The 227,858-nt window shown below is 61.1% G+C and carries 211 protein-coding genes, 3 tRNA genes and 6 pseudogenes (1 of these 220 only partly in view); 118 read left to right on the plus strand and 102 right to left on the minus strand.

What is annotated here, in order from left to right; genetic code table 11:
- The 4 genes from leuD to leuB form a co-directional block, all read left to right on the plus strand.
- Positions 1 to 400: the 3' portion of a 3-isopropylmalate dehydratase small subunit gene (gene leuD / locus ACLGGT_RS02325; RefSeq protein ID WP_008279022.1), read on the plus strand. 206 nt of this gene lie to the left of the window's left edge; the window shows 400 of its 606 coding nt (coding positions 207-606); its start codon lies beyond the left edge, outside the window; the stop codon is at positions 398 to 400.
- A gap of 381 nt (positions 401 to 781) precedes the next feature.
- A complete protein-coding gene (locus tag ACLGGT_RS02330) occupies positions 782 to 1,582 on the plus strand; it encodes a hypothetical protein (RefSeq protein ID WP_008279023.1) in 801 nt (266 codons plus the stop codon).
- Between the two features lie 74 nt (positions 1,583 to 1,656).
- Positions 1,657 to 2,631, plus strand: a complete 975-nt coding sequence (locus ACLGGT_RS02335) for an endonuclease/exonuclease/phosphatase family protein (protein WP_437194954.1) — start codon at positions 1,657 to 1,659, stop codon at positions 2,629 to 2,631.
- 78 nt (positions 2,632 to 2,709) lie between these two features.
- Entirely contained in the window at positions 2,710 to 3,816 is a 1,107-nt protein-coding gene (gene leuB / locus ACLGGT_RS02340; protein WP_081506785.1) for a 3-isopropylmalate dehydrogenase, read from the plus strand.
- Between the two features lie 360 nt (positions 3,817 to 4,176).
- Here the strand turns inward: leuB and exaC are convergent, their stop codons facing one another.
- Positions 4,177 to 5,697 (minus strand): acetaldehyde dehydrogenase ExaC, encoded by a 1,521-nt coding sequence (exaC, locus tag ACLGGT_RS02345; RefSeq protein ID WP_375553046.1) that lies wholly within the window; start codon positions 5,695 to 5,697, stop codon positions 4,177 to 4,179.
- A gap of 123 nt (positions 5,698 to 5,820) precedes the next feature.
- Positions 5,821 to 6,687: a GAF domain-containing protein gene (locus tag ACLGGT_RS02350; RefSeq protein WP_008279028.1), complete on the minus strand. Its 867-nt coding sequence runs from the start codon at positions 6,685 to 6,687 to the stop codon at positions 5,821 to 5,823.
- A gap of 261 nt (positions 6,688 to 6,948) precedes the next feature.
- On the opposite strand from ACLGGT_RS02350, the gene ACLGGT_RS02355 reads away from it, so the two are divergent.
- Positions 6,949 to 7,025: transfer RNA gene (locus tag ACLGGT_RS02355), tRNA-Pro, on the plus strand.
- A gap of 126 nt (positions 7,026 to 7,151) precedes the next feature.
- Here the strand turns inward: ACLGGT_RS02355 and ACLGGT_RS02360 are convergent.
- The 3 genes from ACLGGT_RS02360 to ACLGGT_RS02370 all read right to left on the minus strand — a co-directional run bounded on the left by ACLGGT_RS02360 (position 7,152) and on the right by ACLGGT_RS02370 (position 13,765).
- Positions 7,152 to 9,503, minus strand: coding sequence for a DUF6851 domain-containing protein (locus tag ACLGGT_RS02360; RefSeq protein ID WP_437194955.1), 2,352 nt, complete (start codon positions 9,501 to 9,503; stop codon positions 7,152 to 7,154).
- A 254-nt stretch (positions 9,504 to 9,757) separates the two neighbouring features.
- The gene (locus ACLGGT_RS02365) at positions 9,758 to 12,523 is read right to left on the minus strand and encodes a [protein-PII] uridylyltransferase (RefSeq protein WP_008279030.1); all 2,766 of its coding nucleotides are present in this window, start codon (positions 12,521 to 12,523) and stop codon (positions 9,758 to 9,760) included.
- A 21-nt stretch (positions 12,524 to 12,544) separates the two neighbouring features.
- Positions 12,545 to 13,765 carry a penicillin-binding protein activator gene (locus ACLGGT_RS02370; protein ID WP_437194956.1) on the minus strand — a complete coding sequence of 407 codons (1,221 nt, stop codon included), beginning with the start codon at positions 13,763 to 13,765 and terminating at the stop codon, positions 12,545 to 12,547.
- A gap of 84 nt (positions 13,766 to 13,849) precedes the next feature.
- Between ACLGGT_RS02370 and rsmI the strand changes: the two genes are divergently transcribed.
- The 4 genes from rsmI to ACLGGT_RS02390 are packed head-to-tail and all read left to right on the plus strand — an operon-like array spanning position 13,850 to position 17,035.
- Positions 13,850 to 14,716 carry a 16S rRNA (cytidine(1402)-2'-O)-methyltransferase gene (gene rsmI / locus ACLGGT_RS02375; RefSeq protein ID WP_437194957.1) on the plus strand — a complete coding sequence of 289 codons (867 nt, stop codon included), beginning with the start codon at positions 13,850 to 13,852 and terminating at the stop codon, positions 14,714 to 14,716.
- A 15-nt stretch (positions 14,717 to 14,731) separates the two neighbouring features.
- On the plus strand, positions 14,732 to 15,166 hold the full coding sequence (locus tag ACLGGT_RS02380; protein WP_008279033.1) for a YraN family protein: 435 nt from the start codon (positions 14,732 to 14,734) through the stop codon (positions 15,164 to 15,166).
- A gap of 58 nt (positions 15,167 to 15,224) precedes the next feature.
- The gene (gene gshB, locus ACLGGT_RS02385; protein ID WP_081506790.1) at positions 15,225 to 16,160 is read left to right on the plus strand and encodes a glutathione synthase; all 936 of its coding nucleotides are present in this window, start codon (positions 15,225 to 15,227) and stop codon (positions 16,158 to 16,160) included.
- Positions 16,157 to 17,035, plus strand: coding sequence for an alpha/beta hydrolase (locus tag ACLGGT_RS02390; protein WP_437194958.1), 879 nt, complete (start codon positions 16,157 to 16,159; stop codon positions 17,033 to 17,035). Before gshB ends, ACLGGT_RS02390 begins: the two co-directional genes overlap by 4 nt.
- On the opposite strand, the gene ACLGGT_RS02395 is transcribed toward ACLGGT_RS02390, so the two are convergent.
- Both ACLGGT_RS02395 and ACLGGT_RS02400 read right to left on the minus strand, forming a co-directional pair.
- Positions 17,022 to 17,408 carry a hypothetical protein gene (locus ACLGGT_RS02395; protein WP_437197387.1) on the minus strand — a complete coding sequence of 129 codons (387 nt, stop codon included), beginning with the start codon at positions 17,406 to 17,408 and terminating at the stop codon, positions 17,022 to 17,024. The genes ACLGGT_RS02390 and ACLGGT_RS02395 overlap by 14 nt on opposite strands.
- Positions 17,409 to 17,423: 15 nt before the next feature.
- Positions 17,424 to 18,535 (minus strand): annotated as a pseudogene (locus tag ACLGGT_RS02400) (YifB family Mg chelatase-like AAA ATPase); the annotation flags it as partial.
- A gap of 155 nt (positions 18,536 to 18,690) precedes the next feature.
- Here ACLGGT_RS02400 and rpiA point away from each other — a divergent pair.
- The 17 genes from rpiA (at position 18,691) to ACLGGT_RS02485 (ending at position 32,351) form a co-directional block, all read left to right on the plus strand.
- Positions 18,691 to 19,479, plus strand: coding sequence for a ribose-5-phosphate isomerase RpiA (gene rpiA, locus ACLGGT_RS02405; protein ID WP_008279037.1), 789 nt, complete (start codon positions 18,691 to 18,693; stop codon positions 19,477 to 19,479).
- Positions 19,480 to 19,486: 7 nt separating this feature from the next.
- Positions 19,487 to 20,848 (plus strand): glutathione-disulfide reductase, encoded by a 1,362-nt coding sequence (gene gor, locus ACLGGT_RS02410; protein ID WP_437194960.1) that lies wholly within the window; start codon positions 19,487 to 19,489, stop codon positions 20,846 to 20,848.
- Positions 20,849 to 20,917: 69 nt separating this feature from the next.
- Positions 20,918 to 22,069 (plus strand): FtsH protease activity modulator HflK, encoded by a 1,152-nt coding sequence (hflK, locus tag ACLGGT_RS02415; RefSeq protein WP_437194961.1) that lies wholly within the window; start codon positions 20,918 to 20,920, stop codon positions 22,067 to 22,069.
- Positions 22,070 to 22,073: 4 nt separating this feature from the next.
- Positions 22,074 to 22,943 carry a protease modulator HflC gene (gene hflC / locus ACLGGT_RS02420; protein ID WP_008279040.1) on the plus strand — a complete coding sequence of 290 codons (870 nt, stop codon included), beginning with the start codon at positions 22,074 to 22,076 and terminating at the stop codon, positions 22,941 to 22,943.
- The gene (locus tag ACLGGT_RS02425) at positions 22,943 to 23,140 is read left to right on the plus strand and encodes a DUF2065 domain-containing protein (RefSeq protein WP_008279041.1); all 198 of its coding nucleotides are present in this window, start codon (positions 22,943 to 22,945) and stop codon (positions 23,138 to 23,140) included. Before hflC ends, ACLGGT_RS02425 begins: the two co-directional genes overlap by 1 nt.
- A 195-nt stretch (positions 23,141 to 23,335) precedes the next feature.
- Positions 23,336 to 24,748, plus strand: a complete 1,413-nt coding sequence (locus tag ACLGGT_RS02430) for a Do family serine endopeptidase (protein WP_008279042.1) — start codon at positions 23,336 to 23,338, stop codon at positions 24,746 to 24,748.
- Positions 24,749 to 24,890: 142 nt separating this feature from the next.
- Positions 24,891 to 26,132: a flagellar hook-length control protein FliK gene (locus tag ACLGGT_RS02435; RefSeq protein WP_437194962.1), complete on the plus strand. Its 1,242-nt coding sequence runs from the start codon at positions 24,891 to 24,893 to the stop codon at positions 26,130 to 26,132.
- 8 nt (positions 26,133 to 26,140) lie between these two features.
- A complete protein-coding gene (locus tag ACLGGT_RS02440; protein ID WP_081506796.1) occupies positions 26,141 to 26,716 on the plus strand; it encodes a flagellar basal body-associated FliL family protein in 576 nt (191 codons plus the stop codon).
- An 8-nt stretch (positions 26,717 to 26,724) separates the two neighbouring features.
- On the plus strand, positions 26,725 to 27,702 hold the full coding sequence (gene fliM, locus ACLGGT_RS02445; RefSeq protein WP_008279045.1) for a flagellar motor switch protein FliM: 978 nt from the start codon (positions 26,725 to 26,727) through the stop codon (positions 27,700 to 27,702).
- A gap of 16 nt (positions 27,703 to 27,718) precedes the next feature.
- Positions 27,719 to 28,027, plus strand: coding sequence for a flagellar motor switch protein FliN (gene fliN, locus ACLGGT_RS02450; protein ID WP_008279046.1), 309 nt, complete (start codon positions 27,719 to 27,721; stop codon positions 28,025 to 28,027).
- 81 nt (positions 28,028 to 28,108) lie between these two features.
- Positions 28,109 to 28,381, plus strand: coding sequence for a flagellar assembly protein FliO (locus ACLGGT_RS02455; RefSeq protein ID WP_437194963.1), 273 nt, complete (start codon positions 28,109 to 28,111; stop codon positions 28,379 to 28,381).
- Complete coding sequence (fliP, locus tag ACLGGT_RS02460) at positions 28,378 to 29,118, plus strand: flagellar type III secretion system pore protein FliP (protein WP_008279048.1); 741 nt, start codon at positions 28,378 to 28,380, stop codon at positions 29,116 to 29,118. Before ACLGGT_RS02455 ends, fliP begins: the two co-directional genes overlap by 4 nt.
- A 3-nt stretch (positions 29,119 to 29,121) precedes the next feature.
- Complete coding sequence (fliQ, locus tag ACLGGT_RS02465) at positions 29,122 to 29,388, plus strand: flagellar biosynthesis protein FliQ (RefSeq protein ID WP_008279049.1); 267 nt, start codon at positions 29,122 to 29,124, stop codon at positions 29,386 to 29,388.
- 1 nt (position 29,389) lies between these two features.
- Positions 29,390 to 30,211 carry a flagellar biosynthetic protein FliR gene (gene fliR / locus ACLGGT_RS02470; protein WP_008279050.1) on the plus strand — a complete coding sequence of 274 codons (822 nt, stop codon included), beginning with the start codon at positions 29,390 to 29,392 and terminating at the stop codon, positions 30,209 to 30,211.
- Positions 30,204 to 31,358, plus strand: coding sequence for an EscU/YscU/HrcU family type III secretion system export apparatus switch protein (locus tag ACLGGT_RS02475; RefSeq protein ID WP_008279051.1), 1,155 nt, complete (start codon positions 30,204 to 30,206; stop codon positions 31,356 to 31,358). The genes fliR and ACLGGT_RS02475 overlap by 8 nt, the downstream gene beginning before the upstream one ends.
- A complete protein-coding gene (locus ACLGGT_RS02480) occupies positions 31,355 to 31,543 on the plus strand; it encodes a hypothetical protein (protein ID WP_437194964.1) in 189 nt (62 codons plus the stop codon). The genes ACLGGT_RS02475 and ACLGGT_RS02480 overlap by 4 nt, the downstream gene beginning before the upstream one ends.
- A gap of 199 nt (positions 31,544 to 31,742) precedes the next feature.
- A complete protein-coding gene (locus ACLGGT_RS02485; RefSeq protein WP_008279053.1) occupies positions 31,743 to 32,351 on the plus strand; it encodes a response regulator in 609 nt (202 codons plus the stop codon).
- Between the two features lie 28 nt (positions 32,352 to 32,379).
- Here the strand turns inward: ACLGGT_RS02485 and ACLGGT_RS02490 are convergent, their stop codons facing one another.
- Together ACLGGT_RS02490 and ACLGGT_RS02495 are read right to left on the minus strand one after the other, a co-directional pair.
- Positions 32,380 to 32,769 (minus strand): META domain-containing protein, encoded by a 390-nt coding sequence (locus ACLGGT_RS02490; protein WP_008279054.1) that lies wholly within the window; start codon positions 32,767 to 32,769, stop codon positions 32,380 to 32,382.
- A 5-nt stretch (positions 32,770 to 32,774) separates the two neighbouring features.
- Positions 32,775 to 33,332 (minus strand): TetR/AcrR family transcriptional regulator, encoded by a 558-nt coding sequence (locus ACLGGT_RS02495; RefSeq protein ID WP_037296907.1) that lies wholly within the window; start codon positions 33,330 to 33,332, stop codon positions 32,775 to 32,777.
- 162 nt (positions 33,333 to 33,494) lie between these two features.
- Here ACLGGT_RS02495 and phnC point away from each other — a divergent pair, with 162 nt between their 5' ends.
- The 4 genes from phnC to phnE (ACLGGT_RS02515) all read left to right on the plus strand — a co-directional run bounded on the left by phnC (position 33,495) and on the right by phnE (ACLGGT_RS02515) (position 37,576).
- On the plus strand, positions 33,495 to 34,319 hold the full coding sequence (phnC, locus tag ACLGGT_RS02500; RefSeq protein WP_151976641.1) for a phosphonate ABC transporter ATP-binding protein: 825 nt from the start codon (positions 33,495 to 33,497) through the stop codon (positions 34,317 to 34,319).
- 64 nt (positions 34,320 to 34,383) lie between these two features.
- Positions 34,384 to 35,286, plus strand: coding sequence for a phosphonate ABC transporter substrate-binding protein (gene phnD, locus ACLGGT_RS02505; RefSeq protein ID WP_037296633.1), 903 nt, complete (start codon positions 34,384 to 34,386; stop codon positions 35,284 to 35,286).
- A 69-nt stretch (positions 35,287 to 35,355) separates the two neighbouring features.
- Positions 35,356 to 36,225, plus strand: coding sequence for a phosphonate ABC transporter, permease protein PhnE (phnE, locus tag ACLGGT_RS02510; protein ID WP_437194965.1), 870 nt, complete (start codon positions 35,356 to 35,358; stop codon positions 36,223 to 36,225).
- Positions 36,226 to 36,229: 4 nt separating this feature from the next.
- Entirely contained in the window at positions 36,230 to 37,576 is a 1,347-nt protein-coding gene (phnE, locus tag ACLGGT_RS02515; protein ID WP_437194966.1) for a phosphonate ABC transporter, permease protein PhnE, read from the plus strand.
- Positions 37,577 to 37,805: 229 nt separating this feature from the next.
- On the opposite strand, the gene ACLGGT_RS02520 is transcribed toward phnE (ACLGGT_RS02515), so the two are convergent.
- The gene (locus ACLGGT_RS02520) at positions 37,806 to 38,519 is read right to left on the minus strand and encodes a response regulator (RefSeq protein WP_437194967.1); all 714 of its coding nucleotides are present in this window, start codon (positions 38,517 to 38,519) and stop codon (positions 37,806 to 37,808) included.
- Between ACLGGT_RS02520 and ACLGGT_RS02525 the strand changes: the two genes are divergently transcribed.
- The gene (locus tag ACLGGT_RS02525; RefSeq protein ID WP_437194968.1) at positions 38,466 to 38,819 is read left to right on the plus strand and encodes a sigma-70 family RNA polymerase sigma factor; all 354 of its coding nucleotides are present in this window, start codon (positions 38,466 to 38,468) and stop codon (positions 38,817 to 38,819) included. The two genes, ACLGGT_RS02520 and ACLGGT_RS02525, sit on opposite strands and share 54 nt — an antisense overlap.
- Positions 38,816 to 39,511 (plus strand): anti-sigma factor, encoded by a 696-nt coding sequence (locus ACLGGT_RS02530; RefSeq protein ID WP_437194969.1) that lies wholly within the window; start codon positions 38,816 to 38,818, stop codon positions 39,509 to 39,511. The genes ACLGGT_RS02525 and ACLGGT_RS02530 overlap by 4 nt, the downstream gene beginning before the upstream one ends.
- A gap of 246 nt (positions 39,512 to 39,757) precedes the next feature.
- Here the strand turns inward: ACLGGT_RS02530 and ACLGGT_RS02535 are convergent, their stop codons facing one another.
- The 5 genes from ACLGGT_RS02535 to ACLGGT_RS02555 form a co-directional block, all read right to left on the minus strand.
- A complete protein-coding gene (locus tag ACLGGT_RS02535) occupies positions 39,758 to 41,203 on the minus strand; it encodes a sensor histidine kinase (RefSeq protein WP_437194970.1) in 1,446 nt (481 codons plus the stop codon).
- A gap of 55 nt (positions 41,204 to 41,258) precedes the next feature.
- Positions 41,259 to 42,503, minus strand: a complete 1,245-nt coding sequence (locus tag ACLGGT_RS02540; protein ID WP_437194971.1) for an HlyD family type I secretion periplasmic adaptor subunit — start codon at positions 42,501 to 42,503, stop codon at positions 41,259 to 41,261.
- 78 nt (positions 42,504 to 42,581) lie between these two features.
- Positions 42,582 to 43,529 (minus strand): hypothetical protein, encoded by a 948-nt coding sequence (locus tag ACLGGT_RS02545; RefSeq protein ID WP_437194972.1) that lies wholly within the window; start codon positions 43,527 to 43,529, stop codon positions 42,582 to 42,584.
- Between the two features lie 10 nt (positions 43,530 to 43,539).
- A complete protein-coding gene (locus tag ACLGGT_RS02550) occupies positions 43,540 to 45,309 on the minus strand; it encodes a type I secretion system permease/ATPase (RefSeq protein WP_437194973.1) in 1,770 nt (589 codons plus the stop codon).
- Positions 45,310 to 45,382: 73 nt separating this feature from the next.
- The gene (locus tag ACLGGT_RS02555; RefSeq protein WP_437194974.1) at positions 45,383 to 55,372 is read right to left on the minus strand and encodes a peroxidase family protein; all 9,990 of its coding nucleotides are present in this window, start codon (positions 55,370 to 55,372) and stop codon (positions 45,383 to 45,385) included.
- A 586-nt stretch (positions 55,373 to 55,958) separates the two neighbouring features.
- Between ACLGGT_RS02555 and ACLGGT_RS02560 the strand changes: the two genes are divergently transcribed.
- The 3 genes from ACLGGT_RS02560 to ACLGGT_RS02570 all read left to right on the plus strand — a co-directional run bounded on the left by ACLGGT_RS02560 (position 55,959) and on the right by ACLGGT_RS02570 (position 59,105).
- A complete protein-coding gene (locus tag ACLGGT_RS02560; protein ID WP_437194975.1) occupies positions 55,959 to 56,594 on the plus strand; it encodes a LuxR C-terminal-related transcriptional regulator in 636 nt (211 codons plus the stop codon).
- A gap of 212 nt (positions 56,595 to 56,806) precedes the next feature.
- Positions 56,807 to 57,094: a hypothetical protein gene (locus ACLGGT_RS02565; RefSeq protein WP_437194976.1), complete on the plus strand. Its 288-nt coding sequence runs from the start codon at positions 56,807 to 56,809 to the stop codon at positions 57,092 to 57,094.
- Positions 57,095 to 58,487: 1,393 nt separating this feature from the next.
- Positions 58,488 to 59,105 carry a chloramphenicol acetyltransferase gene (locus tag ACLGGT_RS02570; RefSeq protein ID WP_257898151.1) on the plus strand — a complete coding sequence of 206 codons (618 nt, stop codon included), beginning with the start codon at positions 58,488 to 58,490 and terminating at the stop codon, positions 59,103 to 59,105.
- 127 nt (positions 59,106 to 59,232) lie between these two features.
- Here ACLGGT_RS02570 and phnF read toward each other — a convergent pair whose 3' ends face one another.
- Positions 59,233 to 59,952, minus strand: coding sequence for a phosphonate metabolism transcriptional regulator PhnF (gene phnF / locus ACLGGT_RS02575; RefSeq protein ID WP_008279061.1), 720 nt, complete (start codon positions 59,950 to 59,952; stop codon positions 59,233 to 59,235).
- A 102-nt stretch (positions 59,953 to 60,054) separates the two neighbouring features.
- Between phnF and phnG the strand changes: the two genes are divergently transcribed.
- From phnG to phnN, 9 genes are read left to right on the plus strand one after another with little or no spacing between them, the layout of a single operon-like run.
- Entirely contained in the window at positions 60,055 to 60,498 is a 444-nt protein-coding gene (gene phnG / locus ACLGGT_RS02580) for a phosphonate C-P lyase system protein PhnG (protein ID WP_437194977.1), read from the plus strand.
- On the plus strand, positions 60,498 to 61,067 hold the full coding sequence (gene phnH / locus ACLGGT_RS02585; RefSeq protein WP_437194978.1) for a phosphonate C-P lyase system protein PhnH: 570 nt from the start codon (positions 60,498 to 60,500) through the stop codon (positions 61,065 to 61,067). Before phnG ends, phnH begins: the two co-directional genes overlap by 1 nt.
- Positions 61,068 to 62,156 (plus strand): carbon-phosphorus lyase complex subunit PhnI, encoded by a 1,089-nt coding sequence (locus tag ACLGGT_RS02590; RefSeq protein WP_437194979.1) that lies wholly within the window; start codon positions 61,068 to 61,070, stop codon positions 62,154 to 62,156.
- 31 nt (positions 62,157 to 62,187) lie between these two features.
- Positions 62,188 to 62,790 carry an HAD family hydrolase gene (locus ACLGGT_RS02595; RefSeq protein ID WP_437194980.1) on the plus strand — a complete coding sequence of 201 codons (603 nt, stop codon included), beginning with the start codon at positions 62,188 to 62,190 and terminating at the stop codon, positions 62,788 to 62,790.
- Entirely contained in the window at positions 62,787 to 63,656 is an 870-nt protein-coding gene (locus ACLGGT_RS02600) for an alpha-D-ribose 1-methylphosphonate 5-phosphate C-P-lyase PhnJ (RefSeq protein ID WP_437194981.1), read from the plus strand. Before ACLGGT_RS02595 ends, ACLGGT_RS02600 begins: the two co-directional genes overlap by 4 nt.
- Positions 63,653 to 64,423: a phosphonate C-P lyase system protein PhnK gene (gene phnK / locus ACLGGT_RS02605; protein ID WP_008279067.1), complete on the plus strand. Its 771-nt coding sequence runs from the start codon at positions 63,653 to 63,655 to the stop codon at positions 64,421 to 64,423. Before ACLGGT_RS02600 ends, phnK begins: the two co-directional genes overlap by 4 nt.
- 21 nt (positions 64,424 to 64,444) lie before the next feature.
- The gene (locus ACLGGT_RS02610; protein ID WP_081506812.1) at positions 64,445 to 65,401 is read left to right on the plus strand and encodes a magnesium transporter CorA family protein; all 957 of its coding nucleotides are present in this window, start codon (positions 64,445 to 64,447) and stop codon (positions 65,399 to 65,401) included.
- An 18-nt stretch (positions 65,402 to 65,419) separates the two neighbouring features.
- Positions 65,420 to 66,103, plus strand: coding sequence for a phosphonate C-P lyase system protein PhnL (phnL, locus tag ACLGGT_RS02615; RefSeq protein WP_437194982.1), 684 nt, complete (start codon positions 65,420 to 65,422; stop codon positions 66,101 to 66,103).
- A complete protein-coding gene (gene phnN / locus ACLGGT_RS02620) occupies positions 66,100 to 66,648 on the plus strand; it encodes a phosphonate metabolism protein/1,5-bisphosphokinase (PRPP-forming) PhnN (RefSeq protein WP_437194983.1) in 549 nt (182 codons plus the stop codon). Before phnL ends, phnN begins: the two co-directional genes overlap by 4 nt.
- Here the strand turns inward: phnN and ACLGGT_RS02625 are convergent.
- On the minus strand, positions 66,630 to 67,316 hold the full coding sequence (locus ACLGGT_RS02625; protein WP_437194984.1) for a DUF1045 domain-containing protein: 687 nt from the start codon (positions 67,314 to 67,316) through the stop codon (positions 66,630 to 66,632). The two genes, phnN and ACLGGT_RS02625, sit on opposite strands and share 19 nt — an antisense overlap.
- 50 nt (positions 67,317 to 67,366) lie before the next feature.
- Between ACLGGT_RS02625 and ACLGGT_RS02630 the strand changes: the two genes are divergently transcribed.
- The 3 genes from ACLGGT_RS02630 to ACLGGT_RS02640 all read left to right on the plus strand — a co-directional run bounded on the left by ACLGGT_RS02630 (position 67,367) and on the right by ACLGGT_RS02640 (position 70,248).
- The gene (locus ACLGGT_RS02630) at positions 67,367 to 68,509 is read left to right on the plus strand and encodes an alpha-D-ribose 1-methylphosphonate 5-triphosphate diphosphatase (protein ID WP_437194985.1); all 1,143 of its coding nucleotides are present in this window, start codon (positions 67,367 to 67,369) and stop codon (positions 68,507 to 68,509) included.
- 72 nt (positions 68,510 to 68,581) lie between these two features.
- Complete coding sequence (locus ACLGGT_RS02635; protein ID WP_437194986.1) at positions 68,582 to 69,280, plus strand: fumarylacetoacetate hydrolase family protein; 699 nt, start codon at positions 68,582 to 68,584, stop codon at positions 69,278 to 69,280.
- 5 nt (positions 69,281 to 69,285) lie between these two features.
- Positions 69,286 to 70,248 (plus strand): SLAC1 anion channel family protein, encoded by a 963-nt coding sequence (locus tag ACLGGT_RS02640; protein WP_437194987.1) that lies wholly within the window; start codon positions 69,286 to 69,288, stop codon positions 70,246 to 70,248.
- 38 nt (positions 70,249 to 70,286) lie between these two features.
- Here ACLGGT_RS02640 and ACLGGT_RS02645 read toward each other — a convergent pair whose 3' ends face one another.
- The gene (locus ACLGGT_RS02645; protein WP_437194989.1) at positions 70,287 to 71,975 is read right to left on the minus strand and encodes an acyl-CoA dehydrogenase family protein; all 1,689 of its coding nucleotides are present in this window, start codon (positions 71,973 to 71,975) and stop codon (positions 70,287 to 70,289) included.
- A 165-nt stretch (positions 71,976 to 72,140) separates the two neighbouring features.
- On the opposite strand from ACLGGT_RS02645, the gene ACLGGT_RS02650 reads away from it, so the two are divergent.
- A complete protein-coding gene (locus ACLGGT_RS02650) occupies positions 72,141 to 72,926 on the plus strand; it encodes a sulfite exporter TauE/SafE family protein (RefSeq protein ID WP_037296912.1) in 786 nt (261 codons plus the stop codon).
- Positions 72,927 to 73,042: 116 nt separating this feature from the next.
- On the opposite strand, the gene recO is transcribed toward ACLGGT_RS02650, so the two are convergent.
- From recO to folK, 13 genes are all read right to left on the minus strand, one after another.
- Positions 73,043 to 73,777: a DNA repair protein RecO gene (gene recO / locus ACLGGT_RS02655; protein ID WP_437194990.1), complete on the minus strand. Its 735-nt coding sequence runs from the start codon at positions 73,775 to 73,777 to the stop codon at positions 73,043 to 73,045.
- A gap of 6 nt (positions 73,778 to 73,783) precedes the next feature.
- Positions 73,784 to 74,116 carry a DUF1491 family protein gene (locus ACLGGT_RS02660; protein WP_437194991.1) on the minus strand — a complete coding sequence of 111 codons (333 nt, stop codon included), beginning with the start codon at positions 74,114 to 74,116 and terminating at the stop codon, positions 73,784 to 73,786.
- A 4-nt stretch (positions 74,117 to 74,120) separates the two neighbouring features.
- Entirely contained in the window at positions 74,121 to 75,026 is a 906-nt protein-coding gene (era, locus tag ACLGGT_RS02665) for a GTPase Era (protein ID WP_008279080.1), read from the minus strand.
- A 69-nt stretch (positions 75,027 to 75,095) separates the two neighbouring features.
- Entirely contained in the window at positions 75,096 to 75,419 is a 324-nt protein-coding gene (locus tag ACLGGT_RS02670) for a hypothetical protein (RefSeq protein ID WP_375553020.1), read from the minus strand.
- A 4-nt stretch (positions 75,420 to 75,423) separates the two neighbouring features.
- Entirely contained in the window at positions 75,424 to 76,107 is a 684-nt protein-coding gene (rnc, locus tag ACLGGT_RS02675; protein WP_008279082.1) for a ribonuclease III, read from the minus strand.
- The gene (gene lepB, locus ACLGGT_RS02680; protein WP_008279083.1) at positions 76,104 to 76,934 is read right to left on the minus strand and encodes a signal peptidase I; all 831 of its coding nucleotides are present in this window, start codon (positions 76,932 to 76,934) and stop codon (positions 76,104 to 76,106) included. Before lepB ends, rnc begins: the two co-directional genes overlap by 4 nt.
- A gap of 53 nt (positions 76,935 to 76,987) precedes the next feature.
- Positions 76,988 to 77,398, minus strand: a complete 411-nt coding sequence (gene acpS / locus ACLGGT_RS02685) for a holo-ACP synthase (protein ID WP_008279084.1) — start codon at positions 77,396 to 77,398, stop codon at positions 76,988 to 76,990.
- Entirely contained in the window at positions 77,395 to 78,873 is a 1,479-nt protein-coding gene (locus ACLGGT_RS02690) for an alpha/beta hydrolase (RefSeq protein ID WP_437194992.1), read from the minus strand. The genes acpS and ACLGGT_RS02690 overlap by 4 nt, the downstream gene beginning before the upstream one ends.
- A gap of 22 nt (positions 78,874 to 78,895) precedes the next feature.
- Entirely contained in the window at positions 78,896 to 79,645 is a 750-nt protein-coding gene (locus ACLGGT_RS02695) for a pyridoxine 5'-phosphate synthase (RefSeq protein WP_437194993.1), read from the minus strand.
- 39 nt (positions 79,646 to 79,684) lie between these two features.
- The gene (locus ACLGGT_RS02700; protein WP_437194994.1) at positions 79,685 to 80,365 is read right to left on the minus strand and encodes a DUF2062 domain-containing protein; all 681 of its coding nucleotides are present in this window, start codon (positions 80,363 to 80,365) and stop codon (positions 79,685 to 79,687) included.
- A 23-nt stretch (positions 80,366 to 80,388) separates the two neighbouring features.
- Positions 80,389 to 82,515 (minus strand): RelA/SpoT family protein, encoded by a 2,127-nt coding sequence (locus tag ACLGGT_RS02705; RefSeq protein ID WP_008279088.1) that lies wholly within the window; start codon positions 82,513 to 82,515, stop codon positions 80,389 to 80,391.
- Between the two features lie 30 nt (positions 82,516 to 82,545).
- Positions 82,546 to 82,899, minus strand: a complete 354-nt coding sequence (gene rpoZ / locus ACLGGT_RS02710) for a DNA-directed RNA polymerase subunit omega (RefSeq protein WP_081506823.1) — start codon at positions 82,897 to 82,899, stop codon at positions 82,546 to 82,548.
- Positions 82,900 to 82,978: 79 nt separating this feature from the next.
- Complete coding sequence (folK, locus tag ACLGGT_RS02715; RefSeq protein ID WP_437194995.1) at positions 82,979 to 83,545, minus strand: 2-amino-4-hydroxy-6-hydroxymethyldihydropteridine diphosphokinase; 567 nt, start codon at positions 83,543 to 83,545, stop codon at positions 82,979 to 82,981.
- A gap of 146 nt (positions 83,546 to 83,691) precedes the next feature.
- On the opposite strand from folK, the gene ACLGGT_RS02720 reads away from it, so the two are divergent.
- The 4 genes from ACLGGT_RS02720 (at position 83,692) to ACLGGT_RS02735 (ending at position 86,549) form a co-directional block, all read left to right on the plus strand.
- On the plus strand, positions 83,692 to 84,264 hold the full coding sequence (locus tag ACLGGT_RS02720; RefSeq protein WP_008279091.1) for a LabA-like NYN domain-containing protein: 573 nt from the start codon (positions 83,692 to 83,694) through the stop codon (positions 84,262 to 84,264).
- A 42-nt stretch (positions 84,265 to 84,306) separates the two neighbouring features.
- Positions 84,307 to 84,759 carry a YqaA family protein gene (locus ACLGGT_RS02725; RefSeq protein ID WP_008279092.1) on the plus strand — a complete coding sequence of 151 codons (453 nt, stop codon included), beginning with the start codon at positions 84,307 to 84,309 and terminating at the stop codon, positions 84,757 to 84,759.
- A 327-nt stretch (positions 84,760 to 85,086) separates the two neighbouring features.
- The gene (gene ispH, locus ACLGGT_RS02730) at positions 85,087 to 86,037 is read left to right on the plus strand and encodes a 4-hydroxy-3-methylbut-2-enyl diphosphate reductase (protein WP_219435045.1); all 951 of its coding nucleotides are present in this window, start codon (positions 85,087 to 85,089) and stop codon (positions 86,035 to 86,037) included.
- Between the two features lie 272 nt (positions 86,038 to 86,309).
- Complete coding sequence (locus ACLGGT_RS02735; RefSeq protein ID WP_437194996.1) at positions 86,310 to 86,549, plus strand: hypothetical protein; 240 nt, start codon at positions 86,310 to 86,312, stop codon at positions 86,547 to 86,549.
- 63 nt (positions 86,550 to 86,612) lie between these two features.
- Here ACLGGT_RS02735 and ACLGGT_RS02740 read toward each other — a convergent pair whose 3' ends face one another.
- The 5 genes from ACLGGT_RS02740 to ACLGGT_RS02760 form a co-directional block, all read right to left on the minus strand.
- Positions 86,613 to 87,425: an MBL fold metallo-hydrolase gene (locus tag ACLGGT_RS02740; protein WP_437194997.1), complete on the minus strand. Its 813-nt coding sequence runs from the start codon at positions 87,423 to 87,425 to the stop codon at positions 86,613 to 86,615.
- Positions 87,426 to 87,504: 79 nt separating this feature from the next.
- Positions 87,505 to 88,674: a DNA recombination protein RmuC gene (locus tag ACLGGT_RS02745; protein WP_008279096.1), complete on the minus strand. Its 1,170-nt coding sequence runs from the start codon at positions 88,672 to 88,674 to the stop codon at positions 87,505 to 87,507.
- Positions 88,671 to 90,506 carry a DNA mismatch repair endonuclease MutL gene (gene mutL, locus ACLGGT_RS02750; protein WP_437194998.1) on the minus strand — a complete coding sequence of 612 codons (1,836 nt, stop codon included), beginning with the start codon at positions 90,504 to 90,506 and terminating at the stop codon, positions 88,671 to 88,673. The genes ACLGGT_RS02745 and mutL overlap by 4 nt, the downstream gene beginning before the upstream one ends.
- A 125-nt stretch (positions 90,507 to 90,631) precedes the next feature.
- Entirely contained in the window at positions 90,632 to 91,966 is a 1,335-nt protein-coding gene (locus tag ACLGGT_RS02755) for an ammonium transporter (protein ID WP_081506830.1), read from the minus strand.
- A 25-nt stretch (positions 91,967 to 91,991) separates the two neighbouring features.
- Complete coding sequence (locus ACLGGT_RS02760) at positions 91,992 to 92,330, minus strand: P-II family nitrogen regulator (RefSeq protein WP_008279099.1); 339 nt, start codon at positions 92,328 to 92,330, stop codon at positions 91,992 to 91,994.
- Positions 92,331 to 92,585: 255 nt separating this feature from the next.
- Here ACLGGT_RS02760 and ACLGGT_RS02765 point away from each other — a divergent pair, with 255 nt between their 5' ends.
- On the plus strand, positions 92,586 to 94,736 hold the full coding sequence (locus tag ACLGGT_RS02765) for a transglycosylase domain-containing protein (protein WP_437194999.1): 2,151 nt from the start codon (positions 92,586 to 92,588) through the stop codon (positions 94,734 to 94,736).
- Between the two features lie 52 nt (positions 94,737 to 94,788).
- Here ACLGGT_RS02765 and ACLGGT_RS02770 read toward each other — a convergent pair whose 3' ends face one another.
- Positions 94,789 to 95,394, minus strand: coding sequence for an MlaC/ttg2D family ABC transporter substrate-binding protein (locus ACLGGT_RS02770; RefSeq protein WP_008279101.1), 606 nt, complete (start codon positions 95,392 to 95,394; stop codon positions 94,789 to 94,791).
- Positions 95,384 to 96,199: an MlaA family lipoprotein gene (locus tag ACLGGT_RS02775; protein WP_081506833.1), complete on the minus strand. Its 816-nt coding sequence runs from the start codon at positions 96,197 to 96,199 to the stop codon at positions 95,384 to 95,386. Before ACLGGT_RS02775 ends, ACLGGT_RS02770 begins: the two co-directional genes overlap by 11 nt.
- A gap of 160 nt (positions 96,200 to 96,359) precedes the next feature.
- Here ACLGGT_RS02775 and ACLGGT_RS02780 point away from each other — a divergent pair.
- Positions 96,360 to 98,092, plus strand: a pseudogene (locus ACLGGT_RS02780) (type I secretion system permease/ATPase).
- Positions 98,089 to 99,396: an HlyD family type I secretion periplasmic adaptor subunit gene (locus ACLGGT_RS02785; RefSeq protein ID WP_081506834.1), complete on the plus strand. Its 1,308-nt coding sequence runs from the start codon at positions 98,089 to 98,091 to the stop codon at positions 99,394 to 99,396. The pseudogene ACLGGT_RS02780 and the gene ACLGGT_RS02785 overlap by 4 nt, the downstream one beginning before the upstream one ends.
- Before the next feature lie 9 nt (positions 99,397 to 99,405).
- On the opposite strand, the gene ACLGGT_RS02790 is transcribed toward ACLGGT_RS02785, so the two are convergent.
- The 9 genes from ACLGGT_RS02790 to coxB all read right to left on the minus strand — a co-directional run bounded on the left by ACLGGT_RS02790 (position 99,406) and on the right by coxB (position 106,918).
- Positions 99,406 to 99,990 (minus strand): GNAT family N-acetyltransferase, encoded by a 585-nt coding sequence (locus tag ACLGGT_RS02790; RefSeq protein WP_198133559.1) that lies wholly within the window; start codon positions 99,988 to 99,990, stop codon positions 99,406 to 99,408.
- A gap of 2 nt (positions 99,991 to 99,992) precedes the next feature.
- Entirely contained in the window at positions 99,993 to 101,255 is a 1,263-nt protein-coding gene (locus ACLGGT_RS02795) for a M16 family metallopeptidase (protein ID WP_037296648.1), read from the minus strand.
- Positions 101,252 to 102,640: a threonine synthase gene (gene thrC / locus ACLGGT_RS02800; protein WP_437195000.1), complete on the minus strand. Its 1,389-nt coding sequence runs from the start codon at positions 102,638 to 102,640 to the stop codon at positions 101,252 to 101,254. The genes ACLGGT_RS02795 and thrC overlap by 4 nt, the downstream gene beginning before the upstream one ends.
- Positions 102,637 to 103,320 carry an SURF1 family protein gene (locus tag ACLGGT_RS02805; RefSeq protein ID WP_008279108.1) on the minus strand — a complete coding sequence of 228 codons (684 nt, stop codon included), beginning with the start codon at positions 103,318 to 103,320 and terminating at the stop codon, positions 102,637 to 102,639. The genes thrC and ACLGGT_RS02805 overlap by 4 nt, the downstream gene beginning before the upstream one ends.
- A gap of 101 nt (positions 103,321 to 103,421) precedes the next feature.
- Complete coding sequence (locus tag ACLGGT_RS02810; RefSeq protein WP_008279109.1) at positions 103,422 to 104,222, minus strand: cytochrome c oxidase subunit 3; 801 nt, start codon at positions 104,220 to 104,222, stop codon at positions 103,422 to 103,424.
- A 25-nt stretch (positions 104,223 to 104,247) separates the two neighbouring features.
- The gene (locus tag ACLGGT_RS02815) at positions 104,248 to 104,829 is read right to left on the minus strand and encodes a cytochrome c oxidase assembly protein (protein ID WP_008279110.1); all 582 of its coding nucleotides are present in this window, start codon (positions 104,827 to 104,829) and stop codon (positions 104,248 to 104,250) included.
- On the minus strand, positions 104,829 to 104,993 hold the full coding sequence (locus ACLGGT_RS02820; RefSeq protein WP_008279111.1) for a hypothetical protein: 165 nt from the start codon (positions 104,991 to 104,993) through the stop codon (positions 104,829 to 104,831). The genes ACLGGT_RS02815 and ACLGGT_RS02820 overlap by 1 nt, the downstream gene beginning before the upstream one ends.
- The gene (gene cyoE, locus ACLGGT_RS02825; RefSeq protein ID WP_437195001.1) at positions 104,990 to 105,946 is read right to left on the minus strand and encodes a heme o synthase; all 957 of its coding nucleotides are present in this window, start codon (positions 105,944 to 105,946) and stop codon (positions 104,990 to 104,992) included. Before cyoE ends, ACLGGT_RS02820 begins: the two co-directional genes overlap by 4 nt.
- Positions 105,947 to 106,033: 87 nt before the next feature.
- Complete coding sequence (coxB, locus tag ACLGGT_RS02830) at positions 106,034 to 106,918, minus strand: cytochrome c oxidase subunit II (protein ID WP_037296651.1); 885 nt, start codon at positions 106,916 to 106,918, stop codon at positions 106,034 to 106,036.
- 200 nt (positions 106,919 to 107,118) lie between these two features.
- Between coxB and tldD the strand changes: the two genes are divergently transcribed.
- The 6 genes and pseudogenes from tldD to ACLGGT_RS02860 all read left to right on the plus strand — a co-directional run bounded on the left by tldD (position 107,119) and on the right by ACLGGT_RS02860 (position 114,841).
- On the plus strand, positions 107,119 to 108,540 hold the full coding sequence (gene tldD / locus ACLGGT_RS02835; RefSeq protein WP_437195003.1) for a metalloprotease TldD: 1,422 nt from the start codon (positions 107,119 to 107,121) through the stop codon (positions 108,538 to 108,540).
- A gap of 130 nt (positions 108,541 to 108,670) precedes the next feature.
- Positions 108,671 to 109,171 carry a VOC family protein gene (locus tag ACLGGT_RS02840; protein ID WP_437195004.1) on the plus strand — a complete coding sequence of 167 codons (501 nt, stop codon included), beginning with the start codon at positions 108,671 to 108,673 and terminating at the stop codon, positions 109,169 to 109,171.
- A 257-nt stretch (positions 109,172 to 109,428) separates the two neighbouring features.
- Positions 109,429 to 110,585, plus strand: a pseudogene (gene dprA / locus ACLGGT_RS02845) (DNA-processing protein DprA).
- Positions 110,586 to 110,685: 100 nt separating this feature from the next.
- Positions 110,686 to 113,391: a type I DNA topoisomerase gene (topA, locus tag ACLGGT_RS02850; protein WP_437195005.1), complete on the plus strand. Its 2,706-nt coding sequence runs from the start codon at positions 110,686 to 110,688 to the stop codon at positions 113,389 to 113,391.
- A gap of 125 nt (positions 113,392 to 113,516) precedes the next feature.
- On the plus strand, positions 113,517 to 114,212 hold the full coding sequence (locus ACLGGT_RS02855) for a CoA transferase subunit A (protein ID WP_437195006.1): 696 nt from the start codon (positions 113,517 to 113,519) through the stop codon (positions 114,210 to 114,212).
- Positions 114,212 to 114,841: a 3-oxoacid CoA-transferase subunit B gene (locus ACLGGT_RS02860; protein WP_008279119.1), complete on the plus strand. Its 630-nt coding sequence runs from the start codon at positions 114,212 to 114,214 to the stop codon at positions 114,839 to 114,841. Before ACLGGT_RS02855 ends, ACLGGT_RS02860 begins: the two co-directional genes overlap by 1 nt.
- 75 nt (positions 114,842 to 114,916) lie before the next feature.
- Here the strand turns inward: ACLGGT_RS02860 and ACLGGT_RS02865 are convergent, their stop codons facing one another.
- The gene (locus ACLGGT_RS02865) at positions 114,917 to 115,735 is read right to left on the minus strand and encodes a lytic transglycosylase domain-containing protein (protein WP_081506842.1); all 819 of its coding nucleotides are present in this window, start codon (positions 115,733 to 115,735) and stop codon (positions 114,917 to 114,919) included.
- A 356-nt stretch (positions 115,736 to 116,091) separates the two neighbouring features.
- On the opposite strand from ACLGGT_RS02865, the gene ACLGGT_RS02870 reads away from it, so the two are divergent.
- The 14 genes from ACLGGT_RS02870 (at position 116,092) to ACLGGT_RS02935 (ending at position 129,480) form a co-directional block, all read left to right on the plus strand.
- Positions 116,092 to 116,295 carry a Flp family type IVb pilin gene (locus ACLGGT_RS02870; RefSeq protein WP_008279121.1) on the plus strand — a complete coding sequence of 68 codons (204 nt, stop codon included), beginning with the start codon at positions 116,092 to 116,094 and terminating at the stop codon, positions 116,293 to 116,295.
- A gap of 222 nt (positions 116,296 to 116,517) precedes the next feature.
- Positions 116,518 to 117,387, plus strand: a complete 870-nt coding sequence (gene cpaB / locus ACLGGT_RS02875; RefSeq protein ID WP_008279123.1) for a Flp pilus assembly protein CpaB — start codon at positions 116,518 to 116,520, stop codon at positions 117,385 to 117,387.
- A 191-nt stretch (positions 117,388 to 117,578) separates the two neighbouring features.
- Complete coding sequence (locus tag ACLGGT_RS02880) at positions 117,579 to 118,997, plus strand: type II and III secretion system protein family protein (RefSeq protein ID WP_008279124.1); 1,419 nt, start codon at positions 117,579 to 117,581, stop codon at positions 118,995 to 118,997.
- A 16-nt stretch (positions 118,998 to 119,013) separates the two neighbouring features.
- Positions 119,014 to 119,676 carry an OmpA family protein gene (locus ACLGGT_RS02885; RefSeq protein WP_008279125.1) on the plus strand — a complete coding sequence of 221 codons (663 nt, stop codon included), beginning with the start codon at positions 119,014 to 119,016 and terminating at the stop codon, positions 119,674 to 119,676.
- A 255-nt stretch (positions 119,677 to 119,931) separates the two neighbouring features.
- Complete coding sequence (locus ACLGGT_RS02890) at positions 119,932 to 121,182, plus strand: AAA family ATPase (RefSeq protein ID WP_008279126.1); 1,251 nt, start codon at positions 119,932 to 119,934, stop codon at positions 121,180 to 121,182.
- 16 nt (positions 121,183 to 121,198) lie between these two features.
- Complete coding sequence (locus ACLGGT_RS02895; protein WP_151976709.1) at positions 121,199 to 122,644, plus strand: CpaF family protein; 1,446 nt, start codon at positions 121,199 to 121,201, stop codon at positions 122,642 to 122,644.
- 5 nt (positions 122,645 to 122,649) lie between these two features.
- The gene (locus ACLGGT_RS02900) at positions 122,650 to 123,618 is read left to right on the plus strand and encodes a type II secretion system F family protein (RefSeq protein ID WP_008279129.1); all 969 of its coding nucleotides are present in this window, start codon (positions 122,650 to 122,652) and stop codon (positions 123,616 to 123,618) included.
- 10 nt (positions 123,619 to 123,628) lie between these two features.
- A complete protein-coding gene (locus ACLGGT_RS02905) occupies positions 123,629 to 124,609 on the plus strand; it encodes a type II secretion system F family protein (protein ID WP_008279130.1) in 981 nt (326 codons plus the stop codon).
- Positions 124,610 to 124,623: 14 nt separating this feature from the next.
- Complete coding sequence (locus tag ACLGGT_RS02910; RefSeq protein ID WP_008279131.1) at positions 124,624 to 125,175, plus strand: tetratricopeptide repeat protein; 552 nt, start codon at positions 124,624 to 124,626, stop codon at positions 125,173 to 125,175.
- Between the two features lie 29 nt (positions 125,176 to 125,204).
- Complete coding sequence (locus ACLGGT_RS02915; RefSeq protein WP_081506843.1) at positions 125,205 to 126,062, plus strand: tetratricopeptide repeat protein; 858 nt, start codon at positions 125,205 to 125,207, stop codon at positions 126,060 to 126,062.
- 9 nt (positions 126,063 to 126,071) lie between these two features.
- Positions 126,072 to 126,572: a prepilin peptidase gene (locus ACLGGT_RS02920; protein WP_008279133.1), complete on the plus strand. Its 501-nt coding sequence runs from the start codon at positions 126,072 to 126,074 to the stop codon at positions 126,570 to 126,572.
- 157 nt (positions 126,573 to 126,729) lie between these two features.
- Positions 126,730 to 128,040 (plus strand): ATPase, encoded by a 1,311-nt coding sequence (locus ACLGGT_RS02925; RefSeq protein ID WP_008279134.1) that lies wholly within the window; start codon positions 126,730 to 126,732, stop codon positions 128,038 to 128,040.
- Positions 128,041 to 128,285: 245 nt separating this feature from the next.
- Positions 128,286 to 128,888, plus strand: a complete 603-nt coding sequence (locus ACLGGT_RS02930) for an ImuA family protein (protein WP_437195008.1) — start codon at positions 128,286 to 128,288, stop codon at positions 128,886 to 128,888.
- 34 nt (positions 128,889 to 128,922) lie between these two features.
- The gene (locus ACLGGT_RS02935; protein ID WP_008279136.1) at positions 128,923 to 129,480 is read left to right on the plus strand and encodes a YceI family protein; all 558 of its coding nucleotides are present in this window, start codon (positions 128,923 to 128,925) and stop codon (positions 129,478 to 129,480) included.
- A gap of 281 nt (positions 129,481 to 129,761) precedes the next feature.
- Here the strand turns inward: ACLGGT_RS02935 and ACLGGT_RS02940 are convergent, their stop codons facing one another.
- Positions 129,762 to 130,472: a hypothetical protein gene (locus tag ACLGGT_RS02940; RefSeq protein ID WP_437195009.1), complete on the minus strand. Its 711-nt coding sequence runs from the start codon at positions 130,470 to 130,472 to the stop codon at positions 129,762 to 129,764.
- Positions 130,473 to 130,899: 427 nt separating this feature from the next.
- Here ACLGGT_RS02940 and ACLGGT_RS02945 point away from each other — a divergent pair, with 427 nt between their 5' ends.
- Positions 130,900 to 132,135 (plus strand): MFS transporter, encoded by a 1,236-nt coding sequence (locus ACLGGT_RS02945; protein WP_008279138.1) that lies wholly within the window; start codon positions 130,900 to 130,902, stop codon positions 132,133 to 132,135.
- A 55-nt stretch (positions 132,136 to 132,190) separates the two neighbouring features.
- A complete protein-coding gene (metG, locus tag ACLGGT_RS02950) occupies positions 132,191 to 133,909 on the plus strand; it encodes a methionine--tRNA ligase (RefSeq protein ID WP_437195010.1) in 1,719 nt (572 codons plus the stop codon).
- Positions 133,910 to 133,976: 67 nt separating this feature from the next.
- Here metG and ACLGGT_RS02955 read toward each other — a convergent pair whose 3' ends face one another.
- Together ACLGGT_RS02955 and ACLGGT_RS02960 are read right to left on the minus strand one after the other, a co-directional pair.
- Positions 133,977 to 134,213 carry a YdcH family protein gene (locus ACLGGT_RS02955; protein ID WP_375552999.1) on the minus strand — a complete coding sequence of 79 codons (237 nt, stop codon included), beginning with the start codon at positions 134,211 to 134,213 and terminating at the stop codon, positions 133,977 to 133,979.
- 108 nt (positions 134,214 to 134,321) lie between these two features.
- Positions 134,322 to 135,128, minus strand: coding sequence for a pseudouridine synthase (locus ACLGGT_RS02960; protein ID WP_008279142.1), 807 nt, complete (start codon positions 135,126 to 135,128; stop codon positions 134,322 to 134,324).
- Between the two features lie 62 nt (positions 135,129 to 135,190).
- Here ACLGGT_RS02960 and ACLGGT_RS02965 point away from each other — a divergent pair, with 62 nt between their 5' ends.
- Positions 135,191 to 135,652: a nucleoside deaminase gene (locus tag ACLGGT_RS02965; RefSeq protein ID WP_008279143.1), complete on the plus strand. Its 462-nt coding sequence runs from the start codon at positions 135,191 to 135,193 to the stop codon at positions 135,650 to 135,652.
- Here ACLGGT_RS02965 and ACLGGT_RS02970 read toward each other — a convergent pair.
- The 4 genes from ACLGGT_RS02970 to ACLGGT_RS02985 form a co-directional block, all read right to left on the minus strand.
- Positions 135,644 to 136,609: a LysR family transcriptional regulator gene (locus ACLGGT_RS02970; RefSeq protein ID WP_008279144.1), complete on the minus strand. Its 966-nt coding sequence runs from the start codon at positions 136,607 to 136,609 to the stop codon at positions 135,644 to 135,646. The genes ACLGGT_RS02965 and ACLGGT_RS02970 overlap by 9 nt on opposite strands.
- 6 nt (positions 136,610 to 136,615) lie before the next feature.
- Positions 136,616 to 137,173: a polyhydroxyalkanoate synthesis repressor PhaR gene (phaR, locus tag ACLGGT_RS02975; RefSeq protein ID WP_008279145.1), complete on the minus strand. Its 558-nt coding sequence runs from the start codon at positions 137,171 to 137,173 to the stop codon at positions 136,616 to 136,618.
- Between the two features lie 138 nt (positions 137,174 to 137,311).
- The gene (locus ACLGGT_RS02980) at positions 137,312 to 137,761 is read right to left on the minus strand and encodes a hypothetical protein (RefSeq protein WP_008279146.1); all 450 of its coding nucleotides are present in this window, start codon (positions 137,759 to 137,761) and stop codon (positions 137,312 to 137,314) included.
- A 140-nt stretch (positions 137,762 to 137,901) separates the two neighbouring features.
- The gene (locus tag ACLGGT_RS02985; RefSeq protein ID WP_437195011.1) at positions 137,902 to 139,704 is read right to left on the minus strand and encodes a PHA/PHB synthase family protein; all 1,803 of its coding nucleotides are present in this window, start codon (positions 139,702 to 139,704) and stop codon (positions 137,902 to 137,904) included.
- A gap of 108 nt (positions 139,705 to 139,812) precedes the next feature.
- On the opposite strand from ACLGGT_RS02985, the gene phaZ reads away from it, so the two are divergent.
- Positions 139,813 to 141,087, plus strand: coding sequence for a polyhydroxyalkanoate depolymerase (gene phaZ, locus ACLGGT_RS02990; protein WP_037296657.1), 1,275 nt, complete (start codon positions 139,813 to 139,815; stop codon positions 141,085 to 141,087).
- Between the two features lie 36 nt (positions 141,088 to 141,123).
- On the opposite strand, the gene ACLGGT_RS02995 is transcribed toward phaZ, so the two are convergent.
- The 3 genes from ACLGGT_RS02995 to ACLGGT_RS03005 form a co-directional block, all read right to left on the minus strand.
- Entirely contained in the window at positions 141,124 to 141,852 is a 729-nt protein-coding gene (locus ACLGGT_RS02995) for an alpha/beta fold hydrolase (protein ID WP_008279150.1), read from the minus strand.
- An 83-nt stretch (positions 141,853 to 141,935) separates the two neighbouring features.
- Complete coding sequence (locus ACLGGT_RS03000; RefSeq protein WP_437195012.1) at positions 141,936 to 142,679, minus strand: alpha/beta fold hydrolase; 744 nt, start codon at positions 142,677 to 142,679, stop codon at positions 141,936 to 141,938.
- A gap of 87 nt (positions 142,680 to 142,766) precedes the next feature.
- On the minus strand, positions 142,767 to 142,991 hold the full coding sequence (locus ACLGGT_RS03005; protein WP_008279152.1) for a hypothetical protein: 225 nt from the start codon (positions 142,989 to 142,991) through the stop codon (positions 142,767 to 142,769).
- A gap of 249 nt (positions 142,992 to 143,240) precedes the next feature.
- Here ACLGGT_RS03005 and thrS point away from each other — a divergent pair, with 249 nt between their 5' ends.
- Positions 143,241 to 145,187, plus strand: a complete 1,947-nt coding sequence (gene thrS, locus ACLGGT_RS03010; RefSeq protein ID WP_437195014.1) for a threonine--tRNA ligase — start codon at positions 143,241 to 143,243, stop codon at positions 145,185 to 145,187.
- 12 nt (positions 145,188 to 145,199) lie between these two features.
- On the opposite strand, the gene ACLGGT_RS03015 is transcribed toward thrS, so the two are convergent.
- Both ACLGGT_RS03015 and aspS read right to left on the minus strand, forming a co-directional pair.
- Entirely contained in the window at positions 145,200 to 145,916 is a 717-nt protein-coding gene (locus ACLGGT_RS03015; protein WP_151977259.1) for a GNAT family N-acetyltransferase, read from the minus strand.
- 67 nt (positions 145,917 to 145,983) lie between these two features.
- Positions 145,984 to 147,765 carry an aspartate--tRNA ligase gene (gene aspS, locus ACLGGT_RS03020; protein WP_151977257.1) on the minus strand — a complete coding sequence of 594 codons (1,782 nt, stop codon included), beginning with the start codon at positions 147,763 to 147,765 and terminating at the stop codon, positions 145,984 to 145,986.
- Between the two features lie 237 nt (positions 147,766 to 148,002).
- Between aspS and ACLGGT_RS03025 the strand changes: the two genes are divergently transcribed.
- Positions 148,003 to 149,229 carry an SAM-dependent methyltransferase gene (locus tag ACLGGT_RS03025; RefSeq protein ID WP_219435025.1) on the plus strand — a complete coding sequence of 409 codons (1,227 nt, stop codon included), beginning with the start codon at positions 148,003 to 148,005 and terminating at the stop codon, positions 149,227 to 149,229.
- A gap of 6 nt (positions 149,230 to 149,235) precedes the next feature.
- Here ACLGGT_RS03025 and ACLGGT_RS03030 read toward each other — a convergent pair whose 3' ends face one another.
- Entirely contained in the window at positions 149,236 to 150,360 is a 1,125-nt protein-coding gene (locus tag ACLGGT_RS03030) for an aminodeoxychorismate synthase component I (RefSeq protein WP_437195016.1), read from the minus strand.
- A gap of 422 nt (positions 150,361 to 150,782) precedes the next feature.
- Here ACLGGT_RS03030 and carB point away from each other — a divergent pair, with 422 nt between their 5' ends.
- The 5 genes from carB to ACLGGT_RS03055 all read left to right on the plus strand — a co-directional run bounded on the left by carB (position 150,783) and on the right by ACLGGT_RS03055 (position 157,829).
- Complete coding sequence (gene carB, locus ACLGGT_RS03035; RefSeq protein WP_037296663.1) at positions 150,783 to 154,082, plus strand: carbamoyl-phosphate synthase large subunit; 3,300 nt, start codon at positions 150,783 to 150,785, stop codon at positions 154,080 to 154,082.
- 148 nt (positions 154,083 to 154,230) lie between these two features.
- Positions 154,231 to 154,497 carry a hypothetical protein gene (locus ACLGGT_RS03040; RefSeq protein ID WP_008279161.1) on the plus strand — a complete coding sequence of 89 codons (267 nt, stop codon included), beginning with the start codon at positions 154,231 to 154,233 and terminating at the stop codon, positions 154,495 to 154,497.
- A 91-nt stretch (positions 154,498 to 154,588) separates the two neighbouring features.
- A complete protein-coding gene (locus tag ACLGGT_RS03045) occupies positions 154,589 to 154,969 on the plus strand; it encodes a helix-hairpin-helix domain-containing protein (protein WP_437195017.1) in 381 nt (126 codons plus the stop codon).
- Between the two features lie 598 nt (positions 154,970 to 155,567).
- Positions 155,568 to 155,906 (plus strand): hypothetical protein, encoded by a 339-nt coding sequence (locus ACLGGT_RS03050; RefSeq protein WP_008279163.1) that lies wholly within the window; start codon positions 155,568 to 155,570, stop codon positions 155,904 to 155,906.
- 234 nt (positions 155,907 to 156,140) lie between these two features.
- Complete coding sequence (locus ACLGGT_RS03055) at positions 156,141 to 157,829, plus strand: type I secretion protein (RefSeq protein WP_437195018.1); 1,689 nt, start codon at positions 156,141 to 156,143, stop codon at positions 157,827 to 157,829.
- Between the two features lie 13 nt (positions 157,830 to 157,842).
- On the opposite strand, the gene ACLGGT_RS03060 is transcribed toward ACLGGT_RS03055, so the two are convergent.
- Entirely contained in the window at positions 157,843 to 158,628 is a 786-nt protein-coding gene (locus ACLGGT_RS03060) for an ABC transporter permease (RefSeq protein ID WP_437197388.1), read from the minus strand.
- 223 nt (positions 158,629 to 158,851) lie between these two features.
- Between ACLGGT_RS03060 and ACLGGT_RS03065 the strand changes: the two genes are divergently transcribed.
- A complete protein-coding gene (locus ACLGGT_RS03065; RefSeq protein ID WP_008279166.1) occupies positions 158,852 to 159,454 on the plus strand; it encodes a GcrA family cell cycle regulator in 603 nt (200 codons plus the stop codon).
- An 18-nt stretch (positions 159,455 to 159,472) separates the two neighbouring features.
- Here the strand turns inward: ACLGGT_RS03065 and ACLGGT_RS03070 are convergent, their stop codons facing one another.
- Entirely contained in the window at positions 159,473 to 160,054 is a 582-nt protein-coding gene (locus ACLGGT_RS03070) for a TIGR04282 family arsenosugar biosynthesis glycosyltransferase (protein WP_437195019.1), read from the minus strand.
- Positions 160,054 to 161,205, minus strand: coding sequence for a succinyl-diaminopimelate desuccinylase (gene dapE, locus ACLGGT_RS03075; RefSeq protein WP_437195020.1), 1,152 nt, complete (start codon positions 161,203 to 161,205; stop codon positions 160,054 to 160,056). The genes ACLGGT_RS03070 and dapE overlap by 1 nt, the downstream gene beginning before the upstream one ends.
- A 354-nt stretch (positions 161,206 to 161,559) precedes the next feature.
- Between dapE and ACLGGT_RS03080 the strand changes: the two genes are divergently transcribed.
- Positions 161,560 to 163,140 (plus strand): Hint domain-containing protein, encoded by a 1,581-nt coding sequence (locus ACLGGT_RS03080; RefSeq protein ID WP_422003496.1) that lies wholly within the window; start codon positions 161,560 to 161,562, stop codon positions 163,138 to 163,140.
- Between the two features lie 3 nt (positions 163,141 to 163,143).
- On the plus strand, positions 163,144 to 164,232 hold the full coding sequence (locus tag ACLGGT_RS03085; protein WP_081507654.1) for a Hint domain-containing protein: 1,089 nt from the start codon (positions 163,144 to 163,146) through the stop codon (positions 164,230 to 164,232).
- Here the strand turns inward: ACLGGT_RS03085 and ACLGGT_RS03090 are convergent.
- Both ACLGGT_RS03090 and ACLGGT_RS03095 read right to left on the minus strand, forming a co-directional pair.
- Positions 164,204 to 165,511, minus strand: coding sequence for a sensor histidine kinase (locus tag ACLGGT_RS03090; protein ID WP_254700025.1), 1,308 nt, complete (start codon positions 165,509 to 165,511; stop codon positions 164,204 to 164,206). The two genes, ACLGGT_RS03085 and ACLGGT_RS03090, sit on opposite strands and share 29 nt — an antisense overlap.
- A gap of 333 nt (positions 165,512 to 165,844) precedes the next feature.
- Positions 165,845 to 166,177: a hypothetical protein gene (locus ACLGGT_RS03095; RefSeq protein ID WP_008279172.1), complete on the minus strand. Its 333-nt coding sequence runs from the start codon at positions 166,175 to 166,177 to the stop codon at positions 165,845 to 165,847.
- 130 nt (positions 166,178 to 166,307) lie between these two features.
- Here ACLGGT_RS03095 and ACLGGT_RS03100 point away from each other — a divergent pair, with 130 nt between their 5' ends.
- Together ACLGGT_RS03100 and ACLGGT_RS03105 are read left to right on the plus strand one after the other, a co-directional pair.
- Positions 166,308 to 166,700 (plus strand): rhodanese-like domain-containing protein, encoded by a 393-nt coding sequence (locus tag ACLGGT_RS03100; RefSeq protein ID WP_008279173.1) that lies wholly within the window; start codon positions 166,308 to 166,310, stop codon positions 166,698 to 166,700.
- A gap of 66 nt (positions 166,701 to 166,766) precedes the next feature.
- A complete protein-coding gene (locus ACLGGT_RS03105; RefSeq protein ID WP_437195021.1) occupies positions 166,767 to 168,005 on the plus strand; it encodes an NAD(P)/FAD-dependent oxidoreductase in 1,239 nt (412 codons plus the stop codon).
- A 33-nt stretch (positions 168,006 to 168,038) separates the two neighbouring features.
- Here the strand turns inward: ACLGGT_RS03105 and ACLGGT_RS03110 are convergent, their stop codons facing one another.
- The 9 genes and pseudogenes from ACLGGT_RS03110 to ACLGGT_RS03150 form a co-directional block, all read right to left on the minus strand.
- Positions 168,039 to 169,259, minus strand: a complete 1,221-nt coding sequence (locus tag ACLGGT_RS03110; protein WP_375552988.1) for a phenylacetate--CoA ligase family protein — start codon at positions 169,257 to 169,259, stop codon at positions 168,039 to 168,041.
- Between the two features lie 41 nt (positions 169,260 to 169,300).
- Positions 169,301 to 170,124 (minus strand): annotated as a pseudogene (locus tag ACLGGT_RS03115) (ABC transporter ATP-binding protein).
- 106 nt (positions 170,125 to 170,230) lie between these two features.
- The gene (locus ACLGGT_RS03120; protein ID WP_037296671.1) at positions 170,231 to 171,517 is read right to left on the minus strand and encodes an ABC transporter substrate-binding protein; all 1,287 of its coding nucleotides are present in this window, start codon (positions 171,515 to 171,517) and stop codon (positions 170,231 to 170,233) included.
- 100 nt (positions 171,518 to 171,617) lie between these two features.
- Positions 171,618 to 172,693 (minus strand): annotated as a pseudogene (locus tag ACLGGT_RS03125) (branched-chain amino acid ABC transporter permease).
- Entirely contained in the window at positions 172,694 to 172,945 is a 252-nt protein-coding gene (locus ACLGGT_RS03130) for a hypothetical protein (RefSeq protein WP_008279179.1), read from the minus strand.
- A gap of 1 nt (position 172,946) precedes the next feature.
- A complete protein-coding gene (locus ACLGGT_RS03135) occupies positions 172,947 to 173,933 on the minus strand; it encodes a branched-chain amino acid ABC transporter permease (RefSeq protein ID WP_037296674.1) in 987 nt (328 codons plus the stop codon).
- Positions 173,933 to 174,490 (minus strand): hypothetical protein, encoded by a 558-nt coding sequence (locus ACLGGT_RS03140; RefSeq protein WP_157667301.1) that lies wholly within the window; start codon positions 174,488 to 174,490, stop codon positions 173,933 to 173,935. Before ACLGGT_RS03140 ends, ACLGGT_RS03135 begins: the two co-directional genes overlap by 1 nt.
- Positions 174,483 to 175,301 carry an ABC transporter ATP-binding protein gene (locus ACLGGT_RS03145; protein ID WP_008279181.1) on the minus strand — a complete coding sequence of 273 codons (819 nt, stop codon included), beginning with the start codon at positions 175,299 to 175,301 and terminating at the stop codon, positions 174,483 to 174,485. Before ACLGGT_RS03145 ends, ACLGGT_RS03140 begins: the two co-directional genes overlap by 8 nt.
- 27 nt (positions 175,302 to 175,328) lie before the next feature.
- Entirely contained in the window at positions 175,329 to 177,275 is a 1,947-nt protein-coding gene (locus tag ACLGGT_RS03150; protein WP_151979660.1) for an AMP-binding protein, read from the minus strand.
- A gap of 229 nt (positions 177,276 to 177,504) precedes the next feature.
- Between ACLGGT_RS03150 and ACLGGT_RS03155 the strand changes: the two genes are divergently transcribed.
- Positions 177,505 to 179,412, plus strand: coding sequence for a hybrid sensor histidine kinase/response regulator (locus ACLGGT_RS03155; protein ID WP_008279183.1), 1,908 nt, complete (start codon positions 177,505 to 177,507; stop codon positions 179,410 to 179,412).
- Positions 179,409 to 180,110 carry a response regulator transcription factor gene (locus tag ACLGGT_RS03160; protein ID WP_008279184.1) on the plus strand — a complete coding sequence of 234 codons (702 nt, stop codon included), beginning with the start codon at positions 179,409 to 179,411 and terminating at the stop codon, positions 180,108 to 180,110. The genes ACLGGT_RS03155 and ACLGGT_RS03160 overlap by 4 nt, the downstream gene beginning before the upstream one ends.
- Positions 180,111 to 180,117: 7 nt before the next feature.
- On the opposite strand, the gene ACLGGT_RS03165 is transcribed toward ACLGGT_RS03160, so the two are convergent.
- A complete protein-coding gene (locus ACLGGT_RS03165) occupies positions 180,118 to 180,771 on the minus strand; it encodes an alternative oxidase (protein ID WP_008279185.1) in 654 nt (217 codons plus the stop codon).
- 90 nt (positions 180,772 to 180,861) lie between these two features.
- The gene (locus ACLGGT_RS03170; RefSeq protein WP_008279186.1) at positions 180,862 to 181,179 is read right to left on the minus strand and encodes a 4Fe-4S dicluster domain-containing protein; all 318 of its coding nucleotides are present in this window, start codon (positions 181,177 to 181,179) and stop codon (positions 180,862 to 180,864) included.
- 402 nt (positions 181,180 to 181,581) lie between these two features.
- Here ACLGGT_RS03170 and ACLGGT_RS03175 point away from each other — a divergent pair, with 402 nt between their 5' ends.
- Positions 181,582 to 182,283: a calcium-binding protein gene (locus ACLGGT_RS03175; protein WP_437195022.1), complete on the plus strand. Its 702-nt coding sequence runs from the start codon at positions 181,582 to 181,584 to the stop codon at positions 182,281 to 182,283.
- 172 nt (positions 182,284 to 182,455) lie between these two features.
- Here the strand turns inward: ACLGGT_RS03175 and ACLGGT_RS03180 are convergent.
- Positions 182,456 to 182,530, minus strand: a tRNA-Thr gene (locus tag ACLGGT_RS03180).
- 85 nt (positions 182,531 to 182,615) lie between these two features.
- On the opposite strand from ACLGGT_RS03180, the gene ACLGGT_RS03185 reads away from it, so the two are divergent.
- From ACLGGT_RS03185 to ACLGGT_RS03235, 11 genes and pseudogenes are all read left to right on the plus strand, one after another.
- Positions 182,616 to 182,783 (plus strand): hypothetical protein, encoded by a 168-nt coding sequence (locus ACLGGT_RS03185; protein WP_008279228.1) that lies wholly within the window; start codon positions 182,616 to 182,618, stop codon positions 182,781 to 182,783.
- A 5-nt stretch (positions 182,784 to 182,788) separates the two neighbouring features.
- Positions 182,789 to 184,057, plus strand: a complete 1,269-nt coding sequence (gene murA / locus ACLGGT_RS03190) for a UDP-N-acetylglucosamine 1-carboxyvinyltransferase (protein ID WP_008279229.1) — start codon at positions 182,789 to 182,791, stop codon at positions 184,055 to 184,057.
- Positions 184,054 to 184,524: a DUF2948 family protein gene (locus ACLGGT_RS03195; RefSeq protein ID WP_008279230.1), complete on the plus strand. Its 471-nt coding sequence runs from the start codon at positions 184,054 to 184,056 to the stop codon at positions 184,522 to 184,524. The genes murA and ACLGGT_RS03195 overlap by 4 nt, the downstream gene beginning before the upstream one ends.
- A gap of 103 nt (positions 184,525 to 184,627) precedes the next feature.
- Positions 184,628 to 185,929, plus strand: coding sequence for a histidinol dehydrogenase (hisD, locus tag ACLGGT_RS03200; RefSeq protein WP_437195023.1), 1,302 nt, complete (start codon positions 184,628 to 184,630; stop codon positions 185,927 to 185,929).
- 137 nt (positions 185,930 to 186,066) lie between these two features.
- Positions 186,067 to 186,696, plus strand: a complete 630-nt coding sequence (locus ACLGGT_RS03205; RefSeq protein ID WP_437195024.1) for a hypothetical protein — start codon at positions 186,067 to 186,069, stop codon at positions 186,694 to 186,696.
- Positions 186,697 to 186,961: 265 nt separating this feature from the next.
- Entirely contained in the window at positions 186,962 to 188,008 is a 1,047-nt protein-coding gene (locus ACLGGT_RS03210; protein WP_037245879.1) for a rod shape-determining protein, read from the plus strand.
- A gap of 31 nt (positions 188,009 to 188,039) precedes the next feature.
- Positions 188,040 to 188,969, plus strand: a complete 930-nt coding sequence (gene mreC, locus ACLGGT_RS03215; RefSeq protein WP_008279233.1) for a rod shape-determining protein MreC — start codon at positions 188,040 to 188,042, stop codon at positions 188,967 to 188,969.
- The gene (locus tag ACLGGT_RS03220; RefSeq protein WP_437195025.1) at positions 188,962 to 189,501 is read left to right on the plus strand and encodes a rod shape-determining protein MreD; all 540 of its coding nucleotides are present in this window, start codon (positions 188,962 to 188,964) and stop codon (positions 189,499 to 189,501) included. Before mreC ends, ACLGGT_RS03220 begins: the two co-directional genes overlap by 8 nt.
- Positions 189,498 to 191,440: pseudogene (gene mrdA, locus ACLGGT_RS03225) on the plus strand (penicillin-binding protein 2). Before ACLGGT_RS03220 ends, mrdA begins: the two are co-directional and overlap by 4 nt.
- On the plus strand, positions 191,437 to 192,576 hold the full coding sequence (gene rodA / locus ACLGGT_RS03230) for a rod shape-determining protein RodA (protein WP_008279236.1): 1,140 nt from the start codon (positions 191,437 to 191,439) through the stop codon (positions 192,574 to 192,576). Before mrdA ends, rodA begins: the two are co-directional and overlap by 4 nt.
- A 5-nt stretch (positions 192,577 to 192,581) precedes the next feature.
- Complete coding sequence (locus tag ACLGGT_RS03235) at positions 192,582 to 193,514, plus strand: 2-hydroxyacid dehydrogenase (RefSeq protein WP_437195027.1); 933 nt, start codon at positions 192,582 to 192,584, stop codon at positions 193,512 to 193,514.
- 10 nt (positions 193,515 to 193,524) lie between these two features.
- On the opposite strand, the gene ACLGGT_RS03240 is transcribed toward ACLGGT_RS03235, so the two are convergent.
- The 3 genes from ACLGGT_RS03240 to pncA are packed head-to-tail and all read right to left on the minus strand — an operon-like array spanning position 193,525 to position 195,530.
- Positions 193,525 to 194,310 (minus strand): SseB family protein, encoded by a 786-nt coding sequence (locus ACLGGT_RS03240; protein ID WP_151977219.1) that lies wholly within the window; start codon positions 194,308 to 194,310, stop codon positions 193,525 to 193,527.
- The gene (locus ACLGGT_RS03245) at positions 194,303 to 194,890 is read right to left on the minus strand and encodes a uracil-DNA glycosylase family protein (RefSeq protein ID WP_437195028.1); all 588 of its coding nucleotides are present in this window, start codon (positions 194,888 to 194,890) and stop codon (positions 194,303 to 194,305) included. The genes ACLGGT_RS03240 and ACLGGT_RS03245 overlap by 8 nt, the downstream gene beginning before the upstream one ends.
- Positions 194,891 to 194,933: 43 nt before the next feature.
- Entirely contained in the window at positions 194,934 to 195,530 is a 597-nt protein-coding gene (gene pncA / locus ACLGGT_RS03250) for a bifunctional nicotinamidase/pyrazinamidase (RefSeq protein ID WP_437195029.1), read from the minus strand.
- Between the two features lie 175 nt (positions 195,531 to 195,705).
- On the opposite strand from pncA, the gene ACLGGT_RS03255 reads away from it, so the two are divergent.
- Positions 195,706 to 196,095 carry a hypothetical protein gene (locus ACLGGT_RS03255; protein ID WP_237183450.1) on the plus strand — a complete coding sequence of 130 codons (390 nt, stop codon included), beginning with the start codon at positions 195,706 to 195,708 and terminating at the stop codon, positions 196,093 to 196,095.
- A 75-nt stretch (positions 196,096 to 196,170) separates the two neighbouring features.
- Positions 196,171 to 197,085 carry an oxygen-dependent tRNA uridine(34) hydroxylase TrhO gene (gene trhO / locus ACLGGT_RS03260; protein ID WP_437195030.1) on the plus strand — a complete coding sequence of 305 codons (915 nt, stop codon included), beginning with the start codon at positions 196,171 to 196,173 and terminating at the stop codon, positions 197,083 to 197,085.
- 277 nt (positions 197,086 to 197,362) lie between these two features.
- On the opposite strand, the gene plsY is transcribed toward trhO, so the two are convergent.
- The 6 genes from plsY to ACLGGT_RS03290 form a co-directional block, all read right to left on the minus strand.
- Positions 197,363 to 197,971 carry a glycerol-3-phosphate 1-O-acyltransferase PlsY gene (plsY, locus tag ACLGGT_RS03265; RefSeq protein WP_008279243.1) on the minus strand — a complete coding sequence of 203 codons (609 nt, stop codon included), beginning with the start codon at positions 197,969 to 197,971 and terminating at the stop codon, positions 197,363 to 197,365.
- Complete coding sequence (gene pyrC, locus ACLGGT_RS03270; RefSeq protein ID WP_437195031.1) at positions 197,962 to 199,248, minus strand: dihydroorotase; 1,287 nt, start codon at positions 199,246 to 199,248, stop codon at positions 197,962 to 197,964. Before pyrC ends, plsY begins: the two co-directional genes overlap by 10 nt.
- Positions 199,241 to 199,651, minus strand: a complete 411-nt coding sequence (locus tag ACLGGT_RS03275; RefSeq protein WP_437195032.1) for a hypothetical protein — start codon at positions 199,649 to 199,651, stop codon at positions 199,241 to 199,243. The genes pyrC and ACLGGT_RS03275 overlap by 8 nt, the downstream gene beginning before the upstream one ends.
- A gap of 224 nt (positions 199,652 to 199,875) precedes the next feature.
- Entirely contained in the window at positions 199,876 to 200,295 is a 420-nt protein-coding gene (locus tag ACLGGT_RS03280; protein WP_050775721.1) for a hypothetical protein, read from the minus strand.
- Between the two features lie 20 nt (positions 200,296 to 200,315).
- Entirely contained in the window at positions 200,316 to 200,846 is a 531-nt protein-coding gene (locus tag ACLGGT_RS03285; protein ID WP_437195033.1) for a hypothetical protein, read from the minus strand.
- Positions 200,843 to 201,787 carry an aspartate carbamoyltransferase catalytic subunit gene (locus ACLGGT_RS03290; protein WP_037296930.1) on the minus strand — a complete coding sequence of 315 codons (945 nt, stop codon included), beginning with the start codon at positions 201,785 to 201,787 and terminating at the stop codon, positions 200,843 to 200,845. Before ACLGGT_RS03290 ends, ACLGGT_RS03285 begins: the two co-directional genes overlap by 4 nt.
- 179 nt (positions 201,788 to 201,966) lie before the next feature.
- Here ACLGGT_RS03290 and ACLGGT_RS03295 point away from each other — a divergent pair, with 179 nt between their 5' ends.
- The 8 genes from ACLGGT_RS03295 to ACLGGT_RS03330 all read left to right on the plus strand — a co-directional run bounded on the left by ACLGGT_RS03295 (position 201,967) and on the right by ACLGGT_RS03330 (position 211,341).
- A complete protein-coding gene (locus ACLGGT_RS03295) occupies positions 201,967 to 202,770 on the plus strand; it encodes a uracil-DNA glycosylase (RefSeq protein WP_437195034.1) in 804 nt (267 codons plus the stop codon).
- On the plus strand, positions 202,770 to 203,387 hold the full coding sequence (locus ACLGGT_RS03300) for a LysE family translocator (RefSeq protein ID WP_437197389.1): 618 nt from the start codon (positions 202,770 to 202,772) through the stop codon (positions 203,385 to 203,387). Before ACLGGT_RS03295 ends, ACLGGT_RS03300 begins: the two co-directional genes overlap by 1 nt.
- A gap of 4 nt (positions 203,388 to 203,391) precedes the next feature.
- The gene (gene moaB / locus ACLGGT_RS03305; protein ID WP_008279251.1) at positions 203,392 to 203,934 is read left to right on the plus strand and encodes a molybdenum cofactor biosynthesis protein B; all 543 of its coding nucleotides are present in this window, start codon (positions 203,392 to 203,394) and stop codon (positions 203,932 to 203,934) included.
- A 105-nt stretch (positions 203,935 to 204,039) separates the two neighbouring features.
- Positions 204,040 to 205,491, plus strand: a complete 1,452-nt coding sequence (locus ACLGGT_RS03310) for an efflux RND transporter periplasmic adaptor subunit (protein WP_437195035.1) — start codon at positions 204,040 to 204,042, stop codon at positions 205,489 to 205,491.
- Between the two features lie 5 nt (positions 205,492 to 205,496).
- On the plus strand, positions 205,497 to 208,847 hold the full coding sequence (locus ACLGGT_RS03315) for an efflux RND transporter permease subunit (protein ID WP_437195036.1): 3,351 nt from the start codon (positions 205,497 to 205,499) through the stop codon (positions 208,845 to 208,847).
- A 42-nt stretch (positions 208,848 to 208,889) separates the two neighbouring features.
- Positions 208,890 to 209,828 (plus strand): bifunctional riboflavin kinase/FAD synthetase, encoded by a 939-nt coding sequence (locus ACLGGT_RS03320; protein ID WP_081507630.1) that lies wholly within the window; start codon positions 208,890 to 208,892, stop codon positions 209,826 to 209,828.
- Positions 209,825 to 210,295, plus strand: a complete 471-nt coding sequence (locus tag ACLGGT_RS03325; protein WP_008279255.1) for a YcgN family cysteine cluster protein — start codon at positions 209,825 to 209,827, stop codon at positions 210,293 to 210,295. The genes ACLGGT_RS03320 and ACLGGT_RS03325 overlap by 4 nt, the downstream gene beginning before the upstream one ends.
- A complete protein-coding gene (locus ACLGGT_RS03330; RefSeq protein ID WP_437195037.1) occupies positions 210,295 to 211,341 on the plus strand; it encodes a threonine aldolase family protein in 1,047 nt (348 codons plus the stop codon). The genes ACLGGT_RS03325 and ACLGGT_RS03330 overlap by 1 nt, the downstream gene beginning before the upstream one ends.
- Positions 211,342 to 211,472: 131 nt before the next feature.
- Here the strand turns inward: ACLGGT_RS03330 and ACLGGT_RS03335 are convergent, their stop codons facing one another.
- The 8 genes from ACLGGT_RS03335 to ACLGGT_RS03370 all read right to left on the minus strand — a co-directional run bounded on the left by ACLGGT_RS03335 (position 211,473) and on the right by ACLGGT_RS03370 (position 218,743).
- Positions 211,473 to 212,021, minus strand: a complete 549-nt coding sequence (locus ACLGGT_RS03335; protein WP_081507628.1) for a fasciclin domain-containing protein — start codon at positions 212,019 to 212,021, stop codon at positions 211,473 to 211,475.
- A 372-nt stretch (positions 212,022 to 212,393) separates the two neighbouring features.
- Positions 212,394 to 212,469, minus strand: a tRNA-Val gene (locus ACLGGT_RS03340).
- A 97-nt stretch (positions 212,470 to 212,566) separates the two neighbouring features.
- Positions 212,567 to 214,009 carry an NCS1 family nucleobase:cation symporter-1 gene (locus ACLGGT_RS03345; RefSeq protein ID WP_437195038.1) on the minus strand — a complete coding sequence of 481 codons (1,443 nt, stop codon included), beginning with the start codon at positions 214,007 to 214,009 and terminating at the stop codon, positions 212,567 to 212,569.
- Positions 214,010 to 214,100: 91 nt separating this feature from the next.
- Positions 214,101 to 214,919 (minus strand): bifunctional allantoicase/(S)-ureidoglycine aminohydrolase, encoded by an 819-nt coding sequence (locus ACLGGT_RS03350; protein WP_437195039.1) that lies wholly within the window; start codon positions 214,917 to 214,919, stop codon positions 214,101 to 214,103.
- A complete protein-coding gene (locus ACLGGT_RS03355; RefSeq protein ID WP_437195040.1) occupies positions 214,916 to 215,413 on the minus strand; it encodes an ureidoglycolate lyase in 498 nt (165 codons plus the stop codon). Before ACLGGT_RS03355 ends, ACLGGT_RS03350 begins: the two co-directional genes overlap by 4 nt.
- The gene (gene puuE, locus ACLGGT_RS03360) at positions 215,410 to 216,564 is read right to left on the minus strand and encodes an allantoinase PuuE (protein WP_437195041.1); all 1,155 of its coding nucleotides are present in this window, start codon (positions 216,562 to 216,564) and stop codon (positions 215,410 to 215,412) included. The genes ACLGGT_RS03355 and puuE overlap by 4 nt, the downstream gene beginning before the upstream one ends.
- Positions 216,565 to 216,646: 82 nt before the next feature.
- Positions 216,647 to 218,023: an NCS1 family transporter gene (locus ACLGGT_RS03365; RefSeq protein WP_232279147.1), complete on the minus strand. Its 1,377-nt coding sequence runs from the start codon at positions 218,021 to 218,023 to the stop codon at positions 216,647 to 216,649.
- Positions 218,024 to 218,044: 21 nt separating this feature from the next.
- Positions 218,045 to 218,743 (minus strand): aspartate/glutamate racemase family protein, encoded by a 699-nt coding sequence (locus ACLGGT_RS03370; RefSeq protein ID WP_375552953.1) that lies wholly within the window; start codon positions 218,741 to 218,743, stop codon positions 218,045 to 218,047.
- A gap of 126 nt (positions 218,744 to 218,869) precedes the next feature.
- Here ACLGGT_RS03370 and ACLGGT_RS03375 point away from each other — a divergent pair, with 126 nt between their 5' ends.
- Positions 218,870 to 219,556, plus strand: a complete 687-nt coding sequence (locus tag ACLGGT_RS03375; RefSeq protein WP_375552952.1) for a GntR family transcriptional regulator — start codon at positions 218,870 to 218,872, stop codon at positions 219,554 to 219,556.
- Between the two features lie 12 nt (positions 219,557 to 219,568).
- Here ACLGGT_RS03375 and modC read toward each other — a convergent pair whose 3' ends face one another.
- From modC to ACLGGT_RS03400, 5 genes are all read right to left on the minus strand, one after another.
- Positions 219,569 to 220,651 carry a molybdenum ABC transporter ATP-binding protein gene (gene modC / locus ACLGGT_RS03380; RefSeq protein ID WP_219435685.1) on the minus strand — a complete coding sequence of 361 codons (1,083 nt, stop codon included), beginning with the start codon at positions 220,649 to 220,651 and terminating at the stop codon, positions 219,569 to 219,571.
- On the minus strand, positions 220,651 to 221,346 hold the full coding sequence (gene modB, locus ACLGGT_RS03385) for a molybdate ABC transporter permease subunit (RefSeq protein ID WP_081507621.1): 696 nt from the start codon (positions 221,344 to 221,346) through the stop codon (positions 220,651 to 220,653). Before modB ends, modC begins: the two co-directional genes overlap by 1 nt.
- Before the next feature lie 3 nt (positions 221,347 to 221,349).
- Positions 221,350 to 222,126, minus strand: a complete 777-nt coding sequence (gene modA, locus ACLGGT_RS03390) for a molybdate ABC transporter substrate-binding protein (protein ID WP_437195042.1) — start codon at positions 222,124 to 222,126, stop codon at positions 221,350 to 221,352.
- A gap of 65 nt (positions 222,127 to 222,191) precedes the next feature.
- Complete coding sequence (locus ACLGGT_RS03395; protein ID WP_037296936.1) at positions 222,192 to 222,560, minus strand: winged helix-turn-helix domain-containing protein; 369 nt, start codon at positions 222,558 to 222,560, stop codon at positions 222,192 to 222,194.
- A gap of 79 nt (positions 222,561 to 222,639) precedes the next feature.
- Complete coding sequence (locus ACLGGT_RS03400) at positions 222,640 to 223,548, minus strand: hypothetical protein (protein WP_437195043.1); 909 nt, start codon at positions 223,546 to 223,548, stop codon at positions 222,640 to 222,642.
- 255 nt (positions 223,549 to 223,803) lie between these two features.
- On the opposite strand from ACLGGT_RS03400, the gene ACLGGT_RS03405 reads away from it, so the two are divergent.
- Together ACLGGT_RS03405 and ACLGGT_RS03410 are read left to right on the plus strand one after the other, a co-directional pair.
- Positions 223,804 to 224,718 carry a DMT family transporter gene (locus tag ACLGGT_RS03405; RefSeq protein WP_437195044.1) on the plus strand — a complete coding sequence of 305 codons (915 nt, stop codon included), beginning with the start codon at positions 223,804 to 223,806 and terminating at the stop codon, positions 224,716 to 224,718.
- On the plus strand, positions 224,682 to 224,909 hold the full coding sequence (locus tag ACLGGT_RS03410; protein ID WP_437195045.1) for a hypothetical protein: 228 nt from the start codon (positions 224,682 to 224,684) through the stop codon (positions 224,907 to 224,909). The genes ACLGGT_RS03405 and ACLGGT_RS03410 overlap by 37 nt, the downstream gene beginning before the upstream one ends.
- Positions 224,910 to 224,980: 71 nt before the next feature.
- On the opposite strand, the gene ACLGGT_RS03415 is transcribed toward ACLGGT_RS03410, so the two are convergent.
- Together ACLGGT_RS03415 and glpK are read right to left on the minus strand one after the other, a co-directional pair.
- Complete coding sequence (locus ACLGGT_RS03415; protein WP_437195046.1) at positions 224,981 to 226,210, minus strand: glycosyltransferase; 1,230 nt, start codon at positions 226,208 to 226,210, stop codon at positions 224,981 to 224,983.
- A 137-nt stretch (positions 226,211 to 226,347) separates the two neighbouring features.
- The gene (glpK, locus tag ACLGGT_RS03420) at positions 226,348 to 227,835 is read right to left on the minus strand and encodes a glycerol kinase GlpK (RefSeq protein WP_421999973.1); all 1,488 of its coding nucleotides are present in this window, start codon (positions 227,833 to 227,835) and stop codon (positions 226,348 to 226,350) included.
- Between the last annotated feature and the right edge of the window lie 23 nt (positions 227,836 to 227,858).

A 227,858-nucleotide genomic window follows, 5' to 3' on the forward strand; every position in this document is an offset into this window, starting at 1 on the left:
AATTCTGGTTGCGGGCGATAATTTCGGCTGCGGGTCGAGCCGCGAACATGCGCCTTGGGCGATCAAGGATTTCGGCATCCGCTGCGTCATCGCGCCAAGCTATGCCGATATTTTCTACAACAACTGTTTCAAGAACGGCATCCTGCCGATTGCCCTGCCGCAAGAGCAGGTGGATGTGCTGATGAAAGAGGCCGAAAAGGGCGCCAATGCGCGGATCGAGATTGATCTGGAGGCGCAGACGGTGTCGACATCGGAGGGGGTCGTGTTCTCTTTCGAGGTGGATGCGTTCCAGAAGCATTGCCTGCTGGAAGGGCTGGATGATATCGGCCTGACGCTGGAAAAGGCCGCAGCCATCGAGAGTTTCGAGGCGCAGGCGGCGCAGGCGCGTCCCTGGGTCTGAACCGGATCAAAAACACATAAAAAGACGCCGCAGAGCACTCTGCGGCGTTTTGTTTTGGCTATGCGTCTTGTGCCCCGCACAGCCCATTCCACAAGATGCAGTATTTACAGTCCCTTACGCCACAAAGCTGAACCAAGTTTGATGCAATCCTGCACCACTTACACCCTCAATCGGCCCTAAATCTTTTGTCTGATTAACCAAGGACTTGTGGTGATAAGTGAAAGAAGGCAAAAATTGGGCGAGATTGAGGCAGCCCGCCGTAAAGTGTGGGATCAAGTTGGCACAAGGGCGCGGCACCGCATCGCGACCGACCAAGTTGAAGGGGAAAGGGCAGTGTTTTCACTGGTTCCAGGTGCGCTTGCGCGCGCCATATTGATTGCGATGCTGGTCGCCACGCCCTCGCTGGTCGTGCCGTCCACAGGTGCGGATACCGCACAGATCGTAATCGTCCTCTCGATCCTTGCAGGGTTCATGACATTTATCGAATATTACGGCAAATATCCCAGCATCATCGAGTTCCGTTTTGCCCCGCCCTTCAACCGCGCCAAGTTTTTCGCGCTGACGATCATTCTTGTCTCGCTGGCGATGATCGTGCGGGGCACCACCCACCCGACCGAAGCGACCGAATGGTTGACACACCTGGGCCGGGGTCTGGGTGAGGCGATTGATTTTCCCTATTCGCCCGTGCGTCTGGTGGTTCTGATGATGCCCGCCGATGCCGATGCCGCATTGATTGACATGGTGCGGATCGCCTCGGGGATTTCCTATACCGTGTCGCTGGTGATGATCCTCTATTTCGTGACGCTGGTGCGATTTCTGGGCTGGCCTGCGCGCTCGGGCGCGTTCAATGTCTGGATCAACCTGCCGCTCTTTGATCCCACGGGGGGCGGCGATGTGCTGCACCGTTTGCGCCGGGATGCCGGTCTTAATGTTGTATTAGGATCTTTGCTGCCATTCTTGATTCCAGCAGCGGTGCGCGCGGCCTCGGATTTGATTGATCCGATTTCGATCGCGCAACCGCAAACCTTGATCTGGACGATGGCCGCATGGGCATTTCTTCCTGCCAGTATGTTGATGCGTGGTATCGCGATGGGTCGGATTGCCGACATGATCGAGGACAAGCGCCGCCGCGCCTATGCCGAAGGCGACGCATTGACAGCCAAGGGGCTGCAAGGCGCCTGATCGCGGGGCTTTGCGCGCTTCTTCTTTGTGCTTGGCCCGCATATGCAGACAGGCTGCGTCTGGCGAGTTGGAATGTGGATCTGGAGCGCGCGGGGCCGGGGCTGCTGTTGCGGGATTTGCGGCGGGGCGAGGATGCGCAGATTGCCGCAATCCTGCATGTGCTGGCGCAAACACAGCCTGATATTCTGGTCTTGCAGGGGGTGGATTACGACCTTGACCTGCTTGCGCTGAGCGCGCTGCGTGACCGTATTTCCGAAGGGGGCGGGCCGCGTTACGATCACCTCTTTGCCCGTACCCCCAATGCCGGTCTCGCCACCGGGCTTGACATGGATGGCGACGGGCGGCGCGGCGGGCCGCGCGATGCCCAGGGCTATGGTGATTTCACCGGTCAGGGGGGCATAGCGATTTTGTCGCGCTATCCTGTGGATCAGTCGGGCGCGCAGGATTTCAGTGCAGTCCTCTGGCGCGACCTGCCCGGCGCGCTGTTGCCCCTGCGGGACGGCCAACCCTTCCCGTCAGAGGCGGCGCAGGCCGTGCAGCGCCTCGCGTCGCGCGGGCAGTGGGTGGTGCCGGTGCTGCTGCCCTCTGGGCCGCTTCAGGTGATGACCTTTCACGCCACACCGCCGGTGTTTGACGGGCCAGAGGATCGGAACGGGCGACGCAACCATGATGAACTCCGGTTCTGGCAGCTTTATCTGGATGGGGCGTTCGGGCCGCCGCCGCAGGGGGGCTTCGTGCTCATGGGCCATGCCAATCTTGACCCGGAGGCGGGTGGCGGGCGGCCAGAGGCCCTGCGTGCGCTGCTGGCCGATCCGCGCCTGCAAGACCCCCGCCCACTGCGCCCCGGAGCGGTGGAACCACCGCTTGCGACCGTTCACTGGCCGCCCCCCGGCCCCGGTACGCGGCGGGTGTCCTATATCCTGCCCGCCGCCGATCTGAGCGTCACGGGTGCCGGCGTGCATTGGCCGCCCGAGGGCACGCCAGAGGGGGATTTGGCCGCCACCGCCAGCCGTCATCGGCTGGTCTGGGTCGATCTGAGCCTGCCATGACATCGGGGTTTCTTGACCATTGCGGGGCTTGCGTATAGGCCAACGGGCAACATCAAACGCAAGCCAAGGAAACGCCCCATGAGCAACCCATCGCTTCTTATTCTGCCCGGTGACGGGATCGGCCCCGAGGTCATGGCCGAGGTGGTCAAGATCATCGACTGGTACGGGGCCAAGCGCGGGATGGCGTTTGACGTGTCCGAGGATCTTGTGGGCGGTGCCGCCTATGACAAGCACGGCACGCCGCTGCATGACGACACGATGGCAAAGGCACAAGAGGTCGATGCCGTGCTGTTGGGGGCCGTCGGTGGGCCGAAATACGACAACCTCGATTTCAGCGTCAAGCCTGAGCGCGGCCTGTTGCGCCTGCGCAAGGAAATGGACCTATTTGCCAACCTGCGCCCGGCGCAATGCTTTGACGCGCTGGCGGATTTTTCGAGCCTCAAGCGCGATGTGGTGGCCGGTCTCGACATCATGATCGTGCGGGAATTGACCTCTGGCATCTATTTCGGCGAGCCGCGCGGCATTTTCACCGAAGGCAATGAGCGGGTCGGCATCAACACGCAGCGCTACACCGAGAGCGAGATTGACCGCGTGGCGCGCGCGGCCTTTGAATTGGCGCGCAAGCGGGGCAACCGTGTCTGTTCGATGGAAAAGGCCAATGTGATGGAATCGGGCGTGCTGTGGCGCGAGGTTGTGCAAAAGGTACATGACGCCGATTACCCCGATGTCGAGCTGAGCCACATGTATGCGGACGCAGGCGCCATGCAGCTTTGCCGCTGGCCCAAGCAGTTCGACGTGATCGTGACCGACAACCTCTTTGGGGATCTCTTGTCGGATGCGGCGGCGATGCTGACGGGATCGCTGGGCATGCTGCCGTCGGCTTCGCTTGGCTTGCCGATGGCCAATGGCCGGCCCAAGGCGCTTTATGAGCCGGTGCATGGCTCGGCCCCCGATATTGCCGGTCAGGGCAAGGCCAACCCGATTGCCTGTATCCTCAGCTTTGCCATGGCGCTGCGCTATTCGTTTGACCAAGGGGCCGAGGCGACGCGGCTGGAGAAGGCTGTGGAGCAGGTGCTGGCGGACGGTCTGCGCACCGCTGATCTCTTGGGTGAGGATGGTGTGACGCCGGTGTCGACCACTGAGATGGGCGATGCGATTGTGGCGGCGCTTGACGCGAGCCTCTGAGGCAAACGCAGGTTCAACACAGAAAGGCCCGCCACTTGTGCGGGCCTTTTTTGTTGGGGGTGCACGGCGTAGGTTTGGCTGAGTGCAGGTGGCCATGGCCACAAGGGATGAGCCGCGCAGCGACCGTCCGCCGGGTGGGCGTTGCAACCTTATCGGCTGGCACTTGATGCTTGCCAAACACTTCCGCGGTATCAATCGTGTATGACGTTGCAAAAGCGCCCGCCCGGTGGGGCGGACGGGCGCTGCGCGGCGGCGCGTGCCGCGCCTTGATTCCGCGCATTGACGATTGAGGCCAGCGTCACCCAATACAAAAGCCGCCGGAGAAGACCCCGGCGGCTTGCACTCGTGATCTGCGAACCTTTAGAAAAACCCGAGCTTGTTGGGGTTGTAGCTGACCAGCATGTTCTTGGTCTGCTGGTAATGATCCAGCATCATCTTGTGATTTTCGCGCCCGATTCCCGACTGCTTGTAGCCGCCAAAGGCCGCATGGGCCGGGTAGGCGTGATAGTTGTTGACCCAGACGCGGCCCGCCTCGACAGCGCGGCCAAAGCGATAGGCGCGGGTGCCATCGCGGGTCCAGACACCGGCGCCAAGGCCATACATCGTGTCATTGGCAATGGCGAGCGCCTCGGCCTCGTCCTTGAAGGTGGTCACGGACACGACCGGACCAAAGATTTCCTCTTGGAACACGCGCATCTTGTTGTGCCCCTTGAGGATGGTCGGCTGGATGTAATAGCCGCCCGCAATCTCGCCGTTAAAGCGCGCGGCGTCGCCGCCCACCAGCACCTCGGCCCCCTCTTCCACGCCGATGGTGAAATAGGACATGATCTTGTCAAACTGCTGCTGGCTGGCCTGTGCGCCGACCATGGTCGCCATCTCGCGCGGGTCGCCCTGCTGGATCGCCTTCACGCGGGCGATGCAACGCGCGATGAACTCCTCGTAGATGTCTTCCTGGATCAGTGCGCGGGATGGGCAGGTGCAAACCTCGCCCTGGTTAAAGGCAAAAAGAACAAAGCCTTCGACCGCCTTGTCGAGAAAGGCGTCATCGGCGGCCATCACATCCGAAAAGAAGATATTGGGGGATTTGCCGCCCAGTTCCAGCGTCACGGGAATGAGGTTCTCGGTTGCGGCCTGCATGATCTTGCGGCCCGTCGCGGTCGAGCCGGTAAAGGCGATCTTGGCGATACGGGTGGATTTGGCGAGCGGCGCGCCCACCTCTGCCCCCATGCCGTTGACGATGTTGAGCACACCGGCAGGCAGCAGATCAGCGATGAGTTCGACAAGAACCATGATCGCGGCGGGGGTCTGTTCGGCGGGTTTCAGCACGATGCAATTGCCCGCAGCCAAGGCCGGGGCCAATTTCCATGCCGCCATCAGGATCGAGAAGTTCCACGGGATGATCTGGCCCACGACGCCCAAGGGTTCGTGGAAATGATAGGCGACCGTGTCATGGTCGATCTCGGACATGGTGCCCTCTTGCCCGCGCAAGACGCCTGCGAAATAGCGGAAATGGTCGATGGCGAGCGGGATATCGGCATGGGTCGTCTCGCGGATGGGCTTGCCATTGTCCCAGGTTTCGGCCTGCGCCAGAAGGTCAAGATTGGCCTCGAGCACATCGGCGATTTTGAGCAGGGTGTTGGAACGATCCGCAGCAGAGGTACGGCCCCACGCCTCGCGCGCGGCATGGGCGGCATCAAGTGCGCGTTCCACATCCATCGCGTCAGAGCGCGCAACTTCGCAGATCACTTCGCCGGTGATGGGCGTGATATTGTCGAAATAGCGGCCATTGACGGGGGGCACGAATGTGCCGCCGATGAAATTGTCATAGCGTGTCTTGAAGGGCGAAGCATAGCTGCCCGCGACTTGGGTCATCTCATTCATTGGGGGTCCTCCGGTTACGCCCGGTCCTCCGCCGGGAATGACCAGAGCATGCGCCCTACCCCGGTTTGCGTCACCGGGGGGACGGGGCACCGGGATGCCCATCTGTCTCAGGACTGAGACACCTCAGTGCAGGTTTTCACCGATCCCCAGTCGTTTCATCCGGCGATAGAGCGTGGCGCGCCCGATCCCAAGCGCGCGCGCCGCCTCGGACACATTGCCAGAGGTACGGGCAAGGGCGCGAATCACCGCCGCCCGCTCGGCCCGCTCAAAGCCGCTTGGGCCCTCGTCGCGGCCAAAGATATCAGAGGCGGGGATGGGTCGGATCGGGCCGATGGCCCCCAGATTGAATGCCTTGCGCGCGGCGCGGGTGGCCCCCACGACGATGTCATCGGCATCGACCGCGAGCAGCATCGCGGCCTCGGTCTCGTCATGGTCGGCATAAAGGATGCGGGCGCGCGGATGGGCGGCGCGGAAATTGTCGGCTTCGATCTGGCGAGCGGTTTGGGCCACCATCGCGGCGATGAGGCGGTTAAACGCCTCGGTCTGGTCGGAACGGGCAGAAGAGACATCGAGCGCACCGATGATACGCCCATCCGCGCCATAGATCGGCGCGTCCATACAGCTCATGGCGGTGTTTCGCGCCAGAAAATGCTCATCGCGGTGGATGATGACGCGGCGATCCTCGGCGAGACAGGTGCCGATGCCGTTGGTGCCCTCGGACGCCTCGGACCAGTCAGCCCCCTGCCAGAGGCCCCAATCCTGAAAGATCGCGGCATCCCCTTGCGCACAGCGCTGATCGAGCACGACGCCCTCGGCATCGGTCAAAAGCACAGCGCAGCCCGAATGGCCGACAAGGCCAAAAAGCTGGTCGAGTTTGGGGGCGGCGACCTGCAGGAATTGCGCCTGCGCGCCTTGGCGCGTCGCCAGATCGCTGGCCTCGACACGCCCCGGCGCGCGGCGTTCGGCCGGGTCCAGACCATGCTTGAGCATCGAGCGCCGCCACGACGCCGCGATCCGCGACCGTGCGGGCGCAGAGGCGGAGTGTGAGTCCTCAAGAACCTTGTCGATATGGGTGCGGCGGTGGGTGATCTGGCAGGCTCCGGTGGTATCCGTTGTGGTGGAATAGCCCTTTAGACGCCGCAGCTCCCTGCCCTGTCAATCCGACCTTCGGACCAGTCAGGCAGGGCGGGCGAAAGACCGTGAAACCCCTTGCAATGCCCCGCCACGCGGTATAATCGCCTGTCTCACGGTCGGGCTGTAGCGCAGCCTGGTAGCGCACCTGCTTCGGGAGCAGGGGGTCGGAGGTTCGAATCCTCTCAGCCCGACCAGTGATAGTCCCCAAACGACAGCCGCATGAAAAAGGCCCCTTTCGGGGCCTTTGGTTTGTTTGCTTTGGTCCGCGTTTCGCCGGATCAAAAGGGGGCAGCCTGCGCCGCCCCCCCCCGTGCCCATGATCAGAGGAACGTAAAGCTGTCGAGCGTCAGATCCGCTGCCAGCACGTCCACGAAGAGGACGCCGTTATCATTGACGGTGAACTGCGCACCTTGGTCCGTATCGACAATTCCAAGGGCGTCAAGGTAGCCCTGAAGGCCGTTGCCGCCGTTGTCGAGGCCATCAACGCGGATAAAGACGGTATCTACACCCGCCTCGAAATCGGTGATGTTTTCGAAACTGCCCGCGACAAATTCGTTGAACACGAAAACATCTGCGCCCTCGCCGCCCGACATGATGTCGTTGCCAGCACCGCCATTGATCGTGTCATCCCCTGCGCCGCCGAGGATGAAGTCATTCCGCCCGCCACCAGCGATAAAGTCATTCCCGTCACTGCCGAAGAGATCGTCATCGCCTTCGCCGCCGCCGATCACGTCATCGCCCGCGCCGCCCTCGATCGTATCCCGGCCTGCGCCGCCGCCAATCACGTCATCGCCAGCGCCCGCGTCAATGCTGTCGCTGCCAAAGCTGCCAGAGATCGAGTCATTGTCCGCACCACCGTTGAGCGTGTCATCGCCAGCACCGCCGCTGATCAGGTCATTGCCATCACCGCCTTCGACGATGTCATTGCCCTGGCCCGCGCCGATCACGTCATCGCCAGCACCGCCGTCGATCGTATCATCGCCCAAGCCGCCGCCGATGCGGTCATTGCCAGCCTCACCGAGCACGATATCATTGCCAGCGCTGGCCGCCAGAACGTCATCGCCAGAGCCGCCTTCGATCGTGTCATCCCCGGCCCCGCCGGCGACGCTGTCATTGCCAGCGCCCGCCAGTGCAAGTTCGCCAGCATCGGACAATGTGGTCAGAGACGACCCGCCGTTCGAGAAGAGAGCACTCCAACGCTCTTGGGCGCTGGCCGCAACCTGCTCGCCCACTTGGAGACCGAACAAGTTACCGTCCTGAATGTGGATGCCCCCAAAGATACGCGATTGTCCCGCCTCTTGGGCTGCCTCGCTCAGGGTGTTCCAACGCAGAACAATGGGATCACCACCGTCGGCGCGATCTTCGAAGGTCAGCTCGGAGGTGATGAATTCGCCAATCAGGTCCGCACCTGCGACACCGTCGAGATCATAGTTGCTGACGCTGGTGCCATCGTAATAGACATCGCTGCCCAGATACGCGGCCAAGGTCCGCGCGGCGGCTGTCGAGAAGGTCGAGTGGCCCGAGACGAATTCGGGGAACGGCGGTGTGGGCGCCGTTACGTTCTGATACGGCAGCCATTCCTGACCAAGGATGGTTTGTGTGCCCTGGTTCGGACCACCCCATGCCTGAACTTCCTGATCAAAGAACAGATCCCTGATCGCGGAATAGGGGCGGATATAGGTATAGGTATACTTCGCCTCCCATGTCGCGATCCCGGCATCGAAAATGGCCGTGCTGAGCGCAAAGAACATCTCTGCGTCCTGCGCATTGCCATGGCCATCGCGCAGTGCAAGATCCTGTGCAATCTGGAACCAGTGACCCGGAGGGGTTTCGCCGCGCGGGCCATTCGCCCAGTATTCGGCAATCAGCTTTTGCTCGTCGGTCAGGTTGGCAGAGATTTCAAGCACCTCGGTGACCTGATCGCGATAGGCCTGATCGCCTGTCGTCACATTGCCAAGCCCGTCGACATACTCGGAAAAGTCGCCCAATTGCGGCGGTGCAGGCGGACGGAACTGATCGTTCGAGTCGAGCGCAAAGCTGTCAACGCCGCCCCAATGCGGGGTCAGCGCGCGTTGATCCTTGAACGTGCTGGGATCGTCATTGTCGAAAATCGGAATGCCATTGTCATCGGTCAGCGTGCCATTGGGCTCGCGCAGCGGCTGCCACTGGTTGGGATCGAAATTCTCGCCACCGGGCGCGCGATCCGAGGTCGGATCGGCCTCGTTTACCGGCACGAAACCTGTGGTATCGGCAAATCCGTTCGCCGCGTTCGAGCCGTCATTGGCACGGGCGGCGAACACGTTTTGCGCGGCCAGATTGCCAAGACCGGCCGCGGTGTCCGGATCGGTCGAGACATTGGCGGGATCATAGCCCAATTCGACAAGGAAGGCCTCGAAATCAGCAGCGCGGGCCGGATGAAGCTGGCTCATCACCGTGAAAGCGGCATAGCTGATCGCTTCGGCGAGGTTGGCATCGTTATTCTCAAGCGAGGTTTCGATGTCAGAGTAGTGACCAGAGGCCGACGGTGCCAAGGCAGCGTAGGCGTCATAAATCGCAGCATTTGCAAGGTGCAGTTGGTAGGTGGTCGGTGTCGGGGCTGGTCCCCCTTCGCGGATTACTTGAAGCTGAAGCTCATTCCACTGAGCGACGACAGATTGTTGAATAGGTTCCATGAATTGTTCCTGTTGGTCAAAAGGGAGCCATCACTGTTCACATAAATTGACGGTGGGTAACGTTTGCGTGTAAATCCGATCCAGATCAAGACCTTTGTAATAAGGGTCCTGTAGCGAGGCAGAATGCCCTCGATTTCAGCCGTGACGTTGCACAGACGCTGAGCAGCCACCCCCTATAACGAGCAGTCACCGCGCGACATATGATGTAAAGTTGTGGGGGCACGTATCCCTGCCAGAGAGAGTCGCAATGCCCCTCAGGCTGAGGCGCGCTCGACCCCTTCTTCGATTGCGGCGCGCAGTTTGCGTTCAAGCGCGGCGCGCTTGCTGTCTGAGTGGAATTTCAGCCCGAACATATCCTTGACATAAAACGTATCGACCACCTGTTCGCCAAAGGTCGCGATCACGGCAGAGGCGATATAGACGTTGTTGGCGGCCAAGGTCCGCGTGAGATCGTAGAGCAGGCCGGGGCGGTCGCGGGTATCCACCTCGATGATCGTATAGATTTCAGAGCCATCGTTATCAAAGGTGATATGGGTGGGCACGCGAAAGGCGCGCTCGCGCTTCTTGAGCTTGTCGCGGGATTTGATCGCCTCGCGGGGAACCACTTCGCCTTTCAGCGTCTTTTGGATCATGTTGCGCAGGCGCGGCAGGCGGTCTGCCTCAAAGGGGTGGCCATCGGCGTCCTGTATCCAGAAGACCGCAGTGGCAAAGCCATCCTTGGACGTATAGGTGCGCGCGTCCACCACATTGGCCCCGACCAGCGCCAAGGCCCCCGCCAGACGCGAAAAGATACCCGGATGATCGGCCAGCGCGAAACAGGCGCGGGTGGCATCGCGATCCTCGTCAATCGCCAGATCAATGGCAATCTCATCCTCGGTCAGATTGTGCAGCAGGCGGGCAAAGACCACATGCGCGGTAACATGCAGCCCCTGCCAATAGGGCGGATAATGGCGCGAGGTCTCGTGCTTGAGGTCCTTGGCATCCCAATCCGGCAGCGCCTCGCGCAGGTTGCGCTTGGCATCCGAGCCGCGCTGTTCGCGGTTGAGATCCTCAAGCCCGCCTTCCATGGCGCGGCGGGTCTGGCGGTAAAGGGCGCGCAAGAGCGACGCCTTCCAATTGTTCCAGGTGCCGGGGCCGACGCCACGAATATCGCAGACCGTGAGCAAGAGCAGCAGGTCAAGCCGTTCGCGGGTTTGCACCGCCTTGGCAAAATCGCGCACGGTGCGGGGATCGGCGATATCGCGTTTCTGCGCCATGTCAGACATCAGAAGGTGATAGCGCACCAGCCATTCAACGGTATCCACCTCGCGCGGTTTCAACCCCAGACGCGGCCCGACACGACGGGCGATGCGCGCGCCAAGGATGGCGTGATCCTCTTCGCGCCCCTTGCCGATGTCATGCAAGAGGAGCGCCACATAGAGCACGCGGCGGTTGATCCCCTCTTTGAGAATTGACGAGGACACCGGCAATTCCTCAATCAGCTCGCGCCGCTCGATCTGGGCCAAGTGGCTGATACATTGGATGATATGCTCATCCACCGTGTAATGGTGATACATATTGAACTGCATCATCGCGACGATGGGTTCAAATTCCGGGATAAAGGCCGAGAGCACGCCCAATTCGTTCATACGCCTGAGCGCGCGTTCCGGGTTGCCATGTTTCAGCAGCAGGTCGAGAAAAAGCTTTTGCGCGGCCGGGTCATTGCGCATGCTCTCGTCGATCAGCCGGATATTGGCCGAAACCAGCAGCATCGCATCGGGATGGATCAAGAGGCCGGTGCGCAGCGCCTCTTCGAACAAGCGCAAAAGATTGAGCGGGTCGGTGAGAAAGCTTTTGGGATCGGCGATACCAAGGCGGCCGTGCACCTCGACATAGCCCTCTTTCAGGGTCTTGCGGCGGCGCAGAAGGCGCTGCAAAAGCGGCTCAGACTTGATCTGCGTCGCCTCCAGCTTGGTCAGGAAAATCCGCGTGAGATCGCCGACCGCAGTGGCGTGGCGAAAATAGTCCTGCATGAAGATTTCCACCCCACGCCGGGCGGCGGTATCCTTGTAGCCCATGCGCTGCGCCACCTCGACCTGCATGTCAAAGGTGAGCTGGTCATTGGGCCGCCCGATGATCAGATGCAGATGGCACCGCACCGCCCAAAGAAAATTCTCGGCCTTGGAAAAGGTGGCGAATTCCTCGGGCGTGAACATGCCCAAGGCCACCAGTTCACTTACGTCACGAACACGGTGCAGGTATTTGGCGATCCAGAACAGCGATTGCAGGTCGCGCAATCCGCCCTTGCCCTCTTTGACATTGGGCTCGACCATATAGCGCTCGCCCTGCTTTTCATGGCGCGCGTCGCGTTCCGCGAGCTTTGCCTCGGTAAAGGCGCGCTCAGAGCCTTTGAAGAGGTCATTCCAGAGGCGCTGGTTGAGCTTTTCGGCCAGATCCGCCTCGCCCGCGAGAAAGCGGTTTTCGAGGAGCGCTGTGCGGATCGTGTAATCCTCTCCGCCCAAACGCAAACAATCGCGGATGGTCCGGCTGGAATGCCCCACCTTGAGCCGCAGATCCCAGAGCATGTAGAGCATCGATTCAATCACGCTCTCGGCCCAGGGGGTGATCTTGTAGGGCGTGAGAAACAACAGATCGACATCGGAATGCGGTGCCATCTCGCCGCGACCATAGCCGCCCACGGCAAAGACGGCGATGCGCTCGGCCTCGGTCGGGTTGGGCAGCGGGTGCATGACACGGGTGGCCACATCAAGCGTGGTCAGGATCACACAATCCGTGAGCCAGCAATAGGAGCGGGTGGCGGGACGCGCGGCAAACGGCTGTGCCGCCAGCCCCTCAGCGATCGCATCGCGACCTTGGGTGATCCGTGTGCTGAGGCAGGCCACAACCCCACGCCGAAGCGCGCCCATGTCTGGCCCCGCCTCGGCCACGGCCCGCGCGATCTCTGCCGCAACGGCGGGAATGTCGAAAATCGTTTCGGCAGGACAGATCAGATCATCCCGCGCCGTGATGAGTTGAATCATGTCCGACGTTTCGCACCCTCGTCAGAGGTTGGTGCCATGATGCGCGTTGGGATCAAAATCCGGCCCCGCCAAAGCTTTGGGGGCGGGGGACAGGATCGTCACGCGCCGGTCGCGGATCGTGGCCACGGCCAGACCGCGCTCGTTGCTGCCATCGGGGCGGAACCGGAAAACACCGCTGACGCCCTGAAACCCGGCCGATTGGGTCAGCGCCGCGCGGCCCAAAGCCTCGCGGTTGCCGGATTTGACCAAGGCCCCGACCGCAGCAATGCCATCATAGGACAGGCTTGCAATGGGATGGGGGACATTGCCATAGGCGGCGCTGAATCGCTGGGTGAACTGGCTTGCACGGGCCGGGTCCGGTAGGGCGAACCATCCGCCCTGCACCCCCGGCAGATCAAGCGTCTGCGGCGGGGTATCCCAACGCGACAGGCCAATATACTGCACCCGGTCCGGGCCAAGCCCGTTTTCAGGCAACATTTGGGTAAAGAGCGGCAGGGCCCCCGCGGAATTCGCCGTGAGGAAAATCGCATCGGCAGCGTTGGTTTCGGCGGCAGTCTTGATCTTGGGGATGGCGTCAATCACGCCCTCTTGCGAGAATTCATAGCCCACGCTGCCCGCCAAGGTCGCGCCATTGTCGCGCACCGCCTGTTCAATGGCTGTGCGGCCAAGCTGACCCGCGAGATTGTCGGAATAGACCGCCATGATGCGGGATTTCTGTTGCCGGGTGGCAAAATCCGCAAGCCGGTTGGCCGTATTCTGAAAGGTCTGCCCAAGGATGAAAAGATTTCCGCCCGCAATGGTCGGATTGTTGGAAAAGGCCAGCACGTTGATGTTGCGCGGGGCCATGGCGACCGCCACGGCATTGGCCGATTCGGCATGGAGCGGCCCGATGATGATCCGCGCGCCGTCAGCGGCGGCATTGAGCGCGGCCTGCTGCGCCTGTCCAGCCTGACCAGCGGTGCCATAGACCCGCAGGTCGATCTGCACGCCTGCAAGGTCCGCAACCGCCAACCGCGCCGCGTTTTCAAGATCGCGCGCCAACTGCGCCTCTTGCGCATCCGCACTGCCATGCGGCACGAGCAAGGCCACCGGCACCGGCCCCGAAGGTGCCGTGCCACCACCACCGGGCGCGGCCACCGACACAGGCTGACAGGCGGCCAAGACGAGTGCTGCAAGCATCAGGAAAGGCCGAAGCGCCAGGGCGGCGACCGACTTGCGGATGATGTGTAAAACGGCGAACATGCGTATCTCTCACTCCCTTGTTGCGCTTTGCCCTTGGCCAGACGCGATTGCGGACAATCATAACGGTCATATGGAGCGGGTCCAGTGGTGAATCCCAAACAGCAGAAACTGGCCGGTGGTCTCTACCTCATCGCCACACCGATCGGCACCGCGCGCGACATCACGCTGCGCGCGCTCGACATCCTCGCCTCGGCGGATGTGCTGGTGGCCGAAGATACGCGCAGCCTGCGGCGGCTGATGGAGATTCACGGCGTTCGGCTCGATGACCGCCCGCTCTGGCCCTATCACGACCACAACGGCGGGCAGATGCGGCCCCGGATACTGGCGGCGCTCGAGGCTGGACAATCGGTGGTCTACGCCTCAGAGGCGGGGACGCCAATGGTGGCAGACCCCGGATTCGATCTGGGCCGCGCGGCGGTCGCGGCGGGGTTTGACCTTGTCTCGGCCCCCGGCCCTTCGGCAGTGATCACGGCGCTGACGCTGGCGGGCCTGCCCACGGATCGCTTTCTCTTTGCAGGGTTCCTGCCCAACACCGCCTCCAAGCGCAAGACGGTGCTCAAGGAGCTGGCAAGCGTGCCCGCAACGCTGGTGTTTTACGAATCGCCCAAGCGGGTGGCGGCGATGCTGCGCGATGCGGCCGAAGTGTTGGGCGGTGCGCGCGCCGCGGCGGTCTGCCGCGAGTTGACCAAGAAATTCGAGGAGGTCCGGCGCGGCACGCTCAGTGAATTGGCCCTGATCTGGGCCGATGCGCCGCCAAAAGGCGAAATTGTCGTGATTATTGATCGTGGCGGTTCGGAGAAAATTAAGGAAGTTGATTTAGACCGTATGGTGCTTGATGCGCTCAAGGGGCACTCTGTGCGCGATGCGGCGGATCTGGTGGCGGCGGACACAGGCATGCCCCGGCGCGAGATTTATCAACGGGCGCTCTCTTTGGCAAAGAGCGGAGATTAAGAGGCGGATTGAGAGATGCGGCAACTGGCATTTGATTTTGAGGCGATTGGCGGGGCGGCGATTGTGGTGGCCCCGCTTGTCTTGCGCCGTCAGGATCGGGGGCGGCGCGCCTATCTCTCGGGTCGGGCGGCGGAGGCCGGTGTTTTGCGCGCCTACGAACGGCGGGGCGTGACAGCATTGCACCAACGCTGGCGCGGGCAAAGTGGCGAGATCGACATGATCCTGCGCGCGCCCGATACGTATGTCTTCTGCGAGGTCAAGCAGGCGGCCAGCTTTGATCTGGCCATCGAGCGGCTGCACCAAGGCCAGATGCGGCGCATTCACGCCGCCGCGTCGGAATATCTGGGCCTTTTGCCCGAGGGGCAATTGGCCTCTGTTCGTTTTGATCTGGGGATCGTGGATGGCCGGGGCAATGTGCGCATTCTTGAGAATGCCTTTGGTCATTTCTGAATTGCGCGCCCCGCGCTCTTGCCGCATGTAGGCAGGAGACGGTGAAAAGGGGCAGGATATGAAAATCGCCTTTCAGATGGACCCGATCGGGCCGATCAATATCAACGGAGACAGCACCTTTCGCATCGCGGAAGAGGCGCAGGCGCGCGGCTATGAGCTGTTTTACTACACGCCCGACCGGCTGGCCTATGACGAGGGGCGGGTGACGGCGCGGGGCTGGCCCCTGACCGTGCAACGGGTGCAGGGCGATCATTTTCGGCTGGGCGCAGAGCAAACAGTCGATCTGAGCACCTTCGATGTGGTCTGGCTGCGCCAAGACCCGCCGTTCGATATGTTCTACATCACCACAACCCATATCCTGCAACGGCTGAGCCCCGGCACACTGGTGGCAAATGATCCGTTCTGGGTGCGCAACTATCCTGAAAAGCTGCTGATTCTCGATTTCCCGCAACTCATGCCGCCCACGGCGATTGCCCGCGATCTCGAGACGATCCGCGCCTTTCGCGCACGGCATGGCGATGTGATCCTCAAGCCGCTTTACGGCAACGGCGGCGCGGGCGTGTTCCACCTGCCCGAGAGCGACCGCAACCTTGCCAGCCTGCATGAGATGTTCACCGGATTCAGCCGCGAGCCGCTCATCGTGCAAAAATACCTGCCCGCCGTCAGCAAGGGCGACAAACGGGTGATTCTGGTGGATGGCGAACCCATCGGGGCCATCAACCGCGTGCCCGCGCAGGGCGAGACGCGCTCGAACATGCATGTGGGCGGGCGCGCGGAAAAGGTCGAGCTGACCGCCCGCGACCGCGAGATTTGCGCCACCATCGGGCCGCTTTTGCGCGAGAAGGGGCAGATATTCGTCGGCATAGACGTGATCGGCGACTATCTCACCGAGATCAACGTGACCTCGCCCACCGGCCTGCAAGAGCTGGAGCGGTTTGACGGCACCAATGGTGCCGGGCTGATCTGGGATGCAATCGCGACACGGCGGGGATGAGCTGGCAGCTGCGCCTCTTGAACCGCCAGTTGCGCTGGTTCGAGAAGCCGGCGCTGGCACGCCATGACAAGGACCGCCTCCGGCGGTCCTTTGCGTTCAAATCGCGGCTTTATTTTCATGCCCCCTTTGGCAGTTCCTTTCAGTGTGACACGCTAGACAGGGTGCCGGTGCAATGGGCGCGGGCCCGCGCTGCGCGACCTGCGCCCGTGATCCTCTATTTCCATGGCGGGGCCTATGTCTTTGGCACCTCGAGCACGCATCGGGCGATGCTGGCCAAGCTCTCGGCGCTGACCGGGCTGCCCGCCTGTTTGCCCGATTACCGGCTGGCCCCCGAGCATCCTTTTCCGGCGCAGATCACGGATGCGCTGGCCACATACCGCGCGCTGAGGGCCAAGCAGGAGGTGATCATCGGTGGCGATAGCGCGGGCGGCGGGCTGGCGCTCGCGCTCTTGCATGAAATCCTTGCACAGGGTCTTGCCCCGCCCTTGGGCGTCTTTGCCTTTTCGCCCCTTACCGATGTGACCTATTCCGGCGCGTCCGTCACCGAGAATGCCGCGCGCGATTGCGTGCTGTCGGCCACCCGGATCGGCGAGATGCTGGAGATGTTCTTGCGCGGGCAAGACCCGCGCGACCCGCGCGCCTCGCCGCTTTTTGGTGTGTTCACCGGCGCGCCGCCCGTGTGGATGACCGTGGGCGACACCGAGATCCTGCGCGATGATACGCTGCGGATGCAGGCCGCGCTGGTGGCGCAGGGCGTGCAGAGCACACTCACCGTCGGGCCCGATCATCCGCATGTCTGGCCAATTTTCCACAATATCTTGCCCGAGGCGCGCAGCACCCTGCGCGATCTGGCCGCCTGGATCAGCTCTCTTTGACCCCGGCGATGCGAAAACTGACCGCTTCGGCCACATGCGGCAGGCGCACCTGATCAGAGCCGTCAAGATCGGCGATGGTGCGCGCCACCCGCAACACCCGGTGATAGCCCCGCGCCGTAAGCCCGAAGCGGCTGGCAACGCGCGTGACAAGGGCGCGCCCCTCGGCGTCCGGCGTGGCGACATCATCGAGCACCGCCCCTTCGGCATCGGCGTTGAGGCGCATATGGGCATGGCCCGCATAGCGCGCAGCCTGCACTGCGCGCGCGGCGGCCACGCGCCCTGCGACCGTGGCCGAGACATCTCCGGATGCGGGCAGATCAAGGTCGCTAAAGGCCACGGGCGGCACCTCGATCCGCAGATCAAAGCGGTCCATCAGCGGGCCGGAAATGCGGCCAATATACTCTTCGCCGCAGTTGGGTGCGCGCGAACAGGCGCGGGCGGGATCAGAGAGATAGCCGCATTTGCACGGGTTGGCCGCCGCCACCAGCATGAACCGGCAGGGATATTTCACATGCGCATTGGCGCGGGCGACCATGACCTCGCCGGTCTCGATCGGTTGGCGCAGGGTTTCCAGCACGGTTCGGGGAAATTCGGGAAACTCATCCATGAAGAGCACGCCATTATGCGCAAGGCTGATCTCGCCCGGCTTGGCACTGCGCCCGCCGCCGACGATGGCGGCCATCGAGGCGGTGTGATGCGGCTCGCGGAAGGGGCGCGCGCGGTTGATCCCCCCTCTGACAAAAGACCCGCAAGCGAATGGATCATCGAGGTTTCCAGCGCCTCGGGGGCCGACAGCGGTGGCAGGATACCGGGCAGACGCGCGGCCAGCATGGATTTGCCAGATCCCGGCGTGCCGATCATCATCAGGTGATGCCGCCCAGCGGCGGCAATTTCCAGCGCGCGTTTGGCGCGTTCCTGCCCTTTGACGTCGCGCAAGTCGCGGCCCTGTGGCGGTGCGATCACCTCGCCGGGGTCCGAGGCGGGGATCGGGGCCTGTCCGGTATAGTGGCGCACCACATCCGAGAGCGAGGCAGCGGCGATCACCTGCACCGCACCGACCCAAGCCGCCTCGGGGCCGCAGGATTTGGGGCAAAGCAGGATACGGTGTTCTTCGGCGGCGGCCATGGCGGCGGGCAACGCGCCGATCACCGCGATAAGCGTGCCATCAAGGGATAACTCGCCCAGTGCCGTTGTCCCCTCGGCGGCGTCATGCGGGATGATTTCGAGCGCTGCCAGAAGGGCGAGCGCGATGGGCAGGTCAAAATGGCTGCCCTCTTTCGGCATGTCGGCGGGCGAGAGGTTGATGGTGATGCGCCGCGACGGCAGGGCGATGGCCATGGCCGAGAGCGCCGCGCGCACCCGGTCGCGCGCCTCGGACACCGCCTTGTCGGGCAGGCCCACGAGGGAAAAGGCGGGAACGCCCGGCGTGATGGCGCATTGCACCTCGACGGGCTTGGCCTCGACCCCCTCAAAGGCCACGGTATAGGCGCGCGCGACCATGTGGTTCCCTATGCTTCTAACAAGGTTAATGCGTAGCGCGGCAGAGGTTTAAGAATGGTTAACGCTGGCTGCCCTTTGAAACCGGGCGAATTCGGTCTCGCACCTGCGCGGCATCTCTCTTATAACCCCTGCGAAACAGTCTGGGAGTCGCTGCCATGACCGGAGAATTGTCGCCGATTGACAAGGCCAAATTCGTTGCCGCCAAGCGGTCGGTGGATTTCGTCGAGGACGGGATGCGCGTGGGCCTTGGCACCGGATCAACCGCCGCGTGGATGGTCCGCTGTCTGGGAGAGTTGGTGCGCGAGGGCGGCTTGCGCATTCGCGGCGTGCCGACATCGACGCGCACGGCGGAACTGGCGCGTGAGGTGGGGATCGAGGTTATCAGCCTGGATGAGGCGAAATGGCTCGACCTTACAATTGACGGGGCCGATGAATTTGACAGCAATCTCAATCTGATCAAGGGCGGCGGCGGCGCGCTCTTGCAAGAAAAGATCGTGGCGACAGCCTCTGACCAGATGATCGTGATCGCCGATGTCGGCAAGGAGGTCGAGACGCTGGGCGCCTTCCCCCTGCCGGTAGAGGTGATCCCCTTTGGTTGGCAGACCACGAAATCGCTGGTCGAGGAACTCTTGATCAATATGGATGTGCTGGGGCGCGATGCCACGCTGCGGATGAATGGCGCGCGGCCCTTCATCACCGATGAGGGCAATTATATTCTCGATCTGCATCTGGGGCGGATTGGGGCCGCGCATCAACTCTCGATGGCGCTCAATCAGATGCCGGGGGTGGTTGAAAACGGGCTTTTCCTCGATATCTGCGATGTGGTCATTCTGGGCTATGGCGATGGCCGTGTGGAAACCCGCGACATCAACGAAGGCACCGTGGAGGAAGACCGGCTCGACTTTGTCGAGACCGACAATCTCTTTCGTGATCTGACGGATTGAGGGGACGATGATGAGCGAATTCGACTACGATCTTTTCGTGATCGGCGGCGGGTCTGGCGGCGTGCGCGCAGCGCGGGTGGCGGCACAGGGTGGCGCGCGCGTCGCCTTGGCCGAAGAAGATCGCTATGGCGGCACCTGCGTTATTCGCGGCTGTGTGCCCAAGAAACTGATGGTCTTTGCCTCAGAATATCGCGGGGCTATGGCCGATGCGCAGGCCTATGGCTGGACAGTGCATGCGGGCGGGTTCGATTGGGTCACCTTCCGCGACAAGCTGCATACCGAGTTGGACCGGCTCGAAGGGGTCTATCGCGGCATTCTGAAAAACAACGGGGTCGAGACTTATGATAGCCGGGCGCGCCTTGTTGATCCGCATACGGTGGAACTGGCCGACGGCACGCGGCTGAGCGCCAAACATATCCTCATCGCAACTGGCGGGCGGCCCGTGAAACCCGATCTGCCGGGGGCGGAGCATGCGATCACCAGCAATGAGATCTTTCATCTAGAGCGGCTGCCCAAGTCGATCCTGATCGTCGGCGGCGGCTATATCGCGTGCGAATTCGCCTGCATCCTCAACGGTTTGGGGGTCAAGGTCACGCAGTTCTATCGCGGCGCGCAAATTCTGCGCGGCTTTGACGAAGAGGCGCGCGGGCTGGTCTCGGACGAGATGATCGCCTCGGGGATCACCCTGCGTCTGGGAACCAATATCGAGACGATGGAGCCCGTCGACGGCGGCTATCGCGTGACCGGCACCAATGGCAGCGAGGCGGTGTTTGAACAGGTGATGTTCGCCACCGGGCGCGCGCCCAACACGGAAAATCTGGGGCTTGAGGCCGCAGGCGTGTCCGTGGGCCGCAAGGGCGAGATTGTCGTGGATGCCTATAGCCAGACCGGCGTGCCCTCGGTCTATGCGATTGGCGATGTGACCGACCGTGTGAACCTCACGCCGGTGGCCATCCGCGAAGGCATGGCCTTTGTGGAAACGGTGTTCAACGGCAACCCGACGCCGGTGGACCATGATCTGATCCCCACCGCGATTTTCACCCAACCCGAGATGGGCACCGTGGGCCTGAGCGAAGAAGCCGCGCGCGAGCAAGAGCCGATCGAGGTCTATGCCACCTCGTTCCGGCCCATGCAGACGGCCTTTGCCGGGCGACCCGACCGGGTGTTGATGAAACTGATCGTAAGCCAGGCCACCCGCAAGGTGCTGGGGTGTCATATCGTCGCTCCGGGTGCGGGCGAGATGATCCAGATGGCGGGGATCGCCGTCAAGATGGGCGCGACAAAAGAAGACTTCGACCGCACCGTAGCGGTGCATCCGACCATGTCGGAAGAGCTTGTAACGATGAAAACGCCTGTGCGCACCGCTTGATTTTTCGCCTGTGCTGCACAGGTTGTGAAACGGGCCGGGAACGGCAGGACAACAAGGGAAGACAAACGTATGGCTGGAAACTCTGGCGGCCCATGGGGCGGCGGCGGAAATTCGGGCGGCGGCGGCGATGACCGCGACCGCAATGGTGGGGGTGGCAGGCGTCCCCCAGAGGGAGGACCGCAGCTGCCCGAAATCGACGAGTTGGTGCGCAGGGGTCAGGATCAGCTTCGGGTTCTCATGGGGGGGCGCGGCGGCGGCAACAAGGGTGGCGGCACCGGCGGCGACGGTGGGCCGCAGTTCGGCAAAGGCACCATTGGCCTTGCGGCCTTGGGTGCAGTCGCGCTCTGGGTCTTTGCCAGCGTCTATACGGTCAAACCCGAAGAGCAATCGGTCGAGCTCTTCTTGGGGGCCTATTACAAGACAGGCAATCCCGGTCTGAACTTTGCCCCATGGCCCATTGTGACGGCTGAAATCGTCAATGTGACCTCGGAACGGACCGAGGATATCGGTCGCAGCACCGGCGGGCGTGAAGGCGGGCTGATGCTGACCACGGATGCCAATATCGTCGATATCGGCTTTCAGGTGGTGTGGAACATCTCCGATCCCGCCAAGCTGCTCTTTAACATCCGCGATCCGCAACTGACGGTGCAGGCGGTGTCGGAATCGGTGATGCGCGAGATCATCGCAGCGTCCAATCTGGCCCCCATCCTCAACCGGGATCGTGGGATCATCGCCGACACAGCGATGCGCAACATCCAAGAAGCGCTAGACGAATATGACAGCGGGATTCAGGTGGTGCGGGTCAACCTCGACAAGGCCGATCCGCCGCGCGAGGTGATCGACAGCTTCCGCGAAGTGCAGGCCGCCGAACAGGAACGCGACCGTTTGCAACGGCAGGCGGATGCCTATGCCAACCGGGCGCTGGCAGAAGCGCGCGGTCAAGCCGCCCAAATCCTAGAGGATTCGGAAGGCTACCGCGCCCGCGTCGTCAACGAGGCACAGGGTGACGCGAGCCGCTTCACCTCGGTTCTCGAAGAATACGCCAAGGCACCGGATGTGACGCGCAAACGTCTTTATATCGAGACAATGGAGCGGGTTCTTGGCGGGATCGACAAGACCATTCTCGACAGTTCCATCGTCGGCAGCGAAGGCGGTAACGGGGTTGTGCCCTATCTGCCGCTGAACGAGCTGCGCCGCTCTACGACAGAACAGGGGAACTAAGATCATGACCAAATTTCTAATCCCTCTTGTGGTCGTTCTGGGCTTTTTGGGTCTCTCTTCGGTCTTTGTGGTCGATGAGCGCGAAAAGGTTCTGGTGCTGCAATTCGGCCAGATCAAATCCGTCAAGGAAGAACCGGGCCTGTCGTTCAAGATCCCCTTCATTCAGGAGGTGGTGCGCTATGATGACCGCATCCTGTCGCTCGATACCGACACCATCGAGGTCACGCCGTCGGATGACCGCCGTCTTGTGGTCGATGCCTTTGCGCGTTACCGCATCCGCGACGCGGTGCAGTTCCGTCAGGCCGTCGGCGTGGGCGGGGTGCGTCTGGCCGAGGATCGTCTGTCGTCCATTCTCAACGCGCAGATCCGCGAAGTTCTGGGTGCCGATCAGGTGACGTCCGATACGATCCTGTCCGAAGATCGCCGCGAATTGATGCGCCGCATCCAGCGACAGGCACAGACCAGTGCGGCGGGCCTTGGCCTTGACGTGGTGGATGTGCGGCTCAAGCAGACCAACCTGCCCGAGCAGAACCTCGAGGCGACGTTTGCCCGGATGCGCGCCGAGCGCGAGCGGGAAGCCGCCGACGAGATCGCCCGTGGTAACGAGGCCGCACAGCGCGTGCGCGCCCTTGCCGACCGGACCGTGACCGAGACGCTCTCGGATGCCGAGCGTGAAGCGCAGGTGATCCGAGGCGAGGCCGACGCCGAACGCAACGCGATCTTTGCCGAGGCTTTTGGTGCCGACCCCGAGTTCTTTGCCTTCTACCGCTCGCTCGAAGCCTATGAAAAGGCGCTGCAAGGCAACAATTCTTCGATGGTAATGACACCGGACAGCGAATTCTTTGACTATCTCAAGTCGGGAAGCGCGCCATAATGCTCGAAACCGCGCTTCTTGCGTTGGGGCTGGTGCTGATTGTGGAGGGGCTGGTCTATGCACTGGCCCCTTCGCTTATTGAACAGATGCTTGTGGCCCTGTCGGCGCTGCCCGTCGAGGCGCGGCGCCTCATGGGAGCGATTGCGCTGGTGCTGGGGCTGATCCTTGTGTGGGCGGCCAAGACGCTTGGCGCTTGATCTTGGTCCGCCAAAACGGTCACATGGATGTGAATTGATCCCGCAAACTTTGCGATCCGGCAAAGACCACCTACATTCCAGTGCAAGAGGGCGCGCGTGCCGCCCGATGCACGAACCAAAGGAGACATTGGTGTGAACACCCAAACGATTTCCACAACACGATCCCTGCCCAGCGGCCTGCGGGCTCTTTGGGTCATGGCCCTGATGGTCGGGCTGTTGATCGCTCAGGCAATGGCCGCGTCAGCACGGCCCGACAGCTTTGCCGATCTTGCGGACAAAATCAGCCCGGCGGTGGTGAACATCACAACGTCAACCGTGGTCGAACGGGGCACCGGCCCCTCGCCCATCGTGCCCGAAGGCTCGCCCTTCGAAGACTTCTTCGAGCAGTTCCGCGACCGTCTGGGCGAAGGTGACCGCCCACAGCGTTCCTCAGCGCTTGGGTCCGGCTTTGTGATTTCCGAAGATGGATTTGTGGTCACGAACAACCACGTGATCGAAAGCGCGGATGAAATCATCATCGAATTCTTTTCCGGTGAAACCCTTGCCGCCGAGGTGATCGGCACCGACCCCAAGACCGATATCGCCCTGCTCAAGGTCAAGGCGGATAAACCGCTGCCCTTCGTCAGCTTTGGCGACAGTGACACCGCCCGCGTGGGCGATTGGGTGCTGGCCATGGGCAACCCGCTGGGTCAGGGATTCTCGCTGTCTGCGGGCATCGTTTCGGCGCGCAACCGCGCGCTCAGCGGCACCTATGACGACTTTATTCAGACCGACGCGGCCATCAACCGGGGCAACTCGGGCGGGCCGCTCTTTAACCTCGACGGTCAGGTCGTGGGCGTGAACACCGCCATCCTCAGCCCCACCGGCGGCTCGATCGGTATCGGCTTTTCCATGGCCTCGAATGTGGTCAAGCGCGTGGTCGATCAATTGCAGGAATTCGGGGAAACGCGGCGCGGCTGGCTGGGCGTGCGGATTCAGGACGTCACAGCCGATGTGGCCGAGGCGATGGGGCTTGAGAAAGCCGCCGGTGCCCTTGTGACGGATGTACCCGAAGGCCCCGCAGCCGATGCCGGCATGCTGGCCGGTGACGTGATCACGTCCTTTGACGGGCAGGATGTGTCCGACACCCGCAGCCTTGTGCGCACCGTGGGCAATACCGAGGTGGGCAAGACCGTGCGCGTCGTGGTCTTCCGCGAGGGTAAGACAACCACGCTCAAGATCACATTGGGCCGCCGCGAAGAGGCCGAAGGTGCCATTCCCGTGGCCCAGCCCGGCGAGGAGGCCACCCCCGAGGCACCCGTAGAAAAGACCATTTTGGGCCTCACGCTGACCCCGCTCAGTGACGAGCTGCGCGCGCAGCTTGAGCTGGATAATTCGGCAACGGGCCTTGTCGTGGTGAATATCGACGAGCTGTCCGAGGCCTATGAAAAAGGTCTGCGCGCGGGCGATGTGATCACCGAGGCCGGACAGCAAAAAGTGGCCAGCATCTCTGATCTTGACGACCGCATCGCCGAGGCTAAAGAGGCCGGGCGCAAATCCCTGCTGATGCTGGTGCGCAGCGGTGGCGATCCGCGGTTCGTGGCGCTTTCGATCGAAGATAACAAGTAAACGCCCCTGACCAAGGGCCGCAAAGGCACCCCGATCCGGGGTGCCTTTTTCATTGCGCCGGGCGCATATCGTCTGGCCGCGCCCAGCCTGCGCTTGGCATGATGCTTGCACCTTCTGGAGTGACCCCCAGACGGAGCCCGGCATGATCGCCCCGGTATTGACCAGCCTTCCCAACCCCGCTGCCACGGCCCCGGCCCGTGGTGCGACGGCGCTTGGCCAAGGCGCTGGCGTGCCAAACCAAGGCTTTTCCGCCCTTTTGGACGCAGCACAGGCCCCGGCGCAGCCCCCCGCGCAGCTTTCCACTCTAGGCCTTGGGCCGATCACGCCGGGCCCCACGCCTGCTGTCGCAGCGCCCGTGCCCACAGCGCCCGTGCCCACGCCCGTGGCAAATCCGGCGGGCGTGCCCATCGGCGATTTCCAACCGCCTCGGATCACCACCGAGACCGTCCCACCCCAACCAGACAGCGCCCTCGAGGCGCAGATCACGCCCGAGGATATACCCCTGTCCGAAGCCGCCTCTGCGCAGGGGGCAACGGATCACCTGCCCATCGCCACGCCAGCCCCCGAACCGGGCGCAGTCCCGCTCGTTGCAGCGCAAGTCGCACAAGCGGCCTCGGAGCCCGACATCACCGACACATCTGAGCTCACCGAAAGCGTGGAACCCCCGGAAACCGCCGAAGCGCCGCCACTCGCCGCCTCTGCCCTGCCCATCGCGGCCCCCCTCATGCCCGCGCCGCCGCCCACAGCGCCCACAGGCAGCACCGCACCCGCCACAGCCGCGCTCAGCGCCGATCCCGCCCCGCTTGCCCCCGCTGAACCCAGCGGAGCCGCGCCCATGGCCACAGCAGAAGCCACGCCCATGGCCGCGCCACAAGCCGCGCTGCAAACCGCCGCCCCTGCCCCCCTGACCAGCGCCCCGCTGCCCCAAACCCTTGATCTTGCGGCCCCCAACTGGCCCGAACAGATGGTGCAGGACATTCAGCAGGGCATCAGCGCAGATATCGACACTCTGACCCTCACGCTCACCCCCGAGCGTCTTGGCCCGCTGCAAATCCGGCTAGAAACTCAGGACGGTGTGACCCATGTGCATATCGTCACCGAAAGCCCCGAAGCCGCCCGCGCCATGGCCGAGGCCCAGCCGCGTCTGGCCGAGGCCATGGCCCGCGCCGGGCTCGAGATGGGCAGCCAATCCACCACGACGACGGGCGGCTCAGGCGGCGCGGCGGGCTTTGGCACCACGGGCGGCGATGCCAACCCGCGTGGCAATGGCCAGCCCGGCACCGAACCGGCCCTGTCGCAGGATGCCACCGCTCACGATGACAGCTCCTCACACCCGCTTTCTCCGCGCGCGCCTGCGCGCTCTTCCATTGACCTGATCGCCTGAGGTTTCCCATGGCCGATGCCGCACTCCCCAATCTCGATGCCCGCCCCAAGGGTGGCTTTCTCAAGAAGATGCTTGTCTGGCTTTTGATGGCGCTCCTTCTAGGCGGCGGCGGCTTTGGGGCGGGTTTCTACCTGTCTGGCGGGGCGCTGTCGCCGTCGCAAGAGGTGTTGCGCCTGCTCGAATTGGAAACCGCCGCCGCCGAGGCCGCGGGCGAGGCCGAGGCTGGCCCCAAGCGCATCCCCAAGGAAATGCCCGAGGCCCCCGTCTTCGAGACCCGCTATCACGAGTTTCCCGATCCGCTGACCACCAATCTAAAAGGCTCGCGCCGGTTTCTCCAGATCGGTGTTGGCGTTTCGACCCAATATGACGAGAGCGTCATCGCGCATATCGAAACCCACGCCATGGCCCTGCGCTCGGATATGTTGGCGGTGATCTCGGGCTTTGCCGAAGAAGATGTCGAAGGCACCGCCGGACGCGAGGCGCTGGCCGAGGCGCTCAAGACTGCGATCAACGCCCGCCTCGAAGCCCTCGAAGGGTTCGGCGGCATCGAGGGCGTCTTCTTTCCCTCCTTTGTCCTGCAATAGGTCGCCCCATGGCCCGCAACACCACCAGTGCCACCCACAAGCTTAGCTCGAACGAGGTCGCAGCCCTTGTCGACGGCCTGCTCGACATGGAGAAAGAGCAGACCCACGGCACCGAAAGCGTCAAGCGCTACAAATTCGGCTCTGACAACCTGTCGATCATGGGCGATTACCACGGGTTGCGCATGGTCAACGAACGCTTTTGTCGTCTGGCGCGGCCCGTGTTCCTGCCGTTCCTGCGGATGCACCCGCGCATCTCTGCCTTTCCACCCGAGGTCAAAAGCTTTTCGCATTACTGCGACGAGTTGGAGAATTTTGTCAGCCTGACCACCGCCCGCGTCGATGCGCTGCGCAGCAATCAGTTGATCATGCTGCCGCCCAATTTCGTATCCTTGCTGACCAATGCCTATTACGGCGGCAATATCGCCTATCTGCCGGGTGGCCGCGCCGAGTTTACCGCCAGCGAGACGCGGGTGATCGAAATCGTGACCAAGGGCATCTACCGCGCGCTCGAGGCCGCGTGGCGCGATCTGATCCCGCTCGATTTCGCCAATCCGGTGCATGAGGACAATCTGCAATTCGCCACCTTTGTCGAAAGCGAAGAAAAGGTGGTCTGCTGCTCTTTCATCATCCAGCTGCCCGAGGCCGATCCGGCCACGTTGGATCTTATTTACCCGCTTCAGGCGCTCAAACCCATTGCCGCGCGCCTGCGCTCGCGGATGCAGTCGGATCAAGTGGCCGATGACCTGCGCTGGCGCAGCCGCCTGCGCGAGGCGGTGATGGCTGTGCCGCTCAATGTCACGGCGCGTCTGGCCGAACCCAATGTGCCCATCAGCGCCCTGACCGGGCTGCGCCCCGGTCGTGTCGTGCCGGTTGATCTGACGCTGCGCCCGCAATTGCTGGTCGAAGGCACACCGCTCTTTGACGCCGAACCGGGCGCGCAGAATGGCCGCGCCGCGCTCTCGCTTACCCGCCGTATCGAACCCTGACCCCAAGGACCCCGCCATGACCAATGATGCCACCCCCCCGACCGACCAGCCCGACACCAGCCTGACCAACGTGGACCTTGGCCTTTTGGCCAATGTCCGTGTCAGCATGACCGTTGAGGTGGGCAATACCCAAATCACACTGCAAGACCTCTTGCGCCTCAACGAAGGCTCGGTGGTGGAACTCGACCGCATGGCGGGCGACCCGCTCGACATTCTGGTCAACGGCACCCCCATCGCCAAGGGCGAGGTGGTCGTGGTGGGCGAGAAATTCGGCATCCGCTTTGGCGATATCGTCGATCCCCGGCAACGGATCGAAACCGTCTGACACCCTACCCCTTTGCGTGGCACGAAACCTGCACGGGTTGATCAACTGACCCTTGATCAACCTTTGCAGGAGAATACCCCCGTGGATGTCTTGACCCCTGACCGCATCCTGACCATTGCGGGCTTTCTGGGCGTGCTCGTGCTTGTCTGGGCCGTGATCCGCCATAAACGCGCACCGCTCGCCGCCCGTCTGGCAACCGGTCGCAAACTGGAACTGACCGAGACGCTCAATCTGGGCGGCGACAGCCGCGCGCTCTTGCTCAAGGCCGAAGGGCAAACCGTGCTGGTGGTGATGGGCCGCCGCTCGGGCACCGCCCTGACCCTCTTGACCCAGACCGAGGGAGCCACAGCATGAGCCGCCTTCTTCCGCTTCTGATCCTTGCCCTTCTGCTGCCTGCGCCGGTTCTGGCGCAACAGGGCCTGCCCGCAATCACCCTCTCGGACGAGAACGGCACGACCTATTCGCTCTCACTGCAAATTCTGGCGCTGATGACGGCGCTCACGGTGCTGCCGTCGCTGGTGCTGGGCATGACCGCCTTTACCCGCATCATCATCGTGCTGTCGATCCTGCGGCAAGCCATGGGCACGATGCAGACACCTCCCAATCAGGTGCTTATCGCCATCGCGCTTTTTTTGTCGTTCTTCGTGATGCAGCCAGTGCTGACAGAGGTGTATGACACCGCGCTCAGCCCCTATCTTGATGGGCAGATGGCCCCGGATGTGGCGGTGCGGCTGGCCTGGGACAAGCTGTCAGGCTTCATGCTGGCCAATACCCGGCAGAACGACCTTTTGATGTTCGCGGAACTGGCGGGCGATGCCCCCTATGCCAGCGACGCCGAAGTGCCGGTGGCCGTGCTCTTGCCCGCCTATATCACTTCGGAACTCAAGACCGCGTTCCAGATCGGCTTTCTGCTGTTCCTGCCCTTTCTGGTGATCGACATGGTGATCGCCTCGATCCTGATGGCACTCGGCATGATGATGCTCTCGCCGATGATCGTGTCGCTGCCCTTCAAACTGCTGTTGTTCGTGCTGGTCGATGGCTGGGCCCTGACCATGGGCTCGCTTGCCTCCAGCTTTCAAGGAGCGCTCTGAGCCATGGATTTCGACGCCAATATCGAACATTTGCGCATGGCCTACTGGAATATCCTGCTGACAGCAGGTCCGGTCCTGCTGGTGGCGCTCGCCGTGGGCCTTGTGATCGGCATCCTTCAGGCAGCCACCTCGATCAACGAGGCAACACTTAGCTTTGTGCCGAAAATGGCCATCGTGATCGTGACCATGGCGCTCATGTCGGGCTTCATGCTCAGCACGATGACCGATTATTTCACCCATGTCTTCGACGCCATCGCGACGATGCACTAGGATGCTGCCCGAATTCGCCCCCTCTGCCACCGGTTTGCCGGGTCTGGAACTCACGCAGTTGACGGGGCTCGCGCTGCAATTTCTGTTCGCCATGCTGCGCATCGGTGCCTTTGTCCTTTCGGCCCCGCTCTTTGCGGCGCGGTTCATCTCGTTGCCGGTGCGGATCATCATTTCGGTCTGCCTGACGGTGCCACTGATGGGTCAGGTGCCGATCCCCGAACCCGATGCGCTCTCCAGCCTCTCCAGCGTGGTTATCGCCCTGCGTGAACTGGCGATCGGGCTCTCGGCGGGGATGGTGCTGCAAATCCTCTTTGCCGCCGCCGTCATGGCCGGCGACCGCATCGCCAATACCGCCGGTCTGGGCCTTGCGGCGCAGGTCGATCCCACCAGCGGCTCGCAATCGCCGGTCATTGGCCAGTTTTTCATGCTGTTCCTCTTGGCCATTTTCGTGACCGAGGACGGCCATCTTGCCGCCATCCGCCTGATGCTCGACAGCTATCGCCTTATTCCCATCGGCACGCCCATCGCGGGCACGGTGCTGATCGACGCAAGCATGGAGGCGACCACAGCGATGTTTCGCAACGCGGCCCAGTTGATGATGCCCGTCGTCTCGGTGCTATTGCTGCTGAACCTCGTGATCGGGGTGATCACCCGCTCTGCCCCCTCGCTCAATCTTTTTGCCTTTGGCTTTCCGCTGACGATGACCGCCACGCTGGTCTTGCTTTTTCTCACCGTCACCAGCCTTGGCCCCGCCCTGTCGGAACGGGTGGCACAGGCCTTGCAGCATCTGATGGAGATGTTGAACGGATTACCCAATGGCTGACGCAGACGACGGACAGGAAAAAACCGAAGAGCCAACCCAGAAACGCCGCCAAGAGGCGCGCGAAGAAGGGCGGATCACAACCTCTACCGAGGTCTTCGTGCTGGTCACGCTGGGCATGGGCGCGCTTATCCTCAGCGCCGGACAATGGGCGCTGCCGGGGCTGGCCGGGCTTTGGGCAACAGGGCTGGTGATCGACGGGGCGCAATCGCTCGACGCGATGATGATTGGGCACACGCGCGATATGATGCTCTGGATGCTGGCTGCTGGCCCCGGACTGGGCCTGCCGCTGCTGGCGGCTGTGCTCATGGCGCAATCGGCCATGGGTGGCCTCAATTTCGCGCCCAAGGCACTAGGCTTCAAACCCGAGAAAATGAACCCCATGACCGGGCTGGGGCGGATGGTGTCGATGAAGGCGCTGGTCGATCTGCTCAAGGCGGTGCTCAAGGTCACGCTCTTGCTTGCGGCGGGTGTGCTGATGCTCTACCCGCTTTTGCCTGCGCTTGGCAGCTCTTCGGCGCTGGCACCCGGCGATGCAATGGTGCTCTTTGGCACGGCGATGCTGCGGGTGCTGGGCGGGCTGCTCCTTGGCCTTGTGGTGATCGCAGCACTTGATCTTGGCTGGCAAATCCACTCCAACACAAAATCCATGCGCATGTCGCGGCAGGACATCAAGGACGAATCCAAGGAATCCGAAGGCTCGCCCGAGCAAAAAGGTGCGATGCGCCGCCGCCAGATGCAGGCCTCGCGCCGCGCGTCAGAGCGCAAGGCATTGGCCGATGTACCGATGGCCACCGCCATCATCACCAACCCCACTCATTTCGCCATCGCCCTGCGTTACGAGCCGGGCACCGATACCGCACCGCGCATCCTTGCCATGGGCAAGGGACCAATGGCGCAGGCTGTGATCCGCCGGGGCCGCCGCGCGGGTGTCACTACATTGCAAGTGCCGCCACTGGCGCGCGCCCTTTACTTTACAGGGGCCATTGGCCGGGAAATTCCCGATGTGCTCTTTGCCGCCGTGGCTGTGATCCTTGCGCATGTGTGGCGTCTGGAACAGGGGCAACCCGCCCCCATGCCCGATGTCGACCTGCCCCCCGACCTGACCCTTGACGAATTTGGCCGCCCCCTCAGATGGAGAAATCAATGACCGAGCGCCCCCGCTCCACCGGAGAAATGATCTCGACCCTTTGCTTTATTGGCGTGGGTCTCTGGTCTCTGGGCACCGCCCTAGAGGCCCCTCAGCCCAAGGCCGCGCTGCTGCTGCTTTGTGCCGCCGCCTGCTTTTTAGGCGCAGCACGCCATCCCATCGCCCAACGGCTTGACCGCCGATAGAGGGCAGTCACCAAAGGATTTCGCCCCCTTCCCAAGACAAATCGCAACACTTGACGACAGATTTCCCCAACCTGCACCGAAACTATTGAACTTCGCCCCGGAATGTCTAACAGATGGGGATAGTTCACGATGCACAGAGCTGGGCTCGCGTCGCCACGCCGCGATTGAATTACAGCGCAGGACAACCCAGGCAATGTCTATGAAAATTTTACTTGCAGACGATCACAACCTTCTCGCCGAAGCCGTGGGCAACATGCTCAACGCGCAGCCCGGCAATGTGGCGATCACCACCGATTCCTATGATGGCATCCTCAGCCTGCTGTCCGAGCATACAGATGTCGATATCGTCCTGCTCGACCTCAAGATGCCCGGCATGGTCGGCCTCGCCAGCGTCAAAAGCGTGATCGAGAAATCCGCCCCCGCCAAGGTCGTGCTTTTTACCGGCATGGTGGATCGGCATTTCCTGCACAGCGCGCTGGAATTGGGCTGCAAGGGGCTGATCCCTAAAACGATGCCGCTGCAATCACTCAACAGCGTGCTGCAACTGATCAATTCGGGGCAGGTCTTTGTACCGATGGACGCCGGCACGCCGGGCCTCGACAAGGCCGGGCCAGAACATGACCTGACGGAAAAGGAACTTTTCGTGCTGCGCCTTGCCGCCGATGGTCTGACCAACAAGGAAATCGCGCGCGACATGGGCACCAACGAGGTCACGATCAAGATGCACATGCGCTCGATCTGCAAAAAGCTGAACGCCCGCAACCGCGCCCATGCCGCCATGATCAGCCGCGAACGCGCGCTGATCTGAGCGAGGCGCGGAGCGCCGCCGCGTGTCCCTACTCCCCCGCGCGAAACACCATCTCGCGGCCCGCGTCATTGGACAGAATCAAAACAGGTCCCAGTACCTCGACCAAACTCATCTCGCGCAGCGCCGCCAGATAGAGCGCCTCTGCTGCCAACTCCGGACAGGCGCGCTTGGTTGTCACAACGCTTTCGGCGGAAAACCACGGATAGGGCACGGTCTGCCTGCCGGAATAGGTGTTGCACGGCCCCGCGCCCGCCAATGCCCCCTTTGCCGGAAACTCCAGCGTTGCGCGCGCGCCAAACGCCGCGCCGTCAATGCTTTCAAGATGCCAGATCTGATCGGCCCCGCCATAGCCTGTCACCGTCTCATCCTTGCAAGCGCCCAACGCCGACAGCGCCATAACCGCCAAAGCCAGCCGCATCGGCCCTACCTCAGCGCAAGAATGAGATCGACCAGCGAGCCAATCGCCGGGGCCGCCTGATCCCGCGCCGGATCACGCATCGCCTGCATCCCGATCGCCGCCGCATAAACGATGCGCGCCATTTCCAGATTGCCGATGTCACAGGCCGAAAGCAGCCGATGCAACCGCGCCAGCCGTGCCGTATCCACCCGCGCCACCGCCTCTGCGGCGATAGGATCGGTTCCGGCCCAGGCCCGGATCGCTGATTCGGCGCGCCGTGTCAGGCTATCGGCCTCAGCCGTGGCAGCCATGGCCTGCGCACAGCCGCGCAACCGCGCCGCCTCGGTGGCGGCCTGCGATGCCGCCTCCAGCCCCTGTGCGGCGTCCTCTTCCCACAGCGCCAAAAGCGCTGCAGAATAGGCCGGAACATCCGCAAAATGCCAGTAAAACGACCCTTTCGTTGCCCCCAGCCGCCGCGCCAAAGGCTCTGCGCCCAGCGCCGCCGGACCCACCTCGCACAGCGCCTCGAACCCGGCCAAAAGCCAGTCATCGCGGGTCAGTCGGGGGCGGCGCAACGCAGTCATGCCCCTGCCATACGCAGCCCGCCCTTGCGCTGCAAGAGGCGGCGCTGTCGCGGGGCGCAGCATTGGCCCTGTCAGCCCCCTGTCGCAAAAGTTTTACGCGTCTGTCGCAAACTCTTTGAGAACCGCCGTTACGTGGTGGCCCAACCCAAGGAGGCATCGACCGTGCTCAGCATCGAGAACCTGACCAGAACTTTTGGCCAGAACACCGCCGTGGACAGGGTGTCCTTCACCGTCGACAGACCGGCGATGATCGGCATCATCGGTCGCTCGGGGGCTGGCAAATCCACGCTGCTGCGCATGATCAACCGGCTTACCGATGCCACATCGGGGCAAATCCTTTTCGAGGGCCGCGACGTGACAGCCCTCAAAGGTGCCGACAAACGCGCGTGGCATTCGGACTGCGCCATGATCTTTCAACAGTTCAACCTTGTGCCGCGTATGGATGTGGTCTCGAACGTGCTGCATGGCACGCTCAACCGCCGCTCGACGCTGGCCACCATGTTCAACCTCTACCCCGATGCCGATATTCACCGCGCCATCGAAATCCTTGACAGGCTTGGCATCGCTGACCATGCCCCCAAGCGCGCCGAGGCGCTCTCGGGCGGGCAACAGCAGCGCGTGGCGATTGCCCGCGCCCTGATGCAGGACCCTAAGATCGTCCTCGCGGATGAACCGATTGCCAGCCTTGATCCGATGAACGCGCAGCTCGTAATGGACGACCTGCGCCGCATTCACGAAGAGGACGGGCGCACGGTCATCGCCAACCTGCACACGCTCGATACCGCGCGGCGCTACTGCGACCGCGTGATCGGCATGTTGCATGGCCGCGTCGTGTTCGACGGCACGCCCGAACAACTGACCACTGGCGTTGCGCGCGACATCTACGGTGCCGATGCCTCGTTTTCCGAAGCCAGCACATCGACCTCGATTGAAACGCTCGACCGCAGCACCGCCCGCGCCCTGCGCGCGGCCGAGGCGGCGGTCTGACGACCCGCGAACCACCCAAGGCCCGCCGGGGGTGGCGGGCCGCAATCCAACCGGAGAAAAACCCATGAAGAACCTCTTTGCTGCCATCGTCGCCACCACCGCTCTGGTCAGCCCCGCGCTGGCCCAAGACCAGATCACCGAATTCCGCATCGGCATTCTGGGCGGTGAAAACGCCCAAGACCGCATGTCGTCAAACGAATGCTACCGCGCCAAGGCCGAAGACCTGCTCGGCGTGCCGGTCAAGCTCTTTACCCCCGCCGATTATGACGGTGTGATTCAGGGCCTGCTTGGCGGCACGCTCGACATGGCTTGGCTTGGGGCCTCCGCCTATGCCAAGGCCTATCTGACCGACCCAGAGGCGGTCGAGCCGGTCATGGTCAAGACCAACCTCGACAAATCCTATGGCTATTATGCCATCGGCTTTGCGCGCAAAGACCGTAACATCGCCTCGCTCGACGACATGAAGGGCAAAGTCTTTGCCTTTGGTGATCCCAACTCGACCAGCGGCTACCTGATCCCCTCGATCGAGATCCCCGTCGAAATCGGGGCCAGCATGGACTCGGGCGACTACTTTGGTGAGGTCAAGTTCGTGGGCGGCCACGAGCAGACCATCGTTGCCGTCGCCAATGGCGATGTCGACGCGGGTGTCACCTGGGCCGATGGCATGGGCGCATGGGAAGACGGCTACAACTCGGGCGCGCTGCGCAAGGCGGCGGATGCGGGCCTTGTCGACATGAACCAGATCGTCGAAATCTGGAAATCCAAGCCCATCCCCGAAGGCCCCATCGTCCTGCGCAAATCCCTGCCCGAGCGCGTCAAGCTGGACATCACCACCCTGACCGCCTCGCTCCCCTATATGGACGCCGATTGCGCCTATAACTTCATGGCCGGCGAGGCGCTCGGCTTCCAGCCGATCAACCACGACGCCTATCTCTCGATCATCGAGGCGCGCAAGGCCTCGAACTGACGGCCAAGCGCGGACACAGAACCGGGCCTGCATCGCCGCAGGCCCGGTTTCGCATGACGGGGGACCAGAATGACCGATATGACCGCAGGACAGGCCGCCGCACGGGTGAAATCCGTGCAAGACGCCTATATGGAGATGACCCGCCGCAAACGCCTCTACGGCATGGTGATGCTGGTCGTCTTCATCGCCCTCATGGTCTCGGGCTTTCGCGTGGCGGATGCGCGCAACGCGGGCGGCTTTTGGGACGGGATCGGCAATATCTTTCAGTTTCCCGGCGAAGTGCTATCCGAGGCCGCTGAGAAAATCGCCAACCTGCCGGGGCTGATGGCCAAATTCCTGCCCTCGCTGCTGGAGACCGTCAACATCGCCGCAGCCTCTACGCTTCTGGGCGCGCTTGGGGCGGTGATGATCTCGCTTCTGGCAACACGCGGGCTGGCAAAATGGCCCCGCCTCATCGGTCTCTTTCGCCGGATCATGGATATCCTGCGCGCTGTGCCCGAGATTGTCATCGCCCTCGTGCTGATATTCATCCTCGGCGGCGGCCCGGTGCCTGCGATGATCGCCATCGCCATTCACACCATGGGCGCGCTCGGCAAGCTCTTTTCCGAGGTCAATGAAAACGCCAGCCTCAAACCCGTCGAGGGGCTGCAATCGGTGGGGGCGACATGGGGTCAACGGATGTGGCTGGGCGTGATCCCGCAGGTGGCCCCCAATTACCTCAGCTACGCGCTCCTGCGCTTCGAGATCAACATCCGCGCCTCCGCCATCTTGGGCTTTGTTGGCTCTGGCGGCATCGGATACGACCTGAAAAACGCCTTTAGCTGGGGCCAAGGGCGTTACGATGAGGTGGCCGCGATCTTTCTGCTCTTGTTCGGCACAATCGTGCTTTTTGACCAACTCTCCAGCCATTACCGCAACAAGCTGATCGGCGAGGGCTAAGACCATGAGCATGATGACCGACATCACCCCGCCCCTCTTTGACGCCGCCACCCTCTTTCGCCGAAAACGGCGGTTGGCCTTTGCCGTCCCGGCGGTGATCCTTGCCTATTTCACCTATATCTTCTTTGCGTTCAATATCATGGGGCTGGCCGACCGTGCGCGGCTCGACAATGCCCGCATCCTTGTCGCCGATAGCTATAGCTACAAAACCCATGTCACCCGCGACAACCGGTCGGGCGCGCTCAGCATCGCAGTCGAGGGCGAGAACAAGGGCACATGGCCCGAGGGGCGCAGCCCCGATTGGGTCGATATCCAAAGCCCGGAACGCACGCTCGTATCCCTGAAACACGGTCAAGAGGTGCTGATTGACGGCAACACGCTGCGCTATGATGTGCCGGGCTATGGGCTGATCACAGCCGAGGTCACGCGCCGCGAGGGTGTCAAACTCACCCTGCCCACAGACACCATCCCCGACTGGATCAGCGCCAGCGACGCGCGGGTGGACATCACCACCGAGGCCGGTCGCGTGACCCTGACACGGGCGCGCACCGAGGTGATGCGCTATCACTTCGGCTGGGAACTCTTCTGGTTCACCCTCGACAGCCCGTTCTATGGCAAAAGCTTTGGTGAATTGGCTCGCCTTGCCGTCTCGGGCGAACGGGTGGTCGCGGACAAAAGCAACCTTGCGGCGATGGTATCCGACGTCTGGAACAACCGCATGTGGCAGCACAAGGATGTGCTCTGGGCCATTTTCGAAACCATTCTCATGGCCTTTCTCGGCACCATGGGGGCGGGCCTCGTGGCGCTGCCGCTGGCCTTTGCGGCGGCGCGCAACTTCTCGCCCTATCTCGCGGTGCGTGCGGCGGTGCGGCGCGTCTTTGATCTCTTGCGCGGGGTCGATGCGCTGATCTGGACGCTGGTGCTCGCCCGCGCCTTTGGCCCCGGCCCGATGACCGGCGCGCTGGCCATTCTGCTCACGGATACCGGCACCTTTGGCAAACTCTTTTCCGAGGCGCTGGAAAACGTCGACAAGAACCAAATCGAAGGCGTCCAATCCACAGGGGCCAAACCGCTGCAACGCTATCGCTTTGGCGTGATCCCTCAGATCACACCCGTCCTGCTCAGCCAACTGCTCTATTACCTCGAATCCAACACCCGCAGCGCCACCATCATCGGGGCTATCACCGGCGGTGGGATCGGCCTCTTGCTCACACAGGCCATGATCACGCAAAAGGACTGGGAAGAGGTCAGCTATTACATCATTCTCATTCTGATCATGGTGATGCTGATGGACACCCTGTCCGGCTGGTTGCGCCGCAAACTTATCACCTCGGACGACGCTGGGCATTGAGAGGGCGGACTGTGAGTATTTGAACCATAAAGAAACAGCCCTCGCTCTTCTTTTTGGCTAAAATACTCCCGCCGGAGAAAATATCTTCGAGGCGCCTTCCAGAATGGTGCTCCATACCAGCCCCTCATCGCACAAGAGACGTCATTAACAACGTTTCTATGCATGTATCTTAGGACATCACCCCTCAAGGCAGGCGGTCACACTTGGCCATTTACCGTGATGTTTGCAGTTAACACCTTGTTGACTGCTTCACTTCATAAAACAGCTTAAGTAAGATTCTCATTTCGTTTTGTGCAGATTCTCTTTCGCCAACCTTGAGCTCTTGCTCGATTGCGCGAAGGCTTTCCCCTATGTCATCGAGACCTGCGAGTTGAGTGCTCCCTGCAAGGTTATGTGCAAGTGCCTCTGCACGGGCGTATTTGCCATTAGTCAAGAGGCGTTCCAACTCTGGGAATCGTTCTATGAAATCATCAAGGGCACGACGCTTAAAATCGGCCATGATCGTTGCAACCTGACCCTCAGTGTTGGCTGGTTCTTGAGCGTCCCTGTTGGCTTCGCATGCCACGCAACCGATTAGGGCTTCAAGCTTTCTAACGTTTAACGGCTTGTCCAACGCGTCGTTCATGCCATGCTCAATCATACGTGAACGGATGCCATCATCCAAAAAGGCTGTTAAACCAATAATTATAGGTTGTTCGATGCTTTCCGTGCCACGGATCACCTTCGTAGCATCGAGCCCATTCATGACGGGCATATTTAAATCCATTAAGACAAGATCTGGCGGTTGCAATGCAGCGCAAGCCTCAACGGCTTCCAGTCCGTTTACTGCGAGTGCCACATCAAGCCCCATGCGCTCCAGCAAGCGGCCTGCGAGCTCACGATTAATAGGGTGATCGTCAACAACAAGAACACGCTGCACCGGCTTGTCGCGGCGCGCAAACATAACACTGCAATTGACCGGCTCAGGGCGCGGCGGCAGCACCGTGATATTGAAGAGTATCACGAGGGGATCGCCGCACCGGGGGGCAATCCCGAACAGGTGGCTCTCGCGCGCTCAGAGGCGGGACGTATTCAACGATGCCTTGAAGAGCTGGAACAAGAGCGGCGGCAGGCCATCACCGGCGCTTATCTGGACGGTCTCAGCTATGCCGAATTAGCCGCGCGTGCGGATATTCCCCTCAACACCATGCGCACCTGGCTCAGACGCGGGCTCGCGGCCCTGCGGGAGTGTATGACCCGATGACCGATCCCATGGATGATGATGACATGCTGGCGGCAGAATATGCGATTGGCCTGCTCGCGGAAGAGGCACAAGAGGCGGCGCGCATGCGCATCGCCACTGACCCCGTCTTTGCCGCACGGGTGCTGGACTGGGAGAGGCAGCTTGCACCATTGGCCGATCTCGATCCGGTTGCGCCGCCCGCAAGGGCGCGGGGCGCGCTTTTGCAGCGGCTCTTCCCCGAGCCTGCGCGCGTATCGCTCTGGCAGCGTCTTGGGTTTTGGCAGGTGCTGAGCGGCGGGGCTATCGCGGCTGCCGTTGCGCTCGCGGTGCTCGATTTGGGGCCGCAGACACAGCCCACCGGTGGCCCACTCTACGCGGCGGAAATCGCCACGGACGCGGGCGATTTCCGGGTCATCGCATTGGTAGACAAGGTACGGGATGAGGTCGTTCTGACACGCACCGCAGGGGCCGCACCTTCGGGACGCATCCTGCAGGTTTGGGCGCATGGTCCGGGAGAGCCGGCACAATCCGTGGGCCTTTGGCCGGATGGCGAGAGCATCGCACTGGCGCTTCCGCCCGAGATTGCGGCGGTACGCGGAACGCTGACTTTGGGCATTTCCGAAGAACCACCGGGCGGCTCGCCAACAGGCAGACCCTCCGGGCGCGTCTTTGGCACCGTCGATATTCCAGGCGTCACTGCTGTGAAGGACTGAAATACGGCACGGTAATGATGGGCTATTTGTTCGAGGTGCGCCGTGGCAGATTGAGGGCACATGCAACACACGTCCTAGATGTTTGTTCCCTCGTTGCGCGGCCATAAGATCCAGTCATCCTCACTGTATACAAGGGTAATGGCTCGAACTTTGAACTAGTGTTGGCCTGCTCGTCTCAATGAGCTGCTCTTTTTTGCTGTGTTGCCATGTCAGAGCTTAACCGCGTCCAAACTCCCGCAAAAGCTTTCATAACAGTTTCGTGGTGGATCCCGCTTCAAGCAGCGGCAGAGTCAGCTCGATACAGGTTCCGGTGCCATCGGCCTGTGCGGCGCTGATGGTCAAGGCCGACGACACGCTTTTCGCCCGTTGCGACATGTATTTGAGACCCAGCTCCATTCGCGACCGCTCTATTCCCACCGGGCCGCGGATACCCGGTCCACTGTCTAGGATACAAATCTCGGCATGGCGCTCCAAGATCGTCAATTTGACTTGAAGCCCATTGCCGCCCGCATGTTTGCGCGCATTGTTCAAGGCCTCATAGACGATGCGATAGGCCACGACGCGTTTTGGTCCGGTGACCTTGGCTGGCGATGGGTCGATATAGGTTTGCACTTGCAAGTCGGTTTCAATGATGAACGACTCCACTGACCTCTGTACCGCCTCTTGCAGTGTCAGACCATCCAGCTCTGGCAGAACCAGCCCAGAAGAGATGTTGCGCAATTCCCTCAGGGCCTGCGTCAACAGCTTTTCGGATTTATCGACGTTGATCTGCACATTCACATTTGCCGCCGCCTGACCACGATAGAGCGCCGCAAGGGACAAAAGCTGGATTGGCCCGTCATGCAACTCGGCACCAACATGGTTAAGGAGGCTCTCTGTCGACTCCGCCGCCTGTCGCCGCAAGGCTTCGGATTCTTCGAACAGGCGGGTATTCTTGCGAAGCATGTCTTCGCTGTAGGTCAGGCTGCTTGCGAGGGCTAGACCTTGGCTGTTGATCCGGCGATGCGCAAAATAAACTAGCATCCCGATTACCAGAATACCCAAGGACCCCACCAACACTCGTGCCCTGTCGATTTCTAGAAAGGTCATTTCTTGCCGCGCCACCATCAGATCCACGCTGCAGTAAATCTCGCCCACAGCGAGAATTCGGCCATCGGTACTGCGGATCGGCATATAGACCTCGTAGACGATCTTGCCAAAATGCTGTTCATCAACGTTTTCCCGCGCGTCTATGTCGGCCAGGGAGATCACGGTCTCACCGCGCAGCGCGCGCTCCACAGCTGGCTCATGCCAGCCTTGCTCGACACTTTCCTTCATAGAATCGACGACCAACTGCCCGTCGATGCCCCACACCTTCACCTTGTTGAAGTAATGCGTGTCAAAGCGGTCAACAATCATCATGCGCAGCAGCCGCAGAAAGCGTGGATCCGTGTCACCGGTCAGAGGCGTCTCCCCGATCAAGGACGCCAGCGTCACCTGTGCTAGCGCCTGTTCGATTTCCAGGGATCCTTCCACGATGGACCGGGCCGCGATTGACCGCTGAACCTGCCCTGAAACATAGGTCAGCGCCACCACCAAAAGCGTGGTCAGAACAAGAAACTGAGTGGTCAACCCCAAGTTAGACCAGATTGGAAACACCGGCCCACGACGCATGTCGCTCGCACTGGGCGGCTGAGGGACTGGTTGTGACATCAGGGGCATCCAAGACAACTTTCCAAAACGTGTTAGCACAGGCCTGTCGGACCAACTACTCTTCCGTCATACTGCGGGCGAAACTCTGGCGCACTGGCTGTATCATGTATTCAAGCGCCGTGCGCTCTTGGGTGGTGACAAACACATCAACCGGCATGCCAGGCAACAAGGTGATATGGGCGGGAAGGTCAGCCATATCGCGCGGTTTTGCCTGCGCTAGAAACACCGGGGCTCCAGTAACTGGATCCGTGGTCGCCGCCGCCGCCACATGCAGAATGGTGCCGATTATCTCTGGCGTGGTCTTCTGGTTAAAAGCTGAAAACATCAGCCGCGCATCTTGGCCGACGCTTACCTCATCCACATCCGTTGGGGCGATCTGGAACTCGATGACATGGTCTGCGCCTTCGGGCACAATCACCGCTAGTAATTCACCTGGCGCAACAACTTGGCCGATGGTATTGACCGGTAACTCGTTCACCACCCCCGACACCGGCGCCCGGATCTTGCCGCGCTCAATCCGCGCTTCCAGAATTAGGATCTGCTGGCGTAACTCCTCCAGCCGCGGCTCAGCCTCGCGCAGCGCCATCTGCGATTCTAGTTCCAGCGTTTCATCCAGACGCCGCGATTGCAGCTTCAGCTCGTTGATCTGGGCTGCATTGCTCAATATACGCGCTTCTGTTTCCCGCAATTCCCCCAGCAGGCGCGCGTTGTCAGCTTCGACCGTCTCTTGCTGAGCGGTAGCGACGCTGCCTTTTTTCACCAAAAGACTCACCCGCTGCACGGCGCCCTCGGAAAAGGTATACTGCTGCACGAATGCAGTTCTGCGTGCTTCCAGCCCATCAGAGTCGTGCTGCAACTGGGCTATCCGCGCGTTGATTGCCGCCTGTTGGCTTTTCTGATCACGCAAGGTGTTGGCAAGCAGCGCTGCCTCATCCATTGCGACGGCCTGCGCTTTAGGGTCCATTACCAGATCCGCAGGCATGTCAAAATCCCCCATTCTGTCACGCTGCGCACGAAGCCGGGCCGCGCGTGCCGCAAGGTCGATCCGCTGATTGCGCCGCACCAGAAGCTCACCTTCAAGCGACATGCTGTCCAATGTAATCAGAACATCGCCTTGCCGCACATGCTGGCCAGGCTGCACCAAAATCTGCGCTACTGTTCCACCATCTACATGCTGCACGGTCTTCAACTCGCGATCGACCTTTACAAGGCCCTTGCCAATCACTGCTGCGTTTAGCTGTGACGTCGCCGCCCAGCCAAAGACGCCGCCGCCCAGCAAAAGTGCCATGCCAGCGGCCATGGCCAAGGTCCGGCCAACGCCGAAGGATTCTGTATGGGTGATAGGGGTGGTCATGATGCTTAACCTTGAATCTAGGGATCAAAAGCTGTGAGTGTCGGACTGAAACAGATCAGCGACAGAGGGTGGAACGTATTCGGTAGGTTTTAACCCTGCCACAAGGCCAGCTAGATCGAGCTCGGTTACGGGTGCGTCACTGCTTCGCAATTGGCTATCAAGCTGCAGGGTGGGGGTAGAAAGCAATTCGGCAAAGGCTTGCGCTTCGGACTCGAAGCGCCCCAAAGCCAGATCCGCCACGCCGGTCTGCAATCGCCGCAACGCGGTTTCCGACAGCACGTCATTCACCGCGAATGTCACAAGACTGTCCACTGTATCGTCTGAGAAGCCTACGGTTCGCGCTCGAAGATCGGCCAGCAGATCGGTTAGGTCGTAAATATTTGGCGCCAAGTCAAAAGGAGGGGTCACCTCAGCAGGTTGCGTAACGGTGGGCTGAGATGGGGCGGTGACCTCATCCGGGGCGGCAATCGCCAGATCAGATTCGGTCTGCCTAGTCTGAAACCCCGGCCCGGTTGGTGCGTCTGCTTGCCGAACAGTGGCAAGGGTGTCACTGCGCGGTGTTATAGGGAAGCTCGTAAGGGCAGCCTCAGCATTTGCACCGGTCTCACCCAAAATCGGGCCGCTTTGCATACCGGCCAATGCTGCCAATTGTGGGCCAGATGCCGTGCCTTCGCCCAGTAAGTCCGCAGCCTCGCGGTCCAGCGTCGCTGGCGGCATGGGTTCCAGAATGCTATGAGCCGCGTCATAGCTTACCGCCGGGTCTTGGGCTGCGTCCGTATCGACACGATCCTTGGGGGGCTGCATTTCTTCTGACTTCGGGGCAAACAGGAGTGCCCAGTAGCTAACCAGCGCCAGAAAAGTGAGGGTTACACCTTTGCGCCGCTTGCGGCTTTCGCCTTCGCCTTGATCTTCGCGTTCCGCATAGGGGTTCGCGACCCCATCCGCTGCACGGCTTTTAACGTTGATCTGCATGCCCCTGCTCCTATTCCGCTGGAGCCACAGCACCCGACTTTGCGTGCATCGCAGTCGAGGCTGCATTCATCGATACGACCTTGTTGGTAGCCTGGGCATTGAGGACTTCCTCCTTGGGGCCAAAGGCTACCAACCTGCCGTTGTTCACGATTGCAACCATGTCTACCGCAGCCAGCACGTTCGGCCGATGTGCCACAACAATCACGATGCCACCCCGATCGCAGATGATACGAATGGTCTCGTTCAGCGCTTTTTCACCTGCCGCATCCAAAGAGGAATTCGGCTCATCCAGCAGTACGACAAAGGGATCGTCATACAGAGCACGAGCCAATCCTATGCGTTGCCGCTGCCCCGCCGACAGTGCCGTGCCACCGGGGCCGACATTTGTGTCATAGCCGTCAGGCATCGAGGCAATCAACCCATGCACCCCGGCCGACGAAGAGGCGATATAGATTGCCTTGCTGTCTCGTGTTTCACTCAGCCGGCTGATGTTTTCCAGAATGGTGCCGTTGAACAGGCTGACTTCTTGCGGCAAGTAGCCGATGATCTGGCCAAGTTGCTTCTGGTTGTAATGCGACAGATTGTTGCCATCCATCCGTACCGACCCTCGCACCAGCGGCCACACCCCGGACAAGGCCCGGATAAGTGTGGATTTTCCACCGCCACTTGGTCCAAGCACTGCCAGCGCCTGGCCGCGCTCCAACGAGAACGACACATCCGACAGCAGGATGCGACCCGTCGCAGGCGAGGCCACGGTGATGCCCTCCACACTAAGCGTTTGTGATGGCAACGGCAATTCCAGCTTTTCCTTGAACACCTGCATTGACACGAGCGACTCTTGCAATTGGCTGTAGGCATGGCGTGCCGCGATCATGCCGCGCCAGTTGCCGATCACCTGATCCACCGGCGCGAGCGCGCGTCCGGCCGAAACCGACACGGCCATGATTGCGCCACTGGACAGATCACCCTTGATTGCAAAATACGCACCAAGTCCCAGCAAACCCGATTGCAACATCATGCGAAGCACCCTAGACAGCGCCGCCATCGACGATGTGCTGTCCGCAGTGCCCGCCTGCAAGTTCAGGTGTTCGGCATTTTGCCGCTCAAACCGACCAACGGCGCGATCAACTGCGCCCATGGCAATCAGCACATCGGCATTACGCGCATTGGATTCGGCCATATTGTTGCGCTCAATAAAGGACTTGTGCACCGCCTGGGTTAGCTCGCGTGATCGAATTTCGGCGATGATGGTCAACACCACCAGAACCGCTGCCCCCGCTAACGTCACCAATCCAAGGGTTGGGTGAAGCACATAGACAAACAGGATGAAAATCGGCATCCACGGCAGGTCAAACAGCGCCGCAGGAGCCGGTCCTGACAGAAACCCACGCAGAGTATCAACAGTGCGCGACCGCTCTGTAGCTTCAGTCGCAGAAAACCCATAGCGTGGCATGTCGATCGAGATGCGGTGAGCCAAAGGTGCTAGGCGCTGGTCGAGGCGCGACCCAAGCCGCGACATGATCCGGGCACGCAATGCATCGAAAATACCGTGAAATGCCAGCAATCCCCCCGCCAACAGCGACAGAAAAACCAATGTGTCCACCGACCCGCTGACCAGCGCGCGGTCATAGACCTGCATCATGTAGATGGAACCAGTCAGAGCCAAGACGTTGATCAGACCGGAAATTGCGAAAATGGAAAGGCCGTGCCGCCGTATATCCTGCTGCAAGAGGCGCTGTGCTTCGAGCACCCGGCGCTTGTCGGTATGTGGGTGTGCCATGGTCTTATGTCCCATCGATAATCGGCAAAAAGGGTTGGCTGTCCCTGGACACGTCCAGAGACAGCCGAAGGCGTTACAGCTTGAAGCTTTCGTCAGTCAGGCTGTGGCTGTTGCGGACCGAAAGGCTGAAGTCCGCCACGCCATCATCATCGGTGTGACCATCGATCCGCGACAAACCGTCATCGCCTTCGGTCACCATCAGCAGGCCAGCCGCAGGTCCGGCACCGGCTGTCGCCAGAGTGAAGCCTTGATTGCCCGCCACGCCACTATGGGCGTCCAAAGCCGTCAAATCGATCACATCGCCTGGTGCAAAGTCGAGGATGACGTCCCCATCCGCAGCGGCAGCGCTGGTAAAGACAAAGCTGTCCTTGCCCCCGCCACCAGCAAGATCATTCTGCGCAAGACTGGCGATGATCGTGTCGTTGCCTTTGGTGCCGATAACATTCTCGACCGAGATGATCCGGTCAATAATGGCCCCGATCTCGATGGACCCAATCGCTGACAGGCTGCCTAGATCAACTGTGGCGTTCTCCATCACGCCACTCAGATCGATAAGATCCTCGCCAGCGCCGCCAAAGTACAGGTCGCTCCCATCATCGCTGCGGGCAACAAAGATGTCGTTTCCTGTGTCACCAAAGACCACGTCATCGCCGTCATCGCCAAAGATCAGATCGTTGCCCGCCCCGCCTGACACCGCGTCATTGCCAGCGTTAGCCTCGATAACATCGTCGCCGGCAAGCCCTGTAAGCTCGTCATCGCCGCTCAGACCGCGAATGTAATCTGCAGAGTCTGAACCCATAAGCTGATCCGCGGTGACCGATCCAAAGACAAAGCGGGTGTCAGTATCCAATGGCGCTTCCGGCTCCGGATCAACCACCACCGGGGTTTCCGGCGCGGGGTCAACCACCACCGGGGTCTCCGGCTCCGGATCAACCACCACCGGGGCCTCCGGCGCAGGGTCAACCACCACAGGGGTCTCCGGCGCAGGGTCAACCACCACCGGGGTCTCCGGCTCCGGATCAACCACTACCGGGGTTTCCGGCGCAGGGTCAACCACCACCGGGGTTTCCGGCGCAGGGTCAACCACCACCGGGGTTTCCGGCTCCGGATCAACCACTACCGGGGTTTCCGGCGCAGGGTCAACCACCACCGGGGTCTCCGGCTCCGGATCAACCACTACCGGGGTTTCCGGCTCCGGATCAACCACCACCGGGGTTTCCGGCGCAGGGTCAACCACAGGCGCGTCGATGACTGGCAGGGCTGGGCCTGCATCGTCGTCCTCGCTGACATCAAAAATCCGCTCATCCAAACCGGTCAGGCCCGTGTTGCGCATCACAATATCTGCAAAGCTCTGACCTTCAACAAAGTTCTCATAGAGGTCAAAGTTTTCCAGACGCGGCAGATAGTAGAACCGATCCCCCTCCTGCAAGCGGTCGAACTGTTCGTGCATGATGACCCAGAAGGTCGCACCCGCAAGACCGCCATTGATCTTGGCTTCCGCCAGACCCCCGACCCAAAGGTCAACCCGGTCGATCCCCGCCACAGTTTTCGTGCCATCGCCATTATCGCTCAAAACGATGTCTTCGTTCACCGCAGCAAAGGCAGCAACGGCCTCGCCAGACAGGACCAGATCCGGATAGGCGGCACGGAACTGCGCAATCACGCTGTCCGACAGGCCATTTCGGGTCTGGAAATCCTCCCAAGAGGTGTAGGGCGTCAGGTCCCCGCCCGCAAAGCCAACGGCTTCGGCGATATAGGGGTTGGTCGAGGCCATCAAATCAGCCCGAACCTGGTTCAGAGTGCCAAGCCCGACATCCCAGCCGCGCGCCACGTTGAAGGCAAATAGGTCAGCACTGATCCGAACCAGATCATTGCGCACCGCATCAACAATGTTGACGTCGATCTCTTCTGCGGCCTGCTGGACGATACCGCCCAGAACCGCCCCGGCACCAAGCTGGGTATACCCCGGCGTCGGCGTGTAGCCGAACTGTGCCAAAGCCTGCACCGCCGCCTCGCCCTCCAGCGCAGTCATTGGACCCGGTCCATCCATGTCTGGCACCTGGAAGGCAGCAGCCGTGTTGGTCGGGTTCAGGAACACGTCGAACAGTGGGATTTCGACCACATCGCCTTGGTCATTCAGCACGCTGATTGTCTGACCGATCATGGTGTGACCGATCCGATAAGCGGCGGCTGCGAACTCATGGCTGATGCCGGCATCGGTCTGCGGATCGTAATCCTTGAACCCATGGTCGCCTTCGCCCATGATCCCGTCTCCACCCAGCAGCTTTTCGGCAAACTCGGTAAAGACAACGCGCTGGTATTCCGCCTCGTTCACGACCTTGGCCGCTTGGAACAGCTCCTCTGCGTTCAGCGCAATGTCTTGCGCGCTGTAGACCTCGGCCAGATTTTCCACATGATAATTGTGGTTGCGGGCAAAGATCGTGTGCATCGACGTCAGGGTGACGTTCTCGTTGACCCGGCCATCCCCTGCCACGATGTGATCGAGCAGATTGATAAAGGGGTTGGAGTCGATGAACAGCGGCATGCCTTCGCCCATGAAGTCGACGGCAAGCTCTTGGATCACTGTACCGCTGAAGCTACCATCGGCTGTCATCAGCGTTGGGTAATAATCAAGAAGCGTCATCCCCGCATCGCCAAGGTTCGGCGCACGGAACACGGTGCCCGCCTCGATATGATGCTCCAGCACCAGACGCAGCGTTGGCAGCAGGTCAAAGTCCGGTGCCGACGGATCTCGCGCCCCCATCAGGACCCGTGCGCCAAAGCCACCCTCGCCATCGCTTTCGCGCAGCAACTGGCCGATCAGGCTGGTCGAGCCGTAAACTTGGTTCTGATCCACGAAGGGCGAGTTGATGTTGCCATGCTGCGGCACACCATTTGCATCCAGACCCACAACACTGGCGCGGGTCAGGTCGGCAGGATTGTCCACGCCGGGGGCACGGGCGCTGCCCGGATCACCGATCTGGATCTGCCCGACACCACCTTTGGGGATAAAGCTAAGGCCGTGGTCGAAGTACTGCCCAAAGGCCATGAAGAAGGTGTTGATCTGCGTAGATTGTGCGGCATCCGCCTCTTGCGCACCAAGGATGTTTGAAATCACCCTTGGATCCAGCCCTTGGAAGATCGGGTTTATGATACCTGCGCCCGTTTCTTCGTCCACACCGGCATAACGGCCTTCAGTGATCCGCAGGAACGGTTGCCCGGCGGCGCCCTGCCCCGGATTACCGATGTTATTCTCGACCCCCGGCAGATCGCGGACCCCAAGCGACGCCTCACCATCATCATTTCCATCCGGCGAGATACCACGCACCAGACCAAGCAAACCTTCAGCATCGCCTATCGTGAACGGGTTACCCTCCGGTGCGACAGTTTCGGAGGCACCAACGATCTTTGGCAAATTGTCGAGCGATCCCGCAAAGGAAATCCGCGACCCTTCCGACGCCAAGGTCACAAGCCCGTTCGTCTCGTCAAAACTTGCGACATAGCTTTGCGGATCAATCCCGACCGGCGCTTCGATCACATCCTGCGCGCGCAGGGTGCCTACCACCATGTCATTGCCGCCTTGGGTGCGGAAAAGGATTCGGTGGGCCGATTCCAACGCGCTTATATCCACCGTTTCATCCCCGGCAGAGCCGTTGATGGTGATCGTGTTGAACGACAGGTTGGTGGTGGTGAAATCACCGAAAATCCGCACCTGATCTAGATCAAGAATGAAACCGCCACCATTGGTGTTGACGACGATTTCCTCAATCTCGCGCAGTTCAGCGATCACGCTGGCGTTGGTCGTGCCGTTACGCGTGATGATGATTTCTGTCCCCGCCGCCACATTGCGCGCGCCGCCCAAGGCCTGCCATGCAGCAGTGGTATAGATACTGAAAATTTCAGCTCCGTTGGTGCCATTGACGATGAATGTGTCGCCGATCACCGTTTCCGTGCCACCATCGATGATATCGCGCCCATCGCCAGCGTTCCAGATGATCACGTCATCGCTGGCTCCGGCGTTGACGCTGTCATTGCCGCCGTTAGTATCGATCAGATCGCCACCAGCGCCGCCAACCAAGTTATTGTTACCATTGGTGCCAGTGATAATCTCACCAACCACATCGCTGGCGGCCGACACCACCGTGCTGACCACGCCATTGGCATCCGTCACCGTGGCCGCCACCCGCAGTTGGGGCTGCGCGCCCAGTGTTCCGGGTGGCGGGGTAAAGCTGGTGCCATTGGCACCAGCGATATCGGCCCAAGTCGCACCGCCATCAAGCGACGCCTGCCACTGCACCGTCAATGCCGTGATACCATCCGCATCGGCGATCGCTGCCAGATCGACCGTCAACGCTTGGGTTTCGGTCGGGCTGAGATCACTCAGAACCGGCACCCCGGTGACCGGCACATCGCTGCGCGCGGCTTCTTCCACGGTCACCACACCATCTGCAAATTGCAGCAGTTCGATGTTGAACAACCGGTCCGATCCTTCCAAATCGCGGTTGCGCCCGGTGGCCGGATCGATCTGGCCCGCTGTCGCCACCAGGTGGGTCACGGTCACGCTGCCATCTTCATTGGCGATAACATCATAATTGGCGCGCAGGTCCCAGAAGACCGCCGTATCCACATCGTTTGCTGCACTGACATCAATTATCTCGCGTATGATCGACAGCTGGTCGGCCACGATATCGCGGCTGAACAGCAGGTTCTCAAGAGTGCGGCCCCCAAAAAGGACCGCCCCGGTCGCCAATTCGGTCACCTGTTCCGTCAACTTGGTTGCCGTGGCCCAAGCCGCACCCATAGCATCGGCAATGCCGATCCGCACGTTCAGATGCTTGTCACCGTCCAGAATGTCATTGCCAGCTCGGCCCTCAATTAGGTCCGATCCAGCTCCGCCAAGAATAATATCTGATGCATCAAAGGTGTTCATCACACCGATCTGCACCTCATCCGTGGTGCCGCCCGGATGACGGATCTCGAACCGTTCCAGATGGGCCACCAATTCACGCAGGCCAGAAATCATATCCAGGTTCTTTTCCAGCAGGACGTTGGAAAAGCTTTCAATCGGTGCCGTAGGGTTGATCTGGGTTGCGTTGCCATTTACGTCGTACGCCCCCAGCACCGCATCGCGGCCGCGCAGCGTATCGTCAAAGTTCCAGCCCGATAGGCCTTCAACAAGATCGTAACGGTCGCGCAGGATGTTGTTCTGCTGGTTGACGAAGATCGACACGTTCATGTCGGCATCTACCGCATAGTTGTTGCCTTGGAACGTCGCCCAATCAAATCCGGCCATGCCGTTGCTGCGGTTGATACCAATCCCTTGGATCATGATGTCATCACCCGATTCCGCATCGAAATCGGTGTCGTTCTCGCCCGAATGCATCACGTCATGGCCGATGATCCGGCTGTTGAAGAACAGTTCCGAATTGTCGCCGGTCAGGGTGTTCATGTTGCCCTGACCTTCCATCCAGTCATCGCCTTCGCCGCCATAGACAACGCCGCCCCCGCCCGAGGCCGAGCGAATAAAGTCATTCCCCTCGCCGCCGAACAGGCTTTTTGCCTCTGAGCCGCCGGACAGCACGTCGCTCCCCGACCCGCCGAACACAAGGTCAAGCCCCATGCCGGCGTTGATAACGTCATTGCCCTCTTCACCCTTGATAACATCGGCGTCGCCGATATCGGTACCAGAGTCGGTTATGATGTCATTACCACGACCACCGTGGATGTGATCAACTCCAAGACCGCCTTCGATGTAATCGTCGCCATCTTCGCCCCAGATACCGTCATCCCCAGCCCCACCGATAATGGTGTCGGCTTCATTGGTGCCGCCAAGCACCACATGCTCGCCGCCGGTAAAGCGAATGTAGTCGATGTCGCCGTCACCGTCGGTGTCACTACGGATCACCATATCGTTATTGCCCTGCAGGGCCGCCAGCACATCGTCCTCTCGGGTCGGGTCAGCCGTGCCCAAGCCACGGTTGAACTGCCGCGATTGATCCATCTCGATCACAAAATCCGCCGTCTGAAACGCTGCACCATTGATGTGGATGCCTGTTTCTTCGGTGTCGGTGTTCCGACGGATCAGGTCGGCAAAGCTGTCGCTTTCCAATTGCGTCAGCAGGTTCATGCCCTGCGTACGGCTCAGATAATAGAACCGATCCCCAGCCTGCAAGTTTTCGATCTGCAACTCGAAGACAAAGTTGAAGGTCGATCCCAGCATGCCACCAAACGGCATCAGCGCCTCGGCTAGCCCTCCGATCCAGAAGTCCACCGTATTCAGGCCGGTTTCAACCCCGGCCCAAGCACCGGTGCCGTTCACATAATCTAACCGGTCCGCAGGCGCATCCAGCCCGCCAAACACCAGTGCCGAAGCGGCATCACGCTTCTCTTCAACCGTCACTGCGTTCACGATCGTCTCATGCGTACCATAGGCCGCGATGAAGTTCATAACCGACAGCGGGTTTTTCAAATTTCCCGCGAAATCGGTCCAGCTTTCATAAGGTTTAAGAAAGGTGTCGCCGGTCTGTTCAAAAATCTGACGACGCGCTTCGTTCAGCGAAGGCACACCGGTTTCCCGCGCGCGGGCGATGTTCAGCGCAGCAAGGTCCAGCGGCAGCCCCACAAGGTTGTTGCGCAAGGCCGAGGTGGTGAATTCGTCGATCTCGTTTCCGGCCTGACGGGTCATGCCGCGCAGGATCGCACCGGCTGCTTCTTCCGCAGTGGCCCCCTGCTCTGCAAACAGAACCGGGTTCAGGAAGGCCTCGATCAACCCCACTTCTTCGGGGGACGCGGCATCGCCCGAAAGTTTCAAGATTTCAACCTGTTCGTTCAGCATGGAATGGCCAAACCGATAAACTACTTGGGCGAATTCCTCAAAGATCGCACCATCGATCTGGACAGAGTTCGAAAACACAAATGGGTCGATTTGCGGCGAAATTGCCCGTACGAATTCTTCGAACACCAGATGCTGATACACCATCTCGGTGGCAAAACGCGATGCTTGGAAAAGGCGCGCACCATTCCACGCCAAGCTTTCAAGATCAGCTGGAACCGCACTGACTGGGGTCATAAGCCATTCATTTAGCATCGCGACATTGCCATCGGCAATCAATGCGGCCTTGATGTTGTCAATCTGACGATTGTGCTCACCATGGAATACGGTATGGATCGCGGTTAGCGCGATATTCTCGTTCCCGCGCCCGTCGCCAACAATATAATGCGCGTCCAACAGCTCGTTGTCATAGGTGGGGTTTTGACCAAACATGTTTGGCACGATCGCATTGCCAACCTCGGTATCCACGTCAGCTTCTTTTTGCGCGGTTTGTCCTGTGAAACGGTCCACGACATAGGTGCCGGGCACGGCATTGCGTGAAACATCGTCCAGAAAACCACGCCCGGCCGATACGGCAAGAAGCGCATCGACAGGCGCATCCAGATTGGCCTCAAGCGCGCCGGTTGGCGTCATCAGCTGCGGCAAGCCTGACGCGCCAGGGATGAAGTTTCCATAAAGATCGGTCACCAGGGCCGGCACGTCCAGCGCATTCAAATCCGACAGCTCAATCCCCAGAATATCACGCGCCTGCGCTTTGACGTCAGCCCATGTCGGCGGTCCACCATTCGGACCCTCCAGCATCCGGCCTGTGTTCACCGGCACCCCGTCCCGCAAGACAAATTCGCGCAGGAAGACCTGATGAGAGGCGTTCGATGTGTAGATCTGGTTCAGGTCCACCCAAGGCGTGGTCTGGTTTGTATGCTCGCGCTCATCATCGGCAGTACCCAGAATGCCATCGGCGCCAGGGGCGTTGGTGGCGCGGGTCAGCACCATGAAATTGGTTGGGCTACCCGGAACATAAAGTGGATCATCAGGCTGCAGTGGAATATACACCGTGCCCGATCCGCCTTTGGTGGTCAGGTCAAGCCCGTGGTCAAAGAACTGACCAAAGATAGTCATAAACCCATTGAACGAAGCAGTGTCGCCCAGATCCGCCGCGATGTTGCGGATATAGACGTTCTCGCCATCCATCACGATACCATTGCTGGCGACCAGATCGACAACCGCTGCAGCAGCGGTGGCCGCCGTTGCTTCGGCAGCGGCAGTGGCATCGGCAATGCCTGGCACGGCGGCCAGATCGGCCTGCGCTTGCGCAGTGGCAGCGCTCGCATCGGCCAAAGCAAGATCGGCGGCAGCGGCGTCGGTCGCAGCGCTGGCTTGGGTGCTCCGTGCCACGCTCAGCGCGGCGTTTGCAGCAGCAAGTGCCTGCTGAGCTTCTGCATTGGCACCCGATTCCGCCTCTGCCAGCGCAAGCGCAGTCTGCGCTGCAGTCAGCTCCTCGGTTTCGCTAACCAAGGTGCCTGAAGCAGCGGTGTTAGCCGCATCCGCAATGGCCACGGCAGCTTCGGCCTGAGCAACAATAACCTCTTGGGCCGTCACCGCATCGGTCGCAAGGCTCAGGGCAAAGGCTGTGTTGTCCACAACATCCTGTGCTGAAGCCACATTTTCTTCAGCGGCAACAACGGCCTCTAAGGCCGCTGTCAGAACCGCTGCCTCGGCAACGGCATCTGCCAAGGAAGCCTGCGCGCTGACCAGATCGGCCTGCGCAGCAGCAAGTTGCATCAACGCCGCGCTATTATCGATCGCGTTCAGGTCACGCAGCTCTTCCAGATCGGTCAGGGTGTCACGGGCCATCAACAGATCGGCTTGTGCCTGTTCCAGATTGGCCGCAGCTGTGCTAGCCGCAACATCTGCCTGCTGGTCTGCAACAAGCGCACTGTTGTATTCATTCTGCGCCTGAGCCAACGTTGCACGGACTTGCGCGCCGAACAGTGCGTTCAGGAAGCCATTGCCGGCAACAAAGTTCGCGGCGTCCTGAGCTTCAGCCAGTTCACCAGTTTCACGGTCCAGATCAATCTGGGTCTGCGTAGCAGTGGCGTCTGCGGCTTCCTTTTCCGCCTGACGCTGCTGCACCAGAGCTTCGGCGTCCACCACCGCACTACGCTGAGCTGAAACCGCTACTTCCGCACTGGCCAGAATGGCGGCGGCGGCCTCAACCGTTGCACGGGCTGTGCCTTCTGCTTCGGTCGCCACAGTGACAGCATCGGTCGCGGCCTGCACAGCGTCTGCGTCAACCCCATCTTGTGCGGCCAGCAGATCGGCTTGCGCGGCGGTTAGCGCCTGTTCAGCCAACGTCAGGGCTGCGGCGGCATCGGCTGCTGCGGTTTGCGCACGATCAAGGTTGGCCTGACCCGTGACAAGCTCTTCCTGCGCCGCGATCAGCGTAGTCTGTGCCGCGGCAAATGCAGTCTCGGCCTGAGTCGCCGCAAGGGTTGCTGCATCAAATTCGGCCTGCGCAGCAGCAACAGCCGCCTGCTGTGCCACTACCTCCGTCGAAGGCGGCGCGGCCATTTCCAGCGCTGCCGCGGCGGTTGCCACAGCCTGTTCGGCTGCGGCCAGATCGGCCTGTGCTGCGGCAAGGACAGCCGCTGCGGCCGCTGCATTCGCGGCGGCGGCAGTCTCTGTCGCGACAGCGGAATCGACCACTCCCTGCGCGGCTGCGAAGGCGATATCCCGCGCGGCGACAGCCCCATCAACCGCATCGGCAGCCACGCGCGCCTGTACCTGCGCCGCCATGATTTGCTGAACAACCGCCAGCTGCTGCGCGCCGGTGACGCCGTTCACCGCAAGCGCCGCAGCAATAGCCGCAGGGTTGTTCAGCGTCTGGTCAGCCACAAGGTTTGAAATGATGCGCGGCTGGCTGTCATACACATTGCCTGTGGTCTGGGTGTAGGAGGTCGGCGCGGCAGGCGCTTGCTGGCCCGGACGGGTGGGGGCAAATTCCGCAGCCGCCAGCTGAATGTCCAGCAACCGCTTCATCGGCTCATCTGCCGCCCCGAACCGTTCCATCCCCGGTTGAAAGTTGTTGAAAGCTCCATCCACGGTGCGAAGGCCATATGGCAAAAGCGGGCTAGATACCAATTGATCCAGCGGCGTTCCGGCCGAATGCGCTTCGGCGATTTTGATTTGCTCCAGAATGTGGGCAAGATCGTTCGTATTCAGAGTAACCATTCTAACCTCGTGGTTCAAAAAGACATGAGATGCTGTGCTGACGGATGCAGCCTCAACCTGAGTAATGCCAGTGTGGCGGCCCCATCAGGAGTCCAGGGGTCTGGACATTTGCTGTCCTGTGGTCCGGGGTCAGACCCAGACTTAGGTCTAAAAAATGCATGCTAAGTGATGTTAAAATGCTCTGGATTGATTTTGCCTAAATGTCTTGCACTTTAGGGATGAATTCTGATCCTTTGCCTTACGACGAATCGTTTACCGTCGCTTCCTCGTGCGCCTCGGGAATAGCCCCCGCGAACCAAGGCAAACCGCACCCTGAATCTATGCGTCAACGAACCGCGTGCATCAGCACGGGCCGTGATCTGATGTTGCGCATGTGCTAGACAGTTTCAGCACCCAGCACCCGTGAATGGCTGGGATTGCCAGAAATATCCAAGGCGTGCGGAGGTTGCATTCAAATAAAGCAGGCCAATGCCGATGTTGTTTTCATTTTGGAAACGCATTGTTCGCAGCAAGAGCGAAACTTTGCCGCCCCTTCTCTCGTGTCATCTGTTGGAAGAACAATTGTGCAACTGGGGAGTTGGATTAAATGACGAAGGCGCGCGTAATCTTGGTTGATGACCATCCGATTGTGCTTGCAGGTTTGCAGGAGCTTGTGGGTCAATTGGCTGGATATGAAGTTGTGGGGACTGGCCATACGGCGAACGACGCTCTGAAGCTATCGGTTTTGACAAAGCCAGATCTGGTGATCATGGATCTGAACATGAATGGGGATGTAATTGCTACCATCGATGAAATAACCTCGGAAGATGACGCACCAGCAGTCATCGTCTTCACCGCCAGCGATCAGGTCGCAGATTGCAACGCCGTCATGTCGCATGGTGCAAAGGCCTATGTAGTAAAAGGCAGCAGCGGCAATGAAATCTTTCAGGCACTTGATGTTGTTGCAAATGGCAAGGAATTCATTTCCAACGAGTTGGCCGCACGCATGGTTCGGGAAATGCGCCACACACCTGATAAAGCTGATCCTGAAGTGCGCCTGACGTTCCGTGAAGAACAGATTGTGCGTCAACTGATGGCTGGTGCCTCAAACAAAACGATTGCCACTCACCTCAAAATATCTGAGAAAACCGTGAAATACTACATGAGCCAAATCATGCAGAAATTTTCGGTACAAAGTCGGCTTCAAGTCGTTGTCGCGGCCCAAAGCCATTTGGTTTCCTGATCTGTTACCCTCAGCCTGAGGCCTCGCAGACAATGCTCGTTTGCGGAACTCAGGGTGGGCGTTTCAACCTGCTCGCCGACAGCGCTGGGATCAAGGTCCTTGGCGCTGTCGAATGGCACGACCGAAAGCATTGAATTCAAAGCAAACCTCTGATTTTGTTCTCGAACGGTTTACCAGAAAACCGTGAGAGAAGGCGAAAGGTCAATCTTGTCATGGACGCGGCTCTGATGATGTGGGCGCCCTCAGATGGCACCGGTGTGCAACAGTGGGTTCTCAAAAATTCACAAAAAAGGACAGGCACATCGACGTTTATCAAGATAGGGATCGACCTCGTGAAGGCTGTTTTTCAAGTCCATAGGGCTGATGCTCCGAGCAGTGCCGTATTGCTTCATAACTTTAATTGGGATCAGGTGCTGCCGGCCATCAGCCCACCGTCACGCTGCGTTGTTGCGATTGAAGTGAGCCGCTCCGAGTTTGTCGGAGACAATCAACTCAGGTAACGATGAGGGTTGCGACAAAAAGCGAACTGGCAAATCGCTACTCGCCCAATGTCCACACTTATGTCGTCTGCATGGTTATTGAACATCAGGGTTCTGACAGAAGCAGGCAGGCGCGTTCGCGGCCGTTGCACCCAAAATCCACCATATCCCCGAAACCTTGCACGATTGGGTCAAAGAGGCCGAGAAAGACAACGGCCTGCACGTCGGTACACGTCCGAAGACCGGGACCGGATCAAAGCCCTAGAGCGCGAGATGCGCTAGGTGAGCAAGGTTCTCTACACAGCAAGCGCGTGTTTTACGCAGGCGTAACTATAACACCCACTGAAGCCATGATCGGCTTCCTTGAAGAGTTCGGCTCGATGCTGCGTCTAGAAACCAAACAGATCTCAGATGAAAACTACAAGATCTATGGGGTCTGTAAGGCGTGTCAGCAGCTAAAGCGAGAATGCTGTACGCTTGCGTTCTGCACCCTGGAGCGCCTTATGGCTCAAATTGGCATCCGTGGGGCCGTGTGCGGTAAAGCTGTCAATACCACGATCCCTTATTCGGCAGCCCTCTGTCCGCACGAGAAGGTGAACCACGTGTTCTTAGCACCAGCTCCAACTTTCTCCGAGTCATCGATTTTACCTATGTGTCTAAGTGGCAGGGCTTTGTCGATGTAACCTAAATCATGGACACATTCGTCGATCGTATCGTCGGATAGCGGTGTCAAAGCCGGGTTGAAAACCCCCAGAATTGCCGAAGTGAACTTCCCCACTTGCACGGTAACGGTGATCAGCACCTCTGTCTTTGGTTTTGACTAGTCGCCCGCGCCACTTTGGCGGCGGTAGAGGGGTGATGGGTGCGTTTGCACGACCATTCACATTTCGCAGGCGACTTGGCTGTTCTTGTATGTCTCCGGCTCCTCGACGCGGTGCTAGGGCGCGGGTCGGTCGCGCAATCCGTCCGGGGGATAATCCGGCGGACGGATTGCGGTGTGATCGTTGCCTTCGTTCTCATCGCTCCTTTGCCCCCTGTCAACCATGCGTTTAATAAACGGTACAACCTTCTAGCCGGTGGGGTCATGAACATCAGGGCTCTAGCATCGTACAAAGCCGCAGAAGTAAATGAATAGGGCGTGTAAAATTTAACTATTCTAAGGTTCCTAACAGATACGTAGGCAGAATGCCCTTGATTTGCCAAGAGTTTGGAAGGGTTGCTCGCTATCTAAACAGCCCTGTTGTAGGTTACACTGAGTTGATGTGACGATAAAACCCCTGCGCAAAGGTGCAATAGGAAATGTGGGTAAAATTGAGGATAAACTACTTGTAGAATCCGCATCACTTTGAAAAATATGAACTATTTCTCTTGACAATACTCCCGCCGGAGGCCCGAAACCCTTATGGAGCGCGCGATGCCCCGATTGCAGGCCGACAAGGCCCTGATCCACCCGGACTGCGACATCACCGATTGCGAATTCGGCATCTATACCGAGGTCGGGCGCGGCAGCCGCCTCGCGCATGTGGCGATGGGGGATTACTCCTATTGCGACCGATCCTGCGATCTCGCCAATACAGAGATCGGCAAATTCGCCAATATCGCCAGCTTTGTGCGCGTGGGGGCCACGGATCATCCGCTCGACCGCGCCAGCCTGCACCACTTTCTCTATCGCTCTGCCAGCTATTGGGAGGATGCGCCCGACGATGTGCTTTGGTTCGACAAACGCCGCGCGCGGCTGGCGCGGATTGGCCATGACACCTGGATCGGCCACAATGCGCAGGTCAAGCCCGAGATCACCGTGGGCCACGGGGCGGTTATCGCCGCCGGGGCTGTGGTAACGCATGACGTAGCCCCCTATATGATCGTCGCAGGCGTGCCCGCCCAGCCGCTGCGCCCGCGCCTTGCCCCCGCTCTGGCCGACCGCATGATGGCTCTGGCGTGGTGGGAGTGGGATCACGCCCGCCTGCGGGAAAACCTAGATGATTTTCGCAGCCTGAGCGCCGAGGCCTTTCTTGAAAAGCACGGCGGCTGACCGCAAGAAAAAGGCGGCCACAACGGGCCGCCCTTGAGATGCTTAAATCATGGATGAAAAAGGCAGCTGATCTATACATCGCTGATAGGCCCGCGATGTGACAGCGCCGTGACATCGGGGCAGGTGTTCAAGCATCCGCCAGGGTCAGCGTGATCCGGTCCCCGGCAAACCATGTGCGGCCATATTCGATAGGCTGCCCCTCGGGATCGACATTGACCGCAATCGTGCGCAGGATCGGCGCACCCGGGCTGAGATGCAGATGCACCGCCTGCATCGGGCTGGCCAGTTTCGCAGTGAGCCGCGTTGAGGCGCGGGTGAAATCCGCAACCCCTTGCTCTGCCAGCGCCGCCGTCACCGATCTGAGCCGCCGCAGCGCCTCGGGCAGGCCGGGAAACCGCGCCGCCGGAAAGCTGCTGCGAAACACCGCCACCGGCACGCCATCGGCCAGCGACAGCCCGTCACAGACATGCACCATGGCCCCGGGCGCAAGCCTGAGCGCCTCGGCCTCGGCGGCATCGGCGCTGCGGGTCTCAAGCGCCAAGATCTCTTTGGTTGGCAACCGCCCGGCCGCTTGCAAATTCTGGTGAAACCGCACCCGCCGACCAATCGGATACTCGGTCGGGCGATGCGCCACGAACGCCCCGGCCCCGCGCCGGGCAAAGATCACCCCCGCCTCGGCCAAAACCGCGAGCGCCCGCCGCACCGTATGGCGATTGACGCCAAACCGCGTGGCCAGAACCGCCTCGGTCGGCAGCTTGTCACCGGGGCCATAGCGCCCTGCCGCGATGTCACGGCTCAGACTGTCGTGGATCGCCCGCCAGAGGGCATCGGGTTTTTCTCGGGGCATGTCACATAAGTTTCATTGTGGACTGGCTTGCTAGGGAGGCGCGTTTGGCGTATAGATTTGTCTAGTTGTATAGTAATACCGACAACTTCACAAGGTGTCCACATGAGCAAAGAAACCGAGCGCAAGGGCTGGATGGGTCTTTTGGCGCGCACCCCCGCCGAGGATGTGCAAACGCTCTTGTCTGACACGGGGCTATCCCCTGATTACGCCTATCTGCGTGCGCCCGAGGTGGGCGGCGTCATGGTGCGGGGCCGCGCCGGGGCCACGGGGGGCGCCTTCAACCTTGGTGAAATGACCGTCACCCGCTGCGCCTTGCAACTGGGCGATGGCCGCGTTGGCCACGGCTATGTGCAGGGCCGCGACAAGCGCCACGCCACGCAGGCCGCGCTGATTGACGCGCTGATGCAGGGGGCCGAGGCCGGGCTGATCCGCGACCGCGTTCTGGCCCCTTTGGCAGAGGCCGAGACCACCCGCCGCAGCGCCCGCGCCGCCCGCGCCGCAGCGACCAAGGTCGATTTCTTCACTCTTGTGCGCGGAGAGGATTAATGCAGACCGAAGCCCTGACCGGCGGCTTTGCCGCAGCCCCCACCGAGGCCGCCCTGGCCTTTCGCGCGGTGATGCGCGCCATGGCCCGTCCCGGCACCATTGAGCAGATCATGGGCGCAGAGCCGCCACCGCCCCTATCGCCCGCGGCAGGCGCGGTGCTCTTGACGCTCTGTGATCCTGAAACGCCACTCTATCTGGCGGGGGCGGTTGATACCCCAATGGTGCGCGACTGGATCACCTTTCACACCGGCGCATCGCTGGTGGACCGCCCCCGCGCCATGTTCGCGCTCGGGCCTTGGTCTGCCCTTCTACCGCTGGCCGATTATCCCATCGGCACGGCCGAATACCCCGACCGCGCAACCACCCTGATCGTCGAGATGGCGCAGCTCACGCACACCGGCGCACGCCTGACCGGGCCGGGGATTGCAACCACCGCCGCGCTCTCGCTGCCCGACATGGCCGCATTTCAGCGCAACGCCGCACAGTTTCCGCTGGGGCTCGATTTTCTCTTCACCTCTGGTCATCACCTCGCGGCGCTGCCGCGCTCAACCCGTGTGGAGGGCCAATAGATGTATGTCGCAGTCAAAGGCGGCGAACGCGCCATCGACAACGCCCATGCTTGGCTGGCCGAGGAACGGCGCGGCGATACCGCCATTGCCGAACTCAGCGTGGCGCAAATCCGCGAACAGCTCAGCCTCGCCGTCAACCGCGTCATGGCCGAAGGCTCGCTCTATGATCCCGACCTTGCCGCGCTCGCCATCAAACAGGCGCGCGGCGATCTGATCGAGGCGATCTTTCTCATCCGCGCCTATCGCACCACCCTGCCCCGCTTTGGCGCGTCGCATCCGGTGAATACCGCCGTAATGCGCTGTGATCGGCGCATCTCGGCCACGTTCAAGGACGCGCCGGGCGGGCAGGTGTTGGGGCCGACGTTTGACTACACCCACCGCTTGCTGGATTTCAAACTCGCGGCAGAGGGCGAGACGCCGCAAGCGCCCACAGCCACGCCCACCCCCGGCCCCACGCCGCATATCATGGGCTATCTCGACCGCGAGGGGTTGATCCAGCAGGAACACCCGAGCGATACCACGCCCCCCGACCTCACCCGCGAACCGATGCAACTGCCTGCAGACCGCGCGCTGCGGCTTCAGGCGCTGACGCGCGGCGATGAGGGGTTTATCCTGTCGCTCGCCTATTCCACCCAGCGCGGCTATGCCCGCAACCACGCCTTTGTCGGGGAACTCAGGATCGGCGCTGTCGCCGTGGAAATGGATATCCCCGAACTGGGCTTTGCGATTGAGCTGGGCGAGATCACCCTCACCGAATGCGAAACCGTCAACCAGTTCAAAGGCTCCAAAACCGAGCCCCCGCAATTCACGCGCGGCTATGGGCTGGTCTTTGGCCAGACCGAGCGCAAGGCCATCGCCATGGCACTGGTGGACCGCGCGCTGCGTTGGAAAGAATTGGGCGAAGAGGATCAAGGCGCACCCGCGCAGGACGAGGAATTCGTCCTCATGCATGCCGACAACATTCAGGCCACCGGCTTTCTCGAACATATCAAGCTGCCGCATTACGTCGATTTCCAGTCCGAACTGGAACTGGTGCGCAAACTCCGCCGCGAGGCCGAGGGCGCGGCGCATCGGGAGGCGGCGGAATGAGTATTTTTGCCATAAAGAAGCAGGCCCGCCCATGACCCTCATTGTCTTTGACATCGGCAATGTTCTCTTGCGCTGGGATCCGCAGGCCGCCTTTCGCCATGCCATCGGCAGCGACGCCGAGATTGATGCGCTGCTGGCCGAGGTCGGATTCTACGACTGGAACTATGAGCAGGACCGGGGCCGGAACCGGGCCGAGGCGGTGGCAGCAATTGCCGCCCACTGGCCGGAGCATGCCGATCTGATGGACGGCTATTTCGACCGCTTCGGCCTGACCATCCAGACCCGCATCCAAGGGTCATGGGACATCGCCACCACGCTCAAGGATAGCGGCCACCGCCTCTGGGCGCTTACGAATTTTTCGGCCGACACATGGCCGCAAGCGCAGCGCCTGCATCCCGACCTGAACACGCTGTTCGAGGGCATCGTCGTGTCGGGGCACGAGCGCATGGTCAAACCCGACCGCGAGATTTTCGACCTCCTCTGCACCCGCGCCGATGCCGCGCCCGAGGCGTGTTATTTCATCGACGACACCGCCAGCAATGTCACCGGCGCCCGCGCCGCAGGCTGGCAGGCGCATCACTTTACCGGGCCAGAGGCCCTCAATGCCGACCTGCGCGACCGGGGGCTATTATGAGCGATTACAACTTTGCCTATCTCGATGAGCAGACCAAGCGCATGATCCGCCGCGCCATTCTCAAGGCGCTGGCGATCCCCGGCTATCAGGTGCCCTTTGCCAGCCGCGAAATGCCGATGCCCTATGGCTGGGGCACGGGCGGGGTGCAGGTCTCTGCCGCCTGCCTCACGCCGAATGACACGTTCAAAGTGATTGATCAGGGCGCGGATGACACCACAAACGCCGTCTCGATCCGCAAATTCTTTGAGAAAACCGCGCAGGTCGCCACCACTGAGGAAACCGCCCGCGCCAGCCTCATCCAGACTCGCCACCGCATCCCCGAGGAACCGCTGACCGAGGATCAGATCCTTGTCTACCAAGTACCGATCCCCGAACCGCTGCGCTTTCTCGAACCCTCCGAGGTGGAAACCCGCAAGATGCACGCGCTCGAGGAATATGGCCTCATGCATGTTAAACTCTATGAGGATATCAGCCAACACGGGGCCATCGCCACCGCCTATGCCTATCCGGTCAAGGTCGAGGGGCGCTATGTCATGGACCCTTCGCCGATCCCCAAATTCGATAACCCGAAGCTGAACATGGCCGCGATCCAGCTTTTCGGCGCAGGGCGCGAACAGCGTATCTATGCCCTGCCGCCCTATACCCAAGTTATCAGTCTCGATTTCGAAGATCACCCGTTCGAGGCCACCAAGGCCGATCACGATTGCGACCTCTGCGGCGCATCCCACAGCTATCTCGACGAGGTCATCATGGATGACGCGGGCGGGCGCATGTTTGTCTGCTCCGACACCGATTATTGCCGCGCGCGCCGCGCAGGCGGCCATATCGGGGCGCAGGGCGCACCCTATGAGGAGGCCACGGTATGACCCCCCTTTTGCAAGTGCGCGATCTTGCCAAATTCTACGGGCCGCGGCGCGGCTGTGACGGTGTCAGCTTTGATCTTTACCCCGGCGAGGTGATGGGCATCGTGGGCGAGAGCGGATCAGGCAAATCGACGCTGCTCAGTTGCCTTGCCGGGCATCTGCCCCCCGACCGGGGCGAGGTGATCTTTGACACGCACGGCCACGGCCCCCGCGACACGCTGCATATGTCCGAACCCGAACGGCGGATGCTGATGCGCACCGATTGGGCTTTTGTCCATCAGCACGCCCGCGACGGGCTGCGCATGGGGGTCTCGGCGGGCGGCAATGTCGGCGAACGGCTGATGGCCGTGGGCGCGCGCCATTACGGGGATATCCGCGATCAGGCGATTGACTGGCTGGGCCGGGTCGAAATTGCCGCCGACCGGGTGGATGACAAGCCACAGGCGTTCTCGGGGGGCATGCAGCAACGCCTGCAAATCGCCCGCAACCTCGTGACCGGCCCGCGCTTGGTGTTCATGGATGAACCCACCGGCGGGCTTGATGTCAGCGTTCAGGCGCGGCTTCTTGATCTTTTGCGCGGGCTGGTGCGCGAAATGGGTCTATCGGCCATTATCGTCACCCATGATCTGGCGGTGGTGCGATTGCTCGCCGACCGGTTGATGGTGATGAAAGATGGCTTTGTGGTCGAAGACGGGCTGACCGATCAGGTGCTGGATGATCCGCAACACGGCTATACGCAACTGCTTGTTTCCAGCGTATTGCAGGTCTGACGTCATGGGCAGGAGCAGAGCATGATCACCTATTACGCCAAGCACGAGACCGGGTTGCATCAGGTGCCAGACCTTGGCGATGCCCCCGTCCTCTGGATCGACATGCTCAGCCCCGACCCGCAGGAATTGGCGCAAATGTCGGGGCGTCTTGGCATCGCCCTGCCCAGCCGCGAGGATCAGGACGAAATCGAACAATCCTCCCGCCTCTATCTCGAAGAGGGCGTGCCGGTGATGACCGCCCTCTTGCCCGCGCGCAACGACGCGGGCGAAACCATCGTCGGCCCGGTGTCTTTCGTGCTCATGGCCGACCGGCTGGTGACACTGCGCCACCACGCCCCGCGCCCCTTTACCACCTATCCCGACAAGGCGGGGAAATCCTCGCATGGCTGCGCCACGGTCGAGGCGGTGCTGATCGGCCTGATCGAGGAAATCATCGACCGGCTTGCCGATATCATCGAACAGGCTGGCCGCGACATCGACGCGCTCTCCAAACGCATCTTTGGCGACAAACCCCTTAATACCGCGGCCTATCGCACCGCGCTCCGCGACATCGGCCAAGCTGACGGGCGCGTCATGCAAATCCGCGAGAGCCTGATGACACTGGAGCGGCTTTTGGGCTTTGTCGTGCCGGTGATCGACACCCGGCGCGGGGCCAAACCCCTGCGCGGCGCGCTCAAATCGCAATATCGCGACGTGCGCACGATCACCGAACAGGCAGGCTATCTGCAACAGAAAACCGCCTTCATGCTGGATGCGGCCCTTGGCCTCATCACCATCGAACAGAACGCCATCATCAAGATTTTCTCGGTGGCGGCGGTGGCCTTTCTGCCGCCCACGCTGGTGGCCTCGATCTACGGCATGAATTTCGAGGTGATGCCAGAACTGTCCTGGCCCTTCGGCTATCCGATGGCGCTCGGGCTTATGGCGCTGTCCGCATTGGTGCCGCTCTGGATATTCCGCCGCCGCGGCTGGCTTTAACCCTATCGGAGACCCGCAATGATCGAGATCGACAGCCTGAGCAAAAGCTTTACCCTGCATAATCAGGGCGGCGCGGTGATCCCCGTGATGGCCGGCGCGCATCTGCATGTCGCCGCCGGTGAGTGCGTGGCGCTGACCGGCTCTTCGGGCGCGGGCAAATCTACGCTTATGCGGATGATCTATGGCAATTACCGCGCCAATGCGGGGCGGATCATGGTCGGCGACACCGATGTCGCCCGCGCCGAACCGCGCGAGATCATCCAGTTGCGCCGTCATACTCTGGGCTATGTCAGCCAGTTCCTGCGCGTCGTGCCGCGCGTGCCCACCCGCGATGTGGTGGCCGAACCGCTCTTGATCCTTGGCAGCGCGCCCGATGCGGCCCGCGCCCGCGCCGAGGCGCTGCTTGACCGCCTCAATATCCCCGAACGGCTCTGGTCACTCAGCCCCACGACATTCTCGGGCGGCGAGCAACAACGCGTCAATATCGCGCGCGGTTTTGCGCATCCCTTTCCCGCCCTGCTGCTGGATGAACCCACCGCCAGCCTTGACGCCACCAACCGCGAGGTGGTGCTGACCCTCATCGAAGAGGCCAAGGCGCGCGGCGCGGCCATTGTGGGCATCTTCCACGACGAGGCCGCGCGCGCCCGTGTCTGCGACCGCGAGGTGGATGTGACCGCCTTCACCCCGGCGCGCGCCGCATGACACCTGGCCGCCTCATCGCCGTGGTCGGCCCTTCGGGCGTGGGCAAGGACACGCTGATGCGCGCCATGATCGCAGAGCATCGGGGCCTGCGCCGTGCCCGCCGCGTCATCACCCGCCCCCCAGACCCCGAGGGCGAAGGCCATGAGGCGGTCAGCGACACCGAATTCGACGCCCGCCTCAAAGAGGGCGGCTTTGCCCTGCATTGGCGCGCGCACGGCCTGCGCTACGGGGTGCCGGTGGGCATCTGCCTTGATCTCGCGGCAGGGCGCGACCTCTTGGTCAATCTCTCGCGGGGCGTTCTGGCACAGGCGCAGGCGCGGTTTCAGCCCTTTGTCATCCTGCACCTGACCGCCACACCGCAGGTGCTGGCATCCCGCCTTGTGGCGCGCGGGCGTGAAACCTCGCAGGATATTCGCGAACGCCTGACCGGCGCGGATATGGCCCTGCCCGAGGGCGTAGGCCCGGTCATCACGCTTGACACCGACGCGCCCCTGCCCCGACTGACCAAGTCGGCGCTGAAATCCGTCTATGCGGTGAGGGTCTGACGGTGCAGCAGATGAAACCGCCCCGCCTCATCCTCGCCCATCAGCGACAGCGCGTCGATGACATAGGGCTGCGGCACCAGCGGCCCCAATCGCGCCTCCAGCGCGGCCTTGATCGGCGCCAACTCTGCCTTGGGCCGCTTGCCGGTCAGGGTGATATGAAACCGGAACTCCTCCATCACATAGGGATAGCCCCAGCGCAGCAGATGCGCGTCTTGCGCAGGCGTCAGGCCCCCTGCCCGCCGTCGCGCCAATTGCGCCTCGGTCAAGGGCGCGCGCCACGGTTCGAACGCCTCCACGGCGCGCGATGCCAACCCGTTCAAGGCGCTCTGATCCCCCCACAGTACCAGCGCCAGAAACCGGCCCAACCCCGCGATCTGCACCCCCTCCAGCGTGACCGCCGCCTCGCCTGCGCAAAACCGCTCGAACGCCGCAATGAGCCCCGCCTCTCCCTCCCCCTCGGCCAAGCCAAAGGGCGGCTTGATCGTGGCATGCAGCCCGTATTTGCGCGGGGTCTCGGTGATCTCCGCCACGGGCGCGGGCAACCCCGGCACCTCGGGATGCGCCACGGCACAACCCTGCGCGCTATCCCATCCCAACCACGCCGCACCAAAGGCGGCAAATTCCCCCTCGGGGGGCGTGACATAAATCGCGTAGCGGTGAAAATCCATGAGGTCTCTCGTCGGGTTGCCGTGACGTGCCAAGAAAGCGTGACATCCAAATGACAGAAGACATCATTCTCGCCAATGCCCTCCTCATTCTGCCAACCGAGGTGATCCCCGGCGCGCTGCAGATCAAGGGCGGTAAAATCACCGCTCTCGACAGCGGCACAGCCCTGCCACCCGGTGCGGTGGATTGCGAAGGTGATTACCTTGCCCCCGGCCTGATCGAGCTGCACACCGATAATCTGGAGCGGCACATCCAACCCCGCCCCAAGGTGGATTGGCCGCATCACGCCGCCATCCTCGCCCATGACGCGGAACTGGCCAGCGTCGGCATCACCACCGTCTTTGACGCGATGCGCGTGGGGTCGATCCCCACCGGCGTCGGGCGCTACAGCAAATACGCGCGCGGTCTCGCCAACGAACTCCTCAGCCTGCGCGCCGAGGAAGCGCTCAAGATCAGCCATTTCCTGCATCTGCGCGCCGAGGTCTGTTCCGAAACACTGGAAGAAGAGATGGAACAATTCGGCCCATCGGACCGCGTCGGCATCGTCAGCCTGATGGACCATACGCCGGGTCAGCGCCAATTCCGCGACCTGACCAAACTCGAAGAATACATGAAGGGCAAACACGCCCTCACGGATGCGGAATTCGCCGAACACGTGGCCCAGCTCAAGGCGCTGCGCGCCGCGCATGGCGACCGCCACGAGGCCGCCGCCGTGGCCCATGCCGCCCGCTATGGCGCGGTGCTGGCCAGCCATGACGACACCACCGCCGAACAGGTGGCGGTGTCCGGCGGCTACGGCATCCGGCTTGCCGAGTTTCCCACCACGGTCGAGGCCGCACGCACCTGCCACGCCCATGATATCGCGGTCATCATGGGCGCGCCCAACCTCATCCGGGGCGGATCACACTCTGGCAATGTCGCGGCGGGGGAATTGGCCGATCTGGGCTATCTCGATATCCTCTCGTCCGATTACGTGCCCTCCGCGCTGCTTTTAGGGGCTGTGCAACTGGGCGCGCGGTGGGGCGATATGGCGCGCGGCCTTGCCACCGTCACCGCCAATCCCGCCCGCGCCGTGGGCCTCTCGGATCGCGGCCAACTGGCGGTAAACGCCCGCGCCGACCTCATCCGCTTTCGCCTGCGCAGCGGCGCGCCGGCGCTGCGCGGTGTCTGGTCGCAAGGGGCCCGCGTCGCCTGAGGCCTGCTTTGACAACCGTCGAATCGGGGCGCATAACGGGCGCGAATTCAATCGCTTGCGCCGGAGGCCCCGATGACCCAACCGCTCTTCACCCTGCCCAGCCCCCCTCTAGTGCCGATCACCGGCACGGATCAGGGCTATCCGGTGCAGCGCATCTTCTGCGTCGGGCGCAACTACGCCGCCCATGCGCTCGAAATGGGCAATGAGGTGGACCGCGAAGCGCCGTTCTACTTCAACAAGGCCCCTCAAACCCTCTGCCTCAGCGGGTCCAGCATCCCCTATCCGCTCGAAACCTCGGATTGCCACCACGAGATGGAATTCGTCGTGGCGCTCAGCGCCCCCGCCTTTCGCGTCAGCGCAGCCGAGGCGATGAACACCGTCTACGGCTATGCCTGCGGCATCGACCTCACCCGCCGCGACCTGCAAGGCGTGGCCAAGGAAAAGCGCCGCCCCTGGGATATCGGCAAGGATTTCGAAAACGCCTCGATCATCGCCCCCCTCACCCCCAAGGCCGCGTTTGGCGACATTGGCGATCAAGCCATTCGTCTCTCTGTGGACGGGCGCATCACACAAGAGGCGACGCTGGCCGATATGATCTGGTCCGTGCCCGAAATCATCGCCCATCTGTCGCGCTTTTATCACCTCGCCCCCGGCGACCTGATCTATACCGGCACGCCGGCGGGCGTTGGCCCCGTGCTGCCCGGTAATGTGCTCTTGGGCGAGATTGACGGTCTTGCCCCGCTCACCCTTACCATCACCGCCGCAGAGTAAACCCGATGACAAACCCGGCCCAAGGCCGTCTGCAATATGTGCCCGTGACGCTGTTTACCATCGTCATGGGGCTTTGCGGCTTTACCCTCGCGCTTCGCGCGGGCGAAGAGGCCCTCGGCCTCACCCACGCACTGTCATGGGCGGCGCATGGGCTGACCATGGCGGTCTTTGCCGCCGTGACGCTTGGCTATCTCGCCAAGGCGATCCGCCACCCCGCAGCGGTCGTCGCCGAATGGAGTCACCCCGTGAAACTTGCCTTCTTTCCGGCAATTTCCATCGCACTGGTGCTAATGTCCATCGTCATGCTCGCCCCCGCGCCGGGTATTGCGCATGTGCTATGGCTCATCGCCGTGCCGATGCAGCTGATCCTGACCCTCGCCGTCGTCAGTGGCTGGATCAGCGCGCGCGCGTTCCAACACGGGCACCTCTCACCGGCATGGTTCATCCCGGCGGTGGGCAATGTGATCGTGGCAATCGCGGGCGTGCCCCTTGGCTACCCGGAAATAAGCTGGTTCTTCACCAGCGGCGGCCTCGTCTTCTGGATCGTCCTGCTGACGCTGGTGATGAACCGGCTGATTTTTCACGATCCCCTGCCCGAACGCCTGCAACCCTCGCTGGTGATCCTGATCGCCCCGCCTTCGGTCGGGTTTCTTGCTTGGGTCGAACTGGTGGGCGGCGTCGATCCTTTTGCCCATGTGCTGCTCAATTGCGCCTATCTTTTTACGCTCATCGTCGCGGTACAATTGCCCAAGCTCTTGAAATTGCAATTCTCCTTGGCCTTCTGGGCGCTCAGCTTTCCCATGGCAGGCGTGACCATCGCCAGTTTCACCTATGCACGTGAAAGCGGCTCTGCCGCCCACCGCCTGATCGGCCTTGCCCTCTTGGTGGCCCTCTGCGTGATCATCGCGGGCCTGCTCTGGCGCACGCTCAAGGCCCTGCGCGCGGGTGCGATCTTTCAGCCGGATTGACAGGGCCGGGGCTCACTCACACGAACCCCGGCTTATTCTCACCCCAACAACCGCCGTGCGATCACCTGCGCCTGAATCTCTGCCGCGCCCTCAAAGATATTGAGAATCCGCGCATCACAGAGAATCCGGCTGATCGTGTATTCCAGAGCAAAGCCATTGCCGCCATGGATCTGCAACCCGTTGTCGGCGGCGGCCCAGGCCACGCGCGCGCCGAGCAGCTTGGCCATCCCTGCCTCAAGATCGCACCGCCGCCCGTGATCCTTTTCCCACGCCGAGAAATAGGTCAGTTGCCGCGCCACCATGATCTCGACCGCCATCATCGCAAGCTTGCCCGACACACGCGGAAACTCGATCAGCGCGCGGCCAAACTGCTTGCGGTCCTGTGCGTATTTCATCGCCACATCCAGCGCCGATTGCGCCACACCCACAGCGCGGGCGGCAGTCTGAATGCGCGCAGATTCAAACGTCTCCATCAACTGCTTGAATCCCTTGCCCTCTTCGCCGCCCAGCAGGTTCTCGCCCTTCACACGGAAATTATCAAAGCCAAGCTCGTATTCCTTCATGCCGCGATAGCCCAATACCTCGATCTCACCGCCGGTCATGCCGGGGGTCGGGAACGGGGCCTCATCGGTGCCGGGGGTTTTCTCGGCCAGAAACATCGACAGCCCCCGGTGATCGGTGGTGTCGGGCACGGTACGCGCCAGCAGCGTCATCACATGGGTGCGCGCGGCATGGGTGATCCAGGTCTTGTTGCCCGTCACCTTCCAATCGCCATTCTCATCCTTGACAGCACGGGTGCGCAGACTGCCCAGATCCGATCCGGTGTTGGGTTCCGTGAACACGGCCGTCGGCAGGATTTCGGCACTGGCGAGCTTTGGCAGCCAATGGGCCTTTTGCTCCTCCGTGCCGCCACAAAGGATCAATTCGGCGGCAATCTCAGACCGGGTGCCAAGGGACCCAACCCCGATATAGCCCCGGCTCAACTCCTCCGACACCACCACCATCGACGCCTTGCTCAGGCCGAAACCACCGAAGTCCTCGGGAATGGTCAGGCCAAACACACCCATTTCCGCCAGTTCCTCGATGATCTCTATCGGGATAAGTTCATCCTTGAGGTGCCACTCATGCGCATGCGGCTCGACCTTCTCGACCGAGAACCGCCGGAATTGCGCGCGGATCATCTCCAGCTCTTCCTCAAGGCCACTGCGCCCCACCGTGATCTCTGCCGACCGCTCTTGCATCAGCTCGACCAACCGGCTGCGCGCCACTTGGGTATTGCCCGCCTGCATCAGCATCGTGGCGGCAGGGTCCATCAACAGATGCGCATCATCCGGGCCAAGGCCCAGATCCTGAAGGCGCACCATTTCGCCCTGATTCATCTGAATGCCGCCTGCGATCTGGCTCAGATATTCGCCAAAGGCGATTTGCAGGATCAGTTGCTCGACCTCGCCAAACTCGCCTTTTTCGTCCAGCCGCACCGCCCAAAGCTGCATCTGGCGCAGCGCCTCGACATAGGTCGCAAGCCACGCCAGCCCATGCGCTGCGGTCTGATTGGCCTCAATCGCAGCCCCCGAAACCCGGCCATCCACCGTCACCAGCGCGCGAACAGCGCCCGTGGCTCGCTCCAACAGCGCCTCGGCGGGCGCCAGCGCCACGCCGGTCAGGGCCAGCAAATCGCCCAGAATGATCGGTTGTGCCATCGCCAGATCCTGTCCGTCATGTGCCATGAATCGCATCCTTTTCCTAATCTCGTGCCTTTTATCCATTATGCAGGTGCAGCGCAACTATTATGCTTTTTGTCGCAGGGTTTTGATCTAAAATTGCGCGTTGATTTTTTGCAGCGCAGCGCTATCGCCATGGTCAGCCGCCCGAACGCCATGATAAGAGGCGAAATGGACGCATTTTTCGACATAAGCCCACTCTGGAATCCGCTTTGGGGTTGGGCCATGGCCTTTACCGTGGCGCTCTGCGCGGGCATGGTCAAGGGCGTAGTGGGCTTTGCCATGCCCACGGTAATGATCGCGGGGCTCAGCACGATGATGCCCCCCGAATTGGCACTGGCCGGGCTGATATTGCCAACATTGGCCACAAACCTCTGGCAGGCGCTCCGCCAAGGCACGCGCGCCGCCATCGCCTCGATTGCGCATTTCCGGGTGTTCCTCATTGCGGGCGGTCTGGTCATGGTTTGCGCGGCGCAACTGGTGCCGGTGCTGCCGCCCTCGGTGATGCTGCTCTTTATCGGCCCGCTGATCACGCTCTACGCCGCCTCGACCCTGCTGGGACGCGGTTTGCGCCTGCCCCCGGAACCGGGGATCAAGGGCGAGGCGGGCATGGGGGCGCTCGCCGGTCTTTTTGGCGGCCTCTCCGGCATCTGGGGCCCGCCCACCGTCGCCATGCTGATCGCGCGCGGCACCGAGAAAACCGAACAGATGCGCGTGCAGGGCGTGATCTACGGTCTGGGCGCGCTGGTGCTGCTTGGCGCACATATCGGCTCGGGCGTGTTGCGCGCCGAAACCCTGCCGCTCTCGGCGGCGATGGTCGTCCCGGCGCTCCTCGGCATCTGGATCGGCTTTCGCCTTCAGGACCGGTTCGATCAGGCCACCTTTCGCAAGATCACGCTCTGGGTGCTGCTGATTGCCGGGCTCAATCTCATCCGGCGCGGGGTGATGCTGCTTTAACACCCGTCCCGGGCTTGACCCGGGACCTCGCCACGGCGGGTTGGAGGCCGGGGCGATGTAACAGGCCCGGGACCTTACAAAATCGAGGCTCAAACCTTACAAAGCTTACACACGGCTCAACCCCGCGCCACCTCAGCCGCGAACCGCGCCACATAGCGCGCCCGTGCCTCGGGCAGCGCGCGGTTGCCCAATTGCGGCGCAAGGTGGTTTTTCAGGAAATGTCCCGTTACTTCAAACCCTTGCAGGATTTCCGTATCCGGTGCCGGGCCGTGCCCCATCAGGCAGGGCGGCAACGGCAACAACCGGTTTGCCCATTCGCCCGCCCCCGCGCGCGACACAGCCCGCCCGGTCTTTGGCGATACGTAACTGAGATCATTGGCCTTTTCGCCCAAAACCGCACAACGCCGCAGATCAAGACCAAAGCCCATCTCTTCCAACAGCGCCATTTCCCAATTGAGATAGGCCAACGTCCAAATCTCGGGTTGGTCCAAAATATCAAGCAGAATCAATGTCTTGCGGTATAGCTCCGCATGCGCCTCACGCTCGGGCAGCACAAACAGCAACAGCGCACAGACCGCATTCAACCCCGCCAGCGCCATCCGGTCGCCCATGGTCCAAGCCCTTGATTTCAAAGGCTCAACCCGGAATGTGCCGATATGATCCTCTAGCCGCGCGCGCCATTCCAGATCAAGTTGCGCGCCCGGTTGCAACACAGGGGCCATTTTGCGCGACGCACCGCCGCGCACCACCCCCGCATGTCGCCCCCGCTCCGGCGTAAAAACCTCAATGATTACAGAGCTTTCCCCATGTCGGCGGCTGTTCAGAAGAATACCCTGATCGCGCCAATCCATCGGCCCTCAGCCTCCCAATCCGTCCTGATCGAGCAAATGCCGCCCCTCCCGGTCCTCCACCTCGATCACCCAGAGGTCGGGATCATAGCCCCTTTGCCGCGCAATCGCCGCATCCACCTCGGCCTCTGCGCCCTCGGCCAAGGTCATCCACACGCGCACACCACTCATCAGATCAATAGAGCGTTGAAAAACAACACCTTTTCCATCCAACGTGTTGAGCTTGACCAGAACCGCGCCCCCGGTGTCATCGCCATGCGCCACCACGAAGGCGGGGATATCCGCCCCCCTGAGCCGCGCCAGATAGGCATCTACCCAAAACCGCGCGCTCAGCCGGGCCATGCCCCTAGTTCCCGTCCTTGAAATCCAAGCCCATCTCGGAATACCGCTCGGATTCCTCTTGCCAGTTCTCGCGCACTTTTACCTGCAAAAACAGATGGATACGGCGACCGAGGAACTCTTCTAACTCTTCGCGCGCGGCTTTCGAGACAGCCTTGATCGTCTCGCCCTTATTGCCCAGAACGATCCCTTTATGCCCGTCGCGCACCACATAGACCACCTGATCAATCCGCGCAGAGCCATCCTTGCGCTCTTCCCAGTTCTCGGTTTCGACGGTCAATTGATAGGGCAATTCCTGATGAAGCCGCAGCGTCAGCTTTTCGCGCGTCATCTCGGCGGCGATCATCCGCATCGGCAGATCAGCGATCTGATCCTCAGGGTAAAGCCATGGCCCCTCGGGCACCTCACCGGCCAGCCACTGCCGCAGATCATCTACCCCATGGCCGCGCTCAGCCGAAATTAAGAACGTCTTTTCAAAGGCAAAGCGTTCGTTCATGTCCTTGGTCAGCGCCAGCAGCACCTGTGCTTGCACCCGGTCGATCTTGTTGATGGCCAGCGCCACTTTGCGCCCTTTGGCGATGCCGGTCAGCCCTTCAAGGATACGCTCCACCCCTTCGGTCACACCGCGATGCGCCTCGATCAACAGGATCACCACATCGGCATCCGCAGCGCCCCCCCAAGCGGCAGCAACCATCGCCCGGTCCAGCCTGCGGCGCGGTTGGAACAGGCCGGGCGTGTCCACGAATACCAACTGGCTCTGCCCCTCCATCGCAACGCCGCGAATACGCGCGCGGGTGGTCTGAACCTTGTGTGTGACGATGCTGACCTTGGCCCCCACCATGCGGTTGAGCAGGGTGGATTTGCCCGCATTGGGCTCTCCGATCAGGGCAATAAATCCGGCGCGCGTGGTCATGGGATGCGTCTCGACTGTTGTGATTGACAGGCTCTAGCCGATTTGCCGCCCCGCGACCAGAGCAGAGCGTCAGTTGTCGCAGCCGAAGGGAACAAAGGTGCTGGCCATGCCCTCGTTCATGGTCATCATGGTCAGAAGATCGGCAAACGCATAGTCCTGCGCCGTTTGCGCACAAATCCGCACATGCCCAACACAGCCCGAGGCGATGAAAGCACGGTTTTCTTCTAGAAATTGCGGGCTTAGCCCCTCTGGGCCAAGCGCGGCCAAGGCATCCTCGGTCGCCTGCGCATAAAGCGCGCATTTGCGGAGCGTCCAGGCATCTATCGGCGCTTCCTGTGCCTTGGCAATCTGCGCCAAGGACAGCATGACAGCCAATAGGGCAAGCCCGCGCACCCGCTCACTCCGCCTGCAATTGATCCAGAAGCGCGCGTGCCGCCGCCTGTTCCGCCTGCCGCTTCGAGCCGGCCGTCGCCTCGGCACGCTGGCCGCTTTTCAACTGCGCGCAAATGGTAAAGATCGGCGCGTGATCTGGCCCCTTGCGGGCAAGTTCAACATAATCGGGCGGCGGCAATCCACGCGCCTGCGCCCATTCCTGAAGGCTTGTCTTGGCATCGCGCGCGTCTTCTTTGACCGCGCCCAACCGTGCGCCCCAGAGCCGAAGCACAACCCCGCGCGCCGTTTCAAACCCGGCATCAAGATAGACGGCGGCAATCACCGCCTCCATCGCATCGCCTAACAGCGCCTCTTTGCGCCGCCCGCCAGAGAGCATCTCGGAACGGCCCAGCTTGAGAACTCCGCCAAGGTCGATCTCGCGCGCCACATCGGCGCAGGCCTCTTTGCGCACCAGCGCGTTAAAGCGCGGCGCAAGCTGGCCCTCGGTGGCCCCCTGATCCTGCGACAAGAGCGCCTCAGCCATCACAAGGCCCAACACCCGGTCGCCCAGAAATTCCAGCCGCTGGTTGTCATCCCGATTGGGCGTCGCCATCGACGAATGGGTCAGCGCCCGCACCAACAGTGCGGCATTGGTAAACTCATGCCCTAGCCGCGCCTGAAACGCCTTGATATCCGCCGAAAGCTTCACTCAAGCCTCTTGAAGAAACGGTCGCTGCGCCATGTCCAGAACGCCAGCATCGACCGTCCGGCCGAGGAAAAAACCACCCGGTTCGCGCGCCCGATCAGATTCTCGAATGGCACAAAGCCAACCCCGCCCACCGCCTGCGGAAAGCGCGAGTCAGTGGAATTGTCGCGGTTGTCGCCCATAAAGAAATAATGCCCGGCAGGCACAGTAAAGACGCCCGTGTTATCAGACCGCTGGTCGCCGATGTTCAGGATGGAATGCGACCGCCCATTGGGCAGCGTCTCGATCTGGCGCGACTTGAGACAATCCGCCCCTTCGCCCACCACGCCATTCTCGCAACGCGGACGGATACCAAGCGGCCCTTGCCGCGTGAATTCCTCAACAAAATCACCGGCCGGTTCCAGCCCGACGGCGGCCTCGTTGATATGCAACACGCCCTCTTTCATCTGGATGCGGTCCCCCGGCAGGCCGACAACCCGCTTGATGAAATCGGTGCCATCGGTCGGCTGACGAAACACTATGATATCGCCGCGCTCAGGCTCTGACCCAAAGATGCGGGTATTGTCACCGTCGATGAAGGCGCAGATCTTTTGCGCGTCGATGTTCAGCCCGCCCACCCGGATCGACGGGCAAGAGGCATAGGAATAGCCATAGGCCATCTTGTTCACAAAGAGAAAATCACCAATCAGCAACGTATCTTTCATCGACCCTGAGGGAATCCAGAACGGCTGAAAAAAGAGCGTGCGAAACAGCCCCGCGATCACGAGGGCCCAGAACACCGTTTTCACAGTTTCCCAGATAGAGCTCGATGTCTTGCCTGTGGCGGCCATTTGGCGTCCTCCGCTATCTCTCCGGCGCTACATGCGGGGCCGGGACCAAGGTGTCAAGCAGGCCGTGCGACGGGCCGCGCCTCGATCACCACAAAGGCCTGCGCCCAAGGGTGATCGTCGGTCAGGGTCACATGGATGATGGCCTCATGCCCCGGTGGCGTCATCTCGGCCAGACGCGTCGCGGCCCAGCCCGTGACCTGCATCACCGGCTGGCCCGTGGGCAGGTTCGTGACGGCCATATCCTTCCACGCGATGCCCATGCGCAACCCCGTGCCAAGCGCCTTGGAACAGGCTTCTTTCGCCGCCCACCGTTTCGCATAGGTGCCCGCCACATCGGCGCGGCGCTCGGCCTTTGCCTGTTCCACCTCGGTGAACACCCGGTTGCGAAACCTGTCGCCAAACCGCTCCAGCGTGCGCGCGATCCGCTCGATATTCGCCAGATCCGTGCCAATCCCCAAGATCATCCCGTTACCCCCGGTGCAAACAGCGGAAAACTGACGCCAAGCGCCCAAGCAAGGATGAGGCCAAGCGCAACGCCCACGCTTGTCGCCCCGGCCCGCGCCGCCACCCAACGCCCCATCAGCCCGTATATCAGGAAAAAGAGCAGGATCACCGGCGCAATCATCGCCAGAAAAAACAGCCGCTCCGTATCCAGCAGAATGGCCAGAGCCAAGGACAAGATAAAGCCCGCCCGCGACGCCAGCCTCTGCCAGAGCGGTGCCCCGCGCGCCAGCACCGAATCCCCCAGCATAAAGGGCACGGCCCCAAGGCTTAGCGCCATGATGATCGCAAGCCGCTCGGGCGTGGGCCAAAAGTTTGCGCCATAGCGATCCAGCGCAAACCCAAACACGCCCAAGCCCCACACCAGCAGCGCCAGCACCGCCACAGGGCGCAGCCCCTCTGGGCGTCGCCCCATAACCCACAAGAACGCCAGTTGGCAGCCCCCGTATAGCGCCAGATGCAACGCCAGATAATCCGCGACCAAGACCGGTAAAAGCCGCGTTTCCACCTGCACCGCCACAAGCGGAGCCAAAAGCGCCGGCACCAGAACCACCAGCACGAATTGCCGTGACCGCATGGACTTGCGCGCGGGCGGCGCGCGCTGCGGCAAAAGGCGCGCCAGCGGCGCGGCAAGGGCCACAATCGCGAACATCAACGCCAGAAACCACGGCCCGGTCGCCCGCACCGCGACATCGCTCACGCGCCCATAGGCGGCATCGAGCCATGCAATCGCCTCGGCCCGGCCCAAACGGCTATGCAGCACCGCCACATGTTCGGCCAAAGGGGCCACCACCGCGCGGCGCGTCACAGCCCCTGCCTGCACGGTCTGGCCCTCCCCCGCGCCGGGCGTGACCATCGCCACCGCCTCGCGGGCGAAACCACGCAAACCCGCCTCCCACGCCCCTGTGATCAGCAAGAGAGTGTCCGGCTCGATCTCCGTTACCGCCTGCGAAAAGGCAGATATCGCCACCACGGGACCAACCCGGTCTTCCTCCAGCGCGGTGCGGATGATGATATCGGTCGCCATGGAATGCCCCAAAAGCGCAACCTCACCCGCCCATGCTTCTTGCGCCACCGCGGCCCGCACCACCCGGCCCGTCTGCGCCATCAAAAGCCGTGTCGTGCCGTCAAGACTGTTCACATCGCCCGACATCGGCACCCGGTTGCGCCCATGCCCCTCGAAATCAAACGCCCAAACCCGGTATCCCGCCCGTGCCAGATCAAGGCTATATGCCTGCATCATCTGCCGCGACCCGGCAAAGCCATGCGCGACCACCACCACCGGACCATCCGCACCGGCCATGGCATAGCGCGTCACCGGCGTGTCCGAGACGGTGAAGCTCGCGATGTCCACGCCACGCCGCTGCCCCTCAAGCTGCCAAAGCGCGAGACATGCCAAAACCGTGGCCAAAACGGCCAAAAGGGCGCGCAATGTCATGACAGAGCGCCCCCGCGCACCGTCACCCCCGCGCCTCGTCCATCAGCCGACGCATCTCTGCGATGGCCGGACCCAATCCGCGAAAGATCGACTCGCCAATCAGGAAATGCCCGATGTTGAGCTCCATCACCTCGGGAAAGGCCGCGACCGGCTTGACCGTTTCATAGTTCAATCCATGCCCCGCATGCACCTCTAGCCCCAGAGAATGGGCATAGGCCGTCATCTCGCGCAGGCTCTCCAACTCGCGGTCGCGGGCGTCGAAATGCCCCTCGGCATGGGCATCGCAATAGGCGCCGGTGTGCAATTCGATCACCTCGGCCCCGATGCGATGCGCCGCCTCGATCTGCCTTTTGTCAGCGGCGATAAAGATCGACACGCGGCACCCTGCCTCGCGCAGTGGCGCTATGAAATGCGCCAGTCGGCTTTCCTCGCGCGCCACTTCCAGCCCGCCCTCGGTGGTACGTTCCTCGCGCTTTTCCGGCACGATGCAGACGGCATGCGGTTTGTGGCGCAGGGCAATCCGCTGCATCTCGTCGGTCGCGGCCATCTCGAAATTGAGCGGCACTGTCAGCACCTCCATCAGCCCGTCGATATCCGCGTCCGAGATATGGCGTCGATCCTCGCGCAGATGGGCGGTGATGCCATCAGCCCCCGCCTCTTGCGCAATCCTCGCCGCGCGCAGGGGATCAGGATAGGCCCCGCCGCGCGCGTTCCGCACCGTTGCCACATGGTCGATATTGACGCCTAGGCGTAGCTTCTTTCCTGCCGACATCGGCTTCTCCCGTGATTGATCCGCGACTCGAGGCGTAACCTAGTCCGGTTTTCCCGCCTCGTCAGCCTTGTGCGCCTGTTTTTCCTTGGCCGCCTTCTTTTCCTTCATCGCCACCCACTTGGCCTTGAGCGCGCCTTTGCGGCGGTGCTGATAGGCGGTGATCACCGGCAGGCTGATGTAATAGGCCGCAAGTGCCGTAACGATCCCGGGCACAATCCCCCCGATCATATAGGGAAAGAACACATCGTCATAAAAGAGCTTCAGACCGCTCCAATCCGCCTTGTGATCCATGAAGATTGCCAGAAAGTTGTTCTTCAGGTCATCCCCGGCATCCAGAAACTTCCCCCCGAGCGAGCGGCTGATCTCATCCTCGGCCAAGGTGCTGCGCCCCAGCATCGCGTGCCCGGTCTGAAGTGACACCACCCCGATGGGCACATATGTGAGCGGATTGCCAAAGAATGTGCCCAACAGGGCCGCCGGAACATTGCCGCGCACAATCCACGCCAGCGTGGCCGCCACGATGAAATGAAAGCCATAAAACGGAGTAAAGGTCGTGAAGACACCCGCGAAAATACCGCGCGCGATGCGGTCGGGCGGATCGGGCAAACGGTTCAGGCGATGCCGAACATAGCTGAACGCCCGCCCCCACCCGCCCTTGGGCCAGAGAAACCCGGCAATAACCTTCCACCAGGGGCGTCTGTCACGACGTCTGAATACCACCTGCGCGGCTCCTCGGGTTGATGTCAGCCCGCCCCCACGCGGGACGGATCTCGATAGCGCTCGACAGCGGCGACATCGCTTTCCGCATCAAGCGCCGAGAGCACACCGTGCAAATGCTCGGCATCGCGCAACTCGACATCAATCAAAAGACGATAGAAATCCGGTTTCCGGTCCACGAATGTCAGGTCCGAGATATTGGCCTTCTGCTCGCCGATCAAGGTGCAAATCCGCCCCAGAACCCCGGCATCGTTGCCAATGGTCAGATCCAGCGTCACATCATAGGCCGCCGGATGCGTGCCAGTGTGCCAATGCAGGTCCATCCAACGGTCAGGCTGCTGATCGTATTGCGACAGGGTTTCACAGTCGATGGCATGGATCACCACGCCCCGCCCGCGATAGGTGATGCCCACGATACGCTCGCCCGGCAACGGCTGACAACAGCGGGCCCGCTCAAAACTCTGATCCGCGCCCAGACCGATCACCGCGCGGTCGCGCGTCACCTCATTGCCCGCCTCAGGCATGAGGTCCGGGTAAACGGCGTGCAACACCTGATGCGCGGTCAACTCGGCACTGCCCAAACGCGCGCGCACCTCATCGGCATCCCGCAGACGCAGCGTGCGCGCCGCAGCCTCCAAGGCTTTGTCGGTGGCCTTCTTGCCCACATGCTCGAACGCCGAACGCGCCAATTCCCGCCCCAGCTTGATATAGCGATCACGGTCCAACTCGCGCAGAGCCCGCCGGATGGCGGCGCGGGCCTTGCCGGTGGTGGCAATATCAAGCCATGTCGCCTGTGGCGTCTGCCCGTCGGCGGTGATCACCTCGACCGATTGGCCATTCTTGACCCGTGTCCAGAGCGGCACGCGCATCCCGTCCACCTTGGCCCCGACACAGGCATGACCAATCCGGGTATGAATGGCATAAGCAAAATCAATCGGCGTGGCCCCACGCGGAAGTTTGATCACATCGCCCTTGGGGGTAAAGCAGAATACTTGGTCCGCATACATCTCGAGCTTGACCGCTTCGAGAAAATCCTCGTGATCCTCCTCGGCGTCGAACTGCTCGCTGACGCTCGAAATCCACTTGGCCGGATCGACGGCAAAGGGATTCTCAGACCGCACCCCATCGCGATAGGACCAATGCGCAGCCACGCCGGTTTCGGCCACATCATGCATGGCCTGCGTGCGGATCTGCACCTCGACCCGCTTGCCGTCACGCCCCGAAACGGTGGTGTGAATCGACCGATAGCCGTTCGATTTGGGTTGGCTGATATAATCCTTGAACCGCCCCGGCACCGCGCGCCAGCGTTGGTGAATAGCCCCAAGCGCACGGTAGCAATCATTTTCAGACCGGGTGATCACGCGAAAGCCGTAAATATCCGACAGCCGCGAAAACCCCATTTCCTTTTCCTGCATCTTGCGCCAGATCGAATAGGGTTTTTTGGCGCGGCCAAACACATCCGCCTCAATGCCCGCCTTGTCCAATTCGTGCCGCATGTCGCCGGTGATCCGCTCGACCACATCGCCAGTCTCGCGTTGCAGGGTGATAAAGCGGCGGATGATACTGGCACGTGCCTCGGGGTTGAGCACGCGAAAGGCCAGATCCTCCAGCTCTTCGCGCATCCATTGCATACCCATGCGCCCCGCCAGCGGACCATAAATATCCATGGTCTCGCGCGCCTTTTGCGCCTGTTTCTCAGGGCGCATCGCCTTGATGGTGCGCATATTGTGCAGACGGTCGGCCAGCTTGACCAGAATGACCCGCAAATCCTTCGACATCGCCATGAACAGCTTGCGAAAGTTCTCGGCCTGCTTGGTTTCGGAATTCGACAGCTGCAGATTGGTCAGCTTGGTGACGCCATCCACCAGATCAGCCACCTCGCGGCCAAACTTGTCTGACACGATCTGATACGAGGCTTTGGTATCCTCGATCGTGTCATGCAAGAGGGCGGTGATGATTGTCGCATCGTCCAGCCGCTGCTCTGTCAGGATGGCGGCCACGGCAACGGGATGGGTAAAATAGGGTTCGCCCGAATGGCGAAACTGCCCTTCGTGCATGGCACGGCCAAAATCATAGGCCGCGCGTATCAATGCCTCGTCCGTGCGGGGATTATAGTGGCGCACCAGCGTGATCAGGTCGTCAACGGCGATCATCGGGGTCGCGCCTTGCCGTAGGGGCCGGAGTTACCCCTGACCCTGTGCTTCCATCAGGGCGCGCAGCAGCTTTTCTTCCGACATGTCGTCGGTGTCAGGCTTGTCCACATCGCCGCCCATCAACAGGGCCATGGAATCTTCTTCCGGCTCATCGACTTCGATCTGAGTCTGATTCGACTCGATCAGCCGCTCGCGCAGATCATCCGCCGCCTGCGTTTCCTCTGCGATTTCACGCAGTGCCACAACGGGGTTCTTGTCGTTGTCACGGTCCACCGTCAAAGGCGATCCCGCTGCAATTTCGCGGGCGCGGTGTGCGGCAAGCATCACCAGATCAAAACGGTTCGGAACCTTGTCAACGCAATCTTCTGTGGTAACGCGGGCCATCAGACCTCCGGGACGGGTTAGGGCAGATTTCAAGAAGCCTTGTATTTAGGGTGTCAAACCGGGATTTACAAGCAGAGAATCAAAGCGCCTCGACCTCGTCGCGCGCGGCTTGCGGCAGGTCGTCCAGCATCTGTTGCACCGACCGCCCCAGCACGGGATGCACCCAGTCGGGGGCGACATCCGCAAGCGGTACCAAGACGAAAGCGCGCTCGTGCAGGCGCGGATGCGGCAGGATGAGCTGGTCGGGCGCGCGGCTTTGCTGCTCATCGGGCGTCAGCCTTTGCCACGCCTCGAACCCCGCAAGATCAGGCAGCACACGCCCCCCCACCGCGATCAGGTCGAGGTCCAGCGTCCGTTGCCCCCACCGCGTCTCGCGCCTGCGACCAAAGGCCGCCTCAACCCGGTGCAAAAGCGCAAGCAACGCCTCTGGCTCTTGCGCAACACGCAGCACCGCCGCCGCATTTACAAAATCCGGACCCGCCCCGGCAGGAAAGGCCGGTGTGCGAAAAAACCGACTCACACCGAGAATTTCGACCCCCTCTACGCGCAATCGCACAAGGGCCTCGGTGAGGGTCGCCTCGGGGCGCGACGCACCGAACGGCAAGTTTCCACCCATCGCGATCAAGCATTGTTGATCCAAAGTCATCGCTCCCCTATCTTATCCTGACGTAACATGCCCTTGCATGCAGAATTCTAAACCCCTAATTATCGCTGTTACTCTGTCCTGCCTTCACCACTCACACCACTCACACACTCCCAGGCAAGACATGACCATTCGGAAGGACATTTAAGATGTTTTACAAGGACGAGCGTTTAGCCTTGTTCATAGACGGATCGAATCTCTATGCCGCCGGTAAGGCGCTTGGGTTCGACATCGACTACAAGTTGCTGAGATCCGAGTTCATGCGCCGTGGCAAGTTGCTGCGCGCTTTTTACTATACTGCACTGTTGGAAAATGACGAGTATTCACCGATCCGCCCTTTGGTCGATTGGTTGCATTACAATGGCTACTCCATGGTCACGAAACCGGCCAAGGAATACACTGACAGCCAAGGCCGTCGCAAGGTCAAGGGCAACATGGATATCGAGCTGACGGTGGATGCGATGGAACTCGCACCGCGTGTTGATCATGTTGTGCTGTTCTCCGGCGATGGCGATTTCCGACCCTTGGTCGAAAGTCTGCAACGTCAGGGCGTGCGTGTTTCCGTGGTCTCGACCATCCGGAGCCAGCCGCCGATGATCTCGGACGATTTGCGCCGCCAAGCGGACAATTTCATCGAATTGGCAGATCTCAAGGATGTTATCGGCCGACCGCCGCGCGACATCCAGAACGACCGCCAAGAGGCCTATGCCGAGACCGAGTGACCTACCCGTTAGGCACCACATCAGCGCCCGGATCACCCCTGCATGAGCATGGGTGATCCGGGCGTTTTTGCGCAAATGGCCGGGCTTTTCGCGGCTGCATTCGGCGCGGCGACCATCCTGCCCTTTCAATCCGAAGTGGTGTTTGTCGGCCTGCAACTGGCGGGCACGCTATCCTTGACCGCGCTCGTCGTGGTGGCCAGCATCGGCAACACGCTGGGGGCCGTGGTCAACTATGTCATGGGGCGCGGCATCGAGCGGTTTCGTCACCGCCGCTGGTTTCCCGCCAATGCAGCGCAAATGGCGCGGGCCGAACGCTGGTATGCCCGTTGGGGGGTCTGGACCTTGCTGCTCAGTTGGGCACCTCTGGGCGATGCCTTTACCGTGATCGCCGGGGTTCTGCGCACGCCGGTCTGGCTCTTTCTCGTGCTGGTCACGATTGCCAAAACCGGGCGCTATATCGTGTTGGCCTGGATCACAGCGCAGACAATGGGCTGAGGGGGCGGTGACTTTACTGTCGCGTGCAGCAAGAACAGGACCGCGCGGAATGCTTGGCCGGGGACTAGCGAAGCAACAGTCGTGGTTGCCACTTTATGCCAGCAAAATCCGTGTGACCCATCAGCGATCCGCGCCCTCTCAAAATCGCTAGGCCGCCAGACGACCCAGCGATCCGCGCGGCACCTTCGGTGCTATTCGCGCGGGTCATAGACAAGAGATCCGGCTTGTAATTCTCCACCACCACACCTCCGACGCCGCTATTTCCCACCCCGCCCTTTACGCGCGCGCCCACCTGCCTTACCTCTGTCCCCAAGCAGGAGACCCGCGATGACAAAGCCCCCCCTCACCCTCTACCTCGCCGCCCCGCGCGGCTTTTGCGCCGGTGTGGACCGCGCCATCAAGATCGTAGAGATGGCGCTCGCGAAATGGGGGGCGCCGGTCTATGTGCGCCACGAGATTGTGCACAATAAATTCGTGGTCGATGACCTGCGCGCCAAAGGGGCGGTTTTCGTCGAAGAACTGGATGAGTGCCCAACCGACCGGCCCGTGATCTTTTCCGCCCATGGCGTGCCCAAATCCGTCCCGGCAGAGGCCACCGCCCGCCAAATGCTCTATGTCGATGCCACCTGCCCGCTGGTCAGCAAAGTACATATCGAGGCGGAACGCCACCATGACAACGGGCTGCAAATCGTGATGATCGGCCACGCGGGCCATCCCGAAACCGTCGGCACCATGGGGCAATTGCCGACAGGCGAGGTGCTCTTGGTCGAAACCCCCGCCGATGTGGCAACGCTCGACGTCCGCGATCCTGACCGCCTCGCCTTTGTCACCCAAACCACCCTTTCGGTCGACGATACCGCCGAGGTGGTTGCCGCCCTTCAGGCCCGGTTTCCGGCCATTGTCGGCCCGCACAAAGAAGACATCTGCTACGCCACCACCAACCGCCAAGAGGCGGTCAAGGCCATGGCCGAAAAGGCCGAAGCCATGCTCGTCGTGGGTGCCCCCAATTCGTCAAACTCCAAACGTCTGGTCGAGGTCGGCGCGCGCGCGGGCTGCGCCTATTCCCAGCTTGTGCAACGCGCCACCGACATCGACTGGCGGGCGTTGGGCGGTATCCGCAGCATCGGCATCACCGCCGGGGCCTCTGCCCCCGAAGTGCTGGTGAACGAGGTCATCGACGCCTTCCGCGCGCGCTATGACGTGACCGTCGAACAGGTGGAAACCGCCCAGGAAAACGTCGAATTCAAGGTGCCACGGGTGCTGCGCGTGCCGGCCTGATGCGGGCTGGCATTAAAGCCGCCGAATACCCACAGCTCCCGCCGCATGCATAGAATTTGAACCGGCCCGGTGCCTGTTAAATTATTGATATCGTGTCTCGGTGACTTATCTCACCGGCAGGACACACTATAAATCCCCGGCCTTCCCGCGCGTTATGAAACCAGCAGCCTGTGCAGGCATCTTGCGCTCACGGGAGTCGGCGGCAACGGGTTTGTCGGCTTAGACCACGCCGCCAACGGCGGAAAACCGAAACCGAGACACAGGAAACGCGCATGACCGCGAACTCTTATATGACTTGGGCCATTCTGGGGGCCGCCGGCGGCGCTGGATTCGGCCTTTTTGCAGCACCGCTCCTCTACATCCTGATCAATCTGTCCTCAGACGGCGTCTCATTTGGCGAAACCGCACGCTTTGCAATCGCCAACGGGATCACTTGGGGCGTCCTTGGCGTTTTTGCAGGTATCTTCTTTTGGGTGGTCAACAGGGTGCAAAATCCGCCCACAGAGGAGTGATCTTGATCGCCTGACTGCGCAGCAAAAGATCCTGCCACCGTCTGCTACCGCCCGACCGGCCCGTCACTCGTTATCCCGCAGCCACGCAGGCCGCAGCACCACGATGGTAGGCCGGTCTGGCAGGCTGCGCAAAGAGACCTCAATCTCGCTCACACCGGGGCGGGAAATGGCAAATTCGCCTTCCATCCCCGCCAGAAACCGCTCCAGCGTGCTATCGCCAAACCAGTGCATCGGCAGCACGATCGACGCCTTCACCCGCCTGAGCACGTTCATCATATTCTCGATATTTATGGTAAACCCGCCATCAACGGGGGCCATCACCACATCCATCCGGCCAAGAGCGGCATATTGATCGTCCGACGGCTCGTGATGCAAATGCCCCAGATGGGCGATGCACAGCCCCTCAGCCTCAAAGACAAAAATCGAATTGCCATTCTGCTCCACCCCGCCGCCCGATCGGATATCGGTGGGCACATTGCGCACCACCAGCCCGCCCAGATCAAGGTGATGATCGGCCCCCACGCCATATTCCCCCCAACCGCGCAGCACATGCGGGATTGCCGGATCGGGAAAGGCGGTCCAATGCGTTTCATGCGCGTGATTCATCGTGACAACATCGGGGATCAGATTGGCGCTGCCGATAAAGCCGGTGAAATCTGTCACGGCATTGTATCCGCCCGCCTGAATGAGAAAGGACGCATGCGCGATATAGCGCAGCCGCACGGTATACTCGGGCAGCGGCGCGCGAAAACTGGCCCGGTGTATGTATTCCATCCCCGGCGTCGCATCGGCAAGCGCAATACAATGGCTTGGCCTACGATCCTGCGCGGTGGCAGGCGCGGCCAGCATCAAAACGAACAAGACAAGTCGGATCATCAGCAGCCCTCCTCTTGGTCTTGAGCAAGATAGCACGGTTTGCCGCGACGTCACCTTGCAGAACCAGAGCGAAAGCCCCTTAGCTGCCCTTGACCAGCGGCACGATGGCCGGATCGGTCTCGGGGGCCAGTTCCTCGAAATCGAAATTATCCAGCCGTCGCGCCCGTCGTCCCGCCTTGTCTGCCGAAATCCGGATTTCCGCCACATCCTTGGCCGCCAGAGTGAAATGCCGGTCCAGGTTTTCAACCCGTGCGCCCAACCGCTCCACATCCGCGAACAAAAGGCCTAGTTCCCGCCGGATTGCCCCCGCCTGCTCGCGCATTCGCGCATCCTTGAGGATTGCGCGCATGGTGTTGAGCGTGGCCATGCAGGTTGTGGGTGACACGATCCAAACCCGCGCGGCAAAGCCATCGCGCACCACTTCCGGGAAATTGGCGTGCAACTCGGCATAGACCGCCTCAGAGGGCAGGAACATCAGCGCGCCATCGGCGGTCTCGCCCTCGAGGATGTATTTCTCGGAAATATCCTTGATATGCTTGCGCACCGCCGTGCGCATACCTCGCGCCGCCTCGGCCAATTCCCCGTCAGTCTTGGCCCGGCGCAGCGCCTCATAGGCCTCCAACGGGAATTTACTGTCAATGCAAATTGGCCCAGGTGGATTGGGCAGATGAATAAGACAATCCGCCCGCCTCCCATTCGACAGCGTCGCTTGCAATGTGTAACTGTCCGACGGCAGCGCCTTGGTGACAATATCCGTCAGCTGAATTTCCCCAAACGCCCCCCGTGTCTGCTTGTTCGACAGGATATCCTGCAACGACAGCACATCACCCGAGAGCTTGGTGATATTGTCCTGCGCCTTGTCGATGGCTTGCAGGCGCTGCTGCAATTCCCCAAGCGATTGCGCCGTGCGCCGCGAGGTGCCTTGCAGGTTCTCGGTCATGGCATGGCTTACCTGCGCCAACCGCTTTTCCATCAGTTGCAACAGATGCGATTGCGCCGCCGCCTGCGCCTCGGACACATGGTTTAGGCCACCGGCAAGCTGATGCTGCCCATCCGACAGCCCCTGCACCCGCTGCCCCAATTGCCCCATCTGATAGGCGAGCGGCTCTGCCAGCCGCGCCGACCGATTGGCGGCGCGCAGCGCAAGGATGAGCAGCAGAAGGATCAGCAGCAACACCGCCGCGCCGATCACCACTGCCACAACGGCGGGATCGTCAAACGCATAGGTCTGACCGCCAATCTGGATCATGTGCGCCCGAACAGCCGTTCAATATCCGATAGCCGCAATTCCACATAGGTCGGCCGCCCGTGGTTGCATTGCCCCGACATCGGCGTGCGCTCCATCTCGCGCAAAAGGGCGTTCATCTCGTCCGCGCTCATCCGGCGACCTGACCGGACCGAGCCATGACAGGCCACGCGGCTCAGGATCGCGTCGATCCGCAATTTCAACGTGCCGCTTGCGCCCTGATCCTGCAACTCGTCCAAGATATCGCGCAAAAGCGCCTTGGCGTTGACCGGCCCCAGAATGGCTGGGGTTTCGCGCACCGCAAGGCTGCCCGACCCAAACGGTTCGATCCCCAGCCCCATCCCGGCCAACTCTTCGGCATGGTCCATCAACAACGCGCAATCGGCTTCGGAAAGATCGACAATCTCAGGGATCAGCAGCGCTTGCGCCGCGATCCCGCTCTCGGCCATCTGGCGTTTCAGCCGCTCATACACCAGACGCTCATGGGCGGCGTGCTGATCGACAATGACCATGCCGGTCTCGGTCTGGGCGATGATGTAATTCTCATGCACCTGCGCCCGCGCGGCCCCAAGCGGCAACGCCGTGGCGGGCTGTTCCTCTACCTCCGGCTCTGGCGCGCTCTCAACCCGCGCGCTCCAATCCGCGCCCATATCGGCAAAACCGGGCGCTTGTGCCTGATAGGCCAGGCTGCGTGCCTGCGGAGACGGGCGGTCCATCTGATAGATGCGCCCCGCCGGTTCCGCCCGAAACGCGCCCAAGGTGGCCCCCGCCACCGTGGTTGACGCGCGATGCCCCGCCTCCGCCAAGGCATGCCGCAACCCCGATACGATCAGCCCCCGCGCCAGCCCCGGATCGCGAAACCGCACCTCGGATTTCGCCGGATGCACGTTCACATCAACCAGCACAGGATCACAGTTCAGAAACAGCGCCGCAGCCGGGTGCCGATCCCGGCTGAGCACATCCTGATAGGCAGCACGCAGCGCGCCATAAAGCATCTTGTCCCGCACCGGGCGACCATTGACAAAGAGATACTGCGCCACCGCTGATCCCCGCGCATAAGTGGGCAGCGCGGCATAGCCGGTCAGGCGCAGCCCCTCGCGCGTGGCATCAATCTTCAGCGCATTTTCGGCGAACTCCGCCCCCAGAACCCGCGCCAATCGCCCGTGCAGCGCGTCAAACAAATCGCCGCTTTCAGGATCGGCACGAAACACGATCCGCCCTTCGCCCCCGCCAGACACATCGCGCAGGGTGAACCCCACAAACGGCTCCGCCATCGCCAACCGCTTGACCGTATCGGCAATCGCCTGCGCCTCTGCCCGGTCCGAGCGCATGAACTTAAGCCGCGCGGGCGTGGCGTAAAACAGATCGCGCAGCGTCACCACCGTACCACTGTTCAACGCGGCGGGTTTGACCGCCCCCATCTGCCCACCGGCAACGGTCATCTCAGCCGCCTCTGCACCCGCACGCGACACAATCGTCAGCCGCCCGACCGCCCCCAAGGACGGCAACGCCTCGCCACGAAACCCAAAGGAATGAATATTCAAAAGGTCCGTGCCGTCGATCTTGGACGTGGCATGCCGCGCAAGCGCCAGTGGCAACTCATCCGGCGTCATGCCACAGCCATCATCGCTGACGCGGATCAGCGTCTTGCCCCCATCGGCATAGCTCACTTCAATCCGGGTGGCCCCGGCATCAAGCGCGTTTTCCACCAATTCCTTGACCGCCGAGGCAGGCCGCTCCACCACCTCTCCCGCCGCAATGCGATTGATCGCCCCCTCGTCCAACTGACGAATTTGAGGGCGGTCTGCGCGTATCTTGGGGTTGTGGCTGTTCATACCGCTAGACTTAGCACAGATCGCCACGATTCTGCCAGAGAGGGCATCAAACCCCGCACAGAATAAAAAGCCCGGGCGCGAACGCCCGGGCAAGCTCTCTCAAGATCTGTCAGGAAGGAGAAGGATCAGCTCTTGGAGAATTCAGGATAGGCTTCCATGCCCATTTCCGCCATGTCGAGCCCGTTGATCTCGGTCTCTTGATCGACCCGCAGACCCATGGTGCCCTTGATGATCAGCCAGATCACGATGCTGACGGTAAAGGTAAAGGCACCGTAGGCAAAGATCCCCAGAAGCTGCGTGCCGAGGCTGGCCTCGCCATAGAAGACCACGGCAAGCGTGCCCCAGATACCGGCGAGCAAGTGAACCGGGATGGCACCAACCACATCGTCGATCTTGAACTTGTCAAGCATGGGCACGGCCAAGACCACGATCACACCGCCAACAGCCCCGATCCAAAGTGCGCCGAACAGGCTCGGTGCAAGCGGCTCTGCGGTGATCGACACCAGACCCGCCAATGCGCCGTTGAGAACCATGGTCAGGTCAGGCTTTTTGTAGAGCACTTGGGTCAGGATCAGCGCAGCAATCGAACCCGCAGCCGCCGCCATATTGGTATTGGCAAAGATCCGCGACACGTCCGAAACATCGCCCACGGTGCCCATCGCCAATTGCGAACCACCGTTAAAGCCGAACCAACCCAGCCACAGGATGAATGTGCCCAAAGTGGCAAGCGCAAGGTTCGAACCCGGCATCGGCGTGACCTTGCCATCTTTGCCATATTTGCCAAGACGCGGCCCCAGGATGATCGCCCCCGCCAGAGCAGCCCAGCCACCCACGGAATGCACAACGGTCGAGCCAGCAAAGTCAGAGAACCCAGCCTCAGACAACCAGCCGCCGCCCCACTGCCAGGACCCGGAAATCGGATACATGAACCCGGTCAGCACGATGACAAACACAAGGAACGGCCAAAGCTTGATCCGCTCCGCCAGTGCGCCCGACACGATCGACGCTGTGGCCGCGACAAACACCAGTTGGAAGAAGAAGTCAGAACCGATCGAGGCATAATCAAGCGCCGCATCCGCCGCCGCAACCCCTACCGGGTCCAGCTCGGTCATGGCAAAGAACGGCCCGACCCAACCGGCCACCAGCCAGCCATCGCCGGGATACATCAGGTTAAAGCCGACCAGCCAGTACATGATCGTTGCAAAGGAATAGAGGACGATGTTCTTGGTCATCTGCATCGTGACGTTCTTGGACCGCACCAGCCCGCCTTCGAGCATGGCAAAACCCGCCGCCATGAAGAACACCAAAAAGCCCGCCATGCAGAACAGCAGCGTCGTCATGATATAGGGGCCGATTTCATCAAAGCTGGGCACGGCCTCAGCCGCCGCCTCTTGGGTCAGCCCCATCTGCGGCAGCGCAATCAGCGTTGCGGCAAGGCCGAGTTTTAGCATGGAATTCATTGTGTTTATCCTTTCCCCTGCGCGCTCAAAGCGCGTCATCGTTGGTTTCGCCGGTGCGCACGCGCACGGCTTGCTGGATGTCGAGCACGAAGATCTTGCCGTCACCGATCTTGCCGGTACGGGCGGTCTTGGTGATGGTCTCGACCACCTGATCGGCCATCGCGGCAGAAACCGCGATTTCCAGCTTGATCTTGGGCACGAAATTCACGGCGTATTCCGCACCGCGATAGATTTCCGTGTGGCCGGATTGCGAGCCAAAGCCCTTGATCTCTGTCACCATCATGCCGCGTACGCCGATGTCGGTCAGCGCCTCGCGGACCTCTTCCAGCTTGAACGGCTTTATCGTTGCAATGATGAGTTTCACGTCTGCCCCTTTCGGTTTGCGGTGTCTCAGCGCGTTGTTTGCACATGCAGAAAAGGCGCAGATGGCAGAGTCTGGAAGGGTCAAGGCAGGAATCCGCCGCCTAAATTCACCACATATGCTTAAAATTTGTGCTGAAATATTAATTTGCGTATTTTTTACGCACATCGGAAATCACGATCCGCGCGCGCGGGGTCTCTACTTTTGCGATCCCGCATTATAAACTGTCCCAAACACACAAGGCCGAGCAGGGCAGCAATGAGCACGACAGGACCGAAAAAACCGCCTCTGGTGGCCCCCAAGCGCAGCGCCAAGGCGCCGTCCAAACCAAAACCCGCGCGCAAGGCCAAAAGCACGCCGCGTCGCGCCCGCGCGCGCTCCAATAACGTGGTCGTGCGGTTGGTCGGCGGGCTGCTACGCTGGATATTCGGCGTGCTCTGGTGGATTACCTGGCGGGTAACGGCCGTGGTCACTGTGGTCGTGGGCGTGATGGTGGCCATCACCTACACCAGCCTGCCCGAATTCCAGACCCTGATGGATGGCCGCGCCAAGGGCTCTGTCACCCTGCTGGATCACGACGGAGAGGTCTTTGCCTGGCGCGGCGATCAGTTTGGTGGCATCGTCACCGCCGAAACCGTCAGCCCGCATCTCAAGAATGCCGTGATCGCCACCGAGGACCGCCGATTTTATCTGCATCCCGGCGTTGACCCCATCGGTATTGCCAGCGCCATCCGCATCAACCTGAACGAGGGGCGCGGCCCGTTGCAGGGCAACGGCGGCTCGACCATCACGCAGCAGACCGCGAAACTGCTCTGCTTTGGCAATGCCTATAATGCCAGCGAATGGAAGAGCGAGGCCGAATACATCTCCGACTGTCGCCGCTCCTCGCTCTCGCGCAAAGCCCGCGAGGCAGTCTACGCCCTGGCGATGGAGGTAAAATACACCAAGAACCAGATCCTCTCGGTCTATCTCAACCGCGCCTATCTGGGTGGCGGGGCCTATGGGGCCGAGGCCGCAGCCCAACGCTATTTCGGCAAATCCGCCGCCACGCTCAACCCCGCCGAGGGCGCGATGATTGCAGGTCTCTTGACAGCACCCTCGACCCTCGCACCGACCGCAAATCTCGAACGCTCGCGCAACCGCGCCTCGGTCGTGGTGGGCCTAATGCGCCGTCAGGGCTATCTCAGCGATCAAGAGGCGGCCTTGGCCCTCGCCAACCCTGCCGAACTCTCCGAGGCCGCCGAACGGCAGGCAGGCGGCTATTTCGCCGATTGGGTCATGGCGTCGGGGCCCGAGTTTTTCACCCGCGACACCACCGAAGACGTGATCATCCGCACCACTTTGGATCAGCGCGTGCAAACCGCCGCCGAAGAGGCGCTGACCTATATCTTTGACGAAAAAGTGCGCGAAGGTTCCAAGGCGCAGGCCGCGATTGTCGTCATGTCCGCCGATGGTGCGGTGCGTGGCATGGTGGGCGGGCGCAAAACCAAGGTGGTGGGTGCCTTCAACCGCGCCACTCAGGCCAAACGCCAGACCGGATCAGCCTTCAAGCCCTTCGTCTACGCCACGGCCGTGGAACTTGGCTACAGCTACGATTCAGTTGTCGTGGACGAACCCTACTGCCTCAATATCCCCGGCTCTGGCCGCTGGTGCCCGGAAAACTACACCCGCGACTACAAAGGTCGCGTGTCGCTGACCGAGGCGCTCGCGCAATCCCTCAATATCCCGGCGGTCAAAATCTCCGAGAGTGTCGGGCGTGACCTCGTGCGCAAAGTGGCCAGCGATTTTGGCATCGACAGCGATTTGGCCGCAGGCCCGGCCTTGGCGCTTGGGGCCTCTGAAAGCACGCTTTTGGAAATGACAGGCGCTTATGCGGGCATTCTCAACGGCGGCTCCTCTGTCACGCCCTATGGCCTAGTCGAACTGAAGCTCTTGGGCGAGAACGAGCCCTTGATGGGCACCGGCGGTGGCATCGGCGAGCGCGTCATTCAGGAAAGTGCCGCGCAGGAACTCATCTACATGATGACCAAGGTGATCGAAGGTGGCACCGGCGGTCGCGCCCGCCTGCCGGGCCGCGAGGCTGCTGGCAAAACCGGCACCACACAGGCCGCCCGCGATGCTTGGTTTTTGGGTTTTACCGCCGATTATGTGGCCGGGGTCTGGATGGGCTATGATGACAACACCCCGCTTAGCGGCGTCACTGGCGGTGGTCTTCCGGCTGAAATCTGGCAGGAAACCATGACGCGCGTGCATGAGGGCATTGATCCCAAACCCCTGCCGATGCTGCGCCCGCAACCCCGCCCCGCCCCGGCACCCGCGCCAGCCCCGCAGGACCAGCAACGCCGCGCGCCGGTGGCCAGCGACAATCCGATCGAAAACATCCTGCGCAGCATCTTTGGCGGAAACTGAAAACGGCGCCCAAACAGGGCGCCGTTCACGACGAACCAAAATGTAAAACGCCTCAGCCCGCTTGCTTGAGATCCGCAATCAGCGCGTTCACATCGCCATTGCGGCGATCCAGCATCGCGCCAATCTCGGTGCGCTCGCTCAGCCGCAGGCTGATGCCCTCGATGATCATATCGAAAAACAGATCCTTGCCCGAGCGGTCTGACACGAGGAAACTTACCTCGAACGGCGATTGCCCGCGAAGATAGGCCGTGGATTTCACCTCGTGCCACGATTTCACCGGCTTGACCGAGTTCACCTCGATGCGCCCCCCCGCGAATTCATTGAACCGCTTGCCATATTTCCGCGCGATATAGCCCCGGAACGCTTCGGTAAAGGCACGCATCTGCGCCGATGATACCCGGTTGGCATCCGCCCCGAGGGTAGACCGCGCAATGATATTCACATCGGCATAGGTGCTGAAAATACGCTCGAAATCCGCGATCATGCCCGATATCGGCTTACCCGATGCGATGACGCGGTTGATGTTCACCACAACCTCATCCACCAGCGACCGCGCGCGCGCATCATCGAGCGCCCACCCGGTGCTGGGCAGGGCAGCCAACGCGGTCACGGCAAAACCCGAGGTCATGAAATGGCGGCGGGTGATGTCACTCAGCATAGGGATCCTCCAAAGGTGTGGACGGCTCAAGACTACCGTAAGGGTCGTCATAGACACTATCAGCCGTGCCGCCCAGTTTGAAGCGTCGGTTTTGCAGGAAGATCGAGCGCGACTGCGCATAGCTGTCGGCACTCTCGTAAAGAATGGCGTCAATCGTCTCGCTGAACTTCTCGCGCTTGGATAGGCCAGCGGCCACACCCGCCCCGGTTCCAACCAGATTAGCCGGCGATTCAAGTATGTAACTCAAGGGGTTGGTGAAAAGATCAACCGCAATGCCCCAGGTATCCCGCTCTGTCGAAGGACCCAAGACCGGCAGTTCTACATAGGCCCCTTCCCGCGCGCCCCAAACGTGCAAAGTTTCGCCGAAGTCGGTATTGGTGCCCGCGGCCATACCCATTTCGCTGGCCGGATCGAACAGACCGCCAAGGCCGAAGGTGGTGTTTACAACCAGACGCGCGGTGTCCTGAAACGCCCCACGCATATTTAGCTGCAAGACATTGTTCACGATATCACTCGGCAGCGATAGGTTGGTCGAGAACCGCCCGATGACCGTCTCGATATCGTCGGGAATGGCCGCACTATATCCCTTGGCCACCGGCCGCACGAGCGAACGGTCAAACCCTCGGTTGAACTCATGCACACCACGGTTTTGCGACTCATACGGGTCGAAAACATCGCGCGTGGCCTCTGACGGATCAGGGCGCGCGCAGGCGCTCAGCGCGACGACACCTGTAAGGGCGATCACCCGCAACGCGGAACCGGACGAGATATGGAAAGATGGCAACTGCAATGGTTTATCCGTCATTAAACGAGTCTCTGCCTTACATAAACTATAGCCCGAACAAACCCATCATCCTACGCCCCATGTTCACAATGCTGTGGCAGAATGGTGACATTCCCTGTAAGGAAAGACAGGATTGCTTTGGATCACTTAAAGACTTGAACACTAAAGACGGAATACAGATTTGGACAAGATGAAACTGGAAGCGGGCCGCCAAGAATTGCGCGCGGCCCGACGCGAAAGCCGTAGTCTCTACTGGTTTGTTGGCATCTTCAGCTTTTTCGCCAATCTTCTGATGTTGACCGGCCCAATCTACATGTTGCAGGTCTATGACCGCGTCCTCAGCAGCCGCTCGGTGGAAACCCTGATCGCTCTCTCGGTGCTGGTTTTATTTCTCTATACGATGATGGGTCTGCTCGATTATGCCCGTGGCCGCATCATGGGGCGGGTCGGCGCGCGCTTTCAGGCGCGTTTGGACCGGCGGGTATTCGACGCGGTGATTCGCAAATCGGCCATCCAACCCGATGCCAACACCGCCACCGGCCTGCGCGATCTGGAATCAATCCAGCGGCTGATGACATCGCCCGTGCTTCTGGCGATTTTCGACATGCCATGGGCCCCGTTCTTTCTGGCCGCGATCTGGGTGTTTCACCCTTGGCTTGGCATTCTCGCTCTTGCCGGGGGGCGCTTTTGGTTGTTGTCACCCTGATCAATCAGGTCGTGACCCGCAAACCCACCGGACAGGCCAATAACGCAAGCGTTCAGGCCGAATCAATTTCCGAACAATTGCGCAACGAATCCGAGATGATTCAGGCCATGGGCATGCGCGACGCGGCCTTTGATCGCTGGCAAGCCGCGCGTGGCCGCGCCCTCTCGACCGCGATCGAGGCCGCTGATCTGGGCGGCACCTTCACCACCTCTACCAAGGCGCTGCGCCTTCTTCTTCAATCGGCGATGCTGGGTCTGGGCGCGTGGCTCGTACTGCGCGGAGAGCTGACGCCCGGTGCCATGATCGCAGGCTCGATCCTGATGGGCCGCGCCCTTGCCCCCATCGAGCAGGCCATCGGCCAATGGGCGCTGGTGCAACGCGCCGCCAAAGGCTGGGAAAGCCTGGCGGAACTCCTCGGCTCTGTTCCCCCTGAACAACCGCGCACGCCCCTGCCCCGCCCCAAGGCGCGGCTGGAAGTGAGCCAACTCACCATGGTCCCGCCGGGTGAAAGCCAGGCCGTGCTCAAAACACTCAGCTTCAAGATCGAACCGGGTCAGGCCGTGGGCGTGATCGGCCCTTCGGGGGCGGGCAAATCCACCCTCGCCCGCGCCATCACCGGCGTCTGGCGGCCTGCAGGCGGCAAGATCCGCCTCGATGGCGCAACCCTCGACCAATACGCCCCCAATGTGCTGGGTGAGTTGATCGGCTATCTGCCACAGCGCGTGCAGCTCTTTGACGGCACCATCGCCGACAACATCGCCCGCTTGGCCGCCCAGCCGGACCCCGCCAAGATCGTCGCCGCCGCGCGCAAGGCCGACGCCCATGAGATGATCCTAAAACTGCCCAACGGCTATGACACCCGCGTCAGCGCCAGCGGCGGGCGGCTCTCGGGCGGGCAGATGCAGCGCATCGGCCTTGCCCGCGCCATGTATGGCGATCCCATGATCCTTGTGCTGGATGAACCCAATTCCAATCTCGACAACGAAGGCAGCGAAGCGGTCAATCTCGCCATCCGCAGCTTCAAGGCCGAAGGCAAGGCCGTGATCGTGGTTGCCCACCGTCCCGCCGCGATCAAGGAATGCGATATGCTGCTGATGCTTGAGGCCGGCGTTATGCGCGCCTTTGGCCCGCGTGAAAAAGTGCTCAAGGATGTGCTCCAGAACCATCAACAAGTCACCGAGTCCACCGGCCCCGGAGGTGTGCGATGAGCGCCCCGAACGATAGCGCATGGTCGGCGCGCAAGCCGCTGATCATCGGTCTCATCGGCCTTGTTCTGCTGGTGGGCGGTTTTGGGACATGGGCCGCGTTCACCCAGATTTCCGGGGCGATTATCGCACCGGGGCGCATCGAGGTGGATCAAAATCGGCAGGTCGTCCAACACCCCGACGGTGGCGTCGTTTCCGCCATCGAGATCAAAGAGGGCGACAAGGTCAGCGCCGGTCAGGTGCTTGTCCGGCTTGATCCCAACGAGTTGCAATCCGAACTCTCGATCATCGAAAACCAGCTTGCCGAACTCATGGCTCGCCGTGGCCGCCTAGAGGCCGAGCGCGACGGGCGCGACGCCCTGAAATTCGATCCGCTCCTCATTGAACTGTCAGCGCAGAACGCCGACGCCGCCGATCTGATGACCGGGCAAAAGACCCTGTTCGAGGCCCGCGCCCAGACCGTCGCCGCCGAGATTGACCAACTCGACAAGCGGCGCGGCCAGATTTCCAACCAGATCGAGGGCATTGAGGCCCAGCAAGTGGCCCTTGCCCGCCAGCTTGAACTGATCGAACTGGAACTGACCGATCAACAATCGCTGCTGGATCGTGGGCTGGCGCAAGCGACCCGCGTGCTCGGGCTGCAACGCGAACAGGCGCGGCTCAGCGGCACCATGGGCGATCTTGCCGCCCAAAAGGCCGAGGCCGAAGGCCGCATCACCGAAATCGAAATCTCGATTCTCAAACTGGGCACAGACCGGCGCGAAGAGGCCATCACCACCCTGCGGGATCTGCAGTTCCGCGAGCTTGAATTGCGCGAACAACGCCGCGCCCTGATCGAACAAATGGGGCGGCTCGACATCCCCGCGCCAGTCTCGGGCGTGGTTTATAACCTGCAGGTCTTTGCCCAACGCTCGGTCATCCGGCCCGCCGATCCGGTGCTCTTCATCGTGCCACAGGACCGCCCGCTGGTGATCAACGCCCGCGTCGACAGCATCCATGTCGATAAACTCTTTGTCGGACAGGAAGTCACGCTGCGCTTCTCCGCGCTCGATCAACGCACCACGCCAGAACTCTTTGGGCGCGTCACCCAGATTTCCGCCGATGCCTTCGAGGATGAGGCCACGCGCGCCAGCTATTACCGCGCCGAAATCGTGCTGAGCGAAGGCGAGCAGGCCCGCTTGCCCGAGGGCACCACCCTTATCCCCGGCATGCCGGTCGAGGCGTTCATCCGCACCGCCGACCGCACACCGCTGGCTTATCTGGTCAAACCCTTCACCGATTATCTGGCCAAGGCATTCCGCGAGTAACCCGTGGGATCACCCCACATCCGTGCGCCCGCGCCGGTCTGCCCGCAACTGCGCATAAAGAACATGCGTCCGCCAACGCCCGTTGATCTGCAAATAGCTCTGCGCGACACCTTCGTATTTGAAGCCGCATTTTTCCAGCAGCGCCCGCGACGCCTGATTTTCCGGCAGGCAGGCCGCCTCGATTCGGCTTAGGTCCAGCCGGTCAAAGGCATAGTGCACCACCCCGGCAATCGCCTCGCGCATATAGCCCTGCCGCGCATAGGCTTGGCCGATCCAATAGCCCAGCGTGCCCGCCTGCGCCGGACCCCGCCGAATATTGTCCAGCGTGATCGCCCCCAATAACGCCTGATCCTCGCGCCGCACCAAAAAAAGCGGCATTGCGCTGCCATTGGAAATCGAGCGTTGCGCCCACCAGACCCGGTTGGAAAACCCTTTGCGCGCCAGATGATCCACGGCCCAAAGCGGCTCCCACGGGGTCAGGAAATCCGCACTCTCCGCGCGCAACGCGCTCCAGTCCCGATAATCGCCGATCACCGGCTGCCGCAGGCTGAGACGCTCGGTCTCGATCCTGAGCTTGCGGCGCGGCAAAAGCATCATCAGGCAGCGCGCCTCGCATCAAGGGCGGCCAGCGTCGGGGCCTGTTCCACCGGACCATAAAGCGCCAGCGCCGCAGGGGCCTGCGCCACCGTGCTCTCGGCCAGCCGCCGCACATCCGCAAGCGTCACCGCGTCAATGCGTTCCACAACCTCTGGCAGGGTTGGCACCCGTCCCCAGATTTGCAGCATCCGCGCCAGCCGTTCGGCCCGGTTGCTCGGGCTCTCCAGCCCCATCAGCAATCCGGCCTTCATCTGCGCCCGCGCCCGCTCGACCTCGGCGGCGCTCATATCTTCGGCGGCACGCTTCATCTCGTCGATGGTGATCCCTGCCAGATCACCCAATTGCTCGCCCGATGTGCCTGCATAGATCGTCATCATGCCGGTATCTGAATAGGCCCCGGCCTGCGCATAGATCGAATAACACAGCCCCCGCCGCTCGCGGATCTCCTGAAACAGCCGCGACGACATCGACCCACCAAGGGCAGAGGCATAGATTTGCGCGGTGTAAATATCGGGATGCGCGTAATCCGGGCTCTCGAAGGCCAGCGCGAAATGCGCCTGCTCCAGGTCCTTGACATGCCGCGTCTCGCCCCCTGCAAACCGCGCCACCGGCGGCTCGATTGCATGGCTTGGGATCATGTCACCAAACACGCCTTCAGCCATGCGCACGAGGGCCTCGTGATCTACCGCCCCCGCCGCCGACAGCACCATCTGACCGGGCCGGTAATATTGATCCACGAACCGTTCCAGATCGGGCCGGTCAAAGCCGCGCACCCGCTCTTCCGCGCCCAGAATGGTGCGTCCCAGCGGATGATCGGGATAGGCCTTTTCCTGCAACCAGTCGAAAATGATGTCATCCGGTGTATCCGCCGCCTGACCGATCTCTTGCAGGATCACACCGCGCTCTACCTCGATCTCACGCGGATCGAAGACCGGGTTACGCAGGATATCCGACACCACATCCAAGGCCAGCGGCACATCTTCCTTGAGGACGCGCACGTAATAGGCCGTCACCTCGCGGCTGGTATAGGCGTTGATATAGCCGCCCACATCCTCAATCGCCTCGGCGATCTGCAAGGCCGAACGCCGCTTGGTCCCCTTAAAGGCCATATGCTCCAGAAAATGCGCGATGCCATTCTGGCTGGCCTCTTCATGGCGCGCGCCGGCCAGCACCCAGACGCCGATGGCCGCCGATTGCAGGCCGGGCATATGTTCCGAGACGATGCGAAACCCGTTGGGAAGGGTGGTCAGTTGGACACTCAATTGGCGATCCGTTCCTTGATCAATGTTTCAATGGCGCTCAGGTCGTTCTCGACCCGCGTCACACGTTCATCCCGCTCATACAGGTCCGCCATACGCTCGGGCAAGGGGGGGTGAATCCCGCTCGCCTCTTCCACCGCAGCCGGGAATTTCGCAGGATGCGCTGTGGCCAGCGTGATCATCGGCACGCCCGCATGCCGCTCTGCCTCGGCCACATGCACGCCCACCGCGCTATGGGGGCACAGCAACTCGCCACTCGCGGCCCATGTATCGCGAATAGCGGTGCGGGTGTCTTCTTCGCTACAACGCCCGCTGTCGAAGGTCTCGCGCAGCGCCTCCAGCGCGCCTTGGCTCACGCTAAATCCGCCCGCCTTCAATGCTTCCATCTCCTGCGCCACGGCGTTCCCATCCTGCCCATAGGCATAGAAGAGCGCGCGCTCGAAATTCGAAGACACCTGAATATCCATCGACGGGCTGATCGACGGGGCCACGCCATCGGGGCGATACTCTCCCGTGCTCAGACAGCGGTGCAGAATATCGTTCTGATTGGTCGCCACCACCAGCCGGTCAATCGGCAGGCCCATCCGCTTGGCGATATAGCCCGCGAAGACATCGCCGAAATTCCCCGTCGGCACCGTGAAACTGACCTTGCGGTCCGGCGCACCAAGACTGACAGCCGACGTAAAGTAATACACCACCTGCGCCAGAACCCGCGCCCAGTTGATGCTGTTCACACCCGCCAGACGCACACCGTCGCGGAACTCGAAATCGTTGAACATGTCCTTGACGCGCGCCTGGGCATCGTCGAAATGCCCGTCGATGGCCAGCGCGTGCACATTGCCCTCAACCGGCGTTGTCATCTGCCGCCGCTGCACCTCGGACACCCGGCCATGCGGATAGAGGATGAACACATCCACCGCATCCAGACCCCGAAACGCCTCAATCGCCGCAGAGCCGGTATCGCCGGAGGTCGCCCCCACAATGCTCACCCGTTGGCCAGAGCGCTTGAGCGAGAACTCGAACATCTGCCCAATAAGCTGCATGGCGAAATCCTTGAACGCCAGCGTCGGGCCGTGGAACAGCTCCAGCAGGAAATGACCGCTATTCAATTGCTTGAGCGGCGCCCGAGCCGCATGGCCAAAGCCCGCATAGGCCCGCGCGATGATCCCGCGAAACTCCTCGTCGGTAAAGGCATCGCCGATGAACGGCCGCATCACTCGAAACGCCGCCTCCTCATAGCTCACGCCCTCGAGTGCGCGTATATCCTCGGCGCGCATCACCGGAATGCTCTCGGGCAGATAGAGCCCACCATCGCGCGCCAACCCCGTCAGCATCGCCTCTTCGAAACTCAGCGTGGGCGCGCGGCCCCGTGTCGAGATGTATTTCACGTCTTGCCTCTCTCTGCCTGCCGCATGCGCCAGATGAAAACCCCGGTCATCGCGGCCCATATGGCGGCCAGCGAAAACCATGTGATCGCGTAACTCAGGTGATCGTTGGGAATACCGCTTGTGTCTACCGGCAAGGGCGACACGCCCACCTCCGGCACCGACAGCCTGCGCGCCACCACCAAAACCGGCTCTGTATCCAGCACGTCAGCCATCTGTGCGATGTCGCGAGCAAACCATATATTGCCCGCCACATCGTTTTCGGGCGTGGAACTCAGCCGCTCGTCGGGCCAGTGCAGATTGCCCTGAACCGTGACCATCCCCTCCGGCGGGGCCGGAATATCGGCGCTCACCTTGATGAACCCCCGGTCAAGCAGAACCCGGCGCGCCCCGGTGTCCAAAACGGAAATCACCCGATATCCCGCGCCGACCTGCTTTTGACTGACCAGCACCCGCAGCGCCGTATCGCCAATCTGCCCCGTAACCTCAACCGGCAGATAGCGATCTGCCTCTGGCTCTGCGGCGTCGGGCAACCCCACCGGCGGCGCGGCGATATGTGCTGCGATATCCGCCAACACGCCCTCTTTCCATGCCAGCCGGTCGACCTGCCATTTGCCCAACCCAATCAGCACCGCCACACCGGCAATGCCAAAGATCAGGGGGATCAGAACGCTTTTCCGCATGGCTCACTCTCAAAAGGAAAATGCGGGGAAAGGAAACCCCCCGCATCTTTTTCTTGCTTCAAATATTCGCGCCGCAGGCACCGATCTTATTTAAAAGATCGTCACGCGCCCCAGATGTAGATCGCGGCGAACAGGAACAGCCAGACCACATCGACAAAGTGCCAATACCAAGCGGCCGCTTCAAAGCCCACGTGCTGTTGCGGCGTGAAATGCCCCTTTTGCACCCGGATCAGGCAGACAAAGAGGAAAATCGTACCGATCACCACATGCGCCCCGTGAAAGCCCGTCGCCATAAAGAAGTTGGCACCGTAGATATTGCCGGAAAAGCCAAAGGCCGCGTGGCTATATTCATAGGCCTGGAACACGGTAAAGATCGCACCCAGCGCAATCGCGATCATCAGCCCGCGCTTTACGTCCTGACGATTGTTCTCATGCACCAGCGCATGGTGTGCCCATGTCGCAGCACAGCCCGAGCAGAGCAGGATCAGCGTATTGATCAGCGGCAGATGCCAAGGATCAAAGGTCTCGATCCCGACAGGCGGCCAGACGCCATCGACCATCGGAGAGTTTTCGCCCATCGGATACATGGCATGCTTGAAAAAGCTCCAGAACCACGCGGCAAAGAACATCACTTCGGACATGATGAACATGATAAAGCCATAGCGCAGGCCGATCCGCACGACCGGAGTGTGATCGCCGGTCTGCCCCTCGTTCACCACATCGGCCCACCAGCCGAACATGACGTAAAGCACGCCGACCAGACCCGCCAAGAGCATCCAAGGCCCATGATCGTGAAAGAACAGGACCGCCCCAAAGAGCATGACGAACCCCGCCAAAGAGCCGAGCAACGGCCAGATTGAGGGGGGCAGAATGTGGTAATCGTGGTTTTTCTCGTGTGCCATCTTTGTCTTATCCCTCGTCGAAGGCTCAGTTCAGGTTTTTATCGTTGTTGGTCCCCTGCTCAAGCGCGGCTTGCTCCTCGGGCAGGTCAATTTCGTGGAACGTGTAGGACAGCGTGATCGTATGTACGTATTTCGCGTCACGGTCGGTCACGATCTCTGGGTCGACGTAAAAGGTCACGGGCATCTGAACCCGCTCACCCGGCTGTAGCACCTGTTGTTCAAAACAGAAACAGTCGATCTTGGTGAAAAAGCCACCCGCCTCATAGGGCGTGACATTATAGCTGGCTGATCCGGCGACTGCGCGGTCAGTGGGGTTGTAGGCCTCGTAAAAGGCCAGCCCTGTCTCACCGATGCGAATTTCCATCTGGCGCTCCATGGGTTTGAATTCCCAAGGCATATCGCGCTCTTTGCTGGCGTCGAACCGCACTTTGACGGTTTGCTCCAGAACATCGTCGCTTGCCACTTCTGACACGCCTGTCGCCCCGCCAAAGCCAGTCACGCGGCAAAACCAGTCGTAGAACGGCACCGACGCCCAAGCGAGCCCGCCCATCAGGACGACCACGCCAACAGTCTGGGTCACGGTCTTGAATTTCGGATCAAGCGCCATCAATTCTCCCCCTGTTCGATCTTGGGCACGGCGAATCCATCGTCCGAGACTTTGGCAATCGTCATGCCGAACACCAGCGCAACAAACCCTGCCAGCACAAGGCCAAGGCCCAGATTGCGGCCAAACCGGCGCTTGTGCAGCTCATGTTCCTCGCGAAAGCTCATGACCAGCCACCCAAGCCAAACCCGCCCAGCGCCGCCTCGGCAAGAATGGCCGTGAAATGCGCGAAAAGATACCAGAGCGACAGCTTGAACGCCCGCTTTTCGACGCGGTAGTTATCGGCCTCCGCCTGATCCTCATCCCGCCGCCAGATCGCAACCGCGTCCCGCAGAAAGAGCGCGTTAAAGACCACCGCAACCGCCAGATACACCGGCCCGCCGATCCCGGTGAACGCAGCCCCAATCGCCAGCGCCGCCAAGAGCACCGTGTAAACAAGGATATGCACCCGCGTCGCGCGCCGCCCATGCGTCACCGTCAGCATCGGCACGCCCGCCGTGTCGTAATCGCCGCGCATGAACAGTGCCAGCGCCCAGAAATGCGGCGGCGTCCACATGAAAATCAGCGCAAACATCAGCACCGATTCAAGGCTCACCGTGCCCGTCACCGCAGCCCAGCCAATCATCGGAGGGAACGCACCCGCAGCACCACCAATGACGATATTCTGCGGCGTCCAACGCTTCAGCCCGATGGTATAGATGACCACGTAAAAGAAAATCGTAAAGGCCAAGATGCCAGCCGCCAACGCGTTGGTCGCCAGCCACAGCATGACCACCGACATCACCGCCAGCGTGATCCCAAAGGCAAAGGCCTCGTCCCGCGTGACCTTGCCCGCCGGAATGGGCCGCTTTTGCGTGCGCTTCATCAGCGCATCAATATCCGATTCCCACCACATATTGAGCGCGCCCGCAGCGCCGCCGCCTACAGCAATGAAGAGGATCGCCGCAAAACCGATGACCGGATGCACGCCCACCGGCGCCGCCAAAAGACCGACCAGCGCCGTAAACACCACCAGCGTCATCACCCGCGGCTTGAGCAGGGCAAAGAAATCGCCAAATCCGGCCTCACCCTCCTGGGCGCGGCTGACGGGGCTGGCTGTGTTCAGGCTCGCATCGCTCATTTCAGTCTCCGGCCAAGGGGCGCAAGGGCTGCGCCCCTTACGTGGCATGATTGGGGCGCGGACAGATTGCGCGCACCCCGGTCTGCTTTAGTCAGCCTGCGCCACATCCACGGACCGCGGCGTACCGGCATATTCCTCGATCGCGCCATCCAGCCACTCGGCATAGGCCTCTTCGCTCACCACCTTGACGGTGATCGGCATATAGGCATGGGCCTGACCGCAAAGCTCTGAACACTGGCCAAAGTACACGCCTTCCTTCTCGGCATTGAACCAAAGCTGCGCCAGACGCCCCGGCACCGCATCCTGCTTCACGCCAAAGGCGGGGATGGTCCAGCTGTGAATCACATCTGCGCCAGTCACGGTCATGACAACGGTCTTGCCCACGGGCACGACGACCGAGGTATCGGTAGCCAGCAGGAACTCATCCTTGCTGTAACCGGCCTCGATCAGCTGCGCCTCGACTTCGGGGGTCATGCGGTTGTCGCCACCCGTCGCCGGGGCACCGATCATATAGCTGTCAAAGGCAAAATCGTGGTCGGTATATTCATAGCCCCAGTACCACTGATAGCCCGTCACCTTGATGTTGATCTCGCCCTCGGGAATTTCCTGCTGCTTGAACAGCACCGGCAACGAGAAGGCCCCGATAAAGACAAGGATCACGATGGGAATGATCGTCCAGGCAATCTCGATCGGCGAGTTATGCGTGAAACTGGCCGGTGTTGCATTGGTCTTGCGGTTGTAGCGGATCATGACGATCACCAGCAACGCGGTCACAAAGATCACGATCGCGATGATGATCACGTTGATCATCCCGTCCAGCCATTGCAAATCCCGCGCAAGCTCGGTTGCCGCCGGCTGAAAGCCCATCTTGCCGTCAACGGGCTTTCCTACGATCTCAAGCCCCTCTTGAGCCATGGCAGGAAGGGCGAGAAAGGCGGTCATGGCCGCCATAAGGCTGGAAGTTAGTCGCATTTTACACCCTGATCGGTTAAAGCGGTTCATGTCTTTTTGCGAAGGTCACCCCGCCGCCCGGCGGAATCCCATTGTCTCGGTGTCGTCTAAAACCATATTCTGCCTGAAACGACAAGAAAGACCATTGCGGCAAACGGACGCTTTTTTGATTTAAATCAAATTAACGCGCCCCCGGACCGCGCCGCAGAGAGAGAATCCCAATGACCGACACCGCCTTTCGCCCTTTCGAGACCCTGCTCGACCGTGCCACCGCCCTGTCCCGCCTGCGTGAGGCGACCCATGGGGCCGACGATGGCGAGCTCTTCTTTGAACGCCGCCGCGCCGAAGGGCTGATGTTCGACGATGGCCGGGTCAAGACCGCGTCCTATGACGCCTCCGAGGGGTTGGGCCTGCGCGCCGTGCGTGGCGAGGTTACGGGCTACGCACATTCCTCCGAAGTGACCGAGGCCGCGCTCAAACGCGCGGTAGAAACCGCCCGCTTGGCCGTCGGCGCAGGCGGGGGCACCCTGGCAGCCGGGCCCACGCCTACGAATCGCCGCCTCTATACCGATGCCGATCCCATCGCCGGGGCCAGTTTCCCGGTGAAACTCGACACCCTGCGCGAGATTGACGCCTTCGCGCGCGGCCTTGATCCCCGCGTGGTGCAGGTCACAGCCTCGATTGCCGCGTCGTTGCAAGAGGTCGTGATCCTGCGCCCCGATGGCCAAGACCTGCAAGACATTCGCCCCATGACCCGCGTCAATGTCTCGATCATCGTCGAGCAAGAGGGCCGCCGCGAAAGCGGCAGCGCCGGGGGCGGCGGGCGCGTCGGTCTTGACGGCCTGCTTGATCCCGCCGACTGGCAGGCCAAGACCCAAGAGGCGCTGCGCGTGGCCCTCGTCAACCTCCGTGCCGAACCGGCACCCGCAGGCACCATGGATGTTGTACTTGGCCCCGGCTGGCCCGGTATCCTCTTGCACGAGGCCATCGGCCACGGGCTTGAGGGCGATTTCAATCGCAAAGGCTCCTCTGCTTTTGCCGGTCTCATGGGCCAACGTATCGCGTCCCCCGGCGTCACCGTTCTGGATGATGGCACCCTCCCCGACCGGCGCGGCAGCATCACCATCGACGACGAAGGCACGCCCTCCGCCCGCAATGTCCTGATCGAGGATGGCATTCTGGTGGGCTATATGCAGGATCGCCAGAATGCCCGCCTGATGGGCGTGGCCCCCACCGGCAACGGACGCCGCGAAAGCTATGCCCACGCGCCCATGCCGCGCATGACCAACACCTATATGCTGGGCGGAGACGCCACACCGGGCGATCTGGTGGCCGAGTTGAAGGACGGCATCTATGCCGTGGGCTTTGGCGGCGGGCAGGTCGATATCACCAACGGCAAATTCGTCTTTTCCTGCACCGAGGCCTACCGCGTCAAAGACGGCAAGATCGGCGCGCCCGTCAAAGGGGCCACCCTCATCGGCGACGGCGCCACCGCGCTCCAGCAAATCCGGGGCTTGGGCAATGACATGACGCTTGATCCCGGCATGGGAAATTGCGGCAAACAGGGCCAATGGGTGCCCGTGGGCGTGGGCCAACCCACAGTGCTGATCGGCGGGTTGACGGTAGGGGGGTCGGCGGCGTGAGGAACAAGGCGCGAAACGCCCTCACCTTATGAACAGCCATTGTCAGCCTGTATCGTCCCCCCTTTTTCCTTGACCTCTAGCGGTCAGGTACGACGCTACTGGACACAAGCGTGCGTCTGCGGAGAACGGGATGACATTTGCAATCAACCCTCTGGTGCCCGAGTTGTGGTGCTCAGGCTTCGAGGTCTCCTTCGAGTTTTACACCAATATCCTTGGCTTCGAGGTCGCCCAACAAAGAGGGCACGACCCCCACGCCTATCTGACATTACACGGCGCGCAAATCATGCTCGCGCATTGGCAATTGGATGGCACTTGGGTGCCGTGGCAACCAGATCACATGGATCACCCCTATGGCCGAGGCGTCAACTTTCAATTCATGGTTCCGGACGTCGATAAATTGTATGAGACGGTCCTGTCTCGCGGCGCGAAGCCATTGATCACCATCTACGAAGCCGACATCTGGAAAACGGACTGCATGGACACGCGGCGTCAGTTTTTGATCATGGACCCGGATGGTTACGTCCTACGTTTCGCAACAAGCGTGCGCAACCGGGCCGTGACCGACACAGACCGCGCAAAGCTGGATGCACAATATAGCGTTGGGCAGTCTGATCAGACGCCGGATCGCTGAAACGCGGCGGCCTCTACCTCTTAATTCTCAGAATGCATCGCCCCATCGCTTAACACATGCGCCCTTTGGCCCCTTGCCTGCCATCTGCCTCGGACGCCTTGCCGACCTGCCCCAAGCCTCAAACCAAAAATAATCAATATTAAATATCATATACTTAAGTAATTTTTTCCAAAAATCTATGACTCACCCAGGCACGGTTTACCATGCGTTAACCCTCTTCACGCTATCCATGGTCTTGCAAGCAGGCGAGGTCACGGATGCCCAAACTTACTCATCCTCCCACTCACCCCCCACTCCCACCCACCACGGAAGATGACCGGGTGTCGTGGCTTCGCCTCTTGCGCTCTCGCCGGGTCGGTCCGGCCACCTTTCACCGCCTGCTGGCGGAACATGGCAGCGCTCAGGCGGCGCTTGCCGCCCTGCCCGAGGTGGCCCGCGCCGCCGGTGTGCCCGATTACACCCCCTGCCCCCCGGCGTGGCCGAGGCCGAGTTGCGCGCAGGCCACGCAGTCGGCGCGCGGCTCCTCACCTTGGCAGACCCCGGCTTTCCAACCCAGTTGAAGGACATCTCCGATTGCCCCCCGCTTCTCTGGGTGATGGGTGATGCGGCCCTTCTTGCCCGCCCGATGATCGCCCTTGTGGGCGCGCGAAACGCCTCGTCCTTGGGAACGCGCATGGCCAGATCACTGGCCGCCGATCTCTCGGCGCGGGGCTATCTGATCGTTTCAGGCCTCGCACGTGGCGTTGATACCGCGGCACATCTGGGCAGTCTTGAGGCGGGCACCATCGCGGTCATGGCCGGCGGGGTGGATGTCATCTATCCGGCAGAGAATACCAAACTCGCGGGCGATATCCTCGCCTCCGGCCTGCGCCTCTCGGAACAGCCCATCGGCCTTATCCCGCAAGCCCGGCATTTTCCCAGCCGCAACCGGCTGGTCAGTGGCTTGGCACAGGCGGTGGTCGTGGTCGAGGCTGCCGCGAAATCCGGCTCGCTCATCACCGCCCGCACCGCGCTCGATCAAGGGCGCGAGGTGATGGCCGTGCCCGGCCACCCGATTGATGCCCGCGCCAGCGGCTGCAATATGCTGATCCGCGACGGGGCCACCCTGATCCGCAACGCCGAGGATGTGATCGACGCGCTACCACAGGTGCCAAGCATCGCAACAGCATCCCAGACCGAATTGCCCCTGCCCCCCACGCCCACACTCCGCGACATCGCGGGCCTTCACGCCCAGATCCTCAACCGTCTCGGGCCCTCTCCTCTGGCCGAGGATCAGCTCATCCGCGATCTGGCCACCCCGGCCCACCGGGTCGCCCCCGCGCTTCTTGACCTCGAACTTGACGGGCGCATCACACGGCATCCGGGCGGCCTTCTGGCCCTCGCGCAATCGCCAATACACTGCATAGGGTCATAAGGTCGCGCTCTTGCAACCCTTACGGCCAGATTGACAATTCCCCTTGCCAGCCCACATGGTGCGCCGCCATAAGCCTCGACCAGAGCCGGAAGGAGTGCCCATGCCCGTTGTCGTTGTCGAATCGCCCGCCAAAGCCAAGACGATCAACAAGTATCTGGGCGACGGTTACACGGTTCTGGCAAGCTATGGCCATGTGCGCGACCTGCCCGCCAAGGATGGATCGGTCGATACCGAGAACGGCTTTGACATGACATGGGAGGTGGGCCCCGACAGCCGCAAGCACGTCAAGGCCATCGCCGACGCCCTCAAGGATGATAACGCCCTTATCCTCGCCACCGACCCCGACCGCGAAGGCGAGGCCATTAGCTGGCACCTTGAAGAGACCCTTCGCAAACGCAAGGCGATCAACAAAGACACGCCCGTTAGCCGCGTGGTGTTCAACGCCATCACCAAATCCGCCGTGACCGAGGCGATGAAAAATCCCCGTCAGGTCGATGCGCCCTTGGTCGAGGCCTATCTCGCACGCCGCGCGCTGGACTACCTCGTGGGTTTCAACCTTAGCCCGGTGCTCTGGCGCAAACTGCCCGGCGCACGCTCGGCGGGGCGTGTGCAATCGGTCTGCCTGCGCCTCATCGTCGAGCGCGAGATGGAAATCGAGGCGTTCACAGCCCGCGAATACTGGTCCGTCAAGGCGCTGCTGACCACGCCGCGCGGCCAAGACTATGAGGCGCGGCTGGTCTCCCTTGCGGGCAAGAAGCTCGATAAATTCGATCTGGAGAACGCCACTCAGGCCGAAATGGCGGTGCAGGCCATCACCTCCCGCGCCCTCACCGTCACCTCGGTCGAGGCGAAACCGGCCAGCCGCAATCCCTCCGCCCCCTTTATGACTTCGACGCTGCAACAAGAGGCCAGCCGCAAATTCGGCATGGGCGCCAAGCAGTGCATGTCCGCCGCGCAACGGCTCTATGAGGCGGGATATATCACCTATATGCGTACCGACGGGATCGACATGGCGCCCGAGGCCGTGATGGCCGCGCGCGATGCGATCAAGGATCGGTTTGGCCCGGAATATCTGCCGAAATCGCCCCGCATGTACAAAAACAAGGCCAAGAACGCCCAAGAGGCGCATGAATGTATCCGCCCCACAGACATGACGCGCGACGCGGGCCATATCAAAACCTCTGACGCAGATCAGCGCAAGCTTTACGATCTCATCTGGAAACGCACCCTCGCCTGCCAGATGGAGGCCGCTCGCATGGAGCGCACCACCGTCGAGATCGGCAGCAATGATGGTCAGGTCGGCCTGCGCGCCACCGGACAGGTGATGCTCTTCGAGGGCTTTCTCAAAGTCTATGAAGAGGGCCGCGATGATGTCCCCACCGGCGACGACGACGATGGCCGCCTGCCCCAGATCATGCAGGGCGAGCCCGCCGCCTTTGCCAAATCGTCGCTGCGCAGCGAATTTGCCCGCGCCAGCGATGGGGCCGAAACAACCGCCGCCGTGCTCTCGCCCAACGAATCCATTCTTGGCCTGCAACACTTTACCCAAGCGCCGCCCCGCTACACCGAGGCGACCTTGGTCAAGAAAATGGAAGAACTGGGCATCGGCCGCCCCTCGACCTATGCCAGCGTCCTGACCACGATTCAGGACCGTGAATATGTCCGCAAGGAACAAAACCGCCTCTTCCCAGAGGATAAGGGCCGCATTGTCACGATCTTTCTGATCAACTTCTTCCGCAAATACGTGGGCTACGAATTCACCGCCAATCTCGAAGAGGATCTGGATCGCGTCAGCGCTGGCGAGGCGGATTACAAAGAAATCCTCGCCCGCTTCTGGCGCGATTTCTCCGCCGCAATCGCCGAAACCTCGGAATTGCGCATCACCGAAGTGCTCGATGTGCTCGACGCGGCCCTCTCTCCCACGCTTTACCCTCCGCGTGAGGATGGCAGCGACCCGCGCCAATGCCCGCTCTGCGGCACGGGTCAGCTGCATGTGAAAACCTCGCGCTCCGGCGGGTTTGTCGGCTGCGGCAATTATCCCGAATGCCGCTACACCCGCCCGATTGGCGGCGATGCTGGGGAAAATGGCGACCGTATCTTGGGGCAAGATGAGGCGGGCAACGAAATTTCCCTGCGCTCTGGCCGCTTTGGCCCTTACGTGCAACGCGGCGAGGCGACCGAAGAGAACAAAAAGCCCGACCGCGCCAGCCTGCCCAAAGGCTGGACAGCCGAGGCCATGACGCTGGAAAAGGCGCTTACCCTGCTCAGCCTGCCGCGTGACGTGGGCCAACACCCCGAGGGCGGGATGATTTCCGCCAATTTCGGGCGTTTCGGCCCCTATCTCATGCATCAACTGCCGGACGAGGCCAAGCCCGTCTACGCCAATCTCAAAGACCCCAACGACGTGTTTGAAATCGGCATGAATCGCGCCGTCGAACTCTTGGCCGCCAAACGTGCCAACCCCGGCGGGCGCGGGCGCGCGGCGGCCAAGGCGCTGCGCGATCTGGGCGAACACCCCGAGAATGGCGGCCCGATCCAGATCCTCGAAGGGCGCTACGGCCCCTATATCAAATGGGACAAGGTCAATGCCACCCTGCCCAAGGGCACAGAACCTGACGATGTGACCATGGAAATGGCCGTCGCCGCGATTGCCGCCAAGGCCACAAAGCCGGGCAAAGCGCGAAAGACCGCCGCCAAAGCCACGACCGCCAAGAAACCGGCCGCGAAAAAGGCTGCGCCCAAAAAGGCCACCACCACCAAGGCTGCGGCCAAGGCCCCCGCCAAACGCGCCGCCGCCGGGAAATAACCCGGCGCGGCCCCCACACCTACGTAGAAATCCCTATTCCGATGCGATGGCACGCGGGCCGCGTTGACTCGCGCCCGGCTTGCGCCGCATAGGAAGGTTAAACCACTGTCTGGAGGAGGTTCCACATGAACAAGGTTTACGGCTCGGCCGCCGAAGCGCTGGACGGGCTCTTGCGTGACGACATGCTGATCGCAGCGGGCGGCTTTGGCCTCTGCGGCATTCCCGAATTGCTCTTGGCCGCGATCCGCGACTCGGGCGTCAAGGATCTGACCTTTGCCAGCAACAATGCGGGCGTGGATGATTTCGGCATCGGTATCCTGCTGCAAACGCGGCAAGTGCGTAAAATGATGTCCTCTTATGTGGGCGAGAATGCCGAATTCATGCGCCAATATCTGAGCGGCGAGCTTGAGCTGGAATTCAACCCACAGGGCACGCTGGCCGAGCGGATGCGCGCGGGCGGCTGCGGCATTCCGGGTTTCTACACCAAGACCGGCGTCGGCACTCAGGTGGCCGAGGGCAAGGAACATAAAGAGTTCAACGGCGAGACCTATATTCTCGAACGCGGCATCTTTGCCGACCTCTCTATCGTCAAGGCGTGGAAGGCCGACACCACCGGCAACGCCATCTTCCGCAAGACGGCGCGCAACTTCAACCCGCCTGCCGCCATGTGCGGCAAGGTCTGCGTGCTGGAGGTCGAGGAAATCGTCCAACCGGGCGAATTGGACCCCGACAAAATCCACCCGCCGGGCATCTATGTTCACCGCTTGGTGCAGGGCACGCATGAGAAACGTATCGAACAACGTACCGTGAGGGCAGCATAATGGCTTGGGATCGCAATCAGATGGCCGCCCGCGCGGCGCTCGAACTCGAGGACGGGACCTATGTGAACCTTGGGATCGGCATTCCAACGCTGGTGCCCAATTTCATTCCCGAGGGCGTGCATGTCACGCTGCAATCGGAAAACGGCATGCTGGGCATGGGGCCCTTCCCCGTTGCAGGTACGGAGGACGCAGACCTCATCAATGCGGGCAAGCAGACCATCACCGAACTGCCCGACACCAGCTATTTCGACAGCGCCACCTCCTTTGGCATGATCCGGGGCGGCAAGATTGCCATGGCAATCCTTGGCGCGATGGAGGTGGCCGAGAATGGCGATCTCGCCAACTGGATGATCCCCGGCAAGCTGGTCAAGGGGATGGGCGGCGCCATGGATCTTGTGGCGGGCGTGGGCCGCGTGGTGGTGGTCATGGACCACACCAACAAGCACGGCGAATCGAAAGTGCTCAAATCCTGCACCCTGCCGCTGACAGGGACAGGTGTGGTCAACCGGATCATCTCGAACTTGGGTGTGCTCGATGTGGTCGAGGGCGGTCTGAAGATTGTTGAGTTGGCCGAAGGTGTCACCGAAGACGAATTGCGCGCCGCAACCGAGGCGACCATCGTCAATTGACCCCTATCACTTAACCATCGTCACCAGACGATCGTTTCCCAGAATCCAAGGCCGGGCACCGCAAGGGTCCGGCCCTTACTTCATGGCAAGATTGAGCGCGCAGGCATCGGTGATCAACTCCGGCTGCGTCTTGCACAGGCCCCGCGCCACCTCATAGGCGGCCAGAACCTTGGGGATGTAATCGCGGGTTTCCGTATAGGGCGGGACACCGCCATGCTTTTTGACCGCGTTCTCGCCTGCATTATAGCCCGCGAGTGCCAGCACCACGTCGCCTTTGAACTCGCGCATCAGCCAATCAAGATAGGCCACCCCGCCGCGAATATTCTCGGCGGGTGCCAAGCTGTCGGTCACACCAAAGCGGCGTGCTGTATCCGGCATAAGCTGCATCAACCCCTGCGCCCCGGCAGAACTGACCGCCGCCGTCCGCCCCGAGGATTCAACCGCGATCACCGCCAACACCAATGCAGGCGAAATCTGCGTGCCGATGGTCTGGCTCAAAATATGCCCGCCTTCGGCCCGCGCAATCTCTTGCACCGATTGCAGGCGCGGCGCGCTCACGCCCTTGCCTGCGGGCGGTTTGGCCAGATGCTCCATCGCCGCACGCAGGCGCAGCGCGCCATCCGTGCCGATATCGGCGGGCACATTCTCCCAGAACCAGCCATAGGCGGCCCCGCGCGGTGTGGCGGGTGCCTCTGGCTCTTTGTTCGCGACCGCCGCGCGCGGCGGTTCGGGCGGCGCAGGCTCAATCTGCACCAAGGGCCCGCGCCGCGTTCCCGGTGCGGGCGCCTTTTCCCTCTTAAAGGTGAAGTCGGCAAAGGGCTGCGGCGCCTGCGCCGCAAGCGGGCCTGCCCCTGCGAGAATCGCAACAGACACCAAAAGGTATAAAAATCTCATAGCGGGCGCTGCTCTGCCTCTGATTTATTGTCTCCAGTATCGCAAATATCCGGGCTTCACGCCAGCATTGTTCCTTACCATGACCTGAACCACCCACATTTGCGCCACAATTCCTGCTTCAAAGCCTTTTTCAAACAATTTTTCAGAGTTTCTTTTGTTATCTTTCAGTATCTTAAGATTTTTCTCTAACTATTTTTGGAGTGCACGAAAATTGGTCCAGTGACGCCAAATTCCCGCCCGATTTGACCGGCTATATGGCATCACACCACGACGGCAACGGACCATAAAACACTGGGGGTCCTGAACCGAAGCGGGTGTAACAACACAAGCAACTGATCCTTTGGAGGGACCAAACCATGATTAAATTCTTCAAAAACTTCTCGAAAGACGAAGACGGCGCAGTAACGGTTGACTGGGTCGTGCTGACCGCAGCAGTCGTTGGCCTCGGCATCGCCGGCGTGTCCACCGTCAGCACCGGCATCGGCAACCTCGCCACCTCAATCGGCACCGAAGTGGGCGGCTCGACAGTTGTCGACCTCGGCACCCTGGGTCAGCAGTAATCCAGGCGCCCGAGCCTGACACAGGATCAGGCACTCAATTAAAATGGCCACGGATAGGTTCTATCCGTGGCCATTTCCTTGCCTGCCCCACCCATGTCCCGCGCGTCTTAATGGCGCTATATCGCCCCCGCTTGTCCCTGATTTTGACACAATGGCGCGATATCACAGGCTTTGATCTCCGGTTACATGCCGGACCACGTCTTGCGATGAAAGGGAAACCCCATGCGAGCAGTTTTCGGATTGGTGCTGATCGTGGGCCTCGGGCTCGCGGGATTTGCTGTCTACATGGCCAAGAATTACATCGACGGATATCAGCGGCAACTGGAGGCAGAGCGTCAGCAACGCGCCCCCGTCATCGAAACCGTTGACATTTTTGTCGCCACCCGCGCCTTGCAGTATGGCGAGGCCCTCGACAAAGACGCGGTGCGCCTCACCGCCTTTCCCAAAACATCCCTGCCCGAAGGCGTGTTCAAAGCGACAGAAGAGCTTTTCCCGAAAGGCGAGACCGTCGCGCGCCGCGCCCTGCGGCGGATGGAAATGAACGAGCCTATCTTGGCCGTCAAGGTGACAGAGCCGGGTGCAGAGGTGGGCATCACCTCGCAACTCGAACGCGGCATGCGCGCCTTTGCCATAAAGGTCGATGTGACCAGCGGTGTTTCGGGCTTTCTTCGGCCCGGCGATACCATCGACATCTATTGGACCGGCAGCGTCGGCGCGGGGAACATGCGCACCGAAGGCAATTCCATGGGCGAAGTGACCAAACTTATTGAAAACGGGGTCAAGCTCATTGCCGTGGATCAGGTGGCCGACATGGATACCTCCGAGACGGTCATCGCCCGCACCGTAACCGTCGCCGTCAAACCGCAACAGGTTGCGGCGCTTGCTCAGGCCCAATCGACCGGGCGTCTGTCGCTGTCGCTTGTGGGCGCGCTTGACGATACGGTGGCCGAGGTGATCGAAGTGGATCAACACAGGTTGCTTGGCATCACCGCCGAAGCGGTGATCGAACAGGCCCCCCTGCCCGAGACCTGCACCATCCGCACCCGGCGGGGTGCCGAGGTGATCGAAACCCCGATCCCCTGCACCAACTGACACGCTGCATATTGTCGAGATAAGGCACCCGCACACGGGTGCCTTTTTCGTGTTCAGGAAATTAGACACACTCCTAAGAAAAATACGCAAAACTGTATTGATTCTTGAAAAAAATTCCGAACTGTCCCAAAGTAAATCAAATGCGGGCGCTAAGACCCGAAAAATGAGGCGTGATCGGAAAGGCAGGTCACATGAAATTGCGTAGACATATTTGCGCGGCCCTTCTTGGGCTGGCGCTTGTTGCAGGCCATGCGCCGCAACCTGCACAAGCGGAAAGCATCCGCGTGGTGCGCAATGGCACTTCAAGCGCCCTCAGCGTCGCGATGAACCGTGCCGTTGTGGTCGAGAGCGACTCTCCCTTCGCAGAGCTCAGCATTGCCAACCCGGCGATTGCTGATTTCTCCACCCTGTCTGAACGCACAATCTATGTGCTGGGCAAGACACCGGGCCGAACAACGCTCAGCCTCTTTGATGGCTTGGGCAAGCTCATTACCAATATCGACGTGCATGTCAGCACCGATATCGAAGAATTCAAGGAACGCCTGAAACAGATCCTTCCGGGCGAACCCATCGAGGTTCGCAGCGCGAATGACGGCATTGTCATCTCCGGCACGGTCTCGAGCACGTCGCGCATGCAGCGCGCCCTTGATCTTGCCGAACGCTATGCGCCTGAACGCGTGTCCAACCTGATGTCGGTCTCTGGCAAGCAACAGGTCATGCTCAAGGTTCGCTTTGCCGAAATGCAACGCAGCGTGTCCAAGGCGCTGTCATCCTCGCTGTCGATCGACGCACGCGGGGCCAATAGCGTTGGCGTGATCGGCGGCACCAACACAACCAACACACAAGGCGGTGTGCTGGGCACTCTTGCCGGGGCTATTCCGGGCACGAACGAGAACAACGCCGCCTTTGCCTTTGGCTTTGACGTAGGCTCGGTCGAGGTGGGCATCCTGCTCGAGGCGCTGGAAACCAAAGGCGTTGTGCGCACTTTGGCGGAACCAAACCTAACCGCCCTCTCCGGCCAAGAGGCCAAGTTTCTTGCTGGTGGCGAATTCCCTGTGCCCGTGGCTCAGGACAATGACACCACGTCGATCGAATTCAAACCCTTCGGCGTCGAGCTGAACTTTGTGCCGCGCGTTGTGGACGACGGCATTATCAACCTCGAAATGGCCGCTGCAGTTTCTTCCATCGACACGGCCAACTCCTTGGTTTCAAACGGCTTTGCCATCCCTGCCTTTCGCCGTCGCGACACGTCGACCACTGTGGCGCTGCGCGATGGTGAAAGCTTTGCCATCGCAGGCCTGCTTCAGGATGATTTCCGCGACAATGCCGGTCAGGTGCCTTGGCTGGGCGATGTGCCGGTTCTCGGTGCCCTTTTCCGCAGCGCCGATTACCAGCGCTCGCAGACAGAACTGGTGATCATCGTATCGGCCCATCTCGTCTCACCCTCCCGGGGCGAGGCACTGGCCCTGCCCACGGATCGCGTGAAACTGCCCTCAGAGAAAGATCTCTTCCTCAATGGCCGCGTCGCCAGAGGCGTGAGTGACAAGGGGCCCGTTGGCGAGGTTGCCAAGCAGGATTTCACCGGGTCCTACGGCTATGTGATGGATTGAGCGGGGGAAACGGGCAATGAAACATGTTTTCGCAATCGCCGGGCTGATCGCCGCAACTGCCTGCACCTCGCAGGATGCGGTCTACCGATCCTATTTTGGAGAGGCGGGCGCGCATGTGGATAATGGCCATTTCGGCGAGGCGGTGATGAACAACCACCTCGTGATGACCGGCGAGCGCAGCTATACCTTCGATCTTGCCAATCGCTTTGCCAGCGAGGTGATGAGCACCGTCAACTTCGCCTTCAACTCAGCAGAGCTGGACGCAGGCGCACGCGATACCCTGCGCGAACAGGCCCAGTGGATACGTCAATTCCCCGAAGTGCGCTTTCGCGTCTATGGCCACACCGACGCGGTTGGCTCCGACAGCTATAACAAGAGTCTCGGCATGCGCCGCGCTCAGGCCGTGGTCGCCTTCCTCACCAGCCAGGGCATAAGCCGTGCCCGTCTCGAGGCGGTGGCATCATTTGGCGAAACCCAGCCGCTGATCGTGACCCAAGGCCGCGAACGCCGCAACCGGCGCACCGTGACCGAAGTCTCGGGCTTTGTGCAATCGCATCCGATTATCATGGATGGCAAATACGCCGAGGTCGTCTATCGCGAATACGTGAACAGCGCTGTGCCACGCTCGACCTTGCTCAATGTCGAATCGTCCTCTGGCTCCGACGACTCTGGCGGATAACGCGCCAACACCAGTTTCTCCCTGTTCGGCTCTGTACGGACCACCTCAAACCCGCCCCTTTTGGGCGGGTTTTTTGTCGCTAAAGACCGCACAATTACGATCTTTTGGCCCAAATGTCGCCAATATTCCCGCGCATCTTGCATCCTAGCCAAAGGTTTCCGTCGCATGCGGTGCCGGGCTGGATGGCCGTATTTCCATGTCCAGCCCGCGTATTGGCGATCACCGCCGGGCGACGGCAAGAACAGGACCGAGAGAATGACGAGTAGTGTAGCGAAACAGTCTGATCCCAACCCGATCGTTGCCTGCACCATCAGCCGCGACGTGCAGAACTTTGACCTGCTGATCGAGGATATGGAGGCCGCCTTGGGTGAATCTTGGGGCGATTTGGGCTTTGCCGAGGCGCTGGCCTTTTTCAACCAGCCCGAGGCCAACACTTTGGAATTCGTGGCCGTCGCCATCGACGAGGCCGACGAAGACGATCTCGTCATGCTGGGTGAGATTATCTCGCTGGCCAGCAAAAAAGGCATCAAGGTCATTTTGATCGCCGAGGATGTCAGCCCCGCCGCCCTGCACCAATTGCTGCGTCAGGGTGCCGATGAATTTGTCCCCTACCCCCTGCCCGAGGGCGAGCTTCAGGCCGCTATCGACCGCCTGCGCCACGCGCCCCCGCCCATGCCTCAAAGCCAAAGTGCGGCCCAAACCCATCCTGCCCTCGCCAATCCAACCGCTGGCGATGGCGTGATCCTTGCGGTGCAAGGATTATCGGGCGGGACAGGTGCCACCACCCTTGCAGTCAATCTCGCATGGGAGCTGGCCAATGTCGAAAAAGCCAGCCCGCCGCGCGTGTGCCTTCTGGATTTCGGCCTGCAGTTCGGATCGGTCGCGACATATCTCGATCTTCCGCGCCGCGATGTCGTATTCGAAATGTGGTCCGATACCGAGGCCCTGGATGATGACATCTTCCGGCAGGCGCTGGTCGCCTTTGAGGATAAACTCTGGGTGCTGACCGCCCCCGCCGATGTGCTTCCGCTTGATATGATTTCTTCCGAGGATGTGAACAAACTTCTCAGCCTCGCGCGCAAACACTTCGATTACGTCGTGATCGACATGCCCGGATCGCTGGTCCAGTGGACAGAAGCGGTTTTGCACGCCTCACAAATCTATTTCGCCACGCTCGAGCTTGACATGCGCTCCGCCCAGAACGCTTTGCGGATCAAACGGGCCATGCAGTCCGAGGATCTGCCCGTGGACAAGCTGCGCTATTGCCTCAACCGCTCGCCAAAATTCACAGATTTGAACGGCAAGAGCCGCGTCAAACGCATGGCCGAAAGCCTCGAAATCCGGATCGAACTGCTTTTGCCGGATGGCGGGCGTGCCGTCTGCCAAAGCTCGGATCACGGTCTACCGCTGGCCTCCAGTGCCGCCAAGAACCCGCTGCGCCGCGAAATCGCCAAATTGGCCAGCTCCTTGCATGCTCTTGGCAAGAGCGACGCCGAAGCCGCCTAACCAAAGGTAGGACCAGATGTTCTCTCGATACAAGAAATCGCCCAGTGACCGGGCTGCCCCCAAGGCCTCCACCACACCCGCACCGGCCCCCCGGACCGCACCGGTCGATGCCGCAGCCCTACCGTCCTTCCGCAAACCCTTGCCCAAGGTCGCAGCGGTGGCCGTCGGCGTGGACAAAGAGCGCAAGCGCAAAGATCGGATCAGCGAGATCAAGATCGAATTGCACCGCGCGATGCTTGACCACCTCAATCTCGCCGCACTCGACTCGGCCACAGAATCCGATCTGCGCAGCGAAATCAGCTCTATCGCCGGCGAAATTCTCGAAGAAAAGGGCATCGTCCTCAACCGCGAAGACCGCATGCAGCTCACGCAAGAGCTTTATGACGAGGTCAAGGGCCTCGGGCCTCTTGAAACCCTGCTCAAGGATGACACGGTCAACGACATTCTCGTCAACGGCCCACATCAGATCTTTATCGAACGCGCGGGCAAGCTCGAACTCAGCGACGTCACCTTCAAGGATGAAAAGCATCTTCTGCGCATCATCGACAAGATCGTGTCGGCGGTGGGTCGGCGCGTGGACGAATCCAACCCCTATGTTGACGCCCGCCTTGCCGATGGCTCGCGCTTTAACGCGATGGTGCCCCCCGTTGCGGTGGATGGCAGCCTTGTGTCCATCCGGAAATTCAAAAAGGACAAGCTCGGGATCGACGATCTGGTGAAGTTCGGGGCCTTTTCCGAGGAAATGGCCGCCTATCTCCAGGCCGCCGTCGCCACACGCCTCAACGTCATCGTCTCCGGCGGTACCGGCTCTGGTAAAACCACCACGCTCAACGCGCTGTCCTCTTTCATCGCCAATGATGAACGCATCCTCACAATCGAGGACACCGCCGAATTGCAACTGCAACAGATCCACGTCGGCCGAATGGAAAGCCGCCCGCCCAACGTCGAAGGCAAGGGCGAGGTATCCCCCCGCGACTGTCTCAAGAACGCGCTGCGGATGCGCCCCGACCGGATCATCGTGGGCGAAACCCGCGGTGAAGAGGTGATCGACATGTTGCAGGCCATGAACACCGGCCATGACGGGTCGATGACCACAATCCACGCCAACAATCCCCGCGACGGCATCAGCCGTCTGGAAAACATGGTCGCCATGGCTGGGCTCGAAATGCCGCTCAAGGCGGTACGCAGCCAGATCGCCAGCGCCGTCAACCTCATCGTTCAGGCCAGCCGCCTTCAGGACGGCTCGCGCCGGATGACCTCGATCACCGAGATCACCGGCATGGAGGGTGATGTCATCTCGATGCAGGAAATCTTCCGCTTTCAGCGCGTGGGCCTGACCCCCGACAACAAGATCATCGGCCATTTTACCGCCACCGGCGTGCGCTCACACTATTCAGAACGCTTCCGGCTCTGGGGCTATGATCTGCCCTCCCATATCTACGAACCCATCGCAGCGGAGTAACGCAGATGACCCTCAGTGCCGAACCCATCATCTATGCGTTGATCTTCGTTGGCGTCCTCGTTCTGGTCGAGGGGATCTATCTCACCGTCTTTGGCCGCTCGATCAGCCTCAACAACCGGGTCAACCGGCGGCTCGAAATGCTCGACAAATCGGGCAACCGCGAAGAGGTGATGGAAAAGCTGCGCAAGGAAATGCAGCAGCATCTCAAGGCGCGCAGGCTCCCGCTCTATGCGATCCTCTCGGACAAGGCCCAAAAGGCCGCCATCGCCTTTACCCCCCGCCAACTGATCCTTCTCATGGTCGGTCTCAGCGTTCTGGCCTTCATCGGCCTGTCGGTCGCCACGGATACCGCGGCCCCGGTGCGCGCGATTGCCTCTGTGGGCATTGGCGTGGGCGGCATCTTTACCTGGATCAGCATGAAAGCATCCAAACGTATGGCGCTGCTCGAGGAACAATTGCCCGACGCCATCGAACTCATGGTGCGTTCCTTGCGGGTCGGCCATCCGTTTTCATCGGCCATCGGCATCGTTGCCACCGAGGTGGGCGATCCGCTCGCCACCGAATTCGGCATCATCGCGGACGAGGCCGCCTATGGTCGCGACATGGGCGAGGCGCTCAAGGAAATGGCCGAACGGCTCGATATGCAGGATTTGCGCTTTCTCGCCGTGGCCGTGACCATTCAGCAGCAATCAGGCGGCAACCTGGCCGAGATCCTCGCCGGTCTGGCCCAGGTGATCCGCGCCCGTTTTCGCCTTTTCCGCCGGGTCAAGGCCATCACCGCCGAGGCAAAATGGTCCGGCAAATTCCTCTCCGCCTTTCCTTTGCTCGCGCTGGTCGGCATTCAGCTGCTCAAGCCCGATTACTACGACGAGGCGATGGAGCATCCCTTCTTTATCCCCGCTGTTCTGGTCGTCGGCGTTTTTCTGGTCTTGAACCTGATCGTGATGCGCGCCCTCGTAAGCATCAAGGTCTGAGGAACGTATCATGCAAATTCTCTCAGTTCTCAACGATGTCCTGACCGGCGCGCTTGGTCCCTTTGGCCCTCTCATCGCCGTGGGTGGTCTGGGTGTGATGCTCATCCTGCTCACGATCCCCCTGATGTTGCGGCAAAAGCAGGACCCCCTCGAAAAACTCAAACAAGAGAACCAGCGCAGTTCCACTTCGGTCGGCACCAAGACCAGCCTGCGCGCCGGCGTACAGAACAAGAAACTCGACCGCTACGCGACCTTCCTGGAACCGCAGGATGCCAAGCAACTCAGCCAGATCCGCCTCAAGCTGATGCAGGCAGGCTATCGGCATCGCGATGCGGTGCGCTATTTCCACTTCGCGCAATTCGCGCTCGGGGTCGGCCTGCTGATCCTTGGGGTGATCTATTATGTCCTGGTCAAATCGGGCACCGAGACCAGCACGCAAGAGACGTTGATGTATATCCTCGGGCCTGCCGGTATCGGCTACATGATGCCCAAATATTGGGTCACCAAACGCCAGCAGAAACGCCAAGAGGAAATTCAGGACGGCTTCCCGGACAGTCTCGACATGATGCTCGTGTGCATCGAGGCCGGTCAATCCATGGATCAATCCATCATCCGCGTCGCCAGCGAAATGCGCGCCTCCTACCCCGCGCTTGCCGACGAATTCGAAATCGTCGCCCTTCAGATCAAGGCTGGCCGCGACAAGCCGTCAGTGCTGGGCGAAATGGCCGAACGCTGCGGCGTTCAGGATATTTCCAGCTTTGTGACCGTTCTGGTTCAGTCGCAAACCTTCGGCACCTCGATCGGCGAGGCGCTGCGCGTCTATGCTGGCGAAATGCGTGACAAACGCGTCATGCGCGCCGAGGAAAAAGCCAACAAGCTGCCAACCAAGATGACATTGGCCACGATGATGCTTACAGTGCCGCCATTGCTGATCATTCTGGTCGGGCCTTCAGTTCTGGGTATCATGGACCTGCTGGCAATGAGCAAATAACAGAGCGGAGCGACATGATAGGGCGGGCGGTGGTATTTCTGGTGGGCACACTCGCTCTGGCAGGTTGCCTGACACCCCCAAAACATGATGGGCCTTTCGCCCCCGGCGTGGCCCCCGGCGGACAGGCCGTAGATGGGCTTCTGGTTGGGCATCGCCTGATGGATGCGGGCGAATACGAACTTGCGCACAAGGCCTATACCCGCGCCGCCGTCACCCAAGGCCTGACCGCCGATGTACTGGCAGGCTTGGGCAGCGCCAATCTTGCCCTTGGGCGCCTTGGCACCGCCGAACGCCTTCTGCGCGAAGCCATCGAAAAGACCGACGCCACCCCCGAAACCTGGAACAACCTCGGCGTCGTGCTGGTCGAACAGGGCGAGTATCCCGAGGCAGAACAAATGCTGCGCCGCGCCTACGCCCTCGACAATGGCGAAAGTGACGCAATCCGCGACAATTTGCGCTTAGCACTCGCAAAATCGGAAAATTCCGATTATGGTGAACCGGAAGAGCAAGATTATAAACTGGTACGGCGGGGCAGTGGCGATTTTCTGGTCCGCAAGATACCATGACGAGGCCGAGGCAGTAAAAGGACGCACAAATGCGCCACCCTATTCTTGTTTCCCTGTGCGTGGCAGGGGCGTTTGCCCTGTCCGCCTGTGAGCAGTCCAGCGGGAATGACGTAGACCGCGCTTTCCAAGACATCAATGTCGTGGACGAAACCAACCTTAATGACGTGATGCTAACCGCCAGCGACCCGAACGAGGCGGTTGCCTATTTCCAGCGCTCCGTGGGCGAAAAGCCAGATCGTATCGACCTGTTGCGCGGCTTGGGCCAATCTCTCGTGCGCGCCAAACGCAACACCGAGGCCGTCTCGATCTGGACCCGCGTCACCGAACACAAGGACGCCACGGATGAGGACCGCGTCGATCTGGCCGATGCCCTGATCCGCAACAACGAATGGGACCGCGCCAAGACGGCGCTGGACAGCATTCCGCCCACTCATGAAACCTTCAAACGCTACCGGCTCGAGGCAATGGTCGCCGACAGCAAGCAAAACTGGACCAAGGCCGACAGTTTCTATGAAATCGCCGTTGGCCTCACGACCCAACCTGCCAGCGTGATGAACAACTGGGGCTATTCCAAGCTGACGCGCGGCGATTACCCCGGAGCAGAGCGGCTCTTTACTGATGCCGTGCGCCAAGACCCGGCACTCTTCACCGCCAAGAACAACCTCGTTCTGGCCCGCGGCGCACAGCGCAACTACTCCCTGCCCGTGCTTCCGGTCAGCCAGACCGAGCGCGCGCAATTGCTCTATACGCTTGGCCTGTCGGCCATCAAACAGGGCGATACCGCGATTGGCGAAGGGCTCTTGCGCGATGCCGTCGAAACCCATCCGCAGCATTTCGAGGATGCCGTGCGCTCGCTGCGCGCGCTCGAAACCAAGGTCGCAGGCTAGGACCACCCGATGTCGCTCGAAATCACCGCGCAATCGGCCCTCTGGTTCCTGCCTTTCGTCCTGCCGGTCTGCATTTGGGTCGCACTCAGCGATCTGCGCCGGATGAAAATCCCCAACACCGCCGTTCTGACGCTGGTGGGGATTTTCCTCGTGATCGGGCTGATGACCCTGCCGCTCGTGGATTATGCGTGGCGGCTCTCGCATCTGGCGGTCATGCTGGTGGCGGGCATCGCGATGAACGCTGTCCGTCTGATGGGCGCGGGGGATGCCAAATTCATCGCTGCGGCCGCCCCTTTTGTGGCACTTGGCGATGCCGCGACCCTCGCCTTTATCTTTGCCGCCACCCTGCTCGGGGCTTTTGTGACACATCGGGCGATCATGTATAGCCCCCTGCGCCGCCTTGCCCCTGACTGGCAGAGCTGGCACGCGGGCAAAAAGTTCCCCATGGGCTTTGCCTTGGGCGGCACGCTTGCGATCTATCTGGGTCTGGGCGCGCTCTATGGGGCCTAAAGCATTCGCAGAAAACGTTGCGTGACTTTTTCGGTTCTAGATTGCGCGCAATCAAAGGGTCAAAGCGCCCCAGAGCTGCCCGACACTCTCCACAATTTCTGCACCTTTTGATGCGACGGTGACGGCAACGCAGTCCGACCCAGCACAGGCAGACCAGATGAACATGCAGGCCAGCACCGGCGTTCAGCCGCCCCCGCCCCCGTCTCGGCTAGAAGAAATGCGGTTGCCGGTCGTGATGATGCGGGACATCCTGCTCAAGACCATGTTCCGCAAGAACCTCGATCTCGCCATCGACATCGCCGAGGCGATTTGCCTGCCGCGTGCGGTCACGCAAGAGCTGATCGACATGGCCCGCGTGCAAAAGCTGATCGAGGCAACCGGCACGCTCAACGCCAATTCCAGCGGCGAAATGGGCTATCAACTGACCGACGCGGGCAAATCCCGCGCCCTCGACGCGCTCAGCCAATCGGAATATTTCGGGGCCATGCCGGTGCCGCTCTCGGTCTACCGCGAACAGGTCAAACGCCAGTCGATCCGCAACATTCAGGTCACGCGCGAACAACTGACCAATGCCATGGGCCACCTGATCCTGCCCAAGGCCCTGCTTGATCACCTTGGCCCCGCCGTCAGCGCTGGCCGTTCGATCCTGATGTATGGCCCGCCCGGCAACGGCAAATCCTCGATCTCGAACGGCATCCGCGATGCCATGGGCGACAAGATTTACGTGCCCCGCGCCATCGAATATTCCGGGCAGGTCATCACCGTCTACGATCCCATCGTCCATTCCAAGGCCGAGGTCGAGATTGACGATCCCGGCAGCCTGCGCCGCAAACGCACCTTCGACACCCGCTATGTCCGCTGCGAACGCCCGACCGTGATCACCGGCGGCGAACTCAGCCTGTCGATGCTCGATCTCGTCTACAACCCCACGGCGCGCACCTATCAGGCGCCGCTGCAACTCAAGTCCACCGGCGGCATCTTCATCGTCGACGACCTTGGCCGTCAGGCCGAACCGCCACAGGCCCTCGTCAACCGCTGGATCGTGCCCTTGGAAGAGGCCAAGGATATTCTCGCCCTGCAATCCGGCGAGAAATTCGAGGTTCCGTTTGATACGCTGGTGATCTTCTCGACCAACTTCCACCCCAACTCGATCTTCGACAAGGCCGCGTTGCGCCGGATTTTCTACAAGATCAAGATCGACGGCCCCTGCCAATCCGACTTCCTCAAGATTTTCGCCATGGTCGCCCGCAAGAAAGGCATGCCGCTCGACGAAGCCGCACTGATCTACCTGATCAAGGAAAAATACCCCACGATCGACAATGTCTATGCCAATTATCAGCCGGTCTTTCTGATCGACCAGATGATCTCGATCTGCAACTTTGAGGGCATCCCCTATCAGATGACCCCCGAACTCATCGAACGCGCCTGGGCCAATATGTTCGTGCGCGAGGAAGAGATTTTGCACTAGGGCGTGTTGCGCTCCATCGAAACACACCCGTCCCGGGCCTGACCCGGGACCTCGCCAAGTCAGCGTGAAGGCCCCGGTTCGGGAGCCGGGGCGATGAGAACCTGATCATACGCGACGCGCTTTAGAGCACTCTTAGCCTTTTGCTGAGCTCTCGTCTGCCCCCCTCACGGGACACAGACGCTGATCTGTATAATGCTATTCGCACCCCGATTGAGAACATTTAGCGAACAAGCTATTCTCTGTCCATGACGATTCCACTTCTCGCCCGTGACAGCCATCGCCCCGCCCTCCGCCTTCTGGGCGCGCTTGACCTGCCGCTCACCCGCCTGCACGAATGCACCGGCCCCGCCCGCCACAGCTTTGCGATGCTCCTCATCGGTGCTCTGCGCGGCCCCGTGCTCTGGATTGCCCCCGCATGGGCACGCGACCACCTCAACCCCGATGGCATCAGCCCCCTCACCGGGGCCGAGAACGGGCCAGAGCGCCTGATCTTCGTCGCACCAGAGCGGCGCGAGGATCTCTTGTGGTGCATGGAAGAGGCGCTGCGCAGCGGCGCGGCCCCGCTCATCATCGCCGACCTGCCAGAGCCACCCGCCCTCACCCCGGTGCGCCGCCTGCATCTCGCCGCCGAAGAGGGGGCGGCACGTGGCCACAACCGCCCCTTGGGTCTGATCCTGACACCGGGCGATGGGGGCGCACCCGGCGTGGAAACCCGCTGGCACATGGCCCCTGCCCATACGCCCGGCACCGACCGCTGGCACCTCACCCGCCGCCGCGCCCGCACAGCGCCCCCCGCTGAATGGCACCTCACTGGCCGCCCCGGCGCATGGGCCCTCAAGCAAACGTGACATCCACTGCCCCGCGCCGCGCGTATCTTACCTTATGATCCGACGCCTCGCCCTCACCCTCTGCCTCATCGCCACGCAGGCCGCCGCCGCCCCCGAGCGCTACCGCCTCGACACGGCCACCTCCACCGTGGGCTTCACCTATGACGCCGCCATCGGCAACAATCGTGGCACAATGCCGATCACATCGGCGGATATGCGGATTGATCTGGGCAATCTCGGCGCGAGCCGGGTCGACGTCACCCTCGACGCCACCGGCACTCGCGCGGGCTTCTTCTTCGCCACAGAGGCGATGAAAGGACCAGACCTGCTCGACACCGCCCGCCATCCCAGCATTACCTTCCGCTCGACAGCAATCACCGGCACCCTGCAAAAGGCCCAGATCACCGGCCTCTTGACCGTGCGCGGCGTGACCCACCCCGTCACCCTCACCGGCGGCCTCTACCGCCAAGCCAAGACCGACCCCAAGGACCTCTCCCACCTCACAATCCTCCTCACCGGCACCCTGAACCGCCACAGCTTCGGCGCAAGCGGCTATGCCAACCTCGTCGGCCCAGAGATCGGGTTGAGGATCGTGGCGCAGGTGGAGAGGTAGGGAGGGAGCATAGGTTCTTTTCGAAAACTGACTGCTCTCAGCCCGGGGACGGTCACGACTTTCGATGCGAATTTGCGACAGCCGACCTTCGCTGCGCGCGTCGCGAACTGGTAAGATGCGGACAAAGTGTGAATTCGCAGCGCTTGCACCAACGACTGCTTTTGGAAAATCGCTAACCCATGTGCTGTACGAGCCCGCTATAATGATAACTGGCATCGGACAGCTTTCACCAATCGGTAGTCAGTGCCCAGCCCATATAATTTCACTGGTTAAGCAGACCGCTATGCAGGGAGTGGTCCAGGTCCTTCCGGTCCATCGGGACCCTTTACCAAATAAACACTTACAAATCGTCCAAGTCGATTAACGTAACCGATTTTCTCCGAACCGTCTTTGTTGATCCGATAGCGCAGCTTTTTAATGGAAAAAGTTCGGCCGCCGATAGAAATTTCCGCATCGCTACCTTTTAGTTGGAGGGTTGAGTCTTTCTTTGCCAGCTTTTGCAGAACCTTCCACATGGCATCCACTTCATAGGCGCGAACTTCTGCGACCAGCTGCCGAACATTGATTGTTTCCAATCCACCTTTCGCACGCTCTTCATTCAGCTTCTTCATAGTGCGGCGAGTGAATACCGCACAAAGCGCCAGTGCGATTGCGCCAACGCCCATCAACGACCATCCAACAGCGGTGAAACCAAGGAAAGTCGCAGCTGGGGCAATACCCATCCAGGATGCAACGCTTCCAAGTCCAACGGCTGTAAGAGCCGTCCCCAGTCCCGCAGCCGCCGATGCACCAAAGCCTGCCAGAACGCCAGACGCAGCAGCAATACCAGCGGTGGAGACCAGTCCTATGCTTGTAAACAGGGTAGTGTTCCCAAGTATTAATGCGCCCACCCATGTGGTCGAAAGAGTCCCGGCTAAGTACCCTGAACCCGCATAAGCAATCCAAGCGCCAGAGGAATGAAGAACGGGAATGGCAAGCAGCGGCAAGGGCATTGGGTAATCTCCAGCGAATAAAACTGTGGCTTAGGATAGACGCATCCGCCTGCGCTTTCAACTTTTTGCGATTGCGTTGTTAACCCATTTACGACTGCTCACTGAATAATGCAGTCGCAGCGTGAGCACCACCGAGACCGGGAGCTCTGGGCTCTTTCCAGACCTTCCCCGCAGGCTACCCGAAAGGCCGCTATCGGGAAACGGCACCACCTTTGCATATCCCGTTTCCCGCGCCTTGCTGTCATTCGCATGGACTTCAAACACAGATCAGACACGCGTCCCTCCAAGTGGCCCCACTCCAACCGTCCCCCCAAAATCTGGTGATTCCCCCACCTCACCCCCCATTCGCACCCCCCTGCCCGAAACCGACGCGGGATGTCGAAAACATCTGGTCCGCCACCCCACGTCCTGCCATGGTAGCCCCACCATGCGCCTGCTCATTTCCTTCGCCGCCCTCTTTCTCTCGGTCGTGCTCCTGCAACTCTCGACAGGCGGCGTGGGTCCACTTGATGCGCTCTCAGGTCTGGCACTGGATTTCACCACGGCACAGATCGGACTCCTCGGCTCGGCGCATTTCGTGGGTTTCTTCATCGGTTGCTGGTTCGCCCCCCGCCTGATGGGCACCATCGGGCATAGCCGCGCCTTCGCCGCCTTCACCTCGGCGGGGGCCATCGGCCTTCTGGCACATATGCTGGTGATCGACCCCTACGCCTGGGCGCTGATGCGCGTGGCCTCTGGCCTCTGCGTGGCGGGCTGTTACACGGTGATCGAGGCTTGGCTTCAGGCCAAGGTCACGAATGAAACACGCGGGCGCGCCATGGGCATTTACCGTGTGGTGGACATGGGCGCATCTCTCGCCGCCCAATTGCTGATTTCTGTTTTAGCACCGGCCTCTTACGTCTCTTACAACCTTCTGGCGCTCCTGTGCTGTGCTGCGCTTTTGCCGCTCACCCTGTCGCGCCTGCGCGAACCCGAAACGCCAGACGCCCCCCGCCTGCGCCCCATGCTGCTCATCGCCTGCTCGCCACTGGCGGCGGCGGGCGTGCTGGTCGCGGCCCTCTCCAGTGCCTCGTTCCGCATGGTCGGCCCCTTGTACGGCCAGCAGGTGGGCCTTGCCGTCGACCAGATCGCAGGCTTTCTTGCGGTCTTTGTTTTGGGCGGCGCGGTCGCGCAATACCCGGTCGGCTGGCTCGCGGATCGCTATGACCGCCGCTGGGTCCTGATCGGACTCTCAGTAGCGGCGATCCTATCCTCGGTCGCAACCGCCATGACCGAAAATCTCGACACCTTCGGTATCCTGATGACCGCCTTCTTCTTTGGCATGACCACCTTTCCCATCTATTCGGTCAGTGCCGCCCACGCCCATGACTTCGCCGAGGCGCATGAACGTGTGGAACTTTCCGCCGCCCTCATGTTCTTTTTCGCCGTGGGCGCCATCGCGGCCCCCCTCATGGCCTCCACCCTGATCGAGGCCTACGGCCCCCCCGCCATGTTCGTGATGATCGCCGCTGGTCACGCCCTCCTTGTCGTCTTTGGCCTTGTTCGCATGCGCGCCCGCCCAGTCGCCGAACGCCGCACCGCCTATGTCTGGTCGCCGCGCACCTCCTTCCTGATCGGTCGCCTCACCGGGCGCAGCCGCGACAAAGACGGGAACGAACGCTAGAACTGCCTGCAAAACCAAGCTAAACGGGGCCAAACCGTCAAGGAACAGGCGCGATATGGCACGGCATCTCATCACCTCGGCGATCCCCTACATCAACGGGATCAAGCACCTCGGCAATCTCGTGGGCTCGCAACTTCCCGCCGATCTCTTTGCCCGCTACTGCCGCGCCCGCGGCCACGAGGTGCTGTTTCTCTGCGCCACAGACGAGCATGGCACCCCCGCTGAATTGGCAGCCGCCAAGGCAGGCCAGCCAGTCGCGGACTATTGCGCCGAAATGCACGCCGTTCAGGCCGAAATCGCGCGCGGTTTTCGCCTCAGCTTTGACCATTTCGGGCGCTCCTCCTCATCCCAGAACCGCCGCCTGACCCAGAATTTCGCCAAGCGCCTGCATGATCAGGGGCTGATCCGCGAAGTCTCGGAAACGCAGATGTATTCGCCCACCGACGGGCGCTACCTGCCTGACCGCTATATCGAGGGCACCTGCCCAAATTGCGGCTACGAGAGCGCGCGGGGCGACCAATGCGACAACTGCACCAAGCAGCTTGACCCGGTCGATCTGATCAACCCGCGCTCAGCGGTGTCGGGCGCCACCGATCTCGAGATGCGCGAGACCAAGCATCTCTACCTGCGCCAGTCACAGATGAAAGACGAGCTTGAGGCTTGGATTGACAGCAAGACCGACTGGCCAATCCTCACCACCTCCATTGCCAAGAAATGGCTCAATGACGGCGATGGCTTGCAGGATCGGGGCATCACCCGCGATCTTGACTGGGGCATTCCGGTGCAGTTCGACGACGCCCCGTGGCAGGGGATGGACGGCAAGGTTTTCTACGTTTGGTTCGATGCCCCGATCGAATACATCGCCTGTGGGGCCGAATGGGCCGAGGCGCATGGGCTTGAGGCCTCCGCTTGGGAACGCTGGTGGCGCACCGACAAGGGGGCTGACGATGTCCGCTATACGCAATTCATGGGCAAGGACAATGTGCCCTTCCACACGCTCAGCTTTCCCGCCACGATCCTGGGTTCCGCAGAGCCGTGGAAGCTGGTCGACTACATCAAATCCTTCAACTACCTCAACTACGACGGTGGCCAGTTCAGCACGTCGCGCGGGCGCGGCGTCTTCATGGATCAGGCGCTCGAAATCCTGCCCGCCGATTACTGGCGCTGGTGGTTGCTCAGCCATGCGCCCGAAAGCTCGGACAGCGAGTTTACATGGGAGAATTTTCAGGCATCGGTGAACAAGGACCTTGCCGACGTTCTGGGCAATTTCGTGTCCCGCGTGACCAAATTCTGCCGCTCGAAATTCGGCGAGGTGGTGCCAACGGGCGGCGCTTATGGCGCGCAGGAAACAGCGCTGATCGAGCGGCTCACAACCCGCATCCGCGAATATGAAGCCCATATGCAGGCGATGGAGGTGCGCAAATCCGCAAGCGCCTTGCGCGCCATCTGGGTTGAGGGCAACGAGTACCTGCAAGAAGCAGCCCCTTGGTCTACCTTCAAAGCAGACCCCGAGCGCGCCGCCATGCAAACGCGCCTCGCGCTCAACCTCATCCGCCTTTACGCCGTCCTCAGCGCGCCCTTCATCCCCGATGCCGCCGCCGCCATGCTGACCGCGATGCAGACGGATGATGACAATTGGCCCGACGATGTGCCTGCCGCCCTCGAAATGCTCGGCCCCAACCACGCCTTCACAACCCCCGATGTGCTCTTTTCCAAGATTACCGACGAGGCCCGCGAAGATTGGCAAACCCGGTTTTCGGGGATACGCACCTAAGCCGCGAAAAGCAAAACGCGCAAGACGGGCCCACCGCCTTGCGCGCTATCTTCACCGAAGTGCCGTCTCAGGCCGTCAGCATCCGGTATAGCTCATCCTTGAGCGCCGCGCGCTTCTTGCGCATCTCGACTTCGGTCAGCTCCTCCACCGGTTCGACCAGCGTTTCGGCCCGGTGAACCGCTCGGTTCAGCGCGTGATATTCCTCGGCCAACTTGGCAAAATGCGCATCCGACTGCTTGAGTTCGCTGATCTTGTCAACCAGTTGCGGAAATTCTTCCAGCAGTTCGTGGGGGGTGTTGGACATCGCGCATCTCTCCTTCTTGATTGCTCGCCCCTGACCCTAGGCGTCAAGAGCCGACCGATCCTTGATCCGGATCAACACAGCGAATAACGCAATCCTCTTGGAGCGTTCTCAGCGCCGCCGTCGCTGTGGCTTGGGGCGGGCGGGCTTGGCGGGTTCGGCCTCGGGCTCTTGCGGCATGCCCAACTGATCACGCATCACGCGCGGCCGAATCTCTTCCACCGCACCGGGCTTCAACTGACCCAGTTGAAACGGGCCATAGGACAGCCGGATCAGCCGGTTCACAACCAGCCCCACCGCCTCCATCGCACGCCTGATTTCACGGTTCTTGCCCTCACGAATGGCCACCGTGATCCACGCATTGGCCCCCTGCTGGCGATCAAGACTGACGATCATCGGCTGAAACGCCTCGCCATCCACCACCAACCCTTTGCGCAATGGCTCAAAACTGGCATCCGTGGGCCGTCCATTCACCCGCACCCGGTAACGGCGCAGCCAGCCGGTCGAAGGCAGTTCAAGCTTGCGCTTCAACTCGCCGTCATTGGTCAAGAGCAGCAGCCCTTCGGAATTGAGGTCAAGCCGACCCACACTCATCACGCGCGGCATGTCCTCGGGAAGATCGTCATAGATCGTGCGGCGCCCCTTTTCATCGCGCGTCGTCGTCACAAGGCCCGTGGGCTTGTGATACAGCCAAAGCCGCGCCGGCTCTGCTGCCTCAAGCGCGCGCCCGTTCACCACCACCTTGTCAGCGGGGGTGACATTAAGCGCAGCGCGCAGCACCTTTTGCCCGTTGACCGTGACGCGCCCCTCTTCGATCAATCGCTCAGCCTCGCGGCGGCTGGCAATCCCGGCGCGGGCGATGACTTTGGCGATACGCTCGCCCTCGGGGGGCTTTTTCTCTGGGGTTTTGTTGTTCATGCGCCGCGCATAGCGCAATTGCAGCGCTTGCGAAAGCGTCTTGCACGCGGCACAAGCGGCACATGACATTTCGCAGCTATATGGATATCGCTCTCGACGAGGCCCGCGCCGCCGCCGCGCGGGGCGAGGTGCCAGTGGGCGCTGTCATTGTCACCCCGTCAGGTGCCATTGCGGCACGTGCAGGCAATCGCACCCGCGAATTGAGCGATCCAACCGCCCATGCCGAAATACTGGCTATTCGCGCCGCCTGCGCCGCCCTTGGCTCGGAACGTCTGCCGGGGCATGATCTCTACGTGACACTCGAGCCCTGCGCCATGTGCGCCAGTGCCATCGCAGCCACCCGCATTGCCCGGCTCTATTACGGTGCCGCCGATCCGAAATCTGGCGGCGTGGCCATGGGCGCGCGGGTGTTCAGCCATCCGCAATGCCACCATGTGCCCGAAATCTATGACGGCATCGCCGCGACAGAGGCTGAGACCCTGCTCAAGACCTTCTTTCGCGACCGCCGCAGCGGCTCAGAATAGCGACAGACCGTCACCCAGAAACGGATGCCGCGCCACAATTGGCGTGACAATCGTATCGCGCAGAATGGGTTTCAGCTTTTCCGCCAAGGTCGCGGGCATGTCCTGCAAAATCCCCTTGCGGGCCGTCACGCTGATCGTGCGTGTCAGAGGAGCCATCGGCAATTCGAACACATCAATCTGATCGGCAAAGCGCCGCGCCCGCATCAGCGCCAAAGGCGTCAGGATCGACCACCCCGCCCCCTGCCCCACAAGGGCCAGAATGGAATGATAGCTGTCCAACTCAAACCGGTGTGGAATACTTAGATTCTGCCGCGCCAGATGGGACGATATCAGCCGCCCCATATAATGCCGCTGCGTATACTGAATGAGCGGCAGGCGTTTAAGCTGCCGCAAAACATCGCGCTCGGGTCGGATCACGCCACGCGGGGCCACCACGGCAAAGCCTTCGCGCAGCACAGGGTGCACCTCTACCCAATCCGCCTCACCGCCCAGTTCCGCCGCAACGATCACGTCCAGCGCGCGCGCATCAAGCTGATCATAAAGATGATGGCTGGCCCCCGTCTCCAGCAGAAACTGACAGCCTTTCAACTCACCCGCCATATGGGTCAAAAGCTGCGGCGTCACATCCGCCTCCAGATCCTCGATCATTCCCAGCCGGAACCGCGTCAGCGTCGACAGATGCGACATCGCCAACTCTGCCCGCGCCTGCGCCGCCTCGTTGAGAATGGCCAAGGCACGCCGATGCATGATCTCACCCGCAGGCGTCAGGCGGATGGGCCGCGCGTTGCGCTGCAACAGCGTGGCCCCCACCGCCCCTTCGAGATTGGTCAACTGCTGGCTCACCGCCGAAGGGCTTGCCCCCAACCGCCGCGCCGCAGCGGAAATAGAGCGCTCATCAGCCGCCGCCATGAACACTTCGATCCCCCACAGGGTTATCCGCCCCGGGCTCTCAACCATGTCGGCTTATTTGCCCAGCTTCGACAGTTTGTCCTGCAATTCGGCGAGCTGTTTCTTGATGTCATCCAGCCCCTCCTTGCTCTCACCTGCGGGCGTTTCGGACTGGGGCGCACTTGTGCCCATGCCCTTGAACCCACCTGTCATCGCTTTCATAAAGGCCTCTTGCTGCGCGCGCATCGCCTCCATGCCCGGCATCGAAGCCAGAGGATTCGCCTTGGTCATATTCTCAAGGATCTTGGATTGCCCGTCGCGCAGCATCTCGAAACTGGCGGCAAGAAACTCGGGCACAACGCTGGTCGCCTGCGTTGTATAGCTGCGCACCAGATCATTCAGCACATTGATCGGCAGCACGCTTTCACCCCGGCTTTCGTGTTCGGCAATGATCTGAAGAAGGTATTGCCGTGTCAGATCATCCCCGGATTTGAGGTCGATGATCTGCACCTCACGCCCTTCCCGGATGAATTCCGAGATATCCTCAAGGGTCACGTAATCGGATGTCTCGGTATTGTAGAGCCGCCTGCTGGCGTAGCGTTTGATCAGCAGCGGTTTTTTGGAGTCGGCCAAGGGGTATCCTCCCGGAGAATGCAGCGCTGCAGCACAGCTTAGACACAAGCGCCACAAAAAGAAAGGGCGAGCCGCATGGCTCGCCCTTCGCAGTCCATACCCCTCAAGGGAGGGGATCAGGGTATGGGTCTGCTAACCTTACTTGGCCGCTGCGGTTGCCTTCTGGGTCGCTGCGGTCACGTCGTCTGCGGCTTTCTTGACAACCTTGGTGGCGTCTTCCTGCATGGTCTTGCCAGCAGCAAGCATCAGCTCAACGGTTTCCATCTGAACTTTCTTTGCCACTTCGGCAAAGGCTGCCATGTTCTCGGCGGCCACTTCGGCATTGGCCGATGCGAAATCGGTCATCGCCTTGGCGTAATCAGCGGGCTCAGCTTTGGCTTTGGACATTTCGCTCAGCTTGGCGAGCGTGTCTTTGGTCCACTTGTTCGAAATCTCGGCCGACTTCTCGGCAGCGGTCAGAGCCACACCCGAGAGCTTCTCGCTCAGGGTTGCTTGGTTCTTGAACGCGTCTTCCAGAGCTTTGGTGTCAACCGGGAATGTGCCCATGACATCTTTGAACATCGCGGTGAAATCTTGTGCTTTTGCCATTGGTTCGGTCCTTTCGGCTAGGGCGGATCAGTCCGCCGGTTCTGTAACTGCACTTAGATATACATGCTGCACTGCAGCATTTCAAGCTTTTTCTGCACTGCAGCATTTTCACCGGGAGCTTAATAAAAAAGCGTAAAAGATCAAAGCGTTGCCTTTTTACGCACATAGGTGCCAGGGGCCGGGGCCAATGCCGGATGCTCCGAATCGCCCGGTTCACGTGCCGAAATCATCTTGCCAGATCGCTTGGCCAACCACGATTCCCACCGCGGCCACCACGATCCGGCGGTATATTCCGCCCCTTCCATCCACGCCTCGGCATCGGCGCTCAGATCCGGATTGGTGTAATGGCCATACTTCTTCTTGGTGGGCGGATTTACAATTCCGGCGATATGGCCCGACTCCGAAACAATGAATGTCCGGTCCTTGGCCCCCGTCTGCTGGAACCCGCGATAGCAATCTTTCCACGCGGCGATGTGATCGGTCTCGCAGGTGATCGACATCAGCGGCACTTTGACATCGCGGATATGCAACCGCTCGCCGCAAATCTCGAATCCATCGGTGACAAAGTTGTTGCCCTGACACAGACCACGCAAATATTGCACCGTCATCTTGCCCGGCAGGTTCGCCCCATCGCCATTCCAATACAGCAGATCAAACGCGGGCGGGGCCTCGCCCATCATATAGCTGCGCACGGCGGGCTGATAAATCAGATCACGCGACCGCAGAAAAGACATGGTCCGCCCCATGATAAAGGATCGCAGCACGCCCTGCTGTGTCACCTCATCCTCGATCCCGTCGATGAAATCATCCTGCAGGAAGGGCGTAAATTCCCCCTGCTCCGAAAAATCCGTGAGCGCGGTAAAGAACGTCGCGGACTTGACCGACTTATCCCCGCGCTTGGCCATCAACGCCAGCGTCATATGCAGGGTGGTGCCCGCGATGCAGTAGCCGACGGCGTTCACCTCTTTTTGGCCCGTGATCGCCTTGGCCTCGCGAATCGCAGTCAGAAAGCCCTCTTCGATATAATCTTCCATGCCCACCTCGGCATGGCTCGTATCGGCATTCACCCAACTCACGACAAACAGCGTGTAACCCTGATCAACCACCCATTTGATCATGCTGTTGTCAGGCTTGAGATCGAGAATGTAGAATTTGTTGATCCACGGCGGAAAGATCACAACCGGAATCTCATGCACCTGTTCGGTCGTGGGGCTGTATTGGATCAGCTCCATCATGCGGTTGCGGTAAACAACCTCGCCCTGCGTGGTGCCGATATTCTCGCCCAGCTTGAACGCCTTGTCATCGGCCAGCCGCACCACCAATTCGCCGCTGTTGGCCTCTAGGTCCGCAATCAGGTTTTCCAGCCCCTTGACCAGGCTTTCGCCCTCGGTCGCCACGGCCCGTTCCAGAGCATCGGGATTGGTGCCCAGAAAATTGGTGGGCGACATCATGTCGATAATCTGATGCGCGAAATAATCCAGCCGCCGCTTATCCTTGGGCGGCAGGTCCTCGACATCGCCCACCGCATTTTCGATGGCCTGTGCGTTCAGCGCGTATTGCTGTTTGATGTAACGGAAATAGGGGTGCGTGTTCCACAGCGGGTTGGAAAACCGCTTGTCGCCCGCCAAGGGATCGGGCTCTGCTTCCTCTGCCACCGGTTCGCCCCGCAGCATGACCTGCTGCGCCTCTAGAAAATGGCGCACCGACTTGCCCCAATATTCCAGCTGCTGCTCATAGATCTTGCCGGGATTCTCAACCGCCTCGGCCCAATAGGATTTTGCCGCCTTGGCAAAAAGCTCTTGATTGGGGCCGTTCAAAGTGGGGTTGGCAGGATTACGCGCAGCAAGTGCTTGAATCAGCCGCTGAGAAAGTTGCTCGACCTTGGCAAGGTTCTCGTTGAGTTTTTCCAGATTCTGCCATGCGACATCGTCTTGCGTTGCCATTTTGACTATTTCCCCTTAACATTTTCTGCTATGCAGCATAGCGTCATATTGATCGGAGGGGATCATACGACGAGCAAACCGGGCCACCCGCCCGAACAGGAGACGAACATGCGCTACATGGCCACATACGACCTGATGGAATCCCTCCGAAATACCAATCAATGGCTGGGTGCCTCCGCCCTCTCACTCGCATCCTATCCGCTTTTCAGTATGGTGCCAAACCCTGCTTTGCAATGGATGGCAGCTTGGGGTGAAGTAACAGAACGCAGCTTCAAGCGTATGGTGTCCAAGCCTGACTGGGGCATTCGCACCTTTACCCATGAGGATGGCCGCGATCACCTCGTGAACATTGAAACCGTCGTTTCGCGCCCTTTTGGCGATCTCATCCACTTCAACGTCTCGGGCCGCCCGGAACAACCGCGCAAGATCTTGCTGGTCGCGCCGATGTCGGGCCATTACGCCACGCTTCTGCGCTCGACGGTGAAATCGCTCATCGTGAATTGCGAGGTCTATGTCACCGACTGGCATAACGCGCGCGATATTCCCGTGTCCGAAGGCAAATTCGATATCGAGGATTACACCCTTTATCTTGTCGATTTCATGAAGGCACTGGGCCCAGACGTCAATGTGATCGCCGTCTGCCAGCCCGCGCCGCTGACACTGGCCGCCACCGCCTATTTGGCGGAACTGGACCCAGACGCACAGCCCAGCACGCTGACCTTGATCGGCGGGCCGATCAACCCCGATGCCACCCCGACCGATGTGACAGACTTTGGCCGCCGCGTCACCATGGGCCAGCTAGAGGAAACCATGATCCAACGGGTCGGGTTCAAGTATAAAGGCGTCGGCCGTCAGGTGTATCCTGGCCTGCTGCAACTTGCCTCGTTCATGTCAATGAATGCCGAACGCCACTCCACGGCCTTTTCGGATCAGATCATGCGTGTCGCGGGCGGCGAAGCCTCTGACAACGACGCCCACAACCGCTTTTACGATGAATATCTGGCCGTGATGGACATGACCGCCGAATTCTACCTCTCCACGGTAGAGCGTATTTTCAAAGGCTTGGAAATCGCGCAAAACCGGTTTGTCGTGAACGGGCACAAGGTGGATTTGGGCAAGATCACCCGCGTCGCGGTCAAGACCGTCGAAGGCGGCAAGGATGACATCTCGGCCCCCGGTCAATGCGTCGCGGCGCTGGATCTGTGCACCGGCCTGCCCGACAGCCTCAAGGCCAGCTATTTGGAACCCGAGGCCGGGCATTACGGCATCTTCGCGGGCCGCTCCTGGCGCAACAACATCCGGCCCTTGGTGCTCGATTTCATCGACGCCAACGCGCGCAAAGATCCCAAGCCGGCGAATAAGAACGCCCGCGCAACCGGCTGAAACATCAGGCGGCGGGTTCACCCGCCGCCACTTCCCTCACGCATCAACCCGCCGTTGCAGCACCAGCGGCTGCCGCAGCCACCCTCGCAACGCCGCCGTCGTCGTCTCGGGCTGCTCCAGCACCGGCAAATGCCCCGCCCCCGGCACCACCACCAGATTGGCATAGGGGATGAGATCGGCCATGAACCGATGCCGCTTGACCGGCGTCAGCCCATCCTCTTCTCCGCACAGCACCAGCACCGGCACCTGACACCGCCGCAACACCGCCTGATAATCGCGCCGGCGCTGCAACGCCCGCGTCTGCCGGATAATCACCTCCGGCCCAATCGCCTCGGCCATCCGCACCACCTCGGCCATCACCTCCGCCCGCCGTGGCCCAGATGCCAGATACTCTGGCCGCAGCAACATTTGCGCCGCCGCGGCCACCGCCCCGGTTCTCAGCTTGATGATGAACGGCTCATAGGCCGTGGCCGATTGCGGCGTCTCGGCCAGCGCATTGGTATCCATCAGCGCAAGCCGCGTCACACGATCCGGCGCGCGGCGTAAAATCTCCATCGCCACGATCCCACCCATCGACAACCCCGCAAGCGCAAACCGGCGCGGCAGCACATCAAGCAGGTCTGAAGCGATTTCCTCGATCCGGTCCCCGCCCGTGATTGGCGCAACGGTCACGGCCATATCCGGGCTCAACGCGGTTATCTGCGGCGCGAAAAGCCGTGCGTCGCACATCATTCCGGGCAAGAACACGACTGGTTCACTGCTCATCCGTCATCCTTGTCTCTGACCCGTCATATATGGAAACACACTGACGCCAGCATGACACCAGATAGGCACCCCCGACAAGGGGCTCACCCGCTCACCTCTGCCACGGTCGCGCCAATCAGCGCCAAACACTCTGGATCGGAAAACCGGTGATCCGCTCCCTTGACCAGACACAGCCGCATATCCGGCCCCGTGGCATGGTCCAACAGCCGCATTGCCACCGACATATCCACATCCCTATCGCAGGTGCCTTGCAGAAATCGAACCGGAAAGGGCAAATTGAGCGGGCTGCGCAACACCAGATTGTTGCGCCCCTCCTCGATCAGCCGCCGTGTGATGATATAGGGCTCGCCATAGTCTGACGGCAACGCAACCTGCCCGTCTTCGATCAGCGCATGCCGTTGGTCGGCATCAAAACTGCCCCACATTCCGTCTTCTGTGAAATCGGGCGCGGCGGCGATTGTCACCAAGCCTGCAACGCGCTCCGGCATCGCCCGCGCCAGCAAAAGCGAAATCCAGCCCCCCATAGAGGACCCGACCAGAATTTGTGGCCCCACCGTCAGAGCTTCGATGACCGCCCGCGCATCCGCCGCCCAATCGCCAATCGCGCCGTCTTCGAAACGGCCTGAGGATTGCCCATGCCCGGAATAGTCAAACCGCAGGAAGGCCCGCCCCTTTGAGCGCGCCCAGTCTTCCAACCACAGCGCCTTGGTGCCCTGCATGTCCGACTTGAACCCACCGAGGAAGACCACACCCGGACCGCTCCCTGCGCTCCGGTGATAGGCCAGATTGCGGCCCTCTGGACCAGCCAAATAGTCAGGGTCCGCCATCGCGCCCTCCGTTTCTGCAACGGCACAATCATGCACGCTGCAACACAGAGGCGCAAACCGGAATTACCGCAGGCGTGGCACCCGGGATCAGCCGCCGATATAGGCGCCGCGACGTGGCCGGTAGAACACTTTTTGATTGTGGAGCCGCCCCAGCAGATCGTGGATCTTGCGCAGGGTCTCATCCGCGCAGGCCAATCCGTCGGCCATACGGTCAGGTTGTGTGGTTAGATCCGCCTTGGTCTTGAGCAAGGCACTTTCGATCAGCTCCATGTCTGCGACCGACAACTCAAAATTCGAATTATACTTCGGCATGTCAGGCCCCCTTCTGGTTGCGCACGCAAGAATCTTGCGTGTCCGATATACGGCATTTAGGGCCTCATATCCGACATGTCCATAGGTTTTTTCTGCACTGCGACAAAAGGAGAAACGTATGCTTTTGCATGCAAAATTCCGTGCGGAAAAGCCCTCCTATTGACCTTGGCCGCCTGAACGGGCATGTGACGCGTATCAAACCCGCAACCGGGCGTTCCGTGGGCGCCAAACCGACGAGGAGCCAAGAAAATGGCCCAGATTTCCCTCAGCTTTCCCGATGGCAATGCGCGCGAATACAGCGCAGGCGTAACCCCCGCAGAGGTGGCCGCCAGCATCTCGCCGTCACTGGCCAAGCGCGCCATTTCCGCCCATGTGGACGGCGCACATTGGGACCTGCAATGGCCCATTGATCGCGACGCAACCATCAGCATCAACACGATCAAGGATGACGCGCCCGCGCTCGAACTCATCCGCCACGACCTTGCCCATATCATGGCCCGCGCGGTGCAGGAAATCTGGCCAGATGTGAAGGTCACGATCGGCCCGGTCATCGCGAATGGCTGGTATTACGATTTTGACCGCACAGCCCCCTTCACCCCCGAAGATCTCGGTCTCATCGAGAAAAAGATGAAAGAGATCATCAACCTGCGTGATCCGGTGCGCACCGAAATCTGGGACCGCGACCGCGCGATCCAGCATTACCGCGACACAGGTGAGCCCTATAAGGTCGAGTTGATCGAGGCGATCCCCGGGTCTGAGCCGCTGCGCATGTATTGGCACGGCGACTGGCAGGATCTCTGCCGGGGTCCGCATTTGCAGAACACCGGGCAGGTGCCCGCCGACGCCTTCAAACTCATGAGCGTGGCTGGCGCCTATTGGCGTGGCGACAGCACGCGGCCCATGCTACAACGCATCTACGGTGTCGCGTTCCAGAACCGCGACGCGCTCAAGGATTACCTGAACTTCCTTGAAGAGGCCGATCGCCGCGACCACCGCAAATTGGGCCGCGAAATGGATCTTTTCCACATGCAGGAAGAGGCCCCCGGTCAGGTGTTTTGGCACCCCAACGGCTGGACCGTCTACACCACGCTTCAGGATTACATGCGCCGCCAGCAACGCCGCGGCGGCTATGTCGAGGTGAACACGCCCCAAGTGGTCGACCGCAAGCTGTGGGAAAGATCCGGCCATTGGGAAAAGTATCAGGAAAATATGTTCATCGTCGAAGTCGACGAGGATCACGCCCGCGAAAAAGCCTTGAACGCATTGAAGCCGATGAATTGCCCCTGCCATGTGCAGATTTTCAATCAGGGCCTCAAATCCTACCGCGACCTGCCCCTGCGCATGGCTGAATTCGGCTCGTGCAACCGCTACGAACCCTCGGGTGCGCTTCATGGCATCATGCGCGTGCGGGGCTTTACGCAGGATGACGCGCATATCTTCTGCACCGAGGATCAGATCGAATCGGAAACCGCACGCTTCATCACCTTTCTGTCGGGTATCTACACCGATCTGGGCTTTCCGAATTTCGAAGTTCTCTTTTCCACCCGCCCCGATGTGCGCGCCGGATCAGACGAGGTCTGGGACAAGGCCGAAGCCGCCCTTCTATCCGCCACCCGCGCCGCAGGCATCGAACCCAAGGTTAATCCGGGCGAAGGCGCGTTCTACGGGCCCAAGCTCGAATTCACCCTGACCGATGCCATCGGGCGCAAATGGCAATGCGGCACGCATCAGGTGGATTTCGTTCTGCCCGAACGGCTGGATGCAAATTACATCGGCACCGACGGGGCCAAACACCGTCCCGTGATGCTGCACCGTGCGGTTCTGGGCAGCTTCGAGCGCTTCATCGGTATCCTGATCGAAGAGCACGCAGGCCGCCTGCCCTTCTGGTTGGCCCCCCGTCAGGTGGTGGTCGCCTCCATCGTGTCTGAGGCCGACGACTACGTTACAAAAGTCGCCCAAAACCTTACAGACCTTAACATCCGCGCCGAGGCCGACACCCGCAACGAAAAGATCAATTACAAGGTCCGCGAGCATTCCTTGGGCAAGGTTCCTGTGATCCTCGCCTGCGGCCCGCGCGAGGTCGAGGATGGCACCGTATCCCTGCGCCGCTTGGGCGAAAAGGACAGCCGCATCGTGCCTTTGGATCAGGTTGCCGCAGAACTGGCACGAGAGGCCACACCGCCTGACCTTTTGTAATATAAGGGGAATTCAGCGCTGCGCCGGATCAGAGGCCACCCGAACCAACCGCGTGAGGCTGCCAAGGCTCTCGCGCTGTTGGCCCTGAGCGTCAAAATTTGACGGGTCCAGCCAAAGCGTAAAGGCCTCTTTCAACGCAGGCCATTCGGCGTCAATCGCGGCAAACCACGCCGTGTCGCGATTGCGCCCCTTGACCACCGTCGCCTGCCGGAAAATCCCCTCGTAACTCAGCCCAAACCTCTGCGCCGCCCGTCGCGAAGGCATGTTAAGCGCATCGCATTTCCATTCGAACCGGCGATAGCCCGCTTCAAAAGCCCATTGAATCAAAAGGAAAATCGCCTCGGTTGCGGCACGGGTGCGCTGAAGAGAGGCGGCAAAATTGATATGCCCCACCTCGATTGTGCCCGCCTGCGGCGTGATCCGCAAATAGCTGGCAACGCCCCCCAAATGCCCGCTGTCGAGGTCGGTAATGGCATAAAACAGCGGGTCACTCCCCGCCGCCATCTCCCGCGCCCACCGGTGCAACTGCGCCGAGGACGAAAACGGCCCATAGGGCAGATAGTCCCAAATCGCATCATCCACCGAAAACGCGCGGTGCAGATCTGCCGCGTGGCGATCCGAATCCAGCCTGTCCAACCGTGCATATCGCCCAACAAGCGGCGCACCATCCGGCGCGGGCGGCGGGGTCCAATTCACCAGCTTTGGCCCAACTGGCCTATTTTGCGTCATTTTTTCGGGCCTTGCACAGTTCCTTGGCGCGACATTGCCCGAATATCACGCCAAGGGAAAGCCCCGCCTAGTCTTGTGGAATGATCCGCAATCCCAGCTCCATCAACTGATCCGAGGTCGGATCAGAGGGTGCATTCATCATCAGGTCTTCGGCCCGCTGGTTCATCGGGAACATGATAACCTCGCGAATATTCGACGTACCCGCCAGCAACATCACGATCCGGTCAATGCCCGCAGCACAGCCGCCATGCGGCGGGGCGCCGTATTGAAACGCGTTGACCATGCCGCCAAACCGCTTGCGCACCTCTTCCTCGCCATACCCGGCCAGCTCAAATGCCTTGATCATGATGTCGAGCTTGTGGTTTCGGATCGCGCCCGACACCAGCTCATAGCCGTTGCAGGCCAGATCATATTGATATCCCAAGACTTTGAGAGGATCACCGCTCAGCGCGTCAATCCCACCCTGCGGCATCGAAAACGGGTTATGCGAGAAATCGACCTTGCCGGTGGTCTCATCGGCCTCATACATCGGGAAATCGACGATCCAGGCAAAGGCAAAGCGGTTCTGATCCGTCAGCCCCAATTCATCGCCAATCACCGTGCGCGCCTTGCCCGCCACCCGCTCAAACGCCGCAGGCTTGCCGCCAAGGAAGAACGCAGCATCGCCCACACCAAGCCCAAGCTGCTGGCGGATCGCTTCGGTGCGTTCCGGGCCGATATTCTTGGCAAGGGGGCCTGCGGCCTCCATCGCGCCATCGGCCTCGCGCCAGAAGATATACCCCATCCCCGGCAGGCCCTCTTTCTGGGCAAAGGCGTTCATGCGGTCGCAGAACTTGCGGCTGCCGCCCGTGGGCGCGGGAATGGCGCGAATTTCTGTGCCGTCTTGCTCCAACAGTTTGGCAAAGATCGCAAAGCCGGACCCCCGAAAATGCTCGGAAACATCCTGCATCTTGATCGGGTTGCGCAGGTCGGGCTTGTCGGTGCCATACCAGAGCGCTGAATCCGCATAGGAAATCTGCGGCCATGCCTCGGGCGCATCCACCGTCTTGTCGCCACCGAACTCTTGGAACACACCTGCGATCACCGGCGCGATGGTGTCAAAGACATCCTGCTGCTCGACAAAGCTCATCTCAAGGTCGAGTTGGTAGAAATCCGTGGGCGAACGGTCGGCGCGCGGGTCTTCATCCCGGAAACAGGGCGCGATCTGAAAATACTTGTCAAAGCCCGACACCATGATCAGCTGCTTGAACTGCTGCGGTGCCTGTGGCAACGCATAGAACTTGCCCGGATGCAAACGCGACGGCACCAGAAAGTCGCGCGCGCCTTCAGGGCTGCTGGCCGTGATGATCGGTGTCTGAAACTCGCGGAATCCCTTGTCCCACATGCGACGGCGCATCGCGGCCACCACATCCGAGCGCAGCACCATATTGCGCTGCATCGCCTCACGGCGCAGGTCAAGATAGCGATAGCGCAGACGTGTTTCCTCTGGGTATTCCTGATCGCCGAACACCTGCAGCGGCAATTCAGCGGCAGAGCCCAGAATCTCCATATCGCGGATGAACACCTCAATCTCGCCAGTCGGGATCTTTGCGTTGATCAACCCAGCATCGCGCGCTTTGACCGCCCCATCGATTCGGATGCAATATTCGCTGCGCAGCTTTTCCACTTGCGCAAAAACCGGGCTATCGGGGTCACAAATGAGCTGAGTTACGCCGTAATGATCGCGCAGGTCGATAAAAAGAACCCCGCCATGATCGCGGATACGGTGCACCCAACCGGCAAGGCGCACATCCGCGCCCACGTCCGTTTTTGTCAGGTCTGCGCAGGAATGGCTGCGATATGCGTGCATGTTGGCTCTCCGGTCCCAAGTCTGGGCTGTCGTTTCGGGTTCGGGCCGATACACCTTGGCGGGGCGGCAAAGTCAAGGGCGTGGGGCCGTGCACGCCGCAAAACCGTTTACACAAAAGGCAATCTGCGCGAAAATACCCGCCACATGAGCAGGCAGGCCCAGAGAACTCGGGCCGAGGGACAAGTTTGGTACGCCGTTGAACTGCGCCGGGTTAGGCGCGCGGACATGGGGTGTGACATGTGGACAAGGGCTCTGGACGGGTTGCTGACCCATCTTTTCAAGCAAGGACATCTAAGCGTGACTTACCCCGACGGGGTCACGCGGCACTATGGCGAGCAGGGCGACGGCATTGCGGTGACGCTGCATGACCCCACGTTGCCCCGGCGCATCGTGCTCTCGCCGGATATGGCGGCGGGCGAAGGCTATATGGATGGCACGCTGACGATCGCGGGCGATGATCTTTACGGCTTTCTCAGCCTCGCGATCACCAATATCGCGGCGCAAGGGCAGCCATGGTTCCGGCGTCCTATGGAAACGCTGCGCTGGCTCAAGCGGCGTCTGGATCAGTTCAACCCGGCGGCGCGGTCGCGCGCCAATGTAGCGCATCATTACGATCTGTCTGGCGCTCTGTACGATCTCTTTCTCGATGCCGACCGGCAATATTCCTGCGCCTATTTCGCCCGCCCCGACATGACACTGGAAGAGGCGCAGGCCGCCAAAAAGGCACATATCGCCGCCAAGCTGCTGATCCGTCCGGGCATGCGCGTGCTCGACATCGGCTGTGGCTGGGGCGGCATGGGGTTGACGCTTGCGCGCGATTTTGGCGCGCAGGTGACGGGCGTGACCCTATCGCAGGAACAGCATGCGGTGGCCAATCAGCGTGCGCAACAGGCGGGGCTGGCGGACAAGGTGCGGTTCCACCTCATGGATTACCGCGATGTGAAGGGGCAGTTTGACCGCATCGTATCCGTGGGCATGTTCGAGCATGTGGGCGTGCCCCATTACGATGCCTATTTCGCCACGGTTCAACGGCTGCTGGCCCCCGATGGCATAGCTCTTATCCATACCATCGGGCGGGCGGGGCCGCCGGGTGCGACAAGCCCGTGGATCACGAAATACATCTTTCCGGGGGGCTATTGCCCGGCCATGTCCGAGGCGGTGGCCGCCGTGGAACGGCACGGGCTGGTGACGACGGATGTCGAGGTGTGGCGCCTACACTATGCGGAAACGCTGCGCCATTGGCGCGACCGGTTCGAGGCAAATCTCGACAAAGTCCGCACGCTCTATGATGAGCGCTTTTGTCGGATGTGGCGCTATTACCTGATCGCCAGCGAGCTTACCTTTCGCCTTAACAATCAGGTGGTGTTCCAGTTCCAACTGACACCGAAACAGGAGGCCGTGCCACTGACCCGCGATTACCTATACAGCAACAGGGCTAACGGCCTGCGACACGCTGCCGAATAGGCCCTATCAGGCAGGAACGGGCGCAAGCGCACGTGCGAACCGCGCCTTCCATAGCGCCTCTTCGTATTCGCCCCAGGCCGTGCTGTCATAGACCACACCGCCCCCAACGTTGAGGGTTGCGCGCCCATCCTCGAGCATCAGCGTGCGAATGGCCACATTGAATTCGGCCCGTCCATCCGGTGCGGCCCAACCGATAGCGCCGCAATAGATATCGCGGGCATGGTGCTCCAACTCGGCCAAGATTTGCATCGCGCGCAGTTTCGGCGCGCCAGTGATCGAGCCACAGGGAAAAAGCGCGCGCAAAATATCCGACAGGCCCATATCGGGCATGAGATCAGCGGTGATGAGCGAGGTCATCTGATGCAGCGTCTCATAGGTCTCGACCGAGAATAGCTCGGGCACGCGCACGCTGCCGGGCAGGCTGACCCGGCTGATGTCATTGCGCAATAGGTCCACGATCATCAGGTTTTCGGCGCGGTTTTTGGCGTCCGATTGCAGGAAAAACCGCCGCCGCGCATCCTCGGCCGCGTCGGTGCTGCGGGGCTGCGTGCCCTTCATGGGCCGTGTTTCGATCCGCCCATCGGCATGGGTGCGAAAGAACAACTCGGGCGAACGCGACAGGATCGCGGGCAGGCCTGCCGCCTCGATCAATGCGCCATACCGCACCGGCTGAATGGCGCAGAGCGCGGCATAAAGCGCCTGCGGCGTGCCTTGGGCCGTCATGCGCAGCGGAAAGGTCAAATTGGCCTGATAGATATCACCCGCACAAATATACTCATGCACCGCCTGAAAGGCCCGCGCATAGCGGGCCTGATCCCAGTCAGGCACCAGATCGCCAAGCGAGGCCTGCCCCGCCTTGAGCGGCGCGGCTTTGATGGGGGCGGCATAGGTTCCAAATTGCAAAAGCGGCAAACGACGGGATGCGGGCATGGACGAGGCCAACCGTGGCTCCAGCGCATGACCAAGTTCATAACTTGCAAAGCCCGCCAGCCAAAAGCCCTCTGCCCGCGCCTCGTCAAGCGCTGCAAGTGCGGCGGGCACCTCTTCGGGCGTCTGCGCCACGATCAGGCGTTCGGGCTGAGCAAACTGGCAGGCGTCGGTGTTGGGCCCATGATCGAAACGAATCTGCACGTCGCATCCTCTTGGCAAGTGGGATGTATTTAGGCGCGTGATCCACAAAGCACACCCTTAAATACGTCGGTTTGAGCCAGTTTTGCGGTCACAGGCGCCCTTGGCTGCGCTTAAAGGCGGGGAAACGCTGGATAAAGGCGTTTTCAGGGGGCTCAGCGAGCCTGCAAAAGGGCGGCGGCGGCTTGATCAGTGTCTGGTGTTCTGTCGCACCGGTGCAAGTTGGGCAAGTGTTGATGGACGTCAAGGAGAGCGCGAAAGGCGCGCTCGACCGGGTCTTTCTAAAGGATGCGGCAGAGTTGCCCGAAACCTCCTGAGCATGGCACGGGTTTGCCCCTTGCACCCCGGCCCGTGATGGCTATAACCCCACCAATTTGCGCAGGTGGGCCAGCCCCTCCTGCCCTTCCAGCTGCCCGGGGACCGATATGCCGAAAAGAACCGATATTTCATCCATCATGATCATCGGAGCGGGGCCAATCATCATCGGACAGGCCTGTGAATTCGACTATTCCGGCGCTCAGGCCTGCAAGGCATTACGCGAAGAAGGGTATCGCGTCATCCTCGTCAACTCGAACCCGGCCACGATCATGACCGACCCAGAATTGGCCGATGCGACCTATATCGAGCCGATCACCCCCGAAGTGGTCGCCCGTATCATCGAAAAGGAACGCCCTGACGCGCTCTTGCCCACGATGGGTGGGCAAACCGGGTTGAACACCGCCCTTGCGGTGGCAGATATGGGCGTGCTTGAGAAATTCGGCGTGGAACTGATCGGCGCCAACCGTCAGGCCATTGAAATGGCCGAAGATCGCAAGCTTTTCCGCGAGGCGATGGACCGGCTCGGGATCGAGAATCCCAAGGCGACCATTGCCAACAACATGGATGAATGTATGGCGGCGATTGATTACGTCGGCCTGCCCGCGATCATCCGCCCCGCCTTTACCCTTGGTGGCACCGGCGGCGGCGTGGCGTATAATCGCGACGATTATATCCACTTCTGCAAGACCGGCCTTGATGCCTCTCCCGTAAGCCAGATCCTGATCGACGAAAGCCTTCTGGGATGGAAGGAGTTCGAGATGGAGGTGGTCCGCGACAAGGCGGACAACGCAATCATCGTCTGTGCTATCGAAAACATCGACCCGATGGGCGTGCATACGGGCGATTCGATCACCGTGGCCCCTGCGCTGACCCTCACCGACAAGGAATACCAGATCATGCGCAACGGCAGCATTGCCGTGCTGCGCGAGATCGGGGTGGAAACCGGCGGCTCCAACGTGCAATGGGCGGTGAACCCCGAAGATGGCCGCATGGTGGTGATCGAGATGAACCCGCGCGTGTCGCGGTCGTCGGCGCTGGCAAGCAAGGCCACAGGATTTCCGATTGCCAAAATCGCGGCCAAACTGGCGGTAGGCTATACGCTCGATGAGTTGGACAATGACATCACCAAGGTGACACCGGCCAGCTTCGAGCCGACCATCGACTATGTCGTCACCAAGATTCCGCGCTTTGCCTTTGAAAAATTCCCCGGTGCCAAGCCGCATCTGACCACCGCGATGAAATCGGTGGGCGAAGCGATGGCGATTGGGCGCACCATCCATGAGAGCCTGCAAAAGGCGTTGGCGTCGATGGAAACCGGCCTCACCGGCTTTGACGAGGTCGAGATCGAGGGGGCCCCTGACAAGGCCGCCGTGATCCGCGCGCTCTCGGTTGCCACCCCAGACCGTATGCGCACCATCGCACAGGCCATGCGCCACGGCCTGAGCGACGACGAAATCAACGCCGCAACCGCGTTCGATCCGTGGTTCCTTGCCCGTATTCGAGAGATTGTTGACGCCGAAGAGCGCATCCGGCGCGACGGCCTGCCGCTGACTGAAAATGGCCTGCGCCAGCTTAAGATGCTGGGCTTTACCGATGCCCGTCTGGCCAAGCTGACGGGTCGCGATGAAGGTCAGGTGCGCCGTGCCCGCGTCAATTTGGGGGTGCGTGCCGTGTTCAAGCGGATCGACACATGCGCCGCCGAGTTTGAGGCACAGACGCCCTACATGTATTCCACCTACGAGGCCCCGATGATGGGCGAGGTCGAATGCGAGGCGCGCCCATCCGGCGCCAAAAAGGTGGTCATTCTGGGGGGCGGCCCCAACCGGATCGGTCAGGGGATCGAGTTCGACTATTGCTGCTGCCATGCCTGCTTTGCCCTGTCCAAGACCGGGTATGAGACAATCATGATCAACTGCAACCCCGAGACAGTCTCGACCGACTATGACACGTCAGACCGCCTCTATTTCGAGCCTCTGACGTTTGAGCATGTGATGGAAATCCTGACCAAAGAGCAGGAAAACGGCACGCTTCATGGGGTCATCGTGCAGTTTGGCGGGCAAACGCCACTCAAACTTGCCCGTGCGCTTGAAGCTGAGGGAATTCCGATCCTAGGCACCACCCCCGACGCGATTGATCTGGCCGAAGACCGCGAACGGTTTCAGACGCTTGTCACCAAACTTGGCCTTAAGCAGCCGCATAATGGCATCGCCAGCACCGGGGCGCAGGCCCTTGCGATTGCCGAAGACATCGGTTTTCCATTGGTCATCCGCCCCTCCTATGTCTTGGGTGGCCGCGCAATGGAAATCGTGCGCGACATGGCGCATCTGGAGCGTTACATCAACGAGGCGGTCGTGGTGTCGGGCGATAGCCCCGTGCTGCTCGACAGCTATCTCTCTGGTGCCATCGAATGTGACGTAGACGCGCTCTGCGATGGCAGCCGCGTTCATGTGGCGGGCATCATGCAACATATCGAAGAAGCGGGCGTGCATTCAGGCGACTCCGCCTGCTCATTGCCCCCCTATTCGCTGAGCGATGCAACCATTGCCGAGATCAAGAAGCAGACCGAAGCCCTAGCGCTCGCGCTCAATGTCGTAGGGCTGATGAATGTGCAATTCGCGGTCAAGGGCGACGACATCTATCTGATCGAGGTCAACCCCCGCGCAAGCCGCACCGTGCCTTTCGTGGCCAAGGCGACCGACAGCGCCATTGCATCAATCGCCGCGCGCCTCATGGCGGGTGAAACGCTCGACGCATTTCCCTTCCGTGGCCCCTACCCCAAAGATACCAAGCCCGGCACATTGCCAATGGCCGATCAGATGACGCTGGCCGATCCCAATATGCCGTGGTTCTCTGTCAAAGAGGCGGTTCTTCCCTTTGCCCGCTTCCCCGGTGTGGACACGATCCTTGGTCCGGAAATGCGCTCGACCGGCGAGGTGATGGGCTGGGATGTGTCCTTCCCGCGCGCCTTCCTCAAGGCGCAGATGGGCGCGGGCGTGGACCTTCCTGAAAGCGGGCGCGTGTTCATATCTATCAAGGATATGGACAAGCAACCGCAGATGATCGAGGCGGCACAAGTACTGGTCGACCTTGGGTTCGAGATCATCGCCACGCGCGGCACAGCGGCCTTTTTGTCAGAAGCAGGCATTGCGTGCGAAATCGTGAACAAGGTCTATGAGGGACGCCCCAATATCGTTGATCTGCTCAAGGATGGTCAGATAGCGCTTGTGATGAACACAACCGAAGGCACGCAGGCAGTCGAGGACAGCCGCGAAATCCGCTCGGTCGCGCTCTATGACAAGATCCCCTATTACACGACCATGGCCGGCTCTCATGCCGCAGCCCTTGCCATCAAGGCGCGGCAAGAGGGGGAATTGACGGTGCTACCTTTGCAGGGCGGCACCGCCTGACCCGGCAGGCTTACCATCCTTCAAGACAAGCAAGCGGCGCGCCAATGGCGGGCCGTTTTTTATTGGCGAACGCTCGGGGTCACATTAAGAATGTATATACATTGCATAGGCATTGTGTTACTTTTCGGGCATTTAAGGACGCCGCCACATGGCAGATGGACCACTCAACAAGAAAGACCGCAAGGACAGCCAGCTCATTCTGCGTATCAACGGCAAGGAACGTGATGACTTCATTGCGCTTTGCGAAGCCTTGGATACGAGTGCGGCACGCGAGATCCGCGCTTTCATACGTGGCTTTGTCAAATCCCATGAAACACAGGCGTCGCCCCCAATTCCGACACCTACCATCCCGAATGACATAGCTGAGACCCAAGAGAAAAAGCGCAAAGCCAAACGAGATAAAAAGCGGAAATGACGACCCTCAAATACTGAAACAGCCCATATATAAAGACCTCACAGACCCGCATTCATTCAACTGCAACTCACGACTTCACAGGACAAAATCCATGTCAGATCTCAACGACATCCCCGGCGTCGGCCCCGCTATCGCCCTTGGCCTTGCCAATATCGGCATCACGACCACCGAACACCTGAGTAAAGCCGATGTGGCGACACTCATCCAAGTGCGCGGCATCTCAGAGGCGCGCGCCGAGCGGTTCATCGCCGTGGCCAATATGGTTCTTGCCGCCCCAGAGCTGCCCAAAGCGGCCCCGGTCAATGCAAAAAAGACCGCAGAGACCAAACCATCTAAGGACAAGCCAAAGTCCAAGAAAGGCGGGGGCAAAAAGGATAAGAAGCCCAAGAAAGACAAAAAGAAAGATAAGAAGAAGAAGGGCGACAAATCCGGCTCCGATAAGAAGTCCAAAAAAGGCAAGAAGAAGAAATAGCGCCGAGCTCGTGGAATGAACGGCAGGTTGGAGCGTCAATCTGCCGGTGTCCGATGAGCCAGGCGCATGCCCGCACTTCGAACCTTCGTCCCGATGGGCCACAGACCGACAATGCACAAGACTAGAGGCTGTCCACCGTGATGCGGCAGTATATCGCGCTTGGCACGTGGCTGACATCTGTGCCGCAGCCCCTGCTTTCTGGATCACCAGCGACTTCTCCCGCCGCCCGGTGCCTGTGCGGATTGGCGCAAACGCAGTTCTGTACGACCAAGAATAGCGCGCAAGACAGGCGTGGCGCGATACGGCTAAACCTTTGCTCCGCCATAGGAAAGGCGGAGAAGAACACGCGGAATAGACATCCCATTCATCGCAAAAATCTTAGGCGATACCAATACCGCCATTGGCCTCCTACGGATACTTTGGGGATCGGGAAAAGCAGGCTATAGAAATACACTCTGCTCAGTCGGCTTAGAGACCTTGTGTTAACTATCGTGGGCCAGAGCATTGTTGCGAATTGAAGAATCTCGGCAATTCAGGCAAACATTCCGAATAACAAAGCCCACAACCGGGCGGACGAAACGAGCAAGAGGCGCAGGCTATGAAGCATTGGGTGATGTTGGGTGTGGTTCTGGCACTTGCAGGGTGTGGCGGGGGTGATGGCGGTCGTGGGACCAGCGGTGCCACGCCGATGGCCAGCGGCCCGATCAGCTCAGCATGCATGCAATCCGACCGCAAGGCGCGCTCACGTGCCCTATGCGGCTGCATTCAGGCCGTTGCCAATGATACACTCAGCAGTGCTCAGCAACGCCGCGCTGTCCGGTTCTACCGCGACCCGCAAGTGGCGCAAGATATCCGTCAATCCAAACGCCCCGGCGACGAGCGATTTTGGGACGCCTACAGCGCCTATGCGCAACGCGCCGAGCGGGTCTGTCGCTAACCCCAGCCAATCCAGATCAGAACCTAAACAGCATCGCGCCTATGGCTGCGGCCAAAGGCGCTATCGCAACCCCTCAGACTTGGCCTATCAGCCCCGCCAAAAGGCGGCTTAGACCTTGCAATACAACAATAATCACGTTAAGGTTGTATTGTGATGATTGATTTATCCCTTAAATAGTATCTTCAGGCGAAACAATGCTGTGTCGGTTCGTTTCAGACACATTGGAGCCGTGGGATGCCGTTCATTCTGTCGATCGAGGACGTCGGGGGTCCGTCTTTTACTGCCGCGCATTTTGGGGGCAACCTGCTTGCGACACGCGATGTCGTCGGCACCAATGGAACCTTTGCGGACACCGCTGCAACACTCGGAATGGCGCATCTGCGTTATCCCGGTGGCGCATTGACAGAAAATTGCGCCTGCATTTATGAGGCGGATCGTCTGTCAGAGCCGCCGCGCACCACTGACGAACCGGTCCAGACCTCCGTGACCGAGATGTTCAGCTATGCCACCCAAGCGGGCATTGCGCTGACCCTTGTTCTGCCGACCCGTGACTTTCTGACTGATGTCAGCGATGAAAATGGCCATCGCTTTGCAGATGTTGACGAGGCGGCCGTTCGACAATTCATCGCGGATATCGCCGAGGGCAACTTCGGCACTGCACCCGTCATTCAGGCCTTTGAAATCGGCAATGAATATTGGGGCAGCGGTGAGATGAACACTGTCGAATATGGGCGTCTGGCCTCTGAAATGGCGCTGATCGTCGAGGATGAGATGTCACGGCATCCCGCAAGCCCGCAATTTGCGGATACTGATATTCTCGTGCAGATGGGAACGAACCACGGGGTATCGGACTTGTCCGGCCTATTTGATGGCACAGGCTCAGAACAGCTTGCCGCTGCGAACCAGATGTTTGGCCTGTCCCTGTCCGAGGAGGGATACATCTACTCGTCCGGCGAGGTCGCATGGTCCAAGGTGAACAACGCAATCCTCATGGACCAGTTCGATACCGACGCAGAGCGCGCGGCAGTGGATGGAATCGTCGCACATATCTACTCGCGCGGTGAGGATGTACCGGGTAGCCGCTACTTTGAATTATCCCAAATCAGGGACACCTGGCTCGAGGAAATGCCAGACCTCAAGGTCTATGCCACAGAGTGGAACCTCAAGCGCACGGTCGGGGACACCCGTGAAGAAGAATTCGGCCTGAAACAGGCCCATGAAATGCTCAACATCGTCGAGGCGTTTCATTGGGGCGGGGTTGATGCCGCGCATGCCTGGGCGCTTCAGTTGAACAGCCGCACCGCCCTAGCCGAGGTTGAGGGAGACGCCGAAATGCGCGTCGCCGGAGAGATGTTTCGGCTGATGAACGAGGTTCTTCCGGGCACACGACCCCTGGCGCTTGTTGGCAGCGCAGGACGAGAAACCGAATTGCAAGGCACCACCGCCGATGTGCACAGCTTTTATGCCCAAGACCGGCTCGTGACCTTCATCGCCTCAACCTCTGATGGGCAGAGCGAGCAGGTTGTCGACTTCAACAATCTGGTGACGCAGAGCGGCGAGGTCTCAATCACACGGCTCGGCGTGGCCGAGGGGGAAAATCCGACTTTCACATCAGCAGAACCACAGATCACCCACGAAGACGCGAGTGCGCTTTTGGCGGATGGTATTCTGATCGCGGATCTGGCCCCTCGGGAAATCCTGATGATCGAGATGTCCAACCCCACCTTTACCGACGCGGTGCGAGAGATCGCAGCACAGGATGTGCCGGCTGATGATCCGGTCCTGCCCATGCTGCCCCCCGAAGCCCCGCCACAAGACCAAAACAACCCACCAGATCAGCAAGCTGAAGATGAGGGCAAGGATGACGGCGGATTCGTGTCCACGTTGCTCGGCGTGCTCCCCCTCTTGTTCTTTGCAGGGTAGCCGATATTGCCCCTCAAGCCTTGAGCCGATATCCCGTGGCCAGCATTCGCCAAGCCGTCAGGCAGATCACGAGGGTCGCCGTAGCGCCCACCGCCAGCCCAAGCAGCGGATCGCTGTCCGACACACCGATCACCCCATAGCGCGCGCCGTCGATCAGGTAGAAAATCGGGTTAAAATGCGTGACCGTGTAGAGCACAGGGGGCAGTGCCTCGACCGAATAAAAGGTGCCCGACAGAAATGCCAGCGGCGTCACGATGAAATTGGTGATCGCCGCCATCTGATCGAATTTATTGGCAAAAATCCCTGCGACAATGCCAATCCCACTCAGAAATGCCGCACCAAGCAGCACAAAGCAGAGCGCCCACATCGGATGCGCAAGCCCGATCCCAAGGAAAACCCACAGCCCAAGCCAGATCGCAACAGCCACCAGCAGGCCGCGCCCCACGCCCCCCGCAAGATAGCCAAGCACCAACTCCCCCGCTGAGAGCGGCGGCATCAAAGTATCCACAATATTGCCCTGCACCTTCGAGATGACGATGGACGAAGAGGTATTGGCAAATGCGTTCTGAATGACCGTCATCATCAGAATGCCCGGCGCGATAAAGGTGGTAAAAGGCACGCCCATCACATCGCCCCGTGTCGGACCAATGGCGATGCTGAAAATCAGCAGAAAAAGACCCGCCGTCACCAAAGGTGCCATAATGGTCTGTGTCCAGACTGCCATGAAGCGGCGTGTTTCACGCTCTGCCAGCGTGGCCAGCCCCAACCAATTGACGCGCCCGAACCGCCGCGATCCCATTGCCGCCGTGACGGGCGATCCCTCGTGTCGTGCGTGATCTGTCATTTATCGCTCCTTGCCTGCGTGGTCTGGCTCTTTTGGGCGCGTTTCCACCACGATGTGCTGCCTGCCCGCGATTCGATGCCTTGTAACTCACACGCCAGTGACTAGAATAGGGGCTTGATCAGATTTGCAAGGCGGCGGGCCCGGGGCCCGGTCCGCCTTTTGACCGAAGGAAGCCCCGATGTCCTGGAACGACGAACGCGTTGAAATGCTCAAGAAGATGTGGGGAGAAGGTCAGTCCGCAAGCCAGATCGCCAAGGAGTTGGGCGGCGTGACCCGCAATGCGGTGATTGGCAAGGTGCATCGCCTTGGCCTGTCCAATCGCAATGGCACCGGGCCCACAGGGGCCCCTGCCCCCAGCACCCCAGATCCCAAGGCCAAACCCGCTGCGGCCAAGACCGCCGAAGCGCCTGCGCCCAAGCCTGCACCCAAGCCCGCAGCACGGGCCGAGGAGCAGCCGGAACCCGCGAATGAACCGGTCGCCGTGGCCCCCATCAGCCGGATCAAGGCGATCATTCCTGCGGGCCAACCGCTGCCACCGCAGCCTTCGGCCAACGAAATCGACCCCGCAGCCTTGGCCAAGGTCAGCGAGATCGAAAAGAAGGCCAAAAAGCTCACGCTGATGGAATTGACCGAACGCACCTGCAAATGGCCGGTGGGTGATCCCGCCACGCCAGATTTCTGGTTCTGCGGGTTGCCGGTGCAATCCGGCAAACCCTATTGCGAGGCGCATGTGGGCGTCGCGTTCCAACCGATGAGCAGCCGCCGCGACCGCAAGCGCTGAGCATGATGATCCGCGCGGCTACCGGCGCGGACCCAGATCACTCACCGTGTCTACATCGCGCAGGATATCGACCTGCGCGATGCGCGCGCCCGGCAGTGTTTTCATTGTGTCGCTCAAGGCATGTTCGGTTGACCAACGCACGCCATGAAAGAGCGCAGACGGGACAGCCTGAACCCGTTTCAGACCGACAAGCCAATAGCCCCCATCAACCGCAGGGCCAAATACGGCATCGCAGCGTCCAAGCGCTGCAAAGGCACGGGCGATACTTGCCGGGGTGATCCCCGGAACGTCCGCACCAATGATGCAGACGGGACCGGGTGGCATACCGCGCAACAGCCGCCCCATCCGGTCGCCCAGATCGCCCGGCCCCTGCGCCACACGGGGCAAATGATCTGGCCAGACGCCGCTTTTGAGGCCCGCATGGTCAGGAGCCACCGCAAGAACCACCTGCCAACGGGGATCGTCAAGCTGCCGCAAAAGGCGCGCAACCTGATGTCGGAACCACCATGCCGCCGCGACCATGCCGATGCCACGGCCCAGACGGGTTTTAACCCGTCCGGGGCGCGGTTCCTTGACCATGACGATCAAATAGCGCCGCATTATTCGAAATAGTCGCGCAAAACACGCCCGTAAATCGCCTTGAGCTTATGGATCTGCGCCACTTCGACCCGCTCATCGACCTGATGCATCGTCTGGCCAACAAGGCCGAACTCCACCACCGGGCAGTGATCCTTGACAAAGCGGGCATCCGAGGTGCCGCCGGTGGTCGAGAGTGTGGGCACCACGCCAGTTTCCGCCGCAACCGCGCGCGCAACCAGATCCGAGAGCGGCCCCGGCGGGGTCAGGAAACTCTCGCCAGACACCTTGACGCGCATCTCGCCGGTGATCTCGAAATCGCCGCAAACGCGATCCAACTCTGCCTGCATCCATTTGATCAGATCCGTGCTGTGATGGGCGTCATTGAAACGGATATTGACCGTCGCACGGCATTGCGCGGGGATCACATTGGTTGCGGGATTACCTGTGTCGATCGTCACGACTGCGAGGGTCGAGGGATCGAAATGTGCCGTTCCCGTATCAAGCTGGTGCGAGGCCAGCCGATCCATCAAACGCGCCATTGCAGGAAGCGGATTGCGGGCGCGATGCGGATAGGCGGAATGGCCCTGCACCCCCGTCAGCGTGAACCACGCCGAAAGCGAGCCGCGCCGCCCGATCTTGATCATCTCGCCCATCCGCTCGGGGCAGGTCGGCTCTCCGACAAGACAAGCGGTCATAGCCTCGCCATGGGCGGTCATCCAATCGAGCAGGGCGACCGTGCCATCCACGGCATCGCCCTCCTCATCTCCGGTGATCGCCAGGATCACGGCCCCGTCGGGGGGCGTGTCTCGCACGAAATCCACCGCCGCCGCAGCAAAGGCAGCCACGCCCGATTTCATATCTGTGGCTCCGCGCCCCCAGATCATTCCGTCTTTCTCGACCCCGCCAAAAGGCGGCACTGACCATGCCGCCAGATCCCCCACCGGCACCACATCCGTATGCCCGTTAAAGCCAAAGCTGCGCGCTGCTCCCTTCGGTCCCCACCGTGCAAAGAGATTGGGCACCTCTCCTCGATCCACACGGACACATGAAAATCCGGCATCTGTCAAAACCTGCTCCAGCAAGCGCAGTGCGCCCCCCTCTTCGGGCGTGACCGACGCACAGCGAATGAGGTCGGCCGTCAGTTGGGCGGGATCGAGCGGGGTGTGAGGCATGAAAAGCGTCCTGTGCGGCAGTTTTGTCCGAGGCCTAGCGCGGATCATGCACAAAGGCAAATCGCGCCGCAACCAAGGCTATCAGGCCACAGATTCCGCGCACCTCTAGCCAAAGGCGATTAAACCTTAACAACGCGGGAATTGTTTGCTATCCAAAAGGATATAATAAACCCGAGGCAGGGCAAACATACCACGTCAGGGCCAACAGATCCGCAAAGGACAGACTGGCCCGCGACATTCGAGCAGCACGGCGCAGCACAGGCAAAGTTATGCGCCGTCGCATCCCGGATCGGGCAGTCTGATAGACTGCGCGTGCGCGTGTCGGCGCTGCCTCTACAAGGGGCAGGCAGTGATATGGTGGCAGGCGTCGAACTTCCGATCAATCTGAACGCATCCGCGAATCAGATGGCGCAGACAATCTTTGGTGACGGCGTTCAGGTGGTCAACGCCTCTTACACCGGAGACCGCGATTCGTCGGGCATCTACAGCAACGGCAATGCTATATCCCCCGGCGTGGTGCCAAGCGATAGTGGCGTCCTGTTCTCGACCGGCGATTTGCGCGGCTTCACCAATAGCAACTTCTTTCAATCAAACCTAAGCGCAAGCACAACCACCACATCAAACGGGCCGAATGGCGTGGCGGATTTCAATGCCGCTGCCGGCGCGCAGACCTTTGACGCCTCATATCTCGATGTGGATTTCATCCCTACCGGCGATGTGATGACCATGCAATTCGTCTTCGCCTCCGAGGAATACCCAGAATTCGCCGTCGGCGCGTTTCAGGATTTCTTTGGCGTTTGGGTCAATGGCAGCCTTGTGCCGCTCAGCGTGGGGGATGGCGATATTGACCCCAACAACCTCAACTCGGGGTCTAACGGCAACCTTTTCATCGACAACACCCAAGATCAGTTCAACACCGAGATGGACGGGTTTACCGTTACTTTGACCCTGACCATCCCAGTCAACTCCGGCGAGGTGAATTCCATCCGCATCGGCATTGCGGATGTGACAGATGCCAACTACGACTCGACCGTTCTGATTGCGGCGGACAGCGTGCAAACCACGCTTGTTGCGATGAATGATACAACCACGCTCTTTCCTGATGGCACCCGCATTCTCGACCTGCTTAGCAATGATGTGAATAACACCGCGGGCACGTTGACGATCACCCATATCAACGGCAAGGCCGTTGTCGCTGGCGGCATCGTCACCCTGAACTCCGGTCAGCAAATCCTCCTGAATGCGGACGGCACTATCGAGATAATCGGTGATGGCGATACCGAAGTTTTCAATTTCACCTACGAGGTCCAAAGCAGCACCGGCCAAACCGATATCGGGTTTGTCACCGTCAATTCGGTGCCCTGCTTTGTCGCAGGCACGATGATCCGCACGCCCAAGGGTGAAGTGCCCGTAGACAGGCTGCAACCCGGCGATCTGGTGGTGACACAAGATGACGGCGCACAACCCTTGCGCTGGATCGGGCGTCGACGGGTGGCAGCTGTCGGCGATTTCGCCCCTATTCGGATCGCATCGGATACCTTTGGACGGCACCGGGCGCTGTTGCTCTCGCCCTTGCACCGGGTCCTGATCCGCGACTCTCTGGCAGAGTTGCTCTTTGGCGAGCGTGAGGTTCTGATTGCCGCGCGCGATCTGGTCAATGGCCGATCCGTGCAGAGGATCGAAGGAGGAGAGGTCGAATACGTTCACATCCTTTTTGACCGCCATCAGGTGGTATTTTCCGAGGGCCTGCCAACCGAGAGCTTTTTACCCGGCCCACAAACCACCCGCAGCTTTGAATCCGAGATCGTCGCAGAGATTTGCGCACTTTTCCCGGAAATCGACCCCGAGACCGGCGCAGGCTATAGCCCCGCCGCCCGTCGCATGCTCAAGAGTTATGAGGCGCGACTCTTGGTGGCTCAGGGCGTGGCGGCCTAAAGGATGGGGTGGATCGGGATATCCGATCAGGAGGGCGGGCGGTTCGCCGTGAACGGGCTTGACGCGCCGCAAGCCGTGTCTGCCCCGCCGGATGAAACCGCCTTGCTGACACGTGGCACGTTGATGATCGAAACCCGGCTGTCCACCGAAGGACGGCCGCAAACCCTGCTGGCCTTTCGTCGCAGCCATCCTTGGAGCGGCGGCTTTTCGATCCAGGCGCTCCCAGGCGGGGGGATTGTCCTGATCGAGACGCAGGCCGGGGATGTGCGCCATGCCACCCTGCCCTATCAGGCCGATGACCGCACGGATACATTGCGCCTGACCTATGCTTGGGATGCTCCCGCCCGGTGGGGGCGGCTGTCGCTTGAGCGCCCGGAAATGGACCGCGTGCACAGCATTGCGCTGCCGCCGCCGCATCCCATGCCGCTTGCGGATCTGCGCACGCTGCTGACCGATCCCAGGCAACGCCAGATGGACCCCGACGTTATATTTGTCGCCCTGTCAAACCGGATCGAACCCATCGGCCCAATGCCGGGATTGACTGCGAACGTGCCGGTCTGCACGCCGAGCGGATATGTGCCCGCGGGGCAACTCAAACGCGGGCATCTTATAGATACCGACGAAGGGCAGATTGTCCCTGTGCTTCAGACAGTCTCGCGGCGGGTGCCTGCCATGGGCAGTTTCCGCCCGGTCCGGCTGCGCGCACCCTATTTCGGTCTGCGCCGCGATGTCGTTGTCTCACCACAACAGAGGCTTGTGATCCGGGGGTCCGAAGTGGAATACCTCTTTGGATGCGAGGCCGTTTTGGTTCCAGCGCGGCATCTGATCAACGGGTTTTCGGCGCTCTATGCTCAGACAGGTGATATCGTCAGCTATCATCACGTGCTGTTGCCCGGCCACGAAGAGATCATCGTCGCAGGCACGCGCACAGAGAGCCTCTATATCGGGCGGCTCCGGCGCAATCCTGACCTGTTGGGTGCCAGCGTTCTGGCCGGATTCGACCGTGCCCGCCTGCCAGAACACCCTCGACCAATCTGGCCGGTGCTCAAGCCCTATGAGGCGATCACGCTTGCAATGAACCGCGCGGCTTAAGAGCGGTCCGGGTTGCTCCCTCGTCAAAAAACGCCGGCAATTCGATCCAGACGCGCGCCCCTTTTGGCACGTCAAAATCTATCCCAACACTGCCAGACATCGCTTCGGCCTTGATCCGCGCAAGAGCAAGCCCCATCCCCGCGCCAAAGGTCGTGCCGGTCGCATGGGCCAAGCGTTCAAAGGGCGCAAAGGCCAACGCAGGATCGACCGCACCGAACCCCGGCCCGTTATCCGTCACCGTGATCCGGTGATACCCTGACCGTTCGCCAGCGACCGCGACCTTGACGCAGCCCCCGGCACCGCAATACCGCACACCATTTTCCACCAACTGCGCCAACGCCTCTTGGAAGAGGGTTGCATCCGCAAGAACAAGCGTGCCGGTTTGCTCAGCCAAGATCGTGACATCCCGTTGTGCAGCCTCGTCGCGATAGGCCTCCAAGACCAACTCAACCACATCCGCAACGGCCACCGGCTCCAGCGTCACCGCAGAACGACGTGCCGCGATATCGGCGAAATGCATGGTCTTTTCCACAGTCGCCAAGAGCGTCTCGCCAGATTGCATGATGCGACTGGCAAAATCGGCCTGCTGCGCATCGCCTTTGGTCACGCCATCTTCCCGCAAGAGCTCGGCAAGACCGATGACCGCGTTCAGAGGTGTGCGCATTTCGTGGCTGATGCCCGAGAGCAACACGGTTTTGGCACGGCTCGATTGTTCGGCGTCTTGCCGGGCGCGCTTGATTTCGGTCGAATGCTGCGCTGAAACGATGGCAAAGTAGAAAACCGGATAGACGATGATACTAAACGCGGTCAGCGCAGACATTGGCGCATAAAATCGCACGGCCGTTGCCTGATCAATGATCGGGTTCCAGTCTTCGTGCCAGAAAAACCACGTGGCCCAGAGAATGATCGGCAAAGCCACCATAGCGGCAATGTGAAACCTGTCCCGATAGATCGAGAAGACAGCAAAGGGAAAACCCACCATCGGAACCAGCATGATGTCGATATGCCCATCAACGTGCACGACACAGGCGCCAAGAAAGATCGCGACATTGGTCGATGTCAGCCAGCAGGTATTCACCCAGACCAGCGGCAACTGGTTTTTGAGCACGCGCACAAGGGCAAAGCCGGAAAAGGCGAGCGCCCCGACAAGGAAAACCTCAAGCTCACCACTCAGCCCGGTAAGCACCATCCAGACAGACGTGAACAAAAGCCCAAGCCAGACAAAGGCAAAAGACAACTTGCGACGGCGAGCGCCCGCCTCAAGTCGGCTGTCCATCATGGCCTGTTCTCTCATTGGAACTGCTGCCTCTTCGTCACTTTTCACAACAAACCCTAGCACAGGTCGTGCCATCCCAATCGCGCTTTGCGATATGGTTTCACCCACGCGTTTTTTAGTTTACGCTTTAATACGTTCCCAACGATCATTGTGAAATGGAATTTTACTCCAGGTCCAACGCTCGTTCGCGTCCTTGACACACTGGCAGCCAGTCGCACCCCGATAGATTGCACGAGGCCCTGCTGGCCCCAACGTGCCGCAATCGTAGATAGAGTTTACCTAACGGAATTCCACCCCTGTTGCGCTGCTAGGTCGCAGGCAAAAATTCAGACATGATCAGTCAAAGAACGGGGTCATCTGCGCGACGATCACAGAATTCTCATCCAAGGCACGCTGCATCAACGCCCGCTCCTCGTCCGAGATGTCGTGGCCTTCGGCCTCGCGTTCCGCCAACGTACCGTAACCCGACACATCCAGAGGCGCGCAATCGGCCTGTTTCAGGATCGCCACCGTTTCGCGCACAGCCTCTGCCTCGTCGACGCCCGAGGCATAGATCATCAGCGCAGCGCCCGTCGCCTTGTCCGGCAAACCATCGCCGGTCTTGCGCCCGATTTCGACCAAGAGCGTGTAGACCTGCTGCCGATTGGGTTTCTTTTGCGTGTCGCTCATGTCCGGCTCTCCAACGGCCTTTCGTCGCGCGCAGCCCTGAGCCAAGGCGCACGCAAAGTCAAGCACAGCCGCTTTCCTTCCGTCTTTGCGAGCGTTAGCCTACTGCGGAAACACCAAGGGAGGGAACTGAATGAAACACATCAAAGACATGGTGGCAGAGGCAAACGCAGTGGTCAGCCACGCGCCCGCAGCCGAGATGTTGGATAGGCACGGAACCGATGACGTAATCTTTGTCGATCTGCGCGACCCGCGCGAGTTAGAGCGCGATGGCATGATCCCGGGCGCGTTTCATTGCCCGCGCGGGATGCTGGAATTCTGGATCGACCCCGAAAGCCCCTATGCCAAACCCCAATTCCAAAGCGGCAAGCGGTTTGTGTTCTACTGCGCCTCCGGCTGGCGTTCGGCCCTGTCAGCGCGCACCGCGCAGGACATGGGGCTAGAGGGCGTAAGCCATATCAGCGACGGGTTCAAAGGCTGGCAAGCAGCAGGTGGCCCGGTCGGGGAAAAGCCCACCAAGGGCTGATCACGCCTCTTGCATCCGCCGCGCGCATTGCGCAACGTGGCGCGCAATCCAAAGAGGGCGCAAGTCATGTCGAGCAGGATCATTGTCATCGGCGCGGGCATCTGCGGGCTGAGTGCCGCCATCTGGCTGCGCCGCGCGGGCCATGATGTGACCCTGCTCGACAAGGATAGGCCGGGGGCCGGGGCGTCTTTTGGCAATGCCGGGCTCTTGGCGCAATGGGCCATCGTACCAGTCAACACGCCCGGCGTTCTGACGACAGGGTTGAAATACGCCCTCAACCCCAACAAGCCGCTTTTCCTGCAATGGTCCTATTTTCCACGCCTGATCCCGTGGTTGATGAAATTTGCGGCCAACGCCAATGATCGCGATACGCGGCGGATGGTGGCGGGGATCACAGGCATTGTCGCAGACAGCCTCGACCAGCATCTCGCCCTGACGCGGGGCACGCGCGCAGAAAAATGGGTGGCCTCTAGCGATTTCTCCTATGCCTATGAAAGCCGCGCCGATTTTGAGGCAGATGCCTATAGCTGGGCGCTGAAACGTGCAGCAGGCTATATCCCCGAGGTCTTGGAAGGCGACGCAGTGCAAGAGGCAGAGCCAATTCTTGGTCCCACCATCCGCTGCCTTGCAACACTCAAGGGCCATGGCCACATCCTCAATCCCGGCGCCTATATGGCCGATCTCGCAGCCGTGTTGCTGGACGAGGGCGGGCACTATGTGCAGGCCGAAGTACAAGACATCACCCTGACCGATGGGCGGGTGAGCGCCGTCGAAACAGATCGCGGCACGATGCCCTGCGATGCGGCGGTGTTGGCGGCGGGCATCTGGTCTAAGCCGTTGATGCGAAAATTGGGCCTCAAGGTGCCACTAGAGGCCGAGCGCGGCTATCACCTTCATTTCACGGCCCCCTCTCAGATGCCACGCAATCCGATGATGATCACGACCGGAAAATTTGCGGTCAACCCGATGGCGCATGGGCTGCGCTGCGCGGGCACGGTGGAATTGGGCGGGATCACCAAAGGACCATCGCGCGCGCCCTTGGATCTCATCCGGCGCGGTGCGGCGCGTGCCTTTCCAGACCTCGCCTATGAGGGGGTTGAGGAATGGATGGGCTTTCGCCCTTCCACGCCCGACAGCCTGCCGCTTATTGGCGAAATCGGGGGAACGGGCGTACATGCGGCGTTTGGGCATCAACATGTTGGCCTGACAGCCGGGCCCAAGACGGGGCGGATCGTGGCCGACCTTCTCAGCGGCAAGCGCCCGAATATCGACCTTGCGCCTTATGACGCAAACAGATTTTCCTGACTGTGCCGCGATCTTTTCAAGACTTCGTCGGCGTCACTCGTAGCTGCGCAAATCTTCGATCACCTTGCCGTCATTGGGCAGGCTACCGGGCGGTACAATCTCGATCCGTCCCTTGAGCTTGAGGGTTTCAACCACTGATCCCGCAAAATGCTCGGCCTCACCGCCCGCAGTCTCGATGCGCACCGTCATCACATCCGCCTCACCTTCGCGGCTGGCAATCACGCGGGCGCGCGCAATACTGTCGTGTCGCGCCACAAGGGCGGCCACCTGTTCGGGACGCACGAACATGCCCTTGATCTTGGTTGTTTGATCGGCACGTCCCATCCAGCCCTTGATACGCAGGTTGGTGCGCCCACAGGGGCTTTCCCCCTCCATCACGGCGCTGAGATCGCCGGTGGCGAAACGGACGAGCGGGTAATCGGGATTAAGCGTCGTTACCACCACTTCGCCCACGTCGCCGGGGGCAACCGGATTGCCGGTGCCGGGCGTCACAATCTCGACGATCACCCCCTCATCCACGATCATCCCCTGCATCGCGGCGCTTTCATAGGCGATATTGCCCAAATCGGCGGTCGCATAGCATTGCAGACAGGCGATACCGCGCGCCGCATACTCCGCGCGCAGCGACGGGAAAAGCGCGCCACCACCAACCGCAGCCTTGGTGATCCTGAGGGGCAAACCCATCTCGTCGGCCTTGTCGAGAATGACTTTGAGATAGTCGGGCGTGCCGGCGTAGGCGGTAACGCCCACGTCATGCGCGGCGCGCGCCTGCAATTCGGTCTGGCCCGTCCCGGCAGGCAGCACCGCCGCCCCCACCGCCCGTGCACCATTTTCAAAGATCATGCCGGCAGGGGTCAGGTGATAGCCAAAACAATTCTGCACGATATCGCCGCGGCCCACGCCACAGGCATGCAGAAAGCGGCCCATCCGCCACCAGTCATGGCCAACGCCGCCCGGCTCATAAATCGGGCCGGGGGATTGAAAGATATGGGCAAACCCGGCAGCAGGCAGGCTGGTCAGCCCGCCAAACGGTGCCGCTGCCCCCTGCGCACGGCCCAGATCGGATTTGCGCAGGACCGGCAGGCGTGCCAAATCCGCGATCTCAGTAATCTGCGATGCGGCGACCCCATCAAGCGAACCACCATAACCGGGCAAAGCCTGCGCGCGGGCAATCTGTTCCGGCAGAGCGCGGGCTAAGGCCTCGGCGCGCGCCTCGGGACTGCGGGTTTCAAGAGGGTCGAAATACTGGGTCATGCCATTATCCTTGGGGGCAGTGTCTTGGTGCGAAGAATAGGTCACGCCAGCCAACGCTTGCGGCGCCGATAGCTGCGCACGTCGCGAAAGCTCTTGCGCCCCTCGTCGGACATCCCGAGGTAGAATTCCTTGACGTCCGGGTTCTCGCGCAGACTGCGGGCGTCACCATCCATCACCACACGCCCCGACTCGAGGATATAGCCGTAATGCGCAAACCTGAGCGCGACATTGGTGTTCTGCTCGGCAAGCAAAAACGTATAGCCCTGCTCTTCGTTGAGCGATTTCACGATGCCGAAAATCTGCTCGACGAGTTGCGGCGCCAGCCCCATCGACGGCTCATCCAAAAGGATTGTCTCGGGGCGGCTCATCAGGGCGCGGCCAATGGCGCACATCTGCTGCTCACCGCCCGATGTATAGCCTGCTTGGCTCTTGCGTCGCTCCTTGAGGCGCGGAAAATAATCATAGACCATGTTGAGATCGGCATCAATTTCACCCCGGCTGGAACTGCGGGTGTACGCGCCGGTCAAAAGGTTCTCTTCGACTGTCAGATGCTCAAAACAGTGCCGCCCCTCCATCACCTGCACCACGCCCTTTTTAACCAGATCCGAAGGCATCAGATCCTGCACGCGCTCGCCGCGATAGGTGATCGTGCCCTTGGTCACTTCGCCACGTTCGGATTTGAGCAGGTTTGAAATCGCCTTGAGCGTTGTTGTCTTGCCCGCGCCATTCCCCCCAACAGCGCGGTAATCCCGCCCTTGGGCACAGTCAGGCTGACGCCCTTGAGAACAAGTATGACGTGATTGTAGATCACCTCGATGTTGTTGACCTCAAGAAGGGTCTCGTCGCGTGGAGTGGCATCCAGCATCGCAATTCTCCGTCCCGGAAAGGCGGGCACGCCCGTCCTGATATTGCCAATAAATCCAAGGTGCCCCGGCCGCAGCACATACTGCGGCCGGGACAGGGTCACAGGCTTAGCAGCCCGGTGTGATCCCGCTTTCGGCAGCGAAGGCCGCGCTATCCTCAGCCACAAGCGCCGAGATGATCTCTTGATCCGACTGGAAGTAGTCGGTGATCAGCTTGAAATCACCCGCTGCGGCATCCCATTGCGACACGGCACCATAGCCGTTCCCGCCGTGGTTCTGACAGCTGACCTTGAACTCGGGGCCAAAGTTGGGCAGGCCCAACGCGGTCATCTTGGCCTCGGTCATCTCGAGGTTCTCCATGCCATCCCGCATCTGTGCCGCATTGATCGCGGTCACGCCATGCATCTCCTGCGCGGTCTTGATCGCCTCTGCAGCCAGCATCGCGGCATACATGCCCCGGTTATAGAGCACGCTGCCCACCTGATCGCCCGCACCTGCAGCTTTGCCAGCATCAACGACATGCTTGCGCAGATCGTCATAGAGCGGATAGTCATCGCCAAGGTTGTGGAAGGTCAGCGCCTTATAGCCATTGGCCGCATCGCCGGCAGGTTTCACGTCATTCTCAGAGCCAGACCACCAGATGCCGATAAAATTCTCCATCGGGAAACGGATATTCACCGCCTCTTGGATCGCGACCTGGTTCATCACGCCCCAGCCCCACATCAGCACATAGTCAGGACGGTCGCGGCGGATTTGCAGCCACTGCGACTTCTGTTCTTGGCCGGGATGATCGACCGGCAGAAGGATCAGTTCAAACCCGTGCTTCTTGCTCAGCTCTTCCAGGGTGCGGATGGGCTCTTTGCCGTAGGCAGAGTTGTGGTAGACAAGCGAGACTTTCTTGCCGCTGATGTCGCCACCGTTCTGGTCAAGAATATGGGTGATCGCGTGGCTGGCACCATCCCAGTAGTTTGCGGGATAGTTGAACACCCATTTGAACACTTCGCCGTTCTTGGCAGAGGTCCGGCCATAGCCCATGGTGTGCATCGGGATGCCATCAGATGTCACCTTGGGGATCAGCTGATAGGTGATGCCAGTGCTGAGCGGCTGATAAATCAGCGCGCCATTGCCTGCGGATTTGGTGGCCTCATAGCATTCCACACCCTTTTCGGTGTTATAGCCGGTCTCGCATTCCACCAGATTGATCTTTTCGCCGCCGATGCCACCATCACGCTCGTTCAGCAGGGTAAAGTAATCTTGATAGCCGTCCGAGAACGGGATGCCATTCGCGCCATATGGCCCGGTGCGATAGCTGGTGTCGATGATCGTCAGCTCGGCGAGAGCCGGGCTTGCGACCAGCATGGCGGCGGTCAGGGCCGTCATCAGTCTCTGTCTCATCGGTTTATTCCTCCCTTGGTTTTTCCGATGTTTCGTCTTGAACGCGATGTCTTGCGCCCAACCTCCTAGGGTGGGTCTTCAGCCCACCAATGGCCCGCCCCTAATGTGGAAAGGGCCAAAGTCTGAGTTTTTCCTTGGCAACGCGCCAGAGCTGCGCCAGCCCATGTGGCTCGGCGATCAGGAAAATGATGATCAGCGCCCCCACGATGATGAACTCCAGATGCGCCGCAAGATCCGTGGGCCAGCCCAAACCGCCCACCAGCGTATTCTTGAGCAACACAGGCAGCAGCACGAGAAACGCCGCCCCGGCAAAACTGCCAAAGATAGACCCAAGCCCGCCGATAATCACCATGAAGAGCACGAGAAACGACTTGTTGATGCCGAACGCCTCGCCCACCTCGACCGCGCCCAGATAGACAGCAAAGAAAAGCGCGCCAGAGATACCCACGAAGAACCCCGAAACCGCAAAGGCCGTGAGCTTCGCCTTGAGTGGGTTTACCCCGATGATCTCGGCGGCAATATCCATATCGCGAATTGCCATCCATTTGCGCCCCGCCATGCCGCGCGTCAGGTTGCGGGCGATGATCGCGGCCGCCACGGTAAAGACGAGGCAAAAGAGATAGGCCGACCAAGGCGGATTATTGGCACCGGTGACGGCAATCCCAAATACCGTCCGCTCAGGCGCAGTAATCTGGCCAGACGCCGAGTAGTTGTAGAACCAGCCGACACGGTTGAACAGCCACACCAAAAAGAACTGCGCCGCCAAGGTCGCCACCGCGAGGTAAAACCCCTTGATCCGGAGCGAGGGCAGGCCAAAGAGCACGCAGACAATCGAGGTGATGCCCCCGCAAGGATGATGTGAAAGAAGATGCTGACCTCTGGAAATGCGGTCATCAGCTTGTAGCTGGCATAGGCCCCCACCGCCATGAAACCGCCCGTCCCAAGCGACACCTGCCCGCAATATCCCACAAGGATATTGAGACCGATGGCCGCGATGGAATAAATGAGGAACGGCAGAAAGACCGCGTTGACCCAGTAGTCGTTGATGACAAACGGCACCACGGCAAAGGCCGCGACCAGCACTGCGTAATAACGATACCGATCGAACCGGATCGGAAAGGTCTGGTTGTCCTGCTCGTAGGAGGTCTTGAAATCCCCTGCTTCCCGGTAAAACATCTAGAGAACCTCCCCATGAATATCATCCTCGCGCTTGATCGCGCGATTGGCTGGCCGGGCATAGCCCGTCGCCTCGGTGTGGCGCACCAGCCAGAGATAGGCGAGCATGCCCACGCCCCCGCCCATGGCGGCCAAAAGCGCCGCTATGACCATCTGCCCGGTGTTCTCTACCTGCGCCGAGAGGGCCAGATAGCCAAACGACCAGAACCCGGCCCAAGCGATCACATTGACGATGGCAATCAGCTTTTGCATCTCACACCCTCTCGATGATCTTTTCGCCGAACAGGCCCTGTGGCCGGAACACGAGGAACAAAAGCGCCAGCACATAGGCGAACCAGTTTTCAGTGGCCCCGCCCACCAGCGGACCGACGGTGAACTCGAACAGCTTTTCGCCGACGCCGATGATCAAACCGCCCACAATCGCGCCGGGGATCGAGGTAAAGCCGCCCAGCATCAACACTGGCAGCGCCTTGAGGGCAATCAGCGAGAGCGAGAATTGCACGCCCGATTTGGTGCCCCACATGATCCCCGCCACAAGCGCCACAAAGCCCGCCAGCGACCAGACCATGACCCAGATGAAATTGAGAGAGATACCAACCGACAGCGCCGCCTGATGGTCATCCGCCACCGCACGCATGGCGCGGCCCTGTTTGGAATACTGGGCAAAGATCACAAGAGCGATCACCAGAAGCGCCGCAACACCTGTTGCCACAAGATCGAGATTGTCGATGAAGAACCCGTAACCGAAAATGTTGAACGTGGTTTCGTCGATCATCAGGTTGATACCTTGCGGAAGACCCACATCCAGCTTCTTGATGTCGCTGCCCCACATCATATCCCCGAACCCTTCGAGGAAATAGGCCAGCCCAATCGTCGCCATAAAGAGAATGATCGGTTCTTGGTTCACCAGATGCCGGAAAATCAATTGGTTCACGATCCAGGCGAGCGCCACCATCACGACCATGGTCAAGAGGATCGCCGCCAGCCCCGGCAGGTGCCAGCCGAAGTGATGGATCTCGGTTCCGAAAATGGCGTTGATAAGGTGGCTGAAGGGCACCCGCCCTTCCATCATCCCCACCAATGTCATCGCCGCAAAGAGCGCCATCACCCCTTGGGCATAGTTAAAAATCCCCGAGGCCTTGTAGATGAGCACAAAACCAAGCGCGACGAGCGCATAAAGCACCCCCGCCATGAGGCCGTTCAAAACGACCTCCATCCCGAAAATCAACTGATCAGGCATTAGCGGCACTCCTCTGGGAAAAGATTGCAGGCGAATTCGGTTTCGACGACGTGAAACGCGACAACGCTCGTGAAGCTCAACGATGGGTTGCCCGCAAAGTTCATCATGACGTGGACAAAGTTTTTTTCAGTCGTGTGAATGGCCCCGGACGCCGCGCCAAAATCCTCGATCTTCGTCCCGGCGAGCGGAGCGGTGGTCAATTCTGCCGTACCCCGCAGACCCTCATAGCGACTGATCCGGTCCCAAATCTGAATTGCATCCTCGGTCGAAGCTCTGAAGCTAAAGACCCTACAGGCATCACCGCCCTGTCGAATACCTAGAACATGCTGCGCCTGCGCATCGGTCCACAGCGTCCAGCTTTCAAAAGACTCGCCGATATTGCGGCCAAGCTGTTCGGACTGCTCCGAGGTGAACTGTGTTAGATCGGCAGTCACAGGCGTGGTCGCATCCTTGATCGGGGCGAGGCAGCGCTCTTCCAGAAATGTAGCGAACTGATCCGATGGCGCGGCATTGGCTGCGATTGGCAGCATGCCGGCCATCACCAATGCCCTAATCATGCGCCACCCCCAGATAGGCGTCGATCACGTCTTGATTGCTGCGCACTTCGTCGGGGGTGCCGTCGCCGATTTTCTTGCCATAATCCATCACGACCACCCGGTCGCTCAGGTCCATGACCACGCCCATGTCATGCTCAATGAGGGCAATCGTGGTGCCGAATTCGTCGTTCACATCGAGGATGAAGCGGCTCATATCCTCTTTCTCTTCGACGTTCATGCCCGCCATCGGCTCATCTAGCAGAAGGATCGACGGTTCTGCCGCAAGCGCGCGCGCCAGTTCCACCCGCTTTTTCAGACCATAGGGCAAACGGCCCACCGGGGTCTTGCGGATATGTTGGATTTCAAGAAAATCTATAACCTTTTCCACGACTTCACGGTTGGCAACCTCTTCTCGCTCGGCCCGGCCCTTCCAGATCGCTTGCGCAAAAAGCCCCGCCTTCATCTCTCGAATGCGGCCCGTCATCACGTTGTCGAGCACGGTCATGCCTTCAAAGAGCGCGATATTCTGGAATGTGCGCGCAATGCCTTGCTGTGCCACCTGATAGGGCTTCATCGGCGGTCGCCGCGCGCCCTGATACCAGACCTCGCCTTCTTGCGGGTGGTAAAAGCCGCTGATCACGTTCAGCATCGAGGATTTGCCCGCCCCGTTCGGCCCGATGATGGCGCGGATTTCGCCCTGACGGATGTCAAAGCTGATGTCCTTGATCGCAACCACACCGCCGAACCGCAGGGTGATGTTCTTCATCTCCATCACCACGCCGCCGATCTTGCGACCGTCCTCGGTGGTGTAGCCTTCGCTTGCGTCAAGCATGACAGCCCCCTTGTTGCACCGGCCCGCTCATTCTGCCGCCACCCTTTGCATCGTCGCCACCGAGGCCACCTTGGCATCGACGATCTTGAGGGTGGCGCTGATCGCCCCCTTGCGGCCATCCTCATAGGTCACTTCGGTGGTGGTGTAGATTTCAGGCGACCCGTCATAGAGCGCGGTCAGCAGGTCATCGAATTTCTCAGAGATCACACCACGCCGCACCTTTCGAGTGCGCGTCATCTCGCCATCGTCGGCATCCAGTTCCTTGTGCAGCACGAGGAAGCGATGCACCTGGCAATGCGACAGCATGGGATCATCCGCGAGGCTGCGATTGACCTCTTCCACATGGGATTTGATCGTCTCCAACACCTTGGGATGCCCGGCCAATTCCTGATAGGACGCATAGCCGATATTGTTCCGCTCCGCCCAGTTACCCACCGCTGTCAGGTCGATGTTGATAAAGGCGGTGCAGGCGTTACGCCCGTTGCCAAAGACGACCGCCTCGAGAATATTGGGATAGAACTTGAGCTTGTTTTCCACATATTTGGGAGCGAACATCCGGCCATCAGCCATCTTGCCCACATCCTTGGCGCGGTCGATGATGCGAAGATGCCCACTGCCTTCCTCGAAAAAGCCCGCATCACCGGTGGCGACCCAACCTTCGGGGTCTTTGGTTGAGGCCGTGCTTTCAGGATTCTTGTAGTAATATTCAAACGTGCCCGCTGAACGATAGAACACCTCGCCGGTGTCGCTGATACGGATTTCCACGCCGGGCGCGGGGACGCCAACCGTGTCAGAGCGCACTTCGCCATCGGGTTGCAGGGTGATAAACACCGAAGCCTCGGTTTGCCCGTAGAGTTGTTTGAGGTTGATGCCAAGCGAGCGATAGAAATCGAAAATCTCCGGCCCAATCGCCTCACCTGCAGTATAGCCCACGCGCACGCGGCCAAGGCCAAGCGTGTCCTTGAGTGGGCCATAGATAAAGAGGTTCCCAAGCCGGTATTTGAGGCGGTCCAGACCGCTGACCGGCTTACCATCGAGGATCGCAGGGCCGACGCGGCGGGCATGGGACATGAAATGGTCAAAGAGCCATTTCTTGACGCGGCCCGCATCCTCCATCCGGATCATCACATTGGTCAACTGCGTCTCGAACACGCGGGGCGGCGCAAAGAAATAGGTGGGCCCAATTTCACGCAGGTCGGTCTGCATGGTCTCTGGGCTCTCAGGACAGTTGACACAAAACCCGCACCAATAGGCCTGCCCGATGGAGAAAATGAAATCGCCCACCCAAGCCATCGGCAGATAGGCCAGCACCTCTTCGTCCTTGGTCAGATGGTCAAACTCGGAAGACGATTTGGACGCCTCGATGATGTTGCGATTGCTCAGCACCACGCCCTTGGGCTTGCCCGTGGTGCCCGAGGTGTAAAGCATGACGCAAACACTGTCATAGGTCAGTTTCGCGCGGCGCGCCTTGAGATCTTCGATCCATTCGTAATAGGCGGCGCGGCCCTGCTCCTGAATGTCGATGAAGCGGTGCAGCTTGTGGTGATCATATTTGCGCAAGCCGCGCGGATCGACATAGATCATATGCTCCAGTTGGTGCAGCCCCTCCTGCACCTCGATCAGCTTGTCGACCTGTTCTTGATCCTGAACGATGGCAAAGCGTGCCCCACAATGCTCCATCACATAGGCCATCTCGGGGGCGGCAGCATCTTGGTAGAGCGGAACGGGGATTGCACCGACAGATTGCGCCGCGACCATGGACCAGTAGAAATGCGGACGGTTGCGGCCGATGACGGCGACGAAATCGCCCTCATTCACACCAAGATTGATGAGCCCGAGCGCAAGCGCCTCGATCTCCTTCTCGGCCTCAGCCCATGTCCAGCACTGCCAGATCCCATATTCCTTTTCGCGATAGGCCGGTCTATCGGCAAATCGCGTGGCGTTACGTTGCAAGAGCGCCGGAACGGAATCCATCCCGTCCGTCGCTTGTGACGGCTGTGCCAAGTTATATCCTCCCTTTGCTCGCCTGCGCGAACATCCGACCGCCTAGGGGCGATTCTTCTTCCCCCAGAGGGTGCGAGAATCACACTCGCCGTCAACTTTTTCCTGAACATTTCGCAATCCTTACGAATTGTAACAGGCCCAAGATTGGCCTTTGCGGACCGGTTTTCCGGTGTTAGCCAAGATGCGGGAGGAGACTGTAATGGGTACAAGCCGCGCCGATCATGACGCCATGACGATGGCCGGCCTGAACCTCATTCAGCAGGCGCTGACGATCTATGACCGGGATTTGCGCCTTGCGGTCTGCAACCGACGGTTTCAAGAAATGTTTGCCCTGCCTGATGTGCTGGTGACGCCGGGCGCCGATTTCGCGGATACGATCCGCTATCTGGCAACGCGCGGCGATTATGGCGACGTGGGCGATGTGGAAGGGTTCGTAACGACCCGCGTCGATATCGCCCGCGCGTTCGAGCCGCATTACATGGAGCGCACGCGCGCCAATGGCCGCACCATCAGCGTCGAGGGCACGCCGCTGCCGCAGGGGGGATGGGTCACGGTCTATACCGACATCACCCGTGCCAAACGACAAGAGGCGTTGTTGCGCGCCCGTTCAGAAGAGTTGTCCGATCAATTGGTCGGTTATTCAGAAGAGCTGTCTGCCACCAACCGACAGTTAGAGGCCACAATCACGGCCCTAGAAGAGGCCAAGCGCCAGATTTCCGAGGCCGAGGCCCGCACCAGAATGACCGCCGAAATGATGCCCGCCCATATCGCGCATGTCGGCCCAGACCGTTGCTATACCTATTCCAACCGGCGCCTGACCTCGGTCATGCCCGGATCACGCGCCGACCTGATCGGGGTGCACGCGGCGCAGGTGCTCGGACCACAGCCGTGGTCGATTATAGGTCCCGAATTGGACAAGGCCTATGCCGGACAGGCTTCGGTGTTCGAATTCACCCATGAGCCCAGTTCACGGCGCATCCGGGTCGCGCTGACCCCGGATCACACCAGTGGCGGGGTTTACATCCTGTCGATGGACATCACCGAAGAAAGCCAGACGCGCGCCGCCCTGCAACAGACGCGGCGGCGGGAAATGGCGGCACAACTCACTTCGGGCCTTGCGCATGATTTCTCAAACCTCTTGACGATCATCCTTGGGATGCAGTCGCGCCTTGGCCGCATGGGCCTAAAGCCCGAGGCGCAGGAATTGATCAACGCCACCCTCGCGGCGGCGCGGCGAGGTGGCGGGCTGCTCAATCGCATCGCCGACATGACCGGCCCGCGCGAGCATGAACCGGTGCCGACCGATCTTGCCGCCTTTCTCGACGATTTAGAGACATTGGCGCGCTCGGCCCTGCCCACAGGTATCGCTTTTGAGATCATCTGCGTCGGCCTTGCGGATCGCTATCTGCTGGATCCCGGCATGTTGCAGGACTCGCTGCTCAACCTGGTGCTGAACGCCCGCGATGCCTGCGCAGGAAGTGGCGCAATCACCCTTACAGCCCAGCCGGTGCAGGATACATGGCTCGAGCTTGCCGTGGACGACACCGGGCCGGGGTTCAGCCCCGAGGCGCTCAAACACGCGCTTGATCCGTTTTTCACCACGAAGGGCGGCGAAGGATCGGGGCTTGGCCTGCCCATGGTCTATGACATGACCAAGCTGGCGGGCGGGCGCATCCTAATGGGCAATACCGACACAGGCGGGCGCGTGGCGCTGCGCTTGCCCCTGCGCCGCGCGGCGGCGGCGCGTCCTCCGGGCCTTGTTCTTTTGGTCGAGGACAGCCCCGATCTGCGCTCTACCCTGCGCGATATGTTGCGGGGCGCGGGCCATAGCGTGATCGAGGCCGCCAGCGTGGACGAGGCCGCAGCGCTGATCGCCAATCTGCCGGAAATCTCGGCCGTGCTGTCGGATATCGTGCTTGAGGGCAATCGTACCGGGATTGATCTGGCGCGACTGCCCCGACGCGGTGATTGCGCGCTCGTGCTGATGACCTCGTTGCCCCCAGACGATCCGCTACACCGGCAAGCGGCAGACCTTGCCCCGGTGCTGCGCAAACCCTTTTCCGCCGCACAGCTTGACGCGGCCCTCAACACCGGAGCGCAGCCATGACAGCGCCGCTTGTGGCCATTCTTGATGATGAACCGGCGATCCGTTCAATGCTGGCGCAGGCGCTTTCCGAGGCGGGATTTCGCACCATGGCCTTTGGCCGCGCCACAGAGTTCGAGGCCGCCTTGCGCAGCACCACGCCCGATGTTTGCCTTGTCGATCTGTCGCTGCCAGATCGTGACGGGCTGAGCCTTGTGCATCGGTTGGCATTAGAGCAGGGGGCAACGGTAATCATCATCTCGGGCCGCGCACAGGTGCAGGACAGGGTGACAGGGCTGGAACTGGGCGCGGATGACTATATCATCAAACCGTTCGATCCCGCCGAAGTAGTGGCACGCGTCCGCGCCCGACTGCGCCGGGGCATTCCCAGTACACAAACCGGCGAGGTGGCGCGGTTCAACGGCTGGGTCGCACATTTTGACCGCTACATGCTTGAAGATGATACGGGAACGGAAACGCCCTTTTCCCATGCCGAAGGAGAGGTGCTGCGCCTCTTTCTGGAACGTCCCAAGCGCTTGATCTCCCGCCAAACGATGCAAGAGACGCTTGGCGGCGCGGCAGGCGAAAGCTTTGACCGCGCCATGGATGTGCGCATCTCGCGTCTGCGCACCAAACTGCGCGAAGACCCCAAGAACCCGCGCCTGATCAAAACGATCTATGGCGCAGGCTATATTTTTCTGGGGGATGTAAGTTGGGGCTAAGGCTCCGTTACGGGTGCCGCCCTTCCATGATCTGATTGGCAAAGCCGTGGTTGGTGTCACGGTGATGCGCCTCATCAGCGCGCACAGCGATGACGACGTCGCGCAAGCGCGCATCTTGGGACAGCTTCCAGTAGTCGATCGCGATTTGCGGTGCCGGCACATTATCCTGCCGTCCGGCATCAATCTCTGCCAGATATTGCGTATAGCTGACCACCGCCTCTTCCTCGAGATAGCCCACAATCCGATGCGCCGTGCGCGGAGCAAGGAGGTAGGTGAAGAAGAACACATTATAGAAAATCGCCTGCGCTATCATGATCAACCACCGCTCGCCGCGTGACGGCTGCGCGATTTGGACAAAGGTCATCAAATGCATGCGCTCATTCTCGGCCTCATCTAGCAATTCGCGGATCCAACCCTGATCTTCGCGGATGTGCCGTAATGATTTGAGATGCTGCAAGAGCCCCCCCACCATCCCCGGCACGGCAGCCACAGTTTCAAGCACCACAGCACGATGCCCGTAGCGCTTTGAGAAAAAGGCGTCGGCAAAAACCCGCATGATTTTCACAATCCGCAGCGCGATCCGATCATGGATATCGCGCGGACTATGGTGAACCTCCAGTGTTGCGGTCTCGTCGGTCTCAAATTGCCTTTCGGGTCTCATCTTTCACTCCATTCATGGCTAAGTGTCAGATGGGGATGAAAGATGACTCTTGAATGCGACATATCGTGCCGCCCACAAACGCGTCAAACGTCAGCCAGCGCGCTGCCCTAGGCCGTCGCCCTTCAGAATGCGTTCCAGTCCAAGCCGCGTTTCCTTTGTCAATTCGATGGCTCCACGGGTGCAGACATCGGCGCAGAGGCCACATCGGCCGCAAGCGTCAATCGCGGTCACAACTGGCAAAACCTCTTTATCAAGGGCGACAATCGCCTTTGGGCACACCGCAACGCAATCGCCGCACCCCGTGCACATATCGGCCAGCCGCCATTCCCGCACCGTTCCGGGCGGGCGCGGCAAGACAGCATGACCTTCGGAACTTGGCAGGGAACGATCCCGCAATTCGTACCACATGGCCTCCAGCCTCCTCCGTCCAGACCGTCAAACCTCTCAACCTCGTAAAAATGAAAAAACAGGACGACCGACTCGCCCATGATGTAGATCAATCCATACTGCGGAAAAAATTTGATCTGTCACGCGGCGGCGCGGCGTTTGCGATACCACAGGGCGTATAGCGCTTGGATGTTCCTAACCTTTGCCGCCTGCGTTAGGTAAACTAAAGTCTTTTCAGGGTCAGAGAGGCGTTGTGATGGATGATTTTGCAAGCGATGTCAGCACCACCGGACGTATTGAACCGGGGGAAGCGTAACCGGCACCATTGACAACCAAGACGACCGCGATTGGTTCGCCATTAGCCTGCAAGAAGGCACCGCCTACAGGTTTGGTCTCAAAGGCGCGCCCTCGGGGCAAGGAACATTGCTCGATCCTTTTCTGGGGCTGTACGATGCGGATGGACACCCGCTTGTCCAACCGCTCGCAGCCGTCAATTTGATCGGCAGCGATGATGCCGAGACGCTGACAGGCGGTCTGGGGGATGATGCGTTGTGGTTACTTGACGGCGATGGGGATGACAGTATCCGCACCGGGCAGGGCAATGATTTCGTATCAGGCGGCGAGGGCGCAGATCGTATGTCTGGCGGCGCAGGCCGGGATATTGTCTTGGGCGGCAACGGCAACGACGTGATCGCTACCGGTTTTGACGCTGATCTTGTCTATGCCGGACGTGGTAACGACAGCGTTGGCGGCGGTTCCGGGGATGACATCCTGTTTTCTGGCGCGGGCAATGACACCCTCACCGGTGGCCAGTCTTCTGATGTGTTTGTCTTCAATACCTTCACTGCGGGCGAAATCGACACGATTAAGGATTTCAATCCAATCGCGTTGAACACCAGCGCTTTCTTTACTCCGCCATCAAGCCGGTTGCCGTTTCATATCGGCGGCGATCCTGACGAACTTGATCCGTTGACCGCATTCGCCAGTCTTGACACCAGCGACGCGGACACAGGCGCGACGATTACGATCGCGGAACATACAGTTATTCTTGAGGGCGTTTTTGCCGCCGACATTTCGGTCGGAGATTTCATCTTTTTATCGGGTCCGATGGACGCGCATCTTTGAAAAACCCATGCTCCGGGTGCCAGCGCCGAACGGGGCGGATGTTGGCACTCACATGGTTTTCAGAGCCGGGGGAAACATCCGCTTTCGGGGCGCCGATTTTGGCGTTCATTGCCGTAACCATTCCCTGCCGCTGCGGGCAAGTGGCATGATCGCGGAATTTACTAGATTTAACTGGTGCTGCTGGGGAGGATTGAACTCCCGACCTCGTCATTACCAATGACGCGCTCTACCACTGAGCTACAGCAGCACGTGTGGCGCGCTGATTAGACGCTAATCGCTGATGGCGCAAGGGGTAACTGGACGGTTTTTCACACCTCCTGTAAGAGAGAGCCATGAGCAAAAAACAAACACCGGATAAAGGCGCGAAACAGAGCCCAAGCCGCGAGGACAGGCTGAAATCGGCGTTGAAGGCCAATCTCGCACGGCGTAAGGCGCAGGTACGCGCCAAGGCGGACGGCCTGTCCACGCCAAAGCCAACCGGTACAAAGGATGAGGGGTAGAGCAGATGGATTCGATCGTCGTCACAGGCAATGGGCCGCTTGAAGGACAAATTCCCATCGCGGGGGCCAAGAATGCCTGTCTGACGCTGATGCCCGCCACATTGCTCAGCGATGAGCCGTTGACCCTGACCAATGCGCCGCGCCTGTCGGATATCAAGACAATGACAACGCTGCTGCAATCCTTGGGCGCAGAGGTGGTGCAGATGCAGGGTGGTCAAGTTTTGGCGCTGTCGTCGCATAATCTGAACAACCACGTCGCCGACTATGACATCGTGCGCAAGATGCGGGCCTCGATCCTCGTGCTGGGGCCAATGCTGGCGCGGGATGGTCATGCTGTGGTCTCGCTGCCGGGCGGATGCGCCATCGGAGCGCGGCCCGTTGATCTGCATTTGCGCGCATTGGAGGCGATGGGTGCCGAACTTGACCTGCGCGAGGGCTATGTACATGCCAAGGCCCCCGGCGGCCTGAAGGGGGGAATGTTCGAATTCCCCATCGTCTCGGTCGGGGCCACGGAAAACGCCCTGATGGCGGCGACCTTGGCCAAAGGTACGACCGTGCTCAAGAATGCTGCGCGCGAGCCTGAGATCGTTGATCTGGCCCACTGCCTGCGCCGCATGGGCGCGCAAATCGAAGGCGAAGGCACAGGCACGATTACCATTCAGGGGGTAGACCGGCTTGGAGGTGCGACGCATCCCGTGGTGGTCGACCGGATCGAGCTTGGGACCTATATGCTGGCCCCGGCGATCTGCGGAGGTGAGGTAGAATGCCTCGGCGGACGGCGGGATCTTGTGGGCGCTTTTTGTGACAAACTTGAAGAGGCGGGCATCAGCGTCACCGAAACTGACGCGGGTCTCAAGGTCAGCCGCAAGAATGGCAAAGTGCGCGCTGTCGATGTAGTGACAGAGCCGTTTCCGGGCTTCCCCACAGACCTGCAAGCGCAGATGATGGCGCTGATGTGCACCGCCGAAGGCACCTCGGTACTGGAAGAGCGTATCTTTGAAAATCGCTTCATGCATGCACCGGAACTGATGCGAATGGGTGCGAAAATCGACGTGCATGGCGGCACCGCCACCGTAACCGGCATTGATCGCCTCAAGGGCGCGCCGGTGATGGCCACCGATCTGCGCGCCTCGGTGTCGCTCATTCTTGCGGGGCTGGCGGCAGAAGGCGAAACCATCGTCAACAGAGTGTATCACCTTGATCGCGGCTACGAGCGGGTCGAGGAAAAGCTGGGCAACGTCGGCGCCAAGATCGAAAGGATCAGTGGCAAATGACCGAAGACGCCAAATTCGAAGACGGGCGCGAAGCCCCTCTTAATCTGGGCGCGATAGAAGAGGACGACCTAAAGGTCATCTCATCGCTCGCACAAGACGCGGTCTTTCCCATCACCGAGATGACGTGGCGACCGGGCCAGCGGCGCTTTGGCCTTTTGCTCAACCGCTTTCGTTGGGAAGATCAGGGGCTTAAGCGACATGGGCCGGAGCGGGTGCAGGCGCTCTTGGTGGTGGACAATGTGCTGCGCGTGGCCAGCCAAGGCATCAACCGGCATGACAAAGACACGATCCTGTCGTTGCTCGCGATCACCTTTGAGCCGGGATCGGAGGGGGCGGGTCATGTGCTTTTGACGCTGGCGGGTGACGGCGCGTTGCGCCTGGAGGTCGAGGCGCTCGAAGTCACGCTCAAAGATGTGACGCGGCCCTACCGCGCGCCATCAGGCAAGGTGCCGCACCACGAGAGCTGAGACGCTTGGCATAGTGCAGAATTTGAGTATTTGGACCAAGAAGAAGACCGGGGCTTGAGACAGTGGCCACGCACCGCTATGTCCCCCGGCGAAAGGAACCGCCATGCCAATCACGCTTGACGCCACCGCGCCCGATTTCGAAGCCCGCTTTGCGGAGTTACTGAGCGCCAAACGCGAAGACAGTCCCGATGTAGACGATATCGTCGCGGGCATCATCGCGGATGTGCGGCAACGGGGGGATGCAGCAGTGATTGCATTGACCGAGCGCTTCGACCGTGTCGCGCTGACACCTGAGACGCTGCGCTTCTCGCCCGAGGAAATCGTGCAGCTTATTGGCAAAGTGCCCCCCTCCGAGCGGGACGCGCTGGAACTTGCGGCAGAGCGCATCCGCGCCTATCACGCGCGGCAGATGCCCGAGGATGCCAGCTGGACCGAAGAGAGCGGCGCGATGCTGGGCTGGCGTTGGACGCCGGTCTCGGCGGCGGGGCTTTATGTTCCCGGTGGCTTGGCCTCTTACCCGTCCTCCGTGCTGATGAACGCCATTCCCGCCAAGGTGGCTGGGGTGGAACGGCTGGCGATCGTCGTTCCCACGCCAGATGGCAAGGCGAACCCGCTGGTGCTTTTGGCCGCGCAGATCGCGGGCGTAGATGAAATATACCGCATCGGCGGCGCACAGGCGATTGCAGCGCTTGCCTATGGCACCGAGAGCATTGCCCCGGTGGACAAGATCACCGGACCCGGTAATGCCTTTGTCGCCGCCGCCAAGCGCCGGGTGTTTGGCAAAGTGGGCATCGACATGATCGCTGGTCCCTCGGAAATCCTTGTGATTGCGGACAGGGGGCAGAACCCAGACTGGATCGCGCTCGACATGCTGAGCCAAGCTGAACATGACGAAAGCGCGCAAGCCATCCTGATCACGGACGATGCCGAGTTGGCCGAGGCGGTCAGCGCCGCCATCGACCGCCACCTCGAAACGCTGGAACGGCGCGCCATCGCAGGGGCAAGCTGGCGCGACTACGGCGCGATTGTTCTGGTGCCCGACATGGCCACCGCCGCCACCCTCTCGAACCGCATTGCGCCAGAGCATTTGGAGCTGTGCGTGAGCGATCCTGACGCCTTGTCGGCGCAAATCACTCATGCCGGAGCGATCTTTCTCGGGGCGTGGACGCCTGAGGCAATCGGCGATTACGTCGGTGGCCCAAATCACGTTTTGCCGACTGCGCGCTCGGCCCGGTTCTCGTCTGGCCTGTCGGTCATGGATTTCCTAAAGCGCACCACTTTGGCCCGGATGACACCGGAAGCCCTGCGCGCCATTGGCCCCGCCGCCGAAACCCTGGCCATCTCCGAGAGCCTTGAGGCGCATGGCCTATCGGTGCGGGCAAGATTGGACCATCTCAACGGCTGAAACGGCGACAAAACCCATATTACGAGCGTGACATCGCCAAACTTGCGGAATGGGGTTGCAATCTTGCCGTGCACTTGCCGTGTGGTTAGCTTAGCGAGGCTGAGCGGTGCAAATTGATCTTCTTGGGAAGAGTGTTCATGTGTGGTGTGTCCATAGAAATCCGCACAGACGCCGAACTCTCTGAAATTCTCGCCCCAGATGAACAGGTCTTGTGGAGCGGGCGGCCAGATTTTGGACGTGGATTTTTTCAGCCAATCGGCGCAGAGCGGACCTATGACATCACCATGTGCATTGGTGCCTTGGTGATGTGGGGCACCGTTCCTTATATCGCCTCTACCACGGACCATGCACTGCTGAACGTCTATGTCGTCTATGGTGTGACGTCACTGGTCTTTGTGTTGGTCGCGTTCGTGATGGCTTCCAACCGGCAGTATGTCCTTTGCAACGTGATTTACTTTGTCACGACCAAGCGGGCAATCCTTTGTCGCCGTGGGCGAAATTGGCGATTTAGCGTCCGGCTCTATGTCCTTTCCAATCCACATTCTCCCACATATCCGTATGAAATCAGCCCGACGCGTCCATATCCGTCACTAAAGATCGGCGCATTGCATGACGAACAGGAAATCCAACCGCTCGGTCTTGGTTTATCGCATCCAGGTCAGCCGCCCCATTGGGGGAAACATACCCTGCCTGTCGCTTTCGAGCAGGTTGCCGAAGCCAATGATGTGTTGGACAGAATTACGTCCTGCACGCGAGCGAAAACCTAAGACCAACAATAAGAGCTTGTACCGATGGCCACGATAAAATCCTCCGCGTGATGCGCTGACCCGTTGGTATTTGCCCAATCTTGCGGAATTGGCCGCGACACTTTCGCCAGTCCAGTGCGTGAACTCCGTGTTAGCGGCGGTTTGGTGCTTACAGGTCCGAAACTGCCCCTTTCGCCCCTGCGGCACGCCCACTATAAGGACAGATGCCCCGGACCCCCGAGTCGCGGGGCTCATCATTATTTCGGGCGACAGGGCACAGGCGCATATGTCTATATTTGATAGGATTCCCAGTCTGTTTTCATCAGACATGGCGATTGACCTGGGCACGGCCAACACGCTGGTTTACGTCAAGGGGCGCGGGATCATCCTGAGCGAGCCTTCGGTTGTTGCCTATCACGTCAAGGACGGAGTTCGCAAAGTGCTGGCCGTGGGCGAGGATGCCAAGCTGATGCTGGGGCGGACCCCCGGCAGCATCGAGGCCATCAGGCCGATGCGCGAAGGTGTGATCGCCGACTTTGACACCGCCGAAGCGATGATCAAGCATTTCATCCGCAAGGTGCACAAGCGTTCAACCTTTTCCAAGCCTAAGATCATCGTCTGCGTGCCCCATGGTGCGACACCTGTGGAAAAGCGCGCGATCCGGCAATCAGTGCTCTCTGCGGGCGCGCGCCGGGCGGGTTTGATCGCAGAACCCATTGCCGCCGCTATTGGTGCCGGCATGCCGATCACAGATCCCACCGGGAACATGGTGGTTGATATCGGCGGCGGCACGACCGAGGTCGCGGTGCTCAGCCTTGGCGATATCGTCTATGCGCGCTCGGTGCGTGTTGGGGGCGACCGGATGGACGAGGCGATCATCAACTATCTGCGTCGCCAGCAAAACCTGCTGGTGGGTGAATCCACGGCTGAGCGGATCAAGACCAGCATCGGCACGGCCCGTATGCCCGACGACGGGCGCGGCACGTCGATGCATGTGCGCGGGCGTGACCTGCTCAATGGCGTTCCCAAGGAAATCGAGATCAGCCAAGCGCAGATCGCCGAGGCGCTTGCCGAACCCGTACAACAGATTTGCGAGGCGGTGATGACCGCGCTTGAGGCGACACCACCCGATCTGGCGGCGGATATCGTAGACCGTGGCGTGATGCTGACCGGCGGGGGCGCGCTTTTGGGCGATCTTGATCTGGCGCTGCGCGAACAAACCGGGCTGGCCGTATCCATTGCGGATGACAGTCTCAATTGCGTGGCACTTGGCACTGGCAAAGCGCTTGAGTTTGAAAAGCAGTTGCGCCACGCGATTGACTACGACAGCTGAACCACCCACCTTTGCCTAAAAGGGGGATTTCGTGGCGAGAGACCGCGGACAAGGCGAGGATTACAGTGGCCCGCTGAAGCGCCTGCTTCTGGGGGTACTTCTGTTGTGTCTGCTCGGCATCTTCCTGGTCTGGCGGATCGACAGCCCGCGGGTCGAAAGATTTCGCGCGCAGGTGGTGGATCGGGTCGTGCCCTCATTCGACTGGGCGATGGCACCGGTCACCGGGGCGGTGAATATCTTGCGCGATTTCCAGAGCTATCAGCGCATGTATCAGCAAAATCAGGATCTGCGCCGCGAGTTGCAACAGATGAAAGCGTGGAAAGAGGCCGCGCTGCAGCTGGAGCAGGAAAACGCGCGCCTCTTGGACCTCAACAATGTGCAACTTGACCCGCGCCTGACATTTGTGACGGGCGTGGTCATGGCCGACAGCGGGTCGCCCTTTCGGCAATCCGTATTGATCAACGTGGGCGCGCGCGATGGCATCAAGGATGGCTGGGCGGCGATGGACGGTCTGGGGCTGGTGGGGCGGATTTCCGGCGTCGGGCGGAACACTGCGCGGGTAATCCTGCTGACCGACACCTCGAGCCGTATTCCCGTCACGATCCAGCCCTCGGGACAGCGTGCGTTGATCATTGGCGACAATTCCATCGCACCGGTGGTCGATTTCGTTGAAGCCCCGGATCAGGTACGCCCCGGCGATCGGGTGCTGACCTCGGGCGATGGCGGGGTGTTTCCGGCGGGCTTGCTGGTCGGTCAATTGGCCGAAGATCCCGGCGGGCGGATGCGCGTGCGGATCTCCGCAGATTACGAGCGGCTGGAATTTCTGCGCGTGCTGCGCAGTTACGAGAACGAGCGCCTGACCGACCCCGGACGGCTGATTTCCCCATCAAGCCTGCCCGGCAGCGAGAATCCCGAGACCGCCCCAGATGCGACCGAAGCGGCGGAGGCTGAGAATGGTTGATGCGCTCTTGCCTCGTGCCTGGGTCATGCGTGCGCTTTATCTGGCGCTTTGTATTACCCTGCTGTTTCTGCATCTTTTGCCGTTGGCGCATACGCCGCCGAAATGGGCCGGGCCCGATCTGGTGATGGCGCTGACCTTTGCTTGGGCGGTGCGCCGGCCTGACTATGTGCCGGTGCTGTTGGTTGGGCTGGTGGCACTTGGACTTGATCTTATGTTGCAGCGCCCACCGGGCCTGTGGGCGGCACTGATGGTGATCGGCACGCAGACCCTACGCAATCGTGCATCCGCATTGCGCGATCTGACATTTGCGGCAGAATGGGCCTCGGTCGCCAGTTCCATGATCGTGATGACCGTGGCCAACCGCGTTATCTTGGCCATTCTGATGGTGGATCAGGCACCGCTTGGCCTGAGCCTCATGCAACTGATGTCTACCTTGATCGCCTACCCTGCCATCGCCTTTCTGTCACATGCCCTGTTTGGTGTGCGGAAACGTGCGCCAGGTGATCTTGATCCTGCGGGGATGCGGCCATGAGGCGCCCGCCCCGCGATACCGCCGAGAGCCAGCGTCGGATCACCCGGCGCGGGCTGGTCGTGGGCGGGCTACAACTGGGCGTGATGGGCGCGCTTGCGCTGCGCATGCGGTATATGCAGTTGGAACAGGCCGATCAGTTCCGCCTCTTGGCTGACGAGAACCGCATCAACATTCAACTGATCCCCCCACGCGCGGGCGGATTTTTGACCGCGAAGGTCGGATCATCGCCGAGAATGTGCCCAGCTACAGGATCACCATGATCCGCGAACAGGCGCGGGACGTGGACGAGGTGATCGCCCGGCTGGCGCGCTTGGTCGAGTTGGACCCCGGAGAGTTGGAAAAGGCCCGTCGCGAGTTAAAAGAGCTGCGTGGCGATACCCCTGTGACAGTGGCAGATCGTGTCACCTGGGAGGATATCAGCCGCGTTGCGGTCAACGCCCCTGCCTTACCCGGTGTTCATCCAGAGGTGGGGCTGTCTCGCCGCTATCCGCTGCGGGATGATCATGCCCATGTGGTGGGCTATGTCGGGCCAGTCAGCGACCGCGATCTGGATCGGATCGACGCGCCAGAACAGCTTTTGCGCTTGCCTCGTTTCCAGATCGGCAAGATCGGGCTTGAAGCGCAGCGTGAGAACCTCTTGCGTGGCTCTGCGGGCACGCGACGGGTTGAGGTGAACGCCGCCGGGCGCGTGATGCGCGAATTGGACCGCCAAGAGGGGCAACCCGGCTCGGATATCCAGTTGACGCTCGACAACGAATTGCAAACCTATGCCAATGCCCGCCTAGATGGCGAGAGCGCCGCCGTGGTGATGATCGACTGTGAGACGGGCGATATTCTGGCCTGTGCCTCTTCGCCCAGCTACGATCCCAACCTCTTTGTGCGTGGTATCTCGGTTGCGGATTATCGCGCCTTGCTGGACGATCCCTATCGCCCCCTGCCCAACAAGGCAGTGCAGGGCATCTATCCTCCGGGCTCTACCTTTAAGATGGTGACAGCGCTTGCGGCGCTTGAAGCGGGGGATGTTTCGCTTCAGGATACGGTCTATTGCCCCGGCCATCTGGAAATCAGTGGTCGCCGCTTTCACTGCTGGAAGCGGGGCGGGCACGGCAACATGGACCTCCACCTTTCGTTGCGCGAAAGTTGCGACGTCTATTACTACGAACTCGCCCTGCGGACCGGTATCGAGAATATCAGCGCGATGGCCGAGAGGCTTGGTCTTGGGGTGCAGTTCGACCTGCCCATGACCAGTGTTGCCAAAGGGTTAGCACCGACCCGCGAATGGAAAGTGGCCAATCGTGGCGAGCCGTGGGTTGTGGGGGACAGCGCCAATGCCTCGATCGGACAGGGATTCGTGCTGGCCTCGCCGCTGCAACTGGCAGTAATGACCGCACGTTTGGCCACCAGCCGAAGCGTGACGCCCCGACTGGTCAAATCCATCGACGGGGTAGAGCAGCCCTCAGGCCATGGCGAGCCTATGGGCCTGAACGAGAACCTTCTGCGCGAGGTGCGCCGCGCGATGTATGCTGTCACCAACAGCAACCGTGGCACCGCCTATCGCAGCCGCATCATCGAGGATGCCTTTCGCCTTGCGGGCAAGACCGGCACAAGCCAGGTGCGCAACATCTCGACCGGTGAGCGGGCGACAGGCGTGCTCAGCAACGATGCCCTGCCCCGCGAACAGCGCGATCACGCGCTTTTTGTCAGCTTTGCACCCTATGATGCCCCAAAATATGCCGTGGCAGTTGTGGTGGAACATGGCGGCGGCGGTTCAACGGCGGCAGCACCGATTGCCCGCGACATCACCCTTCAAGCGCTCTATGGCGAGGACCCACCGCTGGCCGCCTATCCCGAGGCAGACCGCCCCCGGATCAAGGCACAACAGGAAAAACTGCGCGCGGCCCGCTCTCGGCCGACACCAGAGGACAGCGACCGCGCATGAGCTATCTCGAGCACTCCATCAAGACCGCCCCGTCTGGCGCACGCAAGATCCTGTACCTCAACTGGCCACTGGTGCTCTTGCTCTGCACTGTTGCGGGCGTGGGATTTCTGATGCTCTACTCGGTTGCGGGCGGGAACCTGTCAATCTGGGCAGAGCCGCAAATGAAACGCTTTGCCCTCGGGTTGGCGGTGATGCTGATCGTGGCCATGGTCCCAATCTGGTTCTGGCGGAACATGTCGCTGCTTGCCTATCTCATTTCCCTGGCCCTGTTGATTGCCGTGGCGCTGGTCGGGGTGGAGGGCAAGGGCGCACAGCGCTGGATCGACCTTGGGTTTATGCGACTTCAGCCCTCGGAATTGGTCAAGATCACGCTCGTGATGCTATTGGCCGCCTATTACGATTGGTTGCCGATGTCGCGGGTATCACGGCCCATTTGGGTGTTGATCCCGGTGGGGCTGATCCTGACCCCGGTGGCTCTGGTGCTGCGTCAGCCTGACCTTGGCACCTCGATCCTGCTGTTGGCGGCAGGAGGGGTGGTTATGTTTGTGGCGGGGGTGCATTGGGCCTATTTCGCCACGGTCATCCTCGCGGTGGTCGCGCTTGTGTTTGCAGTGTTCGAAAGCCGCGGCACAGACTGGCAACTGCTTGAAAATTATCAATATCGCCGGATCGACACCTTTCTCAATCCCGACAACGATCCACTTGGCGCGGGCTATCACATCACCCAATCCAAGATCGCTCTTGGCTCTGGCGGCTGGACCGGGCGGGGCTTTATGCAGGGTACGCAATCGCGGCTCAACTTTCTGCCAGAGAAGCATACGGACTTTATCTTCGTGACCCTAGCCGAGGAATTCGGTTTTATCGGCGGGATTTCCATTCTGGGACTTTATACGCTGATCCTTGTGTTCTGCGTCTCTGCGGCGTTCAGTAACAAGGACCGCTATTCATCCCTGCTCATTCTCGGGGTCGCGATGACGTTTTTTCTGTTCTTCGCCGTTAATATGGCGATGGTCATGGGCCTTATGCCCGTGGTCGGGGTGCCGCTGCCACTGGTCAGCTATGGCGGATCGGCGATGCTTGTGCTCATGGTCGGTTTTGGCCTTGTCCAGAGCGCGCATATTCACAAACCAAGGTAGGACAAATGACACCCAATATTCTTTTTGCTGCTCGGCCCGAGCAGTGGGACATCTATGAAAACCCTTTGAAATCAGCCCTCTCTGAGGCAGGTGTCACGGCGAACCTCGCGCTTGATCTGCCACCCGAAGAGGTGGATTACATGATCTACGCGCCCAATAGCGCAGTGCAGGATTTTACCCCCTATACGCGCCTCAAGGCGGTTCTGAACCTCTGGGCTGGGGTAGAGAATATCGTTGGAAATCAAACGCTAAAGGTTCCGTTGGCGCGGATGGTCGATCATGGGCTGACGCAAGGGATGGTGGAATGGGTCACGGGCCATGTGCTGCGGCATCATCTGGGGATGGATGCGCATATTCTTGGGCAGGACGGGGTCTGGCGCAAGACCATCCCCCCTCTGGCCGAGGATCGCGCCGTCACCGTGTTGGGGCTGGGCGTTCTGGGGCAGGCCTGCGCCAAGGCGCTGCGCGGTCTTGGGTTTCCGGTTACGGGCTGGAGCAGAAGCCCGCGCGAGGTGTCGGACATCGCCTGTCTTTCGGGGGATGATGGGCTGCTCAAGGCGTTGCAAAGCGCTGAAATTCTTGTGCTTTTGCTGCCTTTGACAGCTGAGACCGAAAGCCTTTTAAATGCCGAACGTCTGGCCCTTCTGCCAGAGGGCGCGATGATCGTGAACCCTGGACGCGGGCCACTGATAGACGATGATGCGCTTTTGGCTGCGTTGGACGCAGGGCATATCGGACATGCCACGCTGGATGTGTTCCGGGTGGAGCCGTTGCCGCCCACGCATCCCTATTGGGCGCATCCACGTGTGACGGTAACGCCGCATATCGCCTCTGAAACGCGGGCCATCACGGCGGCGCGGGTGATCATCGAAAATGTCCGGCGCGGTGAGGCAGGTGAGCCGTTTTTGCATCTGGTGGATCGCAGCAAAGGGTATTGAACCCAGCTAACTATCTGAGAAGTGGCGGTTTATCCGGGTCAGAGCCGGGTGCCGCGCGGACCGTTGGCCGGGGCGGTTCGGGCAGATCAAAGCGCAATCCGCAGTGTGCCAGACGTGCCGCGACCGGATCGGAGGCGGCAAAGAAGGCCACATCAAGTGCGGCCGCCTCGAGCCCCGAAAAGATCAGCACCTCGGACACGGCGCGGGCCAAGGCGCTTTGCGCCTGCGGGTCCGCCCCGACAAAGCCCAGCAAATGCCCCTGCGCACCGGTGTCATAGGTCACGCGGGCGAGATAGGCGAGGTCCGCGAGCCCTGCCATCGTGGCCAGTCGCGCATCGAGTGCAATCAAGAGGTTTTCGGGCAAGCCTTTGGGCGCGCTTAGCTTTTCCGGCTTCGCCTCGATCTCTGAGGGGGCATCGGAGAGGGTTTCGGCCAGCCAATCCACCGCCTCTGGCGGAAGCAGGATAGAGGAAGATGCCACGTCGAGATTGACACCAAGGCCCACCCCCTGCCCCGCCAGCATGGTCGCGATACTGCGCCCACTGAGCGCCGCGTAGGGCACGATCCGGCCTGCGAATTGCGCCAAGCGGTCCTCGCGATCAAACACGAGAACGAAAGAATGATCTGATAAATCAAATACTTCCGGGTCGAGTTGGTCGCCATCCACCTCGGATTTGAGCAAGAGATACAGCTCGCTTGCCACCAAGGTCTCGTAAAACCGCAAGCGGGCGGTGGCGTCCTCGGGGGCGGCCTCCATCGCGGCATGGGCGATGTCGAGCGGGGTCAGGTCAGTCATGGATAACCCTTTGAATTTGTGCGCGTAATTCCGGCAGAACGTCGGCCTCGAACCACGGATGTTTCTTGAGCCAAGCGGTATTGCGCCACGAGGGATGCGGCAAGGTGAAAATCCGCGGTGCATGGTCGCGCCATGCCTGAACGGTTTGGGTTACACCGGTCTTGACGCCCAAGTGATACTTGTGGGCATAGCCGCCGACAAGCACGGTTAACCTCACGTTTTCAAGGGCTTGCATGACGCGGTCGTGCCATGTGCGGCCACAGATGCGCGGCGGCGGCAGATCTGATCCCTTGGCATCGTAGCCCGGAAAGCAAAAGGCCATTGGCACGATCGCGACGCGGGATTTATCGTAGAATTCACAGGCACTTAGCCCCAGCCAATCGCGCAGCCGGTCCCCCGAAGGATCATCAAATGGCTTGCCCGACTGATGCACCCGCAGCCCCGGTGCCTGTCCGGCGATGAGCAGTCGGGCGGAGGGGCTGAACCATGCCACCGGGCGGGGCGCATGCGCGGTATGCGTGGCTGCGAACCGCTCCGCGCAGAGGCGACAGGCGCGGATCTCGGCGGTGAGGTCGGACATGACGAACCTTACGTTTTGTAAGGTGATTTTGTAAGGTCGGCCCTCATAAGAGGGTAACCCCCGCCGCCGTCATCCCCGCCTCTGCCGCAGCCAGTGATCCGCCAAGGTCGATGCCGCGCGCCAGATCGCGCCGGACGGTGACGCGGTAGCCCAGCCGGGCGGCGTCGAGCGCTGAGTAGTTGACGCAGAAATCGGTGGCGAGGCCGACCATGGTGAGGTCGGTGATACCGCGCGTTTGCAGATAGCCATGCAGCCCGGTCGGGGTGGCGCGGTCATTCTCGAAAAACGCCGAATAGCTGTCGATGGCGGGATTATACCCTTTACGCAGGATGAGGTCGGCGCGCGCTGTGTTCAGATCTTGGTGAAAGGCGGCCCCATGGCTGCCCTGAACGCAATGGTCGGGCCAGAGCACTTGGGGGCCATAGGGCATCTCGGTCATTTCATAGGCAGATTTTCCGGGATGCGAGGACGCGAAGGAGGAATGGCCCGAGGGATGCCAATCCTGTGTGAGGATCACTGCCGGGAATTCCGGCATGAGGGCGTTGATGCCGGGCACGATCTGATCCCCCTCTGGAACGGCGAGCGCGCCACCGGGGCAGAAATCGTTTTGCAGGTCGATCACGATGAGGGCAGATGTCATGGCATGGCTCCTTCAAGCGCAGAGGTAAGGGCCATGGAAACGGGCGTCAATCACCTCGCACTGTCTATTCTGCCGCGTGCCGACCGGTGTGATACCCTCAAAGTTGCCCCTCAATGCAGAACATGCCAGTCTGAACGCATCTATTCGGGATCGTCATTTTCAGCAGGGGAAAAACATGAAACGCATTCTAGCCATGATTTTTGGGGCATGTCTGACCGCATCGCCTAGTGTCGCGCAAGAGTTGATCGCGGAATATTACACCTCTCTCGGGGTCGAGGATATGCGGAATTCGCAAGGGCAACGATTGGGGGATTTCTGCGCGGTTGTTCAGCAAGACCGGGCAAATTTTCACCGCTTTGGCATCCGCCATGACGGCGATCAATCGGACCCGGTCTTTGCCTCGCGCGAGATGCGCGCCCGAATTGCCGGGCGCTGTCGCATCATGCCCGGTTCTGAATATCTGCCCGAGTGGGTGCTGACAGGGCGGAGCCGCTATATCTGGGTGCGGGTTTATGGAATTGGCGGCCAGCCGACAGAGCTTTTGATCTCGGAAGGGGCGGGGTGACGCGCGGCCCTTGCAGGCCAAAAGCGTCGGAATGCCCTCTTGCGAGGGCCTGCGCGGGGGCGTAAATCGCGCGGCATGTACAAGATTGCAGCCCTCTATCATTTCACCCGCTTTGACGATCCCGCCGCTGTGCAGGGGCCGTTGCAGGCGCTGTGCGACGCGGAAAAGATCAGCGGGTCGCTCTTGCTCGCGCGCGAGGGCATCAATGGCACGATTGCCGGGCCTGCGGCGGGGATTTCTGCTGTGCTGGCGCATATCCGCGCCCTGCCCGGCTGCGACGGTCTGGAATGGAAGGAAAGCGCGACGGCAACGCAGCCCTTTCGCCGGATGAAGGTGCGGCTGAAGAAAGAGATTGTGACCATGGGGCAGCCGGATGTCGATCCGCGCGCGCGGGTCGGGCATTATGTTGAGCCTGCCGGATGGAATGATCTGATCCGCAGTCCGGATGTGGCGGTGATCGACACGCGGAATGATTACGAGGTGGCGATTGGCACCTTTGAGGGGGCGCTTGATCCGCAGACGGCGACATTCCGCGATTTCCCGGCGTGGTGGGAGGAAAACAAGCACCGCTTTCACAACAAGCGGATCGCGATGTTCTGCACGGGGGGCATTCGCTGTGAGAAATCCACCAATTACCTTTTGGGACAAGGGGTGGAGGAGGTCTATCACCTCAAGGGCGGTATTCTGAAATATCTCGAAGAGGTGCCTGAAGCGGAGAGCACGTGGCGCGGGGAGTGTTTCGTGTTTGATGGGCGCGTGTCGGTGGGGCACGGGCTGAAAGAAGGGCCGCATCGGTTGTGTCATGCCTGTCGGCGGCCGATCCTGCCTGCCGATATGGACCGGCCCGAGTATGAAGAGGGCGTCGCCTGTCATCACTGCGTGAACGAGACCAGCGAAGAGGACAAGGCGCGGTTTCGTGAGCGGCAAAAGCAGATGGGTCTGGCCGAGGCGCGGGGCGCGCGGCATATCAAGATTGTTCACGAAGGGTGAGAGGCGGTGCCTCTTGTCGCAAGCTGCGCGGTGCCTGACCGCCGGGTGGGCGCAGCAACAGAAGTGATGGGCACTTTATGCCTGCCAACTCTTCCGCGTTCGCGCTGAGGAGATACGTTGCAAAAGCGCCCGCCCGAGGGGGCGGTCGGGCGCTGCGCGGCGGTGCCTGCGGCACCTTGATTCCGCGCGACGGTGATTGGGGCGCATGTCCGTTAACCCCCCCCCCCGCGCGGAACAAGGCGCGAAGCGCCGCCGCGCGGATCGCTGGGCCGTCCCCCTACCCCTTTTGCCCGATCTTCGGCTCTGTGCCCGCCTTGATCCGGGCGATATTGTCGCGGTGCCGCCAGAAGACCAGCAGCGACAGCACGAAGGCCAGAAGCATGCCCGTGCCGTATCCCAGCACCACCATCCAGCCGGTCGAGAGCGCCGCCGCCATGATCGCGGCCTTGGACGAGACCCGCGTGACCAGCGCCGTCACCAGCCATGTGGCGCAGCAGGCCAGACCCACGGGCCATGCGAGGGCAAGGAAAATTCCCAGAAAGGTTGCCACCCCCTTGCCGCCGCGAAACCCGATCCAGACCGGGTAGCAATGGCCAAGAAAGGCGCTGAGCGCCGCCAGTTGCGCCGCATCCTCGCCCGCCATGGCCCGCGCCAAGAGCACCGCCACAGCCCCCTTGCCACCATCGAGAAGAAGGGTGAGCGCGGCGGCGGTTTTGTTGCCGGTGCGCAAGACATTCGTGGCCCCGATATTGCCCGATCCGATCTCGCGCAGGTTGCCAAGCCCCATGACCCGCGCCAGCACCATGCCAAAGGGGATGGAGCCCAAGAGATAGCCGATCACGGCCCAGAGGATCAGCAAAGTGGTGGTGGTTTCGATCAGGGGCATGTGTCGGCCTCATATACGCGGGTGCCTGCGACATAGGTTGCGCAGACCTTACCTTGCAGGCGCGCGCCATCAAAGGGGGTGTTCTTGGATTTTGAGCGGAGCGCGAAGCGGTCGAGCACGAAGGGTTTCATCGGATCAAAAAGCACCAGATCGGCAGGCGCGCCGATGCTGAGCCGCCCCGAAGCCAGCCCCAGCCGTTTGGCAGGGTTGAGCGACATGGCGCGAAAGAGGGCGGGCAGATCGAGCGCCTCGGCATGGTACAGCCGGAGTGCGACGGGCAGCAGGGTTTCCAGCGCCACGGCACCGCTCGCCGCTTCTTCGAAGGGCAGGCGTTTGGATTCCTCGTCCTGCGGCGTGTGCATGGAGGAGATGATGTCGATCAGCCCCTCGCGCAGCGCCTCGATCACCGCTTGGCGATCATCCTCGGAGCGGAGCGGCGGTTTGAGTTTGAAGAAGGTGCGATAGTCCGAGACATCCAGTTCATTGAGCGTGAGGTGGTGGATGGACGTGCCTGCGGTGATGTCGAGCCCGTTCTTCTTGGCGCGGGCCAAGGCGGGCAGCGCGCGGGCGGTGGTGATCTGGTCGGCGTGATAGCGCGCGCCGGTCATTTCCAGAAGGGCGATGTCACGGTCCAGCCCCATCCGCTCGGCCATGGGCGAGACGGCAGGCAGGCCCCGGAGCGAGGCGAATTTGCCCGACGTGGCCGCCGCACCGGCGCTTAGGCCGGGATCTTGGGGATGGCCGATGACGAGCGCGCCCAGACTGCGGGCATAGGTCAGCGCGCGGCTCAGGACCTTGGTATCGCTGACCACATGGTCGCAATCGGTAAAGGCCACGGCCCCTGCGTCCATGAGAAAGCCGATTTCGGTCATCTCGCGGCCCTGCCGCCCCTTGGTCAGGGCGGCCATGACCAGCACATTGACCGGCGCGGCCTCATTGGCGCGGCGGGCGACGAATTCCAGCACCTCGGGGCTGTCGATGGCGGGGGATGTATCGGGGCGCGTGACCATGGTGGTCACACCGCCCGCCGCCGCCGCAAGGCCCGCAGAGCGATAGCTTTCCTTGTGCCGCTCGCCCGGTTCGCACACCTTGACGCCGATATCGACGATACCGGGGGCAAGACAATGGCCGCTGCAATCCATCACGACCTCGGCCTGCGGTGCGGCATCCGTGCCGCGCGCGGCAATCACGCCCTTGTCGATCAGGAGCCAGCCGGGGGCATCCGTTCCTGCCTCGGGATCAATCAGGCGGGCGTTTGTGAAAAGGGTATTACTCATAATGCTCCGTCTTACAGTTATCACACCAAAAGCCAGAGGCGCCAAAATCGCTTCGGGGATGGTATTTGAGGCGATAGAGTTTTCCCTCTCTGACATAACATAAATTGCAATATGGCTGCCCTTTGCGCGCACCATTTTCATCTAACTCGTAGAGACAGCCCTTTTCATCTTCCAGTGCACGACTAAACTCAATCGTCTTCTTCAGTTCTACAATCTCATTTAGAAGCTGGCGCTCTCGTTCGCGTGCATCTTGCAAAGCTTCCTTTGCGGAAAGGAGTTGATCCGTAAGATCAACAAGGCGCAGCTTGAGTTCAGCCTTGTCTATTTCACGATCAATCTCACGAAGTTCTTTTGTGAGCTTGATTGCTTCTGTCGCCGCAGAAATCCCAGAGATAATATCCATTAAGCAAATCCTCCATCGCTCTTTGACCTAGTTTTTTCAAACGGGAGATGCCTAGCCGCTTTGGTGAAAACGGTTTGGGTCATACGGTTACTTTCTTTCGGCTTTGGCACGGCTCATCCCGCCACCCAGACCATGACCACGGTCAGGGCGGCGATCACCAGAAGGGCCGCCATGGCGATCTTGCCGGACATGCGTGGGTCTTTGGGTTCCTGCATCCTGTCCTCTTATAGTCCTGCGGCGGCGCGTATCCGCGCCTCGGTGCCGGCGCGGTCGGCCTGATATTTGATGAGGTGCTTGTCGCCCGTGGCGGTGATCACCTGCACGGCGCTGCCAAGCCCCCGGACCGTCTTGATCTCTGAGAGCCGCACAACGCGGGTTTGGGGGCCAAGGAGCCGCCGGTCGGTCAGATCCCAGCGTGCCTTCAACTCGTCGGAGGCGACATAAAACCCCCGCACGGCAATCGCGGCAAGCCCGCCCACAGCCCCGGTCCAGACATGCGGATTGCCAATCGCCCAAAGGATCGCCATGCCCAGCGCCATGGCCCCCGCCGCAAGCCAAGCATGGTCACGGCGATAGGCGGCACGGTCGGGGTGAAAGCTTGTGATCACGTGCTCACCCTCTGCCAGCGGGGTGGTGGGGGTCATGGAATGAATGAGCCCCTCGCTCATAGTTTCACCGCAAGGCCAATGGCGACGGCCGCGCCGATGGCCATGAGCGCCAGCACGGCAAAGGCCATGAGCCGCAACCGCCCCGCACCCTGCGGGCGGGCATTGGCGCGGGGGGTGAGCAGGCCCTCGGCGCTGCCGGTGGGCAGGGGGGTGAAACGCACCGGCGCCACCTCTTCGGAAAAGCGCGCAACAAGCCGCAGGGGCGCGCGCGGTCGCATTTCCTGAGCGCGCCCTTCAAAAGCGCGTGAGGGCAGGATCAGCACGCGGCCCTTCAGGCCATTGACCTGAGGCTGCATCGGGGAAAGTTCGGCGGCGGCGATGCCATGCCCCTCGGCCAGATAATCGGTGAGCGTCATGCCTTGCAGATCCGCCAGATCGAAAAGTTCGATTTCCGACGTCTTGAGCGGGCCTGCGCCCAGCGCGGCAAGGATGGCATCATCGGCATGGGGTTTGGCGCGATCCTCGTCCACGGCAAAGAGGCGCACGACATGCGCCTCACCGGCGGGGATGCGCAGAACCGTGCTCATGCCGCCGCCCGGCGGGCGCGCAGGTTGCGCGCCAGAAGGTCCATCGCGGCCATGCGCACGGCGACGCCCATCTCGACCTGATCCTGAATGACCGAGCGGTTGATGTCATCGGCAATCTCGCCGTCGATTTCAACGCCGCGATTCATCGGGCCGGGATGCATGACGATGGCGTCGGGCTTGGCATGGGCCAGTTTCTCGGCATCGAGCCCGTAGCGGTGGTAATATTCGCGCTCTGACGGGATAAAGCCGCCATCCATGCGTTCCTTTTGCAGCCTCAGCATCATCACCACATCAGCGCCCTCTAGCCCGCGGCGCATGTCGTCATAGACTTCGACGCCAAAGGCGTCGATGCCAGCGGGCATGAGCGTGGGCGGGCCGATGAGGCGGACGCGGTTTTCCATCCGGCCCAGCAACAGGATATTCGAGCGCGCCACGCGGGAATGTGCGATGTCGCCGCAGATGGCGATGGTCAGCCGGTGCAACCGCCCTTTGGCGCGGCGGATCGTCAAAGCATCCAAGAGCGCCTGAGTGGGGTGTTCATGCCGCCCGTCACCGGCATTGAGCACGGCGCAGCGCACCTTTTGCGCCAAGAGGTCGACCGCGCCGGAATGGGGATGGCGCACCACCAGAAGATCGGGGTGCATGGCGTTGAGCGTGAGGGCGGTATCAATCAGGGTTTCGCCCTTTTTGAGGCTGGAGGCCTGCATCGCCATATTCATCACATCCGCGCCCAGACGCTTGCCTGCCAGCTCAAAACTGGCCTGTGTGCGGGTGGAATTCTCGAAGAACATATTGATCTGCGTGAGCCCCGCCAAGGCATCGCCATGTTTGGTGGCGCTGCGGTTGAGGGTCACGTATTCCTCGGCCAGATCAAGGATCGCGGTGATATCCGCCGGGGACAGCGGCTCGATCCCCAGAAGATGCGCGTGTGGAAATGTCATGCCGCCCTCCAGAGCCGTTCCGCCCTGCTTTGTAAGACCGCAGGTGTCGCAGGGCAAGGCGCGGATTGCGCGCAGGTGATTGCCTTTCGTCGTTCTGCAGATACTCAAATTCCCGACGGGCCGAAGCTGCGCGATCATGGCTCTTTCACCGGGGCGCGCCACGGGGTAGCGTCTGGCGCATGGAATCGATCCTCAGCCCCCATGATGCCTTGGCCAGTCTGATCTGGCAGATCGAGCTTGGCGCGACCGAGGCGATTGGCGATGCGCCCATCAATCGGTATGAGCTGCCCGAGAAAGTCGCAAAGCCGGCGGCGGTGCCCAAGACAGAGGTCAAACCCGCCGCGCTGACAGCGCCAAGCCTGGGCGCGGGCGTTGATCCGGTAGAGGTTGCGCGCGCAGCAGCGGCGGCGGCCATGGATTTGGAGGGGCTGCGCGCGGCCCTTGGAGCCTATCCGCATTGCGACCTCAAGCGCGGGGCGCGCAATCTGGTGTTCAGCGATGGCAATCCTGCGGCGCGGGTGATGATCATCGGTGAAGCGCCGGGGCGAGATGAGGATCAGCAGGGCAAGCCCTTTGTCGGTCGGGCGGGCCAATTGCTGGACCGGATGGTGCAGGCGATTGGGCTGAGCCGTGGGGCGCAAGCGCCACAAGACGCGGTCTATATCACCAATGTTCTGCCGTGGCGGCCACCGCAGAACCGCGATCCGAACGCAGAGGAAATCGCGATGATGCGGCCCTTTGTGGCGCGGCATGTGGGATTGGTGAATCCGGCGGTTATCGTGCTGATGGGCAATATCAGTTGCGAGGCGGGATTGGGCCAACGCGGGATCACGCGGCTGCGCGGGCAGTGGGCCGAGGCCTATGGCAAACCGGCCTTGCCGATGTTTCACCCGGCCTATCTGTTGCGCAACCCTGCGGCCAAGCGCGAGGCCTGGGCGGATTTATTGGCACTCAAGGCGCGGTTACGGGAGGCGGGCGCGTGATCGTCGATCCTTTGACCCTTTTGGCATTCATCCCGGCGGGTCTTGCGCTGAACCTTACGCCGGGGGCGGATATGATGTTCTGCCTCGGTCTGGGGTTGCGGTCGGGGCCACGTTCGGCGCTGGCGGCAAGTGCCGGGATTTCGGCGGGGGGCATAGTACATGTGACCCTTGCGGGGCTGGGGTTGGCCGCCGCGATTGCCGCCTTGCCGGTTCTGCTCGACATTATTCGCTGGCTGGGGGTGGGCTATCTCTTGTGGCTGGCTTGGGGCGCGCTGCGGATAGGGCCGATGCGCCCGGATGCGCCTGCTTTGGGCGTGGCCCGCGCCTTTCGAGAGGGGATGCTGGTGAACCTGCTCAATCCCAAGGTTATCCTTTTTGTGCTGGCCTTTGTGCCGCAATTCATCGACCCGGCGCGCGCGATCCTGCCGCAGTTTCTGATCTTTGGTCTGATCCTTGCGGTGGGCGGGTTTGTGATCAATGGCGCGGCCGGGGTTTTTGCCGGAGGGTTGGGGCGTCGATTGGCCACCTCGCCGGGGTTCACGCGCGGGCTGGGCCTTGCCTCGGCCACCATCTTTACGGCGTTGGCCGCGCGCCTCGCGTTCATGCAAAGGAGTTGATCCCATGTCCCGTATTGACGAGAGCAAGGAGTTCATCCCTGTCCGTATCGCGGTTCTGACCGTATCGGACAGCCGCGATATGTCTGATGATCGCTCGGGCGATACGTTGGTGGCGCGGATCGAGGAGGCGGGGCATATCCTCGCGGATCGCATGATCGTGCGGGACGAGCGGGATCAGGTGGCCGAGCAATTGCGCGAATGGATTGCCGATCCTGAGGTTGATGTGGTGATTTCCACGGGCGGCACGGGTCTGACGGGGCGCGATGTGACGGTTGAGGCGCATCGCGATGTCTATGAGAAGGAAATAGACGCCTTTGGCACGGTCTTTACCATTGTGTCGATGCAGAAGATCGGCACCTCTGCGGTGCAGAGCCGCGCCACGGGAGGCGTGGCGGGGGGCACGTATTTGTTTGCGCTGCCCGGAAGCCCGGGGGCGTGCCGGGATGCCTGGGACGAAATCCTGAAATATCAGCTCGATTATCGGCATCGGCCCTGCAATTTTGTGGAGATCATGCCGCGACTTGACGAGCATAAGCGCCGGAAGTGACGGGCGGCGGCGTATGACCTGTGCGCCCGGCTTGGCATTCTGTAGGTCGGGGTTACATTACAGGGGTCAGCCCGTCTGCAGGGCCGGTTCAAGAGGTTGCGCACTATGCGGTTTTTGCGTCAGGGGCTGATCGGGCTCTTTCTGGTCTCGCTCACCTTGGGCCTGTTGGCCTATGCCGGACAGACCGTTGTCAGCGCCGTGCAAGAGCGTATGGCACGCGAGGTGCGGGTGCCTGAGCGCAATGAGCGCAGTTTTACCGTGCGCACGGTGCGCGCGGTTGAGGCCGAGATCGCGCCCACCCTGACAGCCTTTGGCCAGATCGAAAGCCGCCGCACGCTAGAAATTCGCGCGCAGGCGACGGGGGTGATCACAGAGTTGGCGCCCGAGTTTGTCGAAGGCGGCATGGTGCGCGCCGGGCAGTTTCTAGCGCGGATTGATCCCGCCGATGCCCAGAGCGCGTTGGAGCGGGCGCGCACCGACCTGATGGATACCCGCGCCGAGGCGCGCGAGGCGGCGCGCGCGCTGGAACTGGCGCGCGACGAGTTGGCCGCGCGGCGCGAGCAGGCCGATATTCAAGACCGTGCCTTGGCGCGGCAACGTGATCTGGAGGCGCGCGGCGTGGGCACGCTGACCGCTGTGGAGAGCGCCGAATTCAACGTGGTGCAGGCGCGTCAGGCGGTGCTGGCCAGCCGTCAGGCGCTGGCCTTGGCCGAGGCGCGGATAGATCAGGCGGCGACCGCCACGGCGCGGGCCGAACTGGCGCTGTCCGAGGCGGAGCGGCGGTTGGCAGAGACGCGGATCACCGCCGGATTTACCGGCACGCTGAGCGAGGTGAGCGTGGTTGCGGGCCGTTTGGTGGCGGCCAATGAGCAACTGGCGCAATTGGTGGATGGCACGGCGCTGGAAGTGGCGTTTCGCGTCTCGACCGCGCAATATGCGCGGCTTTTGGATGAGAGCGGCGGGTTGATTGACGCGGTGGTGACGGTGACGCTGGATACTGGCGGGGTGAATCTGAACGCGGTGGGGCGGATCACGCGGCAGGGCGCGGCGCTGGCCGAGGGCGAAAGCGGGCGTCTGATCTTTGCCACGCTGGAGACGGCACCTGCGATGAAGCCCGGCGATTTTGTAACTGTCAGCGTCGAGGAGCCGGTGTTGGCGGCCGCCATTCGCCTGCCTGCCACGGCGCTGGGGCCGGATGGGCAGGTGTTGGTGATTGATGCCGAAGAGCGGCTGGAGGCGGTGGCGGTCACGCTTTTACGGCGGCAGGGCAATGACATTCTGGTGTCGGCGCCGGGATTGGCGGGGCGCGATGTGGTGGCCGAGCGCACGCCGGTTCTGGGCGCAGGGATCAAGGTGCGCAAGCTGGAGAGTGCCGAGGCCGTGCCAGAGGCGGGCACTGTCACCCTCAGCCCAGACAGGCGGGCGCGGCTGAGGGCCTATGTTGAGGCCAGCACCGACATGCCCGAAGAGGCCAAGCGCCGCCTTTTGACGCAGTTGGAACAGCCCGAGGTGTCGCTGAGCACGGTGGAACGGCTGGAACGCCGCATCGGGGGCTGAGCGGGATGGCGGGGCTGATTTCATGGTTCACGCGGCACCGCACGGCGGCCAATCTGTTGTTGGTGCTGATGGTGGCCTTGGGCCTGATGGCCTTGCCGAAAATGCGGGCGCAGTTCTTTCCCGATGTGGTGATCGACAATGTGAGCGTGTCGGTCGCATGGGAGGGGGCAAGCGCCGAAGATGTGGACGGCGGCATCGTGCAGGTGCTGGAACCGGCGCTGTTGGCGGTTGAGGGGGTCGAAGCGGCCACTTCGCTGAGCCGTGAGAATAGCGCGCTGGTCACGCTGGAATTCGAGCCGGGCTGGGATATGGGCCGCGCGGCGGATGAGGTGCAGGCCTCGCTTGATATCATCACCACGCTGCCCGAAGAGGCCGATGAGCCGGTGGTCCGACGCGGGGCATGGCGCGATCAGGTGACGGATGTGGTGATCACCGGGCCGGTCGGCACCGAGCAACTGGCGCGGCTGGCGGATGAGCTGGTCACGCGCCTGTTCGATGCGGGCGTGACCCGCACCACGATCGAAGGCGTCGCGGCCCCAGAAACGGTGATCGAGGTGCCGGGGCAAGCGTTGATTGCCCATGACATCACCATGGCCGAGATTGCCGCCGCTATCGCCGCCGAGATCACCACCGATCCAGCAGGGGATATGACCGGGGCTAATACGCGCCTGCGCACCGGCACGCAGAAACGCAGCGCCCGCGATATTGCCGCGATCACCCTGCGGATTGCCCCCGATGGCAGCGCGCTGACAGTGGGCGATGTGGGCCGGGTGCGGGTTGAGGGCGCGACGCGGGCGCTGGCCTATTATGTGGGCGAGGCCCCGGCGATGAGCGTGCGGGTGGACCGCTCTGCGCGGGGCGATGCGCTCGATATTCAGGCCGAGGTGCAGCGGGTGGCGGACCGCATGGCCGACACCCTGCCCGAGGGCGTGAGCATCGACCTCATTCGCACGCGGGCCGAGGCGATTTCCGGCCGGATTGCGATGCTGGTGGAAAATGCGCTGACGGGTTTGGCGCTGGTGGTGGGGCTGCTGTTTTTGTTCCTCAATGCCCGCACCGCATTCTGGGTGGCGGCGGGGATTCCGGTGGCGATGCTGGCGGCGATGGCGTTCATGTATGCGGCCGGTCTGACGCTCAACATGATTTCGCTGTTCGCCTTGATCATCACGCTGGGGATCGTGGTGGATGATGCCATCGTGGTGGGCGAACATGCCGATGCGCGGCATCGTCGCCTGCGCGAGCCGCCGATGGTTGCGGCGGAGCGTGCCGCCGCGCGCATGGCACTGCCGGTTTTTGCCGCCACGCTGACCACGCTGATTGCGTTTTTCGGGTTGGCGGTGATTGGCGGGCGGTTCGGGGATCTGATCTATGACATTCCCTTTACTGTGATTGCCGTGCTGGTGGCGAGCCTGATCGAGTGTTTCCTGATCCTGCCCAACCATATGGCGCATGCGCTGGCCCATTCGGCCCGCGAGCATTGGTATGACATTCCAAGCCGGGTGGTGAACCGGGGGTTCCGCGTGTTTCGCGACCGTGCCTTTCGCCCGCTCATCGCTTGGGTGATCCGGGGCCGCTATGCCGTGTTGGCGGCGGCGGTGCTGCTGTTGGCGACGCAAGTGGCGAGTTTCGTGCGCGGCGATGTGACATGGCGGTTTTTCAACGCGCCCGAGCAGGGCAGTGTTACGGGCAATTTTGCCATGCTGCCGGGGGCCACGCGCGAGGATACGCTGGCACAGATGCGCGCGTTGCAGCGCGCCGCCGAAGAGTTGGGCGCGGAGTATGAGGCCGAGCATGGGGCAAACCCGCTTGCCTATGTGGTGGCGCAATTGGGCGGCGCTGCGGGGCGCGGGCTTTCGGGGTCGGACACGCGCGAGGCGGATTTGCAGGGGGGGATTTCCATCGAGTTGATTGATGCCGATCTGCGGCCCTATTCCAGTTTCGCCTTTGTCGCCGATCTGCAAGAGCGGGTGGTGCAGCATCCCCTGACCGAAACGCTGAGCTTTCGCGGATCGCGGGCGGGGCCGGGGGGCGATGCGCTGGATATCCAGCTTTATGGCGCGGAGGCGGAGCAGCTCAAATCCGCCGCCGAAGCGCTGAAGGCGGCATTGGCGCGGTATCCGGAGGTGTCGGGGCTGGAGGACTCGCTCGCCTATGACAAGGCCGAGTTGATTTTGGACCTGACACCGCAGGGGTCCGCGCTTGGCTTTACCATCGACGATTTGGGGCAAACCCTGCGCAACCGGGTGAGCGGGATCGAGGCCGCCACATACCCGGACGGGCCACGGTCGGCAGAGGTGCGGGTTGAACTGCCCGAGGGCGAATTGACCGCCGATTTTCTGGAGCGGATGCAGTTGCGCACGCCGGGCGGGCAATATGTGCCGCTGGTCGATGTGGTCAGCGTTGAGGCGCGCACCGGCTTTGCATCGGTCCGGCGGGAAAACGGCCTGCGGCTGGTGACGGTGACGGGCGATATATCCGAGGATGACCCCGCGCGCGCCGCCGAGATTTCCCGCGCGCTGGAGGCGGAAATCCTGCCCGATGTCGCGGCGCGCTATCAGGTGGAATACCGGCTGGCGGGGCTGAATGAGCAAGAAAATGAATTCATGGCCGATGCGCGGCTGGGGCTGATGGCAACCCTTTTGGGGGTGTATCTGGTGCTCTCGCTGGTCTTTGCCAGTTGGACCCGGCCCATGGTGGTGATGGCGATCATTCCCTTTGGTCTGGTGGGCACGATCTGGGGTCATGCGCAATGGGACGTGCCGCTGTCGATGTTCACAGTGGTGGGATTGCTGGGCATGACGGGCATCATCATCAACGATTCCATCGTGCTGGTCACGTCGATTGACGAGCATGCCAAGACGCGCGGGCTGATCCCGGCGATTATCGAGGGCACCGCCGACCGGCTGCGCGCGGTGGTGCTGACCACGCTGACGACGGTTCTGGGGCTGGCCCCGCTGCTTTTTGAACGATCCACACAGGCGCAATTCCTGAAACCTACGGTCATCACGCTGGTTTACGGTTTGGCCTTTGGCATGATTTTGGTGCTGTTGGTGGTGCCTGCCCTTTTGGCCATCGGGCAAGACCTGTCGCGGCCTGTGACCGCGCTTCGGCGGGGATTGCGCGGGCGGCGCGCCGGGTTGCAGGGGGTGCTGGGGGCAGCGGTGGCGATGGTGCTGGGCTGGTTCGGGGCGACGATGGGATGGGTCGTGGTGACGGGGGATTTGCCGGGGCTGCTGGCGGGGATGATACCGCTGCCGCCGATGGGCGCGGCGCTGGTGCTCTTTCTGTTGGGCAGCGCGCTTGGTCTCGTGCTGGTCTATCTTGCCACTGCGTTGCGCCGCCCGCGCAACGCTTGAACGCTCTTGCACCGGCGGCGCTGCGGCGCTACCCCTCTGGCCATGCGTATCATCCGTGATTACACCTATGTCACCGACGCCGACCGGGGCGCGAGCGTCGCCATCGGCAATTTCGATGGTGTCCATATTGGCCATCGGTCGGTCATCGAACTGGCGCGCGCGGCGGGAGAGCGCATCGGCGCGCCTTTGGGTATCCTGACATTCGAGCCGCATCCGCGCGAGTATTTTGCGCCTGACGCGCCCCCCTTTCGCCTCATGGGCCGCGAAGCGCGGGCGCATCGGCTGCAAAAGCTGGGGGTTGAGCGGCTTTATGAGATCAAGTTCAACGCGGGTCTGGCGGCGCTGAGCCCGCGCGCCTTTGCGGAAAATGTCATTCGTGATGGGCTGGGCCTGAAGCATGTGGTGGTGGGGTCGGATTTCTGTTTTGGCAAGGGACGGGCGGGCAATGCCGCAATACTGCAAGAGTTTGGCGACGAGATGGGGTTTGGCGTGACCATCGCCACGCTGTTGGAGGGCGAAAGCGGGCAAGTGTCCTCGACCGCGATCCGTGCCGCGCTGAGCGAAGGTGCGCCACGCGCCGCCGCGGCCATGCTGGGCCATTGGCACCGGATCGACGGGCCGGTGATTGGCGGCGAGCAGCGGGGGCGCACGCTGGGCTATCCCACGGCCAATATGTCGATCAAGGGGCTGCATCCGCCCAAGTTCGGGATTTATGCGGTGCTGGTCGATGTGCTGGATGGGCCGCATAAGGGGCAGTATCACGGCGCGGCCTCACTGGGCGTGCGGCCGATGTTTCAGGGCGAAGAGGCCAATATCGAGACCTTCATCTTTGACTTTACCGGCGATCTTTATGGGGCCAACCTGTCGGTCGGGCTGATAGAATACCTGCGCCCCGAGGCGACATTCGACAGCCTAGAGGCGTTTATCGCGCAGATGGATGCAGATTGCCTGCGCGCGCGCAGCGTGTTGGCCGCATTATGAGTGAGCCTATCAATCGCAGCGGATTGCGCCCGCGCTATTGGGAGACAACCCGCCTTGACCGCATGACGCGCGCGGAATGGGAGGCGCTGTGCGATGGGTGCGGCAAATGCTGCATGAACAAGCTGGAGGATGAGGAGAGCGGCGAGGTGGCCTTTACCCGCGTGGCCTGTCGCCTGTTTGACGACACCAGTTGTCTCTGTGCGCAATATCCGATCCGGCATCAATTCGTGCCCGAATGCATCACGCTCAAGCCGCATACGATTGAAAGCCATGCCTATTGGCTGCCGGAAACCTGCGCTTACAAGCTGCTGTATCTGGGCAAGCCGCTGTTTGACTGGCATCCGCTGATTTCCGGGGATGCGAACAGCGTGCATGAGGCGGGCGTGTCGATGCGGCACCGCACCCTGCCCGAATTCGAGGTGCCCGAAGAGGATTGGGAAGATCACATCATCGAGGAGCCGCTCTGATGCAATTCGCCTCTGACAATTCCGGCCCGGCATTGCCCGGCGTGATGCAGGCGATGGCGGAGGTCAATATCGGGCATATGCCCTCTTATGGCACAGACGCACCGATGAACGAGGTGCGAGACCGGCTGCGCGATGTGTTCGAGGCCCCGCAAGCCAGCGTTTATCTGGTGGCCACCGGCACAGCGGCCAATGCGCTGGCATTGGCCACGCTGTCCGAGCCATGGCAGACGGTGTTTTGTACGCCGCTGGCGCATATCCACACCGATGAATGCAACGCGCCCGAGTTTTTCACCGGCGGGGCCAAGCTGAGCCTTGTGGGGGAAGCGGACAAGATGACGCCCGAGGATCTGGCCCGCGCGATTGCGCTCTGGCCGGCGGGGGATGTGCATAATCCTCAGCACGGGCCGCTTGCCCTGACGCAGGCGACGGAACGGGGGCGGATCTACAGCTGCGCCGAGATTGCGGCGCTCTGCGGGGTCGCGCGCGATCACGGGCTGCCCTGCTACATGGACGGGGCGCGCTTTGCCAATGCGGTGGCGGCCTTGGGCTGCACGCCCGCCGAGATGACTTGGAAGGCGGGCATTGACGCGGTGTCCATGGGCGGCACCAAGAATGGCTGTCTGGGCGTCGAAGCGGTGATCTTTTTCAACCCCGAGAATGCCTGGGAATTCGAGTTGCGGCGCAAGCGGTCGGCGCATCTGGTGTCAAAACATCGGTATTTGTCGGCGCAGATGCTGGGCTATCTGCGCGAGCACCTGTGGCTGCGCACCGCGCAAGAGGCCAATACCCGCGCCGCCCTGTTAGAGGCCGGATTGCGTGATGTGCCGGGGGCTGAGATGGTGTTTGAGCGCCACGTCAACATGATCTTTGCCCGCCTGCCCCGCGCCACGCATCAGCGGCTCAAGGCGGCGGGGGCGGTCTATGGGCTCTACGAGGGGCCATTGGAGAGCGGCGCAAGCGATGAGCCATTGATGGCGCGGTTCGTGTGCGACTGGTCTGTGACAGAGGAACAGATCGCACGGTTTCTGGAGATCGCGCGAGGCTGAGACGGCCGACCCGCACCCGAAACCGATTTGCGCGAGCATGGGTTTTCAGAAAGCATATCCGCATCAAGCTGCGAAAAACCCCCCCGCCATCCGTGCGGCGGAGGGGCAGATCCCGTGCCAATGTGGGGGGATTACTTTGGCACGAGCACAGCGTTGATCACGTGGATCACGCCGTTGGATTGGTCTACATCAGCCACCGTCACACGGGCCGCGTTTCCGCTTTCATCAAGGATGTAGACGTTGTTGCCTTTGACCTGTGCCGACAGGGCGTCGCCCGACACGGCGTTGAAGTGGTAAAAGCCATCTTTGCTGGCGCGAGCGGCGGCGATGATGTCGGCAGCAGACCAGTCACCGGCGACCACATGAGCCGTCAGGACCTTTTGCAGCATGGCCTTGTTCTCGGGCATCAGCAGCGTGTCAACCGTGCCGGCGGGCAGGGCCGCAAACGCATCGTTCACCGGCGCGAACACGGTAAACGGCCCCGGCCCCTGCAATGTGTCGACCAGATCGGCGGCTTTCACCGCCGCAACCAGCGTCGTGTGGACCGGCGAATTGACAGCATTCTCGATGATGTTGCGCTCTACGAGCATCGGCGCGCCGCCGACTGTTGGATTGGCGGCATAAACGGCAGTGCCAAGGGCAATGGCGGTGGCCGTGCTCAGAAAAGTCTTGAAGGTCATTTGTCGTTCTCCCTTGTTGTCAAAGGCTCGTCTGAGCCGCTGATGGGAAAGCCACGTCAGCCAAGACGCAAAAGTTTCAGACCGCCCAAAGTTTATTTCACCGGAGCATCCGAACCGCGCCTTACAAGGCGAGATTTGTAGGAGTTGAAGCGCTGATCATTGGGCAGACGAAACGATCTGGAAGACATTGCGGTGCCCTTGACCCGGAAGGATCGCACAACGACCCTGACGCCTGACCCTAGTTTGCGCGGCACACCCAAAGCGGCCATGCAGGCACAGACGGAGACACACCATTGGCAAAGAACAGTAAATCCCTGCGCGACTAGCGAAGAGGGAAGTGCCAAGCATATGAAAGCATTGAGAAAGTGGGGATGGTGGGTGATGAGAGACTCGAACTCCCGACATCTTCGGTGTAAACGAAGCGCTCTACCAACTGAGCTAATCACCCGTGGGCTGCGTGATAGCCAAGCGGCGGGGCCAACGCAAGGGGTTTGAATGCGGCGGGCACAGGGTTTTGTGCCGGCCCGCCGCGTAGGGCGTGGGGCCTAGACCCGTGCGGGGCTCTTGGCAAGCAGGGTGTAGATCCCGCCGCCCAAGACTGCGCCGATCACCCAGTTATAGCCCGAGAGAAAGCCGAACCACGGCACCCAGACGGTTGCCACCGAAAAAACCGCCGCGAGGCCAAAGGCCATCACCGCCGTGCGGTTCCAGCCGTCCTGATAGTGATAGCGCCCGCCTTGCATGTCATAGAGATCGTCAAGGTCGAGATGGCCTTTGCGGTGAACATAGTAATCCACGATCATGATGCCAAAGATCGGGGCCAGCGTCGCGCCCAATGTGTTGACAAAGCCACCGATGCCGAATTCGCTGATGAAACTTGTCCAGAGCCCGCCGATGATAAGCGCGAAGGCCGACGTAATCAGCCCCGCCTGACGAAAGCTGATCTTGCCGGGGGCGAGATTGGCGATGCCGTTTACAGCCGGGATGAAATTGGCAACAAGGTTGATGCCAACGGTTGCGGCAAAAAAGGTGATCGCGGCGATGATGCCCAAAAGCACAGAATCGGTGCGCTCGACAATCTCGCTCGGGTTGGTGATTTCCTCGCCAAAGACCACTGCCGCCCCTGCCGTAGTCAAGAGCGCCAGCGCCGAGAAGAGGATCATGTTAAATGGCAATCCGGTGAGATTGCCCAAGAGCATGGTGGGTCGGTCCTTGGCGTAGCGGGAAAAGTCGCTGAAGTTGATCATCACGGCTGCGAAATAGGCCACCATGGTGCCGACGATGGCGACAAAGCCGTTGAATTCACTGGCAAAGCTCGCGTCGGGGTTGGCAAAGATCGTGCCTGCGGCAGACAAAAGCTGCCCGTCAGAGCGTTGCCAGAGCACGATAACTAGGCCGATCATCACAAGATACACGAAGGGGCCCGCGATGTTGAGAAAGGTCTCGACCCAGTTCATGCCGCGCCAGAAGATCACGATGTGAAAGGCCCAGACGATGAAGAACGACAGCCAGTCGATACCGGTGAGACCGAAGATTTCCGCGCCGCCGCTCGCGCCGGTGATCGAGCGGATCAGGAGCGCCACCGCCGTTGAGGCAAAATAGACCTGCACGCCGTACCAGAACACCGCCACGGTCGAGCGCAGGATCGCGGGCAATTTTGCGCCGCTGGTGCCAAGGCTGGCACGGGCCAGCACCGGATAGGGGATGCCGTATTTCTCGCCCGCAGCGCCTGAGAGGTTGACCATCCACATGGTAAAGAGCCCCGCCGCGATAAGGGCGGCAAAGGCGGTCCAGCCGCTGACCCCGTACGAGATGAAAAGCGACGCCACGAGCGAATAGCCAAAGAGCGACTGCACGTCATTGGCCCAAACGTTGAAGATGGCGAACCAGCCCCATGTTTTCTCATTCGCGCCAACCGGATTGAGGGTGTTTCCCTCTGGGTCCATCGTGTTGCCTGTGGGCACATGCCCGTGGTCTATGCTTGTCATTCCGTCCTCCCTGACCGATCGTATTCTGGATTTTCTCTGACGTTTCATCTGGCCCGAAATACCTCGGGGGTCCGGGGGCAGCGCCCCCGTATCACAACGCCATATGCCGATTCACATCCTTGTAGAGCAGGTAGCGAAACGGCCCTGGACCGCCCGCGTAACAGGCCTGCGGGCAGAAGGCGCGCAGCCACATGAAATCGCCCGCCTCGACCTCGACCCAATCCTGATTGAGGCGATAGACCGCCTTGCCCTCCAGCACATAAAGCCCGTGTTCCATCACATGCGTTTCGGCAAAGGGGATCACTGCGCCGGGCTGAAAGGTGACAACGGTGATATGCATGTCGTGACGCAGGTCGGCGGGGTCCATGAAACGGGTCGTGGCCCAGCCGCCATCGGTGTCGGGCATCGGCACTGGGGCGATGTCGTTTTCATTGACGACCATCACCGGCGGATGGTCGAGACCGGACACCGCTTGATAGGCCTTGCGCAGCCAGTGGAACTTGACCGGCCTGTCGGCCGTGTTGCGCAGCGTCCACGGGGTGCCCGGCGGGATATAGGCAAAGCCACCCTCGGTCATCTCATGCGCCTGCCCGTCCAATGTCAGGCGCAGCGCGCCTTCGACCACGAAAAGCGCCGCCTCGACGCCCTCTTCGGTCTCGGGGCGGTCAGAGCCACCGCCCGGCTGCACCTCGGCGATATATTGCGAGAAGGTTTCGGCAAAGCCCGAGAGGGGCCGCGCCAGAACCCAAAAGCGCGCCTTGTCCCAGAAGGGCAGATAGCTGGTGACGATATCGCTCATGGTGCCGCGCGGGATCACGGCATAGGCCTCGGTAAAGACGGCGCGCCCGGTCAAAAGCTGGGTTTGCGGCGGCAGGCCGCCTTGGGGGGTGTAATAGCTGCGCTTGGTCATGGCTGTGGTCCTTCCACGGTCAGAGGCTGGTCAAAGTGATATTCTTCGAGATTGTCACCGGGGCCGATCCGGTCGATCACCGCATAGCGCCCGGCCCGCCCGATGGGGGCCAGCACGCCGTGCCAGACATTGCGCAGGAGATTGACCCCCTGCCCCGGCTGGCTGAGAAAGGCGCGCGGGGTGGTGGGGTGGCCATGGGTATCCGCGGCCACGCAGATCAGCATTGGCACGTTGTCGAGCGGGATGAACGCCTGAGAGCCCAGAGGGTGCCGTTCCATCAGGTCGAGCGCATAGGGCAGGTGCCGGGCCTCGGCATCAAAAAGGCTGATACCGGCGCGCCCATCCAGAAATTCGAGCCGCGCGCGGTCGTGGAACCGCCCGCAGAGGCCCGCATTGATCATCCGGTCGGGGGCGCCCGCCACCTCAAGAACATCGCCGTAGGGGGCAAAGGCGGCGGCGATCAGCGGTTGGGCCATGAGGGGGGCCACGGTCATGGCAAAAGCGCCTGTAGGCGGGGCAAAGTCTGCGCCTCAAGCGCGGCACAGGTCAGGTCGCCGCGCTCGGACGGGGTGGCCTGTCGGAGTATCCGGCTAAAGGCGTTGAGCAGACCCACCGCAGTGTCATGGGCGGGGCCAAGCTCTATCTGCCATGCGCGATCCGCGATCCACGGGGCGGGCAGCAGCGGGCCGAACACCTCTACAAAGCGCGCGTGGTCCATCTGGCTGGGGCGCTCAAAGCGGCGGTGCGGATGTGTGGCCGCCCAGTGATCGGCAATGTCGATCCGGCGGGGGCACCAAACGTCTGTGTGACGCTGCACATGGTCGATAAAGCGGCGCAGGCCCGCTATTTTGCCCGGCCGGCCAATCAGGCGGCAATGCAGGCCCACGGTCATCATCCGGGGGGCACCCGCCTGCCCTTCGGCATAGAGCGTGTCAAAGGTATCGGTCAGGTAGGATTCAAAGTCGCGGCCCGTGACCCATCCGGGCGACGCGGCAAAGCGCATGTCGTTGCATTCAAGCGTATAGGGGATCATCAGCTGATCGCGGCTGCCGAATTCCATCCAATGCGGCAGGTCATCGTCATAGCAATCCGAGATGTAATCAAAGCCGCCCTCTTCGGCGACAAGGCGCACGGTATTGACGCTGCATCGGCCTGTATACCAGCCGCGTGGGCGGGTGCCGGTCACCTCTGTATGCAGGCGCATCGCCTCGGCGATGGCGGCACGTTCCTCGGCCTCGGGCATGTCCTTGTGATCGACCCACTTAAGACCATGGCTGGCGATTTCCCAGTCGGCCTCTTGCATGGCGGCGACCTGTTCGGGGCTGCGCGCAAGGGCTGAGGCGACGCCGTATATGGTCAGCGGAACGCCCATCCCGGTGAAGAGGCGATGCAGCCGCCAGAACCCGGCGCGCGCGCCGTAGTCATAGATCGATTCCATATTCCAATGGCGCTGACCGGGCCAGGGCGTGGCCCCCGGAATATCCGACAGAAATGCCTCTGACGCGGCATCGCCATGCAGCAGGCAGTTTTCACCGCCCTCTTCGTAGTTGAGCACGAATTGCACCGCGATCCGCGCCCCACCGGGCCACTGCGGATCGGGGGCGTTTGGGCCGTAGCCACGCAAATTTCTGGGATAGCGGATCATGTCATCACCTCCGGGGGTCGTGTCTTGGGGGAAACGAAAGGACAGGGGGCGATTGGCCCCCTGCCTTTTGTCAGACTGCGCCTCAGCGGTCGAGGAACCGCTGTGCGGCGGGCAGGTGCCGCATCAGCAGGTAATAGGTGACACCCGCCGGGATCAAGCTGGCATACCATGACACCGCCGAAAAGGTCAGCGCCGCGATCACACCCACCGCCATGGCGATCAGGGCTGCCGGGTTATAGCCCGCATAATCGCCGCTCTCGTCATAGAGTTTCTCGAGATCGAGCGTCTGACGCCGCAGCACGTAGTAATCCACCACCAAGATCGCAAAGATTGGCCCCAAGAACGCGCTGTAGGTCTGGATGAAGAGATTGAGACCCGCGGCGGATTCGTTCTTGACCAATTCCCACGGGAAGGTGGCGAAGGCCAAGAGACCGACGACCACGGCAGCGGTCTTGTAGTTGAGTTTGAACACATCCATCAGCGCATAGGCGGGCGGCACGACATTGTTGAGAATATTGGTCGTGACCTGTGCAAAGGCGATGAAAAGCAGGGTAACGACGAGCAAGAGCTTGTTGTCGACCGCGTTCGAGAAGACGCGGATGGGATCAACCTCGCCTGTCGCGCTGGAGACCATGAGACCGATGAGGCCCATGAAGAGCGTCGCGGGCAGAATGGAATTGGCATAGATCACCACTTGGCGCACGCGCCCGACATCCTGCCGCAATTCGCGGCTATAGTCCGAGACATTGAGCATCATCGTGGCATAGATGCCCAGAAAGAGCATGGTCGCCCCCCAGAATGGCGCGCCCCATGTGCCCTCGACATTGATGAGGTTGGTGCTGATTTCTTCGCCATATTTGCCGATGACAGAGGTGAACATGTAAATCAGCGCGCCGATGATGAAGACCGAGCCGATATTCTCCAGCCATTTGATGCCGTGAAAGCCCAGAACCGACAGCATGATTTGCAGCGCCTGAAAGCCTATGAAAAAGACGACAATGTTGGAGTAGCCAAAGAGCGTCTCGCTTACCAGATTGAGCGCGCCCGCACCGATCCAGCTTTGAAAGCCGAACCAGACGAGGGCGGGGACAGAGCGCACCAGCGCCGGGATGCGCGCGCCGGAAAAGCCGAAGGCCGAGCGCAATTGCACCATCATCGGGATGCCGTATTTGTGCCCCGCCGCCCCGTTGATCATCAGCGCAAGGCCGATGACGGTACAGCCGATGGCGATGGCCAGAAACACCTGTAGCAGATTGAGCGTGCCCACGAGGCCCGAGCCGATGGTAAAGGTGCCAATCGACACACAGCCACCGAGCCAGGCAAAAAGATAGGACCACGGGTCCATGATCCGCGTTTTCTGGGGGGCCAGCGATTCCTCGCCCAGACCCTTGTGTTCGATCACCTCGGGCATTTGCCCGTCATGCGGCAAAACACCCCCGTTTGTATCTGAAATTGTCATGACTCTCCTCCCTGAGATGCATTATTTCGGGTTTGGTGGCGCGTAGGCGCCGATCTTGCTGGTCTTGATGCCGGCCCCAACCAAGGCTTCGGCGAATTTCGTGGCGACGGTCACACCGTCGATCACGGGAATTCCGGTTTCTTCAGTCAGCCATGCGGCAAGATCCGCCATGCCGGCACAGCCCAGAACCACTGCCTCGCAACGATCCTCCTCGATCGCCCTGAGGATTTCGGCGCGCACCAGAAGGCGGGCGTTTGATCCGGGTTCTTCCAGCGCCAGCACCGGGATCGCCGCCGAGCGCACGCGGCGGCATTGGTGATCAAGCCCGTAGCGGCGCACCATTTCCTCGATGATAGGGACCGAGCGCGGCAGGGTCGTGACCACGCTGAAGGAGGTGGCCACCATGCTGGCCGCCTTGACCGCCGCCTCGCAGATGCCGATCACCGGGCCGGTGGCAATCTCGCGGCACGCGCCGATGCCGGGGTCGTCGAAACAGGCAACCACGATTGCATCGGCCTTTTGTGCCTCGGCCTCGCGGACCTGATCAAGCAGGCGCGGCACTGCCATTGCCTCGTCATAATGGCCCTCGATGCTGGCGGGGGCACCTATGCCCGAGCGCGCCTCGATCAGAACGCCCGGTGCCGTGACCGCCCGCGCGGAGGCCGCGATCTTGTCGGTCATGCTCGTGGTCGAGTTGGGGTTGATGACAAAAATTTTCATGGGCTCCTCCACTTGAGTCCTCACTTTAGTAACATAAATTGTTAACAATTTAAACAGACAATTTTTATGGTCGATTCTGATCCTCAAAAATGCCATTTTCCGAGAAACACAGCCGGGAGCATCAGAATGTCCGAAACGCCGGAAAACGTGCTGGTTGAGCATGTGCTGGATGCCATCTCGGACCAGCGGCTTCGGGCTGGGACCAAGCTGGGCGAACAGGCGCTGAGCGACCTTTTTTCCTGTAATCGCGCGCATGTACGCCGCGCGCTTGCGACGCTTGCGGCCTATCAGGTGGTTGACCTGATCCCCAACCGGGGGGCGTTTGTCTCTACCCCCTCTGAGGACGAGGCGCGGGACGTGTTTCAGGCCCGGCGCGCCATTGAGGCCACGATCATCCGCAATGTCGTCCGCCGTGCTGACGAGGCGGATATCGAGCGACTGCGCGCGCATTTGGCGACCGAGGATGAGATTCGACAGCACAATGACCGTCCCAAGGCGATTCGCGCCTCACGGGCGTTTCACATGCTGTTGGCGCGGATCGGGCGCAATTCGGTCTTGGAGCATTACCTTGCGGAACTGACCATGCGCACCTCGCTGATCATCGGGCTGTATGGCTCCAAAACCGCGAGCCTTTGTTCGGATGACGAGCATGCGCGCATTGTCCAGAGCATCATAGACCGGGATGAGGCGCGCGCTCAGGACATGGTGGATCATCACCTGCGCCATATCGAAGGGGAGATCGCATTTGGCGACGAGGCCCCGCGTGTCGGGCCGCTGTCGATGATCTTTCCCCCGGATCGCACGACCGAGTAGAATGTGGGCCTTTTAGCCTGCGCCAATATCTGTTGCGGCGACCGCAACGGCCTTGACCACGGCGTGCACGTCTTGGCCCACTGCAAGACCCATTGCCGTTGCCGAACGGCGCGTGACGCGCGATAGAATCCGGCCAGCGGCGGTATCAATCGCCACGATGGCACCGGGCCCACCACCGGGGCGGATTTCGTGGATGAGGCCGGGCAGGATATTCAGCGCCGAAAGCCCCTCGGGCCGGATATGCGACAGGATCACGTCATGGGCGGCGATGCGGATGCGCAGGCTGGCACCGGGGTTGGCTGCGACGCGCGGCAGAAAAAGGGGGATACCCCCCGCCGAAAGCTCGGACAGCCCGTCGTCGTGATGGGCGATGACCCGCGCGCTAAGCACGGCCCCGGCATCGCGGGCACCGGTGGGCAGCACGGCGGGATTGCTCAGCACTTCGGCGGCGGGGCCCTGTGCAATCACACGCCCGGCCTCAAGCGCAACAACGGTTGTTGCCAGACGCGCCACCTCAGAGGCGGAATGGCTGACATAGAGGATGGGCACGCCCGCCGCGTCGCGCAAACGCTCGAAATAGGGCAGGATCTCGGCTTTGCGGGCCTCATCAAGGGCGGCCAACGGCTCATCGGCAAGGATGAGCTGCGGCGCGGACAAAAGCGCGCGGCCAATGGCAACGCGCTGCTTCTCTCCACCTGAAAGGGCACCGGGCCGCCGATCCAGTAGCGCGCCAAGGCCCAAAAGATCGACGACCTGCGCCAGATCGGCGCGCGCAGCCCCCTTTGGGGCGAACCATGCGCCATAGCCGAGGTTCTGGCGCACGGTGAGATGAGGGAACAGCCGCCCTTCCTGAAAGATATAGCCCAAACGGCGGCGGTGCGGTTTCAGGCGGACCCCGGCGGCCGTATCGAGCAGCACCCGGTCGCCAGATACGATCCGGCCCTGATCGGGCATGAGCAGCCCCGCCACAGCGTTGACGATGGTGGTCTTGCCAGAGCCGGAGCGGCCAAAAAGCACCGTGACACCCGGTGGTGCCCGAAACTGCGCATCCAGCGTGAAGGCCCCAAGGCTATGGCGCAGCGCAACATCCAGCATCAGCGCCCCCCGACCCGTGCCGCGACACGGCGCCCGATCCCCTCGGAGAGCAAGAGCGCGCCCATGGCCACCACCACCGAGACGATGACCAGTTTCATGGCCGACCCTTCACCGCCCGGCACCTGAAGAAAGGCGTAGATCGCCGAGGGGATGGTGCGTGTTTCCCCCGGAATATTCGAAACAAAGGTGATCGTGGCCCCAAATTCACCCATCGCCTTGGCAAAGGCCAAAATCGTACCCGCAACGATGCCCGGAAGGGCCATGGGCAGGGTTACGGTAAAAAAGACCCATAGGGGTGCAGCCCCCAGCGTGGCACTGGCCTCTTCCAGTTTGGGATCCACCGCCTCGATCGAGAGACGGATCGCCCGCACCATCAGGGGGAATGCCATGATCGCTGCCGCCACCGCCGCCCCTGTCCAGCGAAAGGCAAAGACAAGGCCCCAATCCGCCAGCACAGAGCCCACCGGCCCGCGCGTGCCCAGCACCAGCAGGAGCAGGTAGCCCGTGACAACCGGCGGCAGGATCAGCGGCAGATGCACCAGCCCGTTGACGATCTGCTTGCCCGGAAAGGACCAGCGCGCCAGCGCATAGGCCGTGAGAATTCCCAAAGGCAGGCTGGCCAGGGTGGCCCAGAAGGACACGCGAAGGGACAGGGACACCGCCTTCCATTCTTCGGGGCCAAGCCAGTCTGTCATGGGTCAGCGCGCAAGGACGGTAAACCCCTGCCGCTCAAAGACGGCGCGCGCCTCGGGGCCTTGCAGATAGGCGAGAAAGGCGTTTTCGGCGGGCGTGTCGCGGTTGGCAAGATCGGCGACCGGATAGACGATGGGGGGGTGGCTGTTCTCGGGGAAGGTGCCGACGATGGTGACACGCTCCTCGGCGGTGGCGTCTGTTGCGTAGACGATGCCATAAGGAGCCTCGCCGGTGGCGACAAAGGCAAGGGCGGCGCGCACATTGTCGGCTTGGGCCACCTGCGGTGCGATGCCCTGCCAGAGGCCCAAGTTTTGCAGCGCGGCTTTGCCATAGATGCCCGCAGGCACGGAATCGACCAGCGCCATGGCCAGCCGCCCCTCGCCCAAGAGGGCGGCCAGATCAAGATCTGGGCCGATGTCGCGCGATGCGGCATCCCCATGGGACACCAGCACAAGGCGGTTGCCCAAGAGGTCAAAGCGCGCGCCCGGCTCGATCAGCCCGTCCGCTTCGATCTGGTCCATCCAGTCGGCACTGGCGGATATGAAAATATCCGCAGGCGCGCCCTGCTGGATCTGACGGGCGAGGGATGAGGAGCCCGCGAGCGCTGTCACAAGGTCATGGCCGCTGGCCGCCTCGAACCCTGCCTCGATCTCGGCCAAGGCAGTGGTCAGGCTGGCGGCGGCAAAGACAGTGACGGTGTCGGCGCGGGCGGTGGTTGCGAGGATGGGCGCAAGGGCAAGCAGGCAGGCAGCTAACGTGATTGGAGGTTTTGGCCGGATCATCCCTGTTTCCCTGCACTGATATGGTTCCAAAAACATATCGCAAGGCGGGGGATCAGAGGCAAGCGTTATTTTCCACCGGGAATATCCCTAAGCAAGGATTGGATCGCGGCAATCCGTGCGGCCCCGGCCTCGGCCATGATATCCTCAAGTTTGCGATACTGTGCCAACACTTCGATGCCTGTGTCGGTCAGATGGGCACCGCCGCCCTTAGCGCCCCCTCGGCTCGAGTCCACAAGCGGTTCGCGAAAGGCTGCATTCATGGACTCCACCAACATCCAAGCGCGTTTATAGCTCATGGACATGCTGCGCCCGGCGGCGGCGATGGAGCCTGTATCGCGAATACGCTCCAACAGATCGGCCTTGCCGGGGCCCAGCATTGCCTCGTCACCAAAGACGATACGAATCCGAAGGCTGGGTGGCTCTGGCTGTGTCATGATGCGGGTATGCCAAATTTTCGTTAAGTCTTACAAGACATATCGAAAACCCTCAACTCTGTCGATAGAGGCCTGCACCTCAAAGATCGGCAGGGGCCGCGCCATCCGCCATGGGCGGCACGTCTAGGGGCATCGACCAGTCGGCGGGGTCGGTACATTCTGCCTCGGGACGCGCCAGAAGGATCTGCGCGTGGAAGTGACCGGTGGTTTCCACGCCTTCGGTGTCATGCCCTGCGGCCTGCGCATTGGCGATGGCACGGGCCTGTTCCTCGGGGCTTTCAAATCGGCGGTGGATAAAGGCCGGGATCGGCAGACGTTCAACCACAAGACCGTGGGCGCGCAGCACCTCTGTTGCCTCGGGCCGCTCGTTGCCCCGGATGGGCGACGTCATGACCCAAGGCTTGACCGGGCCGCAAGCCGCCAGCATCCGGTCGAGCGCGCGGGGCATAAGCTGGGCAACAGAGCCGCATTCAACGATCATGTCACAGCGCGCCAGTTCCCGGCCAAGCCCCTCGGATGGTTCTGCACGTTCCAGATCCTCGACAAAGCCGGATTGAAAGAGGCCAACCGCGCGCCCATAGGCAACCGCGTTGGGCATCACATCAATGCCGGTGACATGCAACGCGGGCGCAGGGCGGCGCAGCCCCGCCAGCCAGCCGCGATCCAGATCAATCACCTCTGCGGAAGACGCGCTGTCGAACACCGGCTGACGGTAGCGGGCAAACACCTGTTCCAGGCTCAGCTCATGCGCCATGAGTGCGGAAACGATGCCATAGCTGCTGGCGAAATCAACGATCCTTGCCTGCTCAAGACCACGCAGGCGCATCATTTCCCCCAATCCGGCCCGAAACCCCGCGACCGCGTGATGTTGGTTGCGATAGCCCAGCCGGTCCATCATGCGGAAATAGGCCCGACAATCGGGTTGATCATAGGTGTCGTCAAAGATGGTGACAAAGCCGGAGGTAGGCGTATCAGAGGGGGCGGTCATGGAAATGTCCCTTGGGGATCAGGGGGGCACATGGCCCGATGGTGCGCAAACTTGCCTCCCGCGCCGTGATTTACAACAGAAATCACGAGAATTTTCACCGTTTCCCACGCAAGCGTGACCCGCGCGCCGTCGTTGAAACAATATTTCGCGGCCATCAGAGGAACGTGACCATCTGTGCGCGGGCGTGGATTGCACCAACCACGGTTAGGGCGCAAGGTAAAGTCAGGTTTCGGTATCACGGTTCAGGAGCGCGCCATGACTAACGCCAGCACACAGATTGTTCCCGATGCCTCCAAGGTCATGATGGGTGCCACGCTCGCTTGGGTCGCGGTGTTGATCTATGCTTCGTCAAATTCCCTCGTCTCGCTGTTGGCCGATATCGGATCACAGAACCTCGTGATGGGGCGCAATGTCATCACCTATTGCAACCTGCTGTTTGTCGGCTCGCTTATGTCGATGGTGCCGATGATTTTCATGTTCTGGCGCGACTGGACTTTTGAGAACCTGCGCGCGCTGACACGGAAAAACTGGGCGATCCTGACGCTTTCGGCGTTCTTTTCTTCCGCTTTGACACCGGGGCTGTTCTTTTACGCGCTGGAGCATACCACGGTCACGAATGTTGTGTTGATGGGCCGGATCGAACCGCCACTTTTTTTGCTGGCGGCCTGGCTGGTCTTGCGCGAGGAGTTCGAGCCTTGGGCCTTTGTTGCCGGTCTGGTGGCGCTTTGCGGGGCGGCGGTGATGATCCTGATGAACAGTGAGGGCGCATCGCTCAACCTTGGCAAGGGCGAGATTGGCGCGCTTTTGGCGACGCTGTCCTATATTGCCTCGACTTTGATTGCCCGCACAGGTCTGCGCGACATTCCTATGGGGATTTTCGCGATCTACCGCACGGCGGTGGGCACGACGGTCTATTTCTTTGTGGCCCTATACCTGTTTGGTCCGAACCATTTTCAGGATGTGTTTGATCCGGTGGTCTGGCAATGGGTTTGGATCTATGCGGTGGTGGTGATCATGGGCGGGCAATTCGCCTGGGCGTTCGGGCTTAAATATGCGCGCTCGGGTGATGTATCATTGGCGGGCAATTCGCCTGGGCGTTCGGGCTTAAATATGCGCGCTCGGGTGATGTATCATTGGCCACGTCATTTTCACCGCTGGCGGCAATTCTGATCGCGATGGTGATGCTGGGCGAAGACCCCGGACCGGGGCTGATCCCCGGCGGCGCAATCATCCTTTTGGCGGTGGGCATCGGCCAGTATGGCCGCCTGCGCCGCCGCCGTCGCGAGGATGACACGATGCGCAAGCAGGCGCAGGAGCGCGCGCTGGAACATGAGGGCGCCGTAAACTTCAAAGGGGTCTGAGTGCGGGCTCAAAGGCAAACGCCCCGATTGTCACAGGGCGTTTTGCACTTTTCGGCAGGCAAGATCGGCTGTCAGAAATTCCCGACCGAAGGGTGACGGTGCCCGGCAAGCGACCCATAGGCGGGACGCAGGGCATCAGGCAGGGAGGCATAGCTCTGAAAAAGTTCGCGGGCGAGACCGGCAAGCGGCGGAATAGAAACCCCCATCGCACCAAGCGCGGCTTGCTTGAGCGCCAGCCCATCCGCCACCTCTGGCAGCATATCGGGTGCAAAGCCCGTGATCTCGCGTCCGGCGTCATGGACCGGCATCAACCAGACAGCGCCGGGCAGGTGATCATGGTTCGCCTCAAACAGAGCAACCGCCTCAGACAGGGCCGATCCCCCGCCTGCGCGCGGATAGGGGGCCAGCACACACAGCCCGGTGGCATTGGCATGGGCAGAGAATGCAGACCTGTCGTCAAGCGGCAGCACCCGGACGGTGGGATAGGCCCCAAGCAGTTCGTGCAGCACGCGCGACCCAAGAGCGTTCATATCCTCAAGATAGACCGTGACGCGCACCCCTGCTGCAAGCCGGTGGCCAATGGTCCCCAGCGCGTGATGGATCACCTGCGCGCCGTCCTGCGCCAGAACAACCATCTCGCGGGTCAACATCCGGGGCTGACGGCTGAGGAAAAAGGCAAAGATCTGCTCAGCCATGCCATTGTAATGCGTGACATCACGGGTGTCGTGGACGATGCGGCCAATATCCACCTCGGCCACGTCATACCCCGCCGCATGCACCCGCAGCATGATATCAAGATCGACCGCATAATCAGTCGCAAGACCGTTGTAGGCGATCAGAGACCGATCAAAGACATAGAGCCCGGAATTGGGTGCGCGCAGATGCGACAAGCCCGGAAACATCTGATGCAGGGCCGGCCGCACCAAAAGGCGGGTCATCGGCATGTTATCGGCGGGGTCGTGCCACGCCCCCTTGATCAAGCCCACACCGGGGCCGCGGGCAGCGGGCATCTGTGCAAACAGATCAGTGTCAAACCTGTCGAGATCGGCATCGACCTTCATCACCCAGTCATGGCGGGCGGCGGAGACACCTGCGCGCACCGCGTGGCCCATGCCGGTTTGTGTCTCTGAGATAACTGTCGCACCCGCCCCGCGCGCCAATTCTGCCGTCGCATCGGTCGAGCCGTTGTCGACCACCACGACCTCGCCCACATCCGGCATATCCGCAAGCACCGACACGACGCGGGCAATGGTTTGCGCCTCGTTTCTGGCCGGGACAATGACGCTGACCGGGGCGGTCATGGCAACTCCTTGGGAAACAGGAAATACATTCCTTTGTCGAGAACCTAGTCTTTGGCGGCCTTGATCACAATATGAGACGTGTCACGAGAGTAAAATCTCTCGTGAAAGACTGTAACCTGAGCAGAAGGTTAGAACAACTAAAAGGCGAGTGTGGCCGAAACCGCGCGTGTCCAACCCTCAACCTTGGCGGTGCGCAGCTCGGTCGACATCTTTGGCAGAAACTGCTGTTCCAATGCCCAAGTATCGGCAAATCCGGCCTGATCGGGGTATAGACCGATCTGCATCCCCGCCAGCCAAGCCGCCCCAAGCGCGGTGGTTTCCAGCACTTGCGGACGATCCACAGGCGCGTCGATAATGTCTGACAGGAACTGCATGGCCCAGTCAGACGCGCTCATTCCGCCATCCACCCGCAATACCGCATCGGCCCCGTGCCCGGCCCAATCATCGCGCATCGCCCGCAAGAGATCGCGGGTCTGGAACCCCACGCTTTCCAGCGCCGCACGGGCCAGTTCCGCAGGCCCGGTGCTGCGGGTAAGCCCAAAGATCGCCCCCCGACAGTCAGGCCGCCAATAGGGCGCGCCAAGCCCGGTAAAGGCAGGCACCAGAACGACTGTTTGATTGGGGTCGGCCTGTTCGGCGAGGGGCTGTGTTTCACTGGCGTGGCGGATCATCTTGAGCCCGTCGCGCAGCCATTGCACCACGGCCCCCGCGACAAAGATCGAGCCTTCGAGCGCATAGGTCGGCTTGCCATCCAATTGATAGGCAATGGTGGTGAGCAGCCGGTTTTGCGAGACAACCGGCGTATCGCCCGTGTTGAGCAGTGCAAAACAGCCGGTGCCATAGGTGGATTTGAGCATCCCCGGCTTGAAACACGCCTGCCCCACTGTGGCCGCCTGCTGATCGCCCGCCACACCGCGAATGGGGATTTCGCGGCCAAAGAGATCGGCGCGGGTGTGGCCATAGTCATCGGCGCTGTCGCGCACCTGAGGCAGCATTTGCATCGGGATGCCCAAGAGATCGCAGATCGTGGCGCTCCAGCGCCCTTTGCGGATATCGTAAAGCAGGGTGCGCGCGGCATTTGTTGCATCGGTGGCATGCACGCGCCCGCCCGTGAGTTTCCAGATAAGATAGCTATCGACGGTGCCAAAAAGCAGATCGCCCGCTTGGGCGCGGGCGCGCGCGCCCTCGACATGATCGAGAATCCAGCGCAGTTTTGTTCCGGAAAAATAAGGATCAAGCAAAAGCCCGGTGCGCCCGGCCACCATCGGTTCGTGGCCTGCGGCGCGCAATTCGGCGCAATACTCTGCCGTGCGCCGGTCTTGCCAAACAATCGCGCGGTGAATGGCCTGCCCGGTGTGGCGATCCCAGACCACCGTTGTCTCGCGTTGATTGGTGATGCCGATGGCGGCGATGTCGGCCCCGGTCAGCCCGGCCTTTTCGATCACCGCGCGGCAGGTGCCCGCTGTGGTCGACCACAGATCATTCGCGTCATGCTCGACCCAGCCCGATTGCGGAAAATGCTGGGCGAATTCCTCTTGTGCCGTGGCCGTGATGCGCATCTGCGCATCGAACAGGATCGCGCGACTCGACGTGGTGCCTTGGTCGATAGCGAGGATATGGGTCATGAGAGTGGGTCCGTAGGTTTGAG

The sequence above is a fragment of the Roseovarius sp. MS2 genome (assembly GCF_051447875.1).
GTDB lineage: Bacteria > Pseudomonadota > Alphaproteobacteria > Rhodobacterales > Rhodobacteraceae > Roseovarius > Roseovarius mucosus_A.

Coding starts and splice junctions, on each gene's coding strand:
- ACLGGT_RS03100 (WP_008279173.1), top strand. CDS start 166,308: ATGAAACACATCAAAGACATGGTGGCAGAGGCAAACGCAGTGGTCAGC.
- ACLGGT_RS03185 (WP_008279228.1), top strand. CDS start 182,616: ATGAGCAAAAAACAAACACCGGATAAAGGCGCGAAACAGAGCCCAAGC.
- ACLGGT_RS02380 (WP_008279033.1), top strand. CDS start 14,732: ATGCGGCAACTGGCATTTGATTTTGAGGCGATTGGCGGGGCGGCGATT.
- ACLGGT_RS02560 (WP_437194975.1), top strand. CDS start 55,959: ATGACGAAGGCGCGCGTAATCTTGGTTGATGACCATCCGATTGTGCTT.
- hflC (WP_008279040.1), top strand. CDS start 22,074: ATGACCAAATTTCTAATCCCTCTTGTGGTCGTTCTGGGCTTTTTGGGT.
- ACLGGT_RS02625 (WP_437194984.1), bottom strand. CDS start 67,316: ATGGATTTTCACCGCTACGCGATTTATGTCACGCCCCCCGAGGGGGAA.
- ACLGGT_RS03135 (WP_037296674.1), bottom strand. CDS start 173,933: ATGCCTGATCAGTTGATTTTCGGGATGGAGGTCGTTTTGAACGGCCTC.
- ACLGGT_RS03325 (WP_008279255.1), top strand. CDS start 209,825: ATGAGTGAGCCTATCAATCGCAGCGGATTGCGCCCGCGCTATTGGGAG.
- ACLGGT_RS02930 (WP_437195008.1), top strand. CDS start 128,286: ATGACGATTCCACTTCTCGCCCGTGACAGCCATCGCCCCGCCCTCCGC.
- ACLGGT_RS03025 (WP_219435025.1), top strand. CDS start 148,003: ATGTGGACAAGGGCTCTGGACGGGTTGCTGACCCATCTTTTCAAGCAA.
- ACLGGT_RS03210 (WP_037245879.1), top strand. CDS start 186,962: ATGTCTATATTTGATAGGATTCCCAGTCTGTTTTCATCAGACATGGCG.
- ACLGGT_RS02895 (WP_151976709.1), top strand. CDS start 121,199: ATGTTCTCTCGATACAAGAAATCGCCCAGTGACCGGGCTGCCCCCAAG.
- ACLGGT_RS03310 (WP_437195035.1), top strand. CDS start 204,040: ATGCGGTTTTTGCGTCAGGGGCTGATCGGGCTCTTTCTGGTCTCGCTC.
- ACLGGT_RS03140 (WP_157667301.1), bottom strand. CDS start 174,490: ATGATTAGGGCATTGGTGATGGCCGGCATGCTGCCAATCGCAGCCAAT.
- ACLGGT_RS02535 (WP_437194970.1), bottom strand. CDS start 41,203: ATGTCACAACCAGTCCCTCAGCCGCCCAGTGCGAGCGACATGCGTCGT.
- hisD (WP_437195023.1), top strand. CDS start 184,628: ATGCCAATCACGCTTGACGCCACCGCGCCCGATTTCGAAGCCCGCTTT.
- ACLGGT_RS03130 (WP_008279179.1), bottom strand. CDS start 172,945: ATGCAAAAGCTGATTGCCATCGTCAATGTGATCGCTTGGGCCGGGTTC.
- fliP (WP_008279048.1), top strand. CDS start 28,378: ATGAGCCGCCTTCTTCCGCTTCTGATCCTTGCCCTTCTGCTGCCTGCG.
- ACLGGT_RS03285 (WP_437195033.1), bottom strand. CDS start 200,846: ATGAGCACGGTTCTGCGCATCCCCGCCGGTGAGGCGCATGTCGTGCGC.
- ACLGGT_RS03370 (WP_375552953.1), bottom strand. CDS start 218,743: ATGAAAATTTTTGTCATCAACCCCAACTCGACCACGAGCATGACCGAC.
- era (WP_008279080.1), bottom strand. CDS start 75,026: ATGACCACGCGCGCCGGATTTATTGCCCTGATCGGAGAGCCCAATGCG.
- ACLGGT_RS02770 (WP_008279101.1), bottom strand. CDS start 95,394: ATGCTGAGTGACATCACCCGCCGCCATTTCATGACCTCGGGTTTTGCC.
- gor (WP_437194960.1), top strand. CDS start 19,487: ATGATGAGCGAATTCGACTACGATCTTTTCGTGATCGGCGGCGGGTCT.
- ispH (WP_219435045.1), top strand. CDS start 85,087: ATGACAAAGCCCCCCCTCACCCTCTACCTCGCCGCCCCGCGCGGCTTT.
- fliQ (WP_008279049.1), top strand. CDS start 29,122: ATGGATTTCGACGCCAATATCGAACATTTGCGCATGGCCTACTGGAAT.
- ACLGGT_RS02785 (WP_081506834.1), top strand. CDS start 98,089: ATGAGCGCCCCGAACGATAGCGCATGGTCGGCGCGCAAGCCGCTGATC.
- modA (WP_437195042.1), bottom strand. CDS start 222,126: ATGATCCGGCCAAAACCTCCAATCACGTTAGCTGCCTGCCTGCTTGCC.
- ACLGGT_RS02360 (WP_437194955.1), bottom strand. CDS start 9,503: ATGGAACCTATTCAACAATCTGTCGTCGCTCAGTGGAATGAGCTTCAG.
- tldD (WP_437195003.1), top strand. CDS start 107,119: ATGACCGACACCGCCTTTCGCCCTTTCGAGACCCTGCTCGACCGTGCC.
- ACLGGT_RS02740 (WP_437194997.1), bottom strand. CDS start 87,425: ATGATCCGACTTGTCTTGTTCGTTTTGATGCTGGCCGCGCCTGCCACC.
- ACLGGT_RS02705 (WP_008279088.1), bottom strand. CDS start 82,515: ATGATCGCCGTTGACGACCTGATCACGCTGGTGCGCCACTATAATCCC.
- phaZ (WP_037296657.1), top strand. CDS start 139,813: ATGCGCTACATGGCCACATACGACCTGATGGAATCCCTCCGAAATACC.
- ACLGGT_RS03095 (WP_008279172.1), bottom strand. CDS start 166,177: ATGAGCGACACGCAAAAGAAACCCAATCGGCAGCAGGTCTACACGCTC.
- ACLGGT_RS02490 (WP_008279054.1), bottom strand. CDS start 32,769: ATGCGGCTGGCTTTGGCGGTTATGGCGCTGTCGGCGTTGGGCGCTTGC.
- ACLGGT_RS02745 (WP_008279096.1), bottom strand. CDS start 88,674: ATGATCCAGATTGGCGGTCAGACCTATGCGTTTGACGATCCCGCCGTT.
- ACLGGT_RS02755 (WP_081506830.1), bottom strand. CDS start 91,966: ATGAATTCCATGCTAAAACTCGGCCTTGCCGCAACGCTGATTGCGCTG.
- ACLGGT_RS02725 (WP_008279092.1), top strand. CDS start 84,307: ATGAGCATGGGTGATCCGGGCGTTTTTGCGCAAATGGCCGGGCTTTTC.
- ACLGGT_RS02855 (WP_437195006.1), top strand. CDS start 113,517: ATGAACAAGGTTTACGGCTCGGCCGCCGAAGCGCTGGACGGGCTCTTG.
- pncA (WP_437195029.1), bottom strand. CDS start 195,530: ATGACATCTGCCCTCATCGTGATCGACCTGCAAAACGATTTCTGCCCC.
- ACLGGT_RS02905 (WP_008279130.1), top strand. CDS start 123,629: ATGCAAATTCTCTCAGTTCTCAACGATGTCCTGACCGGCGCGCTTGGT.
- ACLGGT_RS02910 (WP_008279131.1), top strand. CDS start 124,624: ATGATAGGGCGGGCGGTGGTATTTCTGGTGGGCACACTCGCTCTGGCA.
- ACLGGT_RS02980 (WP_008279146.1), bottom strand. CDS start 137,761: ATGGCAAAAGCACAAGATTTCACCGCGATGTTCAAAGATGTCATGGGC.
- ACLGGT_RS03045 (WP_437195017.1), top strand. CDS start 154,589: ATGTCAGATCTCAACGACATCCCCGGCGTCGGCCCCGCTATCGCCCTT.
- ACLGGT_RS02435 (WP_437194962.1), top strand. CDS start 24,891: ATGATCGCCCCGGTATTGACCAGCCTTCCCAACCCCGCTGCCACGGCC.
- ACLGGT_RS03240 (WP_151977219.1), bottom strand. CDS start 194,310: ATGACTGACCTGACCCCGCTCGACATCGCCCATGCCGCGATGGAGGCC.
- ACLGGT_RS03105 (WP_437195021.1), top strand. CDS start 166,767: ATGTCGAGCAGGATCATTGTCATCGGCGCGGGCATCTGCGGGCTGAGT.
- ACLGGT_RS03405 (WP_437195044.1), top strand. CDS start 223,804: ATGACTAACGCCAGCACACAGATTGTTCCCGATGCCTCCAAGGTCATG.
- ACLGGT_RS03005 (WP_008279152.1), bottom strand. CDS start 142,991: ATGCCGAAGTATAATTCGAATTTTGAGTTGTCGGTCGCAGACATGGAG.
- ACLGGT_RS02520 (WP_437194967.1), bottom strand. CDS start 38,519: ATGTTTGCGCGCCGCGACAAGCCGGTGCAGCGTGTTCTTGTTGTTGAC.
- modC (WP_219435685.1), bottom strand. CDS start 220,651: ATGCTGGATGTTGCGCTGCGCCATAGCCTTGGGGCCTTCACGCTGGAT.
- ACLGGT_RS02915 (WP_081506843.1), top strand. CDS start 125,205: ATGCGCCACCCTATTCTTGTTTCCCTGTGCGTGGCAGGGGCGTTTGCC.
- coxB (WP_037296651.1), bottom strand. CDS start 106,918: ATGCGACTAACTTCCAGCCTTATGGCGGCCATGACCGCCTTTCTCGCC.
- aspS (WP_151977257.1), bottom strand. CDS start 147,765: ATGCACGCATATCGCAGCCATTCCTGCGCAGACCTGACAAAAACGGAC.
- ACLGGT_RS03060 (WP_437197388.1), bottom strand. CDS start 158,628: ATGGGATCGCGGCGGTTCGGGCGCGTCAATTGGTTGGGGCTGGCCACG.
- ACLGGT_RS03040 (WP_008279161.1), top strand. CDS start 154,231: ATGGCAGATGGACCACTCAACAAGAAAGACCGCAAGGACAGCCAGCTC.
- ACLGGT_RS03350 (WP_437195039.1), bottom strand. CDS start 214,919: ATGACCAAGCGCAGCTATTACACCCCCCAAGGCGGCCTGCCGCCGCAA.
- hflK (WP_437194961.1), top strand. CDS start 20,918: ATGGCTGGAAACTCTGGCGGCCCATGGGGCGGCGGCGGAAATTCGGGC.
- ACLGGT_RS02635 (WP_437194986.1), top strand. CDS start 68,582: ATGACCCAACCGCTCTTCACCCTGCCCAGCCCCCCTCTAGTGCCGATC.
- ACLGGT_RS02945 (WP_008279138.1), top strand. CDS start 130,900: ATGCGCCTGCTCATTTCCTTCGCCGCCCTCTTTCTCTCGGTCGTGCTC.
- ACLGGT_RS03355 (WP_437195040.1), bottom strand. CDS start 215,413: ATGACCGTGGCCCCCCTCATGGCCCAACCGCTGATCGCCGCCGCCTTT.
- phnE (WP_437194966.1), top strand. CDS start 36,230: ATGAGCATGATGACCGACATCACCCCGCCCCTCTTTGACGCCGCCACC.
- ACLGGT_RS02395 (WP_437197387.1), bottom strand. CDS start 17,408: ATGGACCGCTTTGATCTGCGGATCGAGGTGCCGCCCGTGGCCTTTAGC.
- ACLGGT_RS02805 (WP_008279108.1), bottom strand. CDS start 103,320: ATGCGGAAAAGCGTTCTGATCCCCCTGATCTTTGGCATTGCCGGTGTG.
- fliR (WP_008279050.1), top strand. CDS start 29,390: ATGCTGCCCGAATTCGCCCCCTCTGCCACCGGTTTGCCGGGTCTGGAA.
- ACLGGT_RS02365 (WP_008279030.1), bottom strand. CDS start 12,523: ATGATTCAACTCATCACGGCGCGGGATGATCTGATCTGTCCTGCCGAA.
- ACLGGT_RS02430 (WP_008279042.1), top strand. CDS start 23,336: ATGGCCCTGATGGTCGGGCTGTTGATCGCTCAGGCAATGGCCGCGTCA.
- ACLGGT_RS03070 (WP_437195019.1), bottom strand. CDS start 160,054: ATGCGGCGCTATTTGATCGTCATGGTCAAGGAACCGCGCCCCGGACGG.
- fliN (WP_008279046.1), top strand. CDS start 27,719: ATGACCAATGATGCCACCCCCCCGACCGACCAGCCCGACACCAGCCTG.
- ACLGGT_RS02590 (WP_437194979.1), top strand. CDS start 61,068: ATGTATGTCGCAGTCAAAGGCGGCGAACGCGCCATCGACAACGCCCAT.
- plsY (WP_008279243.1), bottom strand. CDS start 197,971: ATGCCCCTGATCGAAACCACCACCACTTTGCTGATCCTCTGGGCCGTG.
- ACLGGT_RS03110 (WP_375552988.1), bottom strand. CDS start 169,259: ATGACCCAGTATTTCGACCCTCTTGAAACCCGCAGTCCCGAGGCGCGC.
- ACLGGT_RS02480 (WP_437194964.1), top strand. CDS start 31,355: ATGACCGAGCGCCCCCGCTCCACCGGAGAAATGATCTCGACCCTTTGC.
- ACLGGT_RS03000 (WP_437195012.1), bottom strand. CDS start 142,679: ATGGCGGACCCTGACTATTTGGCTGGTCCAGAGGGCCGCAATCTGGCC.
- ACLGGT_RS02865 (WP_081506842.1), bottom strand. CDS start 115,735: ATGAGATTTTTATACCTTTTGGTGTCTGTTGCGATTCTCGCAGGGGCA.
- phnG (WP_437194977.1), top strand. CDS start 60,055: ATGAGCAAAGAAACCGAGCGCAAGGGCTGGATGGGTCTTTTGGCGCGC.
- ACLGGT_RS02885 (WP_008279125.1), top strand. CDS start 119,014: ATGAAACATGTTTTCGCAATCGCCGGGCTGATCGCCGCAACTGCCTGC.
- ACLGGT_RS03050 (WP_008279163.1), top strand. CDS start 155,568: ATGAAGCATTGGGTGATGTTGGGTGTGGTTCTGGCACTTGCAGGGTGT.
- ACLGGT_RS03195 (WP_008279230.1), top strand. CDS start 184,054: ATGACCGAAGACGCCAAATTCGAAGACGGGCGCGAAGCCCCTCTTAAT.
- phnN (WP_437194983.1), top strand. CDS start 66,100: ATGACACCTGGCCGCCTCATCGCCGTGGTCGGCCCTTCGGGCGTGGGC.
- ACLGGT_RS02540 (WP_437194971.1), bottom strand. CDS start 42,503: ATGGCCGCTGGCATGGCACTTTTGCTGGGCGGCGGCGTCTTTGGCTGG.
- ACLGGT_RS03295 (WP_437195034.1), top strand. CDS start 201,967: ATGGAATCGATCCTCAGCCCCCATGATGCCTTGGCCAGTCTGATCTGG.
- ACLGGT_RS03155 (WP_008279183.1), top strand. CDS start 177,505: ATGGGTACAAGCCGCGCCGATCATGACGCCATGACGATGGCCGGCCTG.
- ACLGGT_RS03365 (WP_232279147.1), bottom strand. CDS start 218,023: ATGACAATTTCAGATACAAACGGGGGTGTTTTGCCGCATGACGGGCAA.
- ACLGGT_RS02820 (WP_008279111.1), bottom strand. CDS start 104,993: ATGAGCTTTCGCGAGGAACATGAGCTGCACAAGCGCCGGTTTGGCCGC.
- ACLGGT_RS02555 (WP_437194974.1), bottom strand. CDS start 55,372: ATGGTTACTCTGAATACGAACGATCTTGCCCACATTCTGGAGCAAATC.
- ACLGGT_RS02810 (WP_008279109.1), bottom strand. CDS start 104,222: ATGGCACACGAGAAAAACCACGATTACCACATTCTGCCCCCCTCAATC.
- ACLGGT_RS03280 (WP_050775721.1), bottom strand. CDS start 200,295: ATGACCCCCACCACCCCGCTGGCAGAGGGTGAGCACGTGATCACAAGC.
- phnD (WP_037296633.1), top strand. CDS start 34,384: ATGAAGAACCTCTTTGCTGCCATCGTCGCCACCACCGCTCTGGTCAGC.
- ACLGGT_RS03080 (WP_422003496.1), top strand. CDS start 161,560: ATGGTGGCAGGCGTCGAACTTCCGATCAATCTGAACGCATCCGCGAAT.
- ACLGGT_RS02330 (WP_008279023.1), top strand. CDS start 782: ATGCTGGTCGCCACGCCCTCGCTGGTCGTGCCGTCCACAGGTGCGGAT.
- puuE (WP_437195041.1), bottom strand. CDS start 216,564: ATGATCCGCTATCCCAGAAATTTGCGTGGCTACGGCCCAAACGCCCCC.
- ACLGGT_RS03415 (WP_437195046.1), bottom strand. CDS start 226,210: ATGACCGCCCCGGTCAGCGTCATTGTCCCGGCCAGAAACGAGGCGCAA.
- trhO (WP_437195030.1), top strand. CDS start 196,171: ATGTACAAGATTGCAGCCCTCTATCATTTCACCCGCTTTGACGATCCC.
- ACLGGT_RS02970 (WP_008279144.1), bottom strand. CDS start 136,609: ATGGTTGAGAGCCCGGGGCGGATAACCCTGTGGGGGATCGAAGTGTTC.
- pyrC (WP_437195031.1), bottom strand. CDS start 199,248: ATGAGTAATACCCTTTTCACAAACGCCCGCCTGATTGATCCCGAGGCA.
- ACLGGT_RS03235 (WP_437195027.1), top strand. CDS start 192,582: ATGACACCCAATATTCTTTTTGCTGCTCGGCCCGAGCAGTGGGACATC.
- ACLGGT_RS02840 (WP_437195004.1), top strand. CDS start 108,671: ATGACATTTGCAATCAACCCTCTGGTGCCCGAGTTGTGGTGCTCAGGC.
- ACLGGT_RS02640 (WP_437194987.1), top strand. CDS start 69,286: ATGACAAACCCGGCCCAAGGCCGTCTGCAATATGTGCCCGTGACGCTG.
- ACLGGT_RS03220 (WP_437195025.1), top strand. CDS start 188,962: ATGGTTGATGCGCTCTTGCCTCGTGCCTGGGTCATGCGTGCGCTTTAT.
- ACLGGT_RS02880 (WP_008279124.1), top strand. CDS start 117,579: ATGAAATTGCGTAGACATATTTGCGCGGCCCTTCTTGGGCTGGCGCTT.
- metG (WP_437195010.1), top strand. CDS start 132,191: ATGGCACGGCATCTCATCACCTCGGCGATCCCCTACATCAACGGGATC.
- ACLGGT_RS02720 (WP_008279091.1), top strand. CDS start 83,692: ATGTTTTACAAGGACGAGCGTTTAGCCTTGTTCATAGACGGATCGAAT.
- ACLGGT_RS02960 (WP_008279142.1), bottom strand. CDS start 135,128: ATGAACAACAAAACCCCAGAGAAAAAGCCCCCCGAGGGCGAGCGTATC.
- ACLGGT_RS03165 (WP_008279185.1), bottom strand. CDS start 180,771: ATGAGACCCGAAAGGCAATTTGAGACCGACGAGACCGCAACACTGGAG.
- acpS (WP_008279084.1), bottom strand. CDS start 77,398: ATGATCTTGGGGATTGGCACGGATCTGGCGAATATCGAGCGGATCGCG.
- ACLGGT_RS02985 (WP_437195011.1), bottom strand. CDS start 139,704: ATGGCAACGCAAGACGATGTCGCATGGCAGAATCTGGAAAAACTCAAC.
- ACLGGT_RS02545 (WP_437194972.1), bottom strand. CDS start 43,529: ATGCAGATCAACGTTAAAAGCCGTGCAGCGGATGGGGTCGCGAACCCC.
- ACLGGT_RS02495 (WP_037296907.1), bottom strand. CDS start 33,332: ATGACTGCGTTGCGCCGCCCCCGACTGACCCGCGATGACTGGCTTTTG.
- phnE (WP_437194965.1), top strand. CDS start 35,356: ATGACCGATATGACCGCAGGACAGGCCGCCGCACGGGTGAAATCCGTG.
- ACLGGT_RS03330 (WP_437195037.1), top strand. CDS start 210,295: ATGCAATTCGCCTCTGACAATTCCGGCCCGGCATTGCCCGGCGTGATG.
- rpoZ (WP_081506823.1), bottom strand. CDS start 82,899: ATGGCCCGCGTTACCACAGAAGATTGCGTTGACAAGGTTCCGAACCGT.
- lepB (WP_008279083.1), bottom strand. CDS start 76,934: ATGGCCGCCACAGGCAAGACATCGAGCTCTATCTGGGAAACTGTGAAA.
- mutL (WP_437194998.1), bottom strand. CDS start 90,506: ATGAACAGCCACAACCCCAAGATACGCGCAGACCGCCCTCAAATTCGT.
- ACLGGT_RS03335 (WP_081507628.1), bottom strand. CDS start 212,021: ATGACCTTCAAGACTTTTCTGAGCACGGCCACCGCCATTGCCCTTGGC.
- ACLGGT_RS03345 (WP_437195038.1), bottom strand. CDS start 214,009: ATGACAAGCATAGACCACGGGCATGTGCCCACAGGCAACACGATGGAC.
- murA (WP_008279229.1), top strand. CDS start 182,789: ATGGATTCGATCGTCGTCACAGGCAATGGGCCGCTTGAAGGACAAATT.
- ACLGGT_RS03150 (WP_151979660.1), bottom strand. CDS start 177,275: ATGGATTCCGTTCCGGCGCTCTTGCAACGTAACGCCACGCGATTTGCC.
- fliM (WP_008279045.1), top strand. CDS start 26,725: ATGGCCCGCAACACCACCAGTGCCACCCACAAGCTTAGCTCGAACGAG.
- ACLGGT_RS03065 (WP_008279166.1), top strand. CDS start 158,852: ATGTCCTGGAACGACGAACGCGTTGAAATGCTCAAGAAGATGTGGGGA.
- ACLGGT_RS02900 (WP_008279129.1), top strand. CDS start 122,650: ATGACCCTCAGTGCCGAACCCATCATCTATGCGTTGATCTTCGTTGGC.
- ACLGGT_RS02390 (WP_437194958.1), top strand. CDS start 16,157: ATGAGCTGGCAGCTGCGCCTCTTGAACCGCCAGTTGCGCTGGTTCGAG.
- phnF (WP_008279061.1), bottom strand. CDS start 59,952: ATGCCCCGAGAAAAACCCGATGCCCTCTGGCGGGCGATCCACGACAGT.
- ACLGGT_RS02645 (WP_437194989.1), bottom strand. CDS start 71,975: ATGGCACATGACGGACAGGATCTGGCGATGGCACAACCGATCATTCTG.
- ACLGGT_RS03085 (WP_081507654.1), top strand. CDS start 163,144: ATGGGGTGGATCGGGATATCCGATCAGGAGGGCGGGCGGTTCGCCGTG.
- ACLGGT_RS02790 (WP_198133559.1), bottom strand. CDS start 99,990: ATGCTTTTGCCGCGCCGCAAGCTCAGGATCGAGACCGAGCGTCTCAGC.
- ACLGGT_RS02610 (WP_081506812.1), top strand. CDS start 64,445: ATGATCACCTATTACGCCAAGCACGAGACCGGGTTGCATCAGGTGCCA.
- ACLGGT_RS02925 (WP_008279134.1), top strand. CDS start 126,730: ATGAACATGCAGGCCAGCACCGGCGTTCAGCCGCCCCCGCCCCCGTCT.
- cpaB (WP_008279123.1), top strand. CDS start 116,518: ATGCGAGCAGTTTTCGGATTGGTGCTGATCGTGGGCCTCGGGCTCGCG.
- ACLGGT_RS02995 (WP_008279150.1), bottom strand. CDS start 141,852: ATGAGCAGTGAACCAGTCGTGTTCTTGCCCGGAATGATGTGCGACGCA.
- ACLGGT_RS02695 (WP_437194993.1), bottom strand. CDS start 79,645: ATGTCGGCAGGAAAGAAGCTACGCCTAGGCGTCAATATCGACCATGTG.
- ACLGGT_RS03315 (WP_437195036.1), top strand. CDS start 205,497: ATGGCGGGGCTGATTTCATGGTTCACGCGGCACCGCACGGCGGCCAAT.
- ACLGGT_RS02425 (WP_008279041.1), top strand. CDS start 22,943: ATGCTCGAAACCGCGCTTCTTGCGTTGGGGCTGGTGCTGATTGTGGAG.
- ACLGGT_RS02350 (WP_008279028.1), bottom strand. CDS start 6,687: ATGCTCAAGCATGGTCTGGACCCGGCCGAACGCCGCGCGCCGGGGCGT.
- ACLGGT_RS02690 (WP_437194992.1), bottom strand. CDS start 78,873: ATGACATTGCGCGCCCTTTTGGCCGTTTTGGCCACGGTTTTGGCATGT.
- recO (WP_437194990.1), bottom strand. CDS start 73,777: ATGGATTGGCGCGATCAGGGTATTCTTCTGAACAGCCGCCGACATGGG.
- ACLGGT_RS03145 (WP_008279181.1), bottom strand. CDS start 175,301: ATGCTTGACGCAAGCGAAGGCTACACCACCGAGGACGGTCGCAAGATC.
- ACLGGT_RS03290 (WP_037296930.1), bottom strand. CDS start 201,787: ATGACATTTCCACACGCGCATCTTCTGGGGATCGAGCCGCTGTCCCCG.
- ACLGGT_RS02370 (WP_437194956.1), bottom strand. CDS start 13,765: ATGTTCGCCGTTTTACACATCATCCGCAAGTCGGTCGCCGCCCTGGCG.
- ACLGGT_RS02955 (WP_375552999.1), bottom strand. CDS start 134,213: ATGTCCAACACCCCCCACGAACTGCTGGAAGAATTTCCGCAACTGGTT.
- ACLGGT_RS02650 (WP_037296912.1), top strand. CDS start 72,141: ATGGACGCATTTTTCGACATAAGCCCACTCTGGAATCCGCTTTGGGGT.
- ACLGGT_RS03375 (WP_375552952.1), top strand. CDS start 218,870: ATGTCCGAAACGCCGGAAAACGTGCTGGTTGAGCATGTGCTGGATGCC.
- ACLGGT_RS02440 (WP_081506796.1), top strand. CDS start 26,141: ATGGCCGATGCCGCACTCCCCAATCTCGATGCCCGCCCCAAGGGTGGC.
- rodA (WP_008279236.1), top strand. CDS start 191,437: ATGAGCTATCTCGAGCACTCCATCAAGACCGCCCCGTCTGGCGCACGC.
- topA (WP_437195005.1), top strand. CDS start 110,686: ATGCCCGTTGTCGTTGTCGAATCGCCCGCCAAAGCCAAGACGATCAAC.
- phnH (WP_437194978.1), top strand. CDS start 60,498: ATGCAGACCGAAGCCCTGACCGGCGGCTTTGCCGCAGCCCCCACCGAG.
- rpiA (WP_008279037.1), top strand. CDS start 18,691: ATGACCGGAGAATTGTCGCCGATTGACAAGGCCAAATTCGTTGCCGCC.
- ACLGGT_RS03275 (WP_437195032.1), bottom strand. CDS start 199,651: ATGGATATTATCTCTGGGATTTCTGCGGCGACAGAAGCAATCAAGCTC.
- ACLGGT_RS03015 (WP_151977259.1), bottom strand. CDS start 145,916: ATGACGCAAAATAGGCCAGTTGGGCCAAAGCTGGTGAATTGGACCCCG.
- ACLGGT_RS02890 (WP_008279126.1), top strand. CDS start 119,932: ATGACGAGTAGTGTAGCGAAACAGTCTGATCCCAACCCGATCGTTGCC.
- ACLGGT_RS02920 (WP_008279133.1), top strand. CDS start 126,072: ATGTCGCTCGAAATCACCGCGCAATCGGCCCTCTGGTTCCTGCCTTTC.
- cyoE (WP_437195001.1), bottom strand. CDS start 105,946: ATGAGCGATGCGAGCCTGAACACAGCCAGCCCCGTCAGCCGCGCCCAG.
- ACLGGT_RS02595 (WP_437194980.1), top strand. CDS start 62,188: ATGACCCTCATTGTCTTTGACATCGGCAATGTTCTCTTGCGCTGGGAT.
- ACLGGT_RS02550 (WP_437194973.1), bottom strand. CDS start 45,309: ATGGCACACCCACATACCGACAAGCGCCGGGTGCTCGAAGCACAGCGC.
- ACLGGT_RS03120 (WP_037296671.1), bottom strand. CDS start 171,517: ATGAGACAGAGACTGATGACGGCCCTGACCGCCGCCATGCTGGTCGCA.
- ACLGGT_RS03395 (WP_037296936.1), bottom strand. CDS start 222,560: ATGACACAGCCAGAGCCACCCAGCCTTCGGATTCGTATCGTCTTTGGT.
- gshB (WP_081506790.1), top strand. CDS start 15,225: ATGAAAATCGCCTTTCAGATGGACCCGATCGGGCCGATCAATATCAAC.
- thrS (WP_437195014.1), top strand. CDS start 143,241: ATGGCCCAGATTTCCCTCAGCTTTCCCGATGGCAATGCGCGCGAATAC.
- ACLGGT_RS02940 (WP_437195009.1), bottom strand. CDS start 130,472: ATGCCCTTGCCGCTGCTTGCCATTCCCGTTCTTCATTCCTCTGGCGCT.
- modB (WP_081507621.1), bottom strand. CDS start 221,346: ATGACAGACTGGCTTGGCCCCGAAGAATGGAAGGCGGTGTCCCTGTCC.
- ACLGGT_RS02735 (WP_437194996.1), top strand. CDS start 86,310: ATGACCGCGAACTCTTATATGACTTGGGCCATTCTGGGGGCCGCCGGC.
- glpK (WP_421999973.1), bottom strand. CDS start 227,835: ATGACCCATATCCTCGCTATCGACCAAGGCACCACGTCGAGTCGCGCG.
- ACLGGT_RS02935 (WP_008279136.1), top strand. CDS start 128,923: ATGATCCGACGCCTCGCCCTCACCCTCTGCCTCATCGCCACGCAGGCC.
- dapE (WP_437195020.1), bottom strand. CDS start 161,205: ATGCCTCACACCCCGCTCGATCCCGCCCAACTGACGGCCGACCTCATT.
- ACLGGT_RS03205 (WP_437195024.1), top strand. CDS start 186,067: ATGTGTGGTGTGTCCATAGAAATCCGCACAGACGCCGAACTCTCTGAA.
- moaB (WP_008279251.1), top strand. CDS start 203,392: ATGTCCCGTATTGACGAGAGCAAGGAGTTCATCCCTGTCCGTATCGCG.
- ACLGGT_RS02660 (WP_437194991.1), bottom strand. CDS start 74,116: ATGGCCCGGCTGAGCGCGCGGTTTTGGGTAGATGCCTATCTGGCGCGG.
- ACLGGT_RS02475 (WP_008279051.1), top strand. CDS start 30,204: ATGGCTGACGCAGACGACGGACAGGAAAAAACCGAAGAGCCAACCCAG.
- phnK (WP_008279067.1), top strand. CDS start 63,653: ATGACCCCCCTTTTGCAAGTGCGCGATCTTGCCAAATTCTACGGGCCG.
- ACLGGT_RS02630 (WP_437194985.1), top strand. CDS start 67,367: ATGACAGAAGACATCATTCTCGCCAATGCCCTCCTCATTCTGCCAACC.
- ACLGGT_RS02485 (WP_008279053.1), top strand. CDS start 31,743: ATGAAAATTTTACTTGCAGACGATCACAACCTTCTCGCCGAAGCCGTG.
- ACLGGT_RS02860 (WP_008279119.1), top strand. CDS start 114,212: ATGGCTTGGGATCGCAATCAGATGGCCGCCCGCGCGGCGCTCGAACTC.
- phnL (WP_437194982.1), top strand. CDS start 65,420: ATGATCGAGATCGACAGCCTGAGCAAAAGCTTTACCCTGCATAATCAG.
- carB (WP_037296663.1), top strand. CDS start 150,783: ATGCCGAAAAGAACCGATATTTCATCCATCATGATCATCGGAGCGGGG.
- ACLGGT_RS02815 (WP_008279110.1), bottom strand. CDS start 104,829: ATGGCGCTTGATCCGAAATTCAAGACCGTGACCCAGACTGTTGGCGTG.
- ACLGGT_RS03170 (WP_008279186.1), bottom strand. CDS start 181,179: ATGTGGTACGAATTGCGGGATCGTTCCCTGCCAAGTTCCGAAGGTCAT.
- ACLGGT_RS03400 (WP_437195043.1), bottom strand. CDS start 223,548: ATGACCGCCCCCTCTGATACGCCTACCTCCGGCTTTGTCACCATCTTT.
- ACLGGT_RS03320 (WP_081507630.1), top strand. CDS start 208,890: ATGCGTATCATCCGTGATTACACCTATGTCACCGACGCCGACCGGGGC.
- ACLGGT_RS02570 (WP_257898151.1), top strand. CDS start 58,488: ATGCCCCGATTGCAGGCCGACAAGGCCCTGATCCACCCGGACTGCGAC.
- ACLGGT_RS02600 (WP_437194981.1), top strand. CDS start 62,787: ATGAGCGATTACAACTTTGCCTATCTCGATGAGCAGACCAAGCGCATG.
- ACLGGT_RS02870 (WP_008279121.1), top strand. CDS start 116,092: ATGATTAAATTCTTCAAAAACTTCTCGAAAGACGAAGACGGCGCAGTA.
- ACLGGT_RS02530 (WP_437194969.1), top strand. CDS start 38,816: ATGACCGATCCCATGGATGATGATGACATGCTGGCGGCAGAATATGCG.
- ACLGGT_RS03055 (WP_437195018.1), top strand. CDS start 156,141: ATGCCGTTCATTCTGTCGATCGAGGACGTCGGGGGTCCGTCTTTTACT.
- leuB (WP_081506785.1), top strand. CDS start 2,710: ATGAGCAACCCATCGCTTCTTATTCTGCCCGGTGACGGGATCGGCCCC.
- exaC (WP_375553046.1), bottom strand. CDS start 5,697: ATGAATGAGATGACCCAAGTCGCGGGCAGCTATGCTTCGCCCTTCAAG.
- ACLGGT_RS02775 (WP_081506833.1), bottom strand. CDS start 96,199: ATGACGGATAAACCATTGCAGTTGCCATCTTTCCATATCTCGTCCGGT.
- ACLGGT_RS02765 (WP_437194999.1), top strand. CDS start 92,586: ATGAGCACGACAGGACCGAAAAAACCGCCTCTGGTGGCCCCCAAGCGC.
- folK (WP_437194995.1), bottom strand. CDS start 83,545: ATGACTTTGGATCAACAATGCTTGATCGCGATGGGTGGAAACTTGCCG.
- ACLGGT_RS03245 (WP_437195028.1), bottom strand. CDS start 194,890: ATGTCCGACCTCACCGCCGAGATCCGCGCCTGTCGCCTCTGCGCGGAG.
- ACLGGT_RS03160 (WP_008279184.1), top strand. CDS start 179,409: ATGACAGCGCCGCTTGTGGCCATTCTTGATGATGAACCGGCGATCCGT.
- ACLGGT_RS02965 (WP_008279143.1), top strand. CDS start 135,191: ATGACATTTCGCAGCTATATGGATATCGCTCTCGACGAGGCCCGCGCC.
- ACLGGT_RS03255 (WP_237183450.1), top strand. CDS start 195,706: ATGAAACGCATTCTAGCCATGATTTTTGGGGCATGTCTGACCGCATCG.
- ACLGGT_RS03090 (WP_254700025.1), bottom strand. CDS start 165,511: ATGATGGACAGCCGACTTGAGGCGGGCGCTCGCCGTCGCAAGTTGTCT.
- ACLGGT_RS02565 (WP_437194976.1), top strand. CDS start 56,807: ATGGACGCGGCTCTGATGATGTGGGCGCCCTCAGATGGCACCGGTGTG.